The sequence below is a fragment of the Flavobacterium sp. GNP001 genome, from assembly GCF_054343775.1.
In genome coordinates this window covers 1-230,686 of sequence record NZ_JBTGUX010000001.1, presented here as the reverse complement: position 1 = coordinate 230,686, position 230,686 = coordinate 1, and the positions used below count along the sequence as shown (strand labels likewise).

Below are 230,686 nucleotides of genomic sequence, written 5' to 3'. Positions count from 1 at the left end.
TCTCTAAATCTGCAAACGATTTAATTGTATACGAAGCATCATTCTTTTTCTTGTCTTCCTCTAATTTTTGTTTGTCAACCAATGAAGACAGCGTTGAAAGTTTAATTTGCTTACGCCATTTATCATTAAGTTCTTTAACCGAAGCACAGTAAGGCGCTTTTTCATAATCAATATTGAAAGTTTCGTCAACATTAAAATCAAATGGTTTTTTTAGAACTTCTTTATAAATTTTGGTGCTTTCTTCCATACGCTTCATCAATCTATTGTAAGTAAGATCGAAAAACGTTAAGTCTTTGTTCATAATTTGATCGTCTAGCTGCAACTCGTATTTTGCAAACTCATCAATATCTGATTGTAAAAAGAAACGTTTTGAGGGATCTAAAGCCTCAATATAATCTTTATACACTCCTTTAGAAAAGTTGTCGTCTATGGTTGCAGGACTGTAATGCCCTTTTTCAATCACGAAAGTGAGTAACTCTAAAAGCAACTTATCCTTCTCAGGATCATTCGCCTTGGAGTTATTCATTTTAAAGGCAAACAATGTTATCGAAATACATGCGACAACAAGAATAATTTTATAATTTCTTTTCATAAAGTGAAGAATAGTATTCATGAATTTTTTATTCTAAGTTACGGTAAAAACTATGCCAACGATGGCGCGGCTCCCATAAATTTTTGTTAAAGATATAAAATTGTTTTTTTTAAAACTTCAAAATAAATTTCAATAACAAATTTTTATCTTTTGTTCATTTTATCCCATTTGGAGTGAGTACATTTGTTGTATTTTTAAATATATTTCCTTTTTTTGAACTATTTGCAATGGATAAAAAAACACCCTTAATTTTAATTACAAACGATGATGGTATAAGTGCTCCTGGTATCAGAACACTAATTTCGGTTATGACACAATTAGGCGATGTTGTGGTAGTGGCACCAGACAAACCACAGAGCGCAATGGGTCATGCAATTACCATTAATAGTACCTTATATCTAAACAAAATATCAAAAAACGGTGACGCTGTTACCGAATACAGTTGTTCTGGAACACCGGTAGATTGTGTAAAACTTGCCGTAAACGAAATTTTGAAACGCAAACCCGATCTTTGCGTATCTGGAATCAATCATGGCTCTAACTCCTCTATTAATGTTATTTATTCAGGAACAATGAGTGCTGCCATGGAAGCTGGTATTGAAGGTATTCCTGCAATTGGTTTTTCATTAAGTGATTACAATTGGGATGCGGATTTTGAACCGACTAAACCATTCATAAAACAAATTGCTGCTCAAGTCTTAGAGCAAGGCTTACCTGATGGCGTGCTCTTGAATGTTAATTTTCCTAAATTAAAACAGGACGAAATAAAAGGTATAAAAATAGCGCGTCAAGCCAAAGCAATGTGGCAGGAGCGTTTTGACAAACGCCAAACACCGCACGGTAAAGATTATTATTGGCTGACCGGAGAATTTGTCAATCAAGACCACGGGCAAGATACAGATGAATGGGCATTAGCTAACGGATACATCTCAGTAGTTCCGGTACAATTTGATTTAACTGCACATCATGCCATACAACAACTTAACACTTGGAATTGGAATGAATAAAAAAGACTTGCTAATTGGGTTTCTAATTGGGTTTGCAACCACTCTGTTCGGTAGTTATCTATTTGTAATTATCATGACAGAATATGATTTTATATCAGGAATACAAATCATAAAATCACAAGGCAATCTCGGAAAGATAATTACTCTTGGCTGCATTGCGACATTAGCCGCTTTTGGACTCGCATTAAAATTTAACAAAGAACTAATGGCCAGAGGTATGGTACTCGCTGTAATGGTTATTGCTTTGTTAACCTTGTTTATATAAAGCTATCTTTGCAAACATCTTGTACTTCAAATTAAAAATCGAATTCTACAAAAAATGAAATATTACATCATTGCAGGAGAGGCATCAGGTGATTTGCACGGTGCTAACTTAATGAAAGAGTTGATACAAAAAGATCCACAAGCTGAAATCCGTTTTTGGGGTGGCGATTTGATGCAAGCCGTTGGCGGAACTTTGGTAAAACACTACAGGGAACTAGCTTTCATGGGTTTTGTTGAAGTACTTTTTAATTTGAAAACGATATTAAAAAATATTACTATTTGCAAAAAAGACATTCTTGCGTTTCAGCCTGACGGGATCATCTTTATCGATTATCCTGGTTTTAATTTGCGTATTGCTAAATGGGCAAAAAAAATAGGTATTGCAACACATTATTATATTTCACCTCAAATATGGGCGTGGAAAGAGAGTCGAATTAAAGATATTAAACGCGACATTGACCACATGTATGTTATTTTGCCTTTTGAAAAAACATTTTATGAGGACAAGCACCATTATCCGGTTAGCTTTGTTGGGCACCCGCTCATTGATGCCATTCAACAGCAATCTCACACTGATAAACAATTGTTTCGCACCAACAACCAATTGAATGAGAAACCCATTATAGCTTTACTTCCTGGAAGTCGCAAACAGGAAATTACTAAAATGCTCGAGGTCATGCTTAGTGTGGTGCCAAAATTTCCTGAATATCAATTTGTCATAGCAGGAGCACCCAGCCAAGACTATTCTTTTTATCAACCCTTCATTACGCAGGAAAACGTTAAATTTATTTCTAATAAAACCTACGAGCTTTTGCAAAATGCAACTGCCGCATTGGTAACTTCCGGCACTGCAACACTTGAAACAGCTTTGTTTAAAGTACCCGAAGTGGTTTGCTACAAAGGCAGTTGGGCATCCTACCAAATTGCCAAAAGAATCATTACCTTAAAATATATTTCGCTTGTAAATTTAATTATGGATGAAGAAGTAGTTACAGAACTGATTCAGGATAACTGCACCACTGAAACGATCACAAGAGAATTAGAAGCCTTGTTAGATCCTAAAAATCGAAATACGATACTTGAGAAATATACGTTATTAGAACAACGTCTTGGCGGAATAGGCGCTAGCTCTAAAACAGCAGCACAGATTGTGCAACACATCCGCTCATTAATTCTGTAATCTATTTTTTATTTGTATGCGCCTAAAATCGTTTTTGTTACCTATCGCCTTGGCACTATTGATTGCCTCTTGTAAAAGTACTTCGCCAGTAATCACTTCAAAAAACGAAGCAAACAAAAGCAAGTTTTCAAAGAACGAAAAACGAAAAACGGCCCAACTTATTGACGAATTGATTACTATTGCTGAAGAAAATATTGGAGTAAAATACAAATATGCAGGAACTTCTAAAGCCGGATATGATTGCTCTGGCTTGATTTATACCGTTTTTAAATCGCAAGATATTGTATTACCACGCAACTCTTACGAACAATCAAAAGTAGGGCAAGCAATAAATCTCAAAAAAGATCAGGCACAAAAGGGCGACCTCATATTTTTTACTACCAACTCTAGCAGGCAAATCAATCATGTGGGTTTGGTTACTGAGGTTTCTGATCAAGGAATCTCTTTTATACACTCCTCTACATCTAAAGGTGTAATAATATCATCTACAAAAGAAGCCTATTACAAACGAACCTTGATTCAAGTCAATCGTATTTTTTAAATAGATACAATCGATGGTGAGTAAATCTTTATAAAACAGTAATTTCGCTCACAATTAGATTCGTTTGTTACTTAAAATGTGTACTTTAGATTTATGAAAGTGCTACATTTCCCACTTACAAAACTAACCGTAGGATTTATTTTTGGCTTATTGCTAGCGCATTTTTATGTCTTTTCGCCAACTATTATTGGGATTAGTTTGACCGTTTTGTTGTTACTCTTATGCAGCATAAACAAATTTTTTAAAGCAAAACAGCAGCCCACTTTTTTCGGACTGGTTAGTTTACTGATTATGATTTTGATTGGAATTTTTACAACAATTATCAACAACGATTCCTTTGACACCAAACATTACAGCCATTACAAATCAGCATTTGCGAAACCAACTTTAATTACTCTAACTGTTCGAGAAAAATTAAAGAATTCCTCATTTGCAAGCAGGTATGTGGCCCAAATTACGGAGATACAAAACCAACGCCAAAACGGTTCTATCATTTTAAATATCGCAACAGATAGCCTACCTATTACAGTGCCTATTGGAAGTAAATTAAAGATCAACGGAATATTGATTGCTAATAAAACTGCTAGCAATCCAAACCAATTTGATTATGGCAAATACCTTTTAAACAAGCAAATTTATGCGCAATTATACAGCATTCCGGGGGACATATGGATTAGTGCTTCCTACGAGAAAGACATTTGGTATTACACGGCACGCTTTCGGGAAAATATAATTTCAAATTTAAAAGCCAACCAGTTCTCCAATCGAGAACTACAGGTGGCGATAGCATTAATTTTAGGTCAACAACAAGAAATTGATCCAGCTATAATTAGAGATTATCAATATGCAGGCGCCGTACATATTCTATCCGTTTCAGGTTTACACATTGGGTTTATAATGCTTTTCATGACTTTTTTATTACGCCCGATCCCAAACAACAAAAGAGGTTCTGCTTTAAAGCTGGTAATAATTCTGTTGAGCTTATGGTTGTTTGGAATATTAGCAGGATTAGCGCCATCTGTAGTTCGTTCTGTAACTATGTTTTCATTTGTTGCAATTGGTAATCATCTGGGCCGAAATACGTCAATTTATCACACTTTAATAGCGTCCATCTTTATAATATTACTTTTTGAACCTTCATTTTTATTTGATGTAGGTTTTCAATTAAGTTATGTTGCCTTATTTTTCATTGTGTGGCTGCAACCGCTGCTAGGAACTTTATGGAGTCCTAAATACAAAGTTGTGCGCTATTTTTGGGACATCCTTACAGTATCATTTGCTGCACAAATCGGTACATTACCGCTCAGCATTTACTATTTTCATCAGTTTCCTGGATTGTTTTTTATCACCAATTTGATAATTATTCCATTACTAATATTCATTATGGCGATAGGAATTATAGTCATGAGTTGGGCTGCTTTCACTGAGGTACCACGTGCATTATCTCAAATTTTAGAATGGGGCATTTGGAGTATCAATTGGATAATAAGTAAAATTGCATCGGTTGAGCAATTTATTTTGAAAGATATACCGCTGCATTTTTATCTTTTGTTGTGCAGCTATTGCATCATTGTAACAATAGTTTTATGGTGTAAAAAACCAAGTTTTTACAAATTGCTGGCAGTATTAGTGAGTATAATTGTCACACAAACTACGTATTTAGTATTGAAAAACCAGTTTGGACAGCAAGCTGAGATGATCGTATTTAATACTCAAAAAAATACTTTAATCAGCAAGCGGAATGGAAATATCATCTTTGCTTATTCAAAAAGCGACGTAAAAAACAACTCTTCATTAAACACTTTAAAAACATACGAACTAGCTAATTTTAGTAAAATCAATTCAGTACAACCGCTTAAAAATGTACTTTTTTACAAAGGCAAAAAGATATTAATCTTGGATAGTTCAGCAGTTTGGTCACCTAAAGTAAAGCCAGACATTTTGCTTTTAACGCAATCTACTAAGGTAAATCTTGATCGCGTTTTAATGCAATTGCATCCAAAAATAGTAATTGCAGATGGCAGCAATTATAAAAAAGCAAGATGGAAATGGGACCAAAGTTGCCAAAAACAAAATATCCCTTTTCATGCTACTGCCGAAAAGGGATATTTCAAACTAAATTGATTGTATTATTTTTTCAGAAAACCATCTGCCACAGCTAACCAAGCTGTTGGTCCTCCTGGAACGTAACCTGTACTTCCAATTCCTTCAAAATTAATTTTACCATCAACATCCTTTACGTTCGCAAATACAACCGTTGGAAAACCTTGAATTTGGAAAGCCATTTGCAACTCGCCATTTTGTTTTTTTATCTCTTCTGTTTGCGGTGCTCTTCTTGGATAATCCAACTCTACCAAAACGACATTATCTTTAGCCCATGTAGCAAATTCTGGCGTTTTTAGCACCTCTTTTTGCAAACGAATGCACCAACCACACCAATCACTTCCTGTAAAAAACATTAGTAATGGTTTTTTAGTTGTTTTAGAAACTTCAATAGCTTTATTCACATTTGTTTCCCAAACTAATTCTTGTGCTTGAATAGCAAAAGAACCCATAACCAACATCAGCGCTAAAAATATTTTTTTCATATTTGATTTTTTTATTAGTGAATCAAAAATAATACCTAATGATCACTTATTTCACATCTTGCATTAATTTTTTTACTAAAGGCGAAATAACGATTAATATTAAACCTGCAGCCAACGCGTAATAACTCAGCTGCAAGTATCCATCAGCATATACGTTTAATTTGACCAAGTTGGTTTCATTGGATGACGCTTCGGCAATATTTGCACCAAGAATTCCTGCAAAATACTGACCATAAGCACTAGCTAAAAACCACATTCCCATAATAACGGCTTGCGTTTTTTGAGGCGAAAGCTTTGTCATGGCCGACATACCAATTGGGGACAAACACAACTCTCCAAAAGTAATCACCAGCCATCCCATTGTAAAAATTCCCAAAGAAGTTTTTCCATTAAAATCAGCAAAGAATTTTGTGTAATAAAAAATCCAGAACCCACCAGCCAGAAACAAAAATGCCAAACCAAACTTGATAACCGTGTTGGGCTCCATTTCGCGCTTTGCCATCCATAACCAAGCTAAACCTATCAATGCTGCAAAACCTATTACAAAAAAGGAATTGGCTGAATTGTTAACTCCATTTGGACTCAATGTTACTCCTGCTATTTCGTTATTTAAATTATTGGCAGCATACAAACTTAACGATCCGCCACTCTGCTCAAAAAATGCCCAGAAAAAAATAGAGAAGATTATAAAAACCAATGCCGCAACTAGCTTTTTGTTTTCGACAAGAGTAAAATTCTTCATCTCGTAAAACAAATACAAAACTGAAGCCGGCCCAATAAACAGCATAAAATAATCTGTGTAGCGCGTATTAGCTACCATTACAATAATTAGCGGCACTACAGCTAGAGAAGCTAGATAAGTAAGTATTTCTAAATTCCTTTTCCTTGTTCCTGTGAAGTGATTAAGGGGCGAAAGACCAATTGGACCTAAAGTTTTTTGAGTTTGCGTAAAAGTGAGCAGACTAACAATCATAACAACGGCTGCAAAACCAAAACCGACATTCCAACGCAAATGTTCCGGAACAAGTGATTGCCACATAGAACCTTCGGCGACAGCAATACAAATATAACCACCAATTAACGCACCCAAATTCACACCCATATAAAAAAATGAAAATCCAGCATCGCGTCTCGGATCATTGTTGGCGTACAACTGCCCTACCATTGAGGAAATATTAGGCTTAAAAAAACCCGTACCCACAATTGTGAATCCCAACCCGATAAAGAAGAAATTTTTAGGATCAAATGCCAGAATTGTACTTCCAATAATCATTAGTATTCCACCCCAAAAGAGTGATTTGCGCAAGCCTAAAATTTTATCAGCAAACAAACCTCCGATAAAAGTAAAAGCATATACCCAAGCTTGTGTAGCACCGTACTGTAAGTTGGCTACCGTTTCATTCATCGCCAAATGATTCACCATAAAAACTACGAGCATACCGCGCATTCCATAGAAACAAAACCGTTCCCACATTTCACTAAAAAACAAATACCACAATTGTTTTGGGTATTTGCCTTTAAAATTTTGAATTTGTTCTAAACTTTGCATCTGAGCCATACTTAATTTATTCCGTGGTCTTTCATCACTTTATTGAGGTTTTTGACCAAAGCAAACATAAGCGCTGTTGCAAACATAAGCAAGCCAAAATTGAGCCAGAAGAAATTAGCCTTATCCTCGTAAGTATCCCACATACTGGCCAAAACGCCTGATAGTTTATTTCCAATTGAAGTAGCCAAAAACCAGCCACCCATCATTAAAGCGGTAATGTTTTTTGGTGATAACTTAGATACAATTGACAATCCCATCGGACTTAAAAATAATTCTCCAATCGTGATGACACCATAGTTAGCAACCAACCACCAAACTGATACTTTCTCGCTACCATTATTACCTATATGCACAGCAGCAACCATTACCAAAACTGACAAGGCAGATAATAATAATCCGAAAGCAATTTTGGTTGGTGTAGAAGGTTCTTTTTTTCTGCTTCGTAAAAAAGTAAAAAAGGCCACTACCAAAGGAGTTAACAAAATAACCCAACCCGGATTTATAGATTGACTCAAATTGGCTGACCAGGTATAAATTTTACTTTCTTCTTCCGGTAATTTTTCTTTGGCTACATTTCTAAAATAAAGCGGATAATCAACCACTTTTACCACCTTGCCGTCTTCTTTTTGAATTCGAAACGCAGCATCGTAAAGCGCAACCGAGTCTTTTTTATAAGTTAAAGTATCTATTAAGAAAAGTTGCGAACCTACTTTTTGCGGAACGCCTACCAACTCGCGATCCGTGTATTTATCACCCCAATTGTTTAATGCCGAACCATTCAATTTGAACACAGCCCAAAACAAAATAACTACTGCAAAAATAGATAACAGCGCACCAATCGGACGCTTTTCAGCTGGCTTGGCTTTAAAATACAAACTGCTATAAAACCATACAATCGGGATACATGCAAAAATAAAGGCATCGGTACTATCTGATCCAAATATAGAACTATCGGTATTAGTTGCTGTTGTCACTCCTTTGATAAACCAACCAATAACACCAAAAATCACCGATGGCACCAAAATATAAAGCACAATTTTAGAGAACGGCATATCGCCTTCTTGAATTCCTTTCTTATCTGTTTTATCACCATAATGTTTGGTACCTAGCATAAACACTAGCACACCTATAAACATCCCTACACCGGCAGCCATGAAAGCTTCTTGCCATCCGAAAAGAATTTTTAGCGCAGCTCCAAAAAAGTTACAGATAAACGCACCTACATTGATACCCATGTAAAAAATGTTGTAACCCTCATCTTTTTTGTCTTTGTATTCCTCATCGTTATAGAAATTACCCAACAAAGTTGAAATGTTCGGTTTGAAAAATCCGTTACCAATAATTACCAAAGTCATAGCAACATACAGCATTGTCAGATTCGGAATTCCCATCATCATATAACCCACAGCCATCATCAAACCACCAATAACGATTGATTTTTTATAGCCCAAATAACGATCGGCAATCAAACCACCTATAAAAGGTGTTAAAAACACCAAGGCAATGAAAGTTCCGTACAAATCAGACGATTCTTTTTCGGTCATTGAAAACCCCGACTCAACATCTTTGAGGTACAACGTAAAAATTCCGATCATTAAATAATAACCAAAACGCTCCCACATTTCGGACAAAAACAAATAAGGCAAGGCTTTAGGATGACTTTTCCACATAATAATTCAATTTAAAAAAACAAACCTACAAGTTCACAGTGGCGAATTGCAGGTTTGAAAAGTGTACAACTATTTTCATTTGACAAACTAGCCCAAGCCGTTCATCATTTTCTTTAATCTAGGAGAAATTACTGCAAGGATTACAGCAGCGATTCCGCACAAAATCACAAAAACCATAAAGAACTCATATAAATTATGAATTTCAAATCCAGCGAATGTGTTATTTGCCAGAGGTAATTGTTCTTTATTAAACAAGGCTACTTGCTCTGGAGTTAAAGTGATTTTTTTATCAAGAACATCCTGTAAATTGATACCTAATTTTTCTGCCTTTTGGAATTTATCACCCGTAGCTGGGATAATTGCGCCTAATGAACCCGCAAGAGCGTAACCTGCAGCATTCGATATAAAAAATACACCGTACAACAAAGAAGCAAATCGTTTAGGGGCCAATTTACCTACTAGCGACAATCCAATAGGAGACAAACATAATTCACCCATAGTTTGAATAAAATACAATAATATCAACCATTTAATTGCTAATAATCCTGAGTTTCCTAAATCTTTCACATTATATGCAATGATTAAGTAACTCAAAGCAATCAATCCTAAACCTATGGCTTGTTTCATTGGTGATACAGGCTCTTTTCCTTGCGCACGCAACTTATCCCACATAAGACTGAATGGAACAGCAAGAATAACAACAAAAAGTCCGTTGAAAATTTGAACCATCGAAGCCGGCATATCCCAACCAAACAAGAATGTTCTGTCTGTCTGATTTGATGCTATAAAAGTTAAGGATGATCCCGCTTGTTCAAATGCAGCCCAAAAGAAGATAATAAAAAATGAAACAATGTAAATCACCCAAATTCTTTCTCTCTCAATTTTACTCTCGGCAGAACTCATAATTAAAAATGCCAACGATATACCAGCTCCATAAATAATTGGATAAATAATTCCTTTAACCAAAGTACCTATTTCGAAATTTGAAAATCCAATCTCAGCCACCAAGAAATATCTAAAAGCAAAAAACAGAACCACAAATAAAACCGCTGCGATACCAATTGATTTACTTGAAAATTTAGCTTGCTCTTCAACCTCTCCAACAGAAACATCTTTGTTTGGCTTTGCTCCTATTGGTAATCCTTCTGGCGAAATAACATACTTATCTTTTAAAAAGTAGAAAACTAAGGTACCAAGAACCATTGCAATACCAGCCATCAAATAACCCCACTTAAAAACAGTTGGATCTTGAACTCCATTTACTTTTACATCTGCAAAAAGAGGAACAAAATATTGGCTTAACAAAGCTCCAACATTGATTCCCATGTAGAAAATGGTAAATGCCGAATCTAATTTACTTTTTTCTTGAGGTGGATATAAACTGCCCACCATCGACGAAATATTCGGTTTAAAAAATCCGTTACCAAAAATTATTACAAAAAGACCTAACCAAAACATACCTTTCGATAAATCTAGACTACTGTCATAAATCGTTGCACTATAGAACAATGAAAATTGGCCTATTGCCATTAATGTTCCTCCCAGCAAGATACAACTTCTATTTCCAAGATATTTGTCAGAAATAAAACCTCCTAAAAGAGGCGTTAAATAACAAAGAGCTAAAAACCCACCGTAGATAATTGATGCATTTGATTCCCCAAGCATTAAGGCGTTAACCATGAACAAAGTTAAAATAGCACGCATGCCATAAAAATTGAATCGTTCCCACATTTCGGTTCCAAATAATACCCAAAGTCCTTTTGGATGTCCTGATTTTGCTACTGATTCACTCATGTTATTTAAATTGGTTTGTTTTAATTAATGTTATTATAAATTCTCTTTAATAAAATTGGTCATTTTTGTATACAATTGTACTCGTGTTTTACCTCCATAAATCCCGTGATTGTTGTCTGGATAAATTTGAGAGTCAAATTGTTTGTTCGCTTGAATTAAAGCTTCCATCATTTGCATCGTATTTTGCACATGCACATTATCATCTCCTGAACCGTGAATCAACAAATACTTTCCTTTCAATTTATTCACGTGGTTTATCGGCGAATTATCATCGTAGCCACTCGCATTTTCTTGTGGGGTTTGCATGTAGCGCTCTGTGTACACGCTATCGTAAAAACGCCAGTTGGTTACTGGAGCAACCGCAATAGCCATTTTAAACACGTCATTCCCTTTCAAAATACAATTAGAAGCCATAAATCCACCAAACGACCAGCCAAATATACCAATTCTGTTTTTATCCACAAATGTATAGTCGCCTATTACTTTGGCAGCATCAATTTGATCCTCTACTTCGTACTTCCCTAACTGCAATTGCGTCACTTTTTTGAAATCAGCACCTTTATAACCAGTTCCACGTCCGTCAACACAAGCTACAATATAACCTTGCTGCGATAACATCATGAACCAATAATCATCTGTGCCATTCCAATCATTGTTTACTTGTTGTGAACCTGGACCAGAGTACTGATACATAAATACTGGATATTTTTTTGCAGGATCAAAATCTTTTGGCTTGATCATCCAAGCATTCAACTCATTACCTTTAGCTGTTTTTAGAACAAAAAATTCTTTAGTAGGTAAGTTATATGCTTCTAAACGTTTTGAAAGTCCTTCGTTGCTTTGAATCACTTGAATTTCTTTACCCACTTTTGACTCGTTCAAAGTGTATTTAGTTGGTACCGTTGCGCTTGAAAAAGTACTGATGAAATACTGAAAGTTAGGGCTAAAAGTAGCTCTTGTAGTACCTGTTGCTTGTGATAAACGTACTTTATTTTTACCATCTAAACCTATGCGGTACACATCTCTGTTAATAGAACCGTTCTCTACCGATTGGTAAAAAATAGTTTTTGTTTTTTCATCAAGGCCATAGTAGCTTGTTACTTCCCAATTGCCTTTAGTTACTTGATTTTTTAATTTTCCGTTTTTATCGTACCAGTAAATATGATTGAAACCGTCTTTCTCTGAAGTCCAAATAAAACTGTTGTCTTTTAAGAAGGTCAAATTATCAGTTACATCAACATACGCTTTATCTTTTTCGTTTAAAGCTACTTTTACGGCACCTGTGTTTCCGTCAATAAAAAGTAAATCTAAATTATCTTGATGACGGTTTAAAACTTGCGCTGATAAAACATTTGCATCTGTTGACCATTTTAAACGGGCAATATAAAAATCGTTGTAATTTTTTAAGTCGATATCTTTTTTAGCTTTTGTGGCAACATCATACACGTGCAAAGATACAGTTGCATTTTTCTCTCCAGCTTTTGGGTATTTGAAAGTTTGCATGAACGGATATAACTCTTTGCCGAACATTGACATTGAAAATTCAGGAACAGCGCTTTCATCAAAACGAATAAAAGCTACTTTTTTACTATCGGCGCTCCAATCAAAAGCTCTTACAAAAGCAAACTCTTCTTCGTAAACCCAGTCAGTAATACCATTGATAACACTATTTTTTAAACCATCGGTAGTTATTGCAGTGCTTGTAGCTGTTGCTACATCGTAAACAAACAAATTATTTTCACGAGCATAGGCTATTTTTTTTCCATCAGGTGAAAAAGTAGGCTCTTGTACCTGAAAATCAAAAAGAGTAGTTAACTTTTTCGTAGTTGTATCGTATAAGAAATAATCTGCTGTGAAGGAATGACGAAAAATAGGATTGCTGTTACAAGCCAAAAGAATCAATTTTTCACTTGCGTCAAAAGTATAACTGTCAATACCATTTGCTAATTCTTTGTAACCTTTGGTATCAATTAGTGTAGATACTTTTTTGAGTGTTGCAAAATCATATAAATCAATTTGCATGCTTCGGCTAGCCCTATCTGCATTCAAAACGGTGTATTGATTGGTATTTTTTAAGGACTGCAATTCGTCCATTCCTTGCGTTCGAAAAGTTCCGTTGTAAATTTCATCGATGGTAATTTTTTGCTGTGCAACAAGGTTCAAACACACGAACAAAAACAACACCATAATTTTTTTAGAATACATAATATATATTTAAAGATAAAAACCGTCAATTTTAGTGAAAAAATTACAAATATGAGCCATTTTATATGTTAAATGTAAAAAACAATCTCAAAAATAAACCGCGATTAGGATTCATTTAGATGCTTTTTAAAACTGTCAAAAATGTATCTTTGTAGACAGCATATTATAATCAATTGAGAATGAACAAGGCCATAAGTGGATTTTCGAAATTATCCAAAGAAGAAAAAATAAAATGGATTGCCAATACCTATTTTTCAACGCCAAACGAGGCCACCGCCTTGTTGAAAAATTACTGGAACACAGACGAAAAAGTACAACAACTGCATGATGAATTTATAGAAAACACCATTACCAATTTTTATATTCCGCTTGGTGTGGCGCCAAATTTCCTCATAAACGATAAATACACCACTATTCCAATGGCTATTGAAGAAAGTTCAGTAGTTGCAGCAGCCTCAAAAGCAGCCAAATTTTGGGCAACTCGAGGCGGCTTTAAAACCACTATTATCGATACCGAAAAAATTGGTCAAGTTCACTTTTTGTACCAAGGCGAAGTATCTAAACTCAATTTGTTTTTCGCGCAAATCAAAGAACAATTTTATACTGCCACAGCTTCAATCACCGCCAACATGCAAAAACGTGGTGGTGGAATAACCGGCATTGAACTAAGAGACAAAACCAATTTACTACCCAATTATTTTCAATTGCATGCCACCTTTGATACCAAAGACAGCATGGGCGCCAATTTTATCAATTCGTGTCTGGAACAATTTGCAAAAACTTTACAAGCAGAAGCTAAGAATTACAGCCTTTTTAATGAAACTGAGAGTGAAATTGAGGTTGTAATGAGTATTTTATCGAATTATGTACCTAATTGTTTAGTGCGTGCCGAAGTATCGTGCCCGATTGAAGATTTGAAGGATAAAGAAATACCAAATCCGGAAGAATTTGCTACTAAGTTTGTACAAGCCGTTCAAATTGCCGAAGTTGAACCTTACCGCGCAGTTACGCACAACAAAGGAATTATGAATGGTATTGATGCAGTCGTGCTTGCAACAGGAAACGATTTTCGCGCCATAGAAGCAGGTGTGCATGCCTATGCTTCACGCAAAGGTCAATATAGTAGTTTGTCGCATGCAAAAATAGAGAACGGTATATTCACTTTTTGGCTTGATGTACCTTTAGCATTAGGCACTGTGGGCGGACTTACCTCTTTGCATCCTGTGGTAAAATTATCATTAGAAATGCTCGAAAAACCATCAGCTCCTGAACTGATGCAAATTGTGGCCGTGGCAGGCTTGGCACAAAATTTTGCTGCCTTGCGCTCTTTAACCACAACAGGGATTCAAGAAGGACACATGAAAATGCATTTGAATAATATCTTGAATCAGCTAGAAGCCACGAAAGAAGAGCGTATTGCTATTCAAAAACATTTTGAAAACAACGCCGTATCACATAACGCCGTAGTAGCTTTCACCGAAAGTTTGCGCCAATAAACACACTATTCTGCAAATAAAAATAGCGGTAATATTAATTACATGAAAAAGACATTTTATAGCAATGGCAAACTATTAATTACAGGCGAATACCTTGTTCTTGATGGCGCTCAAGCTTTTGCACTACCCACCAAAAAAGGACAAAATTTAATTGTTGAAGAAGGCAAAAAAGAGCAAATTTATTGGAAAAGCCTTGACTTTGATGGAACGATTTGGTTTGAAGACAGCTTGTCATTTGAGGAAATCAAAACAGGAAAAACCGAGAATACATCTTCCGTAAAAAACACATTGATTGAGATATTGCATGAAGGTTATAAAATGAATCCCAATTTTTTAAATACTGAAAAAGGATACAGCGTTCGCACCGAGCTTACATTTCCTAGAAACTGGGGCTTAGGCACTTCTTCTACCTTAATCAACAACATTGGGCAGTGGTTGCAAATTGATGCCTTCACACTCTTAAAAAATAGCTTTGGCGGCAGCGGTTATGATATTGCTTGCGCTCAAAACAATTCTCCAATTGTATTTGAAATAAAAGCAGGACAACCAACAGTAGAGCCAATTGAATTTCATCCAGAATTCACCAAAGACCTTTATTTTGTATACCTGAATAAAAAGCAGAATAGCAAAGCCGCTATTGAAGCTTATCAAAGAAATAAAAAAACGAACTTAGCCGAAATAATAATTGCCACAAACAATTTGACAAAAGCAGCTTATCAAGCGAAAACGTTGGCTGACTTTGAAACTGTTTTAAGAGAACACGAAAACAATTTGAGTGCGATGTTAGAAACTCCAACTGTTCAAAAACAATTATTTCCCGACTTTGACGGGACAATAAAAAGTTTAGGCGCTTGGGGCGGCGATTTTCTTTTAGCGGCATCTACAACAAACCCGACAGCTTATTTTAATGCCAAAGGATTTGAAACGGCAATTCCCTTTGAAGAAATGATTTTAGACCAGCAATAGGCTACGCTGCGTTATTGTGTCTGATAAAAACATCCTTTGAAATAAGAAACATCAATACAAACTGGCTTAAACAAAAAACCCGATACTCAAAAAGTATCGGGTTTTTTATATTTGGTAAGATTGAACTAGTAATTAAAGTCTAATCTGTTATCTTCAATTTTAGCGTTAGCTTTTAAAGCAGGTACTACTCTATTTGCGTCTGCAGCACTTTGTGCTTTTAACTTAGTAACGTAAGCAGCATAGTTTTTAAGAGCTGGCGCTTTAACAGTACTTGTATTTTTAACAACGTAAACACCTGTATTCGCTTCAATAGGAGCAGATACTTTATTTGTAGCTAGAGCAAATGCATTACCTACTACTTTTGGTTCTGGCCCTACGTTTGGTAACATCGCATTTTCCATTGTAATACCTGTAGCTTGTTGTACCGTTCCACCAACTGCTTTTGCAATAGCTTCAAGTGACGAACCTGTCATTTTAGCTTTGATTAACTCGGCTTTCTTTTTGTTTTTCAAGATTGTCTCAACGTATGGTCTAGCTACTGAAACAGCTATCAAACCAGAGTTGTCAATATTTTTCAATTTAGCAATTACGTGACCAACATTTGGAACTTCAAAACGTTTTACATCACCAACTTTTACTCCTTTTTCAAAAGCCCATCTTACAATAGATCTTTGGTTTCCTAACGGTCCAAAGTTTTCATCCATTGCTTTTACACTTGCAGCAGGTGCAACTGTAAGGCCTAATCCTTTAGCTACTTTAGCCAAATCTTGTCCTGCAGCATCCATTTCTAACTTAGTAGCTTGTGTGAAAATTTTATCAGAAGTAGCTTCAGATGGCTCAATTTTTTGAGCTACTGTTGCCAAACGAATTCCGTCTTGCTTGTCAGTTACTTTGATGATATGAAAACCAAACTGCGTTTCTACCAAACCTATTTTTCCAATTGGATTTGCGAAAACAAAATCATTGAATGGTTTTACCATTTGGCCAGGACCAAAAGTTCCTAAATCACCACCTTGTTGTGCTGAAGAATCATCTGAGTTTGTAAAAGCCAACATCATGAAACTTTCAGGATTTGCTTGTACTTGAGCCAAAAGGGCTTCTGCTTTTTCTTTTGCATCCTCTTTTGTTCTTTTTTCTTTTTGGCTAGGAGTTTGAGATCCTTCGTAACCAATTAAGATATGACTTGCTTTTGCATTTACTCCTGCTTTCATCCCTAATGATTTAGAAATACAGTAGTATTTACCAAATGTATAAGGTCCATAAACTGCACCTGGAGCAAGGTTGAATAATTTATCAGCATCTACTGCAGGTAAATCTTTCTTAGCGATATAAGTTGAGTCGTAAGGAACATCAGAATTTGAGTTTACAAAATCAACTACATTTTTAGTATTTCTGAAACCTGCAACAGTATCATTTTTACCAGTAGTTTGGTTGTACACTACGCTTCCCGATAACAACGCATTAATTTTAGATTTTACTTCTGCTTCATCAGCTGCAGATGGCTTGTCTTCTATTAAAACATAATCCACTTCGCGAGACTCATCCGCTTTGTATTTCTTTTTGTTTTTCGCCATGAAATCTTGAATTTCAGCGTCGGTGATTTTTACATCACTATCTTTAATGGTAGAGTACAAACCTGCAACGTATGCAAAGTTTACTTTATTTGACTCCATTTCGTATTTCATCTTCGCTTCGCTTTCAGTAGTGTACACAGCAGCTTTGATCATTGTGTTGTACATTTGAAACTTTGCATTCAAATCAGCATCTTTTTCTCTATCTTTTAAGAATTGAGCTTGTTCTGGGTTTGACTTGAAATATTGTTTGAATTTAGTAACATCGAAAGCTCCTGCTGCGTTCAAAAACAAAGGGTTTCCACCGATGTTTTGATCTGACTTTAAAACCTCTAATAAATGTTTTTCACCTACTCTTAAACCTAACTTTTCGAATTCAGAAGTCAATAAAGCAATAGATACTTCTTGCTCCCACACTTGATTAGCTGCTTGAGTAGATGTAATACCTTGGCCGCTTTTTTCTACATTGCTTACTTTTACTCTAAAATCTTCGAATGAAATATCTTTTCCATCAATGCTTCCTACATCTTTTGATGTACTACTGAAACCACCACTATTGAATATATCACCTATGATAAATGCTAATAAACAAAACCCGATAACAAGTATCAAGAGAAGTGAACGTTGTCTAATTTTTTGTAAAACTGCCATTTTATTGTTGTTAATTTTTATATTCAGTTTGCGAAAATACAATTATCTAATTAATAATTATACTAGTAGCGTTTTATTTTACAAGAATTTTTGTTTTCCTAATAAAAATCAGTCTTGGGCATTCATTTTAACGATTTCTATTTTCTTATTTGATGCTGCAACAATGGTATATTGAAACTTATCGATGGCAATAACAGTGTTTTTTAAGGGTATTTCCTTTACAAAATCGACCAGATATCCACCAAGTGTTTCGTATGCGTCCGACTCTGGAATTTGTAATTTATACGTTTGATTCAAATAACTCACATCTAATCTTGCAGAGAAGACATATTTGCCTTTTCCTAAATCTTGCTCAATAAGGAGTTCATCGAGATCGTGTTCATCTTCAATTTCTCCAAAAAGTTCTTCAACAATATCCTCAATAGTAAGCACACCAGCGGTACCGCCGTATTCGTCAAGCACAACTGCCATGCTCTTACGTTTTTTTGTCAATAAGCTCAGCACATCTTTAATCAACATCGTTTCGGGAACAAACTCCGCTTTGATCATTACTGATTCAACCGACTCCGGTTTTTTAAACATTTCAAAGGAGTGTACGTAACCTAAGCAATTATCCAAAGAATCATCAAAAACCATGATTTTAGAATAACCAGTTTTTATAAAAGTATCCAGTAATTTGAACACATCATCAGTGACTTCTACCGCAACAATTTCTGTTCTTGGCGTCATGACTTCTCGCGCTTTGACCCCCGAAAACTCTAAAGCATTTTGAAAAATAACGATTTCAGTATCAATTTCTGTAGCTTCATCAATAGAGTTCATTTGCTCTGTGATATAATCTCCTAATTCTATTTTGGTAAAAAACAAAGGAACTCCGTCATCAGAATTCCTAAAAATGAATTTAGAAATGCGATCAGAAAAATAAATTAATAGACCTGCTAATGGCGAAAAAATGAGGTAGAAAAAATAAGCCGGAACCGCAAAAAACTTAATCAGCGAATTGGCATAAATTTGAAAAAAGACTTTAGGCAACCAACCAGCGGTGCAACCGTAAACCAAAACAGCTAAAACAATTTGAAGCCCATAAAGAACAACCGCTGGCAAATTAAATTGTTGCTCTGCACAATACAATCGAATTGCGTGACTAAACTGAATACCAAAAACAATAATTGCAATGGAATTACCTGTTAGCATTGCAACAAGAAAACGCGATGGTTTTTCGGTAAGTTTGTTTAGTATGGTAGAGAAGAAATTATCTTGCTTTTTTTCGATTTCAAGATAAATTTTATTTGAGGAAACAAAAGCAGCCTCCATTCCGGTAAAAAAAGCGCTTAGTATTAAACACGATATGATAATACCAAACTCCACTTATTTAGACTTTTTTATTTCTGTCCTCGAATTTACGAGCAAATTTCCTGCGGAAGAAAAACATGAAAACTGCAAGAGCTGCAATCATAAAACTCAACCAAGGTGTACCCAAAGTAGGATCAAGTACTTTAGTAATACCATCATATATTAAATAAGCTGCAAAAAAAAGATAAACGTATTGAGTAAATTGTAAATATTTCATGATAATTGGTTTTATTCGTTAGACTCTAATTCGCCTGTGATTTTTTGAGAGTTGATCACTTTAAAATCCTTACTGAAATCAATTCCTTGTCCGTTAGAAACGCCTTTAGGATCTGATAATTTAAATTTGCGTTCGGTAAAAAACCATTCGTTTTTTTGATCATAATACAACTGCTCTGTTTCAAGCATTTGTCCTAGCTCGGTATAAATTTTCACTTTACCTTGTAAATCAATGATATTAGTTCGTTTATACGAAACCGCATAATCTGCCTTAATGAAGGTTTTCTTTTGGTTTTTATCAAACAAAGTTACATCAATGCCTTTTGGGAATTCGGTAAAAGGAAAATCAACACTAGAGTAATCTAACATTTTTTTACTTAGCAAAACAGCCGTTATTCTGCCCGAGTCAGTGTATTTTAAATCTACCGCGTCGGCATCGCTATTGGGAACAAATTCCGAAAAGTTGATTTTTTGAACTTCTTTAAAATTGCTTTCACAACTAAAAATAACGAGCATAGCAGCACTCATCAACACCCATTTGCTACTATTTTTAAAAAATAAGTTCATAAGATATGCTGCACCATTGGGCACAGTAGTTTATTAGTCGAATTTACGTCTTTGGAACCAACGGTCGTTTAATGAAAAACCAATGCTAACGTTAGCATAATTTTCTTGTACCAAGTTTGATTTGGTTGTACCACGCTGACCAAACTCTAAGCCAATATTAATATTAGAAAGCGTTCCGCTTAAAGGCATTCCTACCCCTAATGTTAAAGCAGCATTATTCACCGCTTGAGAATTGATTACCAAACCTGTATTTTCGTATCTAAAACCACCTCTGTATACAATACGTTTTGCGTAACTTGAAAACGAATTATAATTAGGAATATAGTAACCACCCACAGTATATTTTGAAGCTTTTTCGTAAGATACATTGGCAAGCGCATTGTAACTATTTGCTAACGATCCCGCATCTTGCATAGTGTATCCAACTCCAAAAAGCCATTTTCTAGCTTGACCAATACCAACTTGTGCGACGTACTTGCTTGGTATTTTTAGTTTCCGTTCTGAAACTTGTTCCTCTAAAAGATCAACGATCGCTATGTCAAAGTTAGAATTGTATAAGGCAGTTGCAATGTTACGTGTATTTTGAGCTGTTAATGTGCTCTCTAAACTGTAGGTTACACTGCTAAAAAGAGACAATTTCTTGTTTAACTTACGTTGATACATAAGCCCTGCATTAAAATTAACGCCTGAAAAATCAACAGTATTCAACTCTCGAGTCCCAATAGCGACATCATTTACGTACTCAAAATTGTTGGATTCAATTTTTCCGAAATTATAATTCACATCAGCACCAATGCTAAATGTTGGCGTAATTTTGTATGCTAAACCAAAAAAAACTTTATTCATTCCTCCTTTTCCATCAAAACGACGGCTATTTACAGCTGGATCTGATGACTCAGAATTAATTTTATAACCCACAGAAGAGTACGGAATCAAACCAAAACCTACACCAAATTTACCCAAAGGCAAACCTACTGCTAAATAATCTAGTGCCGTTCTTCGGGCGCTTGCTGAGTTGCTATCCGATTTTAGCTTGGTTGTGTATTGTGTACCACCTAATGTAAAAGTGGTTAATTTTAAGTGTGCATAACTTGCTGGATTTTGCAAATTCATATGAATACTGTCCTGCTCGACAGCAATTTCTCCCATAGAACGATATTCCAAAGTTCCTCTAAATCGAACATCCCCTATTCCGTAAAACGAGTATGGAGAAGAAGTTCCCTCTTGAGCCAATGAAACTAGAGACACTAGCAAACAGAAACTAACTAAAAATTTTTTGATCATTTTTTGATTTTATAATGAAATTGTAGGTTCAGACTTTCCAGCAGGAAATATGAATTGGCAAATATGGTATTTTTTAATCGTTTAGCCAAAAAATCTGTATCGCCACCCGTTAAAATTATTATAAAATTGGAATATCGTTTTTTATAGGCATCAATTGTACCATCAATTTCGGCAATCATACCATTAACCACACCCGAGTGAATAGCTTCCTGCGTTGAACCACCAATTAAATCTTTAGGCACGTGGGTGGGCAACAAAGGCAATTTGGCTGTGTAATGATGTAAAGACTCATAACGCAAACGCAATCCGGGAGCAATAGCGCCTCCTAAATAACAATCAGCTGCATCAATAAAATCATAGGTAATACAAGTACCCGCATCAATAACTAATCTGTTTTGCGAAGGATACATTAACACCGCACCTGTTGCCAACACCATTCTGTCTAAACCTAAAGTTTGAGGAGTTTCATAATTGTTTTGAAAAGGAAAACCGTCCTCGCGTGAAATGTAGTGCACATTTATTCGATCTTGAAAGGTCAAAAAAAATTCTTTTTCGAGATCTGCAACCGAAGAAACCACCAAATCTTGAAGTTTTTTGAAACTATTTAAAATTTTTTCAAAATTTATTTTTGCTTCATTTTTCGAAAAGACAAAAAACTCTAAAATCGTAGCTCCCTCAAAAACAGCCGCTTTGATTCTAGAATTCCCCACATCAACCACTAGTATCATTTTGTGAAATTTAGAATGCCAAAGGTACGAATAGATTTTTTTTAAAAAATGTTTTGGAGAAACTAAAAAAGCTTCTATATTTGCACCCGCAACAGCGAGGTACCTTAGCTCAGATGGTAGAGCAATGGACTGAAAATCCATGTGTCCCTGGTTCGATCCCTGGAGGTACCACAAAACCCGAATAGAAATATTCGGGTTTTTTGTTTTTAATACTTTTTTTGAAAAACACTTTTTAGAAACTTTCCACCTCAGAGCATTCCATTTTTTATCGCAAACCGAAAGATTAGATTTCATTTGAAATGAAATACTCCTCTTATCTGGATTAACCACTACTTAATGCGGAGTGTATATTTCAACCCCACTTTTACTCATTACACAAGAAAAAACCAATAAAAATACAGTCTGTGTAAATTTTTAGAATATTTTTTAGATAATTCGAATTTACAATCATGCTAATTTGCTATATTTATGCAAATTTTATATACATGGAATTACTAGCCTGTCCAAAATGTCAAGGAAATCAGATAACAAAGAGTGGAATTGTAAACCAAAAGCAACGTTATTTATGTAAAAAATGCGCTTATTTTTTTACCGTTAACAAACTAGGTAAGAAGATTGACGACTATTATGTTACCAAGGCACTACAACTTTACTTGGAAGGATTGAGCTACCGTGAAATAGAACGAATTATTGGTGTATCACACGTTACGATAAGCAATTGGGTCAAATCATTTAATATCAAAAAACCGTCACACGCTAATTATCACCCTACTTATAAAATTTTAAGCCACTTAGAACTAATTGAATACCTAAAAAACAAGGAACTATTATCAGGCGCAGGAATGATTATTACTGAATTAGGAGATAAGTTCATGCTCATAAAATGGGAACGTTTTAAAGATTAACTATACTACTTTACACGTATATATATTAAAATTTTTTTTAATGAGAAAAAATTAGAATTTGGTACTCAGTTAACAAACCATTTACTAACCAACCTTCTCATTATGAAAAAAATATTTTTTTCAGCCGCAGTACTCTTACTATCGCTAAAAGGTTTTTCTCAAGGCTCAACAGAATACGGAGGCGGTCTGAAATTCAACCTGAACGAAGACGGTTCTAAATTCATGCGAGTGATTGCCTGGAATCAAATTTGGATGCGCTCTTCTGAAATGAATCCGGGAACCATGATCAATGGCGAACCAACCTCCACTTCTACCGATATCGGAAATCGAAGACTTCGTTTTTTGGCTTACGCACAAATCTCAAAGCGCTACATGATTTTAACTCATTTTGGTATTAACAATCAAACTTTTACCAATGGCGGCGCAGCAGGTAGCACTGGTACTGGAGCTTATGGCGCTGGTAAAAAGCCGGGCTTGTTTTTTCACGATGCTTGGAATGAATACGCAGTTGTACTTCCTGAAAAAGATAAAAAATTCAGTATGTCATTAGGTGCCGGACTTCATTATTACATGGGTCTTTCTAGAATGACGATGGGTTCTACACTCAACTTTCTTACCATCGATGCTCCTATTTTCAACTGGCCTTTGATTGAAAATTCAGATCAATTTGCACGACAAGTAGGTTTATTTGCTAAAGGTAAGTACGGAAAACTAGAGTATCGCCTTAGTTACAACAAACCTTATGCAACCAACCTTGCTCCTGTAAATACCACTAATGCCGCAAATGCGGTTGCGGTAGACAATAGCGGCATAACCAAATGGTCTAAAGCAGGATACTTAGAGTATCAATTTTTAGATCAAGAAGCTAATGTATTACCATTCAAAGTAGGAAGCTATTTGGGCACCAAAAAAGTATTTAACTTGGGTGCTGGTTTTTATACCGCTCCTGATGCTACAAGAACTTCTGTAAACAATACCATCAACAAGCACGATATTACTTTATTATCTGCGGATGCGTTTATGGATTTACCCGTTGGTAAAAAAGAAAAGAAAATGGCAGTTACAGCCTACAGCGTTTTATACGACTATGATTTTGGACCAAATTACCTTCGTAACGTAGGAATCATGAACATTGGAAGTGTTGATCCTAATTTTACAGGAAATAGAGCTATTGCTGGAGCTGGAACCGCGCAACCTACAATTGGATCGGGAACCATTTGGTACACACAAGCTGGTTTTTTATTACCAAACAAAGAAGTGAAACCTAAAGTAAGAATTCAACCATTTGGAGCGGTAACGTACAAAGATTTTGACGCCTTAGCGCAGTCAAGTACACAATTTGACCTTGGGTCTAACTTTTTCTTAGACGGACACCACGCCAAAATTACCGCTCAATATTCTACTAGACCTGTATATACTTCACTTACCAATCGATCAGGATCTTTGGGAGACTTTGTAGTGCAACTTCAAATTTATTTATAAAACCATCTTTAATACACATCATATGAGTACAAAATCAACAAAAGGAATTTGGAAAGTCATTTCCGCTTCTTCAATGGGAACCATGATCGAATGGTACGACTTTTATATTTTTGGGAGTTTAGCTGTAGTCTTGTCTACAAAATTCTTTCCATCGGATAATCCAACTGCAGCTTTCTTATCCACTTTAGCCACTTTTGCTGCTGGTTTTGTGGTGCGTCCCTTCGGAGCTTTATTCTTCGGTAGATTAGGAGATTTAATCGGAAGGAAATATACCTTCATGGTAACGCTAATGTTAATGGGTGGCGCTACTTTTGTCATTGGTTGTATTCCGAGTTATGAAACTATTGGTTATGCCGCACCAATTTTAGTATTAATATTACGTTTATTACAAGGTTTAGCCTTGGGTGGTGAATATGGTGGAGCTGCAACTTATGTAGCAGAACATGCTCCTGCTGGCGAAAAAGGCTATTGGACCTCTTGGATTCAAACTACTGCAACTGTAGGTTTATTCATTTCGTTGATGGTAATTTTAATTACAAAAAGTGCACTTTCGAAAGAAGCATTTGATGATTGGGGTTGGAGAGTACCATTTTGGGTTTCTATTTTAATGGTTTTCGTATCGTACTTAATTCGTAAAAACATGGACGAATCACCTGTTTTTGCTAAAACAAAAGCGGAAGGAAAAACATCAACAAATCCATTAAAAGAAAGTTTTGGTAACCGTTATAATTTGAAATTTGTACTTCTTGCTTTATTTGGAGCCACTATGGGACAAGGGGTTGTTTGGTATACCGGTCAGTTTTATGCCATGAACTTCTTGAAAACAGTACAATTTATCGATTCTTCTCAAGTAGATATGTTGTTGGGAATTGCGTTAATTTTAGGAACGCCATTCTTCGTGTTTTTTGGTTGGTTGAGTGATAAAGTAGGTCGAAAATACATTATGATGGGAGGAATGTTAATTGCCCTTTTAGCTTACAGACCGATTTACAAACAAATGTATACCACAACAGACTTAACTTTAAAAACAGAAGTTGTTGCTAATACAAAAGTAGTTCCAACGATTAAAGAAGTAGATGCTACTAAAATGGATTCAATTTATACCACAACCAAAACTTATACTGATGGTACAGCGGTAGAAGAAATTCAAACCAAGCACTTCGAAGCTGGAAAACTAATGGTAGACGATAAAGGAAAAGATAAAATCGAAACCAAAATCACCAAAACAATTAATGAAGGTGACAAATGGATGTTAGTTTTTCTAGTTTTTATTCAAGTTATCTTTGTTACGATGGTTTACGGACCTATTGCAGCTTTCCTTGTTGAAATGTTCCCAGTTAAAATTCGATACACTTCAATGTCATTGCCTTACCATGTTGGGAACGGTATTTTCGGTGGACTATTACCAGCCATTTCTACTTATTTTGTAACTTCTGCTAAAGATGGTGGTAATCCTGAATTTTATTTAGAAGGTTTATGGTATCCAATAGGCATTGCAGCAGTTTGTTTCGTAATTGGAATGATTTATATCGACAGAAAAAATAATACACTTCACGACTAAAATAGAGAACTATGAATTCAATTAAAAAAATATTAGGTTTCGTTTGGATATTATTAGCGTTGGCTACGGCATATTATTGTGTTGATATCTTTGGTGGAAAACTATCATCGGGTAAGCAAGACGATTTAGTTTTTGGAATTATTATCTTCTTCATCTTATTGCCTCTTATCGTTGCCGGATTAGTTACATTTGGCTATTACTCGATTATGGGTGATTATGACGAACAAAAAAATTAAATAAAATTTTTGCAAAAACTTGCAGTCTCTACATCTTCATGTGGAGATTGCTTGTTTTATACTTTGAACGGTCAAGTTACACTACCAAGTCTATCAACAAACCTTTCAAAACCAAAGCTATAACACTAAGTAAAAATGAAAAAAAGACATGAACAAAAATTGGTTATCCTTTCTATGCTGATATTAGCAGCATTGAATATTCCTTTGTTGTTATTGTTTGATAGCTCCAAAGCCTTATTTGGATTTCCTATTATCTACATTTATATTTTTTCGGTTTGGCTATTTTCAATTGCTATTTCATTTTTAATTATCAAAAGGTATTATGAATAGCATTGGACTTTTACTGATACTAGCGCTCTATTTGTCAATTCTTTTTTTTATTGCCTATTGGTCTGAAAAAAGGAACCATTCTAAATGGACCAATAATCCTTACGTTTACTCTTTTTCATTAGCTGTTTATTGTACCGCATGGACCTACTACGGCAGCATTGGTGTAGCAGCCGAATCAGGATTAGGTTATTTACCCATTTATGTAGGACCGATACTCGTGATTCCAACTTGGATTATCATCCTAAGAAAAATTATCCGCATATCCAGAGTCAATAAAATATCGAGTATTGCCGATTTTATCTCATTGCGCTATGGCAACAGTCGCTTTTTAGGCGCGTTAGTAACTCTAATTTGTATCGTAGGCATTTTGCCTTACATCTCTTTACAGTTAAAATCTATTTCGGATACTTTTCATATTGTTACCCAAACCGCTGCAACTGACAATATTTTTACAGACACAACGACCTACGTGTGCCTTGCCTTAGCCTTATTTGCTTCGTATTATGGAACAAAATATGTCGATGCATCTGAAAAAAGACGCGGTATGATTACTGCCGTTGCGATGGAATCAATTTTGAAACTCGTTTTTTTCTTAATCGTTGGTTTGTATGTAACTTATTTCGTGTTTGATGGCTTTGACGATATTTATACCAAAGCCGCTGTACTCAAAGACTTTGATAAAAAAAATACCATCGGCGGTATTGGCAATGGAATCAACTGGTTTTTTCTGTGTACTTTATCCATGTTTGCTATCTTTTTATTGCCGCGTCAATTTCATAGTGCCATTGTTGAAAACAACAAAGAAAGTCATGTTCGCACGGCCGTGTGGCTTTTTCCGCTGTATTTGTTACTTTTTAATATTTTTGTATTCCCGATTGCTTGGGGAGGCAACATACTTTTTGAAGGACAAGGCCTGAACTCTGATACGTATTCCTTATTGATTCCACAATTTTTTGACAACACCACTTTAACCGTTATGGTTTTTTTAGGAGGTTTCTCAGCTGCAATATCCATGATTATTGTTTCGTCAATTGCTTTAGCAACCATGTTAAGTAACAATTTATTAATTCCATACGGATTTATCGGCTCACTAGAAAATGCTTCGCAGCAAAAAAACAACAAACGCATCGTAAACAGTCGGAAAATAGGAATCTTTATGCTGATCATTTTGGCGTATGCCATTTATCGCATCTTCATCCTAGATTATTCATTGGTTTCTATCGGTCTTGTTGCTTTCGTAGTGATTGCGCAGTTAGCACCCTCCTTTTTTGGAGCTATTTTCTGGAAAAGAGGATCTAAAAATGGTGCTGTAACAGGTATTGTATTGGGTTTTCTGACTTGTTTTTACACCTTACTTATTCCATACGCAATTGGAATTACAAAATCGACTAGTCTTTTTATTCAAGCAGGTCCGTGGGGAATCACGCTTTTAAAACCATTTCAACTTTTTGGATTGGATTATTTAGACCCGATTCCGCATGCTTTTTTTTGGAGCTTACTAGTTAACATTTTGAGTTACGCCGCAGTATCTGTAAGTTTTAAAGGCAATTACCGTGAGCGCAATTATGCCGAAATGTTTGTAGATATTGACAAATATATTACCAATCACGAAAATGCATTTGTATGGAAAGGAACCGCATACATCACCGATATTCAAAAAGTGCTACAACGATTCCTTGGCGAAGACCGAACCAAACGTGCCTTAACCATTTTTAACTTAAAGTACAATATCGATAAAGATGTAACCACTGCCGATGCCCGTTTTATCAAATTTGCCGAAAATTTACTTACCGGACACATCGGTACAGCATCTGCCAAAATACTCATCTCGAGTGTGGTTAAAGAAGATAAAATTAGCTTACCCGAAGTTTTACGCATCCTCGAAGAGTCAAAAGAAAACATCATTATCAATAAAAAACTAACTGACACATCCAATGAACTGAAAATCATTTCAGAACAACTAAAAACGGCCAATCAAGAACTCGTAAACAAAGACATTCAAAAAGATGAATTTTTAGATACTGTAACACACGAATTGCGCACGCCAATTACTGCCATTCGTGCTGCAAGCGAAATTTTGCATGACGATGACGAACTTCCAGAAGAATTACGCAAGCAATTTTTACAAAATATCATCTCGGAGTCGGATAGATTGAACCGTTTGATTGACAAAATATTAGATTTAGAAAAGTTCGAAACCGGCAAGCAAAAAATCTATTTGTCAAAAAACAACCTATCCAAAACTATTTCAAAAACCATTAACTCGGTCAATCAGTTACTTAAAAACAAAAACATAAAATTAGATTTTGCCGAAGCAAACACTGAGATAAAAGCTTTTTACGATGAAGAACGCATCGTGCAAGTGGTTCATAATTTATTATCGAATGCCATTAAATTTTGTGCTACCACAAATGGTAAAATAACCATTTCGATAAAAGAAAAAGAGGAACATGTTGAAGTAAAAATGCACAACAATGGCAAATCGATTGCTGCTGAAGATGCCGATGCAATATTTGATAAATTTTATCAATCCCGAAATCAGAATATTAAAAAACCAATTGGTAGCGGATTAGGATTGGCCATTTGCAAACAAATTATAGAACACCATAAAGGAACTATTTGGGCCGAAAAGGAGCAGCAAGAAGGAGCTACTTTCGTTTTTACCCTACCCAATTACCACACCACCGAAAAAAATTAAAAGATGAAGAAGATTTTAATTGTAGACGACGAACCCAATATTGTAATGGCACTCGAATATACTTTCAAGAAAAATAATTTTGAAGTTTTTATTGCCCGAGATGGCCAAGAAGCATTGGATATTTTAAGCATTCAATTGCCGGATGTGATTATTTTAGACGTAATGATGCCCATGGTAGATGGTTTTGCTACGCTGGAACAAATTAAAAAAGACGAGCGTCTCCAGAATTGCAAAGTCATATTTCTGTCGGCAAAAAACAAAGATAAAGATATCGAGAAAGGTCTTGCTCTTGGAGCAAATCTATATGTAGTAAAGCCTTTCTCCGTCAAAAAACTAGTAGAACAAGTTCATGAATTAGTAGATTAATTACTCCTTATAAACCATGAAATACAACGAAATTTATAACCACAGCATAACCGAACCAGAAGCATTTTGGGCTGCACAGGCCGAAAAAATTGATTGGTTCAAAAAACCACAAACTATTTTATCCGAGGACAAAAATGGTTATCCACAATGGTATCCAGATGGCGAATTAAATATTTGCTATCTCGCACTAGACAAGCATATTGCCGATGGATTTGGTGATCAAACAGCTTTCATCTATGACTCGCCAGTAACACAAACCATACAAAAATTCACTTATTTAGAAGTTCATTCTGAAGTAGCCCGTCTAGCAGGAGGATTATTGTCTTTGGGATTAAAAAAAGGAGACACAGCCATTATTTACATGCCCATGATTCCACAAACGGCCTTTGCCATGCTAGCTTGTGCTCGTATTGGCGTGATACATTCTGTTGTATTTGGCGGTTTTGCACCTCATGAATTGGCCATCAGAATAGACGACTGCAAACCTAGAGCCATCATTACAGCCTCATCGGGAATTGAAATCGACCGATTAATCGCCTACAAACCATTGGTGGACGAAGCCATCGAACTCGCCAACCACCGCCCTAAAAAGGTAATTGTTTTTAATCGAAAACTTGGAGCAAGAATTCCCTTCAAAAAGTACGATGTTGATTATGATGCCTTAGTGTATGGGTCTGACGAAACACCTTGCGTGGTTTTGCCTTCTAACCATCCGTTGTACATTTTGTATACTTCAGGAACAACTGGTAAACCTAAAGGAATTGTTCGCGACACAGGAGGTTATGCCGTGGCTTTGACTTTTTCAATGAAACACATTTACAATGTGGAACAGGATGAAACATTTTGGGCAGCATCTGATATGGGTTGGGCAGTAGGACACAGTTATATTTTGTACGGACCTCTCTTGAACCGCAATACGACAATCATTTTTGAAGGAAAACCAATAAAAACCCCCGATGCCAGTACCTTTTGGCGCATTATTTCAGAGCATAAAGTAGGCACCATGTTTACGGCTCCAACTGCTATTAGAGCCATTAAAAAAGAAGATCCTGATGGAATATTTATAAAACAATACGATTTAAGCTGCCTCAAAAATCAATTTTTAGCAGGAGAGCGTTGCGACCAAGCTACGATTGAATGGTACCAAAAACACATCCCAATTCCTGTGATTGATCATTGGTGGCAAACAGAATCTGGTTGGCCAATGATTGCAAATTCAATAGGTATTGAAGCACTTCCTGTTAAACCGGGCTCAGCAACCAAAGCAGTTTGTGGGTATGATATTAGAATTTTTGATGAAAACGGAAAAGAATTAAGTGCCAACGAAGAAGGACTTGTAGTGATTAAATTGCCTTTGCCTCCCGGCAATTTATTAGGAATTTGGGAAAATGAGACCCGCTTTCAAGCCAGTTACTTCAGCAAGTTCGACGGTTATTATTTATCTGGTGACGGTGGTTACAAAGATGAAGATGGTTATCTCTTTATTACAGGTCGCACCGATGACGTGATTAACGTGGCTGGCCATCGCTTATCAACCGCTGAAATGGAAGAAGTTGTCGCCTCACATAACAATGTAGCCGAGTGCGCTGTAATTGGTATTCATGACGACTTAAAAGGGCAAGTACCACTAGCACTAATTGTAGCTAAATCGGGAAGTACTATTGAGCAATTTCAGTTAGAATATGAAATTGTAAATCTGGTTCGCAAGCAAATTGGTGCTGTTGCTTCTTTGCGAAGAGTAGTACTTGTAGATCGATTGCCCAAAACAAGATCTGGTAAAATTTTACGCAAGATGATGCGCAGTATTGCTGATGGCGCCGAGTTTAGTACTCCATCTACCATAGATGACGAGGCCATAATTGACGAAATAAAAAACGCATTGCAACAATATAAAATAGGAATATACAACACATAAAATACCTTACTAATCATGAGTTACTATCAAATAAACAATTTAGAAGAATACTTTAAGCATTACAAAAAATCTATTCGTGAACCCAAAAAATTCTGGGACAAAATTGCTGCCGAAAATTTTAATTGGTACCAGCAATGGGACAAAGTAGTCGACTTTAATATGGCTGAAGCCGAAATAAAATGGTTTACCGGTGCCAAAGTAAACATTACCAAAAACTGTATCGACAGGCATCTTGCTAAAAAAGGTGACAAAACAGCTATTATTTTTGAACCGAACGACCCTAATGAAGAAGCTTTGCATATTTCGTATAACGAATTGTATGAGCGTGTAAGCAAAATGGCCAACGTGCTTCGTGATCAAGGCATCGAAAAAGGAGATCGTGTGTGTATATATTTGCCAATGATTCCGGAATTAGCCATTGCAACTTTAGCATGTGCCCGTATCGGAGCAATTCACTCTGTTGTCTTTGCAGGTTTTTCGGCCTCGGCAGTGGCAGCTCGAATTAATGATAGTGCTTGTAAAATGGTCATCACTTCAGATGGTGGTTACCGCGGTAATAAAACAATAGACTTAAAAGGCATTGTTGACGAAGCTTTGACAACTTGCCCAAGTGTTGAAAAAGTTTTGGTTGCTAAGAGAATTCACAGCAAAATTGATATGAAAGAAGGCCGCGACCAATGGCTACAACCTTTATTAGATGAAGCTATTGATAATAATGTAGCTGAAATTATGGACGCTGAAGATCCCTTGTTTATTTTGTACACATCTGGCTCTACCGGAAAACCAAAAGGAATGGTACATACCACAGCCGGCTATATGGTCTACTCTGCCTACACATTCAAAAATGTTTTTAACTACCAAGACAATGATATATTTTGGTGTACCGCTGATATCGGATGGATCACAGGTCATTCTTATATTTTGTACGGGCCATTGTTAAACGGAGCAACCACAGTGATTTTCGAAGGCGTTCCCTCCTATCCTGATTTTAGTCGTTTTTGGCAAACGATCGAAAAACATAAAGTAACGCAGTTTTACACCGCTCCAACAGCGATTAGAGCTTTGGCAAAAGAGAGTATCGAGTATGTTCAAAGATACCAATTGACCTCCTTAAAAGTAATAGGATCTGTAGGTGAGCCAATCAATGAAGAGGCTTGGCACTGGTACAACAACCACGTGGGTGATAAAAAATGCCCTGTTGTTGATACGTGGTGGCAAACCGAAACTGGCGGTATTATGATTTCGCCAATTGCCTTTGTGACTCCAACAAAACCAACATACGCCTCCTTACCATTACCTGGAATTCAACCCGTATTAATGGATCCAAAGCGAAATGAAATCGAAGGCAACCAAGTAACAGGTAGCTTGTGTATTAAATTTCCGTGGCCGGGAATTGCACGCACCATTTGGGGTGATCATCAAAGGTATAAAGAAACCTATTTTTCAACCTTTCCGGGGAAATATTTTACTGGTGATGGCGCTTTGCGAGACGAAGTTGGGTATTACAGAATCACTGGCCGTGTTGATGATGTTGTCATTGTTTCAGGCCATAATTTAGGTACCGCTCCAATAGAAGATGCTATTAATGAACATCCAGCAGTTGCTGAATCAGCTATCGTTGGTTTCCCTCACGATATTAAAGGAAATGCTTTGTATGGTTTTGTGATTTTAAAAGAAACCGGAGAATATCGCGATAGAGATAATCTAAGCAAAGAAATTAACCAACACATCTCAGATCATATCGGACCTATTGCCAAATTAGATAAAATTCAGTTTGTATCTGGGTTACCAAAAACCCGTTCTGGAAAAATCATGCGTCGAATTTTGCGCAAAATTGCCGAAGGAGATGATACCAATTTTGGTGACATTACCACTTTGCTAAATCCTGAAATCGTAGACGAAATTAGGCAAGGAAAACTATAACAGAAAACCAAAAAAAAGGCTGCTTTACAATTAAAGCAGCCTTTTTAAATTATTGCAAATAGGTTTAGTTTTTAAGTAACTTCAACACTTTTTCTGCATTATTTTCATTTGTAGCCTTTACGATATATAGCCCTTGATTCAAATCGTTTACTGAGAAAGATTGTCCCACAGTTCCAGTTCCTTTGAAGCTTTTAACTAATTGACCCGTAATTGAGTAAACCTCTACTTTTACAATTGGTTCATTCAACGTAAAAAACGAAGCTGCTGGATTAGGATACAAAACCAAAGTTTCTGCTTTTTCATAGTCAGCAATAGCTAAAGTAGCCGTTTTATTACCAAAAATTTTGAATTCGCCAGGTTGCAAAGTAATGGTTTGCGTGGTACTAATTACTGTAAGTGGCGTATTGTCCATTAAATTATACCAAGTACCAGTATAGGGAAAACCAGAAGGTACATTTTGAGCAATAACATTGAAGTTTGCCACAATCAACACATCTTTCAACTGACTTGTTGCTAACTCACTATTGGTGATTTTAATATTTGGGAATAATGAACTACTGTTATTAATAGTCGCCGTTCCTAAAAACACAGGCTCCATGGTTTTCAAAGTAATCATTTTAGCCCAATCGTCGTAAATTTTACTTCTGTTGGTATCACCTAACCAATTACCCGTCCATTGCGGTTGTGGTTTAGTGTCTAGTTTACAATCACCAGAAGTAGCATCTGACGGAGAGTTTACAGTACCATTGTTACATGAAAAGATCGATTTTTCCCATCCTAATTCGCCAAACTGCCAAATCATTTTTGGTCCTGGAACCAAAAGAGAAACCGCACCTAGCGCCGACATTCTTGACAAGGCCACATTCAAATTCTTTACATCATGGTTTGCATTACTTGAGTTACCTGATTGCAGATTGTTGTACATCAAGCGTTCCTCATCGTGACTCTCCGCATAACCCATCAAACGGTGTGCGTTAAAACCACGGCTAGAAGCATTCATTCTAAAGATGTTTCCAGAGTTACCTTTTGAAAGATTGTTGTAATCAAAAGTCATAATTCCCCACATCATAACACCTTTGCTAGGAGTTTCGTTCAAACGATAATTAGCCCATTGCTGCTCTTCATCATTGCCACCTAAATGTTCGAAAATAACGTAATGTGTTGGATCTAGATTCCAAGAATAATCAGCATACTTACGCAATACATCTACGCGATCTTGTTGTCTGTTTCCTGTACAATTTTCTTGACCGCCCGGAACATTTGCAGGACAATTTTGTGTAAAACCTTTGGTTAAATCCCAACGGAAACCATCAATTTTATATTCTTCTACCCATTGTTTAATAACGCGTTGCACATAATTTTGAGTTCTTGGCTGTTGGTGATTAAAATCTTCCCCTACATTATAACTATGCATTGCCATGGTATTAAAATATGGATTCTCTGCAGATGGAGAACCCCAGCCATCACCATCAGGATCATTCATCCACATACGAAGCATCGGATTTCTACCAAAAGCGTGATTCAAAGCCACATCTAAAATAACAGCGATTCCGTTTTGATGGCACAGGTCGATGAATTCTTTCAACTTATCTGATGTACCATAAAATTTATCCAATGCCATATGGAAGGAAGTATTGTATCCCCAACTTTCGTTACCTTCATACTCCATTACAGGCATTAATTCGATCGCATTAATTTTTAAATTCTTAAAATAATCAATTTTATTAATCAAATCTTGGTAACTGCGATTGGCATCAAAATCACGAACTAACAATTCATAAACCACCAATTTTTCTTTGGCAGGTTTAACAAAATTGGTTGTTGCAGCGCTCCAAGCATAAGGCGTTTTACCAGTTTGCAACACTGTTACCTCACGCTCCTGACCCGCAGGATAAACCGGCATATTTGGATATTTTGCAGCAGGAATACCACCATCATCAAAAGGAGATAAAACTAAAGTAGAATAGGGATCAGCCGTTTTTACTAACGACGGTGTTCCTGCAATAGGCGTTTGATCAACTACCCAATACTGATAGGTATAATTTACTCCCGATGTTAAGCCAGTTAACTCCAACCAAAATTTAGTAGAATTTGGATCTTTTATCATGGCATACGCTGCGGTAGGTTGCCAATTATTAAAACTTCCAGCTACGTAAACAAAGTCTTTGAAAGGCGCATCCAAGACTAATGTCGCTTTAGTTGCATCACTTGAATTGTAATTAATACCATCAATTAAACCAGCGGGAATTGCTTGACTAACTGCATTAGGATTTACAATAGCACTGAATTTTTTAATGATTACAGTATTTCCTTGCGTTACTTGAAGTTCGTAATTTTGATTAGCTGTGATGTTGCTATGACTAAAACTATAATTAGCAGTAGCAGCATTAGTATTAAGTGTTACTCCATTTGCTTTAAGCACATAACTCGCAGTGCCTCCACTATTGTTGGCTGCAATATTTAGACTCCCAGCAGAGGCTATTATAGTCGCACTATTTTCAGCAGGACTAGTTAAGTTTACCTGAAAAACACCTACATCAACTAAGTGATCTTGCGATTTTTTGTCGCCAGTTCCGTCTTTGGCCTTTACCAAAAACCCAATTCTACCAATAGACGCTCTATTATAAAAAACGGTTGGCGTAAAAGTTTTAGTGTAGGTATCAGTTGCTGAGTTGTAGGTAAATCGGTTGGCTTCGTTAGATGCGGTCCAAGAACCATTGGTAGGACAATCTTGCAAATTGGCTCTATTGATATCGAAAGACCAAGACCAAAGATACAAGGCATTACCCGTAACACCCCATAAAGCCTCATTTACAGAAGAACCGTTTATGGTAATGGTTATAGAAGTAGTCGCCTCAAAAGTAGGTGGACTAATTGAATAAGGTATGTTTTGTTGTTGTGCTGAAACAGTAACTCCTAAGCACAAAAACAAAAAGAGTAATATTTTTTTCATAGTTATAAATATTTGTGTAAGAAAGAAAAGGGCTATCAATTGACAGCCCTTTCTTAATAACAATTTATTTTTGATTTGGAATCATCAAGTAACTACCGTCTAAATCATTGAAGAAAATTTTGTATTTAGACTTGGCAACTGGAATATCTCCGTTACCAGTACCATTGTTGGGGAAAGCTGAAAAAGCAGTATTACCACCCCAGTTTACATCCCAAGCATTGTTAGCTCTAAATTTAGCTTTTCCATCAACTAGTGCCAATACATCTATAGTCCAAACATGAGGATCAAATGTAGATTTAGTCATTGGAGTTGAAGCGTCCCATCCTAATGGTGTACTGTTTCCAATAATACCAACTGTTGGGAAAGTTGCAGCAGTAGCTGCATTATAAGCAACTAAAGTATATTTTAGAGTTCCAATATTAATAGCGAAAGTATAGTAACCATCAGCGTCAATATTAAATGTTGATGGATCTGCATCAGCCTCAGTTGGTCTAGCTACAATTGAACCATTATCACCTCTACCATACATTGGAGCCCATTGTCCTGGCGTTGAAATCAATTTAAAAGCACCTGCTTTAAAGAAACCAGTAAATTGGTATACGTTTGCATTTGTTCCACTTCTAAAAAGAGGTTGGTTTTTGTTGTTGTTGTTCCATCCCGAAGTAGTTGCATCACCAACCAAATACCAATCAGTGAAAGCGTAGGGTACTAAACCTGTATATGCATTTACAACGATAGTAAGTGGCTTTTCAGAAATCATTTTTTGGATACCAGCAATACTAGAAACCACTTTCACATCGTAAGAACCAAATTTTTCAGGCATACCTCCTAATTGGATTACCGCTTGATTTAAAGTTTTTACACTTACCTCAGCTTGAGTTGTACCTGAAGTACCGCCTAATTCAACAGCTTTAGTAAAATCGCCACCTTTTACGTCAATTAAAAGTTTGTATCCAATTTCAACTGCTCCGTCATAGTTTGCTTTTGTCCACACGAAACGCTCTGCAACGTTGTTCGCATTATTTTCTTGTAATACGTATGATTTATCATTTTCTGGGGCAACCATTTCTGGGGTATCTATTCCCGCAATTACTGGTCTATCCTCTACATCTTCTACGTTACATGACAAAGCAAGTACCGCAAATAAAGCAATTACTGATTTAGTTATATTTTTCATTTTGTTATAATTAGTTGATTATTAATATCCTTGGTTTTGTTTTAATTTTGGGTTAGATGCCAACGCAGTTGCAGGAATAGGAAATAAGTTTCTAAAAGCTTGAGTAGGTGCACCACCAGCTACATTTCCTTTCCAAGGCCATACGTAAGTTCCTCCTGTAAATCTTCCGAAACGAATTAAATCGGTTCTTCTGTGACCTTCCCAGTGTAATTCTCTTGCTCTTTCATCTAAAATCAAGTTAGCACCAGTAGCATCAGCGTTTAAAGAAGCAACAGCTCCAGCATTAGCTCTGGTACGTAGAGCATTTACATATCCTCTTGCAGTTGCTAAATCACCTACTCTACCAACAACAGCACATTCTGCATACATTAAATAAGCATCAGCTAAACGAAACATTGGGAAATCAGAATCAGAAAAATCACCTGACTTATCGGAACCTTGAACACCATTTACATCGATATTTCTAAATTTCTGAATCGCATAACCCTCTGTGAAATTACCAATATCAGCAATCTCTTTGGTTTGACCGTCAGTATAAAATTGACCTCTTGCATCTGTAGTATTAGCATCAAACTTATTAACAAATGCTGAAGTTGTTCTGATACCAGCCCATCCACCGTTGATGCCAAACTCTGATGCCTTCATCGAGCCACCAACTGGTGCATGAGTTAGGAAAGTTGTTCCGCCATAAGTTTGCGTTTTTAAACCATCAAAAGCAATTGTGAAAATGAATTCGTTTTGAGCTCCGTTTTTGTCATTATCAGCATAAAACAATTGGTTGTAATTGTTGTGTAATCTGTATCCTGAAGCGATAACTTTATTGATTAATGGCAAAGCTCCTGCATAATTATCTGTACCAACATACACTTTTGCATTCATGTACAATTTAGCTTGTAACATCCAAGCTGCTGCTTGGTCAACGCGATATGCCTCGTTTGATTTTGGAGCTTTTAATTCTGGTGTAATTGCTGTTAACTCTTCGTCAACAAATTTGTACAATTCAGCTCTAGTAGCGTACTCAGGGTAAAAGAAAGTACTTGGAGAATTCTCAGTTACTAATGATCCACCACCAAACATATCAATTAGGTGCCAGTAAGTGATTGCTCTTAAAAAACGGGCCTCAGCTCTGTAAGTTTTAATCTCAGCTAATAAAGCAGGATCAGTAACACCTCTAGCAGCAAGTTTTTCATTAGTTGTTTGTCTTAAAAACTCATTGCAGTTCACTACTTGAAAAGAGAATCGCGCGAAAGTAGCAGTAATAAAACGGTCTAATGAAGTCCAAGTTTGTGAATGTAAGTCTTTAATAGTACCATCATTCCAAGCAATAACTGCTTCATCCGTAGTTAATTCTTGCATTAACCAAAAGCCTCTAATATATTGGCTTTCTCCCTCGTCAATTCCAGAAATATCTGGAGATCCCGCAGCAGTTTGACCAGATGTAGCAAATCCGGCATACAATTTTGCTAAAAATTGCTTGTAGGATTGTGGCGTATTAAAAAACTCATTACCAGGAATGGCTGTATTACCTTCCGGAGACTGTTCAAGATCATTGGTACATGATGGGAATAACATCACCATCAGTAACAAAGAAACACCCAATAATTTGATTTGTATCTTTTTCATTGTTCTTATTTTTTGTATTAGAAATTAACGTTTAAACCTAACGTAAAAGTAATTGGTCTTGGATAAAGATTACTATCAATTCCTCCGCCAATCTCTGGATCTAAACCTTCGTATTTAGTAAGTACTAAAACATTCTGAGCGGATAAAGTCATTTTTACCAAAGAGGTTGATCTTTTGTTTTGATTAAAAGTGTAACCAACGCTCACGTTATCCAAACGAATGAAGGACGCATCCTGAATATAGTAATCTGATTCGAAACGTTTGGTATCATTTGATCTAAAATCTGTTTCTAACAAGTTTTCTACTCCGTTCGATAAATCTGTATTACGAATCAAAATATTACTTGAAACTCCTTTACTTGAGTCTACGTTGTTGTAATTGTAGTTACCCCATGATCCTCTCCAAGTCATACCAAAATCAATGTTTTTGTAGGTCAAGCTAGTATTGACACCATAAAACACATCAGCTGCTGGTTTTTGAAAACGGTATTTATCTTGCTCGTTTACAATTCCATCTTCATTGCGATCAATAAATACACCGTCTAAAGGTTTACCATCAGCACCATAAGCTTGCTCGTATACGAAGAAAGAACTTGGCGCAAAGCCCACTTGGTGGTTTTGAATGGTATTTCCTGTAGCTCCTTCATATCCGCCCGTATTGATACCGGGAGTGTTTGGCAATGTAGTGCTTAATTTAGTTATTTTTGAGTTTTGGAAGGTTATGTTTCCTCCAACTCTCCACTCCCAATTGTCATTACGTACAGGAATAACTTCTGCCATAACCTCTAACCCTTTGTTGTCTATAGATCCAACATTGTAGTTGTCGAAATTAGAAAACCCGAAGAAAGATGGGTTTTGAGTATACAAAAGTAAATCATTTGTTGTTCTTTGATATGCATCTACGCTACCCGTGATTCTATTATTGAATAAACCAAAATCAATACCTGCATTTAATGTAGTCGTCTCCTCCCACTTTAAATTACTGTTATAAGGCTGAGGTCTATAGGTAGTATAAAAATCGCTACCAAATTGGTACTGAGCAGCAGTATTCGAAGCCAAGTATAATGGAATAGATGGATAAACTCCACCAATTTCTTGTTGACCTGTTATTCCCCAACCTCCACGAAGTTTTAATGTTGAAATTGTCTCTACATTTTTCAAGAAGTTTTCATCATTTAATTTCCATGCTACTGCTACAGCAGGGAAATTTGCAGTACGGAAATTTTCTCTAAATCTTGAAGAGCGATCGCTTCTAATTGATAAAGTAACAAGGTATTTATCTGCTATAGATATGTTCGTTCTAGCAAATAAAGACTGCAAATTAAGCGTTGAAGGGAAATTTGGAGGATTTGTAGTGTTGTTACTTTGAAAATTAAAGTTTGTTGAAAAATAATTCTCTCTAAATTCTTGGTAATTATAACCACCCGTAACATCTACTTGCGTATTGATTGATTCGAATTTTTTATTGTAGTTCAAGTACAAATCCATTACTTTATTAAAACGAGATTGTGTTCTTAAGTAGGTGTTATTATAACCTGATCCTGGAAGTCCGTTTAAATAATTAGCATCAGTATTCCCAAATGATCTTCCTGATAATTGATCGTATCCAAAGTTCGCTACCGCTTTCAATTCAGGTAAAAAATGCAATTTATATTCTGCTTGGATGTTACCAATGCTTCTGTATGATCTTCCAAAATTATTTTGCTGCTCAATTAATGAAAGTGGATTTCTACCAGCTAATTGGTTAATTGTAGTTGGATTTGTATACCACTGAAAAAAGCTTCCGTCAGCATTTCTAACTGATTGAGTTGGGTCAAAGCGAATAGCCGCACCAATTGCACCACGGTTACTGTAGTCACTCTCTGTAGCAGAAGTGTTGTTGTTTAGCTCTACCTTTAAATGATTATCAAAAAAGTTACCAGTTATTCCCGCAGACAAAGTAGTACGTTGTAAATTATCTCTCTTTAAAATACCATTTAAGTTAGCATATCCTAATGACGCTCTATATACGATATTATCTGTTCCACCACTTACAGCCACGTTATGATCAGTACCAACTGCCGTTCTGTAAATTTCTTTCTGCCAGTCAGTATCGGCTGTACCCATCAAAGCGATTTGAGCTGCTGATCCGTTTGCATTTACATAATCTCTAAATTGAGTTGCTGACAAAGCATCAACTTGATTTGTTACTTCAGACACTTGTAAATTAGCACTGTAATTTACTTGCAAATCACCTGCTTTTCCTTTTTTGGTTGTGATAATGATTACACCATTAGAAGCACGTGATCCATAAATGGCAGTTGCAGAAGCATCTTTTAAAACCGTAACCGACTCAATATTATTTTGGTTGATTGTTGCTAATGGATTCCTGCTTCCTTCGACACCTCCATTAGAAACTGGAACTCCATCAATTACGAATAAAGGATCATTAGAGGCAGATAATGAAGACCCGCTTCGGATACGAATACTTGCTCCTTCACCGGGTGAACCTCCACCGTTAATGATTTGCAAACCAGCTACTTTACCCTGAATCATTTGATCTGCAGAGGTTACTGGCCCTTTATTAAAATCTTTGCTCGTAATTACTGTAACAGCTCCTGTTGCATCTTTTTTCTTTACAGTACCGTAACCTACTTGAATAACTACTTCTTTTAACTGATTAGCATCCTCTTGTAAAGTTACGTTAACCACTTTTTGAGCAACATAATCAATTACTGTGTTGGCATATCCGATGTATGAAAAGACAAGTTTATCGCCTTTTTTCACATTCCCGATTTGATATTTACCATCAAAATCGGTCGAAACACCATTGGCAGCACCCTGCACATTTACGTTTACTCCTGGGATAGGCTGTCCGGAAGCTTTATCCAAAACAGTCCCACTTACAGTACTCTGTGCAAGAACACTAAAAGGGAGTAGCAGTACTAAAATTAACAACTTTTTATAAATTGTTTTCATACTTTTTGTTTAATTTAATTTAATTTTTTGGTTGAGTTTTCACCCTTAACTATTACTTCGAATGTTAAATCTATGTAAAATTTATGATTCACAATACGGCTCCTAGTTAATACAGTTACGAAAACGTAATAGTGTTGAAAACTTTCTGATTTATTGAAATTTTCAACGCTTTATTTACCATTTGTAAAATTAAATTTTACCTTTATTACGAATTAAATTATGACACACCCAAAAGCATGAAAAGAAAGATAACGCTTAAACAAATCGCAAAAGAATTAGACGTATCTATCTCGACTGTTTCTAAGTCATTAAGAAACAGTCTCGAAATTGGCGAAGAAACCCGACTTAAAGTGCAAGCTTTCGCTAAATTTTACAATTACAAACCAAACAATATCGCGCTAAGCCTGAAGAACAGGAAAACCAAGGCAATTGGAATTATTATTCCTGAAATAGTACACTATTTTTTCTCTACCGTAATTAATGGTATCGAGCAAGTTGCCAATGAGCACGGTTACAGTGTTATCATTTGTCTTTCGGACGATTCGTTTGATAAAGAGGTTCTTAATATGGAGATGCTTGCCAATGGTAGCATTGACGGTTTTATCATGTCATTATCAAAAGAAACACAATTTAGAGGCGATTTTCACCATATTACCGAAGTAATAAATCAAGGAATGCCAGTCGTCATGTTTGACCGCGTAACTAACGACATTTTATGCGACAAAGTAATTATTGACGACCAATCAGCAGCCTACGAAGCCGTTCAAAGTTTAATTGACAAAGGCCGAAAAAAAATAGCTCTCGTTACCACCGTAGACTATGTAAGTGTGGGTAAACTCCGTACCGACGGATACGTTAAAGCTTTACTTGACAACGACATCCCTTTTGATGAAAATCTAATTATCAAAATTGAAGATGTAGATACCTGCGAAATCACTATTGGCAAACTACTAGAAGACAAAGCTATTGACGCCGTTTTTGCTGTTAATGAATTATTTGCGGTTACCATTATCAAAACAGCAAGTAAAATCGGACTGAATGTACCTCGTGATTTAGCTGTGATTGCCTTTACTGATGGAATCATATCAAAGTACTCCACTCCTACGATAACAACTGTAAGTCAGAGTGGTATAAAAATGGGAAACAAAGCTGCAAAAATGTTAATTGATCGCCTTGAAGCGGATGAAGATGAAGAAGACGAAAACTACAAAACCGAGGTAATTGAGACTCATTTGATAGAAAGAGAATCAACTAATTAGCTTTTAAATGTTAAATTTTACGCAACTACAACCTTGTAGTTAAAAAAGTTCGCTGGTATTGGATTCTGAAAAATAAAAGTTTCAATTATCTTTCTATATTTACACCTCAAAACTTTAACTTTTACTTCGAAAATTAAGATAAGTTTTGATAAGCATAGCGCTTATCGTATTAATATTTAAATTACGATAATGGAAAAGCGTAGATTAAGTTTCTGGCAAATTTGGAACATGAGTTTCGGATTTCTGGGAATTCAAATGGGTTTTGCTCTGCAAAATTCAAATGTTAGCAGGATATTTCAAACTCTCGGCGCTAACATTGATGACATTCCTATTTTATGGGTTGCCGCTCCAATGACTGGGTTAATAATTCAGCCAATTATCGGATATTTTTCTGATAAAACTTGGACTAAATTGGGAAGAAGAAAACCTTATTTTCTTGCTGGTGCCATTTTAGCCTCGGGCGCTTTATTCATAATGCCAAATTCTCCTCTGTTGTGGTTTGCTGCAGGTATGCTATGGATTATGGATGCTTCCATAAATGTTTCAATGGAACCTTTTCGTGCATTTGTAGGTGACAATCTACCTGATTCACAAAGAACCACAGGTTTTGCCATGCAAAGCTTTTTTATTGGAATCGGAGCTTACTTTGCCTCTAAACTTCCGTTAATTTTTACGCATTTTGGAGTAAGCAATACCGCTCCACTAGGTGTTATTCCAGATTCTGTTAAATATTCATTTTATTTTGGCGGAATAGCTTTCCTGCTAACAGTATTGTGGACAGTTTTAACTTCTAAAGAATATTCACCAGCAGAATTAGAAGCTTTTGAAAACCATAGCAAAGAAACTTATAAAAAAGAAACACATTCGAAAGAATGGTTTTTAGCAAATGGTAAATCTCATTTAAGTAAAGGATTATTATTTTTAGTTGTAAGTGCTGTATTCTCATTTGCAATTTACAATTATGAATTGAAAAAAGATTTATACGTTCTTTCTATCGGATTAATTGGTCTTGGGGGAATAGCAATGCTGACTTCTGGTTTACTGCAAAAAGCAAATAATACAGAAAATGGTTTTGTAACCATAATGAATGATTTTCAGTTCATGCCCAAAATAATGAAACAATTGGCTTGGGTACAATTCTTCTCTTGGTTTGCACTTTTTTCAATGTGGATTTACACAACACTTGCGGTAACACAACACATTTACAAAACAACAGATACAACTTCCGAAGCTTACAATATTGGCGCAAATCAAGTGGGTGAAATGTTTGCCAACTACAATTTAATTGCAGCTATAGCCGCATTCCTTTTACCGATATTGGCTAAATACACGAGCAGAAAATTTACTCATTTCGTGGCGTTAGTCTGTGGAGGATTAGGTTTAATTTCTGTTTATTTTATTTCTGAACCAACGGTTTTCACAATGGAATGGCTTCCGATGATTGGAGTTGGAATTGCATGGGCGAGTATTTTATCAATCCCTTATGCAATGCTTTCAGGTTCATTACCATCAAGCAAAATGGGATATTACATGGGAGTTTTTAACTTTTTTATCGTAATTCCTCAATTAGTAGCAGCTTCTATTTTAGGTTTTCTAGTATCTAAATTTTTTAACAGTGAACCTATTTATGCTTTACTAATTGGTGGAGCATCTATGATTCTTGCCGGACTAATAGCTTTAACCATTAATGACAAATCGAAAATTAATTTAAATGAATAACATTAAAGCATTTATATTCGACCTTGACGGCGTAATTGTAGATACGGCTAAATACCATTATTTGGCTTGGAAAAAAATTGCCAATTCACTTGACATCGATTTTACACACGAGCACAATGAATTATTGAAAGGAGTCAGCCGCGTGCGCTCTTTGGATATTATTTTAGATTTAGGAAAAGTTGATGCCTCGCAAGAACAAAAAGACCAATGGCTCTTTCAAAAAAACGAAGACTACCTCTCCTATTTAGTTGACATGGATGCCAGCGAAATTTTACCGGGAGTAGTTCCTGTTTTAGAATTTTTAAAAGAAAGAGGTCAAAAGATTGCTTTAGGATCTGCCAGTAAAAATGCAAGACCTATTCTAGAAAAAACTGGAATTGCCTCTTTTTTTGATGCCATCGTTGACGGAAATGATGTGAGCAATGCCAAACCAGATCCCGAAGTGTTTTTAACCGCAGCACGACTCGTAAACGCAGCGCCTGAAAACGCTATTGTTTTTGAAGACTCGGTAGCAGGAATTCAAGCCGCAAACAATGCCAACATGATTAGCGTTGGAATTGGTGATGCTGCAACCTTGCACGAGGCAAAATACATTTTTACCGATTTTACAGCCATGGATGAAAATTTCCTTGCGCAATTAATACAATAAATAGAAAAAATATTTTTAAAGTTTTCGAGACTACTTGAAACCTTAGCCGAAGCGAAACCAAATTGTAAGGAACGCAGCGGAATAAAACTTTAAACAACAATTACAATGAATCAAGATTATATAAAAGCAGACAATTGGTCCATCATTGAAGAAGGATTTGATGTAGAGCGCGTAAAGTCATCCGAGAGCTTATTTAGCATCGGTAATGGCGCGATGGGACAAAGAGCTAACTTTGAAGAACAGTATTCAGGCCACAGTTTTCAAGGAAGCTATATTGCCGGAATTTATTATCCTGATAAAACTAAAGTGGGTTGGTGGAAAAATGGCTACCCAGAATATTTTGCAAAAGTATTAAACGCTCCCAACTGGATTGGAATTGATATTGAAATCAATGACGAGAAACTGGACTTGAACACCTGTACGTCAGTGAGCAACTTTCGTCGTGAATTGAACATGAAAGAAGGTTGGTACCACCGCTCTTTTGAAGCTACACTGAAAAATGGAACTCAAATTGCAGTTGAAGTTCGTCGTTTTTTATCCTTAACATTAGACGAAGTTGGAGTTATTAATTACCAAATTACTCCCTTAAATAAAGATGCTAAAATCATTTACAAACCTTATGTAGATGCTGGCGTAACCAATGAAGATGCCAACTGGGAAGAGAAATTCTGGGAAGTTTTAGATGTGAAAAAATCTGCTAATGACGCCTTTGTAACGGCTCAAACCTTTAAAACGCACTTTAAAGCTACCACGTTTATGCACAACACCATTTTAACCAATGGTGAAAAAACAGCTATTTCACCTTCGCACATTGATGCTACTGCCGAAAAAATTCAGTTCAGCTACGATGTTATTGTTGGTCAAGGTCAAAAATCATCTATTCAAAAAATTGGTGGTTACACGGTTTCTTTAAACCATGAAAACACTATTACTGCTGCCGAAAAAGCTATTCAAGCTGCCTTAGCATTGGGCTACGAGCAGTTGTTACAAGACCAAATTACTGCTTGGGCAAAAATTTGGGAAATGTCAGACATCACAATTGATGGTGATGTAAAGGCACAACAGGGAATTCGTTTCAATATTTTTCAGTTGAACCAAACGTACCTTGGTAAAGATTCTCGTTTGAACATTGGACCAAAAGGTTTCACTGGCGAAAAATACGGTGGATCAACTTATTGGGATACTGAGGCGTATTGCATTCCGTTTTACATGGCAACCAAAGATCAAGAAGTAGCTCGCAACTTGTTAACGTACCGCTACAATCAGCTAGATAAAGCCATTGAAAACGCTGCTAAACTAGGATTTACAAACGGTGCTGCTTTGTACCCGATGGTAACTATGAACGGTGAAGAGTGCCACAACGAATGGGAAATTACTTTTGAAGAAATTCATAGAAATGGAGCCATCGCTTTTGCTATTTATAATTTTTACCGCTACACTGGCGATTACAGTTACATTCCTGAGAAAGGATTGGAAGTCTTGATCGGAATTGCACGTTTTTGGCACCAAAGAGCTAATTTCTCTACCAAATTAAACCAATACGTAATTCTTGGCGTTACCGGTCCTAATGAATATGAAAACAACGTAAACAATAATTTCTACACCAATTATATTGCTAAATGGTGTTTGGATTATACCTACGAACAAATTCAAAAAGTATCACTTGAATATCCTGCAGACCACAAACGTGTCACTGAAAAAGTAAATATCACCGATACCGAATTACAAGCTTGGAAAAAAGTGGCTGACAATATGTACTTCCCATTTTCAGAAGAGCATAATGTTTACTTGCAGCAAGATGGTTTCTTAGATAAGGAATTGGTGCGCGTAGCTGATTTAGATAAAAGTCAAAGACCGATCAATCAAAAATGGTCTTGGGATCGTATTTTGCGCTCGCCTTACATCAAGCAAGCCGATGTTTTACAATGTTTTTATTTCTTCGAGGATCATTTTACAACCGAGCAATTAAAGAATAATTTCGAGTTTTACGAATCGTTTACCGTTCATGAAAGTTCACTTTCACCATGCGTACACTCTATTCAAGCAGCAGTTTTGGATAAAATGGACATGGCTTACACCTTCTATTTAAGAACATCTCGTTTGGATCTTGATGATTACAATAAAGAAGTTGAGGAAGGTTGTCATATCACCTCTATGGCTGGAACTTGGATGAGTATTGTAGAAGGTTTTGGAGGAATGCGCGTGAAAGAAAATGTGCTTCATTTTTCTCCAAAAATTCCAAAAGAATGGACGGCTTACTCTTTTAAAATAAATTTCAGAAATCAAATTTTAACGGTAAACATCAACCACGATCAAACCACTTTCTCAGTAGATGGCGACACGACTCTGGAGATTATGGTAAATGGTAATCCTGTTACCGTACAAAATTCAAACTTGGCCACTGTGTAATAGAATTGTTCTATTTTACAGCTGCAAAAGTCAAAATGCTATACTTACAATCCCAATTTTTATTGGGATTGTTTACTTAAAACAGTTTTGAAAAGTGAATAAATTTCAAAACTAACGCTTACTAACTACTCGTTTCATTGAATAACTAGGTTTCAAGTACATTTTCAAAATAAAAGCTTAATGAAAAAATTAATCGTATTCCTTCTATTTATGACTAGTATCGCAAATGCACAAATTGAAAAAGTTGAACCGCCATTTTGGTATGCCGGTATGCAACACAGTGCGGTACAAATTTTATTTTACGGAAAAGAAATCAGCCAATATCAAGTTTCAGCCTCGAACAATATTGCGATAACGGATATTAAAAAAACTGAAAATCCAAACTACTTATTTGTCACTATCGACACCAAACAAGTAGCTGCCACTGATTTTATTTTTACATTCAAACAAAAGGGCAAAAAAACATTTCAACAACCCTACAGTTTAAAAAACAGAAAAGCACAATCAGCAGAGCGTAAAGGTTTCGACTCTTCGGATGTGATGTATTTATTGATGCCAGACCGTTTTGCTAATGGGAATAAAAACAATGACAGTACTGCAGATACCAAAGAAAAGTACAACCGGGATTTACCTGGAGGAAGACACGGTGGCGATATCGAAGGAATTATTAAAAACCTAGATTACATTGCTGCAACAGGCGCTACAACCCTTTGGAGCACGCCACTTTGCGAAGACAACGATGCTAAATTCTCGTACCACACTTACGGACAATCTGATGTATATAAAATTGATCCTCGTTATGGCACAAATCAAGATTATGCGGACCTAGCAGCGGAACTGCACAAACGCAAAATGAAATTGGTAATGGATTATGTCACCAACCATTGGGGAATCGAACATTGGATGATCAAAGATTTACCCACAAAAGATTGGATTAACCAATTTGAAAAATACACCCAAACCAATCACAAACGCACCGTTATTCATGACATAAATGCTTCTGAAATAGATAAAAAAGTAGCTATTGACGGATGGTTCGTTCCATCGATGCCTGATTTGAATTTGAAGAATCCTTTGACTTTAAATTACTTGATTCAAAATGCTATTTGGTGGATTGAATTTGCTGATTTAGATGGATTTCGCATAGATACTTATAACTATTCTGACCCAGCAGGAATTGCCACTTGGACAAAAGCAATCACCAACGAATACCCAAATTTTAATATCGTTGGCGAAGTTTGGATGCAGAGTCAAGCTCAAATGGCCTTTTGGCAAAAAGACAGTAAAATTGCAGCGATTCAAAATTACAATTCAAACTTGCCAAGTGTAATGGATTTTACATTTTACGAAGCTACAACCAAGGCATTCAATGAAGACGATGCAGGATGGGACAAAGGCTTGATGCGGTTTTACGACAATTTCGCAAATGACTTCTTGTATCCAAACCCAAACAATATTTTAATTTTTGCCGAGAATCACGATACCAATCGCATCAACGAAACTTACAAAAACGACCTTCGCAAATACAAAATGGCCATGAGTATTTTGGCAACTGTACGTGGTATTCCGCAAATTTACTACGGTAGCGAAATTGGTATGGCAGGTAACAAAGATAGAGGCGATGCAGCTATTCGTCAAGATTTCCCCGGCGGATGGGAAGGCGACACCAACAATGCTTTTACAGATGCAGGACGAACTGTCGAACAAAAGCAGTATTTCGATTTTACTTCTAAATTATTCAACTGGAGGAAAACACAAACAGCCGTTCATACCGGAAAAATGACGCATTACATTCCAGAAAATAACATATACGTATACTTCAGATATAATGCAGACGACGCAGTGATGGTGATCATGAACAACAGCAATGACAAAAAAACAGTTGCAACCGATCGCTTTAAAGAAAATATCAAGAATTTTAAATCAGGAAAAGAAGTTATTTCAGAACAAACTTTTGATATCACCAAAGAGGTAACGCTTGAACCAAAATCAGTTTTTATTCTGGACCTGAAATAATTTTAACCATATAAGTCATTTAAGAAACTACATAGTAACTTAAACGACTTCTATGTTTCAAAAAAACAATCATTTAAAAGTAAAAAAATGAAAAAATATTCTATCCCAATACTACTTTTAGGCTTGAGCCTGTTGAGTAGTTGCAACAGTGCTAAATCTGTAGTACAAAACAACCAAACTCCTTTTGTTTGGGAAGGAGCTAATGTGTACTTTTTGCTGACGGATCGTTTTAATAATGGCGATAAATCCAACGACCTAAACTTTGACAGAAATAAAACCACGGGGAAACTGCGCGGTTTTGAAGGTGGTGATATCAAAGGGATTTCTCAAAAAATTGACGAAGGCTATTTTGACAAACTCGGCATTAATGCCATTTGGTTTACGCCAGTGGTAGAACAAATTCACGATGGCGTTGACGAGGGCACTGGTTTGAGTTATGGCTTTCACGGCTACTGGGCCAAAGATTGGACGGCTTTAGACCCGAACTTTGGAACGAAAGAAGATTTAGCAACATTAGTTCAAAAGGCTCATGCACATGGCATCCGAATCATTCTTGACGGTGTTATCAATCACACCGGGCCAGTTACTCCTATTGATACGGTTTGGCCGCAAGATTGGGTTCGAACAGGACCAACTTGCGATTATAAATCATTTGAAAACACAACCGCTTGTACTCTTGTAGCCAACTTACCTGATGTTAAAACAGAAAGCAGTCAAGCAGTGGCTTTGCCTCCTTCTTTAATCGAAAAATGGAAAAAAGAAGGTCGTTACGAACAAGAAATGAAAGAACTCAATGCGTTTTTTACGCGTACCGGTTATCCAAGAGCACCAAAATATTACATCATCAAATGGTTAACGGATTATATTACGGAATACGGAATTGACGGATACCGAGGCGATACCGTAAAACATACTGATGAAACCGTTTGGGCCGATTTTAAAATCCAATGTGACTATGCTTTTGAAACTTGGAAAAAAAACAATCCAACAAAAGTATTAGATAACAACTCCTTTTACACCATTGCTGAAGTTTACAATTATGGCATCAGTGGCGGTCAAGATTTTGATTTTGGAGACAAAAAAATCAACTATTTTAAAAATGGTTTCAACAACATGATCAATTTTGAATTCAAATGGGATGCACAGAAAGACTATGAATTTATATTCTCTAAATATTCGACTAAACTGAACAATGACTTGAAAGGCTTTAGTGTTTTGAATTATATGTCTTCGCACGACGACGGTGCACCGTTTGATGCAAAACGTACTAAAAATAAGGAAACGGGAACCAAATTATTGCTTTCGCCGGGTATATCGCAAGTGTATTACGGTGACGAAAGTGCTCGCTCGTTAGCAATTGAAGGAACACAAGGTGATGCTACCTTACGTTCTTTAATGAATTGGGATGCCATAAAATCGAATCTTGAAACTCAAAAAACACTGTTGCATTGGCAAAAATTGGGTCAATTCAGAAAAAATCATCCATCAGTTGGAGCGGGAATTCACAAACAAATTTCAGCTCAACCCTATACTTTTTCTAGAACTTTCTCAAAAGAAAATTATACAGATAAAGTAGTTGTTGCATTAGATTTAAAAAGTGGAACTAAAGAACTTTCAGTTGGAACTATTTTCGCTGACGGAACCAAATTGATTGATGCTTATTCTGGAAAAGAATCGGTAGTGGTTAATGGAAAAGTGACAATCGATACTGAATTTGACATTGTTTTATTAGAACTGAAAAAATAAGTCTAAAATAATTACACTAGAACGTCTTTAGAAATGAAGGCGTTTTTTTTATGTTTACCTTTGCCTTAAAACCGAAAACAATGCTCAAAATTGGACATCGCGGCACAAAAGGATACGAACCCGAAAATACTTTGGTTTCCTTTCAAAAAGCATTAGATATGCACGTAGATGGCATTGAACTCGATGTACATTTGAGCGCTGATGGTGAAATAATCGTAATTCACGACGAAACTATTGATAGAACAACTAACGGAAAAGGTTTTGTAAACGGATTATCTTTGCAGCAATTGAAGACTTTTCAAATAGATGGTAAACACGAAATCCCCACGCTAGAAGAAGTTTTTGATTTGGTGAACCAAAAGTGTTTCATCAATATCGAACTCAAAAGTCATGATGCAACTGATAAAGTGGTGGCGCTAATTGAAAAATACGTAAACAAAAAAGGCTGGAAATACGACCATTTTTTAGTTTCTAGTTTTGATTGGAATGCGTTGCAACGAGTGTCGTCGTTAAATGATAAAATTGGAATTGGGGTTTTAACAGAAACCGATTTAGACTTGGCTTTGGCTTTCGCTGATACGATACAAGCAAAATCCATTCATCCCTATTTTCATTTATTGACAAAAGAAAACACGGCACACATACAAGTAAAAGGATTTCAGGTGTTCCCTTGGACAATCAATGAATTAGAAGACATTCAAAAAATAAAAACATACAACGTAAACGGAATCATAACCGATTTCCCCGACAGAATATGAATCAAAATTTCGATATAATAATTGTAGGTGGTGGCGCAGCAGGATTTTTTACAGCCATTAATATTGTAGAAAAAAACCCAAAACTGAAAGTTGCAATTTTAGAACGCGGTGCAGAAGTTTTACAAAAAGTTCGTATTTCCGGCGGCGGACGTTGTAACGTAACGCACGCTTGCTTTGAACCAAATGAATTGGTAAAATTTTACCCTCGTGGAGAAAAAGAACTACGCGGACCTTTTCATCAATTTTGCTCTGGCGACACGATCGAATGGTTCGAGAAACATGGCGTAGAATTAAAAATCGAAGCCGACGGACGCATGTTTCCAGTTTCGAATTCCTCACAAACAATCATTGATTGTTTCTTGAAAGCAACTCAAAAACTCGGAATCGCAGTTATTACAGGACAAAGTGTACAATCTATTTTCAAAAAAGAAAACGTTTGGAAGATTGAAACACAAACCGAGAATTACCTTGTCGAAAAGTTAATTTTGGCTACAGGCAGCAATCCTAAAGTTTGGGAAATGCTACAAAATTTTGGTCATGCAGTTGTCAGCCCAGTTCCTTCCCTATTCACTTTCAACATTAAAGATACCAGAATAAAAGAATTACCAGGCGTTGCCGCACATGTAACCGTAACCGTAAAAGGCACTAAACTCACATCAACAGGACCGTTATTAATTACCCATTGGGGAATGAGTGGCCCAGCAATTTTGAAGCTATCTGCTTGGGGAGCACGTATTTTGCATGACAAAAATTATCAGTTTACCATTTTCGTGAATTGGTTGAATGATGAAGACACAGAAGATGTTGAGAAAAAGCTAAAAGACTTAAAACAAGAACACGCAAAAAAATCAGTTTCAAAAAAATCACCTTTCGAACTGACCAACAGGTTATGGGAAAGTTTGGTACTCGCTTCTGGAATTGAAGAGGAAACAAAATGGGCTAATTTATCGAAAACTCAGTTGCAAAATCTAGCCAATCAATTGACGAAAGCAACTTTTCAAGTGAATGGAAAAAGTACTTTTAAAGAGGAGTTTGTGACAGCTGGCGGAATTGATTTAAAAGAAATTAATTTTAAAACGATGGAAAGTAAGTTACATGAAAACCTATATTTTGCTGGTGAAATTGTGAATATTGATGCTATTACAGGCGGTTTCAATTTTCAAAATGCGTGGACAAGTGGGTTTATTGTGGCGAATGCAATCAGTTAAACCCATAACACATTAAAAATCAACACCAAGCAAAATCTACGAAACGACATTTTTTTGTAAATTTGTAAAAAAGTAATTTATGACAACGATAACCTTGAAAATCAATGAAAATACTAAAAAAGGCAAAGCTTTTTTAGAAATGGCTCGTGTCTTTTTTGAAAACTCAAAAGAAATTGTACTCATTGAAGAAGATAATAAAAGCCCCTATAATCCAGAGTTTGTAAAAAAAATTAAAAAAGCAAGCAAGGAAAAAGGAAGAGTTATGAATAGTGCAGAGGAATTATGGGACAATATCAAGTAATTATCAAACAAACAGCTGAAAGAGATTTAGTAAAACATAAGAAATCGGGCGATGTTGCTTCAATAAAAAAAATATTAAAAATACTGACCGAATTACAATACCATCCATACACTGGGATCGGAAAACCAGAAGAATTAAAACATGAATTAAAAGGTTTTTGGTCAAGAAGAATTAATAAAAAAGACCGCTTGATATATGAAGTTCATGACAGTACGGTTACTGTTTATGTTGTTTCAGCAATGGGTCATTACTCATAATTATAAAAGTCAGTTCAGTAAGATCTAACCAAATGATCTCCTCTTAATCTCCAAAGATAAATTATCTTTTTTCCTCAATAAATTAGATGTAAATGCTATTACAGACGGTTTCAATTTTCAAAATGCGTGGACAAGTGGGTTTATTGTGGCGAACTCCATTTGATTTTAATTAACAAGAGTTTAAACCTTCAGTAAGTTTTATTTAAGATGATTCTGATACCTTTACCAGTCTATTATCAGAACTTTATGAAAACAAAATTACTCGCTTTACTTCTTTTTGTAGTCTATCAAAGTGGATTTTCACAAGTTACAGAGCGCATTCAAGGGAAAGTTGTTTTTGATAAAACTGTAGCAAACAAGGTCGAGGTTATCAATGCTACAAGTAAAAATGTCGCCTTAACAGATACTGAAGGTAAATTTACCATTACAGTTGAAGCCAACGATCAATTGGTTTTTGTAGCCAAAAATCATGAAATAAAAGAATTGAAAGTTACAGCTGCAATTATAAAACAAGGTTTCATCAACATGACTTTGGCAGCCAAAGCGGAAGAACTAAAAGAAGTAGTGGTACAAAATACTCCTTCAATCAAATTAAGTAAAGATGCCAAATGGGAACAAGCTAAATTGGATCAATACACATTAGAGAAAAATGCAAAAAAATTAAAGAATCCGGGTGTTTACACTGGAAGTATTGAAAACGGCATGGATATAATGCGAATTGGCGGAATGATTGCTAAATTATTCAAAAAGAAAAATACCGAAATCGATACAAAAGGTCCTGTATTACCTTTCGCGGAAGCAGCAAAAACCCAAATCGAAACAGAATTTTATACTGAGAACTTACAACTTCGTCAAGAAGAAATAGCTGCTTTTCTAGACTTTTGCAACAAAGACCCCAAGTCGAAAATAATTGCTGCACTGCAAAATACACTTTCACTGCAAGAATTCATGAGTAGTAAAATATTACATTTTAAAAGCTTATAAACTTTAAGTTATTAAAAACACTGCTAACTGAGACTGAAGACTATCAACTATCTATTCAACCACCAAATACTTCCGTTCAAAACCGCAGCAAAACTCACCCAAGCCAAATAAGGAATAAACAAATACCCAGCAATCTTGTTAATTTTTGAAAACTGAACGTAGGTTTCATAAATCATTAACCACAGCACAATAATTTCTAATCCTGCGAGCATTGGGTTATGCAAACCAAAAAACAAATACGACCACAAAGCATTTAGTCCGAGTTGTATCAAAAAGAAAATTAAGGCTTTTTTCACGACCTCTTCATTGCTTTTAATTTCGTTCCACACCAATCCTGCAGCTACACCCATCATAGCATACAAAGTACTCCAAACTGGTGCGAAAATCCAATTGGGTGGATTAAAACTAGGTTTGATCAAAGTAGGATACCAAGTTGTAATAGATGAGCGAGTCACCATTCCTGATGTATATCCTATAGCAAGACAAATAACAACTGCGACTAGTATTCGGGTGATTTTATTCATGTTTACCTTTTCTAATGAAAGTCAAAATTACTCAATTATTAACTAGAATTCCATAAAACAATAAAAGCTTTCGTTACACTAGCAATCGGAGTACAATTGTAACGATTTCTAAGCAAAACATTACAGTTAAAAATCAATTCCAGAAATTTGCTAGGGTATTAATTGAAAAAAAATCGCTTTTAATATCAAGAGAGTATGAAGATACTACAGTTTTTTTTGTTGAATGATTTCAAATAATTCTTTCTTGTAGGTATCGCCAATAGGAATACTTTTCCCGTTTATAAAAACATTTAAAGAATCTGTTTTCGTGATATGACGCAACGAAACAATAAATGATTTGTGCGTTTTAACAAAGTCATTTGTTGGTAAAAAATCCTCGATACTTTTTAGAGTATTATTGGTGATCACTTGTCTGTCCTTTAAATGAATGGCAACATAATTTTTAAGCCCTTCAATAAAGCAAATCTCATTAATTTGCACTTTTTCAAAATTATTTTTACCATCTGTTTTGATAAAAATAAAATCATCTACCTCTTTTGAAACCTCTTTTACCTCAACTTTAAAACTATTTTTTACTTTTAAAACCGCTTCGTAAAAACGTTCTAATTCAAATGGTTTTAATAAATAATCAACGGCATCTACTTCATAGCTTTGAATGGCAAACTGCGGATAAGCAGTCGTGAAAATAATTTTTGTTTTGCCTTTCACGAGTTTAGACAATTGCAAGCCTGTTAAATCGGGCATTTGAATATCCATAAAAACGAGGTCGATTCCGCCCTCTTCAATTACAGACAGCGCCGTAAGTGCATTGGTAGTTGAGGAAACCAATTCTAAGAAAGGAACTCTACTCAAATATTTTTCTATCAATCGGATAGCTGGCGGTTCATCATCAACAATAAGGCATTTTATTACTTTCATAATTTATATTTTAAAGGGCAACTTCAGCAAGGTTGTAAATACATCATTTGAATTGGTGTAAAGTAAAACAAAATCCTCTTTATAAATCGCACTCAATCTACGTTCTAAATTATCTTTTCCAATGCCTGTGTTGGTATACTTTTCTGATGAAGAAATCCTATTTGACGTTTCAATAATCACTTCACGCTCTGTAATTTGTATTTTAATCTTGGCTGGAAAGGCCGCATTATTAATCATCCCATGTTTAAAAATGTTTTCGACAAAATGTATAAAAACAAGCGAAGGAACTCTTTGTTCACCAACAATTCCCTCAACGGTGTATTCTAAAAATAAAGTATCTTCAAATCGTTTTCGGTGCAAATAAATATAATCCTCTATGAATTTAATCTCTTTACTGAGGGGCATAAATTCATTTCCAGCTTCATAAGTTACATACCGCAGGAGTTGAGATAACCGATAAATATCTTTGGCCACCTTGGGTTGCACATCAATTAAATCAGTGTAAAAAGTATTTAAGGTATTAAACAAAAAGTGCGGTTCGATTTGTGATTTGAGCAAATTTAATTCTGCTTTGTTGTAGTCGAGTTCTAACTTGTGCAGTCGACTTTGATTGGCCGCAAATTCAAAAAAATAATACACTACGGTACTGTACAAAATTGATTTTATAGCAAAAATCGAATTGTCAAAAGTGTAGAACAAAAACTTGCGGGATTCTTCAAAATAATTGTGTTTCCCAGTAAAATGATACAGTATCACTTCCTCAAGCAAGTATCGAACACGTCCAAAAAGCACGATAAGGAGTAGCACACCAATAGCAAACCTCCAATAGTGTTTTTTTCCTAAAGTGTACGGACTTACAAAGTAATAATTAACCGCATACGTTGTAAATGTTGCCGTGTACATGATAATTTGATTGTAGTTTAGAGGGAGTTGAAAATTCCTCAAAAAGCCCTTGCTACCTCCATACACATAATCCGAAAAAAGGTCCATCAATACAATAATGAGCACGAGCCCAATATGAAAGTACCATTGTTTTTTATTTATATCCATGAATCGAATTTACGCATTCTCGTTTTACTTATTATTTTTTTTTGGATGAACGCCTGATTTCTCTGTACGAACAGGTTTTTTTTGACCAAAACAATAAAAAAATTCTTTTTTCAGGTTTCATGTAGTAGAAAAGCAATCTGGTGTAAAACGACTTTTTGCCTTGGGTATCTCCTATACATTTGCTGACAACAAAACCAAACAACATGAAAACTACAATCGCCTTTTTATTATTTTTCAACATTAGCCTACTGTTTGCACAAAGCCCAAAAATTACAGGAGTAGTTACTACAAAAAAAAGCACCGAAAAAGTAGCTTTTGCAACTGTTTCCCTTTTTGATGCCAATAAAAATTCTTTTATTTCATTCACGACAACTGATGAAAATGGAAAATATGAAATTCCTCTTACTGCTACAGCATTCTACATCAAAATCGAGTTGTTAGGTTATAAAACCTTACAGTCAAAAATCTTCGCATCTACTACTAAAAATGTAACTCAAAATTTTGACTTAGAGGAAGATTCGGTAGCGCTTAACGAAGTAGTTGTTCTCCAAAAGAAGAGTATTATAAAACTCAGCAGAGACAAGATGATCGTAGATATCGACAAAGCCGGTTTTGGTAATGGCAATGACGGACTGGAAACCCTAAGCAAATTGCCAGGTGTACAATTGGATAAAGATGACAATGTAGTGTTTAGAGGCAACGCCAATCTTCAGATAATGATTGACGGGAAACCATCGCTTTTATCAGGTGAGGAGTTGAAACAGTATCTTAAATCAGTTGATGGTGCCAACATTAAATCGGTTGAAATAATTGCAAATCCTTCGGCAAAATATGATGCTTCAGGAAGTGCCGGAATTTTTAATATCGTTCTAAAAAAATCAGCCGCTACTGGTTTAACTGGAAATGCACGAACCTCAGTAGGATATGCTGAATTTATCAAAAACAGTAACGGGTTAAACCTTTACAACAACACCGAAAAATGGAATCTAAAATTTGGTATGAATTACGGCTACGTTGAAAGTGTAAATCGCAGAACGATAGATCAAACCGTAGTAACGCCAACAATTACAACTACTTTGCAACAAAAGAATGATTGGCTACCAATTTCAAACAATTATTCAGGAAATTTTGGAGCAGGATATAAAATAAATAAAAATGCGAACATGGGTGCGTCAGCTAATTATTCCTTGTACAAAAGCGATGAATTTACAAAAGGGCGCACCAACGAATTTGAGGATATGGTTTACAAAAGATACACGATCTTAAACACTCAAAACGACTTGGTAAACAAAACACTAACGGGAACTGTATTTTACAATTTCGCATCTGATAGTTTAGATACTAAAATAGATGCTCAAATAAATTATGCCAATTATAAAAATGACAGCGACCGCATTACAACCAATTCCTACTTCACATCGGATACGAATGAAATGTACCGTGACACCGAGGATGTTAAATATCAAAACCCTACAAATTTCAATATTATCAGTGCAAGAGTAGACTTCGAAAAAAAGATCAATGACAAATTCAATTTTGAAACCGGTAGCAAACTGAGTTACGTAAACAATGACTACACCATTATTTTACAAGATAGAAATGATCAAGGAGAATACATTACCAACACTAACAGAAGTAATCAATTAATTTACAAAGAATCCATTCTATCGGGCTATGGCATTACCAATTTCACCAAAGGGAATTTTGACATTCAAGCCGGACTAAGAGCAGAATATATCAATTACAATGCCACCTCATTAACCTCAAATAATACTAATAAAGACAACTATTTATCACTTTTCCCTTCCTTCAGTATTAACGGGAATTTCAAAAACGATCAATTCAAATTTTCATACAGCCGCCGTATTCAAAGACCGCGTTACTTGTACTTAAATCCTTATTTTGAATATATTGACACCTACAATGTATCTGTAGGAAATCCAAATTTAACTCCTCAATTTACAGATGCGTTTGAAGTGGTATGGATTAAAAAACAAAAAACGTCAGTTTCTCTTTTTGCTAATTTCTCGAAAGATGAAATGTACCAAATCATTGATTATGATACTGATACTAAAATAACTACTCTATCCTATGACAATATCGGTAAATCAAAAACTATTGGATTGTCACTCAATACAAGTATTACCGTTAAAAAATGGTGGGAAGCACAGTTCAGCAGCGAGCTTACGTATGGTCAAGCAACTTCTGATTTAGAAAACTATAAATTTAACGATAGTGGTGTCTCTTTCTCGGGAGCGTTAAATCAATCATTTACTTTGGCTAAGGATTGGAGTGCCACCTGGAATAGTTTTTATAGTCAAAACGGCGCTTACGGAAACACGACCTTCAAACCAAACTACGACATGTCATTTACCATGAGAAAAGACTTTTTTGACAAAAAAATTCGTTTGAATTTGAGCGCTCAAAATGTATTAAGAAAGAGCCAGTGGATACAAAGCACCAAACAAGATAACGTAACTACTAATTGGGTCAATCGTTGGGAAACTCGCAAAATAACGTTATCCCTTACGTACAATTTTGGAACAGCAAAAAAGAAAGAAGTAAAAGACGCCGACCTGAATGACGAACAAAACAGATTGTAAGGGTTAATCATTACTTTTAACTCAAAAAAGGGTGACGATTTCAAAAAACTACGAATCAGTGATGGCGAAAAAAAAGTATCTTTGCGTAAATTTTTGATTTTATGATTGCAGCAAACGATTTTATTCCATCATCATATTCCAATACTGTTGAAAGCGGTAATTTTCAATGGAGCGCACCCAGTAATATTGCACTTGTAAAATACTGGGGAAAAAAAGAAAATCAAATTCCAGCTAATCCATCGGTGAGTTTTACGTTAAATAATTGCAAAACGATTACCAAATTGGCTTTCGCCAAAAAAGAAAACGACGGTTCTTTCTCTTTTGATTTGCTTTTTGAAGGGCAGTCTAAAGAAGATTTCAAACCGAAAATTCAAAAATTTTTGGAGCGAATAGAAATCTATTTGCCGTTTTTAAAAGATTATCATTTTACAATTGATACCGAAAATACGTTCCCGCACAGTTCCGGAATTGCATCATCCGCATCAGGAATGGCAGCTTTGGCCATGAACTTGATGAGTTTAGAAAAAGGGTTAAACCCAGCCATGTCTGAAGATTATTTTTATCAAAAAGCGTCTTTACTTGCCCGTTTGGGTTCAGGAAGTGCTTGCCGAAGTGTTAAAGGACAAGTCGTGGTTTGGGGCAACCAAGCCAACATTCCTGGAAGTTCAGACTTATTTGGCGTGGAATTTCCGCATGCGATCCATCCTAATTTTAAGAATTTCCAAGATACCATTTTACTGGTTGACAAAGGCGAAAAACAAGTCTCGAGCACCGTTGGTCATGACTTGATGCACAACCATCCTTTTGCCGAAAGGCGATTTGCACAAGCGCATGAAAATTTAGATGCATTGATTACTATTTTTGAAAGTGGCGATTTAGACGCGTTTATAAAAATTGTAGAAAGCGAAGCCTTGACATTACACGCCATGATGATGACTTCTATGCCGTATTTTATCTTGATGAAACCAAACACATTACAAATCATTAATGCCATTTGGAAATTCAGAAATGAGACCAAAATACCTGTTTGTTTCACGCTAGATGCTGGTGCCAATGTACATGTTTTGTATCCCGAAAACGTTAGCGAAAAAGTTTTGCAATTTATTAAAGACGAATTAGTTGGCTATTGTCAAAATGGGCAGTACATTTGTGATCAAATAGGAAACGGAGCAGCGCTTGTTTAATCTTTTTTTGTGTATCTTTAAACATTCTTAAAAAGAACGTGATGGATATTCAATCAGAAAAAATAGAATTGATCAAAATGTTACTCGCAACTAATGATGCATCTTTATTAGTAGCAGTTAGAAACATTTTTGAAAAACAACAACAAACTGTTTGGACGGAATTATCACCTGAAGAGCAAGAACAAATTGAAATTAAAATCCAAGAAGATAATCGAGGCGATCAATTGGAAATATAAAAATAAATACAATATAATTACCAACCCCAAATTGTTAATTTAAAAATACATATGAAAGGACCATTATTTTATTCAAAAATATTACTCTTTGGAGAATACGGAATCATTCGTGACTCAAAAGGGCTTTCTATTCCTTATAACTTTTACAACGGCGCTTTAAAAAGAGACGAAAATCCATCTGCTGAGGCTATTAAATCAAACGGTCATTTAAAACGATTTGTAAGTTATCTAGAAACTTTGCAAACAGAGCAGCCGGATTTGGTTACGTTTGACCTTGACTTATTAAAAGAAGATGTTAATACGGGAATGTATTTTGACTCTAGCATTCCACAAGGATATGGCGTAGGTAGTAGTGGCGCTTTAGTTGCAGCTATTTACGATAAATATGCTCATCATAAAATCACAGTTTTAGAGAATCTAACTCGTGAAAAATTATTGCAGTTAAAAAACATCTTTTCTCAAATGGAGAGTTTTTTCCACGGGAAAAGTTCGGGTTTAGACCCTTTGAATAGTTACTTGAGTATTCCGATTTTGATTAATTCGAAAGATAATATAGAAGCTACCGGAATTCCAACACAAAGTTTTGATGGCAAAGGCGCTGTATTTTTATTAGATTCAGGTATTGTGGGCGAAACCGCACCGATGGTAAACATCTTTATGGAAAACTTGAAAGACAAAGGTTTTAGAACCATGTTGAAAAATCAATTTGTAAAATACACCGATGCTTGCGTTGAAAATTTCCTTGGCGGAGACATGAAATCACTTTTCATGAACACAAAGAAACTTTCAAAAGTAGTTTTGAATAACTTTAAACCAATGATTCCTGAGCAATTTCACGGCATTTGGCAGCAAGGTATTGACAGCAACGATTACTACTTAAAATTATGCGGATCAGGCGGAGGTGGCTACATTCTTGGTTTTACCGAAGATTTAGAAAAAGCTAAAGCTTCTCTTAAAGATTATAAACTAGAAGTAGTTTATCAGTTTTAAAAAATATAAACTCCCTGACCCATTCGTCAGGGAGTTTCTTAATACACTCATTTGTACCGCGTACTCCAATACTCTTTAACCAAATTAAAATGTTAAGCAGACCAAACAAACTTCTTATAATGAAAATTGCAAGTTTGTTCTCTGTAGTGCGAGGATATAACATTCCCATTATCATAATTGCGCAATACTTATCGGCGATTTTTATATTGGCACCAGAGAAAAGATCTTTAGATATAATTCTAAACTTCAATCTTTTTATTTTAGTTTTTGCCTCAGCCTTAACCATTGCTTCGGGTTACATCATCAATAATTTTTACGACAGTCAAAAAGATTTAATCAACAGACCTACCAAGTCAATGTTGGATCGATTGGTCAGTCAAAAAACCAAATTACAAGTCTATTTTACACTAAACTTTATTGTAGCCTTGATGGCACTTTTTGTTTCGTGGCGCGTTTTTTTATTCTTTTCAGGTTATATTTTTTTCATTTGGTTGTACTCTCACAAACTAAAAAAACAGACCGTTATTGGCAATTTAACCGCAGCTGTTTTGGCGGTGATGCCGTTTTTTGCTATCCTTCTATATTTTTACACACGAATCCCTTTTGAAGATATCGAAAATTACAAACAACAATTGGGAGTTGTTTTTGCGCATGCTTCCTTTTTGTTTTTGCTTTTATTGGTTCGCGAAATGATCAAAGATTTAGAAAACCTACAAGGAGATTTAGCCAACGACTACCCTACTATTCCTGTAGTTTACGGTGAAAAAGCGGCCAAAAAAGTAATTAGTTTTTTGACAATTTTATCTATTCTGCCAGTTTACATTTTAGTTGATGTTTATGATGTGGGCTACATGGCGATATACTTTTACAGTAGCTATATTGTCCTCATCTTTTTTGTTTTGTACTTATGGAAATCAGCAGTAAAAAAAGACTATTTGGCCTTGCACAATGTCTTGAAATTTTTGATTGTTGCAGGCGTATTCTGTATTGTCTTAATTAATCCTGCCGTTTTGTGGCATGGAAAAAAGCTATTAATGACGATTTAGTTTTTTTCTTGTTTCAATATTTCAAAAGTTAATTAAATAGGCAAGCAGACTTCCAATTGTCTAAATAGATATAACCGTAATTACCTAACTAAGCTTCTACTTTCAGCGGAATTCGGCGAACTTCGTTTGTATTGGATTTTTTTCTATCAAAAATTAAAAGATATAACCGATAGCAGGATATCGACAATTCAGCACAGCGAAACAGCTTCTAAAAAAACAACCTACTAATAGCAAGAACGATAGCAACAAACCACTTAGCGTTTTTATAATTATCGGTTATTGATTGTCAAGTATATAAATAGTATCTTTGCACGCACTAGGTCGCAAAGATGGGACTAAAGAAGTAAATTATTGGAATATTATGAATAACAAGGAAGGCAATAATAAGAAAAGTGGTGGAAGAGCAAACAGCTCAAGACCCAATTCAAATAAGCCAAAACCTGCCATGCAGAAGCGCGCTCAAGGGCCTAAAAAAGTAAAAGTAACCACTAAAGTTGCTGATATTGCTGCTGAAAAAGTAGAGAAAAAACCAAATCAAGCGCCTAAAAGACCGAAAGTTAAAGACGAAATTCGTTTGAACAAATACATTGCAAACTCTGGAGCTTGTTCTAGACGTGATGCAGATATTTACATCCAATCTGGGACGGTAAAAGTAAACGGAATTCCTGTAACCGAAATGGGATACATGGTAAAACCAGGTGATGTTGTTAATTTTGATGGAGCTACTTTGACTCCAGAGAAAAAAGTGTACATCTTGTTGAACAAACCGAAAAACTTTACGACAGCATTAGACGAAGGACAAGAATTTCGTAATGTTTTAGAGTTAGTAAAAGGTTCAACTACCGCCAAAATTGGTCCGGTAGGAAGAATGGATAAAAACACAACCGGTTTGTTGTTGTTTACGAATGATACTGATATGATTCGTAAGTTTACCTTACCAAGTCAAAAATCATCTAAAATTTATCAGGTTTCTTTAGATAAAAATTTAAAGTTTGAAGATTTAGAAAAAATCCAAAAAGGATTAACACTAGATGGTCACCGTGTTTTTGTTGAAGAAGTAAGCTACATTGAAGGTGAAGCAAAAAGTGAAATCGGATTGAAATTACGTTCTTCAAATGTAAAAGTAGTTCGTTCAATTTTCGAACATTTTGATTATGATGTATTACGTATTGACCGTGTGGCTTTTGCTGGATTGACTAAAAAGAATTTACCAAGAGGAAACTGGAGATTACTTACTGAACAAGAAATCATCAACTTGAAAAACGTTTAGTTTTTTAAAGCTCTTAAAAATACAAAGCCCTCCAAAATTAATTCTGGAGGGCTTTTTATTTGGAGGATGTTTTTAAACTATCCTCTTATTTTTTTAACGGGCTCTGTTTTTTTGTCCAGACCACGTTTTCTTAAAAGTGGTTCAATACTAGGCTCAGCTCCACGGAAACGTTTGTATAAGACCATCGGATCTTCAGTTCCGCCTTTTTCAAGTACATGAGTACGGAATAATTTAGCTTTTTCTGGATTGAATAATGAAGTCGACTTAAACGCTTCGAAAGCATCTGTATCTAGTACTCCCGACCAAATATAACTGTAATAACCAGAGGAATAGCCACCAGAAAAAATATGACTAAAATACGTACTGCGGTATCTTGGAATAATCGATGGAATTAAACCAATTTTTGTCATGGCTGCTTTTTCGAAAGCGTTGGCATCAACTGTAATGTCTTTAGTTTGCGAGTGATATTCTAAATCCAACAAAGAGGCTGCCAAATATTCAGTCGTAGTAAAACCTTGGTCAAAAGTTCCTGCTTTTTTCAATTTATTAACTAGCGTTTCTGGAATCACTTCGCCCGTTTTGTAGTGCTTAGCGTAAATTTTCAAAACCTCAGGCTCTGCTGCCCAATTCTCCATAATTTGTGATGGAAGTTCGACAAAATCTCTTGGAACGCTCGTGCCTGCCAAACTTCTGTACGTTACATTAGACAACAAACCGTGTAAAGCATGACCGAATTCATGAAAAAAGGTAGAAACTTCATCAAAAGTTAACAACGCAGGAGTGGTAGCAGTAGGTTTTGTAAAATTACAAACGATAGAAACTACAGGAGCAACACGCTTGCCATCAACCGTTTTTTGACTGCGGTAGGATGTCATCCAAGCGCCACCACGTTTCGACTCACGCGGGTGAAAATCCATGTACAAAACACCTAAGTGATTTCCGTCCTTTTCTAAAACTTCCCAAGCCGTTACATCTTCATGGTATTTTGGTACATCTGTTAAGGCTTTAAACTGAATCCCATATAACTTTTCGGTTACTTGAAAAACACCTTTGCGCACATTATCCAAACTGAAATAAGGTTTCAATTCTTCTTCGTCAAGATCAAAACGTTCTTTTCTAATTTTTTCGGTGTAATAACGCCAGTCGTATGGTTGAACCGCACCTTTAATACCATCCTTCACCATCATTTTTTGAATGTCGGCCGCTTCATTTTTAGCCATTTCAATAGCTGGTTTCCACAAATCATTCAATAATTTGTTTACGTTTTCAGGTTTTTTAGCCATCGATTCTTCTAACACATAAGTTGCGTGTGAAGTATAACCCAACAATCGCGCTTTTTGACCTCTTAAATTAGCCAATTCTACCGCATTTTTTTTGTTATCGGCTGCGTCATCATGATTCGCTCTAGTTTGGTAAGCATTCCAAATCTGTTTGCGCAATTCTCTATTTGAACTGTATTGCAAAAACGGCATCACACTTGAATTAGAAAGTGTAAAAACCCATTTACCTTCTTTGCCTTTTGCTTTCGCATCTGCAGCAGCGGCATCAACAATTCCTTTTGGTAAACCTGCTAAATCTTTTTTATCTGCAATAACCAATTCATAACCGTTGGTTTCAGAAAGGATATTTTGTCCGTACTTTAAACTCGTAAGCGACAAAGTTCCGTTGATTTTTCGCAAGGTTTCTTTATCTGCCGGAGACAAATTAGCGCCACTTCTAACAAAATCTTTATAGGCATTGTCTAAAATTTTAGCTTGCTCTAAATTCAAACCCAAACTTTCTTTTTGGCTCCAAAGCGACTTTACTCTTGCAAATAACTTTTCGTTCAAATAAATGTTATCGCGGTGTGCCGATAAATTGGGTGCTGTTTCTTTAGCGATATTTTGAATTTCCTTGTTGGTATTCGCAGAATTCAAATTAGAAAAAACCGTATTCACATTGGCTAACAATTCGCCTGCGTTTTCCATTGCTAAAATGGTATTCTCAAAAGTAGCAGGTTGCGTATTATTTGCAATAGCATCAATTTCCGCTTGATGTTTTGCGATACCTTCTAAAATGGCAGGTTTAAAATGTTCGTTCTTGATTTTGTCAAACGGCGGAACATTGAAAGGCGTGTTATAAGCCTGAAAAAATGGATTCATAGTTGTATTTTCTTGTTTTTCTTGTGCTTGGATGGTGAGCATATTTCCGATGACCAGCATCAGAAAAAGAGATTTCTTTCTCATTTAAATTTGTTAATTAGTAACGTAAATTTAACCCAAATCCTTTTCATAAACCAATCGACGCTTTGCCTTAACTTAATTTTATGATTAGTAAATTAGGACTTAATAGAAAGGATTTTACGTTCATAATTTAAGTATTGAAATAAAATCAATACATTAGCTATTTAAATCACAAACCGAAATTATGAAAAAAATAACCGTTCTACTTTTTACAGTAACAACTGCTTTGCTATTGGTAAACTGTAAATCTGAAGATAAAAAGCAAGATTTTACCAGCTTAACCAAAAGCTATTTTGACGATAAAAATGCCCTAGATCCATTGGGCGCAACCCAGAGTGGCCAAAACCAGTACAACGATCAGCTGCAATTTGAAATGACGGATAGTTACAGAAAAACGCAAGCTGCTTTTTTTGACAAATACCAAACAGAGTTGCAAAATGTTGACGTAGCTGATTTATCTGAAGAAGAAAAAAACAGTTACGAAATCATCAAATGGGAAATTGAAGTTGGAAAAGAAGTGTTAGAACAGCCAACTAATTTAATTCCGGTACATCAATTTTGGGGAACACACTTGACTATGGGGCAATTTGCAGGTGGAACTGGTGCACAGCCTTTTAAAACAGAACAAGATTATACCAACTTTTTGAAAAGAATGGACAAATATGCCGTTTGGATTGATTCGGCAATGGTCTACATGAAAAAAGGATTAGACAAAGGAGTGGTTTTACCAAAAGCATTGACGGTAAAATTGATTCCGCAATTTGCTGAGATGGAAACTCCAAATATCGAAGACAATTTATTTTATTCGTCGATAAAATTAATGCCAGCATCGTTTCCTGAAAGCATCAAGAAAGACTTAACGGCAAAATACACCGCTACAATCAACACTAAATTGATTCCGCAGTACAAGAAAATGGCTGATTTTCTGAACAAAGAATACTTGCCAGCATCAAGAGCCACAAGCGGAATTGGCAGTTTACCTTTTGGAAAAAAACTATACGCCGCTTACGTAAAACAATGGACGACTACCAATAAAACTCCTGAGGAAATTCATGAGCTGGGATTGAAAGAAGTAGCGCGACTGACTGCTGAAATGGAAAAAGTAAAAGCTCAAGTAGGTTTCAAAGGGACTTTGATTGAGTTTTTTGAAGAAGTACGTAACAAGAAAGAGTTGAAACCTTATACCCAACCAGAAGAGGTCATTGCTAACTTTAACAGTATTTACACCCGCATTAAACCTAATGTTGACAAGCTATTTGCTTTGCAGCCAAAAACTAAATTCGAGGTAAGACGTACCGAAGCTTTTAGAGAGCAAACCGCTAGTGCCGAGTACAATCAAGGTACGGCTGATGGAACGCGTCCGGGGATTTTTTATGTTCCGATTCCGAATGTAAAAGAATACAACATGTACGGAGACGAAGATTTGTTTTTGCACGAAGCCATTCCGGGACATCACTTTCAAATTTCATTACAGCAAGAAAATCAAAGTCTCCCTGATTTTAGAAAATTCAATTGGTTTGGCGCTTATGGCGAAGGCTGGGCTTTGTACACTGAAAGTTTAGGTAAAGAGCTAGGATTATACCAAGATCCTTATCAATATTTTGGAATGTTGGGCAACGAAATGCACCGTGCGGTACGTTTGGTAGTTGATACTGGTTTACATTCAAAAGGCTGGACGAGAGAACAAGCCATTAAATATTCCTTAGCCAACGAAGCCGAAAGTGAAGCGAGTATTATTCCAGAAATAGAGCGCTACATGGCTATTCCAGGTCAAGCTTTGTCGTATAAAATTGGACAGTTAAAAATAATGGAGCTCCGTAAAAAAGCCGAAACTAAAATGGGCAGTAAATTTGACATTAAAAAATTCCATGAAAAAGTATTAGAGTCAGGTGTAATGCCGCTCGCTTTATTGGAACAAAAAATTAATGAGTGGGTTGAAGGAAAATAAAATAATTATACTAAAAAAGCTTCTCAAACGAGAAGCTTTTTTTATTGGATTGAATAAAATAGAATCAAAAGCATAAAAAAAGCCCAAACTTTCGTTTGGGCTTTTCGTGCGGATAATAGGACTCGAACCTACACGCCTTGCGGCACCAGATCCTAAGTCTGGCATGTCTACCAATTTCACCATATCCGCGTGCAATTGTGGGTGCAAAGATACACTTAACTTCGAATATTCAAAACAATTTTGACAAAAAATATTCATACTCTTTTTTGTACTTTTGAAAATATAAACAACATTCAACTAATGGAAAACATAAAAGCATACGTTCAAGAACACAAAGAACGCTTTATCAATGAGTTAATCGAATTATTAAAAATTCCGTCCGTAAGCGCTGATACCGCCTATTCGCACGATGTTTTTGAAACTGCCGATGCCGTGAAAGCCAGTTTAGAGAAAGCCGGCTGTGATTTTGTCGAAATTTGCGACACACCAGGATACCCAATCGTATATGGCGAGAAAATCATCGACCCTAATTTACCTACCGTTTTAGTCTATGGTCACTATGATGTACAACCGCCAGACCCAATGGAGTTGTGGACGTCTCCCCCATTTGAACCCGTAATTAAAAAAACCGACATTCATCCCGAAGGTGCCATTTTTGCGCGTGGAGCCTGTGATGACAAAGGCCAGATGTACATGCACGTAAAAGCGCTGGAATACATGGTACAATCAAACACTTTGCCTTGCAACGTAAAGTTCATGATTGAAGGCGAAGAAGAAATTGGTTCCAAAAGTTTGAGCTGGTTTGTAGAACGCAACCAAGAAAAACTTAAAAATGACGTCATCTTAATTTCTGATACGGGAATGATCTCTAACCAGCAACCGTCTATCACAACAGGTTTGCGCGGCTTGAGTTATGTAGAAGTGGAAGTTACAGGTCCTAACCGCGACTTGCATTCTGGCTTGTACGGTGGTGCCGTAGCAAACCCAATCAACGTGTTGGCTAAAATGATTGCTTCACTTCACGATGAGAACAACCACATCACCATTCCAGGTTTTTATGACAATGTGGAAGAATTATCTCTTGAAGAAAGAGCCGAAATGGCAAAAGCGCCCTTTAGCTTAGAAAAATACAAAAACGCCTTGCAACTTAACGATGTGTACGGCGAAAAAGGCTATGTAACCAACGAAAGAAACTCCATCCGACCAACGCTAGACGTAAACGGAATCTGGGGCGGCTACACCGGCGAAGGAGCCAAAACGGTAATTGCCAGTAAAGCATACGCCAAAATCTCAATGCGTTTAGTCCCTAATCAAGACTGGGAAGAAATCACGGAATTATTCACCAAACATTTCAACAGCATTGCCCCTGCAGGCGTAACCGTTTTGGTAAAACCGCATCACGGCGGGCAAGGTTACGTAACCCCAATAGACAGCATTGGCTACAAAGCCGCAAACATGGCCTATACCGAAACCTTTGGTTTACCAGCCATTCCCGTGCGTTCCGGAGGCAGTATTCCCATTGTAGCTTTATTCGAAAAAGAACTGAAATCAAAAACCATCCTCATGGGATTTGGTCTCGACAGCGATGCCATTCACTCGCCAAACGAACACTTCGGGATCTTCAATTACCTCAAAGGAATCGAAACCATACCGTTGTTTTACAAGTATTTTGTAGAATTGTCAAAATAATAGTTATCGATTCCGTCAGTTCGAGTTTTTTTTGTGAACAGAATCAGAACAAACTTCTCGATACGCTGCGCTACTCGAAGTGACGTAAATAATAATATAAATCCGCTCTCCATAGGGCGGATTTTTTTTTGGGCGTTCCCTTGTTGCACAAAATCCTTCTTGAAAAACACCATTAGTCAAGCAACAAGGTCAGGCTGTACGTTCTCAATCTTTTTAGCCGCCAAAAAAGGTGTCTAAAAAGGATTTCCACTTCCATCCTTAACGCAAACCCTCGGTGATTTTCTAATCCATCCAATCAAGAAAATCTGCGAATTTGCGGTTATTTTTAAACAACAACCAACCCAATAAAAAATCTCCGAATGCGTGACTAACCTTCCACCGTAAACAATATTAACTCATTACAAGTAAATTAACTAACCTATAATTATTTTTTCTCTAAAAACTTGTTTATTTCATTTTATACTCTACATTTGTAGAGTAATGTTTTAATTTGTAGAACAAAACTCTAGGCCATGCGACATATTTATATTTTACTAGTTGTTGCACTTGCTGTTGTAAGTTGCAAAACCAACCAAACCAAAAACAAGTTGCGCGAAGGCCGTTGGGTAGAGCATTATGCGCAAGACAGCGCCAAATACAAATCAATTGGTACCTATCGCAAAGGTGATCCTGTAAAAAAATGGCGCTATTACCTTGATGGTAAAATTATAAAACGTGAAAAATACAAAGGCGCAATTTGCAAAACCATTATCTATCATCAAAACGGTCAAATACAATCAAAAGGAATATCCAAAATTGACATAACCGAAAAATATGCACATTGGTACTACAGCGGCAAATGGCTGTATTATGACGAAAATGGAAAATTAACCACCATTAGAACTTACGATAAGGGAGAATTACAATCAGACATACCACAAAATTAAGATACGATGCAATTAACAAACTCAGAAGAACAACTCATGGAACACCTTTGGCAACTCGAAAAAGCCTTCATGAAAGATTTACTCGAAGCCTATCCAGAGCCAAAACCCGCTACCACAACAGTTGCCACTTTGCTCAAACGCATGATTGACAAGCAATTTGTAGCCTACCGCGAATTTGGAAACTCAAGAGAATATTATCCTTTGGTCAAAAAAACCGACTATTTCTCGAAACACGTTAACGGATTGATTAGTAATTTTTTCAACAATTCGGCATCACAATTTGCTTCTTTCTTTACCAAAGAAACCAATTTGTCGCAAACGGAACTGGAAGAACTCAAGAAAATAATTGACAGTGAAATTCTAAAAAAGAAAAAATGACCGACTTTCTAATCAAATCGACCCTCAGCCTTGTGGTGCTTTTAGGAGTGTATCACTTGCTGTTAGAAAAGGAAAAAATGCATCGTTTCAATAGGTTTTACTTGTTGTTTGCTTTGGTTTTTTCGATGGTGATTCCGTTTATAACTATTGAAGTTGTTCAGGAAATTGCGCAACCTACTGTTACAACCGGAAATATACAAATCTTACCAGTTACCGCCGTTGTAGTAGAAGAGACAAACTACTTAGCAATAGCGCTTTGGGGTTTGTATGGGTTGGTCACTCTTGTTTTGGGGTTTAGATTTATGCGTAATGTGGTGCAGATTTCACAAAAAATGAAATCCAATACTCCCATTGCATATCAGAATGCCCAATTGGTCTTGGTTACCGAAAAAACGCTACCGCATACGTTCTTGAATACCATTTTCATCAACGAAACGGAATACAATAACCGTGAAGTTGAAGCCGAATTGTACACGCACGAGCTTACGCATGTGACTCAAAAACACACTTTGGACATTTTGTTTATCGAAGTATTGAAAACCGTATTTTGGTTCAACCCCGTTTTTATTTTTTACAAAAAAGCCATTCAACTCAACCACGAATTTCTCGCCGATGAGAAAGTAGTGCGCTCTTATAACAATGTTCCGTTTTACCAATCTTTGTTGCTCTCAAAAGCAAACGCGAACCCAACTTTTTACTTGGCCAGTAATTTGAACTATTTAATAACTAAAAAACGATTACTTATGATGACTAAAACCACATCCAAAAGAAAAGCTATTACCAAGCAAGCATTGCTCTTGCCTGCGATAACAGCGCTACTATTTTCATTATGCACCAAGGTTGTAGCGCAGCAAACCGCTACTAAACAAAATGCGCAAACTAATAAATCAGCAGGTTTGTTTCAAAACTATTACAAAAAAACGACTTTTAAGGTAAAAGATGAAAAGGGAAAAATTGCCACCGAAAAAAAGTACGACGACTTAACTCCTGCTGAAAAAAAGGCGATTCCTTCGATAATTTCAAAAGAAGAAAAACTCCCAACCAACGAGGAATTGTTGGCCAAAATAAGCAAAGGCGCTCCTGAGACCATAGAAATAGATCCATTTAGCGCGGAGAAAAAAATCGTGAAAAAAGGAGAAAACGACATTTATAATACCGCAGAAATCAGCGAAAAACCAGACTTTCCTGGCGGTATGATGGAATTTTACAAATTCGTAGGTCAGAATTACAAAACTCCGGATCAACCCAATTTAAAAGGAAGAGTTTACATCACTTTTATAATTGAAAAAGACGGTAGTGTTAACGAAGTAAAGAGCGTTCGTGATATTGGTTATGGCACTGGTGAAGAGGCAATACGCGTAATGAACATTTGCCCAAAATGGACTCCTGGAAAAGTAAAAGGTGAAGCCGTGCGAGTACTGTACAGCTTACCACTAACGATACAATCAGCGAAACGGTAATTGAATAGAAATCCGCTTCAAGACTTTCCTTGAAGCGGATTTTTTATTGATAAAACCAGATACTTTTTGCTGCTAACCCACTAAGGATTCGGTGTATTTTAAGAACAAGTGGTTTGTGCTTTGTACCAGCGCTACTAATGGATCAAAGGTGTTTTCGGCTGCATCGTATAATTGAGCTAAGTCGGCACTCAAATCTTGAACTGCAATTGGTTCTAGATTTTCATTTCTGATAAATCCTAAAAAGGAAGCACCAATACCAAAGAGTTCGTAACCGTATTTTTCAAACAAATGTTTTGCCAAGGCGTAATTTTCAAAAGGATCTAAATCACTGTGAAAATAACCGTTAGGAAAACCACAAATTCCCTCGCAGGATCGCGTTACAGGAATAATTTTAAGAATAATTTCTTTATCTAAAAACTCAAAAGGCGATTGATTAATCCTTTTTAGGATCTCCATTTCTTGATCATCAACCGTCAGACCTTTATCGCAAGCTTCCGCAAAATCGACACCTTCTGTCTGTTTTAAGAAATTCTTTTTAATTATAAAAAATTCTTCCGGCGTAGAAAGATAACTTAAATGTTCCCCGTTTTCAAAACAAGCGGCGTCAAGACCAGACAAATCATATCCTTCTGTATCCTCGAGATCATTAGAATTCACTGCATGTGTGCTGGTATATTCTGCCTGACCTAAATCATCTAGTGTGACTATGATGGTTTTTTGGGGATTATTGTTCTTGTAAGTCTGATAAATATCTATCAGCTCTTCGAATGAATTTAAATTTTTGATAATAAAACTTTCAAACAAATTCTCACCAGCAGTGTATGCTGAGATCAAAGCATTTTTTTCCATAATTTTAAAATTGTCTAAATGAACATTGTTTCTTTCGAAGCAACCTCAATTACTAGCAATATGTGCGTTCGCACAAAGTGAAGATTCCAGACGTTCAACTTTTTTAGCTCAAAACAGCGGCAAATTTCCTGATCAAGTATTTGCCCTTTATGAAAATGTTTCTTGCGGAAAATACATTTGAATTTATCACAATTTTTATCATTTCGTCAAAACCTTATTCTAGATTTAGTTGTTCATTTATTATCTTATTTTCACTTTTTCTTTCTGATTTTCTCCTTTCAGACTTTTGCTTTTGTACATACTTACATACGTTTCCAAGAGACATTTCGTGTTCAGCCATAAACGAACCTTGTTTAATCATTATACCATTCATAGGACAAGTTTCATATCCACAATTATGTTTTGAATATTCTCCGAAATTTTGATGTCTTATTCGTTTTTGCTTCAATATTCTCTGTTGATTTTCACGTATTTTTCTCCAAAATTCTTCTTTATCACCATTTGTCAATTCCATTCCTAAAGTTTGTACTTTAAGATAAGTCCAAGGATCTTTTAATTGAAGGAAATCAAATGTTTTCTGAAATATTTTATTTGCGTAATCCCGAATAAAAATTTGTTCTTCGATGTTGATATTATTATTTTCACAAATAGAACGATAAAGCCCCAATGTATTAAAATCTGTATAATTTTTATGATTCTCAATGAAGAACTTAATCTCTTCAAAATTTAGTTCGTTAAATGGCCTATCGATTTTCGTGGATTTGTTTTTCTATTTTTGGTTTTTCGTTTCGTTCGGCTAAACTGACCACTAACGTCCTATAGCTTGGCGATGTATCGGATTAAGGAAGCCTAAACTTTCGATTAAACACTGACTTTGCAAGTACAAAATCAACTTCAAATTAAGCCCAAAACCCGCCATATTTCCAAACCGCTGTTGGCGGTTAGTGCCTATATTTATTCAGTTGTGTAGGACAAAACACAGTATTTTTGATTTAGATCAATTTTTAATTTTTTATTTTCTTTCCATCTCTGAAATGCTTCAAAATTTAAATTTCTATTTTCGGGAACAATTAACAGCATTTGGTATTGTTCCATCAAAAATTCATTTATAAATCCCGACTCAATAATTGAATTTAATTCTTTTAAATATTCCTCGGTTGCTTCTGTTTTTTTGTATTTGTATCTTTCCTGAAATTTAAGAAACTCTTTTATACTTTCTATTTGTAAATCTATATATAATCCAGGAAATCCAGAAGCACGTTCATTTTCTTTTACATTTTCAATTGCCCAATTAATTTTTTTAAAGGCACCTCCCATAACTGAACCTAACATAATTGAATCTCTAAATGCTGCTTTGGCAAAATAAACATCTGCTTTTGTATTTAATTTTTTAATTCCACACAATCTTGTTGGTTCAAATTTTTCTAAAATCTTATTTTCAATATCTTCAGATTGAATTGAATCCAAATGATTTGTCGTTAATCTGATTTTATAGAACCAAGTACCACATTCATACAAAGATAATCTAGTAAAATCTTTTTTATCATTTTTCATCTCCGCTTTAATTCCATTACAGATATATTTATCTCCAATTTTGCGTATTAGTTTTTGAGTTGCATTTATTCCCTCTTTTGAATAATTTGCTATTGATTGCATTGAATTGGAATATTCAATTCTTAATCTATCTTCTGACGCTTCGTTTGATGGATATAAATATATTGAGATTGTTGTTTTTTTATCATTAACTTCATTTTCATATGTAACACCAATGTTTTCATCTTTTTTATCAAATGAATAAACATCAATTCTTTTATAATTTTCGAATTCTGCTGGAAATTTTGTGTCTGTTTTTGGATGTACATATTCTCCATTAACTTTTAGCTTTTTGGGAGTTTTTCTATCTTGACTTTGGACTTGAAAAGCGAATAATAATAGAAACGATATTGTAATTATTTTTTTCATTTTTTATTTTTTTTCTGGCATTACCGCCAACTTGTAAATAAGCGAAAAAACACTTCATATCCACAACCAAACACGTGTAAATAATCTAAAGTTTGTTCCGCTTTGCGTTTCCCAAATATAAACAAATTTTCTTACTATTTATTAAAAATCAGCAACTGAAAACCGGGCTTGCGTGAAGGATGGCAGCGAAAATCCTTTGTGTTTTTTCTTTAAAAACACAAAGATTGCAGCGTACAGCCTGACCCGAAGTTTTTCACGGAGGGGCACGCCCAAACTTTGGCCACGCTCCGCATGAATAAAGGATTTTAAAAAACAAATCCGCTACCTAGTACAAGGAGCGGATTCATCAAACTAAAAATCTAAAAAAAAACTAACTGAACTCTTTATCGGGGTTGTAACCCAAATACGGCATGGCGGTTTCGTGAAACAGTACGCCGTAGGATTCTAACTCTTTTAGGATGGGTTGGTACACCTCTTTACGGATGGGCAATTGTACACCGGGAGTGGTAATTTTTCCGTTTAATATTAGTAAAGTAGCCATTGCTACCGGTAAACCAACGGTTTTGGCCATAGCGGTATGGGTTTGATCATCGCCGAGGCACACCATTTTGGAATCGATTTGTTCTTTTTTGCCGTTTAAAATGTATCCAAATTTATGGTACATGACAATCATGTCTTTATCATCGGGCTGCAAAGTCCAGCTATCGGTTAAAATTTTTTCTAAAATTTGGGCTGGTGTGGCGTTTTTGAGTCCGACTTTTTTGTTAGGATTGAACAAATCGAGTTCTAATAATTTGTCCCACATGATGTCGTCTTGGTCAATCTTGAGAATCAAACGTGTCTTGATTTCAACCGAATCAGTAGGATGATAAGGCAGAAAAGAGTTGACAAATTCACGGTAGCTCATGTTCTCTGAGTTTTCCATGATGTAACTGTCATCGGTCATACCGAGTTGCACAAACATGTTCCAAGCTTTAGAAAAACCGACTCTACGGATGGTGCCACGGTACAAGGTGAGCACATCATCAAGGCCATAGACAGAGCGGTATTTGAGAGAATCTCTGTTTGAATAGGCTTCAAAACGACCGTAACCTTCTACTTGTAAAAACTCGGTTCTACGAAACAAATTGCAATAGGGTATGTATTTGTAGGTGCCTTCTTGAATGAATTTAGCAGCGCCTCCTTGACCTGCCAAAACCACATTGCGCGGTGCCCAAGTAAATTTATAATTCCACAAATTCGTATCTGATTCAGGAGCGACTAATCCGCCACAAAAGGACTCAAACAAAATCATTTCGCCGCCTTTCTCTTTCACTTCATCAATTACTTTCATGGCGCTCATGTGATCAATTCCCGGATCGAGTCCAATTTCGTTCATGAAAATAAGGTTGTTTGCTTTTGCCTCAGCATCTAATTCTTGCATGGCATCGCTCACATACGAGGCCGTTACCAAATGTTTTTTGTAGGTGATACAATCTTTGGCTACTTGTATGTGCAAGTGTGCGGGCAACATTGAGATTACAATGGTGGCATTCTGAATGGCCTGCTGACGCTGTTGCGCATCAAATATATCTAGCGCAATGGCTGTAGCATTGGGATGATTGTTGGTTTTTTTTTGGGCCAAAGCCAATGACAAATCACCAATAACGAGATGCAACTGTTCTTCATCGGATTTTTCAAGTAAATACCGAATTAAAGACGAAGCTGACCTTCCTGCACCGATGATTAAAATTGTTCTCATTTTATATATTTATAACACAAACATACATAATTGTTGTATTTATAACAAATAAAACTGATTTATTTTAAATAGTTACGCCAACTATTTGCAAAATTAGCAGTCGATAATACACGGGAAACTAAAGTGATAATGGTTTGTAAATAAACCCTAGATGAAATACTTTTGTACAAAACACCATGCAACACATGAAAACAACATACATCAAAGCCGCAGCCGTTTTAGGGATGATTGCTATTATTTTAGGCGCTTTTGGCGCACATGCCTTAAAGAAAGTTTTATCGGTAGACCAATTGGCTACTTTTGAAACGGGAGTGCGTTACCAAATGTACCACGCCCTGTTTTTATTACTAGTTGGGCAACTGGATATGCTTTCGCAAAAAGCAAGCAAAGTCATTTATTACTTAGTATTAAGTGGAGTTGTTCTGTTTTCGGGATCAATTTACCTTTTGGCAACCAATTCACTCACCTCATTCGATTTTAGAATTATCGGATTCGTAACACCAATAGGCGGTCTCTTGTTAATTATTGCTTGGTTCGTATTATTGGCATCAATTTTTGATAAAAAATCACAAAATCGTCAGAATTAAGAACTAACTGAAATAATATTTCTATTTTTGCAGTCTATAAAAAGAAACTATAAACACAAAATTTATGGACCACAACACGCTTTTCTCGCAATCGATTTCGTTAAAAGACCTAGGAATTGAAAATGCAAAAATTCAGTACCAGTTATCTCCTGAAGAATTACACGATATTACAATAAAAACAGGCCAAGGAATAGAAAGTTCAACTGGCGCACTAGCTGTGAATACAGGTGAATATACCGGACGTTCGCCACAAGACCGTTTCATCGTACGCGACGCTATCACCGAAGATAAAGTATGGTGGGGTAAAGTTAACATTCCGTTTGAGCCTGCTGCTTTCGAAAAGCTTTACAATAAAGTAACTGCTTACTTATCAAATAAAGAAGTTTTCGTTCGTGATGCTTACGTTTGTTCTGACCCAAACTACAGATTAAATGTTCGCGTAGTGACCGAAACGCCTTGGGCAAACTTATTTTGCTACAACATGTTCTTGCGTCCTGAAGCATCAGAACTAGAAAACTTTACACCAGAATGGACTGTTTTGTGTGTGCCAAGTTTTATGGCTGATCCTGCTGTAGATGGAACACGCCAAAGCAACTTTGCTATTTTAGATTTTACTAAAAAAGTAGCTTTAATTGGTGGCACAGGCTATACTGGCGAAATGAAAAAGGGAATTTTCTCTGCATTAAATTTCATTTTACCAGTTGACAAAAACACTTTGCCAATGCACTGTAGTGCCAATGTTGGTAAAAACGGTGATACTGCTATCTTTTTTGGTTTGTCAGGAACAGGTAAAACGACTTTATCAGCTGATCCAGAGCGTAAGTTAATTGGTGACGACGAGCATGGTTGGACCAATGAAAATACTGTTTTTAACTTTGAAGGCGGATGTTATGCAAAAGTAATTAACCTAACCGAAGAGAACGAACCAGACATTTTTAGAGCAATTAAAAAAGGAGCTATTCTTGAAAACGTTGTTTTTAAAGAAGGAACCAATGAAGTTGATTTTGAAGATGTTTCGATTACTCAAAACACACGTGTAAGTTACCCAATCTCGCACATTGACAATATTCAACCGGGATCAATTGGTAACAACCCTAAAAATATATTCTTTTTAACAGCTGACTCATTTGGAATTTTGCCTCCAATTGCAAAATTAACTCCAGGTCAAGCAGCGTACCACTTTATTTCAGGTTACACGGCTAAAGTTGCGGGTACCGAAGCGGGAGTAACAGAACCTCAACCTAACTTTTCAGCTTGTTTTGGAGCACCGTTTATGCCATTGCACCCAACAAAGTACGCTGAAATGTTGAGCAAAAAAATGAAAGATGCTAACGTAACCGTTTGGTTAATCAACACAGGTTGGACCGGTGGCGCTTACGGTGTAGGAAGCCGCATGAAATTAAAATACACAAGAGCTATGATTACTGCTGCGCTTAATGGCGAACTAGATAATGTAGCTTACGAAGATCATAAAGTTTTTGGTATTGCTAAACCGCAATCTTGTCCTAACGTTCCTAGTGAAATTTTAAATCCCAGAAACACTTGGGAAGACAAAGATTTATACGATCAAAAAGCAGTAGAGTTGGCGCAAAAATTCAAAGAAAATTTTGCCAAATTCGAAGAGTTCGCTAATCCAGAGATCTTAGCTGGCGCACCAATCGCATAAGTTAGTTTTAATTCAACAATTCTCCGGAGCCGTTCATTTTGAACGGCTCTTTTTTTTGTCCCGAGCCTAAGTAAAAAGAAATCAACTATTTACAACAGAATTAAAAATTTGGCCTTAAATTTGCCATATCAATCACAATCAAAAATCACCAATCATGTTCAAACCCTTTTTTATCTTATGTTCAGGTGCCGATAGCGAGCTCCTAGACGGTTGTTCCCAAGGCGAGCAAACCAAATATGTAGGCATTGGCGCTACTGTTTTTTTTACTGCTGTTATGGCTTTTCTGGCCAGTGCCTATGCCCTATTTACCGTATTTGACAGCATTTATCCCGCCATTGCTTTTGGCGTTGTCTGGGCCTTGCTTATTTTTAATTTAGATCGCTTTATTGTTTCTACTATCCGAAAAAGAGATCAGTTTGGTGCCGAATTTTTACAAGCTACTCCAAGGATTATTCTAGCCATAATTATTGCTATTGTAATCTCAAAACCTTTAGAAATTAAAATTTTCGAGAAGGAAATCAATACTGTTTTGTTGAAAGAAAAAAATGCTATGGCTTTGGCCAATAAAAAAGAAGTAGCTACCTATTTCAAAAGTGATTTAGACAAAAACAAAGCCGAAATCGACAAGCTGAAATTAGAAATAACAACCAAAGAAAAAGAGGTTAACACCTTGTACGAAACCTACATCAAAGAAGCCGAAGGAACCGCAGGAACTAAAAAGCTGGGCAAAGGTCCTGTTTTTAAAGAAAAAATTGCCAAACATGATTTGGCTAAACAAGAATTAGATACCCTACAAAAAACCAACTTGGCTAAAATTGCCGAGATGGAAAAAAACACAAAAACGTTACAAGCTGATTTAGACAAAAAAGTAACCGAAACGCAACCTATTATTGACGGCTTTGATGGATTAATGGCCCGAATTAATGCCTTGAACAAGTTGCCTTGGTTGCCATCGTTTTTTATAATGTTGCTATTTTTAGCCATTGAAACCTCGCCAATTATTGCAAAACTATTGGCTCCAAAAGGCGAATACGATTTTAAATTAGAAGATTTAGACACTGCCTTAAAAGCTACCATTGAGCAAGACAAATACCAGCGCTCTCTATTGGTAAAAACAAGTGAATCCATGCATGATAAAGTGTACGCTGATATCGCAGAAGATAAAAAACTATATGAATTGCAACGCAAAAACGCTATTGATTTATTAGAATTACAGTCAAATAATTTTGTAGAAAAACAGAAAAAAACACTGTAGATTTTAAGTTTAAAAGTCAAAAGTCCTAAAGTCAAGAATAACCTTCTCACTTTAGGACTTTGACTTTAGACCTTTCGACTGAATCACATATGACTCAAAATTTCTTTCTTGAAGGCGTCATATTCGCCTTGTAAAATCAGGCCGTTATCGAGTAGTTTTTTGTAATTCTGTAATTTCTCAAACAATTCGTCTTGAGATAAACCGGCAAGTCCTGCTTCCTTACTTGGTTCTGATTCGGCTTGTACTAGTTCAGTATCGAAGTTAAATGATTGCGTTGCCGCAACAGGCATAATCTCTGCGAAACTGGTTACTTCTTCCGCTTCCATTTCTTCTATAAATTCAACTTCTGGGGTAGCAGCAATTGGGTATGAATCACTATTAGCTGCGGTATTACCCGCTTTTAAAATATCGAGCTGTTCTTTTGCGTAGGTGAAAATTTTACGAGCCTGTATTTTCGGAATATAATCAATCGAGACTTCCATGTTAGTTTTTGTTGTAAAGGAAAACTCTGATCCCAAAATGTTTTCTTTCACGAAGGTGCCCACAATTTCATCCCACGTATAATCGATAAAATTCATAGAAAGTCCCAAGTTTTTCGGCTGGCAAATGATAATTCGTTTGTTAGTCATTACGATACTATCTGGTAAAACAGTCAAAGCTGGTTTTTTTTGAACAGCGATATAGCCAATCTCTTCGTTCTTCATTAATAGATCACTCAACTTAGAAGCGATTTTTTCTATGGCTTTTGGATCTTGTTCCTCGTTTAAAAATTTTTTAAATTGTTCTTTCATAAATTGGGCAGATTATTTTTCAGTGCTAATTTGTAATTTTTATTTTACTTTTCAACAACAAAAGTAATGCCTAAGTTACTACTATTATGGAAAGAAAAAAATTACTGCTTGAACAACAAACCAAAACTGCGCTAATTCCTGAGTTTATAGATTGCTACACTACCGTAAATTAAATGTAACTTTCTACATGTTTCTTGCTTTAAAGTTCATTAAATCTTTCTTTCCTATTTCAAAACTTCGTTAAAACCCGTTAAAATGTAAAATTCTAATTACTATAAGCTTGTGCTCTTTGCTTAATTTCTTTTTGAAAATTTGAATCAGCTTTAAAAGGATTTTCAAATACCTCTTTAACAATTTCGATAGAAAAAACTGTGGTTTCAATTTCGCCTTGCTTAAAATAATTAAGTTGTTTATTCAAACTACGGGCTATTCCGTTTAATAATTTTTGAAGGATTTTAGAAAAAAAATAAGTGTTACTTTCTGCCGCAGTAGTAATACAGCTGTATTTACGATCTATTTGTAATGCTATATCAATGGCATCTTTGATGCCTCCCAGACTGTTAAAGAAAGGGGCGTTTCGCAAAACAATAAAATCAAATTGATGTTTCTCTTCTAAATACAGTACACCCAAACGAATGGCTTCAGCCTTTGTAACCGCTTCCTTAAAATTTAAAACTGTAATCCTTTTATTTGTGCCTTTAAGTTCTTCCAACTGATCGCATTCAAAGTCGTGTTCTAAATTGTAATTGACCAAACAAATATGATAATTTAAATTTTGCTTTACCAATTGGCTCCACTCCTGAACCACCACATCACCTGGTTTGTAATTAAAAGGTATTACTATCCCCACACATGACTTTTGAATCATTCCTACTGCGGTTTTGACAGGTTTATGCTTATTTGCACTTCCTATTAATCTTTCAACACGTGACCCAATTTCATTTAAACTAAGTGGCTTAACCATGTATTCATTAGCACCTAAAGAAAATGCACTTGCAATCATATCGGGATGTTTATTGCCCGACAGAACCATGATAGGTGTAGGACTTTTTTTTATCAACCGGATATACTTTATGACCTCCAAACCCGATTTCTTTTTAATGAAATCTAATGTTTTAAATTCGAAAGTTGAGTTAGGAATTACCGGCATATCAATATCAGTAATTACTAAATCCGGTTCGTAGGAATCATATATTTGAATACCCTCGGCCATGTTATTGACAGATTGCACTAAATAACCTAAATCTATTAATAGCTTTTCGATGGTCAATAAAACTAATTCCTGATCATCTATAAGAAGCACTTTCATAATGTTCAATTTAATACTGTAAAATTAAACACATACAACCAAGACCTCCTGAATTTTTCGTTGGAAGGTTGAAAAGTTGCGACAAATGGTTGGCTTCATTGGTTTTTTTTTACTTAAGAGTTAACCATGAAAAGATAAAAGCACATTTAATTAACGTATACTTACTAAAGAAGGTTTAATCTTTTCATTAGTTCTGGTTTATTTGCTCTACTGACAGGGATTACCTCTTTGCCTATTAAAATGCTGTTATCCTCAATATCTATTATTTTGCTAGTATTAATGACATACGAACGATGGACTTTCAAAAAAAACTGTGACGGTAATTTATCCTCAATTTTTTTTAAGGTCGAGTGTACAATGTAGTTTTTTGTTTCTGTTTTGATATGAATATAGTCTCCCTTTGCTTCAACAATTACTATCGAATCAGTATCGATTTTGACCAACCTTCGATCAATATTGATGTAAAAAACCTTTGCATCGTTTTCTACCACCTTTTTTAAATCGGAAACTAGTGGTGTTTTTGGATGAGATTCTGCTTTTTGAATGGCTTTTTTAAAGCGTTCTTCCGTTATTGGTTTTACGAGATAATCAACAATACAATCATATTCGAAAGCTTCGATTGCGAAATTTTTATCAGCTGTAACCAAGATTACCTTAGGTGGATTTTTTAAAGTTTGAATAAAATCAAAACCAGTAAAATCTGGCATGTGAATATCTAAAAATATTAAATCTACCTCAATACTATTTAGAAATTTAATTGCACCAATTGCATTCGGGAAATCCTGAATAAGTTTTACTCCTGGAGACACAGCGATCATTTGTGTTAGGATCGCTCTAGCTGTTTCTTCGTCATCAATAATAATACAATTCATAACAAAATTTATTACAAGCAAGATACAAACTCTTGCATGGATTTCAGAATACCTTCAAACTCAGGTTGCAAAATTTTGCTATTTTGCACTAAATTATCTTCATAATTTTCAGCAAGATAGTAACTTTTCTCCAATCCTAAAATTGAAATTTTATGCTTTAATTTATGGACGATTTGTGCCGCACTTTCAAAATTACCAGATTCTATTTTCATTTGATAAGCACTAATCTCTTCAGGCAATTCTCTTTTTAAGATAGCTATTAGTTTATCTCGAAACTCGTAATTAGCACCCGATAATTGGTCTATGTAACTTGTATTAGGCTTTTCCATTGTGTTTAGCTATTGTAAAATAAAACGTTGTGCCGCCTTCGAGCTGGCTTTCCAACCAAATTGTCCCGTCATAAAATTCTACAATTTTTTTCACAATTGATAATCCAATTCCGGAAGAAGCATTAGTGTTTTCTAATTTAAAAAAAATATCAAATACTTTTGATTGGTATTTATCTGGTATGCCAACTCCATTATCTTTTACGTAAAAGTGGTAAAAATTAGCCTCTTCTGTATGGCCAATTGTAATATCTATGTGTTGTTTATTATTGTACTTGATAGCATTTTGGATAAGATTTTGAAATAATTGCGTAAACCGTACGTCATTACCCCACACCACTGGCAAAATAGTATCAAACTTAAAAGTAATGTGTCCTTCGCTGTATAACCGAGTGATATCTTCTAAAATCAAATTCAAATCAATCCATCGCGTCAGACTGTCCTTATTTTGTACTTCGGAATAATTGAGAATTCCTTTAATCAACAAATCCATTTTTTCAACATTGGACAGCATTAATTGCATCGATTTTAAATTCGACTCATTCATCATGTCCTTATTGTCTTCAATAAACCAATTTATAAGAGTATCAATATTGCGTAAAGGAGCTTTCAAATCATGCGAAACCATGTGCGCATAATCGTTTAAGATAGTGTTTTGATTTTCGAGATGCATCAATAATTCTTCCCTTTGTTTGTTAATTTTTAAGATTTCTATTGATTGTTTTTTGATGTAATCTGTAGAATTGAATGATTCTGCAGTATCAATTTGAGCTACATCCAGGCTCATAGACTGTAAAATAAACTCTAAGTTTTTATTAATTTCCTTCAAACTTTCGGCCTCGTTACGAAGTTTTTGGTTGGCTTTAAAAAGTTCATCAGAACTGATTTTCATTGCACGTTGAAGCAAGCTTATTTGACTCTCAAAATTTTCATAAGAATCATTTATAGCCTCCAGAAAAATATCTAAATCATTTAACCCTCCCCGCAGTTTTTTATCTATTTGTCTTTTCAATAAAGAATTCATTACTCACTTATTAAGGTTAAAGTCATGGTTTGATTGTGTAGTTCACAAGTAGTGCTACCATTAAAAGGTGCTAATTCTCCGTAAGAGTAAAAACCTGCTATAGGTACTCCTTCACCTACTATTTCTCGCACTTGGTCTAACTCCTCTTCTACTCTCTGATTCATCACCATTTTACGACCTATACAGCTAATAGCAAGTACGAACTCTGGTTTTGTTTTTCGGTTTTTCATTCCGAATTGAGCAGCCTGCAGTGCTCCATCCGCAATGTTATCTACTGAGGCCATCATGAGTTGTACTTTTGCATCTGTAGGAACATCTCCTGCCAAAATCATTGACGAGTTCGTATTATCAATATTCAAAATGGTTCGCACTACTGGCTCTTTTCGGTCCTGTGGCGTAACATTTAAAGGATAAAACAAAGAGGCTTTGGGTAACTCGTTAGCTCTCTCACCTAAGTAATTCCTATAGAGATCGAGTGCTGGCTGGCTATCAATTTCATACAATACATTATCTACGGAATGAGTTACAATGCGCTCTGGACCAAAAGGTATCCACCCTCCAAAACTAGCAAAGCTAATCTCTAATGATGAACCATAAAGCCCAATTAATATAACTTCTCCTTCTTTTGGATTCTCTTTGTAAGATGCAATTGTTTTTTCAAAACGCGCATCGTCACCAAACATTCCGCCTGTAATTCTGACTTGGGATTCTAAAGTACTTTCAAGACCTTTGATAAGTGAACTGCCGTTTACAAAACTCCCTTCAGAGAGCACGAAAAGGTGCTTTAAGTTTTGTTTGGGGATTTTTTGATATAGTACTTCACCTAATTCTTGTCCGTTTTTTTGATGATCTAAAATATTGGCTCGTTCTACTGCAAAAGAACTGTTTTCAAATTCAATGGCTGTTACAACGATTGAATTATCAAAAACATTACAACTTAAAATTTCGCCTGCGGTTGACCCAAACACCAAATTTTCGTACGGAAATTCCGCACGAATAGCCTCAATTACTTGTTCATCTTCTAATAAAAAGCGATTACCAAAAACTAAAACTAACGGGTTTTTGAGTTGTTTTTTTTCTTGAAAATAAGTCCAATCCTGATTTCCTATCTTGCTTGCTTGTATAACATTCATACTATTGTTTTATTATTTTGATGAAAAAAGTCGATCCAACTCCTACTTCACTTTCTATCCATATTTTACCCTTCTCCGCTTCGATTATTTTTTTTACGATTGCCAATCCAAGTCCTGTTGAATTTTTATTTTGTGTAAATGATTGAAAAGTATTAAATACTTTGTCATAATTTTCTTTGTCGATTCCTATTCCGTTATCCTTGATCGAAAAAACAAAACTATCTTGATATTCTTTAGCTTCAATTTCTATTTCTCCGACTTCCTTATCAATATAATTAACCGCGTTGACAATAACATTTTGAAATAATTGCTGGATTCGGTAACGGTTAGTCGTTAATTTGGGTAATTGATTTTTAATATGAATTGTTATATGTTTTGGAACATGAATTATCTCTATAATGAATTGAATTAATTCTTGTATGCTCACTTCCTCTACTACGCAATCATCTTTGCCAATGCGTGAATACGTCAAAATACCATCGATGAGATGATCCATTTTCTCTACCTTATTTTCAATTAATTCAAAATATTGTAAAGTTTGAGCTGTAAATGCTACATCATTATCTTCTTTTATCCATGTTAAAAGGGAGTGAATACTGTGCAATGGTGATTTCAAATCATGCGAAACCATTTGCGCATATTGTTCTAATTCTTGATTTGTTTTGGCCAAACTTTCAACCAATTGCTCCTGCTGATTCTCCAGTTTTTTTTGATTAGTAATATTTTCTTGGATAGCAAAATACCTCACAATTTCATTTTTTTTATTGTAGAGTGCTTGACCTTGTACTCTGACCCAATATTTTTGTTTGGATTTGGTGTAATTTAAAATTTCACAATTAAAAGGATGACCTCTCTTAATTTGGTTTCGAATATAATTTATAGTTTCTGGTTTTGACTCAGGGCCTTGCAATACTTTTCCAGGCGTAAGGCCAATTAACTCTTTCTTGGTATAGCCTGACATCATCTCAAAGCTAGAATTAACCCATTCTATATTACCGTGATTGTCGCAAATTACTACCGAGTTAATGTTTTTCTCGGCAATTAACGATAAAAGATACAACTCTTCTTCTTGCGCTTTTTGTGCTGTTATGTCTAAATGAATCCCAATCGATCCAATCATTTTACCACTCACATCATAATTAGGCGCAGCACTAATAAGCCAAGAACGTTCTTGCTGCTGCTTATTTTTAACTACAATTTCATACAAATCACTTATTCCTTCTGTACGCAATTTCATCTTAGCAGCCACAACTGATTGGTTTTCATCCGTTAGAAAAAGCCCTTTCACCTCGGTTCCTACTAATTCATCTGTCTTGTAGCCACTCATTTGACTAAAACTATGATTTGCAAACGTAATTTTATCTTGCATATCAACTTCAATCAACCCGAGATTCATATTAGCTATAATATTACTGTATTTTTCCTTTTCATTTTTTAAACTATTTTCAAATTTCTTTTTAAAAGTGACATCAACATACGAGGTTAAATTACCAGAATAACGACCACCTTGAATGATGGGTACGTAGCTGCGTTCTATTATTCTTCCATCAGAAAGTTCTAATTCTTCATTTAAAACTGGTTGTTTACTTTGTAAAACATCTCGTAATCTTTCAAGATAAGATGTTGGTTCTGCAAAATAATGCTTGGTTTGCTCCATAATTTGTGCTGCATTCTTTCCTATCAAAGAATCAGAATTAGGATCAAAACCAAACAGGGTTGAAAATTTTTTGTTAGCTAATAAAATTTGTCTGTTTTCGTTTTCAACAATGATTCCTGTTTGTAAATTTTTGATTAAAAAAGCCAATCTGTTTTCAGACTCAATAAGTTTTAAATCAGATGCATTTTTTTCTGTAATATCTTCAATTACTGCAAAATATTGGGATAACTGACCATTTTGATCGCAAACAGGTTGTGCTTTAATTTTGGCCCAAAATGGGTTGTGGTTTTTGCGCGCATAAGGCACCTCAACTTCAAACTTTTCTTTTTTAAAGAAAGAATCCACCAGCTTTTTTAAATCAGCAATAGTCATTTGTTCACACGAACCAATTTGTGCTGCTGTTTTACCAATAATTTCCTCTTTAGTACGACCTGTTAATTGCAAATAGGCGGCATTACACCAAAATATTACTCCTTGAAGATCTGTAAAAAACACTCCATTTTCATTAGTACTCGCTACTAATGCCAATCTATTTAACTCTTCTTGGTCTTTTTTTAATTTCTTTTTTTGATCATTTATTTTTGCCAACAAAACTTTTAAATCCTCGTTAGTAATCTCTTGTACTTTTAAAACATGTAACAGGTCTAATGAAGGATCGTGAAAAGCGAAGTCATGAAGAGTTAAATTATTTTGAACTACCTCTTCCATTGAAACAAACCATGGCGTACCCACAAAAAGCAAATAATTTTCATAAGGTTGAAGTTGACCGCGAAGTTGAACTCCGCTGAAGTGCGTCTCAATTACAATCAACTGGTTTGCAATATTCTTTAAATTCTCAAAGTTTTGCTCAGTCAAAAAGGGTCTTTTGACACTAAACTTTTGCAAAAAATTTTCATTTAAATTGATATTCGGAAAAGTTTTCATTAAGCTCTTACCTATTCCTCTTATTAAAAGGTTATCATCAATTAGGATATAAAAAGGGAAAAGTTTATTGAAGCTATTTTCATCAAACTTAAAATTGATCTGTTCCATTTTGACTTACCATGAGATGTTAAAAATTTCGTGAGTACTCCCTTGGTCGCGAGTTTGAAGCAACGTAATGATTACCTCTTTTTTGTAAATAATTCCTAGGCCTTGAATAAGTCCACGAACAAAATCTTGAAGGCCCTCACGCTTTGAAAAATAATGAAGTTGTAAACTATTTTCAGTGATATGAGAAACTTTGAATTCTGGTGGCGTGAGTTTAGGGTAAATTAACATCACCCGATTGTGAAACTGTGGTAAATTAATTAAAAATTCGCGTAAATCGTTTCCACCAGCTTCCATTAAACCCCCGTATTTAACTTTTGTGGTGTGCACCACCCACCATTCACCAAAACTTGTTAAAACATTGGGCAAAGAAATATTGGTCTCCTCCGCAATAGCTCGAGCCAATGCATATGTCAAGTTATCGTCATAAGGCTCATTACTTATAAAGTAATCAACATCAACTCCACTTCTGGATTTCACGCGTTCCCAGCAATCCTCGCCAAAATTAGCAAGGACTAGGTCCTCAATGGCTTTATTAACAATTCCGTACATAGCTATTGAGATATTAGTTCATTACAACTCCAGTACTCAATTAACTTATGAACACGTTCTTTGTAATCTTCATATTTTAAAGGCTTTAATAAATAACCAGCAATACCAATTTTGTAACACTCTAAAATATCTTTTCGACTGTTTGAAGTTGTTAATATTATGGCAGGAATATATTTGTAGGCCTCCGTGCTTTTTAGCTCCCGCAAAAATTCAATGCCATTAATTTTTGGCATATTCAAATCTAAAATTATGATATTAGGGATGAATGCCGATTTGGCAATAATACTCAAAGCTTCCTCACCATTGTGGGCCTCAACAATTTTTTTTGGCGCATTTATCTCATTTACAACTCTATTGAATTTCATAATTTCAATAGCGTCGTCTTCGATCAACAAAATATTTAACACTTTCATTTCCATGGCCTTATAATTTATTTAAATATACCTTTCTCTTTCATAAGTTAAGATTTTATTTCGTTCAAAAATCAATTTCCTTCGATGAATGGTATATTATATTAGACGAATGGAAATAGCGCTACAATTCCAATCGCTTTGCTTTGGACAAACTATTGAAAATCAATTCATAAGAATGATCAATTAGCTCTTTAATCATATCAGTTGACAGTGTTTTATTTATTGAAACCGTATTCCAATGCGTTTTACTCATATGAAAACCAGGCTGAATATCATCATATTCTGCACGCAGTTCAAGTGCGCGCTCTGGATCACACTTTAGGTTAACAGATGGTTGACCTTTCTCCCATTGGCTTAGAGATGACAGCGCGAACATTTTACCTCCTACTTTAAAAACCAAAGTATCTTCGTCAAAAGGAAAATGTTCTGTCACACCTTTTTTCGAAAGGCAATATTCGTAGTAGCTTTCTAAATTCATAGCTATTGAATTTGGTATAAAACAGGTTTACTCGGACTGGCATCATTCTCAAAAGAAGCAATTTGTAAATTCAGCAAATAACTACCATCTTTAACTTCATCAGCCATATAAATCATCTCGGTAATAGTACAATTCAATCGCGCATCAAAATTAAGATTATGGACATCAGTTACATTCCAAAAGGCTTTGTGAGCAAGCAATTTGCCCTCATCTTTTTCTTTATCAACACTTGGCAAATCAATCAATAAATGTTGAATTCCGCGCTCGCAAATGAAACTCGCAGCATCTTCAGCAAGATAAGGCGGATTAGTATTCGAATACTTCAAATGTTTTTTGGTTTCTAAATTGGGTATTGTTCGAATTACAATTGCCTCAGGAGTTTTCCCCATCAAAGCTTTTTCAATTTGATTTTTGGTAATCACCAAATCACCACCAATTGTTTCTGGTTGCACCGAAATCAGCTCAGCCATAAAGAAAAACTGTTTCAAACATTGATTAATGCTGTAAAAGTGACGCGTGATATGCCCCAAACATTCCGTATGTGTACCGTGTCCGTGCGGATTGAAAAAAATATTATTAAAGTTCGTCGATGATTTCCCCTCCGAAACTTTTCCGATCCAATCGCCAAAAATTACTGGTTCAATGACAGGTTTTTCAATGTACCACGCAATAGGATTTTCATCGGTATTCGTCAGCGGAATCGAAATATCAATGGGTTTTGATAAGTCGATTTCAAAGTTGTTGATTTTTGCTTTCATAGTTTTTTAAACACTAAGTTCACAAAGAAGGCGCTAAGCACACAAAAGATTAGTGAACTTTGCGAACCTTGCGGTTTAATAGTTATTCCAAATTTAAGTAAAATAAGTCTGACGCTATGCCATCCGCTAAAAACTTTCCTTTAACTGTTGGTTTCAAAATGTTATTTTCGATAAAAACCAAATCATCATCGAGGAATTTTTGGGTTTGTTTTTTCAAATAACTTAAATATTCGATTCCAAATTCATTTTCAATTCTGGTTAATGAAACGCCCCAAATAGTTCGCAAACCCGTCATAATATATTCATTAAAACGATCGGCTACAGATAAAATTTCAACTTCATTCGCCAATTTATCCTGTTGAATCCCTTTCAAATACAAGGCATTATTGGCTATGTTCCAACTACGAGAAACACCATCATAACTGTGTGCCGAAGGACCAATTCCGATGTATTTTTTACCCAACCAATACGCCGAATTATTTTTAGAAAAATAGTCCGGCTTCCCAAAGTTTGACAATTCATAGTGTACGAAACCATTGGCCTCGAGCTTGTCAACCAAAATCATAAAATGCGCTTCGGCAACTTCATCTTTTGGAGAAGCAATGGCGCCGGTTTGTATTAGTTTTTTCAAAGCTGTTTTTGGCTCGACCGTCAAAGCATAACTGGAAATATGAGGAATACCAAAACTCAAGGCTGTATCGATATTTTGCTCCCATTTTTCATTGCTCATGGCAGGAATTCCGTATATCAAATCCAATGAAATGTTATCAAAATACTGAGTGGCTATTTGCAAACATTTTTTGGCTTCCGCCGAATTATGAGCTCGATTCATAAGAAGTAAATCCTCTTCAAAAAAAGACTGAATCCCAATACTCAAGCGGTTAATTTTACTTTTTGATAATTCAACAATTCGTTCTTCAGACAAATCGTCTGGATTGGCCTCCAACGTTATCTCGGGATTTTCAACTACTTTAAAATTAGCGCATACCTCGTTTATTAAGAAGTTAATTTCATCCGAAGTTAGCACACTTGGCGTTCCTCCCCCAAAATAAATCGTTTCCACACTATCATTTTGAAACTCCGTTTTGCGCATTTGAATTTCTTTGGCTAAAGCCAAAACCATTGCGTCTTTCTTTTTCATGGAAGTCGAAAAATGAAAATCGCAATAATGACACGCTTGCTTGCAAAAAGGGATATGTATGTAAATTCCGCTCATTTATATAGTATTCAGTCACAGTCGCAGTTTACAGTTGCTGCGACTGAAAACTATTTCTTAACTCTTTCTTCATTTTGTTTCACAAAAGCGTCCCAACCGGTATAACTTTTTTCGCCAACGGTTTTCCCAGAATTAAAAAAATGGCACACTGCGGCCGCCAAACCGTCTGTAGAATCGAGATTTTTAGGCAATTCTTTCAATCCTAAAAGTTGCTGTAACATTTTAGCAACCTGCTCTTTTGAAGCATTTCCGTTTCCAGTAATCGCCATTTTTATTTTCTTGGGTTCGTATTCGGTAATCGGGATATCTCTAGAAAGTCCCGCAGCCATCGCCACACCTTGCGCACGACCCAACTTCAACATCGATTGTACATTTTTACCAAAAAAAGGAGCTTCAATTGCAATTTCGTCAGGATGGTGCGTATCGATTAACTCAATCGTTCGTTCAAAAATGATTTTCAGTTTTTGATAATGATTGTCGTATTTTGACAATTGCAATTCGTTTAATTGCAAAAAATGCATTTTTTTATTGACAATTTTGATCAACCCAAAACCCATAATCGTGGTTCCAGGGTCAATTCCTAATATGATGCGTTCGTTTGACAATTCTTTTTAATTTATACATTTTTGTTATTACACGAAGATGCGCTAAGGAACTACAGAGGTTCACTAAGCCTGCCATGCTTCTACTATTTTTGTAAATCTTCGCGAATTCTTGGTGAATCTCTGTGAAATAGCTTTTTCACAATAGTTTTCCTTTACTTTGCAAAATGATTTCAATACCACACAAAACTAAGCAATTCCTTGTACTTCTTATCAAACTATTCATTGTTGGTGGTGCGTTTTATTTTATTTACAATCAACTGGCAAATAATGATAAACTAGACTGGCAAAAGTTCCTTGTTTTGTTTAAAAAAAACCAATCTGTTGGTGGAATTGCATTTATTTTATTGTTGAGTGTTTTAAATCGATTTTTCGAGATATTGAAATGGCAAAACTTAGTACGATGTATCCATCCCATTTCCCTCAGCGATGCTGCAAAGCAAGTTCTTGGCGCACTAACCGCAGGACTTTTTACACCAAACGGCGTAGGCGAATATGCTGGAAAAGCGTTGTTTTTTCCTAAAACGGAAGCAAAAAAAGTAGTTTTTTTAAACTTGATTTGCAACGGAATCCAGATGCTATTGACCGTGCTTTTCGGGATTGCAGGTTTTTTGTATTTTAACAGGCAATACCACATTCTCAATAATCAAACAATGTTGCTAGTTTTAGGCGTTTTACTATTGCTCGGAATCGTTTTGTTCTTAGCAAAAAGAATAACAATCAAAGGTTACTCTCTTGATAAATTACTCCAAAAAATCAATGAGATTCCAAAAGACATTCATCAAAAAAATATTTTCCTGGGTTTGTGTCGTTACCTCGTTTTCTCGCACCAATATTACTTTTTGTTTCTAGCCTTTGATGTCGATTTGCCTTACGGAATTCTGATGACTGCTGTCACAAGTGTGTACTTTTTAGCTTCCTCATTGCCTACTTTTCAGTTTTTAGACTTTGCCGTAAAAGGCAGTGTGGCGGTTTATTTCTTTGGGATTTTGGGTGTAAATGAATGGATTGTTATCTTTATTTCAACATTGATGTGGTTTCTTAATGTCGTGATTCCTGTTGTGATTGGAAGTTATTTTGTGTTGAATTTTAAAGTTATTGCTCCCGTACCAACAAACGAAAACCATCTAAACTAAATCCAGATGATCACAGCACTATTACTCTATTTGATTCTGCTGATTTATGCACTAGCCATCATGGTACTGATTTATGGTTTTACCAAAATTAAAACTACCGAGAACTTTTCAACATCAGGCAATACTTCATTTACAATTGTTGTCCCATTTAGAAATGAAGCGCATAATCTCCAGATATTGTTGGATAGTTTTGCAAAATTAGAATATCCAGCACATTTATTTGAAGTCCTTTTAATTGATGATAACTCAACGGATGGATTTCAATTACCCGATTTGCCTTTTAAAGCAACAATACTTCAGAATCATAGAGCTTCGAATTCCCCTAAAAAAGATGCAATAACTGCTGCCATGAAAAGGGTATCTACAAATTGGGTAATCACCACTGATGCTGATTGTACTATACCAAAAAAATGGCTTTCAAGTTTAGATCAATACATACAAAATCATAATGTGGCCATGATTGCGGGAGCTGTCACTTATACCGGTAACTATTCGTTTTTATATCATTTTCAACAGTTAGATTTAACAAGTTTACAAGGCGCTACAATAGGAAGTTTTGGTATTGGAAAAGGTTTTATGTGCAACGGTGCTAACTTGGCCTACACCAAAGCTATTTTTGAGGAACTTAATGGCTTTGAAGGCAATAATTCAATTGCTAGTGGCGATGATGTTTTTTTACTTCAAAAAGCCATCGCACGTTATCCAGAGAAAGTACACTACCTCAAGTCATCAAACAATATTGTTCAAACTCAAGCTGTGAATAGCTGGAAAGCTTTGTTTTACCAAAGAGTACGATGGGCTAGTAAAACGAGTTCGTACCAAAGTAGTTTTGGGAAAGCACTTGCCGTAATTGTTTTTCTAGGAAATTTAAATTGGATTTTCGTTTTGTTTCTAGCTGTTTTCAGCAACTTTTCAATAGCACATTTATTGATTCTATGTACAGCAAAATTTATTGTTGATACCGTTTTGATTTACCAAACTAACAATTTTTTGACCAAAACTAAAATGCGTTACTTACTAGCTAGTAGTTTCCTTTATCCTTTTTTTAGCACGGTTGTGGCTCTCTATTCTATGATTGGGACATACGAATGGAAAGGCCGAAATTTTAAATAGCACCATTTTCCTAGCCTAGATTGAAGTGGCATCTCCCGATTTTAAAAAACAAAGCTCTTTCGTCCGTAGTTTTTTCGATCGGAAATATAGCGTAAAGTTAGACATCGAAGATTCAGCGGAACTAAATAGCTCCTTAAAACTACTCTACTTTTAAAATCACAGGAAGAATAAACTGGGTTTTTACAGGGATTCCGCGTTTAATAGCTGGATTTATCTTGGGGAAATTCACCAAGCGTGCTTTTAAAATACTATCGATTTTAATTTTGTCATACGCCACGGAGTCTTTCGGAAACTGTGGTTCAAATAGCATCGTGCTATTAGGAAAAACGGTAACCTTTACCTCGATGGTATCGAGTTCAGGATAAAGAATTGAAAGCGTATCAACGCTTAATTTTTCTTGAATAAGTTGCGTTAAAACTTCAAAAAAACATTGTTGGCGTTGTTTTTTGTCATTGATTTGCTCACAATCAATAACCGACGGATATTCATCAACTTCTTTCCAGTTGATTGCTTTGAGTTCTTTTTGCAATAATTCCTTTTCCGAAGGGACCTGCTTATCAACATATTGACAAGAATTAAGGAAGAGAAAGGCAAAAAAGAGAAAATACTGCTTCAAGGTTTTGTTTTTGAATTACACGAATACGCCATAAAAATACAATTATTTTTTTGGAGAGGCTTTTGAAAGCAAATAATCTTCGTAGTTTTCGTTAAACCATTTTTGTTTGTTCTGAGCGGCAACTTCTTTTTGATCCGGGTATAAAGTAGCCAAACGTTCAGAGAAAACCGCAATTTGCATGGTGTAATTGTAGAACTCTTCTTTGGTTAAAATGAGTTTTGGGTCTGATTTTTTATCAGAGAATTCAAAGAAAAGCGCATCAAATTGTTTCAACGAAAAATTTAATACTTTTACTCTGTTCTTACTATAAATAGATTCTTTGAGCAACTGATCTGAAGCGGATACTGTATTATTTTGAGCATGAGCACCTAAACCGCACAGTAAAAAAAGAAATAAAATAGAAAAAGACGCAAGTGTTTGAATTTGTTTCATAACCAGAGGAAGTTGCTTTTATTGAAAATCAAATTTACTAAAAAATTTATTATGGATGTATTGCTTTTACTTTTGGGATTACTAAGCATTCTTTTGGGCATTGCTGGAAGTTTTTTGCCTGTGTTACCAGGTCCAATACTAAGTTGGTTAGGCCTTTTACTGCTGTATCTCACCGGTGCTGTTCCCATGAACTACTGGATTTTGAGCATTGCTTTACTATTCACTATTATACTCTCTGTTTTAGCGTATGTGATTCCTGCTCAAGGTACCAAAAAATTTGGCGGTAGCCCTTACGGTATTTGGGGCACCAATATTGGATTGATTGTTGGCTTACTAGCACCAATTCCGTTCGGATTTATCATCGGCCCATTTATCGGTGCGCTGGTGGGCGAATTACTTTACGATTCCAAAAACCAACAAAGAGCCGTAAAAGCTGCAGTGGGATCATTGGTGGGTTTCTTGGCCTCTAGTTTCATTCAATTTGTTTTTGGCTGTATGTGCTTGGGCATGTACCTGTGGTTGGTTTGGGAAAACAGCGTGGCACTTTTTTAAAATTAGATAAAACACAAAATGCTGTAAAACAAAAAAAGTCTTTCTTTCGAAAGACTTTTTGTACTGGCGGTCTGGACGGGACTCGAACCCGCGACCCCATGCGTGACAGGCATGTATTCTAACCAACTGAACTACCAAACCAGTATTGTAAGCTGTAACTTCTTGTTCTACAAATAGAACTGTACGCCGAAGTTTTATATCAAGAGTACCCTCATTTTAATCAAAAAAGCTATTCGCCGAGGCGAAAAGCTTTTCATTGGTCTAACTACTAAACCCGCTACGAGTTACAAATTCGTAGCAAACAACACAACTAACGTTAAAAACCGTAATGGGGCAAAAAAGCCTTTCTGTTACGAAAGGCTTTCCCCAATATTGCGGTCTGGACGGGACTCGAACCCGCGACCCCATGCGTGACAGGCATGTATTCTAACCAACTGAACTACCAAACCTCTGCGTTATTGCGGTGGCAAAGATACAACAGATTTCCGTTTACACAAGCGTTTTTGGTAAAAAAAATCAAAAAAAATACACGCTTTTAGCCAAAGTTTTGTTTTTCAACTAAATAAGTAGTCATTATTTTTTCAAAATTTTCATCTACTCGTACCGGAACATACTTAATTCTGTTCTGCGAGCAGGTCAATGCTATCTTTTTAAAGTACAATTGCATTTGTTTTTCGTACTCTTCTTTCACATTATCTGCAAAAAGCACTACTTCTTCACCTGTTTCTACATCAATAAATTGTCGTGGTCCGTTATCAAAATCAAAATTCAACTCCGTTTTAGCATCTACCACATGAAAAACTACCACTTTATGCTTGTTGTGTTTTAAATGTTGCAACGCATTAAACAAAGCCTCCTCATCTACTGAATTTGGTCCTGACTGAAACATATCAGTAAACAAAACAATCATCGAGCGGCGGTGCATCTTTTCGGCTATTTGATGCAAGTAGGTCACTGTATCGGTTTTCTTTTGAGTCATTGGCTTCGTCAACAAACCTTCGAGTGTACTCAAAATCATTCTGTGGTGGCGATCGCTTCCTTTTTCAGGTGCATAATACTCATAAGTATCTGAGAAAACACTTAAACCCACAGCATCACGCTGTTTTTTGAGCAAATTCATCAATACAGCCGATGCCAAGACTGAAAAACCAATCTTATTCTCGTAAAAATTTTGATCGCTACGCAAATTAGGATAATGCATTGACGACGAATTATCAATAACAATATGACACCGCAAGTTAGTCTCCTCTTCATACCTTTTGGTGTACAAACGATCGGTTTTGGCGTACAACTTCCAATCGATATGTTTGGTACTCTCGCCAGCATTATACACTTTATGCTCAGCAAATTCAGCCGAAAAGCCATGAAACGGACTTTTGTGCATTCCGGATATAAAACCTTCTACGACTTGATTCGCTAACAATTCCAAATGCTGAAAACGAGCTATTTGTTCTATTTGTGATTCCATCTTCATCTACCAAATATATTAAAAGATTGAAAGATTAAAAAATTAAAAAAGTACCGAAGCATAACTTAATCAAATGACTAAAATCAATTCAGCTTAAACAAAAAAAAGGCTTGACTTGCGTCAAACCTTTTCAATGAACCGTAATTGGTTCTATTTTAAATATAATCTATTGATTACAACAAAGCATCTAAACTATCAGCGTAAGTTTGCTTAGGAGCTACTCCTACTTGTTTCCCTACTACTTCTCCTTTATGAAAAACAAGAACAGTTGGAATGTTTCTTACTCCGTATTTTGCAGCAAATTCTTGATTTGCATCAACATCCACTTTTCCTACTACTACTTTTCCTTCATATTCATTACTAAGCTCATCAATGATTGGACCTACCATTCTACAAGGTCCGCACCATGCTGCCCAAAAATCAACCATTACTGGTTTGTCTGACTTCAAAACTACCTCTTCAAAAGTAGCATCTGTTATTGCTAATGCCATAATATATATTTTAAGTTATCATTTGAAATTTTATCATTCAAACTAGATTACAAATTTAGAAATTAAAAACAAATCAACCACTATTCGCAAATTAGTTTTCCCTATTAATCCATTATCAACGCCTATATGCCAAAAGTATTTCTTTTTAGCTTGATTTTTTGAAGCTATTTAGCTCCGCTGAATCTTCGATGTACAGCTGAACGCCGTATTCCCGGTTAATAAAAACTACGGCAAAAAAGCCTTGTTTTTCTAATTCGGGAGATGCCGCTGCCATCAGGGCTAGGTGTGTCGGTTTCAGTAGCACTTCTACTGCATAAAAAAAGGGATGCCAAACAATGACATCCCTTAATATTTTAATTATGCTTAAACTACAAACTGTATTTCAAACCTAAAGTCAAACCTAAACCGCTAATCCCTACATAAGAGCTCAACTCATCCATTGGCTTGCTTGAGTCTAAACCATTAGGGTTTGTTGCCGCATTGTTTGAATTTACATCCAAACGATCTACATAATTGGTATTAATTTGAGCGTTCGTTCTTGTAGACAAAGCGTTTTGACCATTTCTCTCATACACAATAGTTTCTTTTGATTTACCATGTACTGTAAAGTTACGGTATTCTAACTCCGCAAAAACAGCAAGTTTATTTCCCAAAGCGTAAGTAGTTCCTAAACTAGCCATAAAACCAACTGTAGGATTTGGCTTGATACGATCAACGCTTTTTACTGCCACGGTAGCCGGACTTGCAACGCCTGTTGGAGCAATTGCATTGGTCGTAATCTCTAAATCTCCGTGAATAGGAAGTAACAATCCCACTTTTGAATAGGGTTCAAAACCTTTCGATTCTCCTAGAAATAACACCAAAGCTGGCGCCAAATCAAATGCAGAAATTTGTCCCACCGATTTAAAATTGAATATCGGTCTACCTCCAGACATAAAAATTTGATCGGTAGTAGTTTGAGCCATCGTTTTATCGGTACTTGAATAATAATTCAAACCAAGTTCAAAACCAACACGAGCATTAAAACGACGCCCTAATGTAACACCTGATCTAAAACCCTCACCAAAAGAACCGGTGATACTTTCTTCTGCTACTAACTTACCTCCTACGTAGGTTTTATTTAAGGCTGCATTACCACCCACAGTTGGAAATTCTGTTGCCGCAGTTTGCATAAAATACGAACCGCCTGCTTTTACATACCAACTTCCATTTTGTTTTGATTGCCCGATAATTAGCATCGAACTCAACATAAAACCAACTAAAAATAACTTCTTTTTCATAACATCTCTTATTTACGTAAAAGCAAAAATACGCCATAAAAGATAAAAATAATACATAAAAATACCTCAAAACGACATTCAAATTACATAATATCTAACAATCAAGGCATTAGCACATAACTAAAAATGAGATTTTTTTCAATAATTTTGAATTGTACAAACCAATAAATTACTAAGAACAAGAATGCCAATTTGAACAACGATTGACTAATTCAGTTTGAAATTTATCTGCATTTTTTCTAATTCAACTAACAACTCATGAGAAATCTTGATTTTTAATTTCCTACTTGGCATGCTCAGTTTAGTCACCACCTTAACCTCTTCAATCTCTTCCATTTTTGCAGCAGCAGTTGAGGCTAATCCATCTGGACTAGAGTCGTCACTATCTTCTTGTTCGTCAACAAACAACTCATCATCCGCCTCGATAGTAATTGGCGCTACAGCAACCAAACGTTTGGTTTTTTCTATTTCCATTACCTCAAAGCTTACGGTATTATCTCCTTTATTTTCTAGAAAAAGTCGACTCAAATTATGAATCACTTCTGTTTGTATGTCTTTAATATTCAGGTACAAGATTAGTTTTTTAGCAAATGTGGCCAGAACATCTTGCAGTTGTTTTACCTCAACAAATTGCATTCGAGGCTCACTCTTTTTACCTGTATCTTGATTCACCCAACCTTCTTTAATTAAGATTTTCAAAAACACAAATTGGTTGTTGTATAAGAAATGATAAAACTTGAGATACTCCTCGCCAAAAATTTTAAATTCGAAACTTTCATCGAAACCTTCTAAAGTAAAAATAGCCCAGTCTTTACCGTTTTTAGCTGTACGCCTCTGAAAATTAGTTACAATTCCGGCAAAAGTTAAATTTTTACCCACATATTGTTCCATATTGCGCAATGCCTCTAACTTGGCGTTGCAGAAATATTTCATCTCATACCTAAAATCGTCTAGCGGATGTCCTGAAATATAAATTCCAACTACTTCCTTTTCGCGAGATAGTTTTTCCATCGTACTCCAATCCTCGCAAGGCGGCACCACAGGTTCAGCAATTTGCACTTCGCTGGTATCGCCAAACAAACTCACTTGCGAGCTGTTTTCATTCTCTTGAAACTTGGCTCCGTAACGAATGGCTTTTTCGTAAAATGTGATTCCGTCGCCATCATCGTGAAAATATTGCGCACGGCTTGTTCCTTCAAAAGAATCAAATCCGCCAGCTAAAGCTAAATTTTCGAGCGCTTTTTTATTAGCAGCGCGCAAATCAATACGTTTGGTCAAATCAAAAATCGACTTGTATTTACCATCTTTTCTGTTTTCGACAATGGTAGCCACAGCTCCAGAACCCACACCTTTAATAGCTCCCATTCCAAAACGTACAGCATAGTCATCGTTAACCGTGAATTTATAGAAAGATTCGTTAACATCCGGACCTAGTACACGCAATCCCATACGCTTACATTCTTCCATAAAAAACGACACTTGTTTGATATCGCTCATGTTGTTTGAAAGTACCGCCGCCATATATTCGGCAGGGTAATGCGCTTTTAAATAAGCGGTTTGGTAGGCAATCCAGGCGTAACAAGTAGAGTGCGACTTGTTAAAGGCATAACTCGCAAACGCCTCCCAGTCTTTCCAGATTTTCTCTAATATTTTAGCATCATGTCCTTTCGCAGCAGCTTGCTCAACAAATTTCGGTTTCATTTTATCCAAAACGTCCTTTTGTTTCTTACCCATAGCTTTACGCAGTACGTCGGCCTCACCTTTTGTAAAATCAGCTAATGACTGTGACAAAAGCATCACCTGCTCTTGGTAAACGGTAATTCCATAGGTTTCTCCAAGGTACTCCTCGCAAGCATCCAAATCGTATTTAATTTCTTCCTCACCGTTTTTACGACGAACGAAAGAAGGAATATACTCTAACGGTCCTGGACGGTACAAGGCGTTCATGGCAATCAAATCCCCAAATACAGTTGGCTTCAAATCCTTCATGTATTTTTGCATTCCAGGCGATTCGTATTGAAAAATCCCCACTGTTTCTCCGCGCTGGAACAACTCGTAGGTCTTGACATCATCAATAGGAAACTCATCTGGATTAAGATCGATGTTATTGCGGTATTTCACCAGCTTTACCGTATCTTTTATAAGTGTAAGGGTCTTCAAACCCAAGAAGTCCATCTTCAACAAACCTGCACTTTCTGCAACCGAGTTATCAAACTGGGTTACGTACAAATCAGAGTCTTTTGCGGTTGTTACCGGCACAAAATTGGTAATGTCTGACGGGGTAATAATCACACCACAAGCATGAATACCGGTATTTCGCATCGAACCCTCGAGAATCTTAGCTTGCTGAATTGTCTCACCCGCTAATTCATTTGAATTGGCAATCGCGATTAACTCTTTTACATTATCAAATTCATCAGAGCGTAAGGCTTTTTTAACATCCTCTTCCTTCTCTGAAATAAATCGAGCCAAATTCCATTTTGAAGGCATCATACCCGGAATCAACTTGGCTATTCTATCCGCTTCAAACAGTGGTAAATCAAGCACACGTGCCGTATCACGAATGGCCGATTTGGTTGCCATTTTACCATAAGTGATGATTTGAGCTACCTGATTGGAACCGTATTTTTTAATTACATAATCCATAACTCGACCACGACCTTCGTCATCAAAGTCGATATCAATATCGGGCATGGATACACGGTCAGGATTCAAGAAACGCTCAAAAAGCAAATCGTACTTAATGGGGTCAATATTGGTAATTTTCAAACAATAAGCTACCGCTGACCCTGCTGCCGATCCACGACCTGGACCAACCGAAACATCCATATCGCGTGCTTTGGCAATAAAATCCTGCACAATCAAAAAGTAACCTGGATAACCTGAATTGGATATGGTGAGCAACTCAAAATCCAATCGCTCTTGAATGGCAGGCGTAATTTCGCTATAACGTTTTTTCGCACCCTCCATTGTGAGATAACGCAAATAGGCATTTTCGCCTCGTACGCCATTATCTTGTTCATCTAATGGATCAACAAATTCTTGCGGAATATCATACTTAGGCAATAATACGTCTCGATAGAGTGAGTAAATTTCGACCTTATCAACAATTTCTTGGATGTTGATAATAGCATCTGGCAAATCAGCAAAAAGTTGCTTCATCTCATCGCCAGACTTATAATAGTACTCTTGATTTGGCAAACCATAGCGGTAACCACGACCACGACCAATTGGTGTAGCCTGCTTTTCACCATCCTTTACACACAACAAAATATCGTGTGCATTGGCATCTTGCTTGTTTAAATAATAGGTATTGTTGGTAGCAATGAGTTTTACTTGGTGTTTTTGCGCAAATTCTATCAAGCTTTTATTGACCCTGTTTTCATCCTCTTGATTGTGGCGCATAATCTCAAGATAGAAATCGTCACCAAACTGCGCTTTCCACCATAACAAGGCTTCTTCGGCTTGATTTTCACCAACATTTAAAATTTTACTCGGAATTTCACCATATAAATTTCCAGATAAAACCATGATATCTTCCTTGTACTGCTCCACAATACTGCGGTCAATACGAGGTACATAATAAAATCCGTTGATGTTGGCTATAGACGCCATCTTAGCTAAATTATGATACCCTTTTTTATTTTTGGCCAATAGCACTACTTGATAGCCATTGTCTTTTTTTGTTTTATCTAAATGGTTATCGCAAATATTAAATTCGCAACCCACGATAGGCTTCATTTCGGTTTCGGTTGGTTCCTCACCGCTCTCCACCAACGTTTTATTTTTGGCGGAAGCCGATTTATTATGATTCATTACAGCGCTCACAAAATGAAACGCTCCCATCATGTTTGCTGTATCAGTCATGGCAACTGCTGGAAAACCATTTTTGGCGGTTGCAGCAACCAACGGACCAATCCCAATAGTAGATTGCAGTACCGAAAACTGTGTATGATTGTGTAAATGCGCAAATTTAGCCTCAGCAAGTACTTTTTTGTTTTCTAAAAGTTCACCTTTGGATATTCCCGCTCCTTGCTTATAGCCAAATTGTTGACGAATTACGTCCGAAGCTTGCTTTAGATTAATGTGCTTGAGTCCAATGAGCTGAATTTCTTTTGGATTTTTAGCCTGAAAATCTTTAAAATATGACGCCGGAACATCTAATTCTTCTTTGGTGAAAATTTCCTTTCTAACTAGCTCAAGAAAGCAACGCGTAGTTGCCTCCACATCGGCAGTTGCGTTGTGCGCTTCAGAAAAAGGCACGTTGAATAAATAACTGTGCAACTCCGTCAAAGTTGGCAATTTGAATTTACCACCACGTCCTCCGGGCAATTTGAGTAAACTTGCGGTCACCTCAGTACAGGTATCTAAAACGGGTAGACTTGCCATAGTAGACTCCACACCTAATCGATGAAACTCTGCCCCCATAATATTGACATCAAAACCTAAATTTTGACCTACAATGAACTTGGTTTTACCCAAGGCTGTATTGAATTTTTCGAGTACCTCAGTCAGCGGGATTCCGTTTTGCTGCGCCAATTCAGTCGATATTCCGTGAATACGCTCAGCATCATACGGAATATTAAAACCATCGGGCTGTACCAAATAATCTTGATGCTCGATCAATTTTCCCATATCATCATGCAACTGCCACGCAATTTGAATGCAACGAGGCCAGTTGTCCGAATCAGTAATAGGCGCATCCCAGCGTTTCGGCAATCCTGTAGTTTCGGTATCGAATATTAAGTACATATCTGGAGTTGAAGTGTTTGTGATTTAAGAAAATCTCAAAAAATGAATTTCAAATTTAGGCTTTTTTTAATCTAAAGAAAAGGGAAGTTATGAACAAAAAAAGGCCTTGATTTCTCAAGACCTTGGCAATTATGGAAACCAAACTACTTATTTAAAATTCCACCCTAATGTTAACCCAAATGCTACAGGCTTGATTGTTGCCTCTTTATCTGTGCTATACAAACCATTTGCTTTTCTATTGGAAACCGATTTTTGATTATATCCAATGTAAGACTCATTTTGTTTTTGATTTAATATGGTACCGTAACCACTATCTAAAAACATAGCAGCATACAAGGCGTTCTTGTCTCCCATTTGAAAAGTAAAGCCCAGTTCAAAACTACTCATCAATATACCTTTTGTTTGGTATTCTCCTGATTGAGAATAAGGTGATTCTGTTCCAAAACCATATTCTGGCAAATCATTAATAGTTAAATTAACATCTGGATAATAACCAACTCCAGTAACAGTATTTGCAGAAGCTTTGATCTTATAATTGATAGGTAAAAAATACTTAACTCCAGCTCTAAAGTTGAAATCAACACCAACATTAATATTTCTTTTATACTGCACAAATAACGGAATTTGAATAGCTTGCAATGTTTGCTGCTCCTGATAATTAGTACTTGTTACGTTATAAATAAATGCAGATGTAGTCTCATCAACTTCAAAATTTGATTGTATTGCATCGCCCTGAGTCAGAAATACTTTTTGTTTGTATTGTGCAAATTCGACACCAGATCCAATACCAATATGTTTTGTTATGTTATAAATGTATCCTGCTTTAACAGCGCCTCCTATTTCATGACTCGCTCTAACCCCTTTGACATCGCTTTGAATATTAGCGATTCCTGACTGTACACCAACGTAAAACTGGGCACTTGCTACAGTAGAGAAAAGTAAGGCAACAATTCCTAGTATCTGTTTATTATTAAATTTCATATGTATGTTATTTTCATTTGAATAATTCATCCTCTCTTTATTTAAAAAAGAGGATTTTATATTCTTAAATTATTTAATTTCTTACCAAAAGATTTTTTGTGAACGTCTTACCATTAGACAAAACTAGTTTCACAATATAAATACCATCTACACTTGGTGCAACCATCTCAATTGTGCTTTCATTAACCACTTTTTCTGTTATTAATGACCCAAGTATGTTGAATACCGTAACGCGAGCATTTTGCATTTTAGCAGCCTCTATATTTGTAATTAATTGGTAGTTTGAATTACTGCGTACTGGATTAGGAGCAATATTCAAGGTTTCTATTACTCCATTAGATGTTAAAACTAACGGACAAGTTCTTATTAGTGTTCCATTTCTTTTAGTTGCAACTGCATAGTAAGAACCATTTAAAGCGCCTGTTTCTTTGAAGTATTGCGCTGTTTGACCTGCAACTATTACGCCGTTTTTATACCATGTATAAGCCACAAATTCATTTGAACTATTGTCAAAAAAGATGACATCCTCAAATTGTTTTCTAATCAAATTTGGCTGGCTATTTACTGTTGGTAGTGCAATACTTGATGCTGCATTGTAATTACTATTCCCTTGTTGATTAGCAGTTATAGTTGCAAAACCATAATTACCAAAGTTTAGCACACCATTTGAAAAAGTGGCAACATTATTATTAGATGAAGTATAGCTTATTGGCAGACCACTAGTAGATGTTGCTGTCAGAACAATTGAAGCTGAGCCACCACAATCTGAAACTAAGGTTTGATTCCAAGTAATTACTTGATCCGCTTTAGTGATAGAATAGTTTGCAGGCACAAAAGTAACCGAATAATTAGCTCCAGCACTTAATGTTCCTTGTGCAATCGCATAAGTACCCACATTCTCTCCTGTAACTCTTGTCAAAGTTCCTGTAAAACCATCTGTTCCTACCAGACTTGGCGAAACTGAATACGTTAAACTACTATCTATTGTTCCATACACTTTTGTTTTAGCATCGGCTGTTACTGTGATTGGTTTTGCAGTAATAGCAAAATCTTTAGCTACATAAGTAATTGTATAATTCGAACCTGCACTTAAATTATTTTGTCCAATTGCATAAGTACCAACATTCTCACCTGAGACTCTTTTTAAAGTTCCTGTGAAAACATCTGTTCCCACTAAACTTGGCGAAACCGAATAGGTCAAGATAGGATCTAATGTTCCATACACTTTTGTTTTAGCATCAGCTATTACTGTGATTGCTTTTGCAGTAATAGCAAAATCTTTAGCTACATAAGTAATTGTATAATTCGAACCTGCACTTAAGTCATTTTGTCCAATCACATAAGTACCCACATTCTCACCTGAAACTCTTGCCAAAGTTCCTGTAAAACCATCTGCTCCTACCAGACTTGGCGAAACTGAATACGTTAAACTAGAATCTACTGTTCCATACACTTTTGTTTTAGCATCAGCTGTTACTGTGATTGGTTTTGCGGTAATAGCAAAATCTTTAGCTACATAAGTAATTGTATAATTCGAACCTGCGCTCAAATCTCCTTGTGTTATTGCATAAGTACCCACATTCTCACCTGAAACTCTTTTTAAAGTTCCTGTGAAAACATCTGTTCCCACTACACTTGGCGAAACTGAATACGTTAAACTAGGATCTGTTGTTCCATACATTTTAGTTTGGGATGCATCAGCTGTTACTGTGATTGCTTTTGCAGTAATAGCAAAATCTTCAGCTACATAAGTAATTGTATAATTAGAACCCGCACTTAAATTATTTTGTCCAATTGCATAAGTACCCACATTCTCACCTGAAACTCTTGTCAAAGTTCCTGTGAAAGCATCTGTTCCTACCAGACTTGGCGAAACTGAATACGTTAAACTAGGATCTGCTGTTCCATACACTTTTGTTTTAGCATCAGCTGTTACTGTGATTGGTTTTGCGGTAATAGCAAAATCTTCAGCTTCATAAGTAATTGCATAATTAGATCCTGCACTTAATGTTCCTTGTGCAATCGCATAAGTACCCACATTCTCTCCTGTAACTCTTGTCAAAGTTCCTGTAAAACCATCTGTTCCTACCAGACTTGGCGAAACTGAATACGTTAAACTACTATCTACTGTTCCATACACTTTTGTTTTAGCATCAGCTGTTACTGTGATTGGTTTAGCGGTAATAGAAAAATCTGTAGCTACATAAGCAATTGTATAATTCGAACCTGCGCTCAAATCTCCTTGTGTTATTGCATAAGTATTCACATTCTCACCTTCAACTCTTGCCAAAGTTCCTGTGAAAGCATCTGTTCCTACCAGACTTGGCGAAACTGAATACGTTAAACTAGGATCTGCTGTTCCATACACTTTTGTTTTAGCATCTGCTGTTACTGTGATTGGTTTTGCGGTAATAGCAAAATCTTCAGCTTCATAAGTAATTGCATAATTAGAACCTGCACTTAAATTATTTTGTTCAATTGCATAAGTACCCACATTCTCACCTTCAACTCTTGTCAAAGTTCCTGTGAAAGCATCTGTTCCCACTAAACTTGGCGAAACTGAATACGTTAAACTAGGATCTACTGCTCCATACACTTTTGTTTTAGCATCAGCTGTTACTGTGATTGGTTTTGCGGTAATAGCAAAATCTTCAGCTTCATAAGTAATTGCATAATTAGATCCAGCACTTAATGTTCCTTGTTCAATCGCATAAGTACCCACATTATCACCTGAAACTCTTGTCAAAGTTCCTGTGAAAGCATCTGTTCCTACTAGACTTGGTGAAACTGAATACGTTAAACTAGGATCTACTACTCCATACACTTTTGTTTTAGCATCAGCTGTTACTGTGATTGGTTTTGCGGTAATTGTAAGCGTGATATCTTTTGTTGCTGAACTATAATCTCCAGCAGCATCTTGAGTAGCTCTTATTATTACAGTACCAACCGTCTTTAATTCTACCGTTTCATTAGTTGTTCCAGATAAAATCACTTTTCCAGTTCCTTCAACAACAGAATAACTAATTGTACCCGTAGCATTTGAAGTAGCACCTAAATCAAAATTAGCATCCCCATAGGTTTTATTGATATTTTCAAAAGTAAGCAATGGAGCATAACTTAAATCATTTACAGTAATGGTAAACTCTTTCTCAAAACTTAAATCGTCTTGATCGGTGGTTCTTACACGAACCGTATAAGACGATTTTGTTTCAAAATCTGGACTTGCATTGTTTACTAAATAGATTCCTGATATACTGAATGATGCATTATCTGTATCGCCTGTTCCTGAAACTAGAGTGTAAATAAATTTATCAGAAATATCAGCATCTGTAGTCGTTAAAGTTGCCACAATCGATTCAGCAGGAATATTCTCATTAATAACTGAATTAGAAAGCGCAATGTCCGTCGGCGCTTCGTTTCTATCATTTACAGTAATGGTAAACTCTTTCTCAAAACTTAAATCGCCTTGATCGGTGGTTCTTACACGAACCGTATAAGACGATTTTGTTTCAAAATCTGGACTTGCATTGTTTACTAAATAGATTCCTGATATACTGAATGATGCATTATCTGTATCGCCTGTTCCTGAAACTAGAGTGTAAATAAATCTATCAGAAATATCAGCATCTGTAGTCGTTAAAGTTGCCACAATCGATTCAGGAGGAATATTCTCGTTAATAACTGAATTAGAAAGCGCAATGTCCGTTGGCACTTCGTTTCTATCATTAACAGTAATGGTAAACTCTTTCTCAAAACTTAAATCGTCTTGATCAGTAGTTCTTACACGAATTAAGTAAGACGACTTGGTTTCAAAATCTGGACTAGCATTGATTGTCAAATTATTTCCTGAGATATTAAAAGAAGCATTGTCGGTATCGCCTGTTCCTGAAACTAAAGTATATGTGAATGTATTTGCTGTATCTGCATCTATAGAACTAAAAGTTCCAACGGTTGAATTGGCAGCTACGTTTTCATTAATAGCTGATACAGAAAGTGACATATCTGTTGGAGCATTGTTTAAATTTCCATTTATTGGGTTAAACTCTGTCCAAACTTCTGCTGCCTCATAAGCTGCTGCACTACCAGTAGGTACATTTAAAGCGCACGCTGGCAGATTTACTTCTTGAAAAACTTGAAAATCTATAGCTATAGGGTTTAGTACATAACAATTTACTGTTTTTAAATTAATACAAAAAAGAAAAGCACCTCCTTCAATAGCAGTCACCGAATTACCAATAGTTACAGATGTTAAACCTGTACAAAAGCCAAAAGCCTCAGATCTAATTGATGTCACCGAATTAGGAATAGTTACAGATGGTAAACCTTCACAATCAGAAAAAGCACCCGATCCAATAGATGCCACCGAATTACCAATAGTTACAGATGTTAAACTTTTACAACGCCTAAAAGCATAATTTCCAATAGATGTCACCGAATTAGGAATAGTTATAGATGCTAAACTAGTACAATCTTGAAAAGCAAATTCTCCAATAGATGTCACCGAATTTGGAATAGTTACAGATGTTAAACTAGTACAACCTTGAAAAACACTACTGCTAATAGATGTCACCGAATTAGGAATAGATACAGATGTTAAACTAGTACAACCTTGAAAAACACTACTACCAATAGATGTCACCGAATTAGGAATAGTTGCAGATGTTAAACTAGTACAAGCTTGAAAAGCACTACTACCAATAGATGTCACCGAATTAGGAATAGTTACAGATGTTAAACTTCTACAACCTTGAAAAGCACTACTACCAATAAATGTCACCGAATTAGGAATAGTTACAGATGTTAAACTAGTACAACGTTCAAAAGCACGACTACCAATAGATATCACCGAATTAGGAATAGTTACAGATGTTAAACTAGTACAAGCAAGAAAAGCACTACTTCCAATAGATGTCACCGAATTAGGAATAGTTACAGATGTTAAACTAGTACAAAATAGAAAAACACCACTACCAATAGATGTCACCGAATTAGGAATAGTTACAGATGTTAAACTAGTACAATTAGTAAAAGCAAATTCTCCAATAGATGTCACCGAATTAGGAATAGTTACAGATGTTAATTTCCAACAGTCAACAAAAGCGCCAAATCCAATACTTGTAACCGAATCTGGTATAGTTACAGATGTTAAAGAAATACACTCCTTAAAAGCTTCTAAACCAATAGATGTTACCGAATTGGGTATAGTTACAGATGTTAAAGAAATACACCTACGAAAAGCACCATCTCCAATAGCAGTTACGGAATACGTAATACCATTATTTGTAACAGTAGCAGGAATAGTAGCTATTCCAGTAAAATTGCCATGACTTCCCACTTGAACTGTTAGAGGAGCAGTTGCACTGGTTACATTATACCTTATACCGCCAGCGGTAAAAGTCTGTCCAAAGGACCATGCACTCCAAAAAAGTGCCATAAAAAAGAGTAATTGTTTTTTCATAAATATTTTATTTAAGTTCATTGTGCATGCAAAAACCATATAACGTACAAAGTTATTAACTCCAAAAACATTAGAGTAGCCCATTCGGACAAATCGATAGCCCATTCGGACATTTTTTATATTTTTTTTAAGAATGTAAAATTATAAGCGACTGATTTCAAAAAAAGACACTCAAAACACAAAAAAATAAACCACCAAAAAAAAGGATTCATGCAAAATAATAAGTTGCATGAATCCTTTTAATGGGTGACAATAATTTTGAATCTAAAAAGTTACTTTAATTGACCATACTTTCTGGACGCAACTCTGAAGGGAGTTTTTCATGCTTTCGTCTGAAGGCCGCACTAAATTTACTGGGACTGTCGTAGCCTACTGCGAGCGCAATTTGTTTAATTTGCATGTTTGTGTTTTGAAGCATCTGCAAAGCTAGTTCCATTCTCTTATCGATATTATATTGTAGTATAGAAGAACCATAAACCGATTTAAAGTCTGTTTTTAATTTTGATTTAGAAATCCGGAGTTTCTCGGACAATGCATCTATTCCAATAAAAGGTTTGGATAAATTTGTAGTAATTAGCAACTCACATTTTGCTATTTTTTTATAATCCACAGACCCTTTTCCTTGGTAATCATCACTGCGATTGTCTAAAAAAACATGCTTAAAAAAGGAAGTTAACAAACTCAGCGATTGTGATTTCAAAATTGTTTTATTTAAAGCATCTGAATTAAATATTTTGAATGTTTCTAAAATATCTTGAGATAATTCCTCCGCATTGGGCACAATATCTTGATAGGATATAAATCCTTTATCAGAATCTAAAAACTTTTTGAAAGGAATATTACGATCTAATTGATCCAGCGGAATATGATCTTGGATCCAACTTGGACTAACATAATAGATATAAAAGAGGCATTTAGATCCTTTGTAAAAACAAGCACCCACATCAACACCAGGTTTTTTGAAAGCCCAAAATTTATTTTGGAAAGGCATTTTATTGATAAACATATTATTCAACTTCACTTCACTTTCAAAAACCGAAAATGTTATGGAATAATGATCACTAGGTACATCAGGAGCATAGACTGATTTTATTACGCTATCATGCTTAAACTCTATATCAGTAATGGTAAGCCACAAGCCATCATCTATTTTGCGATAACGCATGGTACCTTTAATAAAAGGATTATTTCTAACAACCAATTGTTCACTAGCAAAATGTTTGCTGCCAGGACTTTTTATTGTAGATTCTATGAATAATTCGGGGGTATTTGCTACAAAAGGAAATTCAAAAAAACCATCCTGATAGAACTTGAAATTAGGCTTGATAAATTGGAACCATTTTGATAAATTCATATTTTTGATTTACATATCCTAGTAACAGAACCTTTTCAATAAGATTTCTAAGAATACAATTCTTAAAAAAATTAAAAACCATATCATACAAGAATAAATTTTAAGCAAATTAACAAAATTTATTTAATGCCAGAAATACAACATGATTATTTCACATAAGTCACTAGTTGCTTAATGGTCTATTACTTCTCCATTTTGAGTTGTCAGAGCTACTCACTTTTTTAATTGAGACTAAAATCTATTAGTAATTTTTTAAAAAAAAATAGTAATGTTTTCCTTTTGGATGTCGTAAAATTGATCTCTAAAATAAACGTAAAATTCCCTACTTTACAGGAAGTAAGTTTTAAGATCAGTAAATAAGCTTACTGTAACAACAAAACATAAAACCTACTAATTACAACTGTATTAATTTAAAAAGTGACGTTTTTTAAAGCTAAAAGACCGTTTCGACAACCTAACAACCATAAAAGTACAAATTATAAAAAGCGACTACTTTTCAAAACACAAACTTCCAAAAAAAGAGAATTAAAGCGATTACTAAATAAATTCTCAAAATAAAAATTGCAATTTCCTTTTCATTCCTATACCCAAAGTCTTGTTGGGCATCGTATAAATTTGAAAAATCAAAAATGAACATTAACTCCTTTTTTTAGTTTTGCCCTTTTAATGATCATCCTAGCACAGTGTTGCTGCAAAATAAAAATTATAAAATGAGTACTACATTATTTGACAAAGTATGGGACGCCCATGTGATACGTAAAATTGAAGATGGACCAGATGTGTTTTTTATTGACCGTCATTTCATTCACGAAGTAACGAGCCCGGTTGCCTTTTTGGGTTTAAAATCAAGAAACATTCCTGTTTTATATCCTGAACGCACCTTTGCAACCGCTGATCACAATACTCCAACAATTAATCAGCACTTACCCGTACAAGATGCTCTTTCTGCCAATCAACTAAAAGCCTTAGCGGATAATGCTGCCGAGTACGGAATTTCACATTGGGGTTTAGGACACGCACAAAACGGAATTGTGCACGTAGTTGGACCTGAAAACGGAATCACTTTGCCGGGAGCAACTATTGTTTGTGGCGACTCGCATACCTCAACTCATGGTGCTTTTGGCGCTATTGCTTTTGGAATTGGAACTTCGGAGGTTGAAATGGTTTTGGCAACCCAATGCATCATGCAACCCAAACCTAAAAAAATGCGCATCAATGTCAACGGCACTCTTGGCAAAGGCGTAGGCCCGAAAGATGTGGCATTATACATTATTTCGCAATTAACTACTTCCGGAGGAACGGGCTATTTTGTAGAATATGCTGGAAATGTATTCGAAGAAATGTCTATGGAAGGCCGAATGACAGTTTGTAATTTAAGTATTGAAATGGGGGCTCGCGGCGGAATGATTGCGCCCGACCAAAAGACATTTGATTTCCTTGAAGGAAGATTATACGCCCCAAAAGGGGAAGCATGGACAAAAGCCGTGGCTTACTGGAAAACCTTAAAAACAGATGCCGATGCCGTTTTTGATGCGGAACTAAATATCGACGCAGCAGCTATCGAACCTATGATTACTTACGGAACTAATCCTGGCATGGGTATTAGTATTTCATCAAAAATTCCGACTGCAAATCAAGTAGAAGGCGGTGCGGAAACTTACAAAAAATCGCTTGCGTACATGGGCTTTGACGAAGCAGATGTGATGATTGGAAAACCAATTGACTTTGTTTTCTTGGGCAGTTGTACCAATGGCCGTATTGAAGATTTTAGGGCTTTCGCCGAAATTGTAAAAGGACGTAAAAAAGCAGACAACGTTACTGCTTGGTTGGTTCCTGGATCGCATGTAGTTGAAGCTCAAATTAAAGAAGAAGGAATTTTAGATGTTTTAACCGAAGCTGGATTTGTACTGCGTCAACCGGGTTGCTCGGCTTGTTTAGCGATGAATGATGATAAAGTTCCCGCAGGCAAATATGCAGTAAGTACATCCAATAGAAATTTTGAAGGCCGTCAAGGACCGGGTTCTAGAACGCTATTAGCAAGTCCGATTATGGCAGCAGCGGCAGCAGTTACCGGAGTTTTGACAGACCCAAGAAATTTGTTCTAGTTGAGTGTTAATTTCAATGGCAATAACAACATCAAAAGAGAATTAAAAATAAAAAGGTTTTAGTTTTTAAAAAGTCAATTTTTCAAAGGGAAAGTCTGAAATCTAAAATCATAAATCTAAAATCATAAATCACAATGGCATACGATAAATTCAATATACTAACGAGCAGTGCGGTACCACTACCGATAGAAAACGTTGACACAGACCAAATAATTCCTGCACGTTTCCTAAAAGCGACAGAGCGAGTGGGCTTTGGCGATAACCTTTTTAGAGATTGGCGCTACAACAACGACGACTCACCCAAAACCGATTTTGTGTTAAACAATCCCGTTTTTAGTGGCAAAATATTAGTTGGTGGTAAAAACTTTGGTTCAGGATCTTCTCGTGAGCATGCCGCTTGGGCTGTCTATGATTACGGGTTTCGTGCGGTAGTTTCCTCTTTTTTTGCAGATATTTTCAAAGGAAATTGCTTGAACATAGGTGTATTGCCGGTACAGGTAAGCCCTGAATTTTCAGATAAAATTTTCAAAGCAATCGAAGCCGATCCTAAAACAACTTTAGAAATCAATCTTCCTGAACAAACCATCACTTTAGTTGCTACTGGCGAAAAAGAATCCTTTGACATCAACGGCTATAAAAAGAACAACATGCTAAACGGGTTTGATGACATTGATTACCTCCAAAACATCAAACAAGAAATTGTGGGTTTTGCTAGCGCACTTCCTTACTAAATAAACAAATCTTTACGGCTAGATGATTATATAAAAATCTAGTCGCCCTTTACAATAATGAAACGTTTTTGGAACAATCGAAATCCAGACAGTTGAGTATAATCTAAAAAATGAAAAAAAGGAAAATTGAAATCATGGACACCACACTTCGCGATGGAGAACAAACATCGGGAGTGTCGTTTTCGGCCGCAGAAAAACTTACAATAGCACAACTTTTACTAGAAGAACTCCATATCGATCGCATCGAAATTGCTTCTGCACGTGTAAGCGAAGGCGAATTTCAAGGAGTAAAAGGAATTATGGCTTGGGCCAATGAAAAAAACTATACCCACCGCATCGAAGTGTTGACCTTTGTTGACGGCGGTCTTTCTATTGATTGGATGCTAAAAGCTGGCGCAAAAGTTCAAAATTTATTAACCAAAGGTTCATTAAATCATTTGGTTCATCAATTAAAAAAAACACCTGAACAACATTTTGAAGAAATTGCGCAAACCATCAATTTAGCCCACAAAGAAGGCATCGAAACCAATGTATATCTCGAAGATTGGTCAAACGGCATGCGAAACTCGCCAGAATATGTATTTGAATTTTTAGATTTTTTAACTCAACAAAACGTAAAACGCATTTTGTTACCAGACACGTTGGGTGTTTTAATTCCGTCTGAAACTGCGACTTTTATTGCACAAATCATACAAAAATATCCAAATACTCATTTTGATTTTCATGCTCACAACGACTACGATTTAAGTGTAGCCAACGTACTCGAAGCTGTCAAAGCAGGGATTCACGGCTTACATGTTACCGTAAACGGAATGGGAGAACGCGCTGGCAATGCGCCTTTAGAAAGCACGGTTGCGGTTATAAATGATTTTTTACCCGAAATTGAAATAGGAGTTAAGGAATCTTCCTTGTATTCTGTTAGCAAACTAGTCGAAACTTTTACCGGCTACCGTATTCCTGCCAATAAACCAATTGTTGGCGATAATGTTTTTACCCAAACGGCCGGAATTCATGCTGATGGTGACAATAAAAACAATTTATATTTTAACGATTTACTTCCGGAACGCTTTGGGCGCCAACGCAAATATGCCTTAGGAAAAACTTCAGGCAAAGCCAATATTGAAAAAAACTTGCAAGAACTTGGCCTACAGTTGAATCCAGAAGATTTAAAACTAGTCACGCAACGCATCATTGAATTAGGCGACAAAAAAGAAACGGTCACGAAGGAAGACTTGCCCTATATTATTTCAGACGTTCTTGATAGTCATTCGTACCAAGAACGTATAGTAGTCGAATCGTATATTTTATCCCACGCCAAAGGATTACGCCCTTCCACTACCCTATCACTAAAAATAAATGGCGAAATCATTGAAGAACATTCGCAAGGCGACGGGCAATTTGATGCTTTTATGAATGCTTTGGCAAAAATTTACAAAAGCAAAAACTGGACTTTGCCTACCTTAATTGATTACGCAGTGCGTATTCCACCCGGAAGTAGCTCTGATGCTCTTTGTGAAACAATTATCACTTGGGTAAATAACGGGAAAGAATTTAAAACACGAGGATTAGATTCTGATCAAACCGTAGCCGCAATCATTGCCACCCAAAAAATGTTGAATGTAATATCTGAATAAAGACACAAAGGCTCAGAGTGGCAAAGGATCAAAGTTTTTTCTTTATTGCTTTGACTCTGAACCTTTGAACCTTTGAGCCTTTGAACCTTAAAACAATAAATGCTTAAAAAATGAAATTAAATATAGCCCTTTTAGCCGGAGACGGAATTGGTCCCGAAGTAATAAACGAAGCCGTAAAAGTATCCGACGCGATTGCTAAACAATTCAATCACGAGATCACCTGGACACCCGCTCTCACAGGCGCCTGCGCTATTGACGCTGTAGGTGTGCCTTACCCTGACGAAACTCATGAAATTTGTATGGCAGCCGATGCCGTTTTGTTTGGCGCAATTGGACATCCCAAATACGACAACGATCCCACAGCAAAAGTACGACCAGAGCAAGGTTTACTTTTGATGCGTAAAAAATTAGGATTGTTCGCTAATGTACGACCTACCTTTACTTTTCCTTCGCTCATTGACAATTCGCCATTAAAAAGAGAACGTATCGAAGGAACTGACTTGGTTTTTTTAAGAGAATTAACAGGCGGAATTTACTTTGGAGAAAAAGGTCGCAAAGATAATGGAGAAACTGCTTACGATACTTGTACCTATACCAGAGCCGAAGTAAAACGTTTGGCAAAAAAAGGGTTTGAGTTGGCGATGACCCGATCAAAAAAACTATGCTGTGTTGACAAAGCCAATGTTTTAGAAACTTCGCGTTTGTGGAGAGAAACCGTTCAAGCCATGGAGAAAGACTATCCAGAAGTGGAAGTTTCGTATGAATTTGTAGATGCCGTTGCTATGCGATTGGTGCAATGGCCCAACTCGTACGATGTCTTGATTACCGAAAATTTATTTGGAGACATTTTAACCGATGAAGCATCTGTTATTTCTGGATCAATGGGATTAATGCCATCCGCATCAGTAGGAGAACATACTTCGTTGTACGAGCCAATTCACGGATCGTACCCGCAAGCTACAGGTTTGAACATTGCTAATCCGTTAGCTACCATACTATCTGCCGCAATGATGTTTGAAGATGCTTTTGGTTTAACCGAAGAAGCAGAAGCCATACGTGCTGTAGTGAACAAATCACTTGAGAAAGGAATTGTAACAGAAGATTTGGCTGCAAAAGGAACTAAAACATATAAAACTAGCGAAGTTGGCGATTGGCTAGTAGCCAATTTATAACAACTAAAAAAGAGAGTGCTAGCGATACTAAACTTAAAAACAACACTTATTCAGCTAGCACTTATTTCTTTTTTTCAACAAATTAAATGCAACAAAAAAGGTGCTCATTTTCATGAACACCTTTTTTTATATGATTGAAAAAAATATTAATATCTTCCTCTGTCTCCACCACGGCTATCTCCACCACGGTTGTTTCCGTAACCACCGCGTGAATCACCACCGCGGTTGTTGTTAAAACTTCTTCTTTCACCTTCTGGTTTAGGCTCAGATTTGTTAACAACAATTGCACGTCCTTGAACAGTCGCTCCGTTCAATTCGTCAATAGCTTTTTGAGCATCGTCATCATTTGGCATCTCAACAAAACCGAATCCTTTACTTCTTCCTGTAAATTTATCTGAGATAATTTTAACTGAATCTACTGCTCCGTAAGCCTCGAAAGACTCTCTTAAATCTGCTTCCTCAATACTGAATGGAAGGCTTCCAACAAAAATGTTCATATGTACTTATTTAAATAATACAACAAATGTAGTGCTAATTTTCTCTAATCTACTACATATTAGCTTATTTGTGATTTTATTTTAATACGTTCAACAAAACCGTTCCCATAAAGCTCAATCAAAGTACTTAAAAAACACTTTACCTTTTAGCTTTATAACGTTACTTATTTAATTGGTATTTTATAAAAAACACCTTCTCTGAAAACCACGGTGTTTCCTACCAGAGGACTTCCGCTAGCACTTTCAACGCTGCAACGAAATGTTCCAGAAACAGTTTTAGCAGCTGTGTCATACTCGGTAATTACAATTTGACCACTTGCAGCATTCGTTCCTGTTTCATATTCAAATTGACCTTCAGGAGCTATAATTTTGTAAGTCACATTACTTGCATTTCCCTCCCCCAAAACATAACGTTTTATGGCAGTTTCAGCAGTTCTTAATTGAAAGATTTCGTCTCTTGTTTGTCCCTCAATTAATAAGGTACCATCGGCTTGTACACTGGCTGTTGTATTCAACGCTCGCCAAAAAACATTGTCTTTTAAAGCCTGCATTGAAGGATTATTAAAACGAATATCCTCGTCACAACTAGATAAAGCTAATAGAAGAAACAGTAGAATCGAAAATTTTTTCATTTTTAAATGCTTTTGAAAAACAAAAATAAAACAATACTGCATTAAAAAGTATAAAAACAATTGGTCTTTTTACAAAATCGCTGCGCTAACCAACTCAACTTCATAAAATTATTAGCAACAGTAGTATTTATCTAGAAAAAATGTATCTTTGCACCCTTAATTAATCGAGGTCGAGTACCTCAAAATTTAATCACACGATTATGTCAGTAAAAATTAGATTACAAAGACACGGTAAAAAACAAAAACCTTTTTACTGGGTTGTAGCTGCAGATGCACGCTCAAAAAGAGATGGTAAATACCTTGAAAAAATTGGTACTTACAATCCAAACACAAACCCTGCAACTATCGAATTAAACTTGGATAGCGCTGTAAAATGGTTGCACAATGGTGCACAGCCAACTGATACTGCTAGAGCAATCCTTTCTTACAAAGGAGCTTTATTGAAGCACCACCTTGATGGAGGTATTCGTAAAGGAGCTTTAACTCAAGAACAAGCTGATGCTAAATTAGCTGCTTGGTTAGAGGCAAAAGCTGGTAAAGTTGATGCTAAAAAAGAAGGTTTAACAAAAGCTCAAGCTGATGTTAAAGCAAAAGCATTAAAAGCAGAACAAGAAGTTAACGCTAAACGTTTAGCTGCTGCTGCTCAAGCAGAGGCTGACGCAATTGCTGCTGCAACTCCTGCAACTGAAGAAGTTGAAGCTGAAGAAGCTCCAGCAACTGAAGAAAACAACGAAACTACTGAAGCATAATTTTAGCTAGCGACGATGCGTAAAGAAGATTGTTTCTACTTAGGTAAAATCGCTAAAAAATTTAGTTTCAAAGGAGAAGTTCTTGCCTATTTAGACACGGACGAACCCGAGTTATACGAAAATCTGGAATCAGTGTTTGTTGAATGCAACAAACACTTGGTTCCTTTTTTTATTGAAAGCAGTTCGCTGCACAAAAACGACTTTCTTCGCATTCGTTTCGAAGATGTCAATACTGAGGATGATGCCGATGCTATTGTTGGTAACGATTTGTACTTACCTCTAAAAATGTTACCAAAACTTAGCGGTAACAAATTCTATTTTCACGAAGTAATTGGTTTTGAAGTTGAAGACAAACGACTTGGCGTTGTTGGAAAAATCGAATCAATCAACGACACTACTGCACAACCTCTTTTTGAAGTACTCAATAAAGGAACTGAAATCTTAATCCCTATGATTGACCATTTCTTGGTTAAAATAGATCGTGAAAACAAAAAAGTGATCATGGATTTACCAGAAGGGTTAATTGAAATGTACCTATAATTTATTTTTTGAACCATTAAGAAATTAAGGTTCATTAAGTATTTCTCTCAATTCCCTTAATTTCTTAATGGTTTAATTTATCTTATTTTCATGTCTAATTTCCAATTCAAACAATTTGCTGTTGAGCAAGACCGTTGTGCTATGAAAATTGGCACTGATGGAGTTCTTCTTGGCGCTTGGACTCCTATAATCAATAATCCTTTTAGTATTTTAGATATTGGTGCTGGAACTGGAATCATTGCCCTGATGCTTGCGCAACGAAGCAACGCAGAGCAAATTGACGCTTTAGAAATTGATGAAGATGCCTATGAGCAAGCAACAGATAATTTTGAAAATTCACCTTGGAGCGATCGCTTATTTTGTTATCATGCCGGTTTAGATGAATTTGTAGAAGAGCCTGAGGATGAGTATGATTTAATTGTTTCCAATCCTCCCTTTTATACCGAAGACTACAAAACAGAAAATGAGCAGCGTGATTTGGCCCGTTTTGCTGATGCGATGCCTTTTGACGAATTAATTGAGGCCGCCGATTTATTACTTTCGGAAAACGGAATATTCTCCGTAATCATTCCTTACAAAGAAGAAGAAAACTTTATTGCTTTGGCCAATGAATACGAGTTATATCCTTTAAAAATTACTCATGTGAAAGGAACACCAACTACGGAAATCAAACGTAGTTTATTAGCTTTTAGCCGAAAAGAAACTATTGATTATACAGTTGACGAATTAATTATCGAAATTGCAAGACACATTTACACTCCAGAATACATTGCCTTGACTAAGGATTTTTATTTAAAGATGTAAAAAGCTTCGTTTAAACAAATCCCAAATTTTAAAATTTCTCTACACTTTTGACTCATTGTTTGTACTTTTAGATCTCGAATTAGTATCAAATTATAAAAATATAACAATTGTTAATGGTTTTGTTATATTTCTTTATGTAAATTTGTCGCTATAAAAAGTACTAAACCATGAAACCAGACTTATTTCAATCACCAGATTATTATAACTTAGACGATTTACTAACCGAAGAACACAAACTAGTGCGCGATTCTGCACGTGCTTGGGTTAAAAAAGAAGTATCGCCTATTATTGAAGACTTTGCACAACGTGCTGAATTCCCGAAACAAATTATAAAAGGTTTGGGTGAAATTGGTGGTTTTGGTCCGTACATCCCTGTTGAATATGGCGGTGCTGGTTTAGACCAAATCTCATACGGTTTGATAATGCAAGAAATTGAGCGCGGAGATTCTGGTGTTCGTTCTACTTCATCCGTACAATCATCGTTAGTGATGTATCCTATTTGGAAATACGGTAACGAGGAGCAACGTATGAGGTATTTACCAAAACTAGCTACGGGAGAATACATGGGTTGTTTTGGCTTGACCGAACCTGATCATGGATCTAATCCGGGTGGAATGACAACCAACTTCAAGGACATGGGTGACCATTACCTTTTAAATGGTGCCAAAATGTGGATTTCTAATGCTCCGTTTGCAGATATTGCTGTAGTTTGGGCTAAAAATGAAGAAGGCAGAATTCACGGTTTAATTGTAGAGCGCGGTATGGAAGGATTCACCACTCCAGAAACGCACAACAAATGGTCACTTCGCGCGTCATCTACAGGAGAACTAATTTTTGACAACGTAAAGGTTCCAAAAGAAAACCTTTTACCAAATAAATCTGGTTTGGGCGCACCACTTGGTTGCTTAGACTCGGCTCGTTACGGAATTGCTTGGGGTGCCATTGGTGCCGCTATGGATTGCTACGATACTGCTTTGCGTTATGCTAAAGAAAGAATTCAGTTTGACAAACCGATTGCAGGAACACAATTGCAACAAAAGAAATTGGCCGAAATGATTACAGAAATCACCAAAGCACAATTACTAACTTGGAGACTTGGTGTTTTAAGAAACGAAGGAAGAGCTACTACAGCACAAATTTCAATGGCCAAAAGAAACAACGTTGAAATGGCTATCAATATAGCTCGTGAAGCCAGACAAATTTTAGGAGGAATGGGAATTACTGGTGAATACTCTATCATGCGCCACATGATGAACTTAGAATCTGTAATTACATACGAAGGAACACACGATATTCACTTACTTATTACCGGTATGGATATCACCGATATTCCAGCATTTAAATAGTAGTAAACGTTTATTAAAGTATACTTAAAAATGATAATAGAAGCTTCTTGGAAACAAGAAGCTTTTTTATCTTTACAGAAAAAATCCTGCACATGAATATTGCTACCATCAACAATAGTATTCAGCCCCAAAGAGAACTATTGTTACAACATTCGCTCTATAATAAAGTAAAAACAATTGCCGATTTACAATGTTTTCTAGAAAACCATGTTTACGCAGTTTGGGACTTTATGTCGCTTTTAAAGGCATTACAATCTAAACTAACTTGTACCACCACACCTTGGTTTGCTACACCAAATCCGGAGACAAGATATTTAATCAATGAAATCGTTTTGGCGGAAGAGTCTGATTTGACATTAGACGGAAAACGTTCTAGCCATTACGAAATGTACATTGAAGCAATGCAAGCATGCCAAGCAGACACAGATGGCATCAAAGCCTTTTTACAAGAAGTAGATTCGTTAAAAAACATTTTTGTTGCGATTAAAACAAGTAATCTTCACTCCAACATAAAAGCATTTTTAGATTTTACTTTCAGAGTAATCGAAGAAGGAAAAGCGCACGAAATTGCAGCAGCTTTTACTTTCGGAAGAGAAGATTTGATTCCGAGTATGTTTACTGAAATCTTGAGAAATTTTCAAGCTAACTTCCCTGAAACAGACTTAAGCAAACTCATTTATTATTTTGAAAGACATATTGAACTTGATGCTGACGAACACGGACCAATGGCTATGACAATGATCACAGAATTGTGTGGTAATGATGCGCAAAAATGGTCAGATGTTGAAGAAGTTTCAAAGCAAGCATTAGAAAAACGCATCGGGCTTTGGGATGCCATCGAAGAGCAACTACAAGTCGAACACTTGATGACAACATAAAATAATGCAAAAAGTCCTGAAATATCAGGACTTTTTTTTGGAATTTATTTATTGGATTTCCAAATGAACCCGTCTAACAGATAATGGGTAAATTGCGGTACCGTTAACAAAGGAACGATTAAAATTTGCCATTGCGCCATATCTAAACTAGGACTCGAAAAATGTTCCTGCCAAACTAAAACTTCCCATAAATATTCTTCTGAAAAGGCTATCAACAATAGTACTCCAATAAAAACTAGCCAACCTTTACCACCTTTGACAAAAGCTACAATTCCAGACCCTCGGCTTTTCTTAAGATGTATTTCGTTAAGATAAATAAGCGCCATGTAGGGAATTCCGTGTGCTACTACATTAAGTAAAGTAAAAATGAGATCATTGTTGTAATACACAATTCCTAAATACCAAGATAAAAATGTACCTACAATAATGGCATTTTTTGGAAGATTAAAAAACTTTTGTTTGTAGGCCTGGTAAACCGTTCGAAGGCCATATAACATAAGCACAAAGCCATAAATCCATCCCAAAACTTCGAGAGCGAAACTGTTTTCTACTCTAAAAAAATCATATTCTGTAAACCATGTAAAAGCACGCGGACTTGATAAAAACCAATACAACATCGGGTACACCGTTGCCGTGTAAATAAACAAATTATCAAAAAACACAGTCCACTTTGTTTTAACTTCTAATCGTGAATACAGCCGCATGAAACCATACTGTTGTCTGATAAAATGAAACACCGCGATGTAGGCCAAACACGACCAAAAAACAGTACTACCAAAACTAAAAAGCAGCATCCCAATCAAAAAACACACTAAAGGTAAAACCAGCAACAACGTACGTTGCGCCTTGAAAGCATCAGGAACAAAATACGTTTTAAAAAGTGTGGCATAAACGTGCGCCACATCTATAAAAACAATCAAAAAAAGCCAGGTGTAAAAAGAATATTGATCCTCAACAACTCGGAAGGAATCATGAAAAATAATGACCAACAACGATACAAAAAAAGCTGGAGCCAATATAAAAACGCCATCCGTAAGTGGCTTATGTATCCAAGGTTGACGCATCGAGTACTTTATTTACGGCATGAATGCCTTGGTGAAACGCTTCTTCAAAAATAGAAATTCCGGCCAGATCAGAATGAGCAAAGAAAATACGATTATCTATAGCTATCGCCGCTTCTGCTTTGGCTTTGCCAAAAATAAATCCCGGAACCGGACTAATCATTCCGTGACCTAACAAGTGCACATTAATTTCCTCTGTTTTCGATTCGATATCAGGATGAGCCAGACGCAAATCATCAAAAACTAATTTTTTCCAATGTTCCTTGTTTTTATAATACAACTCCTTTCGGCTTTTGGAGCAACTATCACTTGAAAAACTATAGTAATAAGTAATCACTTTTTTAGCATGCACTTGCTGAACAGATTGTTGTTGGTCGTAAATATAGCCCAAGCCTTTGGCACCCTGAATAACATTATCCCAACACAAAGGATAACTGCCATTATCACCCAAATCAGTCACTACCAAAGTAGCCAACAACCACGGTGCATAATGAAAATCTTGAGCCAATTTTTTACGTTCAGGAAGCAAGTATTGATTGACAAATTGCGGACAAGCCATAATGACTTTTTCGGCTGTAATTTGAATCGATTTATTGTTTACAGCATCAAAAACCGCAACTCGAACGTCATTATCATCTGGAGTTATTTCGTATACCAAATGCGATTGTAAACTTTTCCCCTTAACATATTTTTTCAAGTGTTGCGCCAATCGGGCATTGCCTTCGGGCCAAGTCAAAACAGTATCAGCGCCATTGGGAGTACTGTCGTGTTTTCGCCCTGCGAAGTAATGAATTCCAGCCCAAGCAGATACAAATTCGGTACCCAAACCAAAATCGTCTCGACAACAATAATTAATATATTCTAAAAGTAAAGGCGAAGTAAATTCCTGTTGATTGCACCACTCAGCCATAGTAATTAGATCAAGCGCGCGTGTCTTACCATCAGTCGAGGACTTCACTAAAGGGATATCAAAAAGATATTTTCCATCTGCACCTTTAGTAAGTCGAAACTTTTCCATTTGCTCAAAAAAACGCTGCATTTGCGCTTCATCCTTTGACGTATTCCCAATTCGCGGCAGCAATCCTTCTTGCCAACTGTTGCGGTAAAACAAACGTTCGCTCGGGGCAAATGTCAACTGAGCCTCATCAAAAACAGGGAAACCTTGAGAGTCGTAACCCTGAATAATATTTTCTTCCTGCAAAAACTGCAGCAATTTAGTATCTGATTTATTAGGCAAAGGCAAATAATGCGCTCCCAAAGGAAATTTTGAATATTGATTTTCGCCGTTTGATGAATTGCCTCCTACTTCTTTTTCAAGTTCAACGAGTAAAAAATCAGTTTCGCCTCGTTTGGTGAATTCTCGCGCGGCACTCAAACCAGAAATCCCTCCTCCAACAATAAGGTATTTTACTTTTAATTGTTCGCTTACCTTAGGGAAATTCTTGGTGCGTAAGCGGTGCCCTAAAATATGATTGGTGCCTGTGATTCGAAATATAACTGACAATGCCTTCTCTTTACACGCTTGCAAAAAGGGAGTAATCAATACTGCTGCCGCAGCTGATTTTAAAAAAAATCGCCTCGAGAACTTATAATTTTCCCCACTCTTCATCAAAATAGCGTACTAAGATTTGGTTGTCTAAACGATTAATCTCGACTTCATTTGAAATCATATCTTTCGCAAAATAATTGAATTGGTCGAACTGGTAATTGTAAAAACGCAGCTTTTCAGCTCGTCTGTTCACGGTATTAAAAGTAGTTTCGAAACTGTTAATTGCAATAGAGAATCCCCATTCGCCAAACGAAGGGACATACGCATGGTAAGCATCAACCTGCGGAAAAGTTTCGGCCAAGGTTTTATTGATACACCAAAAAGACTTTGGGGCAAAAAACGGAGAAGTAGTTTGCACCACAAATACCGCATCTTTAGCCAAAATCGATTTTATGGTATTGTAAAAGTTCAAAGAATATAATTTACCCAAGCTGTAATTAGACGGATCCGGGAAATCAATCACCACGACATCAAACTTTGATTGCGTACTTTTAGCCCAGACAAAAGCGTCTTGATTCAAGACCTGTACCTTTTGGTTGTTTAGTGCATTTTCATTAAAACCAGTCAAAATAGTATTGGTTTTAAATAATTTAGTCATGCCCTCATCTAAATCTACCAGCGTAATTTTTTGAACTTCAGGGTATTTTAAAATTTCGCGTACCGCAAGTCCATCGCCACCACCCAGAACTAAAATTTTTTTGGCATTTTTAGCCATAGCCATTGCAGGATGCACTAAGGCTTCATGATAGCGGTACTCATCTTTAGAACTGAATTGCAAATTGTTGTTCAAATACAAGCGGTAATCACTTTTATTATGCGTTAGCACAATGCGTTGGTAAGGCGTTGTGTTGGAGTAAATGATATTTTCGCCGTACAAATTGCCTTCTGTGTAAGACAAAATCGAATCAGAAAAAAAAGCGACTACAACCAAAGTTACAAAAGCACCAATAGCTTTAAATCGCAATAAATACACATTTTTAAGATCTTTCTTTAAACTAAAACACAATACAATAGCAATACTGATATTGATCATTCCGAAGAACAAAGACGTGCCCATAATTCCCAATTTAGGAACCAATACCAGCGGAAATAAAATAGAAGCCAAAAGCGCTCCGATGTAATCAAAAGTAAAAACATTGGATACTAAATCTCTAAATGCCACTTTATCTTTGAGGATATTCATTAAAAGCGGAATTTCGAGTCCAACCAAACAACCCGTGATAAAAACCAACAAGTACAAAATGAGCTGAAAAGAATATACACTTTCGAACAATAAAAAAAGCGCTACCGAACTCAAACCGCCAATAAGACCCACGAGAATTTCGATTTCAACGAAGGTATTGAGCATGTTTTTGGTTAAAAACTTCGCAAAATAAGAACCCACTCCCATTGCAAATAAGTACACCCCAATTATGAACGAAAATTGTTTTACCGAATCGCCAAGCAAATAACTCGCCAAAGTACCGGCCACAAGTTCATAAACCAGTCCGCAGGTTGCGATAGTAAAAACAGCAAAAAGAAGTAAATATTCAAATTTTAAAATTTTTTTACCCATGAATTGCGGCACTAATAATCATAGAGAAACCAATAATAAGCGCACCAAATACAATGGCAACGGCTGTATTATTCTTTTCGGTAATTTCTTTCCAAGTATTTTCAGGAGTTAGTTTCTCGATGATGAAATAAGCAATCAAAAGAATTACAATTCCTAAAAGCGAGAATACCAAAGAGTTTAAAATAGGTTTTGATGTAAGAAAGTCCATAGGTTGAAATTTTAAAAGTTATTTATGATAAAAACGGTTAATGCTCCCGCGTGCATTTGACTCGGGTTTGTATTTTTCGGTTGTTTCGCAATCACACAACTGACTTCCTGAGGTATTGTAGTACACAAACAAGAGGTAAAAAAACAAACCAATACCCAATGACAGGTAGTTATTTTTAATGTAGTTTAGTATATTTTCCATGCTTTATGAGTTGTAATCAGAGTAACTACTTTCTGCCCAGCGGCGTTCTTCGAAATTGCGTTCTAAGTAAAATAAGCCAACCAAAACCACAATCATGCAAATTAACACAATCCAGATGTTGCGTGATGAAGGTTCGCTCCAAACTGCTTTCACTTTAATAAAATCGCTAGTTACATCTTCAGGAGCCTTCATGGAGCTGATTGTTAAATGGTATTTTCCAGCAGGCACACCACATAAATTAAAACTCTCGCTATTTGAACCTTCGGACCAGGACTCACCTTCGGTATAGCCAGAATAGTATTCAATGTCTTTGCTGGCGTAAACCTCATCGCCTGTTTTTTCGTTGACCAAAGCTACTTGTACATTCACCCACGAATTACTTACGGGTGCATACAATTCGACCGAAAGCGGCGCCGCACTACCTTGAAGGGTAAAACTTGGACTAACAAAATCTTTAGTTATAGCGCTAGCCAAAGGCAACTGTGTATCGAGGACATTGGCTGCCACTCGGTCTTTATTGAAATACCAATTGGAGATGATAATTAAAAGCGCCACGACACAAAAAGTGATCGCCAATTGACGCAAATCAATTAGGAACGGTTGCACCAAACCTACTCCTACTTTACTAGGTAATGTCGGGTTATCAAAAGCTTTTTTGACTACTGATTTTTTGATGTGCTCGCCTTTGTAGGCAGTTTGTACATTTGATTTTCGTTCAAAGGACAAAAGAAAAGGTGGATTGATATACTCGATCAACTCGGCCTTTTCGAAGATATCAAAATCAAAAAAACCACGAGCGGCTCTCAGTTTTGGATACGAATACGAATAACAGCTATAGCTTAAATCTTCAAAGTCGACTGTTCTTGGATGGTTGCCAACCTTGGTATCCAACTGAATTTCTTCAAGCCAAATCCAATGACCTGCAGCTTCAGATAAATAAGCAAAATCATCTTTGCTTTGCAACTGGTACTCTCCCCAAGCAAAACCATCGTATTCTTTAATCAGTAAACCCGTAACAGTGTACTCCTTATCATTAAAAACACCTATTTGACCTACCTCCAAATGTTCATCAAAAACAAAAGGTCTTAGTTGGTCTCTAAATCGCAAACCATCTCGGTCTTGATACACGTAAACGCAATTGGTACATGCGTATATGTTGACATCAAAATTCAAATCCAACTTAGTGGTATGGTTGCAATTGCTACAAGTAACCTCCATACTATTATCTATTAATTTCGAAGTCTTTTAAAACAATTCCTTGAAAATATTCCACATACTGCGCCATTACTGCTTTGACTTTTTGGGTATTATCCTGCAGATAATTACACAAATACACATCAAGAGTAAGTTGATTGAATTCGGGCCAAGTATGAATACAAATGTGAGATTCTTTGAGACAAACGGCTATGGTAAAACTATCGTTCTCGAAATTATGCACCACAGCTCCTACTTTTTCAAGGGCGTGATGTTGCAAAACAGCATCAGTAAAAGCCATGAAACCGGCGCTATTAGTGAGCTTAGATGCGTCAGGAACGCTTAATGTTACTAGTTTATGCAATCCTGGCGAATAACTGGGAAGCTCCATAGCGGTTATTAGAAATTGAAAATCAAAAAATATTGTACGAATATATCTCTTTCAATTGAATAAAAAAAGCCTCAAAATATTTTTACATATTTTGAGGCTATACCTTAAATTTTGCTTTCTCTTAATATTCTGGTGCCAATTCGAGTTCTAATCCCTCTAAGTCCTCTGTAATTGGAATTTGACAACCCAAACGGCTGTTTGATTTTACGTAAAACGCTTCGGATAACATGGCTTCTTCATCATCGCCCATTTCTGGCAAAGGCACTTCGTTCAAAACGTAGCATTGGCAAGAAGCACACATGGCCATACCACCGCAAGTTCCTTCAACTGGCAATTCGTAGGCTTTACAAAGCTCCATGATATTCATTGCCATATCTGTTGGTGCTTGTAGTTCGTGAACAACTCCTTCTCTATCTTTGATTTTGATTAATACGTCCATGTTATTGGTTTTGTGTGTGTTTTACAAATTTTGATTGGTATTGGGGTTCGCGTAAAGGATGGCAGCGGCATCCTTTTATGGAGCCTGCGCAATAAAAGATACAGCGAACAGCCTGACCTTTTTATAAAAATAGGCCTTTCAGTACAATTACCGTTGGCCTATTTTTATAAAAGGGTTACGCCCAAATGCCTCTATAAAATATTGACAACTGTTTCTATTTGCGGTGCAAATTTTTTGATTGTAGTTTCAACGCCGGCGCGCAAAGTCATTTGATTGACACTGCATGCGGTACAAGCACCTTCAAGACGGACTTTTACATGCTTGTCATCTTCGATAGAAATAAGTGTAATATCGCCACCATCGGAATTTAAAAAAGGTCTAATTTCCTCGAGCGCTTTTTGAACTTCAATTGTTAATTCTTCTGTTGTCATTTTCTTTATTTAAAGATTGTAAGATTAGAAAATTGAAAGATTGAAAATCATTTTCAAAAGTTTCTAATTTTATTTTTTTACAGCAGAACAACCTGCCATTGTTGTAATTTTTACTGCCTCAGTTGGTGGTAAACTTTCGTTTCTTGCTACTACTTCGCGCACTACGTTACGAGTCACTTCGTCAAAAATATTTTCAACCGGTGAAGCGATTTGCATGGCCGCTGGGCGTCCGTAATCACCTGCTTCACGAATAGATTGTACGATTGGGATTTCACCTAAAAATGGCACTCCTAAATCGTCAGCAAGGTTTTTAGCTCCTTCTTGACCAAAAATATAGTATTTGTTATCTGGCAATTCAGCTGGTGTGAAATACGCCATGTTTTCGATAATTCCTAAAACCGGAACATTGATCGCTTCTGACATGAACATAGAAACTCCTTTTTTAGCATCGGCCAAAGCTACTGCTTGCGGCGTACTCACGACTACTGCTCCTGTAATTGGCAAAGATTGTACGATAGAAAGGTGGATATCACCTGTTCCTGGAGGTAAATCAAGTAACATAAAGTCTAATTCTCCCCAATCAGCATCAAAAATCATTTGGTTTAATGCTTTTGAAGCCATTGGTCCTCTCCAAATTACGGCTTGACTTGGAGAAGTAAAGAATCCAATAGAAAGTATTTTTACTTCATAACTTTCGATTGGTTTCATTTTTGATTTACCATCAACCGTTACTGAAACTGGTTTTTCACTTTCGACATCAAACATAATTGGCATCGAAGGTCCGTAGATATCAGCATCAAGAACACCTACCGAAAAGCCCATTTTAGCAAGCGTTACAGCCAGGTTTGCGGTTACAGTAGATTTTCCTACTCCACCTTTTCCTGAAGCTACTGCAATAATATTTTTGATTCCAGGAATTGATTTTCCTTTAATTTCAGGCTTATCCGCTACCTCAACTTTGGTGTTGATTTTAACTTTGGCTTGGGCCGAAACTTTTTCTAGGATTGTTTTTTTAATATCGTCTTCGGCTCGTTTTTTAATGTGCATTGCAGGCGTGTGCAATACTAAATCAACAACAACCTCATCTCCAAAAGTGATAACATTGGTAATAGCACCACTTTCAACCATGTTTTTACCTTCGCCGGCAATGGTAATGGTCTCTAACGCTTTAAGAATTTCTTTTCTATCTAATTTCATTTCTAATTCGCTGTTTTCTATTGGCATTTGCATACCAGAACATTATCTTTATTTAAACTGATTTCAGATTGCAAATATAGCATGAAAAGTTCTTATTTTAAAGGATTTGTATCGCATTTATTGATGCGTACATTAGTGCGTGCTATGAGGGAGTTATGCCAGAAATTATTCTTCTGTTCGGATTGTTGGCGTCCAGAAATGAGCTTCAAAATCAACGATTTGGTTGTCGCGTACTTCAATACCTTCGTTTTCTAACAATTGTTGCATTAAGTTAGAACCATCAAAATGCATTTTGCCTGTAAGCAAACCGTTTCTGTTCACGACGCGATGCGCAGGCACATCTTCCAAAGTATGCGAAGCATTCATGGCCCAACCTACCATTCGAGATGATTGTGCTGAACCTAAGGCTCTGGCAATGGCGCCGTAGGAAGTGACTTTTCCGTATGGAATTTGCCGAACTACGTCGTAAACTCTTTCAAAAAAATTTTCGTTTGCCATGCTTTTGATTGCTAAAAAAATAGTTTAACCAAAGTAATACCGAACAATATTTACGAGTGTAAAAAGCGCTATTAAACCAGTGATTGTACCGATGATTCCGTTCATGTTGCGCATCAAGAAATCAGTCTTGTTTTGGATTTTTTGAAAAAAAGTAATGTAAAAATAAAACACCAAAAAAGAACCCGAAACTACACCCGCCACAAAAGTAAAAACATGAGTCGCCTCAAAGTAAAAAAGATTGTAAGATGCCAGGGTAATACTAACAAAAACGTAGTACGGAATGGGGAAGAAATTGAGCACCGAAAGTAACATACCGAGAAAAAAACGAGTGGAAGTACTTCGTTTTTTGATGCTTCCCACCTTTTTGACTGGCTTTTTGGCAATGAACAAAAAATAAACCGTAAGCACAGCAAAAATCCCAAACCCTACTTCGCGCAATAGCACAACCACATCTGGGCGTTCTTTAATAAATCGTGCAAAAAAAATAGCTAAAGATGCCTGAAAAAAAATGATGATCACCGCGCCAAGAACAAACCAATAAGCACTGCTTTTTCCTTCTTTCAGGTTCACTTTTGCCGCCGTCATGTTGATTAAACCGGGAGGAGTAATACCTACGAAAGCGGTTATAAAACCCAAAAATAAGGAAGTGATTAAATTCATAGGCACAAAAAGAGATTCAAAATCGAAGTCAAATATAAGACTATTCTTTGATTCTGAATCGAATATAGGTAATTGCTTTATTAATTTCTAAGTATTGTTTCTCGTAGAAGGTCTGAAAAGCGGTAACTTCTTCCGGACTTCCTTCATTTCTGTACACATTGTGATTAGCATACAAAACCTCGTGACCTTCGCCATGTAGCAATCCTAAGGTGTATCCGTGCATGAATTCACTATCCGTTTTTAAGTTTACAACTCCGTCTTTTTTGAGGATTTTTTTATACAATTGTAAGAACTGTGAATTTGTCATTCTGTGTTTCGTACGCTTGTATTTGATTTGTGGATCTGGAAAAGTAATCCAAATTTCATCAACTTCGTTTTCGGCAAAAATATGATTGATCAACTCAATTTGAGTTCGGATGAAGGCTACATTGTACAAACCTGTTTCAACAGCTGTTTTCGCACCACGCCAAAAACGCGCGCCTTTGATATCAATTCCGATGAAATTTTTGTTTGGGTAACGTTCAGCCAAGCCAACAGAGTATTCCCCTTTTCCGCAACCTAACTCGAGTACCAAAGGATTATCGTTTTTGAAAAAGTCGGTATTCCATTTTCCTTTCAACGGAAATAAATCGCCTACCACTTCTTCTCTAGTTGGTTGAAAAACATTGTTGAATGTTTCGTTTTCCTTAAATCTCTTTAATTTATTTTTGCTTCCCACTTTTCTTAAAATATTTATGCTTCGTACCGTTCGACTTGACGGTCTCAGCTGGCAAAATTAAGGAAATATAACTGAACTATTTGTCTTTTTTGGATTGCAATGTTTTCAAAAGGGCATCTTCGGTAGCTGATTTGGCTTGAATCACCACGTTAGAATGTTCATTAGGCACCGTCATTGACAAAACGTATTGTTTTATTTTCCATTTCCCATCCACTTTAATCAAAACTCCTGAGCCTCTGCAAATTTTCATTTGCGTGTTTAATAATTCGTCAAACCAAGCTAGATTTCCTCTCGCATCAAAAAAAACATGACGCTCAACAGCGGTAAAACTCCACGCCTTTCCTTTGTCAAAATGTGGTTTGGCATAGGCTTGAAAATCTTTTTTGTTCCAATTTTCAGTCGCATCAGTGCCAATAAAAACCGCATCCTCGGCTAGAGCATCAAAATAATCCGTAAAGTTAGCCTTTGCTGCTGCTTGATGCCAATTGTCTAAAACTTGATTGACCTCAGTCGTTACATTTGTTGAAGATGAAATATTGGTTTTACATCCCAAAACCATCAAGAACATGAAGGGTAATAGTAATTTAAAGCGCATCTGATTGTTGTTTATTCGTGATTTTTATTCCATTTAATCTTAATTTTCCCATCGACATCTTGCGCCAAAAGATGCAATACCAAACCTTTGTATCGCTTGGCCAAACGTTTTTCCTCATCGGAAATTAGTGTGTCTTTTCTAGGATTTCGGAGCGGAATGGTCATGGCCAAATTCGTCCCCCGTTGAAACGAATATACGCCATTTACATCAAAATTTAAAACGTTTGAACTCACTTTAAATTTTTTGATTCCCACCCTACCATCATTAATTTTAAAATCGCCAACCAAATCACTCAAAACAATATTGTTGACATTTCGAAACGGAAAAGCAAATTTGGCTACCGCCGTTATAGGTTTAAAATTGATCAAAGCCCCGTCAGACAATTTGAAATTAACATTACCAGCGAGTGATTGGGTTTTTAGTGCGCCACCAGCCATCAACATACCATTGACATCAGCAGTGGCATTAAGCGTTCCCTCGATATTAGCAGGTTGAAAAGATTTGATTCCGAAATTATCCATAGCTGTTAAAAACTGAGTTACGTTGATGCGACTTAATTTTAGGTTGGAAGCTACTTTAAAATTCTTATTCTCGCGACTCAACTTTCCGGCTACTTCAATACGACCTCCGCAAGTTTCGAGCTTGGCTTTTTGCACAATAAACGAATCATTAATTAATGCTACTGAAGCCAATACTCGCGATGCGTTCCATTTGTCGTAGTTAATTTTATCGGCCTTAACATCCATTATTACTTGCGATTTATGAATGGCATCGTATATTTTTGCCGAAAAAGGATCTGCTACAGCAACCGCCTTTGCTTGTTTCCCATTGCCACTTGTTATCGCTCCTACAAATTGTTTCACATCTAAATACGGAGCGTATACTTGCCAATTGACAATCATTTTTTGGGGACTGTCGTAATACAAAGTCATGAAATTATCTATTTTACCTTCCATAAAAACAGCACTTTTTGCATTTTTAAAACTAATATTTTTGAGCAATAATGCTTTGTCTGTAAAATCGAGCTCTATATTGGTTTTTAGGAAAGCAAAATTTTTTGGACCGTAGTTCAGCAGTGCCTCTTTTACAAAAACGCGACCTTTAAACTGGGGTTTCTTAATTTTTAGACTCGCCACATCAAACTTAAAATCTAATTTGACGTCAGCATCTCCACCCGTAAAATACAATATTTCTTTATCGATTAATTTATTGAGGCGCTGCATCTTAAAATTGGCACGAAAATTTCCGGTAGCGATAGTTTTTTCGAAATTAGCAATTACACCGTGAGGAATTCGGAACGGAATAGTTTTGTATTGGCCTGCAAAATTGGTGAGGCGTATTGCTGAATTTGGGTCATTGATACCCAAACCTTTTTTGAAATTATTGGTAAATTGACCCGTAAACGAACAATTTGTGATTATCCCATCAGGAATAATTAGCCTATCATTTTTCACGCGCGCAAGCACCACGATTTCAGGATCACCCATTGTATTCAAATCGCCAATAATAGAACAACGCACTTGCAATGGTTTTTGGAGATCGAACTGATCCAAACGTTTTTTGATATTTCCGCTCAAAATAGCAGCTGCATTGCGCCATAAAATATTGGTTTGAATACTAATATCAAACGGAGCTTCCTCTTCTTGAATACCAAAATGTGCCTGAACGGCAAACACATCGGCACCGATGAAAAGTTCATCAGCCTTCACAGAAATCTTTTTACTTAGTGCGTGATAATTCGCTTTCAGTACTGTCTGAATTACTTTGTTCTGAACAAAACTTCCTCTTTGTGTATTGAAAGCCATACTATTGGCCATTGTTTTTATGGTAACCTTCGACTGCCAATTGTAACCATCAAAAGTAAAATTGCCTTTGAGGTATTCTACATCAAAATCGAATAATTTCTTCCCTTTTTGGTTTTCAGAAATCAAGCGGACATTTTTAAAAATAATTTCTTTAACCGCTGTATCAGTGGAACTTTTAGATTGGGTTTTGTCTTTTTTACTTTTAAAAATGGAAGTATTTACGACTCCATTTTTTGATTTAAACACGTGCAAATTCGCATTTTGAACCTCAATTTTATCAATAAACAATTCGTTACCCAACAGCTTTAAAACATTTACGCGCAACTTAATACGCTCTGCTTGCAGCAAGGTACGCTTGTGTAATGGCCATAAACTATCTTTGACTTGTACTTGGCTTAACGCCAAAGTCATATTGGGAAAACCTTGAAAAAACGCATAGTTAACATCCTTTATCACGACTGAACCCGAACAATTTTCGTTGATTTGTTCATTAATTTGCTGTACTATTTGCGCTTTATTACTGTCAAAATAAACCGAAAAACCAACACAAATTAGCAACGAGGTAGTTACAAACGCCAATGCCAAAATACCCAAATATTTGAGGATTTTTTTTGGAGTCAAACGGTTCAAAAAATTTCGAATGGGTGACCAAATAGTAAACATAGGCATTTTATTCTGATTTAAAAAAAGGGAAAAAAGCGACTTTAAAGCGGATTAATTTCTGAAGCTACTATCAATAGATGTTGAACAATTGCCAAATTTTAAACCGGATTTTTAATAAAAAAACTCCTTTTTATTTTTGGTAAAATTACGCCTACTGAACCCGATACGGTTTACATGTGAATACTATAATTATTGTATAATTTACAGATATTAGATTGTTAAATATACTCTTATTATTTGTTTTTTAAAAATAAAAGAAATACAAAACCCTAAATATCAATAATTTATTATTTTTATTACGCCGTTGCGGAACAATGATTTTTTAACACGAAAGGGTAAAGCTCTGCTTTACACAATCAAGAGGATAATTTAAGAGCCTCTTTTTCATGTATTTTTGTATTGCCGTAAACCACTAGAATTTCAAAACCAAAAACTATGAGAAAATTATACGCTGCTTTTTTGATTCTCATCTCTTTAACAATTGTTTCTTGTAAAAAAGATAAAAGTCCAACCATCTCTCAAGTTAAAAATACTCCTACTAACTATTTAGAAGTATCCTTTGATAGCACACAAATTGCTCCATTTTTTGAATCGTATCCCGACCTGAAAACCTATCAGACAAAAGTGGAGGAATTGTATCGCAAGCGCCAATTCCATTATATTTGGTTTGATAAAGATGGTATAAATGAATTTGCTGGCGTTTTGTACAATAAAGTGAACACCATCAATCAAGAAGGTGTAGAAGCCAAAATACCTTACCAAGAAAAATTCGATGCTATTTTTAAAGATCCAAAAAAATATAAAAAAGCGAGTGTTGAAACTGAATTGCTCAACTCGGCATTATTTTTCTTTTATGTTGACAAAGTTTATGATGGGATAGCACCCGAAAAAACCAGAGATTTAGGATGGTTTTTGCCCAGAAAAAAACAATCGTATGATGCCTATTTGGATTCGCTTTTGATCAATCCATCCCTAATTCACAAGGAAGAAAAAGGCCTACTTAAACAATATTTTTTACTCAAGAAAGCATTGGCTAATTATAGAGCAATAGAAACAAAAGGTGGTTGGTCAAAAATCACGGTTGATTCTCTTGTAAAAAAATACCAACCCGGTGATAGCGCACAAGTGATTGCCCAAATTCGCACCCGACTTTTTATCACCAACGATTTAGAAAAAGATTCTAAAAGTGCTATTTATGATGAAGAATTAGAAAAAGGTGTTTTACAGTACAAAAAAAGACACGGAAATGCATGGAATAAAACCATCCTACCTGAACATATAAAAAGCATGAATATTCCCGTGCAAGAACGCATCAAAACCATTATGCTCAACATGGAACGTTGCAGATGGGTATCAAACGACATTACCAAATCAAAAGAATTGGTGGTGGTGAATATTCCGGCCTATGAACTCACTTTTTTTAGAAACGGGCAAGCGGAACTAAAGTCGAAAGTTGTAGTAGGAAAAGCATTGAACAAGACAGTTATTTTTAGCGCGCCTATGCGATATATTGTTTTTCGTCCGTATTGGAATGTCCCAACGAGCATACTTAAAAACGAAATTTTGCCCGCCATAGAAAAAGATCCGAACTATTTAGCAAAACACAACATGGAATGGAACAATGGTACCGTCAGACAAAAACCAGGAGCATCTAACTCTTTGGGATTGGTAAAGTTTTTATTTCCGAATTCGAATGCTATCTATTTGCACGACACGCCCTCGAAAGGATTGTTTACTCGCGAATCAAGAGCATTCAGTCATGGTTGTATTCGAGTAGCCAAACCCAAACAACTAGCGGAAGCCTTGATGAAAAACGATCCGAAATGGAACATGGAGAAAATTGAGGAAAAAATGGCCGCTGGTGATGAATATTGGTACACTTTACCTGAAAAAATCCCAGTTTATATTGGTTATTTCACCTCTTGGGTTGATGCTGATGGCAACTTGTTTTTTTATGAAGATGTATACGAGAGAGATCCTGCTTTGGCAGCTTTGCTTTTTAAATAAATCTTGAGAATTGAAGCTATCTAACAAATGATACCCTAGCTGATAATACAAAAAAAGACACTTTTCTCAAAGTGTCTTTTTTTATCCTAAGCAAATAAAATTAGTGTGTTTTCATTTTATCGAAAGTAGTTCCTAGTACTTTTTTTATTTTATCTAAAGCCCCGTGAAAAGCTTTTTCGGTAGTTTCTGCATGATGTGTTACCGCTAAAGGTTGACTGTTTACAGGTCGGGCTTCAATTAGGCATCTTTTATCATTCACTCCTGATTTATCGCTGTTTTCGTCTCCAAGATGGACTTCTAGACGGGTTACTTTATCCTCAAAACGGGCCAAAGCTGTAGCTACTTCATCCTGAATATACAATTTTAGGCGTGCATGTCCTTCTACATTATTGTCTGTGTTGATTTGTACTGTCATGATGTTTTAAATTTTAAGGTTGTTTCTCAAATTTACGAAAGCCCTTTCATAAATACGAGTGCATTAATAAAACATTATGATAATAAAACCACCTAAATTCACCGCCATACTTGGTTTTATATTAATTTTTTTGAAATAAAAAAAACGCTATTCTTTCAAATAGCGTTTCAATTATTTAACGATTTGTACACCAAATCAAACGATTACTAATCTAACTCAGGCAATAAAACAACACCCATATTAAATAAAGTAAACGCTTGTATGTCTACATTTTCTTGAATAGTAGCTGCCACTGATTTTCCAGCTCCATGCCCTGCATTAATGTCAATTCGGATTAAAGTTGGATTACTACCGGTTTGTTTTTCTTGTAATTCGGCAGCAAACTTAAAACTATGAGCAGGCACTACGCGATCATCATGGTCACCAGTTGTTACCATAGTTGCAGGATACTGAATTCCTTTTTTTACATTATGAACAGGAGAATATCCTTTGATATAATTGAACATTTCTTTACTGTCTTGCGATGTACCGTAATCATACGCCCAACCTGCACCTGCTGTAAAAGTATGGTAACGCAACATATCCATTACACCTACTGCTGGCAAAGCTACTTTCATTAACTCTGGTCGCTGTGTCATGGTCGCACCTACTAGCAATCCTCCGTTTGATCCTCCGCGAATAGCTAAATAATTAGGCGAAGTATATTTTTGAGCAATTAAATATTCGGCTGCTGCTATAAAATCGTCAAATACATTTTGTTTTTGCATTTTGGTTCCTGCATCGTGCCATTTTTTACCGTATTCGCCACCACCACGTAAATTAGGAACTGCATAAACACCGCCGTTTTCCATCCAAACTGCGTTCGCAATGCTGAAACTTGGTGTTAAACTCACATTAAAACCACCATAACCGTACAACATGGTTGGGTTGGTTCCGTCTAGCTTTAAACCTTTTTTGTGCGTAATAATCATTGGTATTTTTGTACCATCTTTTGAGGTGTAAAACACTTGTTTTGACTCGTACAAATCACTGTTGAAATCTACTTTTGGTTTTTCATAAACTTGCGACACTCCTGTTGCTACATCATAGGAAAAAGTTGAACCTGGCGTGATGTAATTGGTAAAAGAATAATACAGTTTTTGTTCTGATTTTTTACCTCCAAAACCACCTGCTGTTCCTACGCCTGGCAATTCTATTTGACGAACAAGCTTACCATTGTAATCGTATTGTTTTACTACAGAAACTGCGTCTTGCATATAATTTGCAAAAAAGTAGCCACCGCCAGTTGACGGAGACAATACGTTTTCAGTTTCGGCAATAAAGTTCTTCCAATTTGCAGGAACCGGATTGCTTACATCAACAGTTACGATACGTTTGTTTGGTGCATTTAAATCGGTTTCAATAAACAACTTCGAACCTTCGTTTTCGATGATATTGTTATCTGTTTTAAAATTGTCTACGATAGTTACAATAGCACTTTTAGGATTACTTAAATCTTTGATGTACAATTCATTTCCGTAGGTCGAATTGGCTGCAGTTATTACCAAATAACGATCGTCCTCAGTAACATACCCGCCAACATAACGGCGTTTTTTATCGGCACCAAATATCACTTGATCGCTTTTTTGAGCAGTACCTAATTTATGGAAATACAATTTGTGTTGGTCTGTTTTAGCTGATAACTCACTGCCTGTTGGTTTGTCATAACTAGAATAGTAAAACCCTTCGTTTCCTAACCAAGAAACACCACTAAATTTGACATCGACAATGGTATCGCCAATAATTTTTTGCGTCTCAGCGTCCATAACTACTACTTTACGCCAATCACTTCCACCCTCTGAAATAGCATAGGCTACTTTAGACCCATCTTTAGAAAAGTTTAATCCTCCTAAAGAACTTGTTCCATCTTTAGAAAAAGTATTTGGATCTAAAAAAACAGATTCTTTTCCTTGAGCATCTTTGCGATACAAAACCGATTGATTTTGCAATCCGTTATTTTTATAGTAATAAGTATAGGCACCTTCTTTGAACGGAGCTCCTATTTTTTCATAGTTCCAAAGTTTTTCCATACGTGCTTTAATCACATTACGAAAAGGAATTTGCCCTAGATAATCGTAGGTAACCTCGTTTTGAGCTTTTACCCAAGCTCCTGTTTCAGCTGATTTGTCATCTTCTAACCAACGGTACGGATCGGCCAATTTAGTATCAAAATATACATCTACTGTTTCGCCTTTGTTAGTCTTTGGATACTGCACTTTTTTAGGCGTATTATTTTGCCCAAAAGATGCTACCGCTGATGATATAGCCATTATTAAAAAAGTTTTTTTCATTAGTTAAATTTTAAGGTTGTTACAAAAATAGCAATAAGTTTGTCTAAGCCTTGCGAATAATTCTTAAATAAAACAAAAAAACGCTACCAATAGGATAGCGTTTTGTCTTTGATAAAATAATCGTTTATGACTTATCTCAGCGTTACAGGATATGTAATCAACGCATCAGTAGCTCCACCAGCATTCGTAATTGAACCTGTAGCCACACCATCAGCTGTTTTTACTGGCTCATGTCTTAAAGTTACGGTAATTGAACCTGTTGTAGCAGTCGCTCCTGTTTTTAAAGTAAATTTTAAACCAATTGGCTTTCCATTAGCATCTGCATCTGCATAAGTAAAAGCACCTACTGCTGCTGGTGCCTGAAAAAATAACTGGTGCTCTACTCCTTCTTCTAAAATTTCTGCAGTAATATTATCAACTGGAGTTACTGATTCATTTAAAAAACTAACTGCCCCTGTATAAGTAGTATTTAATGCTAATTCACCTGAAACAGTAATTACAGGCATATTAGGACCATCACCATCAAGATCTTTTGAAGTTAATGTTATTGTTTGGTTTCCTGCTGTTAATGTGGTTGTTACTGTAGTAATCAATTCTTCTTCATTAACCGCAATTGGATCGTCGTTGTTACAAGATGAAAAGCTTACTAATGTGATTAATGCAAAGGCCAAAATTTTAAAATTTTTCATTTTTTTTGTGTTTACTTTTAATAATTAAATTTGATTTGTAGTTGTATGTTTCTACCCATTTCGTCAGCAAAAAGCCGCTGTCTATTGAGGTAATCACGATACGAAGTGTTTGCTATATTTTGAACAGAAAATGCTAAAGTAGTGCTCGTTTTTCCAAATGTTTTGAATGTCATTTCAGAATAAAAATGCAACAAATGATAAACTGCTGGCGGTGTGCTAATATCTACCACAACGGGAACCAACTTATTATTTTCGATGATATTGGTGGTGAAATTATAGTTTGGAAATTGATTTTGACGAAACATCAACTCGCTTTTTAATTCGAGTTTCAAATCGTGCCAAGCCGATTTTGTGAACTGAATTTTATTGCTCACACCCAATGGAGGCATATCAATAAGAGCCGTACGGTTGCTAACATCCCTACCGTTTACATAAGAGACCATTAGTCCGTGTTGCCAATCTTCGTTAATTTTCCATTGTGTTTGCAAGTCAACCCCAAACAATCTGGCTTGTGTTTGTTGGTAATCATACACTGGGAAAGCACCGCGAATCGTGGTTTCAAAACCTACTGGCCGTAAAAACATAAAATTTCGAATGCTGTTCAAGTACGGATTGAATTCTACCGAAAAACGATTCCATTTTTTTTGCAAAGTAGTCGATAATTTAACGGCTTGCTCTTGGTCTAAAGCCAAATCTCCCAACTCAATAACTCCTGTAGAATGATGTAATCCATCACTGAAAAACTCAGACGGATTCGGATTTCTGGCTGCTAAACTTACATTGCCATACCAGTGCAAATCGTTTTCAAATTCGCGGTGAAAGCCCAAACTTGCCGACACGTTATGAAAGTTAAACGATGGTTTTGTAAGCCACTGGTTGCCTTGTTCGCCTACAATAAAGTTTGAAAATTCAGGATCGTAACCACGCTCCTCCCATCTTGATTTCAAATAAAACTTGGTAGCATTAGTTTGCGAAAAATCATAACGCACTCCAGCATCTACCGAAAAATGATCTGAAAAATCGTAATTAAAAATGCCGTACGTGGCCAATTCATAACGATCGAAGGTTGGTATCAAAGGTTTTATACCCGTAGCTGGATTGGCAAAATTGCTTTGCAACGAACTACTCACACCTGATTTGAAAGTCCAATCATGAAGTATTTTTTTGTAATCAACTTGCATAGCGTGTGTGGCCAACTCCAAATCTAAAGCAGCGCGCGAATTAAAATCACCTCTGCGGACATCAAATTCTAATCTTTTGTTGAATTGAAAAGAATATTGCGCCGCGATTGATGCCGTTTCGTCTAGAAAGTAATTAAAATTTAATTTAGCTAAATGATGTTGCACCTCTTGCTTTGGGTTTCGAATGGCATAGGTAAAATCATTGACAACCGATGGAATCTTATTGGTTATAGAATTGTACAAATCATTAACATTACCAATGTGTGAAGCACTCAAAATTCCGATTGTAGTGTTGTAATAGCTGTAATACGCACCAATATCGTATTTTTTGGCAGTGTACTTCACATCGCCTGAAAAATTGGCCTCACGATTTCCGGTATTTGAAAGGACGTAAGTTGGTGTTTCGCGATCGCCCATATACTTAAATGTACCTAAAGCGTTCCAACTCCATCCTTTGTCATTGCCTTTGTGCAAACTCGAACTAATCGAACCACCGCGACCGTTGGATACCATGTTTAAAATAGTTTTTCCAAAAAGTGTATCTTGTTTAACGGTTAATGGCTCAATGACAACCAAACCACCTACGGCATCTCCGCCGTATTGCAATCCGGATGCACCTTTGATTACCGTTATTTTTCCTGCGGCATTCACATCAAAATTAGGAGCGTGTTCCGTTCCCCATTGCTGGTCTTCGAGTCGCACATTATTATTGATTATCGGCACTCTGCTACCAAACAATCCGTTGATAATTGGTTTTACCACAGTGCTACCTGTTTTTAAACTAGAAACACCATTCACTTCCCTAAGCACTTCGCCCAAGGTTTGATTACTGAACCTTTCAATAGTTTCTGTTTTGATTTTTTGCTCTAGCAAAGATTTGTTCAGCGTATTGTTTTTTTGACGCACCACCACTTCTTGAAGCTTATCTGCTTTTTCTTTTAAAACAAAATCAAAAACAAGATCGCCTGATAGGTTTACCAAAGTATCTACCGACTGAAAACCAATGTACGAAACGTGTATTTTTTGATTTCCTGAAGGGAGTTTTTTAAGCAAATAATTCCCATCAGCATCAGCTGAAACTGTTTTTTTACCAATATGAATGTGACTTCCCACAAGCGGAGTTCCGGCCTGAGAGGTTATTTTTCCGCGTACAGTGCTTTGTGCAAATGAGATAGTGCAAAAAAGACTGAGACAGAAAAAAAGATAGCTTTTTTTGTCCATGTTCTTTGTTCAAAATATAGAAACGATTGATACATTTTCTAAATTCGAAAATGTTTGCTAATAAATATTCGTTCTAGGACAAAGGTGGTGCTCGAAGCGCAAAAAGGCTTCCTTTATAGAAACTATTGATTTCAGTGGAAGTAACAGCGGTTTTTCGTGTTACTAAATCAAAGTTTTCAATTGAAATTTTAGATGAAAATAAAAAAGTAAAAGTACTTACTTTAAAATCGCAAATGCCGCAAAAATCATATCCATCATGTTGGTGTGTGATTTCGGTAGCTGATTTTTTTTCATGGGTACAATGAACTTCCGCAAGTTGTGTAGCTATATGCTCGTATTTGTGCACAGATTGAAACAGCATTGAGCACAATACTGTCACGGTGAGCACGAGACTTACTATAGAAAACTTGTTTTTCATGGAGGGCAAATATAACAATCCTAAAACATAAATCCATTTGTTTTCACAAAATATAAACTTTGCTTCAACAAATGGATTCAAAAATCGCAATAAAAAGAGACACATTTAACAATTTTGCTAATCAAATGTGATCAATTTGTGTTTTATACTAATTTATTGGCAACTAAATATTCAGCAATTTGAATGGTATTTGTAGCAGCACCTTTACGCAAGTTATCGGCAACAATCCACATGTTTAAAGTGTTTTCTTGGCTTTCGTCACGACGAATTCTACCCACAAAAACAGCATCTTTACCTTCAGCATACAACGGCATTGGATAAGTAAATGCATCGATATTATCTTGAAGTACTACACCATCCGTTTGGTGCAAAATAGAACGCACTTCGCTTAGATCAAAATCATTTGAAAACTCTACATTTACCGCCTCACTGTGGCCGCCGACAACAGGAACACGCACGGCGGTAGCTGTTACAGCAATCGTATTATCACTTAAAATCTTTTTGGTTTCGCGCACCAATTTCATTTCTTCTTTAGTGTATCCGTTCTCTTCGAAAGAGTCGCATTGTGGGATAGCATTTCTATGAATAGGATATTTATAAGCCATATCGCCTTGCACTCCTGCGTACTCGTTCTCTAACTGTTGCACCGCTTTTACTCCAGTTCCTGTAATGGATTGGTAAGTAGAAACAATGACACGTTTGATATTGTATTTGCGGTGTAATGGCGCTAATACCAATACCATTTGAATAGTAGAGCAATTTGGATTGGCGATGATTTTGTCATCAGCTGTAAGTTGGTCAGCGTTGATTTCAGGAACAATTAATTTTTTAGTTGGATCCATTCTCCAAGCAGAAGAGTTATCAATTACGGTAGTTCCTGCTGCTGCAAATTTTGGAGCCCACTCTAAAGAAATTTCTCCTCCAGCCGAAAACAAAGCAATATCCGCTTTTAAATCTACTGCAGATTGCAAACCAACTACTGTATAATTTTTTCCGTTAAAAGCAATTTCTTTACCTACAGAACGTTCAGAAGCCACAAGAATTAATTCGTCTGTTGCTCCAATAAAATTGCGCTCCGCAAGCACTTTTAACATCACTTCACCAACCATTCCGGTGGCACCAACAACTGCTATTTTCATAGTATATTTTGATTGAGTATTACATTTAAAGGACAAAAGTAAACATTATTGACTGTACCACAATTGCATTCACAAAAAATAACAAAATGTTTGATTTATAACAATTCAGGATTAATCACTATTTGTCAATCAACATGACTAAAGTGGTTGAAAAGCACTCTTTAACAATGGAACACATAATGAACAAGTCTTTTGAATTATTTTAACCATTAAGAAAATTAAGTCTTAAAAGAAATTCAAAAAGCACGACAGATCTATTGTCAGAATTACTAACAAAGTTTTGCCACAGATTAGCAGGATTAAAATGATTTCTAAATTACACAACGAACTAATCTGTGCTAATCAGTGTAATCTGTGGCAGAGAAAATTATTGTTTTTTTATTCGATTCAACTTATTGACTGCGCGTTGCGTTAGGGATTGAAGTGGAAATCCTTTTTGAGGCTTTTTAGCCGAAAAAAGATTGCAGCGAAAGGCCCGACCCGCCACGGCGGGAAACGCCATAAAAAAGAAAAACTAGTGACTTTGTAGTACACATGACTTGAGAGGAATTTAGTTGGTTCTTCTGATCAAAATATCGCAAAGAAAAACCGCCACAATTACGTGGCGGTTTAGTTAGAATATATAATGTAGCGGAAATTACTTTTTTAACAAGTCCCTAATTTGCGTTAACAATTCTTCTTGCGTTGGTCCAGCTGGAGCTGCAGGAGCTGCAACTTCTTTTTTCTTTGCTTTTTCGGCAGCTCTTAAAACTACAAAAATAAAGAACGCAATAATTACAAAATTGATAATTGCTTGTACCAAGTTACCATACGTGATAACTGCCGCACCCGCTGTTTTAGCCGCAGCCAAATCAGCATAAGAGTTACCGTCAAGGGTCACAAATTTCTGTGTAAAATCGATACCACCAGTAAGTAAACCTACTATTGGCATGATTACATCATCAACCGCTGATCCTACAATTTTACCAAATGCACCGCCCATTACTACTGCTGTGGCAAGGCTAAGTACGTCACCTTTCATTAAAGATGCTTTGAAATCACTAAAAAATCCCATAGAAAATGTTTTTAAGTTAAGTTTATTTGAAAAACGAACTTAGTTAAAATTTTAACATTAACCTAGAAAAATTTAACAAAAAAATAACTAAATACGATAAAACACTCTTTTTACTCGTTGCGAAATGGCGGTTAAAACCTCGTATGCTATAGTATTTAAACGATTAGCAATATAATTCACCGATAAGTTTTCACCAAAAACAACCACAACATCGCCTTCTAAACAGTCAATATCTGTGACGTTCACCATAAGCATATCCATACAAACACTGCCTACAATAGGTGCTTTTTTATTTTTAATCAAAACGTGGCCTACCTCATTACCCCACGCTCTGGAGATTCCGTCGGCATATCCTATCGGAATGGTGGCAATCTTTGTAGGTACCGTAGCCATAAATCGTCTGCCATAGCCTACGCTCTCACCTGCTGAAATGGTTCTGATTTGTGAAATAATAGATTTTAATGTTCCTACATTTTCTAATTGTTTTTGTTCTTCGGGATCATTTGAAACGCCATACAAACCAATACCCAAGCGAACCATATCAAACTGCGCATTTGGAAAATTACTAATTCCTGAAGTATTTAAAATATGACGTAATGGTTTTATATTTAATTCATTGCAAATTTGAGTTGACAATTGGTCAAAAAGGGCAATTTGTTGGTGTACAAATTCAAAGTGTTTTGGATCATCGCTCGTGGCTAAATGCGATAAAATACTTTTTACAGTCACGTGCTTGTTGTCGTGCAAAGCAGCTATTAAATCAGGTATTGTGTCTTTCTCAAAACCCAAGCGATGCATTCCGGTGTCGATCTTGATGTGAATTGGAAAACGACTTAAGTCTTTTTGTTTGGCTAATTTTAAAAAAGCCTGTAGTCCTTTTAAAGAATAAATCTCGGGCTCAATGCCATGCTGAATAATCGCTGCAAAACTAGTACTCTCTGGATTTAAAACCATAATTGGTATTTTAATTCCGCCATTTTTAAGCGCTATTCCCTCATCGGCGAAAGCCACACCTAGGTAATTTACCTTATTGAATTCTAATAATTTGGCAATTTCAAGACCTCCGTTTCCGTAACCAAAAGCCTTAACCATCACCATTACTTTAACATCAGCTTGCAACTTTGATTTAAAAAAATTCAAATTGTGTGTGATCGCATTCAAATTAATTTCGAGTACGGTTTCATGGGTTTTCTCTTCGAGTAAATGCACAATTTCTTCAAAGGCAAAAGAGCGCGCTCCTTTTATCAAAATGGTTTCGTTCGAAAAATCAAGTTGTTCAAAATTGGCAATAAACGAAGCTGTATCGGGATAAACAGTGGCTTGGCTAAACTGATTTTGAAACGCTGAAATGGTTGTTCCAACACCAATTACACGATCTATTTTATGGGCCACAATTAACTTTGCCACTTTTTCATACAACTCCTCTTGCGGCAATCCGCTCTGGAAAATATCTGATAAAATAATGGTTTTCTTTTGGTATTGCTTTTGACTTTCTAAAAAATCCAAAGCGATTTTCAACGACTGATAATCAGAGCTGTAACTATCGTCAATTAAGCTGCAATTGTTGATTCCGTTTTTAACTTTCAAACGCATTTCAACCGGGTACAGCATAGCCATACGTTCTTGAATGGTTGCTGTGTCATACTTTAAATGTAATAAAACCATCAAAGCTGAAACTGCGTTTTCGATGGAAGCCTCATCTTGAAAAGGGATCTCCACTTCAAACTGAATTGATCCCTGACTCACACTAAGTCGTGTTCCCGCTTGCATTGTTTTTTTTGACAAAAACACATTTGCAGCGGGATCTTCAAAACTCCACGAAAGTGTCTTTATATTTTTTGGAAGATACAAATCAACAACTGAATTTTTGTTGCAAATAAGTACCTCAGCATTTTTAAAAAGTTGTAGTTTTTCGATAATTTTTTGTTCACGACTTGTAAACCCTTCGTCATGAGCCGAACCAATATTCGTGAGAACTCCAATCGTAGGTTGCACAATTTGCTGCAATTGTTGCATTTCATTTATGGTAGAAATTCCGGCTTCAAAAATTCCTAGATTGTGTTTTTCGTTAATCCCTAAAATCGAAAGTGGCACTCCAATTTGCGAGTTATAACTTTTTGGACTGCGAATTACATTAAAATCAGGACTCAGCAAAAAGTTCAGCCATTCTTTTACGATTGTTTTTCCATTGCTTCCCGTAATTCCGATAACAGGAAAATGAAAAAGTGCACGATACTGCGATGCCACTTCTTGCAAAGCCTTTCGCGTGTCCTGCACGACATAAAAGTGCGCTTGCTCTTGATACGCACTTGGAATTTGGTGTACTACAAAATGCTGTACCCCTTGCTGGATCAAATCTGGAATGTATTGATGCGCATCATTATTACTTCCTGACAATGCAAAAAACAGTGTTTGCTTGCCATTTTGAAGTGATCTACTATCGATGGAAATATGATCCAGCAGCAAGCCATCAGTGGTTACAATACCTTTTTTGGTTATTTCAAAAGCAATGGGTAACGAATTTGAATTCATGAGTAGCAAGGATTATAAAAATCTAAGTTAACGGGCAAAAGAGCCAATCAAAACATAGTCAAAAATACCATTCTTTTTAGGATTAAATGAATCAGTACCTTTAAAAAAAAATAGTTTACTAATTGTTAAACTGATTCGAGTTGGGCTGCCAATCATTTGACTTTCGTTATATTTGTTTTTTGACCAAAATGACTTTAAAAAAAATACTTCCGCTATTTTCCTATCTTTTTCATCCGATTTTTATACCGGCAATGGCTGCGTTGTTCTATTTTTTCGGGACTGATCTTGATTTTTCTACAACTCAAAAACTGTTTGTTTTTGGACAAGTCCTTGTAACTACGGTATTACTTCCCATAGTTGCCTACTTTTTGCTGCGAGCCAGCGGGCAGATAAAATCGATAATGGCAAAAGGCATTGGAGAACGCAAAATTCCACTCGTATTACATTGTTTTTTACTGCTGTTGTTAATCAAAAAAAACATTACCATTGTTGAATATCCGGAGTTTCACTTTTTTTTATTGGGTGGTCTTTTGAGTAGTTTAATCGCATTACTTTTACTTTTTATACGTGTCAAAGCTAGTTTACATCTAATAGGAATTAGTTCATTGACCGTTTTTATAATCGGATGCAGCATGCATTTTCAAATACCTTACACTTTTTTGATTGCATTACTTATTGTCACGAATGGCTTGGTAGCCTCCTCTCGTTTAGAAATGAATGCGCATACGTATAAAGAATTGGTGATTGGATTTTTTATAGGATCAATTCCGCAGCTATTACTATTGAACTTATGGCTATAAAATATAAAAAATGACTCCAAAATTGAGAGCCTGTAATGCAAAAGATTCTGCTGTTGTGGTCTGCGCCTCCAACAAAGGATTCAAACCATAATAAACGTACAAGTTAATTGTATTGTAACCGGCGCTTAAGTACGCTCCGTACTGTAGTTTGTTAAAATCTTTATTACCAGAAATTTTAGTATCACCCGTAGCTCCATTAAAAATAGCGTTATCTAGCAGTAAATAACTAAATTTTAATCCGCTGTAAATGCGCCAAAACTTATGACTTTCGTACGTTGAAGTACGCCATCTGAACTCTAAAGGCACATCAATGGTTAAAGTCGAAATTTTATTTTTATCAAAAGCTGTGTTTGCACCAATCACCTCATAAGATGGATTTTGTGCACTGCCTGATACGGCTAGATTTTGATTGTAATTGTTATACGTAAAGCCCAAACCTGTCGCAACAGCTATTTGTCTGTTTTTTGAAATGGGCATATCACGCAAAAAACCAAAAGAAATTCCAGATGAAAATTTACTTTGACTCACCCCATTTGGTTTTTTGGAAAGCGTATTATACGTCAAGCTAAAATAAAATTGATCCTCACGGTATAAAGAATCTACTTTAACAACGAGACTATCTGCCACCACAACGTCGGCCTGCGAATACAGTTTACAAAACGACAAAAGCAAAAAACCAAGGATTGTGAAACGCATATTGTAATTAATTTTAAGTGAAAATAGAATAATAGGTTGGATTAATTCCGTTTAAAACTAGTGCAGAACAAAGATAGCACTAGATTCCTAAAAATGTCTTTTATGCCAAATAAAAATCTAAATCCTTAACCAAGCGCTAGATATTTGTTTGCAAATAAAAATCTTGATCACGCAGCCAGCTCAACACAACTTTTAATAAACTCACCTATACTAAACTGTTATTCAACGAATAACAAAATATTTTATGGAACATCAAATTATCTTTGACTCAATAAACCCATAAAATCTATTACCATGAAAAATTTTAATCTACTATTATTAAGTGTTGCTGGATTATTTGCAACACAAGTAAATGCTCAAGACAACACTGATGTAAACACTGCTACACACCTCTTAAATGTGAGCGTACCAGAAATTGCACTGATAGACATTTATGACAGTAATACCGGAACAGAAGCTGCAACCGTTGTATTTAACATGGCGAATGCTACCCAATCTGGTGTTAACCGTGAAGCAGGTTTGTATGCGTTTTCAGCCTTGAGTTACACAAATTTATATTTGAATTACACAAGTGTTGTAGCTACAGCAACAAATGGAAGCGGATACGACTTAACCCGTCAGATCAATGTTCAGTTAGAAGCAGGTAGTACATTTCCAGCGAGTTTAGATTTAAGAATAACACCTGTTGCTCCGTCAATTATTGCTAATGGAGGCACAACCGATTCTGCTGGAACAGTAACTGCTGCAGGCGTAGCTCTAGGAGTGACCAATGCAATTGGTGTTGATGCGCTATTAGTAACAAGTATTGAAAGTGTATACACTGGAGATATGGCTAGAGGTGTAAGATTAACATACACATTAGAACAAAATGGAAACTTTGCTGCGTATCGTGCTGGAGATTATAGTGCAACTATCAAATATACTTTGACTGATATTTAATGCACTACATTTAATTTTACCATTACCAAGAAAGGTTCTTTACACACTGTATAGAACCTTTTTTGGTAATAAACATGCTGACTTAGCAATCACAGATGTAAGAAGAAATATTAATTTTTACCAGCAAAATAAGGCAGCATCATTTACAGAAAGACTTTTAAAAGCTTTTATTCGTCTATACTTCGATGCAGTCTAACGAAAAACCAAACCCTGCAACGATCTTAGGTCGTAGTTTTAAATATATTAATAATCTAAAAACCCATATTATGAAAAATGTTAACCTACTATTCGTAGCCGTTGCCGCCCTATTTGCTAGCAACGCAAATGCTCAAGACAACACTGATGTAAACACTGCTACACACCTCTTAAATGTGAGCATACCAGAAATTGCACTGATAGACATTTATGACAGTAATACCGGAACAGAAGCTGCAACCGTTGTATTCAACATGGCGAATGCTACACAATCTGGTGTCAACCGTGAAGCTGGTTTGTATGCGTTTTCAGCCCTGAGTTATACAAATTTATATTTGAATTACACTAGTGTTGTAGCTACAGCAGCAAATGGAAGCGGATACGACTTAACCCGTCAAATCAATGTTCAGTTAGAAGCTGGTAGTACATTTCCAGCAAGCTTAGATTTAAGAATAACACCTGTAGCTCCCTCAATTATTGCTAATGGAGGTACAACAGATTCTGCTGGAACAGTAACTGCTGCAGGAGTACGTTTAGGAGTAACCAATGCAATTGGTGTAGATGCGCTATTAGTAACAAGCATTGAAAGTGTGTATACTGGCGATTTGGCTAGAGGTGTAAGACTAACCTACACATTAGAACAAAACGGAAACTTCGCAATGTACCGTGCTGGAGATTACAGTGCAACTCTTAAATATACTTTGACTGATATTTAATGCACTACATTTATTTTTACCATCTACCAAGAAAGGTTCTTTACACAGTGTATAGAACCTTTCTTTTTTAGGATTGATTCTAAAAACACGTTTAGCAGCAACTTAGCAATCTTATTTATATGACATCGTTAATCAAAAATAGACCACATCAATACCGTACTGAATTATCAAAATAGTTCAAAGACTAAATAATACCGTTTAACTGCAGTAACGAACTAGCCATCGAAAATCACTATCAATTTCCCAACTTAGATATTAACTTTATTGTATAGTAAAAAACCCTGATCCCAATTATTTCCCTAATAAACGTAAAAATGAAAAAAATATACTTAATTATCGCATTATTTTTATTCGTGAATTTGACCTACTCAAGCGTTGTTGTAACAAACGGATTAACACATATTTATTCTGGAATCTCTGGCACTCAAATCCAGGGCGAAGTTATTCTACTCAATAGTTCAGATGAACAGCAAACAGTTTCCTTTAGTTTACATGAAGCCATTTTTTCTTGCACAGGAGACCGTACTTTTTCAACTACACAATCCCACCTAAAATCGTCTTTAAACTGGTTTGATGGAAGTTTAATGGACAAGGTACTGAATCCAAAAGAACAATATAGCTACAGATTCACAATCAACATCCCAAATGACCAAGCATTAAGAGGTACCTTCTGGAACATGTTAATGATTGACATAGAAAAACCTATTAAAAAAGAAAAACTTGAGCACAACATAGGTCTGAATACAAAAATGAGATATGCTATTGCCTTAATAACAAACGTAAACAGCCTTGATGAAGTAAGCCTAGATTTCCAAAAAGTTGACATTGACAAAACTACAGATAACAAAAACTTAGTAATTAAAATTGCTAATCAAAATTCATTTATAGAAGGCGTAAAATTGTCTTTAGAGATTTACGATTCAGAAGGAAAAAATATCTTTCAAAAAACAACAATTAGAGGCTTAGTATTCCCTGGTTTTTGCAAAGATTACACCATCAACATTTCCGAACTACCTAAAGGAAATTACACCTGCCTTTTGGTTGCTGATTCGAGAGAAAAATTTATAGGAACTAACGTTAGTCTTGCTATAGACTAAAGTGTAGGGTCCCACTCCATTAATTATAATCCACTACTATGAAAACTGTATATAAACTTATCTATCTACTTCTACCTCTCTACATAGGATGTGGGATGGGAGTGCAGTCTGAAGATTTGGATACAGTAAGTGTGAGTACTACTTCAACACCTACAACTACACCAATTCAATATGAGGATAATAACTCATCGAATTACTATAATAAACAAGCAAGTGAAAGATCAAATGCAGAACTAACATCAAAAATTATAGAAAAAGAACTTAATGCTGGTGCTTCTCACCAAAACGATGTAAAAAAGTTTACTGAAGAAGAAATAAAAGCAATGCAACGTGCTTTCGCAAAAGACAAAACTCAAGTAAACTCTGACTCAAATGAAACTGCTCCATTGGCTGTGGCAAAAACGAATAGTAATGCTACTGAATCAAACACAACTAAAAATGCTACAGCAAATAACAAAAAACAAAATGATGTAAAATCATTTACAAAAAACGAGATACAAGTAATGCAACGTGCTTTTTCAAAAGATAAAACTCAAGCAAACTCTGATTCAAATGAAACTGCTCTGCTTGCTGCGTCAAAAACGAATAGTACCACTACTAAGAATGCTACAGCAGATAACAAAAAACAAAATGATGTAAAATCGTTTACAAAAAATGAAATGCAAGCAATGCAACGTGCTTTCGCAAAAGATATAACCCAAGCAAACGCTGATTCAAATGAAACTGGTTCACTGTCTCCATCAAAAACGAATAGTACCACTACTAAAAATGCTACAGCCGATAGCAAAAAACAAAATGATGTAAAATCGTTTACTGAAGAAGAAATGAAAGTAATGCAACGTGCTTTCGCAAAAGACAAAACTCAAGCAAACTCTGATTCAAATGAAACAACCTCTTTGACTGCGGCAAAAACGAATAGTGCTTCTACTGAAACAAACACAACTAGAAATGCTACAGCAAATAACAAAAAACAAAATGATGTAAAATCATTCACAAAAAACGAGATGCAAGCAATGCAACGTGCTTTCTCAAAAGATAAAACTCAAGCTATCTCTGACTCAAATGAAACTCCTCTTGTGGCAGTAGCAAAAACCAATACTAATGCTGGTGGAGTTGCAGCTGTAAAAGAGGCACAGTCACAACAAAACAATAAAAAATTAGCATTAAATACCGTAAAAAATACTGCTACAAGTTCATCAATAAAAGCGCCAGCGAAAGTGGTTAATGCAAAACTTGCTACTTCAAACGGATTGAAATCAAGCATATCAAAACAAAACACTGTAAAAAACAACAGTAACGAGAGTAAAAAATCAAATATAAAACAAAACATTAAAAACAATATAGTTCCAGAAATAGGAAACACTAATAGCACTAAAACCGTAGACAAACAAAAAGTTGTTCCTACTACTAATTCAAAGGAAGATTTAGCTAAAGGAACTTCTGAAACCAATAAAAAAAATGTATCCGCATCCGAAAACATCAAAGTTTCAACTGCCACAATTGTAGAAACAAAAGAAAAAAAACAAAATGCTTCAGGAATAGAACAAATTAAAATTCGTGTCTTAAACCTTAAAGAAAGTTATTCAACAAATAAAACCCATACGTTAATTATCGAAATTGAAAACGGCGAAAACAGCACCTCTAATTTAAAACTCATAGCCGAATTACCTCGCAATTGGAGCTTGATTTCTATAAGTGATATTGGAGTCTTGGAAGCTTATCAAAAGAAAATGGTGTTAATCAGTTTCAATATACCAGTAGACAATCCATCAGGAAACGCTGCTGCGACCTTTGTCGTTAAAAATTTAAATGGAAGTAAAATTGACTCAAAAGAAGTTGTTTTTAACATTGAACCAAACTTAGACCTAGAAGTGTACAACTTGTTCACTTCTGGCAAAGTACAAGCGGGAGAAATAATAGAGGCCAAATATGAAATTAAAAATAGAGGTAATGTAGAACAAGAAATCTCGATATCCTCAACAAACACCATTAAAGAAGCGAAATTGATTAAACTAGGTCCAAATATGACAGCAACAGTTGAAATAACACAAAAAACTGATGCAAAGTATTATGATTTTACTACTATCACAACCTCTTTGAATGCGTTGAGTGTAACATCTGGCAAGTCGTACAAAGCATACGGTAGTACAAAAGTGTTCCCTACAAAACTTAAACAAGCTGATCCGTTTTTTAGATATCCAGTACGCTTTAGTGTAAACTATATTAGTAATACATTTCAAGACAGGAATTTTTCAGCAATTTCAGGGGAATTATTAGGTGATGGTTTTTTAGATTTGAAAAGAAAAAATTACTTAAATTTAATCATAAGAGCACCTCAACAAAAAAACCTAATCAATTTCGGCATTACTGATCAATATAGTTTAATCTATAAATACAATAATAACACGACTGTGTATTTAGGAGATCACGCCTATTATATCAATCGATTAGGTTTTGATAGCCGCTTTGGAATGGGATTTAGAGTGGATCAAAATATAAATGATTGGACACTATCTGCTTTCTTTACTAAACCGAGATTGTACAGCTTTAATTCAGAAGCACTATTTGGCTTTAAATCTGTTTATCGTTTTAATAAGAACGCCCTATTAGGCTTTGCAGTAGAAAGCTCTAAAGGAACTGTTATGGGTGCCAACAGAAACATAGAGGCTAACTTGGATGAAAAAGGTCAAATTGGTACTGCTAATTTTGAACTAAGATCAAAAAATACGTTTATCAACGCAGAGTCTTCACTAAGCGTTACTAATAAACATGTTGATCAGGCTCATTTCTTTAACCTAGTCCAAAAGATGAACGGTTTGACTTATAGTGGGAGTTTTACATTTTCAGGTAAAAATTACTTTGGAATCATCAGAAATAGTATTGAGTATAACAATAGCTTATTCTATAAATTTAGAAAATTCGATTTTGTTGTCGGACAAACCGTATCTAAAGTAAATAAGCGTTTAAACCCATTGTTTTTTGCTGCTGAACCTTATTTTGAAAACTACTACGGAAGAATTGGATACCGTTTTGGGCCTAAAAGTTATTTTGATATTCGTATAGATAAGAGAACAAGAGAGGATCAACTTGAGCCCAAAAGTTATTTTTATAATGAATCTGGAATCGATTACAGATACATTTTCTCTGGTAAGGCATTTGCTTTTGGCTTTACTGGAAGAATAGCCGAAACGCAAAATTTATTAAGTAACGATTTGCAATACAGAACAACATATGCTCATACTGTAGATGCATCTTATCGGTTCTCAAGTCATTTTTCACTTCGAAGCGGTATTAATCACAATTACAGTAATCGATATAATGAGACTAATGCAAATGAAAACTTCTATACTTACAGTGTTGGGATTGACTATAATTTCAACAGAAACTTTAGATTCAATGCTACATACAATAGTGGTTTCAGCCCAGAAGACTTCTATTTAAGACGAGATTTCATAAACGCAATGTTAATGATTAATCTAGCTAAAAATCATTTATTTGAAATTCGAGCTAATTATTTTGAAAATCCTGGAGTAACCAATAGAAAGGAACTATTAGCTTTTGGAACCTACACCTATTCGTTTGGAGTTCCAATAAAAAGAATTTTAGAACAAGGTGGAGTAACTGGCATAATTCAAGTAAATGATAAAAGCATATATGTAAAAGGAATAAAAATTATTGCAGCTGGAAAAAGTATTGTAACCAATGCTAAAGGAGTTTTTGAGTTAAATAACTTACCTCTTGGAAAGAATTACATTTTGATGGATGAGTCTACCCTTCCATTTGGAATAATTCCCGCTACAAAAACGCCATTTCAGGTTACTATTGAAAAAGATAAAAAAGCAGAATTAAACATAACAATTGTACGTGCATCATCAATAATAGGAACTCTTGTTTTTCCGGAATTGTCAAGGCCAAACGGTACTAATCTAGAAGGATATCTAAAGATTGAAAATGAGAACTTCACATACAACGTAGAGTCTAATGCGCAAGGCGTTTTCAAATTTCAAAATATCGTTCCAGGAACATACAAATTAAAACTTATGCGCTACAAAGGAAAAGAGTTTTTTGAAATTGAAAAAGAAACTCAAATCACTGTAAAAGAAGGAGAAAAAGCTACAATAAATGTACCTGTAAAAGGCAAAGAACGCAAAGTACAATTTAAAAGTAAAAACTTTACAATAGGAGGGCAATTATGAAAAATACAGACTATATACTAGCGGCTCTTTTTACCTTATGCTTCGTCGTTTGCGGGGCACAGGAAACATTGAATGTTACAATTAGTAGTAATTTCATTTTTGGAGGTGGACAACAATCTAACTTTGCTACTTTGAGCCTTCAACCCATTGCTATTCTTGATGCAGAGCCAGACCCTAGCAACACTATTAGCTTTGGTCTTAACAGCAGTACCTTAGAAGCAGGTTTACCTGCAACTGGTGTTGGCGGAATTGCAACAAACGAAAACATTTGGTTGAATTATACCTATCGAGGTGTGAATTTTGCTAATGCTAAAATTTATGTGCGCACGAACCAAATAGTTCCTGCTGGGATTGTGATAAAAATTCAAGTTATAGCTGCAACAAGTATTGGTGGGTCATTTATCGCTAATCAAAACAGCAGCCCAATTACCTTGAGCACTACGGAACAAATCTTGATAAACAGTTTCGCAAGTGGCTACACTGGCAATGGATTAGGCACTGGTTATAATCTTCGTATTACTGTAGAGAATCAAAGTGGATTATCATTACCCAGTGGATTTGAAATTATTTATGAAATTAAATAGAACCAAAATGAAAAATTTATTTATCATAACAGTATCTTTCTTGCTATCGTTTAGCTGTGCACAAGCCCAAATTTTGGCAGGAACTTTGAATGTTACAGGAATGCCGAGTTTTACGCAATCAGTTAGTGCAGTTGTGGTAGAGGCAGGTGTTGATGACGCTACAGTAGGATTCGAAAGTAATTTTGACGCCACTAAAATTGGTTTTGTACTAGATCCAATATTATTACTCTCGTCATCTCTTCTCTGTGAACAAAATGTATATCGATATAAAGTCTATATCAATTCAGTTAATGCACCAGCAAACATAATTATTGAAGCGAAAACAACTGTAAACAGCGGTCAACGATTCCCAACAGTGAGTATTTATGATACTTTATTAATCAAACCTTTAGGTCAAAGAAACTTAATGCCATCTAATGGTGGTAATTACATTGTAGTCCCTAACAACGCTACCCAAGCTGTAAAAATTATGGAATTCATAGGCTGTAGAAAAGATATACCGATTCAATTTAGGATTAAACCAAGCTCTTTATGTCCTGCAGGCACCTATAATATCGAAATCAAATATACTGTAGTAGCAAGTTTAACATTATAAAAAACCTATATTTTAGGCATCATTTCTATTTTAGTTGAGCGGAAAGAATTAACTCCGTTGATCCCAAGAAGGGTGTCTCACAATAAAATCAATGCTCGGCATTGCATGCCTGATCCTTTTTTGTTTTATAGCTTAGACAAACTAAAAAGTTTGCCACGCTTTAAAACAAAAAATGCTATCCTTGCGGAAAGCATTATTTTTTTTGCAGAGAGGAAGGGATTCGAACCCTCGATACAGTTACCCATATACTAGCTTTCCAGGCTAGCTCCTTCAACCACTCGGACACCTCTCTAAAATTGGTTTGCAAATAACATAAAAAAATATGACTTACAAAAGCAAAACCACAGATTATATCATCTCTCCGCGCAAAGAAGTTTCAAAAATTTCTTTAAAATCCTTAGCCGGAATGCTTTGTCCCAAAAGGTACATCAACTTAGTAATGGCAGCCTCAGTAGTGATGTCTTTTCCTGAAATCACGCCTATTTCTTTCATGTTGGTACTGGTCTCGTATTGCCCCATATTGACGCTTCCGCCTGAACATTGGGTCACATTCACAATATGCAAACCGCTGTTAATGGCTTTTTGCAATAAGGCTAAAAACCAATCTTCGGTAGAGGCATTTCCCGCTCCGTAGGTTTCAAGTACAATTCCTTTTAAATTGGGAATATTCAATATTGCTTTGAGTACAGCTTCACTCATGCCAGGAAACATCTTTACTATTGCTACGTTGTTATCCAGGTTTTTATGAACCAAAAGTGGCGCAGCGGGTTGCGGACTCGTCCAAAACAACTCTTCACTCCATTTTAAATGCACTCCTGACTCTACCAATTGCGGATAATTTGGCGAGGTAAAAGCACGAAAATGCTCTGCATTAATCTTGGTTGTGCGGTTACCACGGTAGAGTTTATATTCAAAATACAAACCTACTTCACTAATCACGGGACCATTTTTGGTACGTAATGAAGCAATTTGTATGGCGGTAATTAAATTTTCTTTAGCATCGGTACGCAGATCGCCAATTGGCAATTGCGAACCTGTGAAAATTACAGGCTTAGCCAAATTTTCGAGCATAAAACTCAATGCCGATGCGGAGTACGACATAGTATCAGAACCGTGTAAAACTACAAAGCCGTCAAACAACTCGTAGTTATCTGCAATAACAGTAGCAATTTTGGCCCATTCTTGTGGGTTCATATTACTAGAATCGATTGGGTTTTCGAACGAAATAGTTTCGATTTCACAATCTAATTGCTTCAATTCCGGTATGCGTTGCAATAATTTATTAAAATTAAAAGCTTTGAGCGCACCCGTCTCAAAATCCTTACTCATACCAATGGTACCGCCCGTATAGAGTAATAATATTTTAGCTTTATACGACATCGTGGTATTTTAATTGATTGGTAACCGGATTAGCATACATGGCTAAAAATCCATCAAGGGCCACTTGATTGTCATGATCAATACGCATTTCTAGCCTGCGTTCGAATAATGATTTTTCGTTTTCAGTATACTTATGTGCATATTCATTGCTTTTATGCAACAAATCATGAGCAATAAAATTGGTTGGCCACAACTTGTAATTACTCAAAATAGCATCATCGATCACTTGAGCGAGCGCTACCACTTGCTTGTTGGCATTATCATTGGCTGCTTTGATGGCATTAATTTCAGTATCGATAACCGTTCCTAGGTGAATGTGAATTCTTTTTTTCTGTCCCAAAGCACCACTCAAAATAGTCATGAAGTCTTCGTTTTTATCCTTTACATACACTTCATTATTAGCTTCAGCCATAAGCTGCGGCATTTTTAGCACATCCGTAGGATCGTATTCATAGGAAATAGCCACTGGAACTATTTTTAATTTCTTAAAATAATCCATTGGTTCTTTTTCATCAGATGCCATACCAAGCATTTTTAAAACACCAGGATTGGTTTCATCATTACCGTCTTTGGTTCGTCCTTCGCGTTGCGCAATCCACACTGAACGATTTTCATGTACCAATAAATTACCAATGTATTCTGAAAGTAATTTGGAACTTTGCAGCATCTCGCGAGGGGTTAAACCACGTTGCACCAAAAAGTTTCTATTGAGTTTGGCGAGTGTGTTTAAAAATGCTTTTTTAACTAAATTATCCCCGATTGCCGATGCGGTCATCACCAAACCATGCTCAAACAATGCTGTATTGAGTAAAGTAGTATCCAACAAAATATCTCGGTGATTCGATATGAATAGATAGGAAGTATTAGGCTCTAAATTTTCAAAGCCAGAAGTAGTAATTCCTTCAGAACTTTTTTCTAAAACCTTTTGTACCGATTGGTATATAAAATTACATTGAAAATCACGAATAGAGTGGGTTTTACGAAGTTGCTCTTTCCAAACGGAATCTTCCACATCAGGAAAGGTAAAATTCATCAAGGCTTTCATCATCGGATGATTAGCCACATTATGAAGTGCTTCGTTTATTTCGGAGTCATAAAAAGGACGAATAGCGTCAAATTTCTGCATTTTGGTTCTCAATTTTTGTGTGGGCAAATGAACAAAAAAAATATGAAATTAAGGTCAATTCTAGTTTAAATCCCAAAGTCAGCCCCTAATTTTTGCATAATTATTACAAAACACCTATTATTTTATTTTATTTCTATTTTTATCTACTGAGCAATAAATGCTCGTTGCCGCGACTAATTATGTTGATTTTAGATAGCCATCAATTTTTATCACTAAAACTTCTGAGAATATGAAACTCCGCTTTTATACTCCAAAAACAGCTTTAGAATTTGCGGTAGTTTGTGCTGCAATTTCAGCCACAGTCAGGCCGTAAATTTGAGCTAATTTCTCTGCAACACTAATAATATAACTGCTCTCGTTTCTTTTTCCTCGGTATGGAACGGGAGCCAAATACGGTGCATCCGTCTCTAAAACAATATGTTCTAGGTTGATTTGATTTAAAAACTGATCAATTTTTCCGTTTTTAAAAGTAACCACACCACCTATACCCAGCTTCATATTATACGAAATAGCCTGTAAAGCTTGCTCATAAGTACCTGAAAAGCAATGAAAGATACCAAATAAATCAGCTGATTTTTCTTCTTCTAATATTTCAAAAATCTCGTCAAAAGCCTCTCTACAATGAATTACTATTGGCAATTTGTATTGTTTGGCTAATTTGATTTGCCTTCTAAAAGCGTCTTGTTGCTGTTCCAAATGGGTTTTATCCCAGTACAAATCGATTCCTATTTCGCCAACCGCATAAAACTTTCGCTTTGTCAATTCTTGGGCCACATGTTGCAATTCGTCATCGTAATTTTCTTTTACATAAGTAGGATGCAACCCCATCATCAAGAAAACATTTTCTGGATAATTTTTCTCCAACTCATACATTGCTTCTGTACAAGTAGAATCGATTGCGGGAATAAAAAAACGCGAAACACCAGCATCAATAGCGCGTTGTATCATTTCGTTTCTATCTTGCTCAAATTCTTCTGAATATAAATGGGTATGTGTATCGGTAATCATTATTGTTGCTTCCAAGTGTAAAGTTTAAGTGTGCAAAATTACAACTATTACATAAAGAAGACACAATTTAGCCTAAATGATATGATGCAAGGAAAACTTCGCGCTAACTTGACAGAAGAACTCTTTAAACTCTGAGGAAAAGAATTAGTGGAACTTTTTATGTATATTCATTTTTTATGGCAAAAACGGCTAGTCCAACTCTAGTTTTGAGTTCTAGTTTTTCAAACAAATGATCGCGATAGCCTTCGATGGTTCTGGGACTACAGCACATTTTATCTGCAATTTCTTTATAGGTTAATTCCGTAACCGTATATTTCAAAAACTCTATTTCTCTTGGGCTAAAGTTAATTTTAGATTTCTCTATTTGGTTTTTTACTAGATTATCGCAGAGCGTACTTGTAACCCAATCTGGATAATAAAAGCCGTTTTTTACCAAAGTGTTAAGTGTGGTTTCTAACTCTACAGGATGACTGTTTTTTAACAAATACGCTTTGGCTCCGTTTTTAATCATTTTAATCACGCTTTGCTCGTCGTCTTGCATGCTTAAAGCCATTATTAAAACATTGGGATGGTTAACTCTTATCCATTCTGCTGTTTCAAAGCCATTCATTATTGGCATACTAATATCAAGTAATACAATATCTGGTATATTCGTTTTGACTTTGAATTTCGCTTGTAATTCCTTTCCATTTTCACATTCATAGAGTACTTCGAATGAATTAAAATTAGAAATAATACTTTGCAATGCCTTTGCAATAAGAATATGATCGTCGACAATTACAATTGTTTTTTTCATTTTACAGGGATATTTCTATGATTAATTTCGTGCCATTCTTGTTACTTTCTAATTTATGAGTACCACCAATTAATTGTATTCTTTTCTTAATATTACTTAGACCTATTCCTAACCCTTTTTCGTTCTTGACATCAAAACCTTTTCCGTCATCTTGAAGACAAAGTTGCAATTGGTTATTTATGTGAATTAGGGTCACATTTATGTTTTTACAATCAGAATGTTTGATACTGTTTTGAATAAATTCTTGAGCAATTCGTAACAATACAATTTTTGACTGTTCAGATAACTCTAAATAATTAGCGTTCGAACTAAAAATTACATTGCATTTTTTCAATTCATTAAAACCGTCACACTCTCGTTGCAACAGCTGGTTTATGGTATTGGCTTTTATTGTATTATCAGTTAATGATTTTGACAATCCTCGTAGTTCGCTTAAAGATTGATTGATAATGGAGCTTATGTTTTCGATACAATTATTAATCAAGGGCGCTTTGTTCTCATAAGCCAATTGCTGCGTATACAAACTGGCCAATGTGAGTTTCTGCCCAATATTATCGTGAATTTCTCTTCCTATTTGTTCCATCGTTTGTCGTTGTATCTCGATTTGAACAATGTTCAATTGTTCTTGATGGAATATTTCGGCTTTAATTTTTTGTTGATTAGTAAAAAAATATTTGTAGATAAAAGCACATACAAAACAAGTGTTCTCCAAGACATAACCCAAACACATAAAAACAAACCCTAAGTACAAATCCGAATAATAATTGGTAAGCGAATCCCAAAATGCTAGCAAACCACTAATCAGCAAAAAACTAATGGCTAAAAATAAATATCTAAAATATATTTTTTTAAGCTCTAACATAATGTGGTAATAAAACAAAAAGGAAAGCAAAACAACAATCACTCTAGAAACTATAAAGTATGGAATACATTCCAAAACAAAATACGGAAACAAAACCACCACAATTACATAGAACAAAGTAAACACAGCATAGAACTGAAACACCAATTTCAATTTAATGAATTTTTCGTCCTCTTGTAACAAAGCATAATAAATAAAGGCTCCAAACATAAAACTCCCAATCATCTGGACGACATCTATTAAAAGCTCCAAAACATTGAACTGAAATGAATGTGCCAGTACATACCCATTTGCCTTACAGTATACAGCTATGATGAAAATGATATTAGTCACAACATAACCACAGTAATAATAATAGATTTTTGATTTAAAGAGGATCCCTAAATATAAGCCAACGCAACTTACTAGACATAAAAATCCTAAGGAGAAAAAACAAAGTGCCTGAAATGCGTTGTTATTGAATATCATAAATAAAAGTAGTGTTAGCGTTTAAATGAGCAGCAAATTATAACATTACTGAGAATTCTTCCTCCCGTTTTCAACCATATTTACTACCGTTATTTAACGGTAAATAAAGTTACAAAAATGGGTTTTAAAACCCACTTAAATCTAATAAATCTCAATTATTTTTGAATAGTGTTAAATATTAATTAAAGCATTAACATTTTTATTAGAGTAATCAAAATATTATAACACTTTAATCACAACGTCAAGTAGTCCTTTATTAATAAACTAAATAATTGAAACGATGATGAAATTTAAAAAAACAAGCATTCGGATAGTAAACAAAATATGGGCATTGATTACTCGATAATGAAACATTCAAAAATTTAAGATGAAAATAATGAACAACAATCATTACAGTAATACACACTAGCAATCTTAACTTTTGAAACAACTCTTTTACAATATGAAAAAATATCTACTTGTATTTATTATTTTTTGGTGTCATACAATATTGGGGCAAGCTCCGACAATCACAATTAATTTGCCGCCAAATCCAAATCCAGATACTTCACAATGGGGAACAGGAAATAATATTTTTAATATTCTTGTTGCTGGTGCTAATATGAATATGCTTTTTGAAAGTAATATTCTTGTAAATATTAAAAGTAATGGTGGTGTAAAATGTGGTGGGCCAAATGCAGCATCAGCGCAGCCCAGTAATATTGCAACATCATCACCAAAATCTTGGGTAGGAACTTCGGCACAAGCCTTATTAGGTCAAGATTGTATTTTAAATCCAGGTAGTTATGAAATTTGTGTTCAGTTTTACGAAAGTAGAAATGGAGCGGCATCAGGTAAATTATTATCAGAAAAATGCATGCCTTTTATCATTGCCAGCAAAGAACAAGAAGTGTGTTCGCCACCTATAAACGCAAATCCAATAAAAAATAAAGTTCTCGAAGAGAAAGACTTGTTATCCCTAACCACTTTCAATTGGTCGCCCATCGTTTCGTCATATCGAGGTATTGTTACGTACCGCTTATTTGTTTGGGAAGTTGAAGAAGGCGAAACTAATGCACAAGCCATTTACAATAATCAAACTATTATTCAAGAAGATATAAAGGGACAAACTCGATACACTGCTAAACCAGGAATTATCGAAAAAAGAACTGCAAAATACGTTTGGCGTGTTATTGCATTAGATGCCGAAGGAAACCCTATTTGTAAAAATGCACAAAGCGAACCCACCAATTTTGAGGTAAAAGTTACTGAGGAAACTTCGAATTGTATCGATTTTGAAGGTCAATACAACATCAATAATTGGAAAGGTTTTTATGTAGACCCAATAAGTATCAAAACCGATGTCCCTCACAAAAACTACCTGCAACTTGTTGATGATCAAGGACCCTCATTTGCTATAAACTATAAGGATTTTGCAGGCAATTGGCTCGAAAAAGGCAAAAATGGTTGCTTGTGCTTTGATTACATGGTAGATTGGGAAGGAAAAGCAGATAAGGTAACACGTTCTCCAGCATTCTTTTTATATCACGGAGTTCCCATTACAACTGCAGGTACAGGAGTGTCGTTTGGGACATCCTTTTATCGTGCTTGGATAATTCCAAATCCATCAATGCCCATAATTGTTGATACTGAATGGCGAAAATTTTGTTTACCAATTGCATTAAGCTCTAAGGGAGAATTACCTTCTAATGCTTTTGGAAAATGGCAAGTTGTAAAAGATGGGGTCATTCAAACTGGGGCAGCGGCAGCAACAGCCTGGGATTTTCTGATTCAGAATGTAACCGGTTTTAGTCTTGGCACAGATTATAACGGATCACCATCAGAACAAGTGAATTTTGATAATTTTTGTTGGTCATGTGATGACAAAACTAACCCTCCAATAGAAACGTGTTGCGATGAAACAAGCCAAGACGGCTGTTTGGTTATAGATAAATCCCAAATGACAATAGTTTGCAATGGCGTTGACAAAGACGGAAAAACCATTTATAAAGTTAGCAACATTAAATTAAAAAACACCAGCAAGAAAAAGGCGAAAACAGGTTTTACTACAAACACTGCAGGAACCAACTATGTTAGTGCAAGCCCAACTGCTTCATTTACTATAAAAAACATTTCTCCAGCAGCATCAAACCCAATAAGCACAGGCCAAGAAATTACTATTTCGTTCGAGCTTAGTCAAGTTGTTGGATCGTCGATTGCCTTTAATATCGAGGGATCATTAATCTCTAAAGATTTAGTTTGCGATAAAAATTTCGAAATAAAAATTGATAAACTTCCCGAATGTATTGTTTGCGATTATTGTTTAGATCCAAAAAGCAGTGACATAAAAATTGGATCAAAAACTGTTTTAACTACCCCATTAAACATAATGACAATTGGGCAAAATTTTACAATCAGCCCAAAAAACATCAAAAAAATAACCGCTGAAATTATTTCATTCGAAGAAGATCCTGTTGCTACTTCGTGCATGAAATGTGTTGCAAAAGAAAATTGGGTTGGCAATTTTATTGGTACAAATACTGAATCTTGGAATTCCGGAACACCAATGAATGCTTCACCAGTAAATAGCGATGGCTATTATCCTGCAAAAATGGTAGAATGGAATTGCAACAAACAAGGAAATTTAAGTCTCAATTTCAAAATTGCATTGCCGGGCGCTGAAACAGGATGCACACGAAAAGGGAAAGTAGGTATTAGATACAGTTTTACAGATGTAGATTGTATTACCTGTGAAAAAATCATCTACTACAATTACACTTCAAATTAATTAGCAATGAAAAAGATATTTTACATATTCTCACTTTTTATTTTAACAGTAAATAGTATCTCTGCACAAAAAGTTTGTTGTCCAGATTTTAAATTGGTTTCTCCAATGGGCGAATGTTATAACAAACCATCGCACCCTATTGGCGGAACAAACGGTGATTATTGTCAAAGTAGAATTTCGGGTTGCAAACATACCAAAGAAACTTTTGGAATTTTCCCTAAAAAAGTAGGCTACAATTACACTTGGACCGTTACCGGCGGGACAATTGCTTCTGGAACAGGAAATGTAAAAGATATCACTTGGGGAAATGGCAATTTAGGAACAATTACTGTTGTTATTTCAAACCAAAACGGTACGTGCACTCAAACTATAACCGAAAAAGTGTGCTTGATAGATGCGCCAATTGCTAATTTTTCTTTTAATCCAAATAGTCCCGTTTGTGCTAATCAAGTCGTTCAATTTACCGATACTTCAACCGATGCAAAATCGTGGAACTGGGATTTTGACGACGGAACCTCATCAACTCAAGTAAATCCTACACACAGTTATACCACACCTGGAACCTATACCATTACGCTAACGGTTTCAAATCTTGTTGAATCGTCTAATCAAGGTATTGATAGGCCATGTGGATGTACAGATACCATTACAAAAACCATTACCGTTGGCGCAGCTGGTATACAAATTATTCCAGATTGCAAACAAATGTTATGTAAAGGAGACAAAGCATCGTATTCAACAGCTTCACCCTGTAGCAATTACAATTGGAGCGTAACTGGCGGGCATATAGAGGGTTCTTCTACGAGCGAAACGGTAAATGTAATTTGGGATGGCACTTATCCTGCAACCGTTAACATGACAGGAACTTGTGTAGGTAAATGCGGTAATTCTGGCACCTTAAGCGTTCCTGTTTTGTACCCAACAATGCCAATTCAAGGAGATGTAATTGTTTGCCCCTCTGGTTTTTCGACCTATAGTTTACCAAGTATGCCAGGAACTAATTACACTTGGACAATCTCAGGTGGGGGCTTCATTTCAGGAAACAATGCCGACACAAGCGTCATCAATGTTGATTGGGGCAACGCTGTTGGCGATTATACTATTACCTGTAACTACAGCAATTCTATAACTAAATGTAATGGTACAGCAACTATAAAAGTGCAGGTTTTACCTCGCTTCAAAATAACAGGAAATGCTAATGGTTGCGAAAAAACTGCTTTTTCATATACGGCAAATGGCCCAGCAAATTGGACAATTACACCAAGTTCAGGAACGTCACCATCTACATTTTCTAATGTAACCAGCATTTCTGGAACGTGGACAACCGCCGGAAGTTACACTATAAATGCAACGCCTGTGACTCCTACAAATTTTTGTAGTTATCCAGACGCAATGGTCGTTACCGTTTTGCCTACTCCTATTCTTGGCGCCATTACAGGACCTACAACTATTTGTCCAGGCAAACCGTATGTGTATAACATTACATCAAATAGACCAGGAGGAACATTTAATTGGTCAGTAAATAGCGGCACTTATACAACATCTGGCAGTAACAGTAACTCAGTAACCGTCACTTGGAATGCAACTGGACCCTATTCACTAGCAGTAAATCAAACCGTAGCTTCGTGTAGCGCAGTAAATAATCAAACGCTAAATATAAACGCATTTTCAAAACCTACGATCACAGGAAGCTTGACCTCGTGTATGGACAACACATTAACATACACCACCTCAACCCTTGCACCAGCGGGAGATTACACTTGGAGTTTGAGCAACGCGCTAGGCACAATTGTTTCGGGTCAGGGTACAAATACCGTACAAATTGCGTGGCACGGATCATTAAATCCGCCAAATACTTGTATCCTAAAGTTAGAAACCTGTGGCGGAACAGACCAAATTACAGTAACTATAATTACTGCTCCTCCGGTGGTAATTTCAAAAACAGGAACGTTATGCTCTACAAGTGGCATCACTCTTTCATCATCAATTACTGGAACGAGTTACGTTTGGGAACTCGACAATGTGGTAAAACCAACATTGAATACTCAAAACGTTACAATTACAGATCCAGGTACTTATACCGTTAGTATTACAGGAGCTAGCGGTTGTGTTTCAAAAGGATCGATTGTTATTCCAAAAGAAAACACTGGTTTTACAGCGAACATTGGAGCTACCAACAAAACCTATTGGCTATGTACCGAAACTGTAAACACAAATTTGGTAGCCACTCCAATGCCTGCAGGAAGTTATTGCTACAAATGGTTTCAAGGAGGGGTTTCAGGTATTGGAACTCCGGTTGGAACAAATTCTCCAAATTACACTGCAACATCGGTAGGATATTATTGGTGCGAAGTGAGCATTTGTAATACCTCTTGTAAAGTAATTACCGATCGGATTTCTGTTCGAAAAGAAAATTGTGGTACAGGTGGCAGTTGCAATCCAAATTATAATCCGGATTTTACAATAAACACAAATTGCAATCCCTTTTCATTCTCCACCACCAATGTACCGTACAGTGGCGGAAGTGCCTACTGGTATTTTGGAGATGGAATTGAAGCTTCAGGAAGCAATGTAACGCACCAATACAAAGGCATTGGCACCTATTCGGTTTGTGCTAGATTCGGCAATGGCACTTATTGTCAAAAAGACATTTGTAAAACCGTTACTGTAAATCTTGCAGCCAATTTTAGTGCAGCAGTAAATTGTAATAAAGTTACATTTACCAACTTATCTCAAGTTCAATCACCTAGCACTATTACATCGTACAGTTGGTCATTCCCTGGCGGAAGTCCTGCAACAAGCACAGCAGCAAACCCGGGAGTAATAACTTATGCAACTGGCGGTTCACACACAGCAACTTTAAAGATCATAGGAAGTGACGGCTGCAAAGTAGAATATTCAGAGACTTTTAAAACAACCTCCATCCCGGCATCAATGAATCTGCCAAGTTCAATTTGTGCCAATTCTATTGTACCGTTTTCTACTCCAGGTAGTGATCCCGATTTAAGCTACAGTTGGAATTTTGGTGATGGATTTATATCCAATTTGCAAACTACAAATCATACCTATGCCGCATCAGGACCTCAAACGGTTACGTTAACCGTAACTCATAAAAATGGTTGTAGTACTATTTTAACCCAAAACATTACGGTGTTACCAGCCATCACAGCATCAATTGGTGGTGATAAAAAAGTATGTCCAGGAGGCAGTATTACCTTAAGTACAACAACCTCTTTTACTACCTATCAATGGTACAAAGACGGAAGTCCAATCGCGGGTGCAACTTTGGCAACTTACAATGCCACACAGGAAGGGAGTTATTATGTTCTAGTTGGCAACGGAACCGGCGGAGGATGTACCGCATTCTCAAACAAGTCGCAAGTAAGTTTTTATCCATTGCCAATTGCCAAAATTATTGCCAAAAAAACACAATGCACCTCTGATTCACCGATTCAAATTTACAATTCGACATCAGAAACCGGAGCAACTTACACTTGGTTTGTTACTGGCCCAGCACCGTTGACATTGGCAAATTCAGCTTATCCAACAGCAACTGCAACTGTTCCTGGCGAATATAATTTTGAATTAACTGTAACTAGTGCAGACGGTTGTATTGCCAAAGATGCTATTTGCGTCACTCTTGTTCAAAGCCCAACAATTACCATTACAGCACCAACCGGACAATTATGCGAAGGCAAAAGCCACACCTTTACGGCAGTTGCTACATCGAATTCAAATCCAAACGATTATAGTATTAAATGGAGCAATGGCGTGATTGGCAATACAATGACTACAGGTGTTGCCGGAAGTTATACTGCAACAATTATAAATGCAGCTGGTTGTACAGCAACCGCTTTTGCTGGAACCATAGAAAGCTTGCCAGATGTAAGTCTTTTTCCTAAAGGCTGTCAAACCGCTTGTTGGACAGACACGATTAATTTTCCGTTGCCAAAACCAGCTACAGGCGCTTATACGGTAACTTGGTACGATAATGATGGTACGGCTGTCGCCAATGTAGGAACAGGACTTTCATTAGCCTTATCAACCTTACAACCAGGCATTCACCATTTGTACGCAACAGTTTCAGTAGGCGGTGGCTGTGTAGCGACAACAGCTGTTTTAGATTTAAACATAAAAGATTGTACCCTTTTGCCTGAATGTGATACTTGCAAAGATTTACTTTCAACCAGCAAAGCCGAATCGGAAACTAATTTTGTCAATTCGAGTACAGCACAAATCACCAACGAAACCATCACTTTTACCATTTTAAAACCCGTAAAAGAAGTACGAATAAGCCTTGCTGACATGAAATACTATTATAAAGATCCTGCCTGTGCTGATTGCAAAATACAAATGATAGAACGCGGTTGTATTTTTGCTACAAACGCAAATCAAGCATTAGGAACGTTAGTAGCTGATAGCACAACTGCTTCAAATGTCATTTCGGGAGCAGTATCAAACAAATGTCCTGAAGAACTAATTTGGAGTGGCGGCACAGCCCTTCAACCAGGAACTTATACTATTACGTTTCAACTTTCATTGCCAAAACCACCAACTAAAAACTGCGTTTTAGTGCTCGAAAAAGCTTGTTTCCATTTGACATTAATTGATGAAGATTGCAAAAAATGCGAAACTATTATTTGTAAAAAAGACACCGTAGCCGACCCAAATTGCGCTTGTAATACTGGCAATACTTGGTCAAACTTATTTTTAACACCTAGTAATCCCGGGATAGCAAAACCCCGCAAGCAAATAATTTGTGGCGACACAATGACTGATATTAAGAGTGATTTTGCCTATACACTCTCGGGAGTTTATAATTGTAAAGGAGGCGGTTGTGCATCAACTAAAAACGAAATAACGGTTTACAACCAAGTCAACGAAATCATATACACTCGCGTTGCAACAACACTTTACGAAACAATAATATTCCCTGAAAAAGGAATATACTCCGTAACGCTTACAGCCAATTGTGGTGATAAAAAATGTATTTGCTCGTTTAGAATAAATGTAAATTCTGGAATTGTAGTTGAAACTGGCGGCGGTGAAACTGGAACGGAAGTTTCCGATATTCCGAACAATCCAACTCCTTTAGACAAACCTATTGAAGAAATTTTAAAGCAAACATTGCCTCCTGATTTCAATGGTCAAATTCTAGTATCGCAGAATGACAAAACACTCTTTGAAAAAAACTACAGCTTTAAAGATAATGTAACTAGTCACACCGCTTTTGACCTTGCATCAATTACAAAAACCTTTACTGCAATGGCTATTTTAAAATTAATGGAGGACGGAAAACTCAAAATAGATGATCCGGTTGTTCAATATTTACCAGAATTCCCTATTCCAGAAATAACTTTAAAAATGTTGTTGAGCCACAAAAGTGGATTAGAAGATTATCTAAAATTCATTGACGAATCCGACTGGGATAAGAGGAAAAACCTAACCAATGCTGATTTACTTCAATTTATTGTCAAAAATAAATCAAAAGTTATCATTAACAAACCCGGCAAAATATTCGATTATTCGAACACTAACTATGCTTTGCTCGCATTAATTATCGAGCAAATAAGCAACCAACCGTATAAAGATTATTTAGCAAACACCTTTTTTAAACCTTTACAAATGAGTGATACTTATATGATGGGATTAGATAATCACGCTAAAGCAACCAAATCGTATTACAGAAATGGTAAAGTGTATTCGCTCCGATATTTAGATTTGGTGTACGGTGACAAAAACGTATACAGTACCGTTCAGGATTTAAAAAAATGGGACAAAGCCTTACGAGATGGCAAAATGTTTAAGAAAACAACGTTAGACTTAGCCTACGCACCAACTAGCGCACTTGCTCCTTATGCCAGTAATTATGGATTAGGGTGGAAAAAAATTATTACCACAAGCGGCAAAGAAGTTTTATACCACACCGGTTGGTGGGCAGGAAACAGAAGCCTTCTCATTCGATTACCAAAAGAATCTGTGATGATTGCTGTAGTAAGCAACAACAACTACAGCAATATAAATGAAATAAAAAAATTGTGTGATCTGTTTGGCGACTACCAATTATCGAACAAGAAAATTGATAATTTTTAAAAAAGGAATTTTCCAACCACAGGATTTTACAGATTATGGATTTCTTGAATCTGCGATAAAAAACAACTTGATTATAATTCAGAACTAAAGTACTATAACTAAAAACCAAAATATGAAACTAAAACTATTTGCATTAATTGCTCTATGCTGCATCAGCTTTAGCAATGCACAAACCAAAAAGGCCAAGAAAAAACCAAAAGCGGTTGTTTCAGGTACAGTTGGTGTAACATACGAAAATTATGGTTTAACAAAAAACCCAACAGGCTGGCCAGGATTCAGCCCCAGAAAACCTTGGAATCAAGTTCGCTTCAAATTTAAACCCACAATAACTATTGGAGAATTAAAATTACCGTTTAATTTTAGCTTTGTTCAAAATCCAACAAATTTTTTGGGTCCTTATGCTGGAATAGGCGCTGCTGGGAATCAAACTTTTTTGCAATATTTAACCAATCCGCTTAACAACTTTTCAATAAATCCAAAATACAAATGGGCAGAATTGCAATTGGGAACACAATACTTAAACTATAGCGAACTCACTACCGGTGATATTGGTGTTTTTGGAGCAGGAATAGACCTAAGACCCGGAGGCTATTTGATCAAATTTTTTGCAGGAAGTTCGCAACAAGGCATCAATCAATCACTTGTTCCTCCTGTTATTGGTGCTTACAAACGTACGAACTGGATGGCCCAATTGGGAAAAGAAAAAGAAGGGACTTACAAAATTGCCCTAACCGCAGCTTCAGGAAAAGACCATTTTAATAGTGTTTCTTCACCTCCTTTATTGGTGACTCCACAAAGAGGTTTTGTTTTAAGCTTATTAGGGAAAGTTCAATTAGATCAAGGCTATTTTATAGAAGCAGAGACAGGCCAAACTTTTTTCTCGACAGATACAAATTTAGGACCGCCAATTCCTGGTGGCGTAAAATCTTTTCGACCTTTCTATACTGCCGATGCTTCGTCCTTGAATGATTTTGGCGGAACAGCAGCTTTTGGTAAAAAATCTACCAATTTTGATATTGGTTTTAAAACATATTATTTGGGAGCTGGATTTTTTACAATGGGCTATCCATTTCAACAATCAGATAGGTTAGATTTGACCGTAAATACGCGTTTTAATGCCTGGAAAAATAATGACAAAACATTTAAAACTAATGTTGTTGCCAGTGTTGGTAAACGCACCAACAATTACAGCAATTCTATATTACGCGAAAATATGCTCATTGCAAACATCAATTGTTTTACACAATTTAACGAAAAATGGAGTTTGAATGTAAATTATAATAATTTTGGCTTTCAGAGTGTTGGCACAAATCCATTTACCACAAAAAATATAAGTAATGATTTTGGCGTAAATCCCGCACATACTTGGACTACTTCAAAAATGTCACATTTGTTGAGCTTAAGTTATAATTATAGTCAATATGACGAACGCGACGTTTTTACGGGAATTGTAACATCAAACCTTACACATACTGCATTTTTGAGTTATGTGCCAACCTATTTTAATAAAGATATTACTCCTGATTTTAGTTTGTTGTATTTTACAAATCAAATGCCGTTGTTCAAAACCACCTTAGCCACCGCAAGTGCCGGTTTAGGAACACCACTTTTTAACAAAAAAGTAAATCTTAAAGCCCAATTGCAGTACACATTTATAAAAAACAATGTATTTACGCCAAACAACAATCTTGTTGCCAGTTGCTCCATCGATTGGAAAATTACCAAAGAGCTAACTTGGACCAATTATTTTTCGACCAATTATTATAAATTCGGTAATGAATCGCTTCCTGTAGGCGCCAATTATATCGAAACCAATTACAAAACAGGATTACAATATAAATTTTCAACTAAAAAAAGTTAAAATGAAAAAGCTAAAACTCATCATAATTGCTATGCTTTTGTTTGTAACAAATAGTTTTGCGCAAATCACCACCAATCTTATAGTTAGCAGCTCACCGCCAGCATCACTTGCATCATGGTCAAGCCAAAAACAAACTATTGTTTATATGGTAAATGGAAATGCTGCCATGCAAGGTGAGTATAAAATAAAAACCGAAATTCAATTAAGCGACGGAACTGTTATTGGTAAAACGGATTTGACTCGGTCAAGAATTTATGTTTTACAACCTGGAAATACTATTTATTATGCTGATGATGTCTTGCCCCTTGAGCATATGATTTTTACAGGAAAATACAGGACAGAACTAAACCAGTCAGGCAAACTACCTAGTCAAACCTATCAAATTTGTGTAACATTAGTCAATAGTACAGAATATTTACCCCTTACTACAACCAAATGTAAAGTCTTTACTATTGCAGCACCAATATTACCAAAGCTTTTAAAACCATACAAAGATCAAGTGCTAGATGCAGTCGAAGCCCAATCTGTCATTACCTTTAGATGGACTCCTCGTACTCCTGTAACTCCAAGCATTACTACTTATAAGGTTTTAGTTTTTGAGGTTTTACAAGGCCAAACCCCACTGCAAGCCTTACGAAGCAATATGCCTATTCTTGACCAAGAAGTGCGCGGCACCACTCAATATATTTGGCAACCACAAGGAATTTTAAACGAAAATTCAACAGACGAAGATGGAGTTTTACATCAAAAACAACTTGTCTGGACCGTGCAAACGTTTGATAATCTTGGAGAACAACCTTTGCTCGACGGAAGTTTTAACCGTGATGGCGTGAGCGAACCACTTACTTTTTATATAGGAAATAAAAGCGTGAAAGCTAAAAATTGAAATACAGCTTACAAATGACAAACCCAATTGTTATATCCCTACTAACTTTAAAAATTTAAAAACGATGAAAAATTTAAAAACAACAATACCTAGGGTAAATGCAAAATTAGATAAGACTCATCAACTGCCATGTGTTAACTAGGACTAGAAAGAAACTATGAAAAAAACACTTATCCTGTTTCTTTTGTTATTTGGAGCAACCCAACTTCATGCACAGAAAAAAAAGACGAAAACGGTCAAAAGACCTATTATTTCTAAAATAATAACGGCACCAAAAGTAAGTCCTTTTGCAAAGCTATCTGCCAATAACGCTTTCACTATTAATACAGTTTGTGTAAGCCCTGATGGAAAACAAATCCTTTCGTCAGGCGATGATGGCGAAATTCGCCTTTGGGATATTGCTACGCTAACGCAAATCGAGAGTTTTAAGGGGGACAGAAACAGCGATGGAATTATTTATCCTGTAACAGGAGTGGCTTATAGTCCTGATGGTAAAACTTATGTATCAGCTCAAAAAGGTTTTTTACCAAAACTTTGGGATACTACTTCTAGAACATTAATTAAAAGAATCAATCAAAATGGAACAGGTGTATATTCGCTTGCTTACAGCCCCGATGGAGTACTTATAGCATTTGGCAATTACGGGTCAATAACCATTTGCAATCTCCCTTTGGGAACCAAATTAAAGATTCCTATGCCAAGAACGAGCGAGGTGATTTCGGTAGAATTTAGCCCTAATAATCAATACCTTATTGCAGTTACAAACAATCAAGAAATTTCGCTTTGGGATGCTAATACAGGTACAAAAATAGGCAATTTTGATATTCATAATTATGATAAAGACGTAGAATATGCTACTGATTCGGTCTTTACTCTAGATGGAAAAATGATAATTACAGCAGGTTTTAATAAAGATCCATACCAAGGAATTATCAAAATGTGGAATGTAAACGATGGCAGACTTGTGAGGGGAATGGCAGACGGACAAAGTGTCGATTGTTTGGCTATAAGTCGAGATGGGCTAAAATTAGCCACAGGAAATTTTGACCATACAGTTAAAATATGGGAATTAGCCACTGGAAAGCTATTATGGATACTTGTAGGGCTTAAAAACTATGTGAAGTCGGTTGCTTTTAGTCCAGACGGTCAAACCGTTGTCGCTAGCACTACGAATGGCGCTATAAATCTTTGGAAGATCAACCAAAGAACAGGACCGGGCTTAGATTATGATTTAATAAGAAAGTGACGATTTATTTGTCACTTTTTTTTATTTTTTAAACTTTATCACCCGAAAAAAACAGTAAAAAATAGCATATTTTATGCCGCTATTTTTAAACAAATTTCCAAAAAACATATTGATAGGTATTGATACCATATCTTAATACCTAATTTTTCAGTTGTTTACCACTAAGAAAATAGATTTATACAATTCCTTAAAAACTCCACGTATCTTTGAAACAAATAAATTAGCGATAAATATAATTAGCTTAAATGAAAAATCTCCACGATATTCTCAAAAAAGAAAACTACAGAAAAGTAAAATTTAAGATTACCAAAACGCAGCATCTTTTGATAAAAGCTACTATAAATGGTGTGAAAGGGAATTTTATTTTAGATACAGGAGCATCTAACAGTTGCGTAGGATTTGAGAGTGTCGATTTATTCGCATTAGAAGCAAAAAAATCGAAAACAAAAGCTTCTGGTGCTGGTGCAACCGGGATGTTTACACAAATTGCCACAAAAAACCAATTGAAATTGGGCTCTTGGAAAGACACTGCTTTTGATATTGTTATTTTCGATTTGTCTCACGTTAATGAAGCTTTACTGCAACACAAAGCAAAACCAGTTCATGGCATCATTGGTGCTGATGTTTTAATGAAAGGAAAAGCAATTGTGGATTATTACAACCATTATTTATATTTATTGAAATAAAAGAAAAGAGCGTATCGAAAATCAATACGCTCTACTTCTACTACAAACCTCAACAAACTTATTCTTTGATCATTTTAGTGGTGGTTACTTTTCCTTCTACCACTGTTTTTACTATAAAACTCCTTTTGAAAGTTCATCAGTTTGAAGTATTGCAATAAATACCAAATATATTCCGATACTAATTTTCAACTTTACAGCATTTCATTTCGGTGTTAACAAATTCCTCCGCATTTAAATGGGCATACGTATCAGTGATTAGTATCGGTACTTCCTTTAGTATCGGTTACTTTATATGATTTGTATTCTTTTTGTTTTAATTTGCCTAAAATCAAACTCCAAACAGACTTGTTAACATAGATGAAACTTCCTGATTTTAGTACTGCGAAACAACTTTTGTTAGTTACTTTCTAAAGTACAAATAAAACTACTATTTCAATTCAAAACTTACCAAATCGTTTTTAATAACTCATAATATTTAAAAGGCTTAACCGTACAATTTCTAAAATACAATTGTAGCCATTAACTGCGACCCGCCTTTTTGAGTAACCCTCAAAAAAAATGCTAAAGAGATGATTTCCTAATCACTTTTTTTTATATTTAGAGAATATATGACACGAATAAAAACCATACTTGTAGATGACGAAATACTAAATCTCAAAAATTTAGAAATTATCTTGATAGAAAATTTCCCAGAAATAGAAATTCTTGGATTATTTCAAACAACTGAGGATGCAAAGCTGTTTATAAATAACAATCCTATTCAACTATTGTTTCTAGATATATCGATGCCGATAGAGAATGGATTCGATTTGTTAGCTCATTTTCCCGTGAAAAACTTTCAAGTAATATTTGTCACCGCACACGAAGACTTTGCGATAAATGCCATTCGTGTTGGAGCCTTAGATTATATTTTGAAACCCATACTTATTTCGGAATTAAGGATTGCTATTGCAAAAGTATCTGAAATATATAAACCTGATATCGCAAATAAACTAACACTAACTTACGAAGGTGGAAAATCTATTTTGGACTTTGATGAAATCTTATATCTAAAAGGTTTCGATAATATCACTACTATATATCTCACTAAAAAAAGAAAACTAACCGTTGCCAAAACCTTAAAGCATTTTGAAAGCATTTTAAAAAATGACTTTTTTAGAATTCACAAGTCCTTTATTGTGAATCTAAAATTTGTATCTAAAACATTATCAAAAGAAGCTTATTTTTTGGAATTAAATGAAGGAACACAATTGCCTGTTTCGAGAAGAAATTACAAAACACTGAATAATTTTTTAAAAAAATAATTAATGAAAAGTGTAATTATACTAGTATTTATCACAGTTTTTTCATCATTTTCTAGTGCTCAAATTCAATATAAATTCAACCATTTCACTACTGATGATGGTTTGCCAACCAATTCTATTTATTGTATAACAGAAAATAAAAACGGAGAAATTATTTTAGGCACAGACAATGGCTTGACTTTCTTTGACGGAAATAATTTCAAAACTTTGAATGTAAAAGACGGATTAATAAATCCTTATATTGTGGCTGTTACCGTGGACAAAAAAGGAGTTCTTTGGTTTATTAATTACGGAGCAAAACTTCAAAAATATGAAAATAATAAGATCCGAAACACGAGTGTATTTTCAGAATACCACACCCAAATTATAGAGACTGAGGACAAGTTTTTTCTTTACACTTTGCAAAACAGATATACCAATAAATGTTACGCATACAGCGAAGTAAGCAAAAGTGACTGGAGAATTTCAAAATCTAAAAATTCTAAAATTTCAAAAAAAATAGCTCCTCCCATATTAGTTCAGAACAAGAAAGAAATTCAAGTTTTAGATAATCATTTAATTTATAAAAAATATAAAGTACCAATACCTAATGAAGTCAGATTTATACATAAAGTAGTTTTTACAAAAAGTGTCGTTTGGGTTCTGGATGAAAATTTTCTTTTTTTGATAGATTTTAAGGGTGAAATAGTAAAAAAAATAAAACTGCCACAATCTCTTTCTGTAAACCCAATTTACAAAAATGACTTTATTATAGATCCCCAAAACAATTGCTGGTTAAGCATTCAGAGTAAGGGACTTTTTATTTTAAAAAATAACAACTGGAGTTCTATTAGTGAGAATTTAGGACTAAACACAACTGAAAATATTAATTTTTTATTTTGCGACAGAAAAGGAAAAATATGGATTGCCACTAATGAAAACGGGCTTTTTTGCATTCCAAATACTTTAATAAAAACTTTTCGATTTAAGAATAAAGAAAATTATTTTAACGGATTTGCCCATTCAAAAGATAAAAAATCATTGTTTGTTTCTTCAAAATTTAGATTGTATTCGTATAAAAACGAGACATTAAATCTATTACAGAACTCATCCTTAGAAATTAGAATTGGCAACTATAACAATGTCCCCATTTTATACCTACCCCTAAAAGAGCCCATACATTGGGATAAAAAATTACAGTTATTAAAAGTTACTGGCAAACTACTTTTAAAAAATGAACAAGATAAGCATTATGTTTTTGCAGGTAATTCATCGATAAACATTTCACTAAAAGGGAAATTTGATTATAAATCCATCAGTTCTAAAATTCAAAAAAAAGAGAAAATAAAACAAATTATTTTGTACCAAAATGAGTACTATTTTAACAATTCCGAAAAAATAAATATCAGAACTTTTGATGACAATTTTATTTCTGAAAAACGGGATTTAAAATTCAAAATCAAAGGGTACATCGAAGATTTTATTTTTATAAAAGACACCATGTGGATTGCTGCAAACAATAGTATTTACAAGGTTTATAATGAAAAAATCGTAGATAGGATTACCCAAGTCAATAATATGAATATCGATGTAATTCATAAAATAAAACCTATTGGTGAGGATGTTTATTTATGTGCTAATAATGGTTTGTTTAAAATAAGTGCAAATGGAAATCAGGTTTTAAATAAATACAATTTTTTGCCCAACAACGATGTATACAATGTAGCCCTTTTCAATAATGAATTATTAGTTGCCACAAAAGACGGGTTAGGAAAAATAAACAACGTGTTACTTCAAAAAAAATCAGACAAACCAATATTTGATGTGTTTTATTATGAATCAAAAGTTAAGAAATTAGAAATACCTACTGATCAAAATTTAGTCAAGATAAAACTGGTAATTCAAAATTATAATTCCCCTAAAAATCAAATAATTCAATATAAAATAAACACCACTGCATGGACAAATTCACAAAGCACGACTGTTGATTTTCAATCGCTTTCGTATGGAAAAAATATACTAATTTTTCGAGTAAAGGACGTCAATTCAGATTGGGCGACCAATAAAATTGAGATCCATAGAGCTTATCCTTTCTATCTGAAATGGTGGTTTATTCTTATAGCTAACATACTCGTTTTGGGGCTCATGTATTTCATTTATCGCTATCAAATTGCAAAGATCAAGCGCAATAAACAGCAAGAAATTAGCACTAATAATAAAGTAGCAGAATTGCGTCAAAGTGCACTTTCGGCAATGATGAATCCACATTTTGTGTTTAACTCCCTTAATGCAATCCAATATTTTGTAAATAGCAATCAAAAAGAAAAAAGTAGTGAGTATTTAGGAAAACTGGCGCGACTGGTTCGGTTATTTTTATCACACGCATCAGAACCTTTTATTAGTTTAGAGGACGAAATCAAACGACTAAAAATTTATTTAGAACTAGAAAAAGTACGATTCAATAATTTTGATTTTGATTTCAATATTGATCATCAGATTGACAGATATCAAACTAAAATACCAAATATGATTGTGCAACCTTTTATAGAGAATGCCATTCTTCACGGTGTTTCACATTTAAAGGAAAATGACGGAAAGATCGATATAAATTTTTACTTAAAAAAAGATGTGCTAACCATAGAGGTTATTGATAACGGTTATGGGATGACCCACACCAAGCCAAATAATGTAAGTCACATTTCAAAAGGCATTTTAATTATTAAGGAAAGAATAGAGATTTTACAACGGTCCTACCCCGAAAAAACATTCTCAATAATACAACAAGATGCCTTTCCTAATACCATTCGTAAAGGTCACAAAGTGGTACTTGTAGTAACAATTCTACAATAGAAATACTTTTTTTTACCGTTGCCTAAATAAAACCTACCGTATTCTAAATGGTTTTGGTTTGTATATATAGTTTCCCATAGTTTTAATGGATATAAAAATCTTGAAAACTATGAAAAAAACTATACTCCTTATTTTTTTACTCCTTTTTGCAATAAACGGAAATTCTCAATGTTGGAAAGTTATCTCGGCGGGTACTAGAAATACTGTAGGGATAAAACAAGACGGAACTTTATGGGCATGGGGTGATGGCTTACTTACAGGAGCCGGAGACGTTACTTCACCAGTTCAAATAGGCACTGCTACAAATTGGAAAACTGTTTCAGCCGGTTATACTCACGCATTAGCTATAAAAACAGATGGCACTTTGTGGGCTTGGGGACTAAGCTCGGACGGTTCATTTGGAAGCGGAATTGCAGGTGATTTTTCTATATTGCCTAAACAAATTGGCATGCAATCGGATTGGTTAACAATTGCAGCAGGAACCAAGGTATCTACGGCAATAAAAACAGATGGTACCTTATGGTCTTGGGGTTACAATGCTGTTGGTCAGGTTGGAGATGGAACGACAGTAACCAAACTAATTCCAACACAAATAGGAACTGATACAAATTGGTCTTCTATTGCATTACATAGTTCCAATTATACCATCAGCTCTACTTTAGCATTGAAAACAGATGGCACTTTATGGGCTTGGGGTACAAATAATGATGGGCAATTAGGTGATGGAACATTTGTGCAAAAAAACGCACCTGTACAAATAGGTACAGATACCAATTGGAGTTCAATTGACACAGGGGAATCTCATTCGCTTGCAATAAAAACTAATGGCACATTATGGGCTTGGGGCAAAAATCAGTATGGGGAACTTGGTGACGGAACTACTGTTTTAAAAAATGTTCCAACCCAAATAGGCACCTCAACACTTTGGACTTCTATTAGAGGAGGTTCAGGTTTTTCTGTTGGTACACAAACTGGCGGATTATTATTGGCGTGGGGAGTTAATAGTAGCGGGCAATTGGGAAATGGTACTTTGACAATACAAACAACACCTTTGTTATCAACTACTTCAGCACAAACTGTGTCGGTTGGATCAAGTCATTCCTTTATACAAAACGCTACTGGCACTTATTCTTGGGGCTATAACGCATATGGTGTTCTTGGCGATGGTACTACAGCAAATAAAAACATACCAACACTTATAAATTGCCCAACATCGCGACCACAAGCAATGACTCAAACTTATTGTAGTAGTGCAACTGTAGCCAATCTAGTTGCGACAGGAACTGCACTACAATGGTATGCTACCTCAACGATAGGTACGGCTTTGGCAGGAACTACACCATTAGCGACAGGAACGTATTATGTGTCGCAAACCGAGAACGGTATCGAGAGTTTAAGAACTGCGGTAGCAGTTACAGTGAGTACTACTCCACCACCAACAGCACCAACTTCTGCTGCACAAACATTTTGTAGTGGAGCAACTATTGCAAATTTGACAGCTACAGGAACTACACTGCAATGGTATACAAGTTTAGTTGAAAAAACAGCCTTGACTACAACAACAGCTTTGGCAACAGGTACTTATTATGTAAGTGAATCATTAAACGGTTGTGAAAGCGCAAGAACAGCAGTTTCGGTTACTGTAAATACCACATTAGTTCCAACGGTTGCTGCACAAGCATTTTGTGTTTCAGGAACGGTAGCAAATTTAGTTGCAACAGGAACTGACCTAAAATGGTATGCAAACCCAACGGGAGGTACTGTTTTAGCGGGAACAACTGTATTAGCGACAGGAACGTATTATGTCTCGCAAACTTTAAACGGTTGCGAAAGTGCAAGAACAGCGGTAGCGGTTACAATAAATACCACTCCAGCTCCAACGGTTGCAGCACAAACATTTTGCAATTCAGGAACGATAGCTAGCTTAACATTTACAGAAACTATTGGAGCAACAATTCAATGGTATGCAACTTCAAGAAGCACAACGCCTTTAGTTGCAACAACAGCATTATCTACAGGAACGTATTATGTATCACAAACGATAAGCGGGTGCGAAAGTGCTAGAATAGAGGTATCTGTAACTATAAATACCACTCCTGTTCCAACTGCTGCTGCGCAATCATTTTGTAGTGGAGTAACGGTTGCAAATTTAACAGCTACAGGAACGGACCTAAAGTGGTATGCTAATGCAACTGGAGGCTCTGCTCTAGCAACAACATCAGCATTAACTTCGGGGACTTATTATGTAACTCAAACTTTAAACGGATGTGAAAGTGCAAGAGTCTCGGTAGCGGTTACAAATATCTCTCCTGCACCAATGGCTGCAGCTCAAGCATTCTGTAATACTGGCACGGTAGCAGACTTAAATGCAACAGGAACAATCATAAAATGGTATGCAAATCCAAGCAGCACAGTAGCTTTGTTAGGCACAACAGCATTGGCAACGGGCACTTATTATGTAACTCAAACCTTAAACGGTTGTGAAAGTGCAAGAACAGCAGTAATAGTAACAGTAAATAGTACAACAGCACCAATAGTTTCTGCACAAGCTTTCTGCCATGCAGCTACGGTAGCAAATTTGGCTGCAACTGGAACAGCTATAAAATGGTATGCAACAGCAACAGGCGGTAGTACATTAGTTGCAACAACAGCATTAACTTCTGGTACATACTATGTAACTCAAACCTTAAACGGATGCGAAAGCACAAGAGTCTCGGTAGCGGTAACAATTACTAGTACAACAGCACCAATAGTTTCTGCTCAAGCATTTTGCAATGCAGCTACGGTAGCGAACTTAATTGCAACTGGAACAGCGATAAAATGGTATGCAAATGGAATGGGCGGTAGTCCATTAGTTGCAACAACAGTATTGGCAACGGGCACTTATTATGTATCGCAAAGTTTAAACGGTTGCGAAAGTGGAAGAAGCTCAGTAGCGGTTACAATAAATACTACTTCTGCTCCAATGGCTGCAGCTCAAGTTTTTTGTAATGCAGCAACTGTAGCAAATTTAGTAGCTACAGGAACAACTATAAAATGGTATGCAAATCCAAGCAGTACATCAGTATTAGTAGGCAATACAGCATTGGCAACGGGCACATATTATGTAACTCAAACTTTAAACGGTTGTGAAAGTGCAAGAACTGCGGTGGCAATCACAATAAATATAACAGCACCACCAATTATTGCTGCCCAAACATTTTGCGGTTATGGTAGTATTGCTAGCATAACCGTCCCAGAAACTTTCCCTGAAACAACCCTTGCATGGTATGCAACTGCAAGTGGTGGAGTTGCTTTATTGGCAAACACAACCCTCAATACAGGCACGTATTATGCAACAGCAACAACAAACGGTTGCGAAAGTACTAGAACAGCAGTGTCAATTATAGTCAATAATACTCCCGTTCCATTAGCTAATGCACAAACGTTGTGCAGTACAGCAACAGTTGCAAACCTCGTAGCTTCTGGAACAAACCTTCGTTGGTATGCAACTACAACAGGAACTTCTTTGGCAGGAACTACATTACTAACCACAGGAACCTATTATGTATCGCAAACTGTGAATATTTGCGAAAGCCCGAAAACAGCTGTGGCGGTCACAATAACATCAAACCCTTCAATTTCGTACGGTACTCCAAACACTTATTCAGTTGGAACAAGCATAAGTCCCCTAATACCCGTTAATACTGGTTGCCCAATACCTACTAGCGAAGTAAGTACGTTTGCAGGAAGTGGAGCAATAGGAGCTACAGACGGTACATCAGCAAGCGCTAGTTTTTACCGTCCTTCTGGCGTTACTGTAGATGCTACAGGAAATATATATGTAGTAGATACTTACAATCAAAAAATTCGTAAAATAACTCCCGCTGGAGTTGTTTCTACCTTTGCGGGTAATGGATCGGCGGGTGCAACAGACGGCCCAGCTGCAACCGCTAGTTTTTACGCCCCTTCTGGTATTACCATAGATGCTGCAGGAAATATATATGTAGCAGATATAGGTAGTCGCAAAATCCGTAAAATTACACCAGCTGGAATTGTTTCTACCATAGCGGGTAGTGGATTGGCAGGTTCTAATGACGGCCTTGCTGCAAACGCTAGTTTTTACGGCTGTTCTGGCGTTACCGTAGATGCTTCAGGAAATATATATGTAGCAGATAGTTTCAATAACAAAATTCGTAAAATTACACCCGCTGGAGTTGTTTCTACCTTTGCTGGTAATGGGTCAGCGGGTGATACAGACGGCCCAGCTGCAACCGCTAGTTTTTCAGACCCTTCTGGTGTTACCATAGATACTGCAGGAATTATATATGTAGCAGATTCAGGTAATAATAAAATTCGAAAAATTACACCCGCTGGTGTTGTTTCTACCGTTGCTGGAAGTGGAGTAAGAGGTTATACTAACGGTCCAGCTGCAACCGCTGGTTTTTACCTACCCTCAGGTGTTGCCTTAGATGCTGCAGGGAATATATATGTAGCAGATCATTATAATCAGATTATTCGTAAAATTACATCAGCTGGAATTGTTTCTACCGTTGCTGGTATTAATGGAGTATTTGGTTCTACTGATGGCTCACTTGCAATTGCTTCTTTTGATTTTCCTAACGGGGTTGCATTAGATTCTTCAGGATATATATATGTAGCAGATCGTCAAAATAACAAAATACGAAAAATTACACTTACAAGTTATGAAATTTCGCCAAATTTACCAGCAGGTTTAAGTTTTGACTCTACAACAGGAATAATAAGTGGTGCCCCAACAGCTACATCGCCAGCAACTAACTATGTAATAACTGCACATACTATGGGCGGAACAATTAGTACAGCGGTAAATATAAGTGTTGGCACTTTGAGCACTGATAGTTTTGAAGTGAAAAACAATCTAAAAATCTACCCTAATCCTGCTACAGGTAATGTTACAATCGAACTAAACAACTTGAACAATGCTAAGTTGCAAGTGTCAGACATTAACGGTAGAATACTATTAAATCAAAAACTAGACAACACTACTGTTATTGATGTTTCTGGTTTTCCATCAGCTACCTATTTATTTAAAGTAAATTCTGATCAAGGAACTGCCACTAGCAAGGTTATTAAAAAATAAAAAACTATGATTCAAAGCCGCGTTAAATTTCGTGGCTTTGATTTTTAGAAGTCAGGAATTAGAAATATTACAAGAAAATAAATTGGTTATAATTTTAAAAAAATGAAAGATGCAAAATTTAAAAAAAATAGGGCACAATTTTATTAATAAACTTTGGGCATTGTTTACTAGATAAAAGATGAAAAAAGTAAAACAAAAATCCCAACCGAATTCGCAAAATCATATCCTGATGCTAATTTTGAAATCATCAATCAAGACAATTATAAAGATTTTATTTTCTAAAATAACACCCTTTTTTACCGTTGCCTAAATGAAACCTACCGTATTCTAAATGGTTTTGGTTTGTATATCCTGTAAACCATAGTTTTATTTTATACAAAACCATAAAACTATGAAAACAAACTTCAAACTGCTATTTGTAATGACACTACTCATACAAACAATGCAAGCACAAAAAACCGGTAAAGGCGTTGAGAATACTTTGACAAAGAGTGATAGGAAAGAGTCTGGCTTTGATAAAACAGCTAGTTGGCTAAACAAAGAAAATGGCACAATTAAATATTTTGAGTACGAGGAGGATTTTACTGTGGATGATGTAAAAATGTGTAATGAATTAGGGGTTCAAAACTTTGTTATTAAAAAAGGTAGATATTTTGTGAATTATTCTGATCTATCTAAAGGGGGAAAATTAATTTGGTCTTTAAAAACGCCCATTAAATCGAATAAAAAATCTATATCCAGTAAAACATTTCGTACCGCAGGGGGCAAAGCAAAACATTGCTCTATAGCAAGTAATTGTTGCTTATCTACAGCAGAATATAGTACCACTAAAATTGCTTTACAGCCATTTACGTTTACACCAATTATATTAAACGGTTCCATCTCCTCTATTGAGTTGCAATTTATTGATAGTAAAACCCCAACAGCAGCTAATTGATAACCAAAAAAAAATACAAAAATTATAATTATGAAAACAAAACAAACATTCTTAAAAATTCTATTTGCAATAATATTAGTTACACATACCACACAAGCACAAGAAACCGCTAGAGGGATAAAGTATTCAGGCCCAATAAACTGCGGAAGAGTAACTTGTCCTACTTGTGGAGGAAAGACTGGTACGTATAAAATTATTGGTAATTCAAATAAAAACGAAGTAGAAGATATAGGCATAGGTACAACGTGGGACATTGGTAGAAGGAGCAGGAACTGTGGCGGTTTTGGTTTATGCAGGCTTAGTTCAGTAACTTTTGAATATTCTCAAAGAGTTAAAATAAAAGAAAATTCATTTAACTCATTCATAAGTATAAATACTGAAAATGTACTTCTATCTCGAGTAGATCAAATGTCAGAACGAATCATCAATAAATATTTTGGGGGCAGTCAAATAATTCTGGAAGAAGATTTTGTAATTGAAGATCCCGAAATTTTGAAAAAATTGCATTTGGAATCATATACTATAAAAAAAGGTGTTTACAAATTAAAATTTAATAGTAAAACCAAAATGTATGAAACTACATTTTAATTATTTGCCACACCATTTTAACAACAACTATATAATAATTATTATGAAAAACATTAATACACTCATAAGAATACTTGTTATAACTCTTTTTTTAGGACAAAGTTTGCAAGCGCAAACATGTATTGACCATGAAGGAAATTACAATTTTAACAATTGGAAACCATTTAATGCGACAGTTGCAAAAGTAACAGATGTTCCCCATAAGAACTATTTACAACTTACTGACGAAGAAAACGGTTCGTTTGCCATAAATTATATTGATTTTTCACGAAACTGAATAACAAATGGTTTTGAGCAATGCTTAAGTTTTGATTATATGGCAACATATAATGTATCGTCAGGTATGCCTATCGTAAAATAGCCATCTTTTTGGCTTTATTAAGGAAACTCAATAGCTCCTTCAAGTAATCAAGCTAATTTTGGACAACAATATTTAAGAGCATAGCTTATTCCAAACCCGTCGTTTCCTATTATCGCAAATGGTGTTTGGAATACGTGGCCGTTACCCATAGTTTTATTGGAAAATTAATTTCTACAAACTATTAGAAATCTAAAAACAATCATTGTAACAGCAAATATCACATTGTGCTGTTATGCTAATGTAAATGCACAAGCCATAGAAGTCAAAACTAAAAAAAAGTTGTCAGCGCAGGAACTTCTACAAGCAACGTAGCAAAGACCAATACTGCCACATCTGACGGTCAACTACTATAACAAACCGTCAAAGGGATTAAGGATCCTGCTGTACAAGGTTGTGGTAGTTGTGGTATAACAGGCAAGCAAAGGCTGGTGGCAACCCACAAGCAATAGCAAAAGATACTGCTTGAGCAGGAAACACAAATAAACTCTAAACTATGCATCCCGAACTATTCCATTTTGCTCTACCCGATTTTCTTGGTAACACACAAATTACGATTTACACCTATGCGTTTTGTATAACGCTAGGATGTTTAATTACTGGTATATATACCAAGCAAGCCGCATATAAAGATCTAGGAATACAAAATCTTTCAAACAATTTTTTTTACTTAATTTTCATCAGTGGGTTTGTAGGCGGAAAATTATTTTATTACCTAGAAAATCCCAGTTATTACTGGTACAATCCCAGTTTATTATTAGATAATTTTTCAGGTGGTTTTGTGTTTTATGGCTCATTTGTAACCATAATTCCGGTTGTTGTTGTATATCTAAAAAAACGGAACATCCCCGTCTTACCCATGCTGGATATTCTAGCAATAACTACTTTAATAGTTCATGCATTTGGTCGTTTTGGATGTTTCAATGCAGGATGTTGCTATGGTTCGCCAACTAGTAGTTACTTTGGAATGACTTTCCCAACAACAAATCACGTTGTTGTATATCCAACCCAACTTTACGAAGTATACATTTTACTGATGCTTTTGGGTTATTTACAAATCATGAAGAAGTACAAAAAATTTCATGGGCAGATTTTCTTATTATACCTTGGTTTATATGGAATAACTAGAGCAATTCTTGAGATTTTTAGAGGAGATAGCAGAGGTTTTATTATCAAGGACATTGTTTCTCACTCCCAATTTATTGGATTTCTTTTACTGGTTACTTCCATTATTTTTTATACCAAATTAAAAAAACAAAATATTAATAACTTAAATAACTAAAAAATGAAAAAAAAATTCTTAAAATTTATTTTGCCAATGCTATTACTTGTAGCAGCTACCGTTACAATAGGCCCAAGTTGTTCTGGAAGCTCACTAGGAGATAGTGCAGGAGAACCCATTGCATATTCTGAAATTTCAGCTGGACATGACCACTCAATTGCTAAAAAACTAGATGGGACACTATGGTCTTGGGGTTTAAACACAACCGGACAGCTAGGAAATAGCAGCATTTCAACGAGTACAAGCAACCCTGAAAAAATTGGAACAGATACAAATTGGGATAAAATTTCAGCTGGATATTACCATAATTTAGCTCTAAAAACAGACGGAACATTATGGGCTTGGGGAAGCAATAGTTATGGAGAATTAGGTGATGGGACACTATCTATACAAAAAGAGCCCATACAAATTGGAACTGCAAATGACTGGAAATATATTGCTGCTGGAAGCAATCATAGTCTAGCCATAAAAACTGATGGAACTTTATGGGCTTGGGGCAGAAATGACAATACTGGACAACTGGGCGACGGAACAACAGTCAATAAAAGTACGCCTGTAAAAATTGGTAAAGATACAGATTGGATGATAGTGTCTGCAGGTGACCGCCACTCTGCTGGTATAAAAACTGATGGAACACTTTTCATGTGGGGTAGTAATGACGAAGGACAGTTTGGAGTTGGTGCTGGAAATACGAAAGGGAGTCTAACGCCATTATCAACAGCTAATGTTGCCAGTAAAACTACTTGGAAAACAATTTCTTGTGGTAATTTTCATACTATCGGTATAAAAACAGATGGTACAATGTGGGGATCTGGAACAAATAGTAGAGGACAACTTGGTATAGGTTCAATAGTATCTCAAAATACATTTACTAAAATAGGAACAAGTGCTAATTGGATAATGGTTTCTGCGGGTATGCTAAATAGCATTGCAATAAGTAGCAATGGAACTACTTCACAAAGCAAAGCATACTCTTGGGGTGCAAACGATTCAGGACAATGCGGAAATTATACAAATATTGATATTTTATCTCCAGTTTTAATTGCTAATATCTTTGGCAATACAGATAATTATTTGCGTGTTTCAGCAGGCGGAAACCATACTCTAACAATTCTTTCTACTAGTTGGAATCCTGTATTATGCTCTGGAAAAAATGACTCTGGGCAGCTAGGAGATGGTACAAATTTTAATAAGCAATTTTTTGTAAGAGTTACACAATAAAAACAAATATTATTATTGCCTATAAAATTGCTTAAAAATATTGATTGATTACTTTTAACTAGAGATAAAAATTATTGTACTTCTAGCCGCTTAGAATATTTTTTAAGTAGTAATAGAGAAAAAAATCAGTAGAGTAAATCACTTTTATAGGCAATAATTGTATTCAATATTTATATGCATTTTTTATTCAGGACTAACGCATGAGTTATTAAAACCGTCACAGATTTTTAGATTTTCTTTTGTAAATCTGAATCTTGTGTTACAAAAAAACTAATTTGTAAAAATTCCATTGAAACAACTATTGTTTAACAGGAAGGTTATATTAAAATCAGTGACAAATAGAACTTTATACGTTTGCCCAGTGCATACAGTGAAACGTTTTGCTTTATCAGAAAATATTTTTTTTAGCAATTCTATCCGTAGCTGCGCGTATTATAAAATATATTAACACGCTCTAAATGAAAATTCTTTAAAATCATTAAAGGAGAAAATTATCAAAAAGTAAAATTTAAGATTACTAAAACACAGCAGCTTTTGATAAAAGCAAAAATCAATGGTGTGACAGGGAATTTTATTCTGGATACAGGAGCTTCAAATAGCTGCGTAGGATTTGAGAGTGTGGATTTATTTACATTAGATGCAAAAAAATCAAAAACAAAAGCTTCTGGTGCTGGCGCAACCGGAATGTTTACACAAATTGCCACAAAAAATCAACTGCAACTGGGCTCTTGGAAAGACACTGCTTTTGATATTGTTATTTTAGATTTGTCTCACGTTAATGAAGCTTTACTGCAACACAAAGCAAAACCAGTTCATGGCATCATTGGTGCTGATGTTTTAATGAAAGGAAAAGCAATTGTGGATTATTACAACCATTATTTGTATTTGTTGAAATAAAAGAAAAGAGCGTATCGAAAATCAATACGCTCTACTTCAACTATTAACTCAAACACATTTATTCTTTGATCATTTTTGTGGTGGTTGCTTTTCCTTCTACAACTGTTTTTACGATATAAACTCCTTTTGAAAGTTGACTTGTTTGGATGGTTGTGGAATTACTTTTTGGACTTCTAACTAAAACTTCTTGTCCCAACACATTATAAATACTTATATTATTTATTTCACCATTAGCATCAATTGTTAAATAATTAGTAGTCGGGTTTGGATACATGATCACTTTTGAAATTTCAAAATCAGGAACACCTAAGGTAGAAGCGATTCTGCTAAAATAAACATTGTCCATATAAACAGTTCCTGCCGGCGCTCCTGAAAACACCAATTGAGCAATATTCCCTCTAGTTGTCAAACCTGTAAACTCTGATAAAGGAATATCAAAACTATTCCATCCTGATAATATAGGCGTACGTGTAATTTCAAACTCCTTATCATCACCTCCCTGATAGACTCCATTTGCACCAAAATCAACTAGTTTTATTTTGAAAGCTGTTAAATCCGATGTCCATACATCAATATGAAAATACAACATTGCTGTCGCGTTTATTGTACCAGTCACATCAACTCCAAAATAATTCAAATTTGTATATTTCTTCGTGTCATTTCCAGCAATTTGCATATCCGTTAAGGTGCTTCCTGCTGACCAATCTGTTCTCCAAGTCGTAATTGGCACATTAGTATATGCATTACTGAATAGCGAAATAACATCTGCTGCCGCAGTTGTAGGCGTTGGCGCAGCAACGGTTGGTACAGTCGGAGTAACTGCAGCCGCTTTATTAAAATAAACATTGTCAATATAAACAGTTCCAGCCGGCGCTCCTGAAAACACTAATTGAGCGATATGTCCTCTAGTGGTCAAACCTGTAAATTCTGATAAAGGAATATCAAAACTATTCCATCCTGATAATGTTGGCGTACGTGTAATTTCAAATTCCTTATCATCACCTCCCTGATAGACTCCATTTGCACCAAAATCAACCAGTTTAATTCTGAAAGCTGTTAAATCTGGTGTCCATACATCAATATGAATAAAGGTCATTGCTGTAGCATCAATGGTACCAGTAACATCAACTCCAAAGTAATTCAAATTTGTATATTTTTTCGTGTCATTTCCGGCAATTTGCATATCCGTTAAGGTACTTCCTACTGACCAATCTGTTCTCCAAGTAGTAATTGGAACATTAGTGTAAGCATTACTAAACAGCGATATCACATCCGAAGCTGGTTTTGTAGGAGTTGGCGCAGCAACCATTGGTTCTGTTGGAGTAACTGCAGCCGTTTTATTAAAATAGACATTGTCAATATAAACCGTTCCTGCCGGCGCTCCTGAGAACACTAATTGAGCAATATTTCCTCTAGTGGTCAAACCTGTAAACTCTGATAAAGGAATATCAAAACTATTCCACCCTGATAATGTTGGCGTACGTGTAATTTCAAATTCTTTATCATCACCTCCTTGATAAACTCCATTTGGACCAAAATCAACCAGTTTAATTCTAAAAGCTGTTAAATCTGGTGTCCATACATCAATATGAATAAAGGTCATTGCTGTAGCATCAATTGTACCAGTAACATCAACTCCAAAATAATTCAAATTTGTATATTTTTTAGTGTCATTTCCGGCAATTTGCATATCCGTTAGGGTACTTCCTGCTGACCAATCTGTTCTCCAAGTAGTAATTGGAACATTAGTATATGCATTACTAAACAGCGATATAACATCTGAGGCCGGTTTTGTAGGGGTTGGCGCAGCAACAGTAGGTGCTGTAACAACAACTGGAGCAGTTATTTTAGCAGAAAAAGTGATATTATCTACATAACTAACGTGGTCAGCTGATCTTGTTGTACCTTCTGGAATAAAATCTGGAAATACAATAATTTGATCAATGCCAGTTGAAACTCCCTCCCCAATTTTTCCGGCAAAGTTGAATGTCAATTCTTCCCATTCATTGATTTTAGTATTGGTAACAGTGATTTCACCTGTTGATCCACCATCAGGTCGAGCAAACTTTATACCTACCTTACTGATTACATCCTTATACACCATCATTTTTACAGTACTGTTAGTCTCATTCAAAGTAAAAGTTCCAATACCATTTGTGCCAGAAGCGTGAGCCGTTTCGAAACCAGTATACCAAGCCCCTGCAACCAATGCTGTAAATTTTACCGCTGTGTTAGAGGTATTGATTCCTGTTTTATTTGGATTTGGCGCTAATAAGGATGCTGTTGAAGGTCCAGATGGATTATCAAAAGAAGTCAAGACCCATGTAGATCCATATTCGCCTGATTCGAAGGTTACAGGTGCATATGGAGCCGAAGGAGGAGGAGCAACTACTGCTGTTTTATTAAAATAAACATTATCTAAATATATTGTCCCTGCTGTTCCAGAAAATACAAATTGTGCGATATTCGCTTTTGTAGTCAAACCTGTAAATTCTGACAACGGAATTTCTAAGCTGTTCCACCCGCTTAATGCCAATGTACGAGTCACTTCAAATTCTTTATCATCTCCACCTTGATAAGCACCGTCAGCACCAAAATCTACTATTTTAATTTTGAATGTATTGACATCCGGTGTCCAAACATCTATATGAAAGTTCAACATTGCTGATGCATTAATTTTGCTTGCTTCAGTAATCACTCCAAAGTAACTTAAATCAATATATTTTTTAGTGTCATTCCCCGCAATTTGAATATCTGACAAAACATTACCTGACTGTCCCCAATTAGCTCTCCAGCTATCAACAGTAACGTTACTATAAGCATTGCTAAACAACGAAATAACATCTGTGGCCGGTTTGGAAGGCGTTGGTGCGGCAACAGTTGGAACAGTTGCTGCTGCTTTTGCAGAAAAAGTAACATTATCGAAATAGCTTGTCGTTTCAGAAGTTCTTGCATTGAAATCTAAAAAGAAAATCATTTGATCAATATTGATGGTTTCATTTAATCCAATTTTCCCTGAAAAGTCAAAAGTCAATTCTTCCCATTCATTGATTTTAGTGTTTGGCACTTTTAATTCAGGCTGAGCACCACCATTTGCAATTGCAAACTTGATAGCTACGTCACTAATTACAGTTTTGTAGACCATTATTTTGACGATGCAATTAGAAGCACTCAAAGTGAAAGTTCCAATACCGTTTGCACCCGAGGCATGAGCCGTTTCAAATCCTGCATATGGTTGAGCACCTGATACACTTGTTCCTGCAACAAACTTCCCCACAGTTGCTGAACTGTTTATACCACCTGGAAATGGATTAGCAACTTTTGAGTACCCAGCTCCTGATCCATTTTCAAAAGTTGCAAATGACCAAGTAGAACCAAATCCTCCCGTTTCGAAGGTAATGGGTGCATTCTGTGAAAATCCTACTGAAAAAATCAGCAGAAAAATAAATAAAGTAAAGTTCTTCATAAGTTTAAGTTTTGAGTCTACTCCAAAATTACAATTCTATTGTGTCGAGCAACAGAAATAGCAGTATCTAAAAACTATACAACTTAAAAATCAAAAAATTAAACTAAAACCAAGCAATCGGAGCACTATCAATGGGGCTTAACATAAATTTGGTTTTTTAAAATAAATTAAAATTGTTTTTAAAAAAGAATGAATGTTGTGGTAATGTTATGGTAAAAATTAAATTTTTTACAATAGTATTTACATAAATAATAAAGTTTTAATTAATAAAAAACATTTTTAATAATTACAAACATAAAAACATAAATATTTAACAAGGAGGGTTACATAAAAAATCCCGTCATGTTGCACATAACGGGATTCAAAGAATATAATGTAAAGAATATTACAGTTCTAATGCTTTTTTAGGATTGTTATCCATCAATAATTCCATTGGGTTTTCTAGCGCTTCTTTAACAGCAACTAAGAAACCTACAGACTCACGGCCATCAATAATACGGTGGTCATAAGACAATGCTACGTACATCATTGGGTGAATTTCAACTTTACCATTTACAGCAATTGGACGCTCAATAATGTTGTGCATTCCTAAAATTCCTGATTGCGGTGGGTTGATAATTGGAGTTGACAACATAGAACCGAATACACCACCATTAGTGATTGTAAATGTTCCACCAGTCATATCATCAACTGTGATTTGACCGTCACGTGCTCTTAAAGCCAAACGCTTAATCTCAGCTTCAACACCACGGAAAGTTAAGTTTTCAGCGTTACGAACTACTGGTACCATTAAACCTTTTGGTCCAGATACAGCAATAGAAATATCACAGAAATCGTAAGCTACTTTGTAATCGCCATCCATCATAGAATTTACATCTGGATACAATTGCAATGCTCTAGTTACCGCTTTTGTAAAAAACGACATGTACCCTAATCCCACACCACCATGTTTTGCTTTAAAAGCATCTTTGTATTCGTTACGAATCAAGTTAATTGGCGTCATGTTTACTTCGTTAAAAGTAGTCAACATGGCCGTTTCGTTTTTCGCAGCTACTAATCGCTCTGCTACTTTACGACGTAACATTGATAATTTTGTACGCTCTGTACCACGAGATCCACCTGTAGGCGTTCCCATAGACGGAACTGCATTTAATGCATCTTCTTTGGTAATTCTACCGTCTTTACCTGTGCCAGAAACAGCAGCAGGTGCTATATTTTTTTCGTCTAATATTTTTCTTGCCGCTGGAGATGGCGTACCTGAAGCATAGGTAGCCGCCGCTGGAGCCGCAACTGGTGCAGGCGCTGCCTCAACTTTTTTAGCTGCGCTCGATTCGGCTGCGCCTCGGGTCTCTTCAACAGGAGCTGCTGCTGGAGCTGGTGCAGCACCGTCTGGTTTTGCTGCAGCTGTATCAATATGGCAAACAACAGCACCAACTGCTACTGCATCGCCTTCTTCTGCTTTTAAAGTAATGATTCCGCTCGCTTCAGCAGGCAATTCTAATGTAGCTTTGTCTGAATCAACCTCAGCAATAGCTTGGTCTTTTTCTACATAATCTCCGTCTTTAACTAACCAAGTTGCAATTTCAACTTCTTTTATTGATTCCCCTGGCGATGGGACTTTCATTTCTAAAATCATGTTCTATTATTTTAAATTATGAATTTTAATTTTTTTCTTGTTATTGCACCTCTTGTGAATCGTGCTTGGATTTTTTCTAGCCCTGATAGAAGCGTTATCCTTTTTCTAGCTTCTTTAGCTAGGAAAAGATTTAGCGCAGAGCAGGAAATAGCTCCTAATTATCTAAATAAATCTTTATCAAAAACCATTCTGATGGCATCTGCGTGACGGCGTTTTGCTCTGGTATAACTACCTGCCGCTGGTGCCGCATACGCTTTTAACGAAGCCAATCTCCATTTTACCAAATCAAAATTCATCAACATATAGCTGTAAGCTCCCATGTTTTTAGGCTCTTCTTGTGCCCAAACATAATCGTCAGCATTAGGATATTTTGCAATAATTGCTTTTAATTGCTCTACTGGCAGTGGAAACAATTGCTCAATACGCACTACTGCAACATCAGTACGTTGGTTGTTTTCGCGCTCAGCGGTAATATCATAATAGAATTTACCGGTACAAAACACCAATGTTTTTACAGCCGCTTTGTCAACTGTGTTATCATCAATGGTTTCTTGGAATTCTCCGCTTGCAAGGTCCTCAACGGTAGAGACACATCTTGGGTCACGCAACAAACTTTTTGGTGAAAACACCACAAGCGGTTTGCGGAATTTGGTTTTCATTTGACGTCTCAACAAGTGAAAAAAGTTGGCTGGCGTAGTACAATCTGCCACGTACATGTTGTGACGCGCGCACAATTGTAAGTAACGCTCCATTCTTGCTGAAGAGTGCTCTGCTCCCTGCCCTTCATAACCGTGAGGCAACAGCAATACAATTCCGTTTTGGTTATTCCATTTGTCTTCCCCACAAGAAATGTACTGGTCAATCATAATTTGGGCACCGTTAGAGAAATCTCCAAACTGTGCTTCCCAAATTGTTAATGCATTCGGGTTAGCCAAAGCATATCCATAATCAAAACCTAAAACTCCGTATTCAGAAAGGAAAGAATTGAAGATACGGAAATTTCCTTTTTTGTTTTGGATATGATCTAACAAAATTACTTCTTCCTCAGAATCTTCGACTTTAACGACTGCATGACGGTGAGAAAAAGTACCACGTTCTACATCTTGACCAGAAATACGAACATCAAAACCTTCGGTCAATAAAGAACCATAAGCTAATGTTTCTGCTGTACCCCAATCGATGGTGTTGTTATCGTAACCTGTTTTTCTATCGGTTACGATTTTATTGATCTTGTTAATGAACTTTTTATCTTTTGGCAAGCTCGACACGGTTTCAATGATAGAATCCAGCGTAGCTTTCTCGACTTTTGTATCGAATTTTTGAAGCATCACATCGTTGGAAACTTGCTCAAAACCGCTCCATTCGTTCTGCATGAATGGCGTGATAATGGTCAAATCTTTCTTGCGCGAAGCTTCTAGATTCTGATCTAAATCCGATTTGTATTCTTGCTCCAACCCTTTTACATAACTAGCATCAATTACTCCATCAGCAAGTAATTTATCCATGTAAAGGTCTCTTGGGTTTTTGTGTTTAGCAATTAATTTATACAAAACAGGCTGCGTGAATCGAGGTTCATCACCTTCGTTGTGTCCGTATTTTCTATATCCTAATAAATCAATAAATACGTCGCGACCAAATTCCATTCTGAAATCTAAAGCAAATGACATGGCGTGCACTACAGCCTCTGCATCATCTGCATTTACATGCAATACTGGCGAAAGAGTAACTTTTGCCACATCTGTACAATAAGTTGATGATCTTGCGTCAAGATAATTGGTTGTAAAACCTACTTGATTGTTAATTACAATGTGAATGGTTCCTCCGGTTTTGTAACCATCAAGTTGCGCCATTTGTACGATTTCGTACAAAATACCTTGACCAGCGATAGCGGCATCTCCGTGTACTGCAATAGGCAATACTTTTGAGAAATCATTAGGGAAATATTTATCTTGTTTGGCTCTTGTGATTCCCTCAATAACGGCACCTACTGTTTCAAGATGCGAAGGGTTTGGAGCCAAATTAATGTTGATTTTTTTACCTGAACTTGTTTCTTTATCAGCTGTTAAGCCTAAGTGGTATTTTACGTCACCATCAAAATATTCTTGGTCGTAATCTTTACCATCAAACTCGCTGAAAATATCTTGAGTAGACTTGCCGAAGATGTTTGCTAAAACGTTCAAACGTCCGCGGTGTGCCATACCCATAACGAACTGCTCCACTCCTTTTTCAGCTGCTTTTTCAATCAAAGCATCAAGAGCTGGAATTATAGACTCTCCTCCTTCAAGTGAAAAACGTTTTTGACCTACATATTTGGTATGCAAAAAGTTTTCGAAAGAAACCGCTTGATTTAACTTGTTAAGGATTTTTTTCTTTTCGTCTAATGAAAATTTAGGTTGATTGTCATTAACACCCAATTTATTCTGGATCCAAGAAACTACTTCTGGATTACGAATATACATGTACTCAATTCCAATATGCTGACAGTAAATTGCATCCAAATGATTGATGATTTCCTGTAAGGTACATGGCTGGATGTGGATGACTTTTGCTGCATCAAAAACCGTATTTAGGTCTGATGCTGTTAGTCCAAAATTAGTGTAATCTAAATTTGGAGAGGAAACACGTCTTTCACGTACCGGGTTTGTTTTGGTAAACAAATGTCCGCGAGTACGGTAGCCGTCAATTAATTTAAGAACATTAAATTCTTTATGTATTTTATCTGAAACTAAACTGACATCAGCATTATTTGCGGCAAAATTTGCTATTTGTGATGCAGGATTTTCTTCGTTATAAGTAGTCATTCCAAAGTCAAAACCTTGAAAAAAACTTCTCCAACTTGGCTCTACGCTATCTGGATTCTCTAAATATTGATCGTATAACTGGGCAAAAAATTCTGTGTGTGCTGCGTTTAAAAATGAAAACCTATCCATAATATTTAGTGAATATACTTTTTTTGTTAAAATAGTTTTGCAAAAGTACGATAATACAATAAATTTATAATTTATTTTAAGATACTTTTACATTGATAATTGTTAAAAAACCAGAAACTCATGACTAAATCTTGCATTTTGAATTCATTCAACACTATCTTTTTACTTTTTTTAGTTTTTTCTTGCAACGCAGTTTTTGGACAACAAAATACTACCACTGTGCAAAATGAACCCAAATTTTGGGACCATGTACAATTTGGTGGTGCTGTTGGTTTGGGATTTGGAACTGGCTTTACGGATATTGTTCTAGCTCCGAGCGCGATATATAATTTAAATGAGTATGTAGCTATGGGTGCGGGACTTCAATACAAATTTTTGAGACAAAAAGATTTTTACACTTCACATCTTTATGGTGCAAGTGCAATTGGACTTTTAAACCCCATTCCTGAAATTCAATTATCAGCAGAGGTTGAGCAACTGCGCGTAAACCTTCGTTTTGATGGCAATACTGCTCCTGCAGAAAATTTTTGGAATACGGCTTTGTTTGTGGGTGCGGGATATCGTTCTGGTAATGCTACTTTAGGTGTTCGATACAATGTTATCGAGGATAAAAACAACTTATATGGCAGTGCGTTTATGCCTTTCGTACGTTTTTACTTTTAAGTTTAAAACCAATTAGCGGTACTTATTTCTGAACCAAACTTTTTGCCATTCTCTTTTTAAAACTAAGAATGAAATTTGCTCAGCAAGCTGCACCAAATCAGAACCGTCTAGTTTTTTAACTTCATCCTCGGCTACATCAATAATGTAAAGCAGGTTTAAATACTCGGCAAATTTATATTGGATGAGTCGGTAAATTTTTTCATGCAACTGAATTTTCAGCTCTTCTGCAGTGACACTTTTAGGAAAATCAACCGCTTCATTGGCAAGGTTAAAATCTTTATTGAGTTGTTCAACCAATTGCAAATACAAGTTCTCTACCGAGGCCTCGGCAAGAAGTAAATCTGTATTTTTTGGAACTATAAACATATTTTTAAAATTTCAACAGCCGTAGCAATTTTCAATATTGTTAATCAGTACAATTTACCTCTTCTTCAATTACAATTCGCAACTTTCAAAATCAGCATTGCTATTGATTATTGAAATTGTCATTGAAATTAAATTACACTTTTCTTCCCATTAGGTTTTCACCAAATGCTTTTAGCATTGCTTTTTTATCGGCACTAACATTCAATTGATCTAACATTTGAAAGGCTTTAAAAGTGTAGTCTTGAATCGCATCTTGAGTAGCTTTTGATGCTCCTGAAGCATTGAACAATTCTTTTACACGCTCAATTTTTTCGGTATTATCTTCTAATTGAACGGCAAATAAATCGCGAAGTTCTTGCGCTTCTTTTTCTGCAGAAAAAGCGACCGCTTTGAGATACAAATAGGTTTTTTTATTTTCGATGATGTCACCTCCTACTTGTTTTCCGAAAGTTTCCGGATTCCCAAAGGCATCTAAATAATCATCTTGAAGTTGAAAAGCCAAACCTAAATTCAAACCAAAATCGTAGATTAAATTGGCATTTTCAGCAGATGTTTCGGCTATAATGGCGCCCATTTTCATGGCAGCAGCTACTAAAACCGCCGTTTTATATTGAATCATTTTGAGGTATTCCTCAAGAGTAACATCAGTACGTTCTTCGAAATCAACATCCCATTGCTGTCCTTCGCAAACTTCCAGTGCCGTTTTGCTAAACAGCTTGGCTAAGTCTCTAAAAATTAATGGCTCGTATTGTTCAAAATATTGATAGGCCAAAATAAGCATGGCATCACCCGATAAAATTCCGGTGTTAATGTTCCATTTTTCATGTACCGTTTCGTTTCCTCTTCGCAAAGGCGCATCATCCATAATATCGTCATGTACTAACGAAAAATTATGAAAAACCTCAACTGCCAATGCTGCTGGAAGTGCATTTTTATAATCGGCACCAAAAATCTCAGCACTCATTAAGGTCAACACGGGACGCATGCGTTTACCTCCCAAATCAAGAATATAATGAATTGGTTCATATAAATTTCTTGGCTCTTTGGTTTCGTATTGCGATTGCAAATAGTCGGCTAAAAACTCTTGGTATTGAGAAATGGTATGCATTCGTGTTTTGTTTATCGGTTACAACTGCAAAATATGCGGTTTTAAGTAACCGAAGCTTTTGCTTGCACAAAGAAACTCAAAAATCTTTAAACTAGCTAAAATGTTAAAGTTACTCAAATGTTAAATAAATCAAAATACATAGGAAACTATTTTGGTATTCAAAGTTTCCAATATACATTTGTACCCGAATTAGAGCGACAAGAGAAGCGTATTGTCTATTCTTAAACCAAAACTTGTATCATTCAAACACATCCGCTACTTATGAAAACCACTTGGAAATTAGATGCAGCACAATCAGATGTGCAAATAAAAATGAGGCATTCTATCATAGCTTATTTGGCAGGAACTGTAAATGAGTTTGATGGGCATATTGACTTACACAACGATCAATTAGAAAACGCATCAGTAGCTTTTTCGTTAGATGTAAATAACAAGCAGCACGTTTTGGAGCATATTGACAACTCATTAAAAATGAATGATCTTTTTGATGTTGACAACTATCCTATCATTCAGTTTCAAAGCACTTCTTTTGAAAAGGTAACGCCAAATATCAATTTCTTAAAAGGAAATCTTACCATTAAAAATATCACCAAATCGGTAGAACTTGATGCAGAGTTTATTGGAATTAACGCGTATAATGGCAACAAAAAAGCTGCTTTTGAAATCACGGCAAATATCAACCGCAAAGACTTTGGGTTAACACCAAATATTTTCCAACAAGCAGGCGGACTAGCTCTAGGTCAAGATATTAAGTTAATTGCCAATCTAGAATTTACAGTTTAACAAATTATAAAAAGCTAACGTTAAATAATTACTAATAAAAAGGAAACTTATTTAGTACCTAAAGTTTCCGTATTATCTTTGCATAGATTTTAAACAGCTGTAGAACAGCTATAAAATCCAAGAAAAAACCAACTATAATTTGCACAATTACAATGAAAGAGAAAATTATATCTAAAGCTAAGGAAATGTTTTTGAAACTCGGTTTCAAGAGTATCACTATGGACGATATTGCTAGCGAAATGTGTATTTCAAAAAAAACAATTTACAAGTATTTTGCCAATAAAGAATTACTCATAGAAGAGAGCGTTCAAGTAATTCATACCGAAGTAAACACGATCATAAACACGATAACCTCTCAAGATTTTAATGCCATTGAAGAGAATTTTGAAATCAGACGTATGTTTGAAAACATGTTTAAGTCTACTGATACTTCGCCGGTGTACCAATTAAAAAAACATTACCCCGAAGTGTACCAAAAAGTGTTATCTGATCAAGTGGAAATGTGCGAGTCCTGTTTTAGGAAAAACATAGAGAAAGGAATTGCACAAGGTTTATACCGTGATGACCTAAATGTAGACGCGTACGTTAAATTTTACTACATGTTAATTTTTTCGATTAACGAAAACATTAGATCAGAGCGAGAAGCCTTTGCTCTTGAAATGCAAGCCTTAGAATATCATACTCGCGCTATGGCGACAGAAAAAGGAATAACTGAACTAAATAGAAATTTACTAAATCCAATTACATAAAAATGAGAAAAACGATAATATTAATGACCGTGCTGCTTTCCATAAGCATGCAAGCACAAGAAATAAAAAGTCTCACCCTAAAAGATGCCATTACGTACGCACTTGAAAACAAAGCCGATGCAAAAAAGGCAAGATTACAAGTTGAAAAAGGAGAGTACGAAATTCAAGAAGTTCGTTCAAGGGCTTTACCTCAAATTGCAGCAAATGGTAGCTTAAACTACAACCCAATTTTACAAACTACTGTAATTGATGGAGCTGGTTTTGGTCAACCTGGCACTACAATTCAAGCTGCTTTTGGTCAAAAATGGAATTCAACTGCAGGAATTTCTCTTAATCAGGCGTTATATGACCAGGCTGTTTTTATAGGTTTGAAGGCAGCAAAATCTACTCGTGAGTTTTACCAAATAAACGCACAATTAACTGAAGAGCAAGTGATAGAGCGCGTAGCCAATGCTTACTACCAAGTTTATGTAACACGCCAAAACTTAACTGTACTTGATAACAACCTTAAAAATACTCTTAAAGTTAAGGACATCATCCAAGGACAATATGATAACGGACTGGCTAAAAAAATTGATTTGGACAGAACTCTAGTTCGTATCTCAAACATCAATACACTACGTCAGCAAACCCTGAACGCAGTAACGCTACAAGAAAACGCTTTGAAATTTTTTATGGGCTTAGCTGTAGATACGGCCATTTCTATTCCAGAAACAGAATTTGAGATTACACCGAACGCACTTTCACTAGCTCCAGATACAACAACTAGAACAGAATATTTGTTACTTAAAAAGAACGAACAATTACTAGAGTACCAAAAAAAATCTATTCAGGCCGCTTATTATCCAAGTTTATCACTTACGGGTGGGTATAACTTCATTGGTCAAGGTCCAGAGATGCCTTGGTTCAAGAAACCGTCAGATGGGGTTTACTGGTCTGATTTTGCTTCGATAGGACTAAATTTACGCGTACCAATCTTTTCAGGATTTGGAACAAAAGCAAGAGTAAGCCAAGCTAGTAACAAACTAGCTTCGATAAAAGTAGATTTGGAAGAAACAAAACTGGCATTGGATTTAGAATACAGCAATGCAAAAACGCAAATCGAAAATAGTATTGTATCGATCAACAATCAAAAAGAGAACGCAAAACTAGCTCAAGAAGTTTTAACAAATACGAACAACAACTACATTCAAGGTTTGGCGTCACTTACTGATTTACTTGAAGCAGAAAGCGAACTGGTTGTAGCTCAAAACAATTACACATCGGCCTTATTAGATTACAAATTAGCCGAAATACAATTAATAAAAGCAAAAGGAGAATTAAAAACATTAACCAATAAATAATCAAAATGAAAAAAATTATAATAACCGCTGTAATCATCATAGGTAGCTTAGGTGTAATTGGATATATTTTAACCAATAACAAAAAAGAAAACGAGGCTAAAACAGCCATCGTTGCTGAGAAAAATGCAACAGTATCGGTACGAACTGATGTGGTAAAAACAGAAGTAGTATCTCTTGACTTTACCTCAAATGGAAATTTTGAACCGGTTCAAGAACTAAAATTTTCAGCTGAAAAATCAGGAAAAATAACTAAAGTTTTAGCCAAAGAAGGAGATTACGTGAGCGTAGGACAAACTCTTGCTATTGTTCGCAGTGACGTGGTTAATGTAAATGCGCAAAACGCAAACGCTATTTATCAAAATGCTGTAGCTGATTACAACCGATTTGAAAACGCATTCAAAACAGGTGGTGTGACCAAGCAACAGCTAGACCAAGCCAAACTTCAAATGGTAAATGCTAAATCGCAATTGACACAAGCTAACATTAACGTTGGAGATACTAGAATTAAAGCACCTATTAGCGGATTCATCAATAAAAAACACATTGAAGTAGGATCTATTATTACCGGAATGCCTGCAACACAATTGTTTGATATTGTAAACGTATCTAAACTAAAATTGAAAGTTAACGTAAACGAAAGTCAAGTAGCTGGATTAAAAGTAGGAAGTACGACTAATGTAGTTGCTAGTGTGTATCCTGATAAAACTTTTTCTGGAAAGATTACTTTTATTGCTGCAAAAGCGGATGAGACTTTGAACTTCCCGGTAGAAATAGAAATTACAAACAACGCTAACAAAGACCTAAAAGCAGGAATGTATGGTACGGCAGCATTTGCATCAACTCAGCAAAAACAAGCTTTAAAAATTGTTCCTAGAAATGCTTTTGTAGGTAGTGTGAGCAGCAATCAAGTATTTGTAATTGAAAACGGAACTGCTAAATTAAAAACAGTAACTGCTGGTAGAATTCTTGGTGACAAAGTAGAAATCTTAAACGGTCTTGAAGAAGGACAACAGGTAATTGTAACGGGACAAATCAATTTGCAAGACGGTAGCAAAGTGGAGGTTATTAAATAGATTAAAAATTTGTTTCAAGTTTAAAGTTTAAAGTTACAAAACTTGAAACCTGAAACTTGAAACCTGAAACTAAAACATATGAAATTAGCAGAAATATCCATAAAACGTCCCTCGTTGGTAATTGTATTGTTTACAATCCTGACACTTGGTGGACTGTTCAGTTACAGTAATTTAGGGTATGAATTGATCCCGAAATTTGAAACGAACGTAATTACTATTGCTACCATTTACCCTGGAGCATCGCCTAGTGAGGTAGAAAATACCGTAACTAAAAAAATTGAGGACGCGATTGCCTCTCTTGAAAACATCAAAAAAATAGACTCTAAGTCGTACGAAAGTTTATCAACCGTATCGATTACATTGACTTCTACAGCTGATGTTAATATTTCGATGAACGATGCGCAACGTAAAATTAATGCCGTTTTAGGGGAACTTCCTGATGATGTAGAAACTCCCTCTTTAACGAAATTCTCCTTGAGTGATTTACCAATTATGACTCTTGGTGCCAATGGAAATTTAGACGAGGTAGCTTTTTACGATCTTGTTGACAAAAAATTAGCTCCTGTTATTTCACGTGTTGAAGGTGTGGCACAGGTAAACATTATTGGTGGACAAGAACGTGAAATTCAAGTGAATCTGGATGCCGTAAAAATGCAAGCCTACGGACTTTCTATTCCACAGGTTCAACAAAATATTCTGGCTTCTAACTTAGATTTCCCTACCGGAAACATTCAAACTCGTGAGCAAAAAATATTAATTCGTTTAGCCGGAAAATATAAAAACGTTGACGAATTAAGAAACCTAATTGTTTCCTCTAGAAACGGAATTCAAGTACGTCTAAGCGATATTGCTGATGTACAAGATGGTCAAAAAATTACTGAAAAAGTAGCACGAGTAAATAGAAAAAGTGCTATCATTTTACAGATTATCAAACAATCTGATGCGAATGCGGTTGCGGTAAGTGAAGAATTGGTGAAAACAATTGCTAAACTTGAATCGGATTACAAACCCGTAGGTCTAAAACTTGCAGTAGCTAAGGACAGTACTGTTTTTACACTTGAAGCAGCTGACGCAGTAGTACATGATTTACTTATTGCGGTACTTCTGGTTGCGCTTGTAATGTTGTTTTTCTTGCACAGTATTAGAAACTCATTGATCGTAATGGTATCTATTCCGGCTTCGTTAATTGCAACGTTTATCGGGATTTATTTGATGGGTTATACCCTAAACTTAATGAGTTTATTAGGATTGTCTCTTGTGGTAGGTATCTTGGTGGATGATGCCATTGTGGTACTCGAGAATATTTATAGGCACATGGAAATGGGCAAGAACAAAGTGAGAGCTGCTTATGATGGTACAGCCGAAATTGGTGGAACCGTAGTATCGATCACCTTGGTAATTGTGGTAGTGTTTTTACCTATCGCGATGAGTACAGGTTTAGTATCAAACATTATCACGCAATTCTGTGTCACTGTAATTATCTCAACCTTATTGTCATTAGTAGCCTCATTTACTATTATCCCGTGGTTATCTTCAAGATACGGAAAATTAGAACACATTACTGGTAAAAACCTTTTTGGAAGAATCATTCTTGGGTTTGAAAGTTACTTAACTCGTTTTACAAACTGGATCTCTAGATTATTAGAGTGGTGTTTGGATCATTACGTAAAAACCTTAGTGATTATAGTTGTGATCTTTTTTGGATCGATGATTAGTTTATTAGGTGGTGGATTCATTGGTGGAGAATTCTTCGCAGCTTCTGATAGTGGTGAGTTCTTGGTTCAAATAGAAATGCCAAAAGATGCGTCATTAGAACAAACCAATTTTATGACTCAAAAAGCAGAAGATTTCTTGTCTAAAGAAGCCTATGTTTTTAGTCAAATTACGACCGTAGGTCAAAACAGTACTGGATTAGGTGCTTCTCAAGCTACGGCTTACAAAGCAGAAATCAACGTAAAAATGGTTGGTCTTGACAAGCGTGACGAACCTGCAAATGTGTATGCTGCTAAAACCAAGCGTAAACTAGAAAAAGTTTTAGTGGGTGCCAAAGTAAAAACAGTTCCTGTTGGTATTTTAGGTACTGCTGAAGATGCTACTTTGAATTTAATTGTAACAGGTCCCGATGTAGCTAGCGCCATGCTTTTTGCGAAAGCGGCCGAAAAAGAATTACGCACAATTCCTGGAGCTACCGAAATTGAATTATCTGTTGAAGACGGTAATCCAGAAGTGAACGTAAAAGTAGATCGTGATAAAATGGCTGCTCTTGGATTGAACCTACAAACAGTAGGTATTACAATGCAAACGGCGTTTAGCGGAAACACTGACGGGCGTTTTAGAGCGGGTGAATATGAGTATGACATCAACATTAAATACAACGCTTTTGACAGAAAAAGTATTGCCGATGTAAGCAACTTGATCTTCATAAACGATATGGGTCAGCAAATTAAATTGAATCAATTTGCAACCGTAACCGAAGGTTCAGGACCAAGCCAACTAGAACGTAGAGACAAATCAGCATCGGTAACGGTAAAAGGTCAAAACGTAGGAGTTGCTTCTGGTACCATTGTAGCAATGTGGCAAGAAAAAATTGATAAATTGAAAAAACCGGTTGGTGTAAATTACATTTGGGGTGGTGATCAAGAAAACCAAGCTGAAGGTTTTGGAACCTTAGGAATTGCATTATTAGCAGCTATTATTCTGGTTTACTTGGTAATGGTTTCGTTATATGACAGTTTTGTGCATCCATTTGTGGTATTGTTTGCCATACCGCTTTCGTTTATTGGAGCAATGTTGGCTTTGGCTTTGACCAATAATACATTGAACATATTTACCATTTTGGGTATTATCATGCTTATTGGTTTGGTTTGTAAAAACGCGATCATGTTGGTAGATTACACCAATCAAAGACGTAAAGCTGGTGAAACAGTAAGAACGGCCCTAATTCAAGCCAATCACGCTAGGCTACGTCCTATTTTGATGACCACAATTGCGATGGTTTTTGGTATGTTCCCAATTGCATTAGCATCTGGAGCTGGAGCCGAATGGAAAAACGGACTAGCTTGGGTAATTATTGGTGGATTAATATCGTCTTTATTCCTAACGCTGGTAGTGGTTCCTGTAATTTACCAAATTATGGAGAAAATCATAAACAGAGTTTCTAAAGGTGAAAAAGTAGATTACGAAGCTGAAATGGTTGCTGATTACGACCACAGAGAAGTGAGTGAACACTAAACAATAACTCATTCTTTTTTAACACAAAACCGACCTGCTCTTGATAGATGCAGGTCGGTTTTTTTTGTTTTGAAAATAATTGACAAAGTAGAAAAAATATACCTGATATCCCTTTCAACAATAGGGCAACTAAAAAGCATCTTTTTACTAAAATCAAAAATTCAGACAGTATTGAAATATTAAAGTTTTATATTACAGTACTTTAAGTGCTTTTTTTCTTCACTAAAATAAATCAGTACTACAGCAATATTTTTTTTGGCACGCTACTTGAATATCCCTTATCAAATAAGTTTAAAGCGACAACCGAAAAGCTAACGAGTAGGTACCAATCAAAAAATGAAATATCATGAAAAAAATTACTCTTTTAGTTGCAAGTATCTTTGTTTTGGGAGGCGGTATCGCTACGGCCACTGCAACAACAACTTCTAGCATTGGTGGAAAATCAATTATCGATTTCAATAATGAAGATCCAATTGTGTTTATAGAACGCGGTATCGAATTTTATGTATTCCCTGATGGGCAAATAGATTTTAACACGCGACCAGATGCCAAAGGCGGTATGTATTACAGAACATCTCCAAGTCGTGGTGCTAACAAAACGTATGGCGCTCCGGTGAGTAATCGAAAAGGAGATTATGGAGTACGCGTTTCCCACGATAATTTGGGTCGTGTTCGCCAAGTGGGCAATGTTTTTATAAACTATGATGCCTTTGACCGTGTAAAGCGAATAGGCTCTGTATACATGTCGTATAACCGTTATGCTTTAGAACGCGTAGGTGGTTTAGAAATTATCTACAACAGACGTGGACAAATTGTTGATCTTATTGGCTCTGTAAAAGGAGGCCGTTCTGTTTATGGCAGTAAAGGCAACTATGATGACCGCTACGAGTCTAAAAACGATGATACGTACTATTACAGAAGTAACAGCAATACGAGCGCTACCGAAGCAAAAGTAGCTGCCAATACAGCAATAGTTCTTGACAGAAACAAATAGTTTGGTTTGGTTGAAATTTGGTTAGTTAAAAAAACCCCGTTGAAATTTATCAACGGGGTTTTGCTTTTAGCACGCTAAGAGTGTGTTATATTTTTAATCCATAGAAATAATAACAAATTCGCTTCTACGATTGGCTTGATGCTGTTCCTCTGTACAGTTTGATTTGTTCGTTGGTTCACATCCACAATCATTAACAAGTTGCGATTCGCCATATCCCTTTGCAGTTAATCTATTTGCGTCTATGCCGTTTTTGATTAACCAAGCCTTTGTAGATTTTGCTCTTCTATCAGATAGCGCTTGGTTATAAGCAACCGTTTGTCTACAATCTGTATGCGATTTGATATCGATTTTCATTTTTGGGTATTGCTGCATAACCGCTAATACTTTCTCCAATTCAAAGGCTGCATCTTTTCTGATAAATGATTTGTCTAAATCAAAGTACAAAATCGGAATATCTAATGTTTTAGCAAGATCAGTTCCTACATCAATGCGTTTTTGACGCTGTTCAAGTGCTAAAGGCTGTTTGGTTTCGCCAGACGTTTTCGCAATAGCTACCATTTGTTCTTTGGTTTCGTACTCTGCCTTTTCTCCGCGCAAGTAATACGATTTTCCACAGTCAACTGCAAATGAATAAGCGCCATCAAAACCTACTGTAACTTCTTTAATCAATTTAAAAGAGCTATCAAACAAACTCACTTTGGCATTGGCCAGCACTTGTCCGCTTTCTTGATCAGTTATAATACCGGTTAGTAATTGCTCACAAACGGGAACAGGCAAAGTTGAAAAAGTATAAATATCATCAGATCCTAAACCACCTTCTCTGTTAGAAGTGAAGAAACCTTTTGTGTTATTAGCATTCATTAACAAAGCAAAATCGTCTTTGGAACTGTTTATTGGCGCTCCAATATTTTGAACTGCATCGACAGTATTCGACGCATTTATTTTAGAACTAAATACATCTAATCCGCCTAAACCAGGATGACCATCACTGGCAAAATACAATGTGTTGTCAGCAGCAATAAACGGAAAAGTTTCGCGCCCTTCAGTATTAATGGAAGTACCTAAGTTTTGAGGGATGCCGTAACTACCGTCCGAATTAATCGTTACATACCATAGGTCTGATAATCCTTTTGTACCCGGCATATCAGATGCAAAATATAATAGTTTTTCATCCAAGCTCAAAGTTGGATGTGCTACACTATATTCATTGCTGTTAAATGGCAACTCTTGTACATTAACCCACTTACCATCTTGCTTAGTTGCTTTATACAATTTAAGCAATGTTACTCTACTTTTATCTTTTTGTTTTTTACCGTTTAAATAGTTGTTTCTGGTAAAATACATGGTAGATCCGTCTTTCGTAAAAACAGGAGTCGACTCATGAAACTTAGTGTTAATTGTTGTATTAAATAGTTTTGGATTACTAGCATTACCATCCGCATCAACAGGCGCGATATACAAATTGGTAAAAGCCTCGTTATTCCATTTGAAAACTTTTTTTGCTACACCACCAGTATCTCTTGCTGAAGCAAACAGTAAAGAATTATCATAATATGAACTTCCATAATCAGAATAAGGTGAATTAATTCCTGCATCTGCAATTTCAAAACGTCCTGAATTTGCTTTAATATCCTCCAAGTAATCCTTTTGATTAGAGAAAAGTTTGGCTCTTTGATCATTAACTGCTATAGCAGTAAATCTTTCGAGTATTGTATTGGCTTTGTCATACTGACCAACCGCTTTTAAAGTTTGCGCATAGCGGTAATAGTATTCTGGTTGCTGCTGTTGGTTCATTGCAAAAAGCTCACTATACCATTTTTCTGCAGCCACTAGATTGGCGATGAAATAATAAGAATCCCCTAGTTTACGGAACATCTTCTCATCCTTATACCCCTTTGCAGCGACCTTTTCATAGGTTGCAATTGCATCTACGTACGAGTAATTTTCGAATTTTTTATCGGCCACTATTACTCCTTTATTTTGACTCCAAGAAGTAATGGAAACCAATACAAATAGAAGGGCGTAACGGAAACTTTGCATATTTGTTTTCATACTACACATTTTTTAAAAGAATCTTGGAGAGGTAATTCTGTTGTATTTATTAAAGATCTCATAACGAAGAAAGATCTCATGCGAACCAGAGTTGTAATTAGCTAAACGAGTTGTTTCTAGGTCATAACCATAGCCAATAAACCAAGAATCAGAAACTTGAAAACCTACTAATGCACTTAAAGCAGCACTCCATCTGTAAGCTAGACCGGCAGTAAACTTTTCATTAAACATAAAATTGGCTGACAAATCAACTTGCAATGGGGCGCCTTGAACCAACTTAGTCATCATAGCAGGCTTAAACTTTAAATTATAAGTCAAATCAAAAACATGACCCGCAGTAAGATAATAATTAACTCTTTCGCGAGCGATGTATGAAGTAGATCCTTGGCTTGCCGTACGATCAAAATGTTTTGTTTCTAGCAAATTTGGCGCTGATAAACCAACGTACGTGTTGTCAGAGTACCAATACAATCCAACTCCAATATTAGGAGAAAATCGATTGTCAATATTGCCTTCTAGAACATTTTCGTATTGTTTGAGTTTACTGAAATTAACCGATAATAAGTTCGCTGATGCTTTCATACCAAAAGCCAACTTAAAATCTTCAGAAGTGTTGATATAGTATGAAAAATCAACAGCCAAATTACTCTCATCAGAAGGACCGATTTTATCGTTAATTACCGATACTCCTAGTCCTACTTTTGACTCATTAATAGGGAAATTAATGGATGCAGTGTTTGTTACTGGGGCACCGTCGAGACCTACCCATTGAGTTCTATACAATGCAAAAATACTCATCGATTGACGTGATCCTGCATAAGCAGGATTCACGTTAATAGTGTTATACATATATTGTGTAAACTGAGCATCCTGTTGCGCACTTATTGTAGCAGTAAACAACAGTAAAATAGCTATTAGTTTTGTTTTCATGTTCTATCGTTTTAGACTTAGCAAATTAGTGTTGATTATCTATTGATGTATAAGTATCCTGCTTTTTCAAAATTATTACCAGCACTGTCCTTGTATTTCAAGATGTAGTAATAAGTTCCTTCAGGCAGTTCTTCAGATTGTTTTACAGTTACTCTACCTTCTGAAATACCTCTAAAGGCTCTATCATCATTATTGTAACTGTTTCTTTCAAATACTAGTACACCCCAACGGTTATAAATTTCTACTCTATTGTCTTGATAACACTCTAATCCCCTGATTCTAAACACCTTGTTATCACCTACACCATTTGGAATAACGGCATTGAATATTTCAATTTGACATCCATTAACTCCTAATACAGTAGGACGATCATCAACCATACTTGAATCATCTGAAAGATCCGTTACAACAACTCCTAATGGAGTAGTTCCGCGAACTTGAGCTTGATTAGAAACACTACCAAGATTAATATCGCTTTGTTTTAAAGCGTATACTCCAAGGTAGGCAGTAGTATTGGTTTCATTAATGTTCAGAACAGCGATTGGCGTACCAGTCAAGATTAAACCAGGTAGATTATCTGTTACAGTAACATTATTCAATACAACATTTCCTGTATTTGTCACTTCAAATCTGTAAGTTATAGTTTCTCCTGCCTGAGCAAAACCATCTCCGTTTTCATCATTAAACACGGCCGTTTTAATGATTGAGATTTTAGGAGATTCTGGAACTACAACTGTTGCAGTTGCAGTGGTACAGTTTGCTGGAACAGCACCCGTCTCACAAATTTGGTACGTAATAGTGTAAGTACCAGCAGCTGTATTTGGAGCAACTGTTAAATTACCTTCAGCATCAATACTCAACGGACCATCTGTTACAGGAGTCACATCAGTTGTAGTTGCTGTTACACGTTGACCGTTTAACGTATCATTATCAGTAACATTACCTCCAGTAGCTGGGAGTACATTGTTATCTGCAACTATTGGATTAAAAATCACAATGGTCACCATTGCTGTAGTACAATTTGCTGGAACAGCGCCAACTTCACATAATTGATAAACAATTGTATAAGTACCACTAGGAGCATTTGGAGCAACAGTGACATTACCTGCTGCATCAATACTTAATGGACCATTTGTTGCTGGTGTCACTGCAATCATTCCCGGAGGAACTGGCTGACCATTTAATGTATCATTACCTAATACGTTACCTCCTGTTCTTGGCAAGGTATCGTTATTTGCAACAATTGTTGGATTACTAATCACCACTGTTGCAATAGCTGTTGTACAATTCGCTGGAGTAGCACCTGCCTCACAGATCTCATACGTTAAAGTATACGTTCCGCTTGGTGTGTTTGGAGCTACTGTTACGTTTCCGTCTGCATCAATACTCAATGGTCCATTCGTTGCCGGTGTTACATTGGTGTTGGCTGCTGTAGCAACTTGTCCATTAACCGTATCGTTTGCTAATACGTTACCTCCTGTTCTTGGAAGGGTATCGTTACCTGCTACAATTGGATTAGATATTACTATCGTCACGATTGCTGTTGTACAATTTGCTGGGGTAGCACCTGCCTCACAGATCTCATACGTTAAAGTATACGTTCCACTTGGTGTGTTTGGAGCTACTGTTACGTTTCCGTCTGCATCAATACTCAATGGTCCATTCGTCGCCGGTGTTACATTGGTGTTGGCTGCTGTAGCAACTTGTCCGTTAACCGTATCGTTTGCTAATACGTTACCTCCTGTTCTTGGAAGGGTATCGTTACCTGCTACAATTGGATTCGTTATTACTATCGTCACGATTGCAGTTGTACAATTCGCTGGAGTAGCACCTGCCTCACAGATCTCATACGTTAAAGTATACGTTCCGCTTGGTGTGTTTGGAGCTACTGTTACGTTTCCGTCTGCATCAATACTCAATGGTCCATTCGTTGCCGGTGTTACATTGGTGTTGGCTGCTGTAGCAACTTGTCCGTTAACCGTATCGTTTGCTAATACGTTACCTCCTGTTCTTGGAAGGGTATCGTTACCTGCTACAATTGGATTAGATATTACTATCGTCACGATTGCAGTTGTACAATTCGCTGGAGTAGCACCTGCCTCACAGATCTCATACGTTAAAGTATACGTTCCGCTTGGTGTGTTTGGAGCTACTGTTACGTTTCCGTCTGCATCAATACTCAATGGTCCATTCGTTGCCGGTGTTACATTGGTGTTGGCTGCTGTAGCAACTTGTCCGTTAACCGTATCGTTTGCTAATACGTTACCTCCTGTTCTTGGAAGGGTATCGTTACCTGCTACAATTGGATTAGATATTACTATCGTCACGATTGCAGTTGTACAATTCGCTGGAGTAGCACCTGCCTCACAGATCTCATACGTTAAAGTATACGTTCCGCTTGGTGTGTTTGGAGCTACTGTTACGTTTCCGTCTGCATCAATACTCAATGGTCCATTCGTTGTCGGTGTTACATTGGTGTTAGCTGCTGTAGCAACTTGTCCGTTAACCGTATCGTTTGCTAATACGTTACCTCCTGTTCTTGGAAGGGTATCGTTGCCTGCTACAATTGGATTCGTTATTACTATCGTCACGATTGCTGTTGTACAATTCGCTGGGGTAGCACCTGCCTCACAGATCTCATACGTTAAAGTATATGTTCCGCTTGGTGTGTTTGGAGCTACTGTTACGTTTCCGTCTACATCAATACTCAATGGTCCATTCGTTGCCGGTGTTACATTGGTGTTGGCTATCGTTGCAACTTGTCCGTTTACTGTATCATTACCCAATACACTGCCTCCTGTTCTTGGAAGGGTATCGTTACCTGCTACAATTGGATTAGATATTACTATCGTCACAATTGCAGTTGTACAATTCGCTGGAGTAGCACCTGTCTCACAGATCTCATACGTTAAAGTATACGTTCCGCTTGGTGTGTTTGGAGCTACTGTTACGTTTCCGTCTACATCAATACTCAATGCTCCATTCGTTACCGGTGTTACATTGGTGTTGGCTGCTGTAGCTACTTGTCCGTTAACCGTATCGTTAGCTAACACGTTACCTCCTGTTCTTGGAAGGGTATCGTTACCTGCTACAATTGGATTAGATATTACTATCGTCACGATTGCAGTTGTACAATTCGCTGGAGTAGCACCTGTCTCACAGATCTCATACGTTAAAGTATATGTTCCGCTTGGTGTGTTTGGAGCTACTGTTACGTTTCCGTCAATATCAATACTCAATGGTCCATTCGTTGCCGGTGTTACATTGGTGTTGGCTGCTGTTGCAACTTGTCCGTTAACCGTATCGTTAGCTAACACGTTACCTCCTGTTCTTGGAAGCGTATCGTTACCTGCTACAATTGCATTAACTATTTCTATCGTCACAGTTGCTGTTGTACAATTTGCTGGGGTAGCACCTGCCTCACAGATCTCATACGTTAAAGTATATGTTCCGCTTGGTGTGTTTGGAGCTACTGTTACGTTTCCGTCTGCATCAATACTCAATGGTCCATTCGTTGCCGGTGTTACATTGGTGTTGGCTGCTGTAGCAACTTGTCCGTTAACCGTATCGTTTGCTAATACGTTACCTCCTGTTCTTGGAAGGGTATCGTTGCCTGCTACAATTGGATTCGTTATTACTATCGTCACGATTGCAGTTGTACAATTCGCTGGAGTAGCACCTGCCTCACAGATCTCATACGTTAAAGTATACGTTCCGCTTGGTGTGTTTGGAGCTACTGTTACGTTTCCGTCTGCATCAATACTCAATGGTCCATTCGTTGCCGGTGTTACATTGGTGTTGGCTGCTGTAGCAACTTGTCCGTTAACCGTATCGTTAGCTAACACGTTACCTCCTGTTCTTGGAAGCGTATCGTTACCTGCTACAATTGGATTAGATATTACTATCGTCACAGTTGCTGTTGTACAATTTGCTGGGGTAGCACCTGCCTCACAGATCTCATACGTTAAAATATATGTTCCGCTTGGTGTGTTTGGAGCTACTGTTACGTTTCCGTCTGCATCAATACTCAATGGTCCATTCGTTGCCGGTGTTACATTGGTGTTGGCTGCTGTAGCAACTTGTCCATTAACCGTATCGTTTGCTAATACGTTACCTCCTGTTCTTGGAAGGGTATCGTTACCTGCTACAATTGGATTAGATATTACTATCGTCACGATTGCTGTTGTACAATTTGCTGGGGTAGCACCTGCCTCACAGATCTCATACGTTAAAGTATACGTTCCACTTGGTGTGTTTGGAGCTACTGTTACGTTTCCGTCTGCATCAATACTCAATGGTCCATTCGTCGCCGGTGTTACATTGGTGTTGGCTGCTGTAGCAACTTGTCCGTTAACCGTATCGTTTGCTAATACGTTACCTCCTGTTCTTGGAAGGGTATCGTTGCCTGCTACAATTGGATTCGTTATTACTATCGTCACGATTGCAGTTGTACAATTCGCTGGAGTAGCACCTGCCTCACAGATCTCATACGTTAAAGTATACGTTCTGCTTGGTGTGTTTGGAGCTACTGTTACGTTTCCGTCTGCATCAATACTCAATGGTCCATTCGTTGCCGGTGTTACATTGGTGTTGGCTGCTGTAGCTACTTGTCCGTTAACCGTATCGTTTGCTAATACGTTACCTCCTGTTCTTGGAAGGGTATCGTTACCTGCTACAATTGCATTAACTATTTCTATCGTCACAGTTGCTGTTGTACAATTTGCTGGGGTAGCACCTGCCTCACAGATCTCATACGTTAAAGTATACATTCCGCTTGGTGTGTTTGGAGCTACTGTTACGTTGCCGTCTGCATCAATACTCAATGGTCCATTCGTTGCCGGTGTTACATTGGTGTTGGCTGCTGTAGCAACTTGTCCGTTAACCGTATCGTTGGCTAATACGTTTCCTCCTGTTCTTGGAAGCGTATCGTTTTCTGCTACAATTGCATTAACTATTTCTATCGTCACAGTTGCAGTTGTACAATTCGCTGGGGTAGCACCTGCCTCACAGATTTCATACGTTAAGGTATACATTCCGCTTGGTGTGTTTGGAGCTACTGTTACGTTTCCGTCTGCATCAATACTCAATGGTCCATTCGTTGCCGGTGTTACATTGGTGTTGGCTGCTGTAGCTACTTGTCCGTTAACCGTATCGTTTGCTAACACGTTTCCTCCTGTTCTTGGAAGGGTATCGTTGCCTGCTACAATTGGATTTACAACTACAACGGTTGCAGTTGCGGTATCACAATTAGCCGGATTAACATTTAATCCTGTGGTAGGATTTGCTTCACATAATTGATAAACAATGGTATATGTTCCACTTACTGTGTTTGATGCTACTGATACATTTCCGTCAACATCAATACTCAATGGGCCACTTGTTGAAGCAGTAACATTAGTATTTGCCGTCGTTACTGCAACGCCATTCAAAGTATCGTTTGTTAAAACATTTAAAGCTACTACAACATTATTACTAGAAGCAATTGTTACAGCTGGATCATTAACAGCATCAATAACATTTACAACAACAACGGTTGCGGTTGCTGTATCACAATTAGCTGGACTAACATTTGCTCCAGTTGTTAGATCTGCTTCGCACAATTGGTATGTAATTTCATAAGTACCACTTGGTGTATTAGCAGCAACACTTACGATTCCATTAGCATCAATACTTAATGGACCTGTTGTTAATGCGGTAACATTAGTATTTGATGTAGTTGCAGCGACACCATTAAAAGTATCGTTTGTTAGAGCATTTAAAGCCACTGCTACATTATTATTCGAAGCAATAGTTACTGATGGATCGTTTACTGCATCTACAGGATTTAACACCCGAACTGTTGCTGTTGCTGTATCACAATTACTAGGATTTACTTCTAATCCGTTCGAAGGATTTATTTCGCAAATTTGATAAACAATTGTATATGTACCACTTGGTGTATTTCCTGCTAAAGTAACTATTCCGTTTGCATTTATACTCAATGGACCTTGGGATACAGGAGTAACGTTAGAATTTGCAGGAGTGACTGTAACTCCGTTCAATGTATCATTCGCCGTAACATCTAAAATTACTTTTGAATTTACACCAGTATTAACAACTGCAGGAGTATCATCAATTGCTTCAATAGGATTTAACACCACTACTGTGGCAGTTGCTGTTGTACAATTAATAGGATCTGCACCCGTTTCACACAATTGATATATTATCGTATACGTCCCTGAAACAGTATTTGGCGCTAATGTCAAATTACCATCTGCATCAATACTTAATGGTCCAGTAGTTATTGGCGTTACATCAGTATTTGCTATTGTTACTGCTGTTCCATTTAAATTATCCGCACCATTTCCATTATTGCCAAGTACATTTCCAACCGTCGAAGCGACTGTTGTACTTGGAACTTGAGTTGGGAAGGCATCATTACTCGCTATTAATTCATTACTGATACGAATCTTAGCATTTGCAATATCACAATTACTTGGATTTATTGCTTCACATATTTGATAAAATAGGTTATATGTTCCTGATACTTGTCCTGCAGGCACTGTGATTGTTCCATCATTATTGAGAACAAAACCAGTTGGTGCAGTTCCGCTTAATGTAAGAATTACAGCTGCTGGATTTAATATAACACCATTAAGAGTATCATTATTCAAAACTGAAGCAGTAACACCACCATTTCCTCCTGTAAAAGGAGTTGCAGTATAATCATCCACAATAGCATCTACGGCAGCTTGCTGAACATTTACAGTTACTGATGCTGTACTACAATTTGGAGGTGTTGAACCGATTTCACAAATTTGATACTCAAGAGTTTGAGGTCCTGCTGGAGTTCCTACTGCGATCGTAATTGTCCCATCTGGATTTAATGTCAATGCCGGATTTGCAATTGTAGTTGTCAAAATTACATCACCAGGTTTAATCGGTGGTATTCCACTAAAAGTGTCGTTACCTAGAACAGAACCTGTCGTAGCTCCTGCCAAACCACCTGTTACGTCAGCATTTGCAACAATAACATTTAACACTTCAACTGTTGCTGTAGCTGTTTTGCAATTAGCAGGAACCGCTCCAACCTCGCAAATTTCATACGATAAAACATAAGTCCCTGAAGGTGTATTTGGTGCAAGGGTTACCTCTCCATTACTTGCAATACTAAGAGGACCAACTATTGAAGGAGTTACATTTGTATTTGTATCTGTCACTAAATCTCCGTACAAAGTATCATTTGTAGTAACATTTAATACAATTTTTGGCACTTCAGCTGTCGCAACCGTAATTGGGCCATCATTAACTGCAATCAAAGGATTTGAAACAATAACTGTAGCCGTAGCTGTTGCGCAATTAGCTGGACTCGCACCTTCTTCACACAATTGATAAATAATTGTATATGTACCACTTGCGGTGTTTGGCGCTAGAGTTAATACTCCATTAACATCAATACTTAAAGGGCCCGTCGTAATAGGTGTCACGTTAGTATTAGTGCCTGTTACAATTACACCATTAAGGGTGTCGTTACTTGTTACATTTTGAATTACTGTAGCAACATTGTCAGAGGCCACCGTTGTTGGTCCATCATTTACAGCTACAATTTCATTTGCGACAACTACTGTTGCTGTAGCATTGTCACAATTTGCTGGAATTAAGTTCAAGCCAGTTACAGGATCAGCTTCACACAATTGATAAGTTATACTATATGTTCCGCTTGCCGTATTAGCAGCCACAGTTACTAATCCATTGGCATCAACACTAAGTGGACCTGTCGTAATAGGTGTTACGTTAGAATTATTTACAGTAGCTGGTACACTATTAACAGTATCATTATCTAGTGCATTTAAAGCTGTTACTATTGTATTACTAGAAGTAACGGTAACAAGTGGATCATTTACTGCATCAATTAAATTACTCACCACAACAGTTGCAGTAGCAGTATCACAATTAGACGGAGAAACATTTAATCCAGTTATAGGATCAGCTTCACATAATTGATAAGTAATAGTATATGTACCACTTGGAGTATTAGCTGCAACACTTACAATTCCATCAACATTTATACTTAACGGACCTGCCGTTAACACAGTAACATTAGTATTGTTCGTCGTAGCAGCAATGCCATTAAAGATATCATTACCTAAGACATTAAGTGCCGTAATTTCAGCATTACTAGAAGCAACGGTCACAGCAGGATTGTTTACCGCATCAACCACATTAGCAACAACTACTGTAGCAATTGCTGTAACACAATTCGCTGGATTGGCTCCTACTTCACATAGTTGGTAAGTAATAGAATACGTGCCACTTGCTGTGTTTGGCGCTAAAGTTAATACTCCGTTAGTATCAATACTTAATGGGCCCGCAGTTACCGGCGTAACATCAGTATTAGCTGGTGTTACTGCAACTCCATTCAACGTATCGTTCGATGTTACATTTTGAACTGTTACTGGAGTGGCAGCTGTTGGTACTGCTGCTGGTGTATCGTTGTTTGCCACTAACTCATTAGTAACTACAACTGTTGCAGTTGCTTGCTTACAATTTATTGGACTTGCACCTACTTCACAGATTTCATAAGATACTGTATAGCTTCCTGATGGTGTGTTCGCATTTACCGTTATGGTTCCATTTGCATTCAATGTCAAGCCTGCTGGAACGGTTACTCCTGTCAATGTTACTTGACCTGGGTTGGTTCCGATTACTACTGGATTACCATCTAAAGTATCATTAACTACAACACTTGGTGTGCTATCGCCTACTGAAACTGCTGCTGGTGTATCGTTGTTTGCCACTAAAGTATTAGTAACTACAACTGTTGCAGTTGCTTGCTTGCAATTTATTGGACTTGCGCCTACTTCACAGATTTCATAAGCTACTGTATAGCTTCCTGATGGTGTGTTCGCATTTACCGTTATGGTTCCGTTTGCATTCAATGTCAAGCCTGCTGGAACGGTTACTCCTGTCAATGTTACTTGACCTGGGTTGGTTCCGATTACTACTGGATTACCATCTAAAGTATCATTAACTACAACACTTGGTGTGCTATCGCCTACTGAAACTGCTGCTGGTGTATCGTTGTTTGCCACTAACGTATTAGTAACTACAACTGTTGCGGTTGCTTGCTTACAATTTATTGGACTTGCACCTACTTCACAGACTTCATAAGCTACTGTGTAGCTTCCTGATGGTGTGTTTGCATTTACCGTTATGGTTCCATTTGCATTCAATGTCAAGCCTGCTGGAACGGTTACTCCTGTCAATGTTACTTGACCTGGGTTGGTTCCGATTACTACTGGATTACCATCTAAAGTATCATTAACTACAACACTTGGTGTGCTATCGCCTACTGAAACTGCTGCTGGTGTATCGTTGTTTGCAACTAACGTATTAGTAACTAAAACTGTTGCGGTTGCTTGCTTGCAATTTATTGGACTTGCGCCTACTTCACAGATTTCATAAGCTACTGTGTAGCTTCCTGATGGTGTGTTTGCATTTACCGTTATGGTTCCATTTGCATTCAATGTCAAGCCTGCTGGAACGGTTACTCCTGTCAATGTTACTTGACCTGGGTTGGTTCCGATTACTACTGGATTGCCATCTAAAGTATCATTAACTACAACACTTGGTGTGCTATCGCCTACTGAAACTGCTGCTGGTGTATCGTTGTTTGCAACTAACGTATTAGTAACTACAACTGTTGCGGTTGCTTGCTTGCAATTTATTGGACTTGCGCCTACTTCACAGATTTCGTAAACTACTGTGTAGCTTCCTGATGGTGTGTTCGCATTTACCGTTATGGTTCCATTTGCATTCAATGTCAAGCCTGCTGGAACGGTTACTCCTGTCAATGTTACTTGACCTGGGTTAGTTCCGATTACTACTGGATTACCATCTAAAGTATCATTAACTACAACACTTGGTGTGCTATCGCCTACTGAAACTGCTGCTGGTGTATCGTTGTTTGCCACTAACTCATTAGTAACGACAACTGTTGCAGTTGCTTGCTTGCAATTTATTGGGCTTGCGCCTACTTCACAGATTTCATAAGCTACTGTGTAGCTTCCTGATGGTGTGTTCGTATTTACCGTGATGGTTCCATTTGCATTCAATGTCAAGCCTGCTGGAACGGTTACTCCTGTCAATGTTACTTGACCTGGGTTGGTTCCGATTACTACTAGATTGCCATCTAAAGTATCATTAACTACAACACTTGGTGTGCTATCGCCTACTGAAACTGCTGCTGGTGTATCGTTGTTTGCTACTAACTCATTAGTAACTACAACTGTTGCAGTTGCTTGCTTACAATTTATTGGACTTGCGCCTACTTCACAGATTTCATAAGCTACTGTGTAGCTTCCTGATGGTGTGTTTGCATTTACCGTTATGGTTCCATTTGCATTCAATGTCAAGCCTGCTGGAACGGTTACTCCTGTCAATGTTACTTGACCTGGGTTGGTTCCGATTACTACTGGATTGCCATCTAAAGTATCATTAACTACAACACTTGGTGTGCTATCGCCTACTGAAACTGCTGCTGGTGTATCGTTGTTTGCCACTAAAGTATTAGTAACTACAACTGTTGCAGTTGCTTGCTTACAATTTATTGGACTTGCACCTACTTCACAGATTTCGTAAACTACTGTGTAGCTTCCTGATGGTGTGTTCGCATTTACCGTTATGGTTCCATTTGCATTCAATGTCAAGCCTGCTGGAACGGTTACTCCTGTCAATGTTACTTGACCTGGGTTGGTTCCGATTACTACTGGATTGCCATCTAAAGTATCATTAACTACAACACTTGGTGTGCTATCGCCTACTGAAACTGCTGCTGGTGTATCGTTGTTTGCCACTAAAGTATTAGTAACTACAACTGTTGCGGTTGCTTGCTTGCAATTTATTGGACTTGCGCCTACTTCACAGATTTCATAAGCTACTGTATAGCTTCCTGATGGTGTGTTCGCATTTACCGTTATGGTTCCGTTTGCATTCAATGTCAAGCCTGCTGGAACGGTTACTCCTGTCAATGTTACTTGACCTGGGTTGGTTCCGATTACTACTGGATTACCATCTAAAGTATCATTAACTACAACACTTGGTGTGCTATCGCCTACTGAAACTGCTGCTGGTGTATCGTTGTTTGCCACTAACGTATTAGTAACTACAACTGTTGCGGTTGCTTGCTTACAATTTATTGGACTTGCACCTACTTCACAGACTTCATAAGCTACTGTGTAGCTTCCTGATGGTGTGTTTGCATTTACCGTTATGGTTCCATTTGCATTCAATGTCAAGCCTGCTGGAACGGTTACTCCTGTCAATGTTACTTGACCTGGGTTGGTTCCGATTACTACTGGATTACCATCTAAAGTATCATTAACTACAACACTTGGTGTGCTATCGCCTACTGAAACTGCTGCTGGTGTATCGTTGTTTGCAACTAACGTATTAGTAACTAAAACTGTTGCGGTTGCTTGCTTGCAATTTATTGGACTTGCGCCTACTTCACAGATTTCATAAGCTACTGTGTAGCTTCCTGATGGTGTGTTTGCATTTACCGTTATGGTTCCATTTGCATTCAATGTCAAGCCTGCTGGAACGGTTACTCCTGTCAATGTTACTTGACCTGGGTTGGTTCCGATTACTACTGGATTGCCATCTAAAGTATCATTAACTACAACACTTGGTGTGCTATCGCCTACTGAAACTGCTGCTGGTGTATCGTTGTTTGCAACTAACGTATTAGTAACTACAACTGTTGCGGTTGCTTGCTTGCAATTTATTGGACTTGCGCCTACTTCACAGATTTCGTAAACTACTGTGTAGCTTCCTGATGGTGTGTTCGCATTTACCGTTATGGTTCCATTTGCATTCAATGTCAAGCCTGCTGGAACGGTTACTCCTGTCAATGTTACTTGACCTGGGTTAGTTCCGATTACTACTGGATTACCATCTAAAGTATCATTAACTACAACACTTGGTGTGCTATCGCCTACTGAAACTGCTGCTGGTGTATCGTTGTTTGCTACTAACTCATTAGTAACTACAACTGTTGCAGTTGCTTGCTTACAATTTATTGGACTTGCACCTACTTCACAGATTTCGTAAACTACTGTGTAGCTTCCTGATGGTGTGTTCGCATTTACCGTTATGGTTCCATTTGCATTCAATGTCAAGCCTGCTGGAACAGTGATTCCTGTTAAGCTTACATTTCCTGGGTTGGTTCCGATTACTACTGGATTGCCATCTAAAGTATCATTAACTACAACACTTGGTGTGCTATCGCCTACTGAAACTGCTGCTGGTGTATCGTTGTTTGCCACTAACTCATTAGTAACTACAACTGTTGCAGTTGCTTGCTTACAATTTATTGGACTTGCGCCTACTTCACAGATTTCATAAGCTACTGTGTAGCTTCCTGATGGTGTGTTTGCATTTACCGTTATGGTTCCATTTGCATTCAATGTCAAGCCTGCTGGAACGGTTACTCCTGTCAATGTTACTTGACCTGGGTTGGTTCCGATTACTACTGGATTGCCATCTAAAGTATCATTAACTACAACACTTGGTGTGCTATCGCCTACTGAAACTGCTGCTGGTGTATCGTTGTTTGCCACTAAAGTATTAGTAACTACAACTGTTGCAGTTGCTTGCTTACAATTTATTGGACTTGCACCTACTTCACAGATTTCGTAAACTACTGTGTAGCTTCCTGATGGTGTGTTCGCATTTACCGTTATGGTTCCATTTGCATTCAATGTCAAGCCTGCTGGAACGGTTACTCCTGTCAATGTTACTTGACCTGGGTTAGTTCCGATTACTACTGGATTACCATCTAAAGTATCATTAACTACAACACTTGGTGTGCTATCGCCTACTGAAACTGCTGCTGGTGTATCGTTGTTTGCTACTAACTCATTAGTAACTACAACTGTTGCAGTTGCTTGCTTACAATTTATTGGACTTGCGCCTACTTCACAGATTTCGTAAACTACTGTGTAGCTTCCTGATGGTGTGTTCGCATTTACCGTTATGGTTCCATTTGCATTCAATGTCAAGCCTGCTGGAACAGTGATTCCTGTTAAGCTTACATTTCCTGGGTTGGTTCCGATTACTACTGGATTGCCATCTAAAGTATCATTAACTACAACACTTGGTGTGCTATCGCCTACTGAAACTGCTGCTGGTGTATCGTTGTTTGCCACTAACTCATTAGTAACTACAACTGTTGCAGTTGCTTGCTTACAATTTATTGGACTTGCGCCTACTTCACAGATTTCATAAGCTACTGTGTAGCTTCCTGATGGTGTGTTTGCATTTACCGTTATGGTTCCATTTGCATTCAATGTCAAGCCTGCTGGAACGGTTACTCCTGTCAATGTTACTTGACCTGGGTTGGTTCCGATTACTACTGGATTGCCATCTAAAGTATCATTAACTACAACACTTGGTGTGCTATCGCCTACTGAAACTGCTGCTGGTGTATCGTTGTTTGCCACTAAAGTATTAGTAACTACAACTGTTGCAGTTGCTTGCTTACAATTTATTGGACTTGCACCTACTTCACAGATTTCGTAAACTACTGTGTAGCTTCCTGATGGTGTGTTCGCATTTACCGTTATGGTTCCATTTGCATTCAATGTCAAGCCTGCTGGAACGGTTACTCCTGTCAATGTTACTTGACCTGGGTTGGTTCCGATTACTACTGGATTGCCATCTAAAGTATCATTAACTACAACACTTGGTGTGCTATCGCCTACTGAAACTGCTGCTGGTGTATCGTTGTTTGCCACTAAAGTATTAGTAACTACAACTGTTGCGGTTGCTTGCTTGCAATTTATTGGACTTGCGCCTACTTCACAGATTTCATAAGCTACTGTATAGCTTCCTGATGGTGTGTTCGCATTTACCGTTATGGTTCCGTTTGCATTCAATGTCAAGCCTGCTGGAACGGTTACTCCTGTCAATGTTACTTGACCTGGGTTGGTTCCGATTACTACTGGATTACCATCTAAAGTATCATTAACTACAACACTTGGTGTGCTATCGCCTACTGAAACTGCTGCTGGTGTATCGTTGTTTGCCACTAACGTATTAGTAACTACAACTGTTGCGGTTGCTTGCTTACAATTTATTGGACTTGCACCTACTTCACAGATTTCATAAGCTACTGTGTAGCTTCCTGATGGTGTGTTTGCATTTACCGTTATGGTTCCATTTGCATTCAATGTCAAGCCTGCTGGAACGGTTACTCCTGTCAATGTTACTTGACCTGGGTTGGTTCCGATTACTACTGGATTACCATCTAAAGTATCATTAACTACAACACTTGGTGTGCTATCGCCTACTGAAACTGCTGCTGGTGTATCGTTGTTTGCAACTAACGTATTAGTAACTAAAACTGTTGCGGTTGCTTGCTTGCAATTTATTGGACTTGCGCCTACTTCACAGATTTCATAAGCTACTGTGTAGCTTCCTGATGGTGTGTTTGCATTTACCGTTATGGTTCCATTTGCATTCAATGTCAAGCCTGCTGGAACGGTTACTCCTGTCAATGTTACTTGACCTGGGTTGGTTCCGATTACTACTGGATTGCCATCTAAAGTATCATTAACTACAACACTTGGTGTGCTATCGCCTACTGAAACTGCTGCTGGTGTATCGTTGTTTGCCACT

168 protein-coding genes and 5 tRNA genes (1 of these 173 cut by a window edge) are annotated in these 230,686 nt (G+C 36.2%); 84 read left to right on the top strand and 89 right to left on the bottom strand.

The window, feature by feature from the left end:
• Window positions 1-613, bottom strand: the 5' end (the start) of a protein-coding gene (locus tag ACXX8U_RS00865; protein ID WP_458564207.1) for a carboxy terminal-processing peptidase. The gene continues 1,565 nt to the left of window position 1, outside the view; 613 of the gene's 2,178 nt are visible here — the first part of the coding sequence; its start codon is at window positions 611-613; the stop codon falls past the left edge of the window.
• A 206-nt stretch (window positions 614-819) separates the two neighbouring features.
• Here ACXX8U_RS00865 and surE point away from each other — a divergent pair, with 206 nt between their 5' ends.
• From surE to ACXX8U_RS00840, 5 genes are all read left to right on the top strand, one after another.
• The gene (gene surE / locus ACXX8U_RS00860) at window positions 820-1,599 is read left to right on the top strand and encodes a 5'/3'-nucleotidase SurE (protein WP_210790890.1); all 780 of its coding nucleotides are present in this window, start codon (window positions 820-822) and stop codon (window positions 1,597-1,599) included.
• Window positions 1,559-1,864: a hypothetical protein gene (locus ACXX8U_RS00855; protein WP_458564206.1), complete on the top strand. Its 306-nt coding sequence runs from the start codon at window positions 1,559-1,561 to the stop codon at window positions 1,862-1,864. The genes surE and ACXX8U_RS00855 overlap by 41 nt, the downstream gene beginning before the upstream one ends.
• Before the next feature lie 54 nt (window positions 1,865-1,918).
• Window positions 1,919-3,043 carry a lipid-A-disaccharide synthase gene (gene lpxB / locus ACXX8U_RS00850; protein ID WP_458564205.1) on the top strand — a complete coding sequence of 375 codons (1,125 nt, stop codon included), beginning with the start codon at window positions 1,919-1,921 and terminating at the stop codon, window positions 3,041-3,043.
• Window positions 3,044-3,059: 16 nt separating this feature from the next.
• On the top strand, window positions 3,060-3,584 hold the full coding sequence (locus tag ACXX8U_RS00845) for a C40 family peptidase (RefSeq protein WP_458564204.1): 525 nt from the start codon (window positions 3,060-3,062) through the stop codon (window positions 3,582-3,584).
• Window positions 3,585-3,677: 93 nt separating this feature from the next.
• Entirely contained in the window at window positions 3,678-5,708 is a 2,031-nt protein-coding gene (locus tag ACXX8U_RS00840) for a ComEC/Rec2 family competence protein (protein WP_458564203.1), read from the top strand.
• A 5-nt stretch (window positions 5,709-5,713) separates the two neighbouring features.
• Here ACXX8U_RS00840 and ACXX8U_RS00835 read toward each other — a convergent pair whose 3' ends face one another.
• From ACXX8U_RS00835 to ACXX8U_RS00815, 5 genes are all read right to left on the bottom strand, one after another.
• Window positions 5,714-6,172, bottom strand: a complete 459-nt coding sequence (locus ACXX8U_RS00835; RefSeq protein WP_458564202.1) for a thioredoxin family protein — start codon at window positions 6,170-6,172, stop codon at window positions 5,714-5,716.
• Window positions 6,173-6,218: 46 nt separating this feature from the next.
• Window positions 6,219-7,730 (bottom strand): peptide MFS transporter, encoded by a 1,512-nt coding sequence (locus ACXX8U_RS00830; protein ID WP_458564201.1) that lies wholly within the window; start codon window positions 7,728-7,730, stop codon window positions 6,219-6,221.
• Between the two features lie 2 nt (window positions 7,731-7,732).
• Window positions 7,733-9,391: a peptide MFS transporter gene (locus ACXX8U_RS00825; protein ID WP_458564200.1), complete on the bottom strand. Its 1,659-nt coding sequence runs from the start codon at window positions 9,389-9,391 to the stop codon at window positions 7,733-7,735.
• An 87-nt stretch (window positions 9,392-9,478) separates the two neighbouring features.
• Entirely contained in the window at window positions 9,479-11,185 is a 1,707-nt protein-coding gene (locus ACXX8U_RS00820; RefSeq protein WP_458564199.1) for a peptide MFS transporter, read from the bottom strand.
• A 33-nt stretch (window positions 11,186-11,218) separates the two neighbouring features.
• Window positions 11,219-13,390 (bottom strand): S9 family peptidase, encoded by a 2,172-nt coding sequence (locus ACXX8U_RS00815; RefSeq protein WP_458564198.1) that lies wholly within the window; start codon window positions 13,388-13,390, stop codon window positions 11,219-11,221.
• A 179-nt stretch (window positions 13,391-13,569) separates the two neighbouring features.
• On the opposite strand from ACXX8U_RS00815, the gene ACXX8U_RS00810 reads away from it, so the two are divergent.
• Both ACXX8U_RS00810 and ACXX8U_RS00805 read left to right on the top strand, forming a co-directional pair.
• Window positions 13,570-14,886: a hydroxymethylglutaryl-CoA reductase, degradative gene (locus ACXX8U_RS00810; protein ID WP_458564197.1), complete on the top strand. Its 1,317-nt coding sequence runs from the start codon at window positions 13,570-13,572 to the stop codon at window positions 14,884-14,886.
• 42 nt (window positions 14,887-14,928) lie between these two features.
• On the top strand, window positions 14,929-15,852 hold the full coding sequence (locus ACXX8U_RS00805; RefSeq protein ID WP_458564196.1) for a GYDIA family GHMP kinase: 924 nt from the start codon (window positions 14,929-14,931) through the stop codon (window positions 15,850-15,852).
• 125 nt (window positions 15,853-15,977) lie between these two features.
• On the opposite strand, the gene ACXX8U_RS00800 is transcribed toward ACXX8U_RS00805, so the two are convergent.
• The 6 genes from ACXX8U_RS00800 to ACXX8U_RS00775 all read right to left on the bottom strand — a co-directional run bounded on the left by ACXX8U_RS00800 (window position 15,978) and on the right by ACXX8U_RS00775 (window position 22,222).
• Entirely contained in the window at window positions 15,978-18,074 is a 2,097-nt protein-coding gene (locus tag ACXX8U_RS00800) for a peptidylprolyl isomerase (RefSeq protein ID WP_458564195.1), read from the bottom strand.
• Window positions 18,075-18,182: 108 nt separating this feature from the next.
• Complete coding sequence (locus ACXX8U_RS00795) at window positions 18,183-19,442, bottom strand: hemolysin family protein (RefSeq protein WP_458564194.1); 1,260 nt, start codon at window positions 19,440-19,442, stop codon at window positions 18,183-18,185.
• A 4-nt stretch (window positions 19,443-19,446) separates the two neighbouring features.
• Window positions 19,447-19,644: a hypothetical protein gene (locus ACXX8U_RS00790; protein ID WP_458564193.1), complete on the bottom strand. Its 198-nt coding sequence runs from the start codon at window positions 19,642-19,644 to the stop codon at window positions 19,447-19,449.
• Window positions 19,645-19,655: 11 nt separating this feature from the next.
• Entirely contained in the window at window positions 19,656-20,171 is a 516-nt protein-coding gene (gene lptC / locus ACXX8U_RS00785) for an LPS export ABC transporter periplasmic protein LptC (protein WP_394369383.1), read from the bottom strand.
• A 72-nt stretch (window positions 20,172-20,243) separates the two neighbouring features.
• Window positions 20,244-21,494: a BamG family beta-barrel-assembly machinery protein gene (bamG, locus tag ACXX8U_RS00780; protein ID WP_458564192.1), complete on the bottom strand. Its 1,251-nt coding sequence runs from the start codon at window positions 21,492-21,494 to the stop codon at window positions 20,244-20,246.
• Window positions 21,491-22,222, bottom strand: coding sequence for a type III pantothenate kinase (locus ACXX8U_RS00775; protein ID WP_458564191.1), 732 nt, complete (start codon window positions 22,220-22,222; stop codon window positions 21,491-21,493). The genes bamG and ACXX8U_RS00775 overlap by 4 nt, the downstream gene beginning before the upstream one ends.
• A gap of 98 nt (window positions 22,223-22,320) precedes the next feature.
• Here ACXX8U_RS00775 and ACXX8U_RS00770 point away from each other — a divergent pair.
• The 10 genes from ACXX8U_RS00770 (at window position 22,321) to acs (ending at window position 33,638) form a co-directional block, all read left to right on the top strand.
• Window positions 22,321-22,393: transfer RNA gene (locus ACXX8U_RS00770), tRNA-Phe, on the top strand.
• A gap of 314 nt (window positions 22,394-22,707) precedes the next feature.
• Window positions 22,708-23,127, top strand: coding sequence for a transposase-like zinc-binding domain-containing protein (locus tag ACXX8U_RS00765; protein WP_166135918.1), 420 nt, complete (start codon window positions 22,708-22,710; stop codon window positions 23,125-23,127).
• 102 nt (window positions 23,128-23,229) lie between these two features.
• Window positions 23,230-24,609: a porin gene (locus tag ACXX8U_RS00760; RefSeq protein ID WP_458564190.1), complete on the top strand. Its 1,380-nt coding sequence runs from the start codon at window positions 23,230-23,232 to the stop codon at window positions 24,607-24,609.
• A 22-nt stretch (window positions 24,610-24,631) separates the two neighbouring features.
• On the top strand, window positions 24,632-26,170 hold the full coding sequence (locus tag ACXX8U_RS00755; RefSeq protein WP_236364005.1) for an MFS transporter: 1,539 nt from the start codon (window positions 24,632-24,634) through the stop codon (window positions 26,168-26,170).
• Window positions 26,171-26,181: 11 nt separating this feature from the next.
• Window positions 26,182-26,406, top strand: coding sequence for a DUF6814 family protein (locus ACXX8U_RS00750; RefSeq protein WP_458564189.1), 225 nt, complete (start codon window positions 26,182-26,184; stop codon window positions 26,404-26,406).
• Between the two features lie 135 nt (window positions 26,407-26,541).
• Window positions 26,542-26,736, top strand: a complete 195-nt coding sequence (locus ACXX8U_RS00745) for a hypothetical protein (protein ID WP_166135906.1) — start codon at window positions 26,542-26,544, stop codon at window positions 26,734-26,736.
• Entirely contained in the window at window positions 26,729-29,434 is a 2,706-nt protein-coding gene (locus tag ACXX8U_RS00740) for an ATP-binding protein (RefSeq protein WP_458564188.1), read from the top strand. The genes ACXX8U_RS00745 and ACXX8U_RS00740 overlap by 8 nt, the downstream gene beginning before the upstream one ends.
• 3 nt (window positions 29,435-29,437) lie before the next feature.
• Window positions 29,438-29,800, top strand: coding sequence for a response regulator transcription factor (locus tag ACXX8U_RS00735; RefSeq protein WP_458564187.1), 363 nt, complete (start codon window positions 29,438-29,440; stop codon window positions 29,798-29,800).
• Between the two features lie 16 nt (window positions 29,801-29,816).
• Window positions 29,817-31,715 (top strand): acetate--CoA ligase, encoded by a 1,899-nt coding sequence (locus ACXX8U_RS00730; protein WP_458564186.1) that lies wholly within the window; start codon window positions 29,817-29,819, stop codon window positions 31,713-31,715.
• Window positions 31,716-31,730: 15 nt separating this feature from the next.
• Window positions 31,731-33,638, top strand: a complete 1,908-nt coding sequence (gene acs / locus ACXX8U_RS00725) for an acetate--CoA ligase (RefSeq protein ID WP_458564185.1) — start codon at window positions 31,731-31,733, stop codon at window positions 33,636-33,638.
• Window positions 33,639-33,702: 64 nt separating this feature from the next.
• Here acs and ACXX8U_RS00720 read toward each other — a convergent pair whose 3' ends face one another.
• The 4 genes from ACXX8U_RS00720 to ACXX8U_RS00705 form a co-directional block, all read right to left on the bottom strand.
• The gene (locus ACXX8U_RS00720) at window positions 33,703-36,591 is read right to left on the bottom strand and encodes an alpha-amylase family glycosyl hydrolase (protein ID WP_458564184.1); all 2,889 of its coding nucleotides are present in this window, start codon (window positions 36,589-36,591) and stop codon (window positions 33,703-33,705) included.
• Between the two features lie 64 nt (window positions 36,592-36,655).
• Entirely contained in the window at window positions 36,656-37,768 is a 1,113-nt protein-coding gene (locus ACXX8U_RS00715) for a SusE domain-containing protein (protein WP_458564183.1), read from the bottom strand.
• Between the two features lie 21 nt (window positions 37,769-37,789).
• Window positions 37,790-39,391, bottom strand: coding sequence for a RagB/SusD family nutrient uptake outer membrane protein (locus ACXX8U_RS00710; RefSeq protein ID WP_458564182.1), 1,602 nt, complete (start codon window positions 39,389-39,391; stop codon window positions 37,790-37,792).
• A 17-nt stretch (window positions 39,392-39,408) separates the two neighbouring features.
• Window positions 39,409-42,348 carry a SusC/RagA family TonB-linked outer membrane protein gene (locus ACXX8U_RS00705; RefSeq protein WP_458564181.1) on the bottom strand — a complete coding sequence of 980 codons (2,940 nt, stop codon included), beginning with the start codon at window positions 42,346-42,348 and terminating at the stop codon, window positions 39,409-39,411.
• A 236-nt stretch (window positions 42,349-42,584) separates the two neighbouring features.
• On the opposite strand from ACXX8U_RS00705, the gene ACXX8U_RS00700 reads away from it, so the two are divergent.
• The 11 genes from ACXX8U_RS00700 (at window position 42,585) to ACXX8U_RS00650 (ending at window position 55,654) form a co-directional block, all read left to right on the top strand.
• A complete protein-coding gene (locus ACXX8U_RS00700) occupies window positions 42,585-43,607 on the top strand; it encodes a LacI family DNA-binding transcriptional regulator (RefSeq protein WP_458564180.1) in 1,023 nt (340 codons plus the stop codon).
• 189 nt (window positions 43,608-43,796) lie between these two features.
• Window positions 43,797-45,326 carry an MFS transporter gene (locus ACXX8U_RS00695; RefSeq protein ID WP_458564179.1) on the top strand — a complete coding sequence of 510 codons (1,530 nt, stop codon included), beginning with the start codon at window positions 43,797-43,799 and terminating at the stop codon, window positions 45,324-45,326.
• Window positions 45,319-45,975 (top strand): beta-phosphoglucomutase, encoded by a 657-nt coding sequence (pgmB, locus tag ACXX8U_RS00690; protein ID WP_458564178.1) that lies wholly within the window; start codon window positions 45,319-45,321, stop codon window positions 45,973-45,975. The genes ACXX8U_RS00695 and pgmB overlap by 8 nt, the downstream gene beginning before the upstream one ends.
• 105 nt (window positions 45,976-46,080) lie before the next feature.
• Window positions 46,081-48,384 carry a maltose phosphorylase MdxK gene (gene mdxK, locus ACXX8U_RS00685; RefSeq protein ID WP_458564177.1) on the top strand — a complete coding sequence of 768 codons (2,304 nt, stop codon included), beginning with the start codon at window positions 46,081-46,083 and terminating at the stop codon, window positions 48,382-48,384.
• 180 nt (window positions 48,385-48,564) lie between these two features.
• A complete protein-coding gene (locus ACXX8U_RS00680) occupies window positions 48,565-50,400 on the top strand; it encodes a glycoside hydrolase family 13 protein (protein WP_458564176.1) in 1,836 nt (611 codons plus the stop codon).
• An 87-nt stretch (window positions 50,401-50,487) separates the two neighbouring features.
• Window positions 50,488-52,146 carry an alpha-amylase family glycosyl hydrolase gene (locus ACXX8U_RS00675; protein ID WP_458564175.1) on the top strand — a complete coding sequence of 553 codons (1,659 nt, stop codon included), beginning with the start codon at window positions 50,488-50,490 and terminating at the stop codon, window positions 52,144-52,146.
• A gap of 80 nt (window positions 52,147-52,226) precedes the next feature.
• Window positions 52,227-52,904 carry a glycerophosphodiester phosphodiesterase gene (locus ACXX8U_RS00670; protein ID WP_458564174.1) on the top strand — a complete coding sequence of 226 codons (678 nt, stop codon included), beginning with the start codon at window positions 52,227-52,229 and terminating at the stop codon, window positions 52,902-52,904.
• The gene (locus tag ACXX8U_RS00665) at window positions 52,901-54,112 is read left to right on the top strand and encodes a BaiN/RdsA family NAD(P)/FAD-dependent oxidoreductase (protein WP_458564173.1); all 1,212 of its coding nucleotides are present in this window, start codon (window positions 52,901-52,903) and stop codon (window positions 54,110-54,112) included. The genes ACXX8U_RS00670 and ACXX8U_RS00665 overlap by 4 nt, the downstream gene beginning before the upstream one ends.
• 79 nt (window positions 54,113-54,191) lie before the next feature.
• Entirely contained in the window at window positions 54,192-54,413 is a 222-nt protein-coding gene (locus tag ACXX8U_RS00660) for a DUF2683 family protein (protein WP_144891415.1), read from the top strand.
• Window positions 54,395-54,670 (top strand): Txe/YoeB family addiction module toxin, encoded by a 276-nt coding sequence (locus ACXX8U_RS00655; protein WP_458564172.1) that lies wholly within the window; start codon window positions 54,395-54,397, stop codon window positions 54,668-54,670. Before ACXX8U_RS00660 ends, ACXX8U_RS00655 begins: the two co-directional genes overlap by 19 nt.
• 246 nt (window positions 54,671-54,916) lie before the next feature.
• Window positions 54,917-55,654, top strand: a complete 738-nt coding sequence (locus tag ACXX8U_RS00650) for a BamP family beta-assembly machinery protein (RefSeq protein ID WP_458564171.1) — start codon at window positions 54,917-54,919, stop codon at window positions 55,652-55,654.
• A gap of 47 nt (window positions 55,655-55,701) precedes the next feature.
• Here ACXX8U_RS00650 and ACXX8U_RS00645 read toward each other — a convergent pair whose 3' ends face one another.
• The 3 genes from ACXX8U_RS00645 to ACXX8U_RS00635 all read right to left on the bottom strand — a co-directional run bounded on the left by ACXX8U_RS00645 (window position 55,702) and on the right by ACXX8U_RS00635 (window position 58,146).
• Window positions 55,702-56,178, bottom strand: coding sequence for a TspO/MBR family protein (locus tag ACXX8U_RS00645; RefSeq protein WP_458564170.1), 477 nt, complete (start codon window positions 56,176-56,178; stop codon window positions 55,702-55,704).
• A 204-nt stretch (window positions 56,179-56,382) separates the two neighbouring features.
• A complete protein-coding gene (locus tag ACXX8U_RS00640; RefSeq protein ID WP_458564169.1) occupies window positions 56,383-57,096 on the bottom strand; it encodes a LytR/AlgR family response regulator transcription factor in 714 nt (237 codons plus the stop codon).
• Between the two features lie 3 nt (window positions 57,097-57,099).
• A complete protein-coding gene (locus tag ACXX8U_RS00635; RefSeq protein ID WP_458564168.1) occupies window positions 57,100-58,146 on the bottom strand; it encodes a sensor histidine kinase in 1,047 nt (348 codons plus the stop codon).
• Window positions 58,147-58,349: 203 nt separating this feature from the next.
• On the opposite strand from ACXX8U_RS00635, the gene ACXX8U_RS00630 reads away from it, so the two are divergent.
• The 6 genes from ACXX8U_RS00630 to ACXX8U_RS00605 all read left to right on the top strand — a co-directional run bounded on the left by ACXX8U_RS00630 (window position 58,350) and on the right by ACXX8U_RS00605 (window position 65,475).
• Window positions 58,350-60,749 (top strand): TonB-dependent receptor, encoded by a 2,400-nt coding sequence (locus ACXX8U_RS00630; RefSeq protein ID WP_458564167.1) that lies wholly within the window; start codon window positions 58,350-58,352, stop codon window positions 60,747-60,749.
• Between the two features lie 101 nt (window positions 60,750-60,850).
• A complete protein-coding gene (locus tag ACXX8U_RS00625) occupies window positions 60,851-61,933 on the top strand; it encodes a diphosphomevalonate decarboxylase (RefSeq protein WP_458564166.1) in 1,083 nt (360 codons plus the stop codon).
• 41 nt (window positions 61,934-61,974) lie between these two features.
• On the top strand, window positions 61,975-62,169 hold the full coding sequence (locus tag ACXX8U_RS00620; protein ID WP_458564165.1) for a hypothetical protein: 195 nt from the start codon (window positions 61,975-61,977) through the stop codon (window positions 62,167-62,169).
• Window positions 62,170-62,220: 51 nt separating this feature from the next.
• Window positions 62,221-63,159: a mevalonate kinase family protein gene (locus ACXX8U_RS00615; RefSeq protein WP_458564164.1), complete on the top strand. Its 939-nt coding sequence runs from the start codon at window positions 62,221-62,223 to the stop codon at window positions 63,157-63,159.
• Window positions 63,160-63,248: 89 nt separating this feature from the next.
• Complete coding sequence (locus ACXX8U_RS00610) at window positions 63,249-64,205, top strand: geranylgeranylglycerol-phosphate geranylgeranyltransferase (protein ID WP_458564163.1); 957 nt, start codon at window positions 63,249-63,251, stop codon at window positions 64,203-64,205.
• 361 nt (window positions 64,206-64,566) lie between these two features.
• Entirely contained in the window at window positions 64,567-65,475 is a 909-nt protein-coding gene (locus tag ACXX8U_RS00605) for a pseudouridine synthase (RefSeq protein ID WP_458566377.1), read from the top strand.
• 77 nt (window positions 65,476-65,552) lie between these two features.
• On the opposite strand, the gene ACXX8U_RS00600 is transcribed toward ACXX8U_RS00605, so the two are convergent.
• Window positions 65,553-67,700 (bottom strand): M3 family metallopeptidase, encoded by a 2,148-nt coding sequence (locus tag ACXX8U_RS00600; RefSeq protein WP_458564162.1) that lies wholly within the window; start codon window positions 67,698-67,700, stop codon window positions 65,553-65,555.
• 181 nt (window positions 67,701-67,881) lie between these two features.
• Here ACXX8U_RS00600 and ACXX8U_RS00595 point away from each other — a divergent pair, with 181 nt between their 5' ends.
• The gene (locus tag ACXX8U_RS00595) at window positions 67,882-69,645 is read left to right on the top strand and encodes a DUF885 domain-containing protein (protein ID WP_458564161.1); all 1,764 of its coding nucleotides are present in this window, start codon (window positions 67,882-67,884) and stop codon (window positions 69,643-69,645) included.
• A 107-nt stretch (window positions 69,646-69,752) separates the two neighbouring features.
• On the opposite strand, the gene ACXX8U_RS00590 is transcribed toward ACXX8U_RS00595, so the two are convergent.
• Window positions 69,753-69,834: transfer RNA gene (locus ACXX8U_RS00590), tRNA-Leu, on the bottom strand.
• A 111-nt stretch (window positions 69,835-69,945) separates the two neighbouring features.
• Here ACXX8U_RS00590 and ACXX8U_RS00585 point away from each other — a divergent pair.
• The 4 genes from ACXX8U_RS00585 to ACXX8U_RS00570 all read left to right on the top strand — a co-directional run bounded on the left by ACXX8U_RS00585 (window position 69,946) and on the right by ACXX8U_RS00570 (window position 74,098).
• Window positions 69,946-71,334 carry a dipeptidase gene (locus ACXX8U_RS00585; protein ID WP_458564160.1) on the top strand — a complete coding sequence of 463 codons (1,389 nt, stop codon included), beginning with the start codon at window positions 69,946-69,948 and terminating at the stop codon, window positions 71,332-71,334.
• A gap of 512 nt (window positions 71,335-71,846) precedes the next feature.
• On the top strand, window positions 71,847-72,260 hold the full coding sequence (locus tag ACXX8U_RS00580; protein ID WP_458564159.1) for a toxin-antitoxin system YwqK family antitoxin: 414 nt from the start codon (window positions 71,847-71,849) through the stop codon (window positions 72,258-72,260).
• 6 nt (window positions 72,261-72,266) lie between these two features.
• Entirely contained in the window at window positions 72,267-72,638 is a 372-nt protein-coding gene (locus ACXX8U_RS00575) for a BlaI/MecI/CopY family transcriptional regulator (protein WP_306259881.1), read from the top strand.
• Window positions 72,635-74,098 (top strand): M56 family metallopeptidase, encoded by a 1,464-nt coding sequence (locus tag ACXX8U_RS00570; protein WP_458564158.1) that lies wholly within the window; start codon window positions 72,635-72,637, stop codon window positions 74,096-74,098. Before ACXX8U_RS00575 ends, ACXX8U_RS00570 begins: the two co-directional genes overlap by 4 nt.
• 72 nt (window positions 74,099-74,170) lie before the next feature.
• Here the strand turns inward: ACXX8U_RS00570 and ACXX8U_RS00565 are convergent, their stop codons facing one another.
• From ACXX8U_RS00565 to ACXX8U_RS00550, 4 genes are all read right to left on the bottom strand, one after another.
• Complete coding sequence (locus ACXX8U_RS00565) at window positions 74,171-74,947, bottom strand: hypothetical protein (RefSeq protein WP_458564157.1); 777 nt, start codon at window positions 74,945-74,947, stop codon at window positions 74,171-74,173.
• A gap of 214 nt (window positions 74,948-75,161) precedes the next feature.
• A complete protein-coding gene (locus tag ACXX8U_RS00560) occupies window positions 75,162-75,614 on the bottom strand; it encodes a hypothetical protein (RefSeq protein WP_458564156.1) in 453 nt (150 codons plus the stop codon).
• A gap of 287 nt (window positions 75,615-75,901) precedes the next feature.
• Window positions 75,902-76,909, bottom strand: a complete 1,008-nt coding sequence (locus ACXX8U_RS00555) for a hypothetical protein (protein WP_458564155.1) — start codon at window positions 76,907-76,909, stop codon at window positions 75,902-75,904.
• 370 nt (window positions 76,910-77,279) lie between these two features.
• Window positions 77,280-78,650: a saccharopine dehydrogenase family protein gene (locus ACXX8U_RS00550; protein ID WP_166135805.1), complete on the bottom strand. Its 1,371-nt coding sequence runs from the start codon at window positions 78,648-78,650 to the stop codon at window positions 77,280-77,282.
• Between the two features lie 185 nt (window positions 78,651-78,835).
• Here ACXX8U_RS00550 and ACXX8U_RS00545 point away from each other — a divergent pair, with 185 nt between their 5' ends.
• The 3 genes from ACXX8U_RS00545 (at window position 78,836) to ACXX8U_RS00535 (ending at window position 82,158) form a co-directional block, all read left to right on the top strand.
• Window positions 78,836-79,237: a DUF423 domain-containing protein gene (locus ACXX8U_RS00545; RefSeq protein ID WP_458564154.1), complete on the top strand. Its 402-nt coding sequence runs from the start codon at window positions 78,836-78,838 to the stop codon at window positions 79,235-79,237.
• Window positions 79,238-79,301: 64 nt separating this feature from the next.
• Complete coding sequence (pckA, locus tag ACXX8U_RS00540) at window positions 79,302-80,903, top strand: phosphoenolpyruvate carboxykinase (ATP) (RefSeq protein ID WP_458564153.1); 1,602 nt, start codon at window positions 79,302-79,304, stop codon at window positions 80,901-80,903.
• A 154-nt stretch (window positions 80,904-81,057) separates the two neighbouring features.
• On the top strand, window positions 81,058-82,158 hold the full coding sequence (locus ACXX8U_RS00535; RefSeq protein ID WP_458564152.1) for a DUF4407 domain-containing protein: 1,101 nt from the start codon (window positions 81,058-81,060) through the stop codon (window positions 82,156-82,158).
• Window positions 82,159-82,241: 83 nt separating this feature from the next.
• On the opposite strand, the gene ACXX8U_RS00530 is transcribed toward ACXX8U_RS00535, so the two are convergent.
• From ACXX8U_RS00530 to ruvC, 13 genes are all read right to left on the bottom strand, one after another.
• Window positions 82,242-82,949, bottom strand: coding sequence for a PH domain-containing protein (locus ACXX8U_RS00530; protein ID WP_458564151.1), 708 nt, complete (start codon window positions 82,947-82,949; stop codon window positions 82,242-82,244).
• Between the two features lie 265 nt (window positions 82,950-83,214).
• Window positions 83,215-84,258 (bottom strand): response regulator, encoded by a 1,044-nt coding sequence (locus tag ACXX8U_RS00525; RefSeq protein WP_458564150.1) that lies wholly within the window; start codon window positions 84,256-84,258, stop codon window positions 83,215-83,217.
• A 164-nt stretch (window positions 84,259-84,422) separates the two neighbouring features.
• The gene (locus ACXX8U_RS00520; RefSeq protein ID WP_210790546.1) at window positions 84,423-85,130 is read right to left on the bottom strand and encodes a LytR/AlgR family response regulator transcription factor; all 708 of its coding nucleotides are present in this window, start codon (window positions 85,128-85,130) and stop codon (window positions 84,423-84,425) included.
• Between the two features lie 11 nt (window positions 85,131-85,141).
• On the bottom strand, window positions 85,142-85,459 hold the full coding sequence (locus tag ACXX8U_RS00515; RefSeq protein WP_458564149.1) for an Hpt domain-containing protein: 318 nt from the start codon (window positions 85,457-85,459) through the stop codon (window positions 85,142-85,144).
• Window positions 85,446-86,480, bottom strand: a complete 1,035-nt coding sequence (locus tag ACXX8U_RS00510) for a sensor histidine kinase (RefSeq protein ID WP_458564148.1) — start codon at window positions 86,478-86,480, stop codon at window positions 85,446-85,448. The genes ACXX8U_RS00515 and ACXX8U_RS00510 overlap by 14 nt, the downstream gene beginning before the upstream one ends.
• Window positions 86,480-87,613 carry an FIST signal transduction protein gene (locus ACXX8U_RS00505; protein ID WP_458564147.1) on the bottom strand — a complete coding sequence of 378 codons (1,134 nt, stop codon included), beginning with the start codon at window positions 87,611-87,613 and terminating at the stop codon, window positions 86,480-86,482. The genes ACXX8U_RS00510 and ACXX8U_RS00505 overlap by 1 nt, the downstream gene beginning before the upstream one ends.
• A gap of 1 nt (window position 87,614) precedes the next feature.
• Window positions 87,615-90,302: a PAS domain S-box protein gene (locus ACXX8U_RS00500; protein ID WP_458564146.1), complete on the bottom strand. Its 2,688-nt coding sequence runs from the start codon at window positions 90,300-90,302 to the stop codon at window positions 87,615-87,617.
• A gap of 6 nt (window positions 90,303-90,308) precedes the next feature.
• On the bottom strand, window positions 90,309-90,851 hold the full coding sequence (locus ACXX8U_RS00495) for a heme NO-binding domain-containing protein (RefSeq protein ID WP_458564145.1): 543 nt from the start codon (window positions 90,849-90,851) through the stop codon (window positions 90,309-90,311).
• 2 nt (window positions 90,852-90,853) lie between these two features.
• The gene (locus tag ACXX8U_RS00490) at window positions 90,854-91,264 is read right to left on the bottom strand and encodes a response regulator (protein ID WP_458564144.1); all 411 of its coding nucleotides are present in this window, start codon (window positions 91,262-91,264) and stop codon (window positions 90,854-90,856) included.
• 121 nt (window positions 91,265-91,385) lie between these two features.
• On the bottom strand, window positions 91,386-91,742 hold the full coding sequence (locus tag ACXX8U_RS00485; protein WP_458564143.1) for an MmcQ/YjbR family DNA-binding protein: 357 nt from the start codon (window positions 91,740-91,742) through the stop codon (window positions 91,386-91,388).
• A gap of 2 nt (window positions 91,743-91,744) precedes the next feature.
• The gene (locus tag ACXX8U_RS00480) at window positions 91,745-92,500 is read right to left on the bottom strand and encodes a cyclase family protein (RefSeq protein WP_458564142.1); all 756 of its coding nucleotides are present in this window, start codon (window positions 92,498-92,500) and stop codon (window positions 91,745-91,747) included.
• Window positions 92,501-92,582: 82 nt separating this feature from the next.
• Window positions 92,583-93,716: a radical SAM family heme chaperone HemW gene (gene hemW / locus ACXX8U_RS00475; RefSeq protein ID WP_458564141.1), complete on the bottom strand. Its 1,134-nt coding sequence runs from the start codon at window positions 93,714-93,716 to the stop codon at window positions 92,583-92,585.
• A 50-nt stretch (window positions 93,717-93,766) separates the two neighbouring features.
• Window positions 93,767-94,321 carry a crossover junction endodeoxyribonuclease RuvC gene (gene ruvC / locus ACXX8U_RS00470; protein WP_458564140.1) on the bottom strand — a complete coding sequence of 185 codons (555 nt, stop codon included), beginning with the start codon at window positions 94,319-94,321 and terminating at the stop codon, window positions 93,767-93,769.
• Window positions 94,322-94,485: 164 nt separating this feature from the next.
• Between ruvC and ACXX8U_RS00465 the strand changes: the two genes are divergently transcribed.
• Window positions 94,486-95,454, top strand: a complete 969-nt coding sequence (locus tag ACXX8U_RS00465; RefSeq protein WP_458564139.1) for a hypothetical protein — start codon at window positions 94,486-94,488, stop codon at window positions 95,452-95,454.
• 6 nt (window positions 95,455-95,460) lie between these two features.
• Window positions 95,461-96,567: a glycosyltransferase family 2 protein gene (locus ACXX8U_RS00460; protein ID WP_458564138.1), complete on the top strand. Its 1,107-nt coding sequence runs from the start codon at window positions 95,461-95,463 to the stop codon at window positions 96,565-96,567.
• 139 nt (window positions 96,568-96,706) lie between these two features.
• Here ACXX8U_RS00460 and ACXX8U_RS00455 read toward each other — a convergent pair whose 3' ends face one another.
• Together ACXX8U_RS00455 and ACXX8U_RS00450 are read right to left on the bottom strand one after the other, a co-directional pair.
• Entirely contained in the window at window positions 96,707-97,183 is a 477-nt protein-coding gene (locus ACXX8U_RS00455) for a hypothetical protein (RefSeq protein WP_458564137.1), read from the bottom strand.
• A 42-nt stretch (window positions 97,184-97,225) separates the two neighbouring features.
• Complete coding sequence (locus ACXX8U_RS00450; RefSeq protein ID WP_458564136.1) at window positions 97,226-97,615, bottom strand: hypothetical protein; 390 nt, start codon at window positions 97,613-97,615, stop codon at window positions 97,226-97,228.
• A 51-nt stretch (window positions 97,616-97,666) separates the two neighbouring features.
• On the opposite strand from ACXX8U_RS00450, the gene ACXX8U_RS00445 reads away from it, so the two are divergent.
• Window positions 97,667-98,167 carry a DUF456 domain-containing protein gene (locus ACXX8U_RS00445; RefSeq protein WP_458564135.1) on the top strand — a complete coding sequence of 167 codons (501 nt, stop codon included), beginning with the start codon at window positions 97,667-97,669 and terminating at the stop codon, window positions 98,165-98,167.
• Between the two features lie 64 nt (window positions 98,168-98,231).
• On the opposite strand, the gene ACXX8U_RS00440 is transcribed toward ACXX8U_RS00445, so the two are convergent.
• The 9 genes from ACXX8U_RS00440 to ACXX8U_RS00400 form a co-directional block, all read right to left on the bottom strand.
• Window positions 98,232-98,308: transfer RNA gene (locus ACXX8U_RS00440), tRNA-Asp, on the bottom strand.
• A 234-nt stretch (window positions 98,309-98,542) separates the two neighbouring features.
• Window positions 98,543-98,616, bottom strand: a tRNA-Asp gene (locus tag ACXX8U_RS00435).
• Between the two features lie 86 nt (window positions 98,617-98,702).
• Window positions 98,703-99,641, bottom strand: a complete 939-nt coding sequence (locus tag ACXX8U_RS00430; protein WP_306259849.1) for a DUF58 domain-containing protein — start codon at window positions 99,639-99,641, stop codon at window positions 98,703-98,705.
• Window positions 99,642-99,808: 167 nt separating this feature from the next.
• Window positions 99,809-100,126 carry a thioredoxin gene (trxA, locus tag ACXX8U_RS00425; protein WP_091203124.1) on the bottom strand — a complete coding sequence of 106 codons (318 nt, stop codon included), beginning with the start codon at window positions 100,124-100,126 and terminating at the stop codon, window positions 99,809-99,811.
• Window positions 100,127-100,494: 368 nt separating this feature from the next.
• Window positions 100,495-101,406 (bottom strand): outer membrane beta-barrel protein, encoded by a 912-nt coding sequence (locus ACXX8U_RS00420; protein WP_458564134.1) that lies wholly within the window; start codon window positions 101,404-101,406, stop codon window positions 100,495-100,497.
• Window positions 101,407-101,613: 207 nt separating this feature from the next.
• The gene (gene dnaE / locus ACXX8U_RS00415) at window positions 101,614-106,158 is read right to left on the bottom strand and encodes a DNA polymerase III subunit alpha (protein WP_458564133.1); all 4,545 of its coding nucleotides are present in this window, start codon (window positions 106,156-106,158) and stop codon (window positions 101,614-101,616) included.
• A 147-nt stretch (window positions 106,159-106,305) separates the two neighbouring features.
• On the bottom strand, window positions 106,306-107,139 hold the full coding sequence (locus ACXX8U_RS00410) for a hypothetical protein (protein WP_458564132.1): 834 nt from the start codon (window positions 107,137-107,139) through the stop codon (window positions 106,306-106,308).
• Between the two features lie 73 nt (window positions 107,140-107,212).
• Window positions 107,213-112,597 carry an MBG domain-containing protein gene (locus ACXX8U_RS00405; protein ID WP_458564131.1) on the bottom strand — a complete coding sequence of 1,795 codons (5,385 nt, stop codon included), beginning with the start codon at window positions 112,595-112,597 and terminating at the stop codon, window positions 107,213-107,215.
• 277 nt (window positions 112,598-112,874) lie between these two features.
• Window positions 112,875-113,951, bottom strand: a complete 1,077-nt coding sequence (locus tag ACXX8U_RS00400) for a helix-turn-helix transcriptional regulator (RefSeq protein ID WP_458564130.1) — start codon at window positions 113,949-113,951, stop codon at window positions 112,875-112,877.
• Window positions 113,952-114,661: 710 nt separating this feature from the next.
• Between ACXX8U_RS00400 and leuC the strand changes: the two genes are divergently transcribed.
• From leuC to leuB, 4 genes are all read left to right on the top strand, one after another.
• A complete protein-coding gene (gene leuC / locus ACXX8U_RS00395; RefSeq protein WP_458564129.1) occupies window positions 114,662-116,056 on the top strand; it encodes a 3-isopropylmalate dehydratase large subunit in 1,395 nt (464 codons plus the stop codon).
• Window positions 116,057-116,190: 134 nt separating this feature from the next.
• Window positions 116,191-116,787: a 3-isopropylmalate dehydratase small subunit gene (gene leuD / locus ACXX8U_RS00390; RefSeq protein WP_236364060.1), complete on the top strand. Its 597-nt coding sequence runs from the start codon at window positions 116,191-116,193 to the stop codon at window positions 116,785-116,787.
• 110 nt (window positions 116,788-116,897) lie between these two features.
• A complete protein-coding gene (locus ACXX8U_RS00385) occupies window positions 116,898-118,421 on the top strand; it encodes a hydroxymethylglutaryl-CoA lyase-like TIM-barrel protein (RefSeq protein ID WP_458564128.1) in 1,524 nt (507 codons plus the stop codon).
• Between the two features lie 110 nt (window positions 118,422-118,531).
• Window positions 118,532-119,593, top strand: coding sequence for a 3-isopropylmalate dehydrogenase (gene leuB, locus ACXX8U_RS00380; protein WP_458564127.1), 1,062 nt, complete (start codon window positions 118,532-118,534; stop codon window positions 119,591-119,593).
• 146 nt (window positions 119,594-119,739) lie between these two features.
• Here leuB and rbp read toward each other — a convergent pair whose 3' ends face one another.
• Both rbp and ACXX8U_RS00370 read right to left on the bottom strand, forming a co-directional pair.
• Window positions 119,740-120,090, bottom strand: coding sequence for an RNA-binding regulator (gene rbp, locus ACXX8U_RS00375; protein WP_166135722.1), 351 nt, complete (start codon window positions 120,088-120,090; stop codon window positions 119,740-119,742).
• Between the two features lie 164 nt (window positions 120,091-120,254).
• Complete coding sequence (locus ACXX8U_RS00370) at window positions 120,255-120,722, bottom strand: DUF6252 domain-containing protein (protein ID WP_458564126.1); 468 nt, start codon at window positions 120,720-120,722, stop codon at window positions 120,255-120,257.
• Window positions 120,723-120,922: 200 nt separating this feature from the next.
• Here ACXX8U_RS00370 and ACXX8U_RS00365 point away from each other — a divergent pair, with 200 nt between their 5' ends.
• The 5 genes from ACXX8U_RS00365 to ACXX8U_RS00345 all read left to right on the top strand — a co-directional run bounded on the left by ACXX8U_RS00365 (window position 120,923) and on the right by ACXX8U_RS00345 (window position 125,039).
• Window positions 120,923-121,471, top strand: a complete 549-nt coding sequence (locus tag ACXX8U_RS00365) for a 30S ribosomal protein S16 (protein WP_166135717.1) — start codon at window positions 120,923-120,925, stop codon at window positions 121,469-121,471.
• Between the two features lie 15 nt (window positions 121,472-121,486).
• Window positions 121,487-122,011 (top strand): ribosome maturation factor RimM, encoded by a 525-nt coding sequence (gene rimM, locus ACXX8U_RS00360; protein WP_458564125.1) that lies wholly within the window; start codon window positions 121,487-121,489, stop codon window positions 122,009-122,011.
• 90 nt (window positions 122,012-122,101) lie between these two features.
• Entirely contained in the window at window positions 122,102-122,815 is a 714-nt protein-coding gene (locus ACXX8U_RS00355) for a tRNA1(Val) (adenine(37)-N6)-methyltransferase (RefSeq protein WP_458564124.1), read from the top strand.
• 167 nt (window positions 122,816-122,982) lie between these two features.
• A complete protein-coding gene (locus ACXX8U_RS00350) occupies window positions 122,983-124,161 on the top strand; it encodes an acyl-CoA dehydrogenase family protein (RefSeq protein ID WP_458564123.1) in 1,179 nt (392 codons plus the stop codon).
• A gap of 92 nt (window positions 124,162-124,253) precedes the next feature.
• On the top strand, window positions 124,254-125,039 hold the full coding sequence (locus ACXX8U_RS00345; RefSeq protein ID WP_458564122.1) for a DUF3050 domain-containing protein: 786 nt from the start codon (window positions 124,254-124,256) through the stop codon (window positions 125,037-125,039).
• Window positions 125,040-125,083: 44 nt separating this feature from the next.
• On the opposite strand, the gene ACXX8U_RS00340 is transcribed toward ACXX8U_RS00345, so the two are convergent.
• From ACXX8U_RS00340 to ACXX8U_RS00270, 15 genes are all read right to left on the bottom strand, one after another.
• Window positions 125,084-126,103: a hypothetical protein gene (locus ACXX8U_RS00340; RefSeq protein WP_458564121.1), complete on the bottom strand. Its 1,020-nt coding sequence runs from the start codon at window positions 126,101-126,103 to the stop codon at window positions 125,084-125,086.
• Entirely contained in the window at window positions 126,081-127,604 is a 1,524-nt protein-coding gene (locus tag ACXX8U_RS00335) for an NAD(P)-binding protein (RefSeq protein ID WP_458564120.1), read from the bottom strand. Before ACXX8U_RS00335 ends, ACXX8U_RS00340 begins: the two co-directional genes overlap by 23 nt.
• A gap of 82 nt (window positions 127,605-127,686) precedes the next feature.
• Complete coding sequence (locus ACXX8U_RS00330) at window positions 127,687-129,204, bottom strand: polyamine aminopropyltransferase (RefSeq protein WP_458564119.1); 1,518 nt, start codon at window positions 129,202-129,204, stop codon at window positions 127,687-127,689.
• Window positions 129,197-129,412 carry a DUF350 domain-containing protein gene (locus ACXX8U_RS00325; protein ID WP_166135696.1) on the bottom strand — a complete coding sequence of 72 codons (216 nt, stop codon included), beginning with the start codon at window positions 129,410-129,412 and terminating at the stop codon, window positions 129,197-129,199. The genes ACXX8U_RS00330 and ACXX8U_RS00325 overlap by 8 nt, the downstream gene beginning before the upstream one ends.
• Before the next feature lie 18 nt (window positions 129,413-129,430).
• Window positions 129,431-129,613 carry a hypothetical protein gene (locus ACXX8U_RS00320; RefSeq protein WP_458564118.1) on the bottom strand — a complete coding sequence of 61 codons (183 nt, stop codon included), beginning with the start codon at window positions 129,611-129,613 and terminating at the stop codon, window positions 129,431-129,433.
• Between the two features lie 3 nt (window positions 129,614-129,616).
• Window positions 129,617-130,831, bottom strand: coding sequence for a DUF4178 domain-containing protein (locus tag ACXX8U_RS00315; protein ID WP_458564117.1), 1,215 nt, complete (start codon window positions 130,829-130,831; stop codon window positions 129,617-129,619).
• A gap of 4 nt (window positions 130,832-130,835) precedes the next feature.
• Window positions 130,836-131,198 carry an S-adenosylmethionine decarboxylase family protein gene (locus ACXX8U_RS00310; RefSeq protein ID WP_458564116.1) on the bottom strand — a complete coding sequence of 121 codons (363 nt, stop codon included), beginning with the start codon at window positions 131,196-131,198 and terminating at the stop codon, window positions 130,836-130,838.
• 121 nt (window positions 131,199-131,319) lie between these two features.
• On the bottom strand, window positions 131,320-131,637 hold the full coding sequence (locus ACXX8U_RS00305; RefSeq protein ID WP_166135684.1) for a 2Fe-2S iron-sulfur cluster-binding protein: 318 nt from the start codon (window positions 131,635-131,637) through the stop codon (window positions 131,320-131,322).
• 191 nt (window positions 131,638-131,828) lie between these two features.
• A complete protein-coding gene (locus ACXX8U_RS00300; RefSeq protein ID WP_166135681.1) occupies window positions 131,829-132,068 on the bottom strand; it encodes a NifU family protein in 240 nt (79 codons plus the stop codon).
• A gap of 69 nt (window positions 132,069-132,137) precedes the next feature.
• Window positions 132,138-133,265: an Mrp/NBP35 family ATP-binding protein gene (locus ACXX8U_RS00295; RefSeq protein WP_458564115.1), complete on the bottom strand. Its 1,128-nt coding sequence runs from the start codon at window positions 133,263-133,265 to the stop codon at window positions 132,138-132,140.
• Between the two features lie 165 nt (window positions 133,266-133,430).
• Window positions 133,431-133,763, bottom strand: coding sequence for an MGMT family protein (locus ACXX8U_RS00290; protein WP_458564114.1), 333 nt, complete (start codon window positions 133,761-133,763; stop codon window positions 133,431-133,433).
• 24 nt (window positions 133,764-133,787) lie between these two features.
• Window positions 133,788-134,423, bottom strand: a complete 636-nt coding sequence (locus ACXX8U_RS00285) for a LysE family transporter (protein ID WP_458564113.1) — start codon at window positions 134,421-134,423, stop codon at window positions 133,788-133,790.
• Between the two features lie 40 nt (window positions 134,424-134,463).
• Window positions 134,464-135,141 carry a tRNA (guanosine(46)-N7)-methyltransferase TrmB gene (trmB, locus tag ACXX8U_RS00280; protein WP_166135669.1) on the bottom strand — a complete coding sequence of 226 codons (678 nt, stop codon included), beginning with the start codon at window positions 135,139-135,141 and terminating at the stop codon, window positions 134,464-134,466.
• A 76-nt stretch (window positions 135,142-135,217) separates the two neighbouring features.
• The gene (locus ACXX8U_RS00275) at window positions 135,218-135,736 is read right to left on the bottom strand and encodes a nuclear transport factor 2 family protein (protein WP_458564112.1); all 519 of its coding nucleotides are present in this window, start codon (window positions 135,734-135,736) and stop codon (window positions 135,218-135,220) included.
• 11 nt (window positions 135,737-135,747) lie between these two features.
• Window positions 135,748-138,204 (bottom strand): AsmA family protein, encoded by a 2,457-nt coding sequence (locus ACXX8U_RS00270; RefSeq protein ID WP_458564111.1) that lies wholly within the window; start codon window positions 138,202-138,204, stop codon window positions 135,748-135,750.
• Window positions 138,205-138,639: 435 nt separating this feature from the next.
• Between ACXX8U_RS00270 and ACXX8U_RS00265 the strand changes: the two genes are divergently transcribed.
• The gene (locus ACXX8U_RS00265; RefSeq protein ID WP_458564110.1) at window positions 138,640-140,211 is read left to right on the top strand and encodes a L,D-transpeptidase family protein; all 1,572 of its coding nucleotides are present in this window, start codon (window positions 138,640-138,642) and stop codon (window positions 140,209-140,211) included.
• A gap of 100 nt (window positions 140,212-140,311) precedes the next feature.
• Here the strand turns inward: ACXX8U_RS00265 and ACXX8U_RS00260 are convergent, their stop codons facing one another.
• The 8 genes from ACXX8U_RS00260 to ACXX8U_RS00225 all read right to left on the bottom strand — a co-directional run bounded on the left by ACXX8U_RS00260 (window position 140,312) and on the right by ACXX8U_RS00225 (window position 151,190).
• Complete coding sequence (locus tag ACXX8U_RS00260) at window positions 140,312-140,626, bottom strand: HPF/RaiA family ribosome-associated protein (RefSeq protein WP_166135656.1); 315 nt, start codon at window positions 140,624-140,626, stop codon at window positions 140,312-140,314.
• A 206-nt stretch (window positions 140,627-140,832) separates the two neighbouring features.
• Window positions 140,833-142,935 carry a prolyl oligopeptidase family serine peptidase gene (locus tag ACXX8U_RS00255; protein WP_458566376.1) on the bottom strand — a complete coding sequence of 701 codons (2,103 nt, stop codon included), beginning with the start codon at window positions 142,933-142,935 and terminating at the stop codon, window positions 140,833-140,835.
• Window positions 142,936-143,087: 152 nt separating this feature from the next.
• The gene (locus ACXX8U_RS00250; protein ID WP_458564109.1) at window positions 143,088-143,645 is read right to left on the bottom strand and encodes a type 1 periplasmic binding fold superfamily protein; all 558 of its coding nucleotides are present in this window, start codon (window positions 143,643-143,645) and stop codon (window positions 143,088-143,090) included.
• 17 nt (window positions 143,646-143,662) lie between these two features.
• Window positions 143,663-146,047 (bottom strand): TonB-dependent receptor, encoded by a 2,385-nt coding sequence (locus ACXX8U_RS00245; protein WP_458564108.1) that lies wholly within the window; start codon window positions 146,045-146,047, stop codon window positions 143,663-143,665.
• 73 nt (window positions 146,048-146,120) lie between these two features.
• Window positions 146,121-146,465 (bottom strand): hypothetical protein, encoded by a 345-nt coding sequence (locus ACXX8U_RS00240; protein ID WP_458564107.1) that lies wholly within the window; start codon window positions 146,463-146,465, stop codon window positions 146,121-146,123.
• A gap of 143 nt (window positions 146,466-146,608) precedes the next feature.
• Window positions 146,609-147,604 carry an aspartate-semialdehyde dehydrogenase gene (locus ACXX8U_RS00235; protein WP_458564106.1) on the bottom strand — a complete coding sequence of 332 codons (996 nt, stop codon included), beginning with the start codon at window positions 147,602-147,604 and terminating at the stop codon, window positions 146,609-146,611.
• Between the two features lie 637 nt (window positions 147,605-148,241).
• Window positions 148,242-148,658, bottom strand: a complete 417-nt coding sequence (gene mscL / locus ACXX8U_RS00230) for a large conductance mechanosensitive channel protein MscL (protein WP_210790444.1) — start codon at window positions 148,656-148,658, stop codon at window positions 148,242-148,244.
• 87 nt (window positions 148,659-148,745) lie between these two features.
• Window positions 148,746-151,190 carry a bifunctional UDP-N-acetylmuramoyl-tripeptide:D-alanyl-D-alanine ligase/alanine racemase gene (locus tag ACXX8U_RS00225; protein ID WP_458564105.1) on the bottom strand — a complete coding sequence of 815 codons (2,445 nt, stop codon included), beginning with the start codon at window positions 151,188-151,190 and terminating at the stop codon, window positions 148,746-148,748.
• A gap of 188 nt (window positions 151,191-151,378) precedes the next feature.
• Here ACXX8U_RS00225 and ACXX8U_RS00220 point away from each other — a divergent pair, with 188 nt between their 5' ends.
• A complete protein-coding gene (locus ACXX8U_RS00220; protein ID WP_458564104.1) occupies window positions 151,379-151,990 on the top strand; it encodes a hypothetical protein in 612 nt (203 codons plus the stop codon).
• On the opposite strand, the gene ACXX8U_RS00215 is transcribed toward ACXX8U_RS00220, so the two are convergent.
• Window positions 151,985-152,686, bottom strand: coding sequence for a porin family protein (locus ACXX8U_RS00215; RefSeq protein WP_458564103.1), 702 nt, complete (start codon window positions 152,684-152,686; stop codon window positions 151,985-151,987). The two genes, ACXX8U_RS00220 and ACXX8U_RS00215, sit on opposite strands and share 6 nt — an antisense overlap.
• Window positions 152,687-152,980: 294 nt before the next feature.
• Here ACXX8U_RS00215 and ACXX8U_RS00210 point away from each other — a divergent pair, with 294 nt between their 5' ends.
• From ACXX8U_RS00210 to ACXX8U_RS00185, 6 genes are all read left to right on the top strand, one after another.
• A complete protein-coding gene (locus tag ACXX8U_RS00210; protein ID WP_458564102.1) occupies window positions 152,981-153,625 on the top strand; it encodes a hypothetical protein in 645 nt (214 codons plus the stop codon).
• Window positions 153,626-153,891: 266 nt separating this feature from the next.
• Entirely contained in the window at window positions 153,892-154,536 is a 645-nt protein-coding gene (locus ACXX8U_RS00205; RefSeq protein ID WP_458564101.1) for a hypothetical protein, read from the top strand.
• Window positions 154,537-154,850: 314 nt separating this feature from the next.
• Window positions 154,851-155,633 carry a hypothetical protein gene (locus tag ACXX8U_RS00200; protein ID WP_458564100.1) on the top strand — a complete coding sequence of 261 codons (783 nt, stop codon included), beginning with the start codon at window positions 154,851-154,853 and terminating at the stop codon, window positions 155,631-155,633.
• A 38-nt stretch (window positions 155,634-155,671) separates the two neighbouring features.
• Window positions 155,672-159,829, top strand: a complete 4,158-nt coding sequence (locus ACXX8U_RS00195) for a hypothetical protein (RefSeq protein ID WP_458564099.1) — start codon at window positions 155,672-155,674, stop codon at window positions 159,827-159,829.
• On the top strand, window positions 159,826-160,413 hold the full coding sequence (locus ACXX8U_RS00190) for a hypothetical protein (protein WP_458564098.1): 588 nt from the start codon (window positions 159,826-159,828) through the stop codon (window positions 160,411-160,413). Before ACXX8U_RS00195 ends, ACXX8U_RS00190 begins: the two co-directional genes overlap by 4 nt.
• A gap of 7 nt (window positions 160,414-160,420) precedes the next feature.
• Entirely contained in the window at window positions 160,421-161,008 is a 588-nt protein-coding gene (locus ACXX8U_RS00185; protein WP_458564097.1) for a hypothetical protein, read from the top strand.
• A 205-nt stretch (window positions 161,009-161,213) separates the two neighbouring features.
• Here ACXX8U_RS00185 and ACXX8U_RS00180 read toward each other — a convergent pair.
• The 6 genes from ACXX8U_RS00180 to ACXX8U_RS00155 form a co-directional block, all read right to left on the bottom strand.
• Window positions 161,214-161,300 (bottom strand) — tRNA-Ser (locus ACXX8U_RS00180).
• 56 nt (window positions 161,301-161,356) lie between these two features.
• Complete coding sequence (locus ACXX8U_RS00175; protein ID WP_458564096.1) at window positions 161,357-162,388, bottom strand: asparaginase; 1,032 nt, start codon at window positions 162,386-162,388, stop codon at window positions 161,357-161,359.
• A complete protein-coding gene (locus ACXX8U_RS00170) occupies window positions 162,378-163,514 on the bottom strand; it encodes a 1-acyl-sn-glycerol-3-phosphate acyltransferase (RefSeq protein WP_458564095.1) in 1,137 nt (378 codons plus the stop codon). The genes ACXX8U_RS00175 and ACXX8U_RS00170 overlap by 11 nt, the downstream gene beginning before the upstream one ends.
• A gap of 243 nt (window positions 163,515-163,757) precedes the next feature.
• Window positions 163,758-164,525 carry a TatD family hydrolase gene (locus ACXX8U_RS00165; RefSeq protein ID WP_458566375.1) on the bottom strand — a complete coding sequence of 256 codons (768 nt, stop codon included), beginning with the start codon at window positions 164,523-164,525 and terminating at the stop codon, window positions 163,758-163,760.
• Window positions 164,526-164,679: 154 nt separating this feature from the next.
• A complete protein-coding gene (locus ACXX8U_RS00160) occupies window positions 164,680-165,318 on the bottom strand; it encodes a response regulator transcription factor (protein WP_458564094.1) in 639 nt (212 codons plus the stop codon).
• A 1-nt stretch (window position 165,319) separates the two neighbouring features.
• Window positions 165,320-166,405, bottom strand: coding sequence for a sensor histidine kinase (locus ACXX8U_RS00155; RefSeq protein WP_458564093.1), 1,086 nt, complete (start codon window positions 166,403-166,405; stop codon window positions 165,320-165,322).
• 685 nt (window positions 166,406-167,090) lie between these two features.
• Between ACXX8U_RS00155 and ACXX8U_RS00150 the strand changes: the two genes are divergently transcribed.
• The 15 genes from ACXX8U_RS00150 (at window position 167,091) to ACXX8U_RS00080 (ending at window position 194,704) form a co-directional block, all read left to right on the top strand.
• Window positions 167,091-169,415, top strand: coding sequence for a hypothetical protein (locus ACXX8U_RS00150; RefSeq protein ID WP_458564092.1), 2,325 nt, complete (start codon window positions 167,091-167,093; stop codon window positions 169,413-169,415).
• A 6-nt stretch (window positions 169,416-169,421) separates the two neighbouring features.
• On the top strand, window positions 169,422-175,508 hold the full coding sequence (locus ACXX8U_RS00145) for a serine hydrolase (RefSeq protein ID WP_458564091.1): 6,087 nt from the start codon (window positions 169,422-169,424) through the stop codon (window positions 175,506-175,508).
• A 112-nt stretch (window positions 175,509-175,620) separates the two neighbouring features.
• Entirely contained in the window at window positions 175,621-177,369 is a 1,749-nt protein-coding gene (locus ACXX8U_RS00140) for a hypothetical protein (protein WP_458564090.1), read from the top strand.
• A 1-nt stretch (window position 177,370) separates the two neighbouring features.
• The gene (locus ACXX8U_RS00135) at window positions 177,371-178,255 is read left to right on the top strand and encodes a hypothetical protein (protein WP_458564089.1); all 885 of its coding nucleotides are present in this window, start codon (window positions 177,371-177,373) and stop codon (window positions 178,253-178,255) included.
• Window positions 178,256-178,412: 157 nt separating this feature from the next.
• Window positions 178,413-179,501, top strand: coding sequence for a WD40 repeat domain-containing protein (locus ACXX8U_RS00130; protein ID WP_458564088.1), 1,089 nt, complete (start codon window positions 178,413-178,415; stop codon window positions 179,499-179,501).
• A 245-nt stretch (window positions 179,502-179,746) separates the two neighbouring features.
• Complete coding sequence (locus tag ACXX8U_RS00125) at window positions 179,747-180,187, top strand: retropepsin-like aspartic protease (protein WP_458564087.1); 441 nt, start codon at window positions 179,747-179,749, stop codon at window positions 180,185-180,187.
• 608 nt (window positions 180,188-180,795) lie between these two features.
• Window positions 180,796-181,491 (top strand): LytR/AlgR family response regulator transcription factor, encoded by a 696-nt coding sequence (locus ACXX8U_RS00120; protein ID WP_458564086.1) that lies wholly within the window; start codon window positions 180,796-180,798, stop codon window positions 181,489-181,491.
• Window positions 181,492-181,494: 3 nt separating this feature from the next.
• Window positions 181,495-184,320 carry a sensor histidine kinase gene (locus tag ACXX8U_RS00115; RefSeq protein ID WP_458564085.1) on the top strand — a complete coding sequence of 942 codons (2,826 nt, stop codon included), beginning with the start codon at window positions 181,495-181,497 and terminating at the stop codon, window positions 184,318-184,320.
• 109 nt (window positions 184,321-184,429) lie between these two features.
• Window positions 184,430-189,421 (top strand): Ig-like domain-containing protein, encoded by a 4,992-nt coding sequence (locus ACXX8U_RS00110; protein WP_458564084.1) that lies wholly within the window; start codon window positions 184,430-184,432, stop codon window positions 189,419-189,421.
• Window positions 189,422-189,812: 391 nt separating this feature from the next.
• Window positions 189,813-190,358, top strand: a complete 546-nt coding sequence (locus ACXX8U_RS00105; protein WP_458564083.1) for a hypothetical protein — start codon at window positions 189,813-189,815, stop codon at window positions 190,356-190,358.
• Window positions 190,359-190,388: 30 nt separating this feature from the next.
• Window positions 190,389-190,946, top strand: coding sequence for a hypothetical protein (locus ACXX8U_RS00100; protein WP_458564082.1), 558 nt, complete (start codon window positions 190,389-190,391; stop codon window positions 190,944-190,946).
• Window positions 190,930-191,223 carry a hypothetical protein gene (locus ACXX8U_RS00095; RefSeq protein WP_458564081.1) on the top strand — a complete coding sequence of 98 codons (294 nt, stop codon included), beginning with the start codon at window positions 190,930-190,932 and terminating at the stop codon, window positions 191,221-191,223. The genes ACXX8U_RS00100 and ACXX8U_RS00095 overlap by 17 nt, the downstream gene beginning before the upstream one ends.
• Window positions 191,224-191,800: 577 nt before the next feature.
• A complete protein-coding gene (locus ACXX8U_RS00090) occupies window positions 191,801-192,586 on the top strand; it encodes a prolipoprotein diacylglyceryl transferase (protein WP_458564080.1) in 786 nt (261 codons plus the stop codon).
• 3 nt (window positions 192,587-192,589) lie between these two features.
• Window positions 192,590-193,807, top strand: coding sequence for an RCC1 domain-containing protein (locus ACXX8U_RS00085; RefSeq protein WP_458564079.1), 1,218 nt, complete (start codon window positions 192,590-192,592; stop codon window positions 193,805-193,807).
• Between the two features lie 474 nt (window positions 193,808-194,281).
• Window positions 194,282-194,704 (top strand): retropepsin-like aspartic protease, encoded by a 423-nt coding sequence (locus ACXX8U_RS00080; RefSeq protein ID WP_458566374.1) that lies wholly within the window; start codon window positions 194,282-194,284, stop codon window positions 194,702-194,704.
• 58 nt (window positions 194,705-194,762) lie between these two features.
• Here the strand turns inward: ACXX8U_RS00080 and ACXX8U_RS00075 are convergent, their stop codons facing one another.
• The 3 genes from ACXX8U_RS00075 to ACXX8U_RS00065 all read right to left on the bottom strand — a co-directional run bounded on the left by ACXX8U_RS00075 (window position 194,763) and on the right by ACXX8U_RS00065 (window position 202,736).
• Window positions 194,763-198,170, bottom strand: a complete 3,408-nt coding sequence (locus ACXX8U_RS00075; RefSeq protein ID WP_458564078.1) for a T9SS type A sorting domain-containing protein — start codon at window positions 198,168-198,170, stop codon at window positions 194,763-194,765.
• A gap of 385 nt (window positions 198,171-198,555) precedes the next feature.
• Window positions 198,556-199,806 carry a 2-oxoglutarate dehydrogenase complex dihydrolipoyllysine-residue succinyltransferase gene (odhB, locus tag ACXX8U_RS00070; protein ID WP_458564077.1) on the bottom strand — a complete coding sequence of 417 codons (1,251 nt, stop codon included), beginning with the start codon at window positions 199,804-199,806 and terminating at the stop codon, window positions 198,556-198,558.
• A 158-nt stretch (window positions 199,807-199,964) separates the two neighbouring features.
• Window positions 199,965-202,736, bottom strand: coding sequence for a 2-oxoglutarate dehydrogenase E1 component (locus ACXX8U_RS00065; RefSeq protein ID WP_458564076.1), 2,772 nt, complete (start codon window positions 202,734-202,736; stop codon window positions 199,965-199,967).
• 120 nt (window positions 202,737-202,856) lie between these two features.
• On the opposite strand from ACXX8U_RS00065, the gene ACXX8U_RS00060 reads away from it, so the two are divergent.
• Entirely contained in the window at window positions 202,857-203,399 is a 543-nt protein-coding gene (locus tag ACXX8U_RS00060; RefSeq protein ID WP_458564075.1) for a hypothetical protein, read from the top strand.
• 12 nt (window positions 203,400-203,411) lie between these two features.
• Here ACXX8U_RS00060 and ACXX8U_RS00055 read toward each other — a convergent pair whose 3' ends face one another.
• Together ACXX8U_RS00055 and ACXX8U_RS00050 are read right to left on the bottom strand one after the other, a co-directional pair.
• Entirely contained in the window at window positions 203,412-203,765 is a 354-nt protein-coding gene (locus ACXX8U_RS00055; protein ID WP_458564074.1) for a hypothetical protein, read from the bottom strand.
• Window positions 203,766-203,898: 133 nt separating this feature from the next.
• Window positions 203,899-204,873, bottom strand: a complete 975-nt coding sequence (locus ACXX8U_RS00050) for a polyprenyl synthetase family protein (RefSeq protein WP_458564073.1) — start codon at window positions 204,871-204,873, stop codon at window positions 203,899-203,901.
• A 261-nt stretch (window positions 204,874-205,134) separates the two neighbouring features.
• Here ACXX8U_RS00050 and ACXX8U_RS00045 point away from each other — a divergent pair, with 261 nt between their 5' ends.
• The 6 genes from ACXX8U_RS00045 (at window position 205,135) to ACXX8U_RS00020 (ending at window position 213,046) form a co-directional block, all read left to right on the top strand.
• On the top strand, window positions 205,135-205,656 hold the full coding sequence (locus ACXX8U_RS00045) for a YceI family protein (RefSeq protein ID WP_458564072.1): 522 nt from the start codon (window positions 205,135-205,137) through the stop codon (window positions 205,654-205,656).
• A gap of 152 nt (window positions 205,657-205,808) precedes the next feature.
• Complete coding sequence (locus ACXX8U_RS00040) at window positions 205,809-206,405, top strand: TetR/AcrR family transcriptional regulator (protein WP_458564071.1); 597 nt, start codon at window positions 205,809-205,811, stop codon at window positions 206,403-206,405.
• Between the two features lie 2 nt (window positions 206,406-206,407).
• Entirely contained in the window at window positions 206,408-207,748 is a 1,341-nt protein-coding gene (locus tag ACXX8U_RS00035) for a TolC family protein (RefSeq protein ID WP_458564070.1), read from the top strand.
• Between the two features lie 5 nt (window positions 207,749-207,753).
• On the top strand, window positions 207,754-208,821 hold the full coding sequence (locus ACXX8U_RS00030) for an efflux RND transporter periplasmic adaptor subunit (protein WP_458564069.1): 1,068 nt from the start codon (window positions 207,754-207,756) through the stop codon (window positions 208,819-208,821).
• A gap of 78 nt (window positions 208,822-208,899) precedes the next feature.
• Complete coding sequence (locus ACXX8U_RS00025; RefSeq protein ID WP_458564068.1) at window positions 208,900-212,052, top strand: efflux RND transporter permease subunit; 3,153 nt, start codon at window positions 208,900-208,902, stop codon at window positions 212,050-212,052.
• A 346-nt stretch (window positions 212,053-212,398) separates the two neighbouring features.
• The gene (locus ACXX8U_RS00020; RefSeq protein WP_458564067.1) at window positions 212,399-213,046 is read left to right on the top strand and encodes a hypothetical protein; all 648 of its coding nucleotides are present in this window, start codon (window positions 212,399-212,401) and stop codon (window positions 213,044-213,046) included.
• Between the two features lie 93 nt (window positions 213,047-213,139).
• On the opposite strand, the gene ACXX8U_RS00015 is transcribed toward ACXX8U_RS00020, so the two are convergent.
• The 3 genes from ACXX8U_RS00015 to ACXX8U_RS00005 are packed head-to-tail and all read right to left on the bottom strand — an operon-like array spanning window position 213,140 to window position 230,565.
• Entirely contained in the window at window positions 213,140-215,098 is a 1,959-nt protein-coding gene (locus ACXX8U_RS00015) for an OmpA family protein (protein WP_458564066.1), read from the bottom strand.
• Window positions 215,099-215,110: 12 nt separating this feature from the next.
• The gene (locus tag ACXX8U_RS00010; RefSeq protein WP_210790356.1) at window positions 215,111-216,028 is read right to left on the bottom strand and encodes a PorP/SprF family type IX secretion system membrane protein; all 918 of its coding nucleotides are present in this window, start codon (window positions 216,026-216,028) and stop codon (window positions 215,111-215,113) included.
• 35 nt (window positions 216,029-216,063) lie between these two features.
• Window positions 216,064-230,565: a T9SS type B sorting domain-containing protein gene (locus tag ACXX8U_RS00005; protein WP_458564065.1), complete on the bottom strand. Its 14,502-nt coding sequence runs from the start codon at window positions 230,563-230,565 to the stop codon at window positions 216,064-216,066.
• Window positions 230,566-230,686 lie beyond the last annotated feature (121 nt).

Bases quoted from the DNA above. Each gene is read 5' to 3' on its own strand.
- leuC (WP_458564129.1), top strand. From the start codon at position 114,662: ATGAGTACTACATTATTTGACAAAGTATGGGACGCCCATGTGATACGT.
- ACXX8U_RS00105 (WP_458564083.1), top strand. From the start codon at position 189,813: ATGAAAACAAACTTCAAACTGCTATTTGTAATGACACTACTCATACAA.
- ACXX8U_RS00370 (WP_458564126.1), bottom strand. From the start codon at position 120,722: ATGAAAAAATTTTCGATTCTACTGTTTCTTCTATTAGCTTTATCTAGT.
- ACXX8U_RS00720 (WP_458564184.1), bottom strand. From the start codon at position 36,591: ATGAAAAAAATATTACTCTTTTTGTTTTTGTGCTTAGGAGTTACTGTT.
- trxA (WP_091203124.1), bottom strand. From the start codon at position 100,126: ATGGCATTAGCAATAACAGATGCTACTTTTGAAGAGGTAGTTTTGAAG.
- ACXX8U_RS00015 (WP_458564066.1), bottom strand. From the start codon at position 215,098: ATGAAAACAAATATGCAAAGTTTCCGTTACGCCCTTCTATTTGTATTG.
- ACXX8U_RS00185 (WP_458564097.1), top strand. From the start codon at position 160,421: ATGAAAAATTTATTTATCATAACAGTATCTTTCTTGCTATCGTTTAGC.
- ACXX8U_RS00610 (WP_458564163.1), top strand. From the start codon at position 63,249: ATGTTAAGCAGACCAAACAAACTTCTTATAATGAAAATTGCAAGTTTG.
- ACXX8U_RS00635 (WP_458564168.1), bottom strand. From the start codon at position 58,146: ATGGATATAAATAAAAAACAATGGTACTTTCATATTGGGCTCGTGCTC.
- ACXX8U_RS00260 (WP_166135656.1), bottom strand. From the start codon at position 140,626: ATGACAGTACAAATCAACACAGACAATAATGTAGAAGGACATGCACGC.
- ACXX8U_RS00510 (WP_458564148.1), bottom strand. From the start codon at position 86,480: ATGAATTCTTTATTGAAAAGACAAATAGATAAAAAACTGCGGGGAGGG.
- ACXX8U_RS00500 (WP_458564146.1), bottom strand. From the start codon at position 90,302: ATGGAACAGATCAATTTTAAGTTTGATGAAAATAGCTTCAATAAACTT.
- ACXX8U_RS00700 (WP_458564180.1), top strand. From the start codon at position 42,585: ATGAAAAGAAAGATAACGCTTAAACAAATCGCAAAAGAATTAGACGTA.
- ACXX8U_RS00615 (WP_458564164.1), top strand. From the start codon at position 62,221: ATGAAAGGACCATTATTTTATTCAAAAATATTACTCTTTGGAGAATAC.
- ACXX8U_RS00765 (WP_166135918.1), top strand. From the start codon at position 22,708: ATGGAATTACTAGCCTGTCCAAAATGTCAAGGAAATCAGATAACAAAG.
- ACXX8U_RS00660 (WP_144891415.1), top strand. From the start codon at position 54,192: ATGACAACGATAACCTTGAAAATCAATGAAAATACTAAAAAAGGCAAA.
- ACXX8U_RS00055 (WP_458564074.1), bottom strand. From the start codon at position 203,765: ATGTTTATAGTTCCAAAAAATACAGATTTACTTCTTGCCGAGGCCTCG.
- ACXX8U_RS00535 (WP_458564152.1), top strand. From the start codon at position 81,058: ATGTTCAAACCCTTTTTTATCTTATGTTCAGGTGCCGATAGCGAGCTC.
- ACXX8U_RS00420 (WP_458564134.1), bottom strand. From the start codon at position 101,406: ATGAAAAAGAAGTTATTTTTAGTTGGTTTTATGTTGAGTTCGATGCTA.
- ACXX8U_RS00655 (WP_458564172.1), top strand. From the start codon at position 54,395: ATGGGACAATATCAAGTAATTATCAAACAAACAGCTGAAAGAGATTTA.
- ACXX8U_RS00760 (WP_458564190.1), top strand. From the start codon at position 23,230: ATGAAAAAAATATTTTTTTCAGCCGCAGTACTCTTACTATCGCTAAAA.
- ACXX8U_RS00570 (WP_458564158.1), top strand. From the start codon at position 72,635: ATGACCGACTTTCTAATCAAATCGACCCTCAGCCTTGTGGTGCTTTTA.
- ACXX8U_RS00285 (WP_458564113.1), bottom strand. From the start codon at position 134,423: ATGAATTTAATCACTTCCTTATTTTTGGGTTTTATAACCGCTTTCGTA.
- ACXX8U_RS00205 (WP_458564101.1), top strand. From the start codon at position 153,892: ATGAAAAATGTTAACCTACTATTCGTAGCCGTTGCCGCCCTATTTGCT.
- ACXX8U_RS00120 (WP_458564086.1), top strand. From the start codon at position 180,796: ATGACACGAATAAAAACCATACTTGTAGATGACGAAATACTAAATCTC.
- ACXX8U_RS00550 (WP_166135805.1), bottom strand. From the start codon at position 78,650: ATGAGAACAATTTTAATCATCGGTGCAGGAAGGTCAGCTTCGTCTTTA.
- ACXX8U_RS00565 (WP_458564157.1), bottom strand. From the start codon at position 74,947: ATGGAAAAAAATGCTTTGATCTCAGCATACACTGCTGGTGAGAATTTG.
- ACXX8U_RS00365 (WP_166135717.1), top strand. From the start codon at position 120,923: ATGTCAGTAAAAATTAGATTACAAAGACACGGTAAAAAACAAAAACCT.
- ACXX8U_RS00465 (WP_458564139.1), top strand. From the start codon at position 94,486: ATGATTTCAATACCACACAAAACTAAGCAATTCCTTGTACTTCTTATC.
- ACXX8U_RS00855 (WP_458564206.1), top strand. From the start codon at position 1,559: ATGCCATACAACAACTTAACACTTGGAATTGGAATGAATAAAAAAGAC.
- ACXX8U_RS00810 (WP_458564197.1), top strand. From the start codon at position 13,570: ATGAACAAGGCCATAAGTGGATTTTCGAAATTATCCAAAGAAGAAAAA.
- ACXX8U_RS00110 (WP_458564084.1), top strand. From the start codon at position 184,430: ATGAAAAAAACTATACTCCTTATTTTTTTACTCCTTTTTGCAATAAAC.
- ACXX8U_RS00695 (WP_458564179.1), top strand. From the start codon at position 43,797: ATGGAAAAGCGTAGATTAAGTTTCTGGCAAATTTGGAACATGAGTTTC.
- ACXX8U_RS00235 (WP_458564106.1), bottom strand. From the start codon at position 147,604: ATGAAAATAGCAGTTGTTGGTGCCACCGGAATGGTTGGTGAAGTGATG.
- ACXX8U_RS00275 (WP_458564112.1), bottom strand. From the start codon at position 135,736: ATGCGCTTTAAATTACTATTACCCTTCATGTTCTTGATGGTTTTGGGA.
- ACXX8U_RS00670 (WP_458564174.1), top strand. From the start codon at position 52,227: ATGCTCAAAATTGGACATCGCGGCACAAAAGGATACGAACCCGAAAAT.
- ACXX8U_RS00450 (WP_458564136.1), bottom strand. From the start codon at position 97,615: ATGAAACAAATTCAAACACTTGCGTCTTTTTCTATTTTATTTCTTTTT.
- ACXX8U_RS00170 (WP_458564095.1), bottom strand. From the start codon at position 163,514: ATGCAGAAATTTGACGCTATTCGTCCTTTTTATGACTCCGAAATAAAC.
- lpxB (WP_458564205.1), top strand. From the start codon at position 1,919: ATGAAATATTACATCATTGCAGGAGAGGCATCAGGTGATTTGCACGGT.
- ACXX8U_RS00790 (WP_458564193.1), bottom strand. From the start codon at position 19,644: ATGAAATATTTACAATTTACTCAATACGTTTATCTTTTTTTTGCAGCT.
- ACXX8U_RS00445 (WP_458564135.1), top strand. From the start codon at position 97,667: ATGGATGTATTGCTTTTACTTTTGGGATTACTAAGCATTCTTTTGGGC.
- ACXX8U_RS00225 (WP_458564105.1), bottom strand. From the start codon at position 151,190: ATGAATTCAAATTCGTTACCCATTGCTTTTGAAATAACCAAAAAAGGT.
- mscL (WP_210790444.1), bottom strand. From the start codon at position 148,658: ATGGGATTTTTTAGTGATTTCAAAGCATCTTTAATGAAAGGTGACGTA.
- ACXX8U_RS00745 (WP_166135906.1), top strand. From the start codon at position 26,542: ATGAAAAAAAGACATGAACAAAAATTGGTTATCCTTTCTATGCTGATA.
- ACXX8U_RS00405 (WP_458564131.1), bottom strand. From the start codon at position 112,597: ATGAAAAAACAATTACTCTTTTTTATGGCACTTTTTTGGAGTGCATGG.
- ACXX8U_RS00145 (WP_458564091.1), top strand. From the start codon at position 169,422: ATGAAAAAGATATTTTACATATTCTCACTTTTTATTTTAACAGTAAAT.
- ACXX8U_RS00035 (WP_458564070.1), top strand. From the start codon at position 206,408: ATGAGAAAAACGATAATATTAATGACCGTGCTGCTTTCCATAAGCATG.
- ACXX8U_RS00270 (WP_458564111.1), bottom strand. From the start codon at position 138,204: ATGTTTACTATTTGGTCACCCATTCGAAATTTTTTGAACCGTTTGACT.
- ACXX8U_RS00010 (WP_210790356.1), bottom strand. From the start codon at position 216,028: ATGAAAACAAAACTAATAGCTATTTTACTGTTGTTTACTGCTACAATA.
- ACXX8U_RS00210 (WP_458564102.1), top strand. From the start codon at position 152,981: ATGAAAAATTTTAATCTACTATTATTAAGTGTTGCTGGATTATTTGCA.
- ACXX8U_RS00150 (WP_458564092.1), top strand. From the start codon at position 167,091: ATGAAAAAATATCTACTTGTATTTATTATTTTTTGGTGTCATACAATA.
- ACXX8U_RS00355 (WP_458564124.1), top strand. From the start codon at position 122,102: ATGTCTAATTTCCAATTCAAACAATTTGCTGTTGAGCAAGACCGTTGT.
- ACXX8U_RS00820 (WP_458564199.1), bottom strand. From the start codon at position 11,185: ATGAGTGAATCAGTAGCAAAATCAGGACATCCAAAAGGACTTTGGGTA.
- ACXX8U_RS00060 (WP_458564075.1), top strand. From the start codon at position 202,857: ATGACTAAATCTTGCATTTTGAATTCATTCAACACTATCTTTTTACTT.
- ACXX8U_RS00525 (WP_458564150.1), bottom strand. From the start codon at position 84,258: ATGAAAGTGCTTCTTATAGATGATCAGGAATTAGTTTTATTGACCATC.
- ACXX8U_RS00575 (WP_306259881.1), top strand. From the start codon at position 72,267: ATGCAATTAACAAACTCAGAAGAACAACTCATGGAACACCTTTGGCAA.
- ACXX8U_RS00840 (WP_458564203.1), top strand. From the start codon at position 3,678: ATGAAAGTGCTACATTTCCCACTTACAAAACTAACCGTAGGATTTATT.
- ACXX8U_RS00460 (WP_458564138.1), top strand. From the start codon at position 95,461: ATGATCACAGCACTATTACTCTATTTGATTCTGCTGATTTATGCACTA.
- surE (WP_210790890.1), top strand. From the start codon at position 820: ATGGATAAAAAAACACCCTTAATTTTAATTACAAACGATGATGGTATA.
- pgmB (WP_458564178.1), top strand. From the start codon at position 45,319: ATGAATAACATTAAAGCATTTATATTCGACCTTGACGGCGTAATTGTA.
- ACXX8U_RS00075 (WP_458564078.1), bottom strand. From the start codon at position 198,170: ATGAAGAACTTTACTTTATTTATTTTTCTGCTGATTTTTTCAGTAGGA.
- ACXX8U_RS00125 (WP_458564087.1), top strand. From the start codon at position 179,747: ATGAAAAATCTCCACGATATTCTCAAAAAAGAAAACTACAGAAAAGTA.
- ACXX8U_RS00630 (WP_458564167.1), top strand. From the start codon at position 58,350: ATGAAAACTACAATCGCCTTTTTATTATTTTTCAACATTAGCCTACTG.
- ACXX8U_RS00330 (WP_458564119.1), bottom strand. From the start codon at position 129,204: ATGGGTAAAAAAATTTTAAAATTTGAATATTTACTTCTTTTTGCTGTT.
- ACXX8U_RS00115 (WP_458564085.1), top strand. From the start codon at position 181,495: ATGAAAAGTGTAATTATACTAGTATTTATCACAGTTTTTTCATCATTT.
- ACXX8U_RS00680 (WP_458564176.1), top strand. From the start codon at position 48,565: ATGAAAAAATTAATCGTATTCCTTCTATTTATGACTAGTATCGCAAAT.
- ACXX8U_RS00480 (WP_458564142.1), bottom strand. From the start codon at position 92,500: ATGAAAGCAAAAATCAACAACTTTGAAATCGACTTATCAAAACCCATT.
- ACXX8U_RS00835 (WP_458564202.1), bottom strand. From the start codon at position 6,172: ATGAAAAAAATATTTTTAGCGCTGATGTTGGTTATGGGTTCTTTTGCT.
- ACXX8U_RS00130 (WP_458564088.1), top strand. From the start codon at position 178,413: ATGAAAAAAACACTTATCCTGTTTCTTTTGTTATTTGGAGCAACCCAA.
- bamG (WP_458564192.1), bottom strand. From the start codon at position 21,494: ATGATCAAAAAATTTTTAGTTAGTTTCTGTTTGCTAGTGTCTCTAGTT.
- ACXX8U_RS00255 (WP_458566376.1), bottom strand. From the start codon at position 142,935: ATGGCTATATCATCAGCGGTAGCATCTTTTGGGCAAAATAATACGCCT.
- ACXX8U_RS00030 (WP_458564069.1), top strand. From the start codon at position 207,754: ATGAAAAAAATTATAATAACCGCTGTAATCATCATAGGTAGCTTAGGT.
- ACXX8U_RS00430 (WP_306259849.1), bottom strand. From the start codon at position 99,641: ATGAAGATGGAATCACAAATAGAACAAATAGCTCGTTTTCAGCATTTG.
- ACXX8U_RS00750 (WP_458564189.1), top strand. From the start codon at position 26,182: ATGAATTCAATTAAAAAAATATTAGGTTTCGTTTGGATATTATTAGCG.
- leuD (WP_236364060.1), top strand. From the start codon at position 116,191: ATGGCATACGATAAATTCAATATACTAACGAGCAGTGCGGTACCACTA.
- ACXX8U_RS00710 (WP_458564182.1), bottom strand. From the start codon at position 39,391: ATGAAAAAGATACAAATCAAATTATTGGGTGTTTCTTTGTTACTGATG.
- odhB (WP_458564077.1), bottom strand. From the start codon at position 199,806: ATGATTTTAGAAATGAAAGTCCCATCGCCAGGGGAATCAATAAAAGAA.
- acs (WP_458564185.1), top strand. From the start codon at position 31,731: ATGAGTTACTATCAAATAAACAATTTAGAAGAATACTTTAAGCATTAC.
- ACXX8U_RS00490 (WP_458564144.1), bottom strand. From the start codon at position 91,264: ATGAAAGTGTTAAATATTTTGTTGATCGAAGACGACGCTATTGAAATT.
- ACXX8U_RS00310 (WP_458564116.1), bottom strand. From the start codon at position 131,198: ATGGAGCTTCCCAGTTATTCGCCAGGATTGCATAAACTAGTAACATTA.
- ACXX8U_RS00215 (WP_458564103.1), bottom strand. From the start codon at position 152,686: ATGCGTTTCACAATCCTTGGTTTTTTGCTTTTGTCGTTTTGTAAACTG.
- ACXX8U_RS00735 (WP_458564187.1), top strand. From the start codon at position 29,438: ATGAAGAAGATTTTAATTGTAGACGACGAACCCAATATTGTAATGGCA.
- ACXX8U_RS00555 (WP_458564155.1), bottom strand. From the start codon at position 76,909: ATGAAAAAAATAATTACAATATCGTTTCTATTATTATTCGCTTTTCAA.
- ACXX8U_RS00315 (WP_458564117.1), bottom strand. From the start codon at position 130,831: ATGGAGGTTACTTGTAGCAATTGCAACCATACCACTAAGTTGGATTTG.
- ACXX8U_RS00220 (WP_458564104.1), top strand. From the start codon at position 151,379: ATGACTTTAAAAAAAATACTTCCGCTATTTTCCTATCTTTTTCATCCG.
- ACXX8U_RS00585 (WP_458564160.1), top strand. From the start codon at position 69,946: ATGGAAAACATAAAAGCATACGTTCAAGAACACAAAGAACGCTTTATC.
- ACXX8U_RS00325 (WP_166135696.1), bottom strand. From the start codon at position 129,412: ATGGACTTTCTTACATCAAAACCTATTTTAAACTCTTTGGTATTCTCG.
- ACXX8U_RS00050 (WP_458564073.1), bottom strand. From the start codon at position 204,873: ATGCATACCATTTCTCAATACCAAGAGTTTTTAGCCGACTATTTGCAA.
- leuB (WP_458564127.1), top strand. From the start codon at position 118,532: ATGAAATTAAATATAGCCCTTTTAGCCGGAGACGGAATTGGTCCCGAA.
- ACXX8U_RS00175 (WP_458564096.1), bottom strand. From the start codon at position 162,388: ATGTCGTATAAAGCTAAAATATTATTACTCTATACGGGCGGTACCATT.
- mdxK (WP_458564177.1), top strand. From the start codon at position 46,081: ATGAATCAAGATTATATAAAAGCAGACAATTGGTCCATCATTGAAGAA.
- ACXX8U_RS00135 (WP_458564089.1), top strand. From the start codon at position 177,371: ATGAAAAAGCTAAAACTCATCATAATTGCTATGCTTTTGTTTGTAACA.
- ACXX8U_RS00160 (WP_458564094.1), bottom strand. From the start codon at position 165,318: ATGAAAAAAACAATTGTAATTGTCGACGATCATATTCTTATTGCAAAG.
- ACXX8U_RS00620 (WP_458564165.1), top strand. From the start codon at position 61,975: ATGGATATTCAATCAGAAAAAATAGAATTGATCAAAATGTTACTCGCA.
- ACXX8U_RS00320 (WP_458564118.1), bottom strand. From the start codon at position 129,613: ATGGAAAATATACTAAACTACATTAAAAATAACTACCTGTCATTGGGT.
- ACXX8U_RS00485 (WP_458564143.1), bottom strand. From the start codon at position 91,742: ATGAATTTAGAAAGCTACTACGAATATTGCCTTTCGAAAAAAGGTGTG.
- ACXX8U_RS00300 (WP_166135681.1), bottom strand. From the start codon at position 132,068: ATGACAACAGAAGAATTAACAATTGAAGTTCAAAAAGCGCTCGAGGAA.
- ACXX8U_RS00825 (WP_458564200.1), bottom strand. From the start codon at position 9,391: ATGTGGAAAAGTCATCCTAAAGCCTTGCCTTATTTGTTTTTGTCCGAA.
- ACXX8U_RS00100 (WP_458564082.1), top strand. From the start codon at position 190,389: ATGAAAACAAAACAAACATTCTTAAAAATTCTATTTGCAATAATATTA.
- ACXX8U_RS00730 (WP_458564186.1), top strand. From the start codon at position 29,817: ATGAAATACAACGAAATTTATAACCACAGCATAACCGAACCAGAAGCA.
- ACXX8U_RS00350 (WP_458564123.1), top strand. From the start codon at position 122,983: ATGAAACCAGACTTATTTCAATCACCAGATTATTATAACTTAGACGAT.
- ACXX8U_RS00505 (WP_458564147.1), bottom strand. From the start codon at position 87,613: ATGAATGTTATACAAGCAAGCAAGATAGGAAATCAGGATTGGACTTAT.
- dnaE (WP_458564133.1), bottom strand. From the start codon at position 106,158: ATGTACTTAATATTCGATACCGAAACTACAGGATTGCCGAAACGCTGG.
- ACXX8U_RS00645 (WP_458564170.1), bottom strand. From the start codon at position 56,178: ATGAATAAAATCACCCGAATACTAGTCGCAGTTGTTATTTGTCTTGCT.
- ACXX8U_RS00085 (WP_458564079.1), top strand. From the start codon at position 192,590: ATGAAAAAAAAATTCTTAAAATTTATTTTGCCAATGCTATTACTTGTA.
- ACXX8U_RS00065 (WP_458564076.1), bottom strand. From the start codon at position 202,736: ATGGATAGGTTTTCATTTTTAAACGCAGCACACACAGAATTTTTTGCC.
- ACXX8U_RS00675 (WP_458564175.1), top strand. From the start codon at position 50,488: ATGAAAAAATATTCTATCCCAATACTACTTTTAGGCTTGAGCCTGTTG.
- ACXX8U_RS00290 (WP_458564114.1), bottom strand. From the start codon at position 133,763: ATGGCAAACGAAAATTTTTTTGAAAGAGTTTACGACGTAGTTCGGCAA.
- ACXX8U_RS00240 (WP_458564107.1), bottom strand. From the start codon at position 146,465: ATGAAAAACAAGTTTTCTATAGTAAGTCTCGTGCTCACCGTGACAGTA.
- ACXX8U_RS00845 (WP_458564204.1), top strand. From the start codon at position 3,060: ATGCGCCTAAAATCGTTTTTGTTACCTATCGCCTTGGCACTATTGATT.
- ACXX8U_RS00805 (WP_458564196.1), top strand. From the start codon at position 14,929: ATGAAAAAGACATTTTATAGCAATGGCAAACTATTAATTACAGGCGAA.
- ACXX8U_RS00295 (WP_458564115.1), bottom strand. From the start codon at position 133,265: ATGAAATTAGATAGAAAAGAAATTCTTAAAGCGTTAGAGACCATTACC.
- ACXX8U_RS00265 (WP_458564110.1), top strand. From the start codon at position 138,640: ATGAGAAAATTATACGCTGCTTTTTTGATTCTCATCTCTTTAACAATT.
- ACXX8U_RS00385 (WP_458564128.1), top strand. From the start codon at position 116,898: ATGAAAAAAAGGAAAATTGAAATCATGGACACCACACTTCGCGATGGA.
- ACXX8U_RS00195 (WP_458564099.1), top strand. From the start codon at position 155,672: ATGAAAACTGTATATAAACTTATCTATCTACTTCTACCTCTCTACATA.
- ACXX8U_RS00095 (WP_458564081.1), top strand. From the start codon at position 190,930: ATGAAACTACATTTTAATTATTTGCCACACCATTTTAACAACAACTAT.
- ACXX8U_RS00520 (WP_210790546.1), bottom strand. From the start codon at position 85,130: ATGAATTGTATTATTATTGATGACGAAGAAACAGCTAGAGCGATCCTA.
- lptC (WP_394369383.1), bottom strand. From the start codon at position 20,171: ATGAGTGCTGCTATGCTCGTTATTTTTAGTTGTGAAAGCAATTTTAAA.
- ACXX8U_RS00605 (WP_458566377.1), top strand. From the start codon at position 64,567: ATGAATAACAAGGAAGGCAATAATAAGAAAAGTGGTGGAAGAGCAAAC.
- ACXX8U_RS00245 (WP_458564108.1), bottom strand. From the start codon at position 146,047: ATGGACAAAAAAAGCTATCTTTTTTTCTGTCTCAGTCTTTTTTGCACT.
- ACXX8U_RS00530 (WP_458564151.1), bottom strand. From the start codon at position 82,949: ATGAAAGAACAATTTAAAAAATTTTTAAACGAGGAACAAGATCCAAAA.
- ACXX8U_RS00250 (WP_458564109.1), bottom strand. From the start codon at position 143,645: ATGAAAAATTTTAAAATTTTGGCCTTTGCATTAATCACATTAGTAAGC.
- rbp (WP_166135722.1), bottom strand. From the start codon at position 120,090: ATGAACATTTTTGTTGGAAGCCTTCCATTCAGTATTGAGGAAGCAGAT.
- ACXX8U_RS00020 (WP_458564067.1), top strand. From the start codon at position 212,399: ATGAAAAAAATTACTCTTTTAGTTGCAAGTATCTTTGTTTTGGGAGGC.
- ACXX8U_RS00345 (WP_458564122.1), top strand. From the start codon at position 124,254: ATGAATATTGCTACCATCAACAATAGTATTCAGCCCCAAAGAGAACTA.
- ACXX8U_RS00640 (WP_458564169.1), bottom strand. From the start codon at position 57,096: ATGAAAGTAATAAAATGCCTTATTGTTGATGATGAACCGCCAGCTATC.
- ACXX8U_RS00595 (WP_458564161.1), top strand. From the start codon at position 67,882: ATGAAAAAAATAACCGTTCTACTTTTTACAGTAACAACTGCTTTGCTA.
- ACXX8U_RS00025 (WP_458564068.1), top strand. From the start codon at position 208,900: ATGAAATTAGCAGAAATATCCATAAAACGTCCCTCGTTGGTAATTGTA.
- ACXX8U_RS00800 (WP_458564195.1), bottom strand. From the start codon at position 18,074: ATGGCAGTTTTACAAAAAATTAGACAACGTTCACTTCTCTTGATACTT.
- ACXX8U_RS00305 (WP_166135684.1), bottom strand. From the start codon at position 131,637: ATGGACGTATTAATCAAAATCAAAGATAGAGAAGGAGTTGTTCACGAA.
- ACXX8U_RS00775 (WP_458564191.1), bottom strand. From the start codon at position 22,222: ATGATACTAGTGGTTGATGTGGGGAATTCTAGAATCAAAGCGGCTGTT.
- ACXX8U_RS00400 (WP_458564130.1), bottom strand. From the start codon at position 113,951: ATGAATTTATCAAAATGGTTCCAATTTATCAAGCCTAATTTCAAGTTC.
- hemW (WP_458564141.1), bottom strand. From the start codon at position 93,716: ATGAGCGGAATTTACATACATATCCCTTTTTGCAAGCAAGCGTGTCAT.
- ACXX8U_RS00705 (WP_458564181.1), bottom strand. From the start codon at position 42,348: ATGAAAACAATTTATAAAAAGTTGTTAATTTTAGTACTGCTACTCCCT.
- ACXX8U_RS00140 (WP_458564090.1), top strand. From the start codon at position 175,621: ATGAAACTAAAACTATTTGCATTAATTGCTCTATGCTGCATCAGCTTT.
- ACXX8U_RS00190 (WP_458564098.1), top strand. From the start codon at position 159,826: ATGAAAAATACAGACTATATACTAGCGGCTCTTTTTACCTTATGCTTC.
- ACXX8U_RS00755 (WP_236364005.1), top strand. From the start codon at position 24,632: ATGAGTACAAAATCAACAAAAGGAATTTGGAAAGTCATTTCCGCTTCT.
- ACXX8U_RS00625 (WP_458564166.1), top strand. From the start codon at position 60,851: ATGATTGCAGCAAACGATTTTATTCCATCATCATATTCCAATACTGTT.
- ACXX8U_RS00545 (WP_458564154.1), top strand. From the start codon at position 78,836: ATGAAAACAACATACATCAAAGCCGCAGCCGTTTTAGGGATGATTGCT.
- ACXX8U_RS00410 (WP_458564132.1), bottom strand. From the start codon at position 107,139: ATGAAATTTAATAATAAACAGATACTAGGAATTGTTGCCTTACTTTTC.
- ACXX8U_RS00090 (WP_458564080.1), top strand. From the start codon at position 191,801: ATGCATCCCGAACTATTCCATTTTGCTCTACCCGATTTTCTTGGTAAC.
- ACXX8U_RS00495 (WP_458564145.1), bottom strand. From the start codon at position 90,851: ATGTACGGAATTGTTAATAAAGCCATTGAGGACCTAGTCCTTGCTAAT.
- ACXX8U_RS00740 (WP_458564188.1), top strand. From the start codon at position 26,729: ATGAATAGCATTGGACTTTTACTGATACTAGCGCTCTATTTGTCAATT.
- ACXX8U_RS00045 (WP_458564072.1), top strand. From the start codon at position 205,135: ATGAAAACCACTTGGAAATTAGATGCAGCACAATCAGATGTGCAAATA.
- ACXX8U_RS00580 (WP_458564159.1), top strand. From the start codon at position 71,847: ATGCGACATATTTATATTTTACTAGTTGTTGCACTTGCTGTTGTAAGT.
- ACXX8U_RS00815 (WP_458564198.1), bottom strand. From the start codon at position 13,390: ATGTATTCTAAAAAAATTATGGTGTTGTTTTTGTTCGTGTGTTTGAAC.
- ACXX8U_RS00155 (WP_458564093.1), bottom strand. From the start codon at position 166,405: ATGATTGGGAGTTTTATGTTTGGAGCCTTTATTTATTATGCTTTGTTA.
- ACXX8U_RS00650 (WP_458564171.1), top strand. From the start codon at position 54,917: ATGAAAACAAAATTACTCGCTTTACTTCTTTTTGTAGTCTATCAAAGT.
- ACXX8U_RS00200 (WP_458564100.1), top strand. From the start codon at position 154,851: ATGAAAAAAATATACTTAATTATCGCATTATTTTTATTCGTGAATTTG.
- ACXX8U_RS00600 (WP_458564162.1), bottom strand. From the start codon at position 67,700: ATGAGAAAGAAATCTCTTTTTCTGATGCTGGTCATCGGAAATATGCTC.
- ACXX8U_RS00665 (WP_458564173.1), top strand. From the start codon at position 52,901: ATGAATCAAAATTTCGATATAATAATTGTAGGTGGTGGCGCAGCAGGA.
- rimM (WP_458564125.1), top strand. From the start codon at position 121,487: ATGCGTAAAGAAGATTGTTTCTACTTAGGTAAAATCGCTAAAAAATTT.
- ACXX8U_RS00515 (WP_458564149.1), bottom strand. From the start codon at position 85,459: ATGGAAAAGCCTAATACAAGTTACATAGACCAATTATCGGGTGCTAAT.
- pckA (WP_458564153.1), top strand. From the start codon at position 79,302: ATGGACCACAACACGCTTTTCTCGCAATCGATTTCGTTAAAAGACCTA.
- ACXX8U_RS00715 (WP_458564183.1), bottom strand. From the start codon at position 37,768: ATGAAAAATATAACTAAATCAGTAATTGCTTTATTTGCGGTACTTGCT.
- ACXX8U_RS00830 (WP_458564201.1), bottom strand. From the start codon at position 7,730: ATGGCTCAGATGCAAAGTTTAGAACAAATTCAAAATTTTAAAGGCAAA.
- ACXX8U_RS00340 (WP_458564121.1), bottom strand. From the start codon at position 126,103: ATGCGTCAACCTTGGATACATAAGCCACTTACGGATGGCGTTTTTATA.
- ACXX8U_RS00040 (WP_458564071.1), top strand. From the start codon at position 205,809: ATGAAAGAGAAAATTATATCTAAAGCTAAGGAAATGTTTTTGAAACTC.